This is a genomic window from Rhodococcus antarcticus, assembly GCF_026153295.1.
In the GTDB taxonomy this organism is placed as follows: domain Bacteria; phylum Actinomycetota; class Actinomycetes; order Mycobacteriales; family Mycobacteriaceae; genus Rhodococcus_D; species Rhodococcus_D antarcticus.
Genome location: NZ_CP110615.1, coordinates 2,961,401 through 3,192,086 on the forward strand (window position 1 = coordinate 2,961,401; position 230,686 = coordinate 3,192,086).

The following is a 230,686-nucleotide window of genomic DNA, read 5'->3' on the forward strand; positions in this document are numbered from 1 at the left end:
CGAGCATCTGCTGCTCGCCCCCGGACAGCAGCCCGGCCCGCCCCGACCGCCGGTCGGCGAGCACCGGGAACATCTCGAACACCTCGTCCTGCAGGCGCCCCCGGGACGAGCGCGAGGCGTTGCCCACCGATCCTGCGCGCAGGTTCTCCTCGACGGTCATCCGGCCGAAGATGCGGCGGCCCTCGGGGACCTGCACGACACCGGACGTCACGATGGCGGCGGCGTCCCGCTTGAGCAGCGACCCGCCGTCGAGCTCCACGGTGCCGCTCGTCACCGCCCCGCGGTGCATCCGGAGGGTGCCCGAGATGGTCCTCAACAACGTCGACTTCCCCGCGCCGTTGCTGCCGAGCAGAGCGGCCACCTTGCCCTTGGGCAGGCTGAGGGTGACGCCCTGCAGCGCTCGCACCGCACCCCCGTAGGTGACGTGCAGGTCCTTGACCTCGAGCATGGAACTCCCTGGCGTCGCGTCGACAACGTTGTCGTCGCAATTTCTAGTGCATGAGGACGCGTTTGGGTGGTTCTCGTGGTCTTCGAGACCCAACTGTGGCCTAACGACACCGCACAGCGTCACCTGCGCGCAGACACGGCCGACCCTCGCCACTGACCGGCTGCGACGTGTCCTTTCCGGATGTGTCTCGGAGCGCTGTGCTGCGCAGCACCCGAGCGGCTGGTCCTCGCCGCGACCCGGGAGCGGGAGGGTGCGCACCACGAGGACGGCAACCGGTACGCGAGCCTCGCGACCTTCTACGACGAGTACGCGAAGGACCCGTCCGACCGCGCCCTGCCCACCACCGAGGGCCCCACCGAGGACCCGACCGCGCCGTTGCGGGCCTGGAACGGCGACCCACCCCTGCTGAGCGCTCAGCCGAGCTCTCCGCGCAGCAGCGAGAAGAGCACCAGGTCACGCCAGGTGCCGCCGCGCAGCTGGGCCCCGCGCAGCACGCCCTCGCGCCGGAACCCCACCTTCGCCAGGGCGCGCTGCTCGACCGCGTTGTCCACGTCCGTGCTGGCCTCCACGCGGTGCACGTCGGTGGTCGCGAACAGGTGTTCCACGAGCAGCCGCTGCGCCGTGGTGCCTAGACCGCGGCCCCGGTGCTCCTCGAGCAGCGTGATCCCGATGTTCAGGGCCACGCACGGGAACGACGGTCCGTGCGGCACCGGGTGCCAGCTCACCCGGCCGACGAGCACCCCGTCCTCGCGAACCGAGAGCCCCTGAGCACCTGCGGCCCCGGGCAGCGGCCGGGGGTCGGGGTCCACGTCGAACGGGTCCGGGGTGGCGCTGAGCTGGACGTCGTCCCCGGGCTGCGCGAGGCCCAGCACCAGGTGTGCAGGATTCCTCGCCTCCTGGGTCCAGGAATCACGCACAGGGGCCTCGTTCCTCAGAGGCCCAGGGACCGGGCGACGAGCATGAGCTGCACCTCGGTGGTGCCCTCGCCGATCTCCAGGATCTTGGAGTCCCGGTAGTGCCGGGCCACGACGTACTCGTTCATGAACCCGTACCCGCCGTGCACCTGGCAGGCGTCGCGGGCGTTGTCCATGGCCGCCTCACCGGCGACGATCTTGGCGATGGAGGCCTCGGTCTTGAAGGGCAGGCCCGCGATCATCCGCGCCGCGGCGTCGTAGTACGCGGTGCGGGCGGTGTGCGCCCGGGCCTGCATCCGCGCGATGGTGAACGCGATCGACTGGTTGGTCCCGATGGGCCGGCCGAACGCCTCGCGCTCCTTGGCGTACTTGACGCTCTCGTCCACGCAACCCTGGGCCACCCCGGTGCCGACCGCGGCGATGGCGATGCGGCCCTCGTCGAGGATGCGCAGGAACCCGGCGTAGCCGCGGCCGCGCTCGCCGAGCAGGTTCTCCTCCGGAACGCGGACGTCGTCCAGGGTCAGCGGGTGGGTGTCGGAGGCGTTCCAGCCGACCTTGTCGTAGGCCTTCTCCGCGGTGAACCCGGACGTGGGTACCGGCACGAGGAAGCTGCTGATCTCCGGGCGGTCCCCGGCGGTGCGGCCGGTGACGGCGGTGACGGTGACCAGGCGGGTGATGTCGGTACCGGAGTTGGTGATGAACTGCTTGCGCCCGTTGATGACCCACTCACCGCTGTCCAGCACGGCGGTGGTGCGGGTGCCCCCGGCGTCGCTGCCGGCCTGCGGCTCGGTGAGCCCGAACGCGCCGAGGGACTGCCCGGTGACCAGCTGCGGCAGCCACTCGTCCTTCTGCGCCTGGGTGCCGAACCGGTGGACGGGCATCGCGCCGAGGCTGACCCCGGCCTCCAGCGTCATGGCCACGGACTGGTCGACCTTGGCCAGCTCCTCCAGGGCCAGGCACAGCGTGAAGTAGTCGCCCCCCATGCCGCCGACCTCCTCGGGGAACGGCAGCCCGAACAGCCCCATCTCCCCCATCTGCTTCACCACCTCGTAGGGGAACGTGTGGTCGTGGTCGTGCTGGTAGGAGACCGGGGCGACGACCTCCCGGGTGAACTCGCGGACCGTCGCGACGAGCTGGGTCTGCTCGTCGGTGAGCTGGGTGTCGAGCATCAGGACTCCTGCGGGGTGGGGACGGCGGGGGACAGGGCTGGTGGCGCGAGGGCGTTGACGACGCGCGACGGGCTGGGGCGGCCGAGCTGGGTGGCCATCCACGCGCTGGTGGCGACCATGGCGTCGAGGTCGACGCCGGTGGAGATGCCGAGGTGGTGCAGCTGCCACAGCAGGTCCTCGGTGGCGAGGTTGCCGGTGGCCGACTCCGCGTAGGGACAGCCCCCGAGACCGCCGGCGGCGGAGTCGACGCAGCTCACGCCGTGCTGCAGCGCGACGAGGGTGTTGGCCAGGGCCTGCCCGTAGGTGTCGTGGAAGTGCACCGCGACGGCGTCGACCGGGACCACCAGCGCGTCGAGCACGGCGACGACGGAACCCGGGGTGGCCACGCCGATGGTGTCGCCGAGGCTGATCTCGCTCGCCCCCGCGTCGTGCAGGGCGGTGGCGACGCGCGCGACGACGGCCGGGTCGACCGCCCCCTCCCACGGGTCGCCGAAGCACATGGAGACGTAGCCGCGCACGGCCAGGCCCTCCGCGCGGGCGGCGGTGGCGACCTCGGTGAGCGCGGCCAGGCTCTCGTCGAGGCTGCGGTTGAGGTTGCGGCGGGCGAACGTCTCGGTGGCGCTGGCGAACACGGCCACCTCGCGCACCCCGGCGGCCAGGGCCCGGTCGAGCCCGCGCCGGTTGGGCACCAGCACGGGCATCCGCACGCCGTCGGGCGCCGGCCCCAGCGCGTCCAGCAGCTCGGCGGCGTCGGCGAGCTGGGGCACCCACTCCGGGCGCACGAAGCTCGTGGTCTCCACCGCGGTGTGCCCGGCGGCGACGAGGCGCTGCACGAGCTCGACCTTGACCGCGGTGGGCACCAGGGTCTTCTCGTTCTGCAGCCCGTCGCGGGCACCCACCTCGTACACGCGGACGCGGTCGGGCAGCCCGGTCGTCGGGGTGATCCCGTACTCAGGCACTCGGCTCGCCCCCCGTCGCAGCCTCGACGGTCGCGAGCAGCGCGTCGACCTTGACCTGCTGCCCGGCGCGGACGTCCAGGCTGGACACCACCCCGGCGTGCGGGGCCTTGATGCCGTGCTCCATCTTCATGGCCTCGACCACGAGCAGCGGCTGGCCCGCGGCCACGGTGTCGCCCAGGGCCACGTGCACGGCGATCACGGTGCCGGGCATGGGGCTGCGCAGCTCCGCACCGCCGGCGGCCGCGGACCGGGAGCGGTCGGCGGAGAGCTCGGTGACGGCCCACCCCGCCCCGTCGCGGCCGAGCCAGGTGGTGTCACCGTCCACGACGACCAGCCAGCGCTGGGTGCGCCCGTCCAGGGTCAGCAGCAGCTCACCCGGACCGGCCCCGGTGATCGAGCCGGCGCGCCACTCCCTCCCACCGACCCGCACCTGACCGCCACGGATCTCGACGTCCCCGAGGTTGGTCGACCACCGCAGCGGCGCGTGCTCGCCGGCGCGCCACCCGCTCGGCGCGGACCACACGTCGTCCGCGCCACGGTGCACCTGGTGCATCCGTGCGTGCAGGGCGGCGGCGGCGAGCACGTCGTCGGTCGGCTCCGCGGCGGTGAGCGAGGCCAGCTCGCGCTCGATGAGCCCGGTGTCCAGCCGCCCGGCGCGCACGTCGTCGTTGCTGATTAGGCGGCGCAGGAACGCGACGTTGGTGCCCACCCCGAGCACGGCGGTGCCCGCGAGGGCCCGGTCCAGCCGCGCGAGCGCGGTGGCCCGGTCCGGACCGTGGGCGATGACCTTGGCCAGCATGGGGTCGTAGGCGGAGCCGGTGTCCGTGCCCTCGACCAGCCCGGAGTCCACCCGCACGCCCGCACCGGAGGGCTCGCGGACCAGCAGCGCGGTGCCGCCGGTGGGTAGGAAGTCCCGCGCCGGGTCCTCCGCGTACACCCTGGCCTCGACGGCGTGCCCGGTCAGGACCACGTCGGACTGGGTGAACGTGAGCTCGCCGCCCGCGGCCACCCGCACCTGCTCGGCCACCAGGTCCACCCCGGTGACGAGCTCGGTCACCGGGTGCTCCACCTGCAGCCGGGTGTTCATCTCCATGAAGAAGAACTCCTCCGGGGCGGCCGCGGCCACGATGAACTCCACCGTGCCGGCGCCGGAGTACCCGCAGGCCCGGGCGGTCTCGCACGCCGCGGCCCCGATCCGGGCGCGGGTGGCCTCGTCCAGCAGCGGCGACGGCGCCTCCTCGACGACCTTCTGGTGCCGGCGCTGCAGGGAGCACTCGCGCTCCCCGAGGTGCACCACGTGGCCGTGGCCGTCCGCGAGCACCTGGACCTCGATGTGCCGCGGGGTGAGCACGTAGCGCTCGAGGAACAGGGTGTCGTCGCCGAAGCTGGACGCAGCCTCGCGCCGGGCGGAGACCAGGGCCGCGGGCAGCTCGGCCGGGTCGCGCACCAGGTGCATGCCCTTCCCGCCGCCCCCGGCCGAGGGCTTCACCAGCACGGGGTAGCCCACCTCGGCCGCGGCGGCCACGAGGTCGTCGTCGGTCATGTCCGGCACCGACCGCCCGGGCACCACGGGGACCCCGGCCGCGCTGACGGTCGCCTTGGCGCTGATCTTGTCGCCCATGAGCTCGATGGCCGCCGACGACGGTCCGATGAACACCACCCCGGCGTCCTCGCAGGCGCGGGCGAAGGCGGCGTTCTCGGCCAGGAACCCGTACCCCGGGTGCACGGCCTGCGCCCCGGTGGCCGCCACCGCGGCGAGCACGTCGGAGATGCTGAGGTAGCTGCCGATGCGGACGGCGGTGTCGGCCTCGCGGACGTGCCGGGCTCCCGCGTCGGCGTCGGTGAAGATCGCGACGGAGGTGATGCCGAGCTCGCGCAGGGTGCGCTGGACGCGGCAGGCGATCTCGCCGCGGTTGGCCACCAGGACAGTGGTGAACAGGGACATCCCGCTCACATCCGGAAGACGCCGTAGCCCACGGGCTCCAGCGGTGCGTTGGCGGCGGCGCCGAGGGCGAGGCCGAGGACGGTGCGGGTGTCGGCGGGGTCGATGACGCCGTCGTCCCAGATCCGCGCGGTGGAGTAGTAGGGGTTGCCCTGGTCCTCGTACTGCGCCCGGATCGCGTCGGAGTCCACGTCACCCACGCTGCCGAGCACCTGCGCGGCCTGCTCCCCGCCCATCACGGAGATGCGCGCGTTGGGCCACATCCACAGGAAGCGGGGCGAGTAGGCGCGGCCGCACATGGAGTAGTTGCCGGCGCCGAAGCTGCCGCCAATGACCACGGTGAGCTTGGGGACGCGGGCGCAGGCCACGGCGGTGACCATCTTGGCGCCGTGCTTGGCGATGCCGCCGGCCTCGTACTCGCGGCCGACCATGAACCCGGTGATGTTCTGCAGGAACAGCAGCGGGATCTTGCGCTGGTCGCACAGCTCGATGAAGTGCGCACCCTTCATGGCCGACTCGGCGAACAGGACGCCGTTGTTGGCGACGATGCCCACGGGGTGGCCGTGCAGGTGCGCGAACCCGGTGACCAGGGTGGCGCCGTACTCGGCCTTGAACTCGTGGAAGCGGCTGCCGTCCACGAGGCGCCCGATGACCTCGCGCACGTCGTAGGGGGTGCGGACGTCGGCGGGGACCACCGCAGCGAGCTCGGCCGGGTCGTGCAGCGGGGGCTCGACCGCGGCGAGGTCCCAGGGCACGGGGGTGCGCGGGGCGAGCGTGGCCACGATCGACCGGACGATCTGCAGGGCGTGGGTGTCGTCGTCGGCCAGGTGGTCGGTGACCCCGGAGGTCTTGGAGTGCAGCAGCCCGCCCCCCAGGTCCTCGGCTGAGACGACCTCGCCGGTCGCGGCCTTCACCAGCGGCGGACCGCCCAGGAAGATCGTCCCCTGGTCGCGGACGATGACGGCCTCGTCGCTCATCGCCGGCACGTACGCGCCCCCAGCGGTGCAGCTGCCCATCACGCTGGCGACCTGGGGTATGCCGCGGCTGCTCATGGTGGCCTGGTTGAAGAAGATGCGACCGAAGTGCTCGCGGTCGGGGAACACCTCGTCCTGCCGCGGCAGGAACGCGCCACCGGAGTCCACCAGGTACAGGCACGGCAGGTGGTTGTGCAGCGCCACCTCCTGCGCGCGCAGGTGCTTCTTCACCGTCATCGGGTAGTAGGTGCCGCCCTTGACGGTGGCGTCGTTGGCCACGATCACGCACTCGCGCCCCGCGACCCGGCCGACCCCGGTGATGACCCCGGCGCCCGGGGCGTCGTCGCCGTACATGCCGTTCGCGGCCAGCGGGCTGAGCTCCAGGAAGGGGCTGCCGCGGTCGAGCAGGGTGTCCACCCGGTCACGGGGGAGCAGCTTGCCGCGGTCGAGGTGGCGCTGCCGGCTGCGCTCCGGGCCGCCGAGCGCGGCCGCGGCGAGCCGGGCGCGCAGGTCGGCCACGAGCGCGCCCATGGCGGCGGCGTTGGCCTGGCCCTCGGGCGAGGCAGGGTCCACGCGGGTGGGCAGCACCGGCGCGAGCGCGTCCGTCGTCTGGGTCACGACGCTGACGTTAGCAGACGTTAACCTCGCGATGTTAGCGATCGATAACAGCAGCGGGGTCGAGGGTGTCGATGCCCGCCTCGCCCGAGGTCAGCAGCAGGTGCGCGACGGCCGTGTCCCGACCCGTCCACCGGGCAACGACCGACGACCGACGACCGACGACCGACGCCGCGCCGTGCTCGAGGTCGTCGGGGTGCGCAGCCACGCCAGCACGATGGTGATGTCGTCGGACAGCGGGGGCAGCGTGTCGTCCACGGCGACGACGACGCCAGCACCACCCCCGTGGCACCATCGGCCGGTGCTCCTCGTCACCGGCGCCACCGGGTTCGTCGGCGCGGCCGTCGTCGCCCACCTGCACGCGCGCGGCCACCAGGTGCGCGCGCTCGTCCGCGACCCCGCCCGGGCCACCGTCCTGCCCGACGGCGTCGAGGTCGCCGTGGCCGACCTGACCGACGTCGACGCGCTCACCCGCGCGGTGGACGGCTGCGAGGGCGTCTTCCACCTGGCCGCGGCGGTCGGGTTGTCCGGCGCCGCGGTCCGCCAGATCAACGTCGGGGGCACCGCCAGGGTCGTCGACGCCTGCCGTCGCGCCGGGGTCCGGCGGCTCGTCCACACCTCCAGCAGCGCTGCGATCTGCGTGGCCGACCCACACGGTCCGGGTGCGGTGGTCGACGAGGGCGCGGCCGGCGGGACGGCGCTGACCGACGCGTACTCGACGACGAAGGCCGAGGCCGAGGCGGTGGTCCTGGCCGCCGTGCACGACGGGCTCGACGCCGTCGTCGCGACCGTCGTCAGCGTCTACGGCCCCTCCCCGCGCGGCCCGCAGGGTTACAACACGCTCCTCGCGGCGGCGGCGCGGGGGGAGGTGGGCGACATCGTCGACACGAGAGTGGGCTGGGTGCTGGCCGAGGACGTCGCGGCCGGGCAGCTCGACGCCTACGAGCAGGGCGAGGCGGGGCACCGCTACGTGCTGAGCGGGGAGGTCGCGTCCTTCCCCCGGCTGCTGAACACCTACTGCGGGCTGGTGGGCAGTCCGCACCGGGTGCACCCGGTGCCACAGGGCTCCGCGCTGACCGACCCGCCACCGTTCGCCGAGCGCTCGGAGGTCTACGGACACCTCGGCGGCTACCGCGTAGTCGACGACGCCGCGCGCGCCCTGGGCTCCACGCCGCGCGGGCTCGACGAGGGCCTGGAGCTGACCGCCCGCTGGATGCGCACGCCCGGTTGACCGATCGCACCCGACACGGCCGACCGGGGAGGACATCGATTGCGTGCAGTTAGCGACTGCTAACCTGGCGGGTGTGACGACCCCCCGGCGCGAGCAGCTGCTCGGGGTGGCCGCCGGGCTGATGGCCGAGCGCGGCTACCACGGGGTCAGCATCAACGACCTCGGCGCGGCCGCCGGCGTCAGCGGGCCGGCGCTGTACCGGCACTTCGCCAGCAAGCAGGCCGTGCTCGGTGAGATGCTCGTCGGCATCAGCCAGCGGCTGCTCGACGGCGGCCGGGCGCGGCAGGGGGGTGGGATCGACGCGCTGCTCGGCTTCCACGTGGACTTCGCGCTCACCGAGCCCGAGCTCATCCGGGTCCAGGACCGCGACCTCGCCTCGACCACCGCCGAGGACCGCGCGAGGGTCCGCCGGCTGCAGCGCGCCTACATCGAGGTGTGGGTCGTCCACCTCCGGGTGGTGCGGCCGGACCTCGACGAGGTGGTGGCCCGGGCGCGGGTGCAGGCGGTGTTCGGGCTGCTGAACTCCACGACGCACGCCGGGCGCGGGCTCGACCGGGCGCAGATGGGCACGCTCCTGCAGCAGCTCGGCTCGGCCGCCCTGCTCGCGCCCTGACCGTTGCGCCCCGTTCGGCGCACCCGCCCCCCCGCTCGGCCGGAGCGAGGTCGCGCTCTGGTCGTGTTCGGGTGACTGATCTCGACGTGCGTCGTGCTGGTGGAGCTGAACGCTTCCATGGCGCTCGATCGGCCTGTCGGCACGGTTGAGCAGAAACCCCTAGGCGGATCGCCCCGCCGACACCGTCGAACCGGGCATGGACCACGCCGCACTGCACCGCACCCTCGAGCGCCACGCCGGACTCGTCACGCTCGACGAGGCCCGCGCCGCAGGGCTCACCGCCACCATGGTCAGCGACCGCGTGTGGACCCGACGCTGGCGACAGGTGGGCCCGCGGACCTACTTCGTGGCCGGGCACCGCTGGACCGACGAGGCCCGCACCCGCGCGGCCGTGACCGGCACCGCGCTCACCGTGCTGGAGGCGGCCGTCGCGCTCGAGCACGGATCGAGGTTCCTCGACCGGGTGCTGCCGCACGGGGTGCCCGTCGACGCGCTGGGCCAGGCGCACGCGCGGGCGCTGCTGCGGCTGCTCCGGGGCGCCGGCCTCACCGGGCTGCGGCGCGGGTACCAGGTGCTCGGCCACGAGATCGACGCGGCGTTCCCGGCTGCGCGGGTGGCCATCGAGGTCGACGGCGGGGACCGGCACCACGGTGCTGGGCGGTTCGCCGCGGACCGGGTTCGGCAGGACGCCCTGGTCTCGGCGGGGTGGACGGTGCTCCGCGTCACTTGGCACCAGCTGCAGGACGAGCCCGAGCGCGTGCTGACCGAGATCAGCGGCGCGGTGCGTCGGGGGCTCGTGGCACGACCGGTGGTGGCGCGGCCCTGAGCTCGAGCCGGGTCCGGTCGCCACGGATGCGGCGTGCACGCCGAACGGGCCGGCCCACCGCGAGGGTGGACCGGCCCGTCGGGTCGATCAGGTGGAGCTGGTCGAGCAGGGGGCCGGACTCAGAAGTCCATGCCGCCCATGCCGCCCATGTCGCCGCCCCCACCGGCGCTGGCGCCGGCCTTCTCGGGCTTGTCGGCCACGACGGCCTCGGTGGTGAGGAACAGGGCCGCGATGGACGCCGCGTTCTGCAGCGCCGAGCGGGTGACCTTCACCGGGTCGTTGATGCCCGCAGCGAGCATGTCGACGTACTCGCCGGTCGCGGCGTTGAGGCCCTGGCCGGTGGGGAGGTTGCGCACCTTCTCCGCGACCACACCACCCTCGAGGCCCGCGTTGATGGCGATCTGCTTGAGCGGGGCCTCGAGCGCGACGCGCACGATGTTGGCGCCCGTGGCCTCGTCACCCTCGAGGTGCAGGGTCTCGAACACGGAGCTGGCCTGGATGAGCGCCACGCCACCACCGGCGACGATGCCCTCCTCGACGGCCGCCTTCGCGTTGCGCACGGCGTCCTCGATGCGGTGCTTGCGCTCCTTGAGCTCCACCTCGGTGGCCGCCCCGGCCTTGATCACCGCGACACCGCCGGCCAGCTTGGCCAGGCGCTCCTGCAGCTTCTCGCGGTCGTAGTCGGAGTCGCTGTTCTCGATCTCCGCGCGGATCTGGTTGACCCGGCCGGCGATGGCATCGGTGTCGCCGGCGCCCTCGACGATCGTGGTCTCGTCCTTGGTGACGACGACCTTGCGGGCGGAGCCCAGCAGGGAGATGTCGGCGGTCTCGAGCTTGAGGCCGACCTCCTCGCTGATGACCTCGCCACCGGTGAGGATGGCCATGTCGGCCAGCATCGCCTTGCGACGGTCACCGAAGCCCGGGGCCTTGACGGCGACGGACTTGAAGGTGCCGCGGATCTTGTTCACGACCAGGGTCGCGAGAGCCTCGCCCTCGACGTCCTCGGCGATGATCGCCAGGGGCTTGCCGGACTGCATGACCTTCTCCAGCAGCGGCAGCAGGTCCTTGACGGTGGAGATCTTGGAGCTCACGAGCAGGATGTACGGGTCGTCCAGGGACGACTCCATGCGCTCGGTGTCGGTGGCGAAGTAGGGCGAGATGTAGCCCTTGTCGAAGCGCATGCCCTCGGTGAGCTCGAGCTCGAGGCCGAAGGTGTTGCTCTCCTCGACGGTGATGACACCTTCCTTGCCGACCTTGTCCATCGCCTCGGCGATGAGCTCGCCGATGGAGGGGTCGCCGGCCGAGATGCCCGCGGTGGCCGCGATCTGCTCCTTGGTCTCGACCTCCCTGGCGGTCTCCATGAGCTTGGCGGTGACGGCCTCGACGGCCTTCTCGATGCCCTTCTTCAGCGCCATCGGGTTCGCGCCGGCCGCGACGTTGCGCAGCCCCTCGCGCACCAGGGCCTGGGCGAGCACGGTGGCGGTGGTGGTGCCGTCGCCCGCGACGTCGTCGGTCTTCTTGGCGACCTCCTTGACGAGCTCGGCCCCGATCTTCTCCCAGGGGTCCTCGAGCTCGATCTCCTTGGCGATGGAGACACCGTCGTTCGTGATCGTGGGGGCGCCCCACTTCTTCTCCAGGACGACGTTGCGACCCTTGGGTCCCAGCGTCACCTTCACGGCGTCGGCGAGGGTGTTCATGCCCCGCTCGAGGCCACGGCGGGCCTCTTCGTCGAACGCGATCATCTTGGCCATTGCGAAGTGATCCTCCGGATTGGGGGTGACACGTGTGCTGGCCAGGTCCGGTGCCCGCGACGGACGGCCGAGGGGTCACGCACCCCGGCCTCACCGTTCCGACCTGGCACTCACAGGTGGTGAGTGCCAGCTTCATGTCTAGCACTCGCCCCTGTCGAGTGCAACGCGCTCCCCCGTGCGGCGGCAGGGCTCAGAGCAGGAGGAGGAGCAGCGCCACCAGGAGGAGGACGGCCGCTGCGACGACGGCGGGGACCACCCAACGACGACCGGCGACCGGCTCGGCGGTGAACGCCGTGGAGGTGCGCGTGGGCATCGGGTCCCGCAGCCGCATCGACGCGACGTCGGACGGCCCGGCCGGCGGCGGTCCCAGGGGGCGGGGCTGCGGGGGCGCACCCCGGGGGTGCGGACCCGACGACTGCGAGCCCCAGGACGGCTGGCCCGACGGCTGCGGACCCCAGGACGGCTGGCCGGACGCATGGGGGCCCGACGCATGGGGTCCCGGTGGCTGGGGGGCGGGCTGGGGCGCCTGGCGCGCCGGCTCGGGACGCATGAGCTGGACGGGCGGGGCCTGCGGCACCGCTACCGGCCGCGAGGGGCCCGAGGGCTCCGGCGCCACCCACGGCCCGCCCGCCTGCTGGCCCGTCCTCGTCGCGCGGCGCACGGGCGGCTCCTCCGGGCGGGTGGTGCCCGACAGCGCCTGGTGGGCCAGCGTCATGAGCTCCCGGCAGCTGCCCGGGCGCGCGTCGGGCTCGGTGTCCATGCCGCGCCGCACCACGGTGTCGACCCGCGCGGGCAGCACCACCTCGGCGGAGACGGACGGGGCCATGCCCGCGAGGTGACCGTTGATCACCTCGTCCACGGTGCCGGTGAACGGGGCGTGCCCGGTGAGGCAGGCGAAGAGCATGCAGGCCAGGGAGTAGACGTCTGTGCGCGCGTCCACCGAGTCCCCGCGCAGGTGCTCGGGGGCGGCGTAGGTGGGCGAGCCGAGGAAGTCCCCGCCGCGGGTGCGGTGGCCCGCCGTGCCGCGACGGGTCAGGCCGAAGTCCGCGAGGTAGGCGTGCTCCGCGCCGGAGCCCTCCCGGTGGGTGACCAGCACGTTGGCCGGCTTCACGTCGAGGTGCACCAGCTTGCGGCCGTGCAGCACGTCCAGCGCCTCGGCCACCTGGCCCAGCAGCAGCAGCGCACGGCGCGGGGCGAGCGGGCCGTCGGAGAGCAGGCTGGAGAGGTCCGCGCCCTCCACGTAGCGCATGGCCAGGAACAGCATCCCGTCCAGGTCGCCGAAGTCGTAGAGCGGAACGACGTGCGGGTGGTCGATGGCCGAGGTGTTGCGCGCCTCGTCGACGAAGCGCTCGCGGAACTCGGCGTCCCCGGCCAGCGCGTCGGACATGATCTTCAGGGCGACGGAGCGGCCCAGCCGCACGTCGGTGGCGCGGTACATGGTGCTCATCCCGCCGCGGCCGATGACCCCGTCCACGCGGTAGTGGCCGAGGCGTCGCCCGACAAGGTCACCCAACTGCTCCGCCACCCCTGCGACCCTAGCGGCCGGGCGCCGCCGCGGACGCGGTTCGCCGGAGCCGCCCTGGGCAGGGGTGCACCCGGCGGGGCAGGATCGCTGCTCGTGCGCACCGTTGCCGAACACCAGTCCGTCGTCGCCGAGCTCCTCGTCCGCACGGAGGTGGTGGAGCTGGGCCTGGCCGAGGCCGCCGGGCTCGTGCTGGCGCAGGACCTGGTCGCCGCCCGCGCCCTGCCCGCCTTCGACAACTCGGCCATGGACGGGTACGCGGTCCGCGCGGCCGACGTCGCCGGGGCCTCGGTCGAGCACCCCGTGGCGCTGCCCGTGGCGGAGGACGTGCCGGCCGGACGGGTCGACGGCCCCCCGCTCGCACCCGGCACCGCCCACCGCATCATGACCGGCGCCCCGGTGCCCGAGGGCGCGGACGCGGTGGTGCAGGTGGAGGCCACCGACGGGGGCACGGTCACCGTGCTCGTGCACGAGGAGCGGGTGGCCGGCACCCACGTCCGCACCGCGGGGGAGGACGTGGCCGTCGGCGAGACCGTGCTGACCGCGGGCACCGAGCTCGGCGCCGCGCAGCTGGGCCTGGTGGCCGCGCTCGGCGAGCCCACCGTGCGGGTGCACCGGAGGTTGCGGGCCCTGGTGCTCTCCACCGGCAGCGAGCTGGTGGCGGCGGGGCAGCCGCTGGTCCACGGCCAGATCCACGAGTCCAACGGCGTCATGCTCTGCACCGCGCTGCGGGCGGCCGGGGCGGAGGCCGAGCAGCTGCACTTCGTCGCCGACGACGTCGAGGCCTTCCACGCCGCGCTCGCCCCCCGCCTGGAGCACGTGGACCTGGTGCTCACCTCCGGCGGGGTCAGCGCCGGGGCCTACGAGGTGGTGAAGGACGCGCTCACCGGCCAGGGCGTGGAGTTCGCCAAGGTCGCGATGCAGCCGGGCATGCCGCAGGGCGCCGGACGGCTGCGTGGCGTGCCCGTGGTGACCCTGCCGGGCAACCCGGTGAGCTCGCTGGTCAGCTTCGAGGTGTTCCTGCGTCCGGCCGTCCGCGGCGCCATGGGCCACGGGCGGACGCACCGCCGGGTGGTGCGGGCCCGGCTCACCGAGGCGCTGGACTCCCCGCAGGGCCGCCGGCAGTACCGCCGCGGCGTGCTGGACGAGGCCGCAGGCACGGTGCGACCGATCGGTCCGCCCGCCTCGCACTTCCTGCGCTGGCTCGCGGCCTCGGACTGCCTGCTCGACCTCCACGAGGAGACGACGCACCTGGACGCGGGCTCCGAGATCGACGTCTGGGTCCTCGACACCTGAGCCCTGACCTGCGACGACACCTTCGTTCGGTGCTCAGCAGGTCAACTCTCCAAGATCACAACGTGACGTTCGAGGGCACCACGCCCTCATTCCCCCGACCAGGGGGGCACCACGGCGGAAGGAAACACCATGCTCGGACTCGGGATCATCGGTTGGATCATCATCGGCGGGCTCGCCGGCTGGATCGGCAGCAAGATCATGAAGACGGACGCCCAGATGGGCATCATCCTCAACATCGTCGTCGGCATCATCGGCGGCCTGCTGGGCGGCTTCATCCTCAACGCGGTGGGCGTGGACGTGCAGGGTGGCGGGATCATCTTCAGCTTCCTCGTCGCGCTCCTCGGCGCCGTCATCCTGCTGTTCCTGGTCAAGGCCGTCACCGGCCGCAAGGCCTCGCGCTGAGCTCGACCTGAACAGTCTCGACGGGCGGGTCACGTAGGTTGTGACCCGCCCGTCGACCGTCCGACGTGCCCGCCAGCAGAGGAGCCGAGCAGACCGTGGCCCGCCGTCCGAAGCAGCCCGACCCACCCACCGGCGCTGCGCACCTGGTCGGCCTGGTCCGCAGCGTGGTGCCTCCGCTGAACCCCGCGGGCCGCCCCTTCGTGCTGGTGCCGGCCGTCCTCGCCGTGCTGGGACGGCGCTCCCCCGCGCTGCGTCGCACCGCCACCGTGGCGGCCCTCGCCTGCGCCGCCTTCTTCCGCGAGCCCGCCCGGGTCGCCCCGCAGCGCCCCGGCCTGGTGGTCGCCCCCGCCGACGGCGTCGTCGCCCTGCAGGACACGGCTGTGCCGCCCGCCGAGCTGGGCCTCGGCAGCGCACCGGTGCCCCGGGTCAGCGTTTTCCTCTCCGTGCTGGACGTGCACGTGCAGCGCAGCCCCGTCGGCGGCACCGTCTCGCGCGTGGTGCACACGCCAGGGACGTTCCTCAGCGCCGACCTGCCGGCCGCGAGCACCGACAACGAGCGCACCTGCGTGCTGCTGCGCACCGACGACGGCCAGGAGGTCGGCGTCGTCCAGATCGCCGGGCTCATCGCCCGTCGCATCGTCTGCCACCTCGCCGAGGGCGACCGCACCGAGCGCGGAGCCACCTACGGGCTCATCCGCTTCGGCTCGCGGGTGGACACGTACCTGCCGGTGGGCAGCCGGGTGCTGGTGGACGTGGGGCAGCGGATGGTCGGTGCCGAGACCGTCCTGGCCGAGCTGCCGTGAGCGAGACCGGGTCCGAGCGGGGACGGGGGATCAGCCTGCTTCCCAGCGCGGTGACCGTGCTCGCGCTGTGCCTCGGGCTCTCGTCGGTGAAGTTCGCCCTGGACGGCCAGCTCGGCACCAGCTACGCGCTGGTCGCGGCGGCGGCCGTGCTCGACGCGCTGGACGGACGGATCGCCCGGCTGCTCGACGTGTCCAGCCGCATCGGCGCGGAGCTCGACTCCCTCGCCGACGCCATCTCCTTCGGGGTCTCCCCGGCGCTCGTGCTCTACCTGACCGTGCTCGACGGCAGCCGCGCCGGCTGGGTGGTCACCCTGGTGTTCGTGGTGTGCACGGTGCTCCGGCTGGCTCGCTACAACACCCTCATCGAGGACGACTCCAAGCCGCCCTACGCCAGCGAGTTCTTCACCGGCGTCCCGAGCCCGTCGGGTGCGATGCTCGCGCTGGTCCCCATCCCGCTGCAGATGCTGCTGGGCGACGGGTGGTGGAGCTCCGCGCCGGTGGTGGGCATCTGGGTGGTGGCGGTGGCCGCGCTCGTCGTGAGCCGGCTGCCCACCCTGTCGGTGAACAGCATCCGGGTGCCCTCCCGCCTCGCCGCACCGTTCCTGGTGCTGGTCGGAGCCACCATCGCCGGACTCATCGTGTTCCCGGACCTCGTCGTGCTGCTGCTGACCGCCGCGTACCTGGCGCACCTGCCGCTGGCCACCCGACGCTGGCGCTGGCTGGGCGCCCACCCCGAGGTGTGGGACGTCGCACCCGCCCAGCGCAAGGCCGTGCGCCAGCTCTCGCGGCGGCGGCTGGGCCTGCGCCCGCCGCGGGTCCGCCGCCTCGCCGGCCGGCGCCGCCCCTGAGCACGGGCTGCTCGGGCGGACCGCGCTCCCCTCCCCACCCCGATAGATTGGCACCTGCACCGTCGCTCGACGGCTCCCGCGACACCCCGCCGACCACGCCCCCGTGACGGAGTGCCCCTGTGCTGCACGTCCTGCTCGCCCACGCCGTGGCGGCCGTCCTCGCCCCGACGCTGGTGCGCCGGGTCGGTCCGTCGGCCTTCGTGGTGCTCGCCGCCGTACCGGCCGCAGGCCTGGTGTGGACGCTCCTGCACGCCGGCACCGAGCAGCGCGTCGACGTGGCCTGGGTGCCCGGGCTCAGCCTCGACGTCGCCCTGCGCCTGGACCCGCTCGCGGCGATCCTGGCCAGCCTCGTCACCGGGGTGGGTGCGCTGGTGCTGCTGTACTGCGCCCGCTACTTCGACGCCGGCGAGGCGCGGGTGGGCCTGTTCGCGGCGCTGATGGTGGCCTTCGCGGGCGCGATGTTCGGGCTCGTGGTCAGCGACAACGTGCTGCTGCTCTACACCTTCTGGGAGCTGACGACCGTCCTGTCGTTCCTGCTGGTGGGGCACTACGCCGAACGGGCCACCAGCCGTCGCGCGGCCACCCAGGCGCTGCTCGTGACCACCTCCGGCGGCCTCGCCATGCTCGTGGGGCTCATCATCCTGGGCGGGCTCGCGGGCAGCTACCGGCTCTCGACCATCCTCGACCGGGCCCCGGTGCTGCTCGACCGGCACGCCTGGCTCACCGGGGTGGCACTGGTCCTGGTGCTCGTCGGTGCGCTGAGCAAGTCGGCCATCATCCCCCTGCACTTCTGGCTGCCCGGCGCCATGGCCGCCCCCACACCGGTCAGCGCGTACCTGCACGCCGCCGCCATGGTCAAGGCGGGCATCTACCTGGTGGCACGGCTGTCCCCGGCCTTCGCGGACGCGGGAGCCTGGCGGTGGACGGTGGTGCCGCTGGGTCTCACGTCGATGCTCGTCGCCGGCTGGCGCGCCCTGCGCGAGCACGACCTCAAGCTCGTGCTGGCCTTCGGAACCGTGAGCCAGCTCGGCTTCCTCGTGGTGCTGGTGGGGGCGGGCACCCGGGACATGGCCCTGGCCGGGGCGGCGATGGTCCTCGCGCACGCGCTGTTCAAGTCCACCCTGTTCCTCGTGGTGGGGGTGATCGACCACTCGACGGGCACCCGGGACCTGCGCCGGCTCGCCGGCCTCGGCCGCCGCCAGCCCGTCCTGCTCGTGGCCGCCGCGCTGGCCGCGGCGAGCATGGCCGGGCTGCCGCCGCTGGTGGGCTTCGTGGGCAAGGAGGCGGCTCTGGAGTCCCTGCTGCACGGCGGCCTGCCCGACGCGCGGGCCGCGCTGCTGACCCTCGCCGCCGTCGTGCTCGGTTCGGCCTTCACCGCGGCCTACAGCCTCCGGTTCGTGTGGGGAGCCTTCGCGGACAAGGGCCGCCCGCAGGGCAGCCCGGCCGTGCGCGCCATGCACGTCCCGGGTCCGCTGTTCCTCGCCGCCCCCGTGCTGCTGGCCGCGGGCTGCCTCGTGGCCGGGCTGCTGGCCCCGCTGGTGGACCACGCGCTGGCCCCCTATGCCGACACCGTGCGCGCCGCACCCGACGAGCCGGGGTACCACCTGGCGCTCTGGCACGGCCTCAACCCCGCTCTCGGGCTCAGCGTGCTGGCGGTCGTGGCCGGCGTCGCGCTGTTCTGGGCCCGTGAGGGCGTGGAGCACCTGCAGTTCCGCAGCCCCGCCCTGGGCAACGCCGACCGCGCGTACGACGCGTCGCTGCGCTTCGCCGACGTGCTCTCGCTGCGGCTGACCGGGGTGACCCAGCGCGGCTCGCTGCCGCTGAACCTGACGACCATCCTCGTGACCCTCACGGTGGTGCCGACGGTGTTCCTCGTGCTCGGCACCGACACCGGGGTGCGGCTGCGGCTGGCCGACTCCCCGTTGCAGCTGGCGGTCGGGGCCCTCGCCGTCGTCGCCGCGCTGGCCGCCACCAGCACCCGCAACCGCCTCACGGGCGTGCTGCTGGTGGGGCTGACGGGCTACGCCGCGGGCATCGTCTTCGCCATCCACGGGGCGCCGGACCTGGCCCTGACCCAGGTGCTGGTGGAGACGCTGACGCTGGTGATCTTCGTGCTGATGCTGCGCAAGCTGCCGCCCGACATGCAGGACAGCAACTCCGTCGGGCGTCGCGGCCCCCGGGCGGTGCTGGCCGTCGGTGTCGGCACCGCCATCACGGTGGTCGGGGCGTACGCCGTCAACGCCCGCACCACCGTCCCCGTCGCGAAGCTCCTGCCCGACGCCGCCTACACCCGCGGCAACGGCGCCAACGTCGTCAACGTGCTGCTGGTGGACATCCGCGCGTGGGACACCCTGGGTGAGATCTCGGTGCTCCTGGTCGCCGCCACCGGGGTGGCCAGCCTCGTGTTCCGCCACCGCCGCACCGGCACCGCACCCCGGGTGTCCGACGCGGTGCGCCACGCCCGGCCCGACTCCCCCGACGACCCGGCGTCCGACGTCGCCCCGGACGCCGGCACGACCTGGCTCGCGGGCGGGCGGTTCGTCGACGCCAGGCACCGCTCCCTGGTGCTCGAGGTCTCCGCCCGGCTGGTCTTCCCGACGGTCATGGTGCTGTCGATCTACTTCCTGTTCTCCGGCCACAACGCCCCGGGCGGCGGATTCGCCGGCGGACTCGTGGCCGGGCTCGCCCTGGTGGTGCGCTACCTGGCGGGCGGTCGCTACGAGCTGGGCGAGACGCTGCCGGTGGACGCCGGGCTCATCCTCGGTCTCGGGCTGCTGCTCGCCGGGGGCACGGCCGTGGCGTCGCTGTTCCTCGGAGCCCCGGTGCTGTCCTCGGCCGTGCTGGAGGTGACCCTGCCCCTGCTGGGCGACGTCAAGCTGGTGACCGCGCTGTTCTTCGACACCGGGGTGTACCTGGTCGTGGTCGGCCTCGTCCTGGACGTGCTGCGCAGCCTCGGCGCCGGGCTCGACCGCGAGGCCCTCGACGAGGGGGGCGACGACCGGCTCGCCGACTCCTCGCCCGCCGTGCGGGGCGGCGGGGTGTGACCGCGAACCTGGGCCTTCTCGTCGTCATCGGGGTGCTCTACTCCTGCGGGGTGTACCTGCTCCTCGAGCGCAGCGTCACCCGTGTGCTGCTCGGCGTGCTGCTGCTGGGCAACGCCACCAACCTGCTCCTGCTCACCGCGGGCGGGCCGGCCGGTGACCCGGCCCTGGTCGGTCGCTTCGCCGAGGAGGGCATGGCCGACCCCCTGGCCCAGGGGATGGTCCTGACGGCCATCGTCATCACCATGGGCCTGGCTGCGTTCGTCCTGGCCCTGACCTACCGCGCGTTCACCCTCACCCGCGCGGACGCCATCGAGGACGACCCCGAGGACGTGACCGTGGCCCACCGGAGGCGGGCCGACGCACCGGACCGCGACCGCTCCGAGAGCGCCCGACGGGGCGGGGACACCGCAGCCGGCGACCGGTTCGGGGCCGCGATCACCAAGGACGTCCTCATCGACACCGAGCTCCCCCCGCTCGAGGGCGACACCGAGCTCGCCCCGCTCGAGGGCGACACCGAGCTCGCCCCGCTCGAGGGCGACACCGAGCTCGCCCCGCTCGAGGGCGACGAGGACGACCCCGGGTCGAGGGGCGGGGCGCACCCGTGACCGCGCTCGACACCGCCACCCTGGCCCCGCTGCCGGTGCTGCTGCCCCTGCTCGGCGCGGCGGCCTGCCTGGTGGTCGGGCGCCGGCCCCAGGTGCAGCGGGCCATCAGCGTCACGGTGCTGACCACCGTGCTGGCCGTCGTGGTGACGCTGCTGCTGCTGGCCGACCGCGACGGCACCACCGCCGTCCAGGTGGGCGGCTGGGTCGCGCCGGTGGGCATCACCCTGGTGGTCGACCGGCTCTCGGCGCTGATGCTCGTGGTGGCGTCCACCGTGCTGCTGGCCGTGCTCGTGTTCGCCATCGGCCAGGGCGTGCGCGACGGCGACGAGCGACAACCCGTCTCGATCTTCCAACCCACCTACCTGGTGCTCGCCGCGGGTGTGGCCAACGCGTTCCTGGCCGGCGACCTGTTCAACCTCTACGTCGGCTTCGAGGTGCTGCTGGCCGCCAGCTACGTGCTGCTCACCGTGGGCGGCGGCGCGGACCGCATCCGGGCCGGGGTGTCCTACGTGGTGGTGAACCTCACGTCGTCGGTGGTGTTCCTCGTGGGCATCGCGCTGGTCTACGCCGCCACGGGGACGCTGAACATGGCCCAGCTCTCGGTCCGGCTGGCCGGGGTCCCCGAGGGCACCCGGAACGCGATGTTCTGCGTGCTGCTGGTGGCCTTCGCGCTCAAGGCCGCGGTGTTCCCGCTCTCGGCGTGGCTGCCCGACTCCTACCCCACCGCGCCCGCCCCGGTCACCGCGGTCTTCGCCGGGCTGCTGACCAAGGTCGGCGTCTACGCCATCATCCGCACCCAGACGCTGCTGTTCCCCGGCGGTGCGCTGAACGGGGTCCTCATGGTGGCCGCGCTGCTGACCATGCTGGTGGGGATCCTCGGCGCCATCGCGCAGAACGACGTCAAGCGGCTGCTGTCGTTCACCCTGGTCAGCCACATCGGGTACATGGTCTTCGGCATCGCCCTCGGCACCCGGGCGGGGCTCTCGGGCGCCATCTACTACGTGGCCCACCACATCGTCGTGCAGACGGCCCTGTTCCTCGTGGTCGGCATCATCGAGCGCCAGGGCGGGACGGCCTCGCTGCGACGGCTCGGCGGGCTGGCCGCCACCAGTCCCGTGCTGGGCGGGCTGTACCTGGTGGCCGCACTCAACCTCGGGGGCATCCCGCCGTTCTCCGGGTTCCTCGGCAAGGTGGCACTGCTGCAGGCCGGCGTCGCCGACGGCAGCGTCCTCGCCTGGGCGCTGGTGGTCGGCAGCGTCGTGACGAGCCTGCTCACGCTCTACGTCGTGGCCCGCGTGTGGACCAAGGCGTTCTGGCGCTCCCGGGAGGACGCCCCGGAGGGCCACCTGGCCGACAGCGGCGAGATCGAGCCCGGCGAGGGCAGCAGCGGCGACGTGGCCCTGGCCCAGCGCAGCCGGGTCGGCCGGATCCCGCTGGGCATGCTCGCACCCACCGTGGCCATGATCGGGGTGAGCCTGCTGCTGACGGTCCTGGCCGGACCGATCATCGGCATCACCGACCGTGCGGCCGACGACCTCCGCGACCCGTCGGTGTACGTGCAGACCGTGCTCGGGCCCGACGGCGCCCGGTGACCCGCTCACGGGTGACCGGCCTCGCCGTGGTGGTGTGGCTGACGGCGGTGTGGGTGCTGCTGTGGGGGACCGCGTCCGTCGCCAACGTCCTGGGCGGGGTGGTGGTGGCCGTGCTGATCCGGCTGCTGCTGCCGCTGCCGGTGGTGCCCACCGAGGGACGCATCCGGCCGCTGCCCGTCCTGCGGCTGGCCGTCCGGGTGGCCGTGGACCTCGTGGTGTCCAGCGCCGACGTCGCGTGGCTCTCGGTCCGGCCGGGCGGACCCCCTCGCACCTCGATCACCTCGGTGCAGCTCAGCACCCGCTCCGACCTGGTGCTGAGCCTGGTGGTGAGCCTGCTCAACCTGCAGCCCGGTGCGGTGGTGCTGGAGGTCGACGCGGTGCAGCGCCGGCTCTACGTGCACGTGCTCGCCGTCGAGCACCGCGACGCACGGCCGGGCGACAGCAACCGCCGGCTGCGCCGCTCGGCGCTGCGGCTCGAGGAGCTGCTCGACCGGAGCTTCGCCGCCCCCCGTGACCCCGAGCCCCGTGACCCCGAGCCCCACGACCTGCAGGAGGCACCGTGACCGTGATCTACGGGGTGAGCGGGGTCTGCCTGCTGCTCGCCGCCACCCTCACCATGGTGCGCATGCTGCGTGGGCCGTCCTCGCTGGACCGGGTGGTGGCCGTCGACGTGCTCGTCGCGATCGCCATCGGTGGCATGGTCACCTACTCCGCGGCCACCGGGAGCTCGTCGCTGGTACCGGCGATCGTCGCCCTCACGCTGCTCGCCTTCGTCGGCTCGGTCAGCGTGGCTCGCTTCCGCGTGCGGGACGAGACGTGAGCTCCGCGCTGGACCTGCTCGGCGCCGCGCTGGTGCTGGTCGGGGCGCTGCTGGCGCTGGCGGCGGCGATCGGCGTCCTGCGCTTCCCCGACACGCTGTCGCGGATGCACGCCGCCACCAAGCCGCAGACCCTGGGGATGGTCCTCACGCTGCTGGGCGCGATCCTGGCGCTGCGGGGCGACGTGCACGTCTGGATGCTGCTGCTGGCCATCGTCTTCCAGCTCGTCACCGCCCCGGTGGTGGCCCAGCGGGTGGGGCAGGTGGCCTACCAGGAGGGCTGCCTGCGCGAGGACCTGCTCGACGGTGACGAGCTGGCGGCCGCCGAGCTCTCCGACGACCGCTGACACCGGTCACTCCCGGCGCGGGGACGCAGCAGCGGTCAGCCCACGGTGTAGCGGGCGTCGGCCCCGACGAGGCCTCCGTCGCCACCGGTGACGTAGGGGTCCGTGGACGCGTCGAACGCCGCGTCCCCGACGTCGCGGTGCAGCTGGGCGGTGATCCCCTGCGTGGCCGTGAGCGGCGGGTCCAGCGTCACCACCACGTCCCGGCTCTCCCCCGCCGGCACCGCGGCGCTGCCCACCACCGCACCGGACGGGTCCACCACCGCGATCCAGCCTGCCTCCGCCGCCCCGACCCCGGCGACGGTGACCGTGGTGCCGTCACCGGTCTGGTCGACGAGCTGAACGGCGTCGGCGTCGGTGCCCGACACGGTGGGGCCGCTGGGGCCGATGGAGGCGGCCGAGCCCGCCGGTGCGGTCGACGCCGGCCCGGGGTCGCTGGAGCAGGCCGACGCCAGGAGCACGCACGCGGCCGCAGGGACGAGGACCAGTGCGTGGCGGAGGGTCATCCGCACATCGTCGCGCACCCGGAGGAACGGGATGAACCCGCCTCCCACGTGTCAGGCGGGTCCCACCGGGTGGCCTACTGTCGGGTGACTGCAGTCACAAAGCCCCGGAGGGTGACGATGAGCACGGACGCCAACACCGAGAAGGCCGCCCCGAAGCCTCGGCGGGCGAGCCCGCGGAAGGCCGCGGCCACCACGTCCCGCGCCCGGAAGGGGTCGCCGCGCGCGGTCACCGGGTCCGCCACCCGCTCCACCGCGGCACGCTCCGCCAGCTCCCGTCCCACCCCGGCGGCCCCGCCCGACAGGGCGATGGGGGCCGACAGCGTGGACGTCGCCGCACCGCTGGACTCACTCCTGGTGGACGCGGTCTTCGGGCCGCTGCGGCGGTTCAACCCGGGCATGTCGGGCCTGCGGATGGCCGCGCGCCTGGCCACCCGTCCGCAGAAGCTGGGCCGCCGGGTGGCCGGCACCGCCGGTGAGCTGGCCAAGGTGGCGGTGGGCTTCTCCTCCGTCGAGCCGTCCGCGAAGGACCGCCGCTTCGCCGAGCAGGCCTGGACGGACAACGCGTGGCTTCGCCGGGTGCTGCAGACCTACCTCGTCACCGGTCAGGCCACCAAGGACCTCGTCGGCGACGCCGGGCTTCGCTGGAAGGACCGCGAGCGGATGACCTTCGTCGCGGAGAACCTCGTCGAGGCGCTGAGCCCGAGCAACAACCCGTTCCTCAACCCCGCCGCGCTCAAGGCGGCGCTGGACACCGGCGGCACCAGCTACGCGCGCGGTCTCCGCAACTTCGCCACCGACATGGCCGTGAAGCCCCGCGTGCCGGCCATGGTCGACACCTCGGCGTTCAACGTCGGTCAGGACCTGGCCATCACCCCCGGGGCCGTGGTCCTGCGGACCGAGGTCTTCGAGCTGCTGCAGTACACCCCGACCACGGAGACCGTCCGCACCGCGCCGATGTTGCTGGTGCCGCCGACGATCAACAAGTACTACGTGGCCGACCTGGCCCCGGGCCGCAGCATGGTGGAGCACTTCGTCGCCTCGGGCCAGCAGGTGTTCCTGGTCAGCTGGCGCAACCCCAGCCGCAAGCACGCCGCCTGGGGCCTGGACACCTACGTGCAGGCCGTGCTCGACGCCATGGACGCCGTGGAGCAGATCGCCGAGACCGACCAGCAGGTGCTGTTCTCGCTGTGCGCGGGCGGCATCATCTCCTCGCTGACCCTGGGCCACCTGGTCAACACCGGCCAGGAGGACCGCCTCTCCGGCTTCTCCCTGGGCGTCACGCTGCTGGACCAGTCCCGCGCCGGGCTGATGTCCTCGGTGACCAGCCCGGAGCTGGTGCGCGCCGCGGCCGCCAAGTCCCGCGCCGACGGCTACCTCGACGGACGCAGCCTCGCCGCGGTGTTCGCCTGGCTGCGCCCAGGTGACCTGGTGTGGAACTACTGGGTCAACAACTACCTGCTGGGCAAGCAGCCCCCGGCCTTCGACGTCCTCTACTGGAACGCCGACACCACCCGGATGGCCGCCGAGCTGCACGCCGACTTCCTGCAGCTGGGACTGCACAACTCGCTGGTCACCCCGGGTGCGGTGACCGTGCTGGGCTCGCCCGTGGACCTCTCGAAGGTCACGGTCGACTCCTACGTGGTGGCCGGGATCGCCGACCACATCTGCCCGTGGGCCAGCTGCTACCGCAGCGTGCACCTGCTGGGTGGGAGGAGCCGGTTCGTGCTCTCCACCAGCGGGCACATCGCCGCCCTGGTCAACCCGCCGACCAACAAGAAGGCCAGCTACCGCGTCAGCGACACCACCCCGACCGACCCGCAGCAGTTCCTGGCCGACAACGAGCCCGTCCAGGGCAGCTGGTGGACCGACTACGTGGCCTGGCTCGGTACCCACTCCGGGGGGTCCAAGCCCGCGCCGACGAGCCTGGGCGACGCGGCGCACCCCGTCCTGGCGGCGGCCCCGGGCACCTACGTCTTCGCCACCTGAGCCGGCGCCCAGCATGGCAACGGCCGCCCCCGTACCATCGACCGCCGTGAACACCTTCCCCGACGCCGACGTCCGGCTCGTGCACGTCGACGGCCTGGACATCAAGGTCTCCGTGCGCGGCACCGGTCAGCCGCTGCTGCTCATCATGGGGCTGGGCGGCAACATGGGCATGTGGGAGCCGCTCGAGCGGGAGCTGGTGCCCCGGGGCTTCCAGACCATCACCTTCGACGCCCCGGGCACGGGCGAGTCCACGGGCTGGTTCCTGCCCCGCCGGATGTCCGCGATCGCCCGGGTGGTGGAGCACGTGCTCGGTGCGCTGGCCCTGGGGCAGGTGGACGTGCTCGGGGTGTCCCTGGGTGGCGCCATCGCCCAGCAGCTCACCCGCCAGGCGCCGCAGCTTGTGCGCAAGCTCGTGCTCGCCGCGACCATGCCGGGCGTGGGTGGGGTGCCCGCCTCGCCGTCCGTGCTGCTGCGGATGAGCACCCCGCGCCGGTACCGCGATCCCGAGTACTTCCGGCAGGTGGCGGGCACCCTGTACGGCGGGCGCTCCCGGTCTGCCGAGGGCTCCCCCGTGCACCACACGGCGGCACGCTTCGCGGCGCCCCCGTCCTGGGCCGGCTACGCCCACCAGCTCTACTCCATCCAGGGCTGGTCGAGCCTGCCGTGGCTGCACCGCCTCCGGCAGCGCACCCTGGTCATGAACGGCGACGACGACCCGATCGTGCCGCTGGCCAACGGCCGCATCCTGGCGTGGCGGATCCCGCGGGCGCACCTGCACGTGGTGCACGGTGGCGGACACCTGTTCCTGCTCGAGGAGCCCGAGGCCTCGGCCGCGACCATCGCCCAGTTCCTGCAGGCCTGACGTGGACAGGGTGCGCACGGTCTCGGACGAGGTGCTCGTCGCCGCGACGCCGGAGGCGCTGTACGCCCTCGTGAGCGACCCCAGCCAGATGCGCCGCTGGAGCCCGGAGAACACCGGGGCCTCCACCACCGGCTCGCTGCCGGTCGGCGCGGAGTTCGACGGCACCAACCGGCGCGGCCGCCGACGGTGGGTCACCCGCGCGGTGGTCACCGCCGCCGATCCCGGGTCGCGCTTCGCCTTCCGGGTGCACCGCATCGGGCTGGGACGGCCCCTCGTGCCGGCCCGCAACGCCAGCTGGGAGTACCGCCTCACCCCCGTCGACGGCGGCACCCTGGTCACCGAGACCTGGACCGACGACCGCCCGTGGCCGGACACGCTGGTCCGCGCCTTCGACACGGTGGCCACCGGGACGACGTTCGCGGCGTTCCAGCGCGGCAACATCCGACGCACCCTGGACCGGCTCAAGGCCGACGCCGAGCAGGGCTAGTGCCCGGGTCCGTCGTCGAGCGGCTGCGCGCCGCGGGCTGCGTGTTCGCCGAGGACGAGGCCGAGCTGCTGGTGGGGGCCGGTGGCGACCTGGAGGCGCTGGTGGCCCGGCGGGTGACCGGCGAACCCCTGGAGCAGGTGCTGGGCTGGGCGGAGTTCTGCGGGCTGCGGGTGCCTGTGGAGCCGGGGGTGTTCGTGCCGCGGCGGCGCACCGGGCTCCTGGTCCGCGAGGCGGTGGCGCTGGACCCGCGCGTGGTGCTGGACCTGTGCTGCGGCACGGGCGCGGTGGGGCTGGCGGTGGTGACGGCGCTGGGTGCGTCCATCGAGCTGCACCCGTCCGTCGAGCTGCACCCGTCCGTCGAGCTGCACCCGTCCGTCGAGCTGCACTGTGCCGACGTGGACCCCGCGGCCGTGGCCTGCGCGCGCAGGGCCGTGGCCGGCGTGGGGGGCCGGGTGCACCTGGGCGACCTCGACGAGCCGCTGCCCGCCGACCTCCGCGGCCGGGTGGACGTGCTCGTGGTCAACGCCCCCTACGTGCCGACCGGTGCGGTGGCCCTCATGCCGCCGGAGGCCCGGGTGCACGAGCACCGGGTGGCCCTCGACGGCGGCGTCGACGGGCTCGACCTGCACCGCCGGGTCGCCGCCGTCGCGCCGCGCTGGGTGCGGCCGGGCGGGAGCGTGCTGGTCGAGACGAGCGAGCGGCAGGCTCTGGCGACGGCGGAGCTGCTGCGGCGCAACGGGTTCCGCACCCGCATCGTGCGTGACGACGAGCTCGACGCGACGGTGGCGGTGGGGATCCTGCGGCCACGGGAATGATCCCGCGGCCGGGGTGTTGTAGGACGTGGCTGGTCCGATCCACCCCCGGGCCCCACCTCAGCCGCCACGAGCGGCCTTCCGCCGAGAGGCGGTGACGGACCAGCCCACGAACTGCGGTCGTCCGTCGAGCACCGCCCTGCTCCGGGCGGCCGCACCCCTCTCGTCCCGGTGGGTCCGGATCCGCTGCTGTCCCTGGTGGTGGCCGCCACCCTCACCGTCGACACCGCGCTGAAGCAGGACTCCCGGTCGACGTCGGCCCCGGTGCTCGGCGACGTCCAGGCACGGCCCAGCCCGCTCACAGGCTGCCCACAGCCGCGGTGGCGAGGCTGGGGCCAGGAACCCGCCACGAGGAGGCAGCAGTGGAAAACCGCACCCGAGCACGGCACCGAGCGCGCCGGGCCACCGGCGCGTGAGCACCGCTGCCGCCGAGTGGGACGTCTGGAGCACCCGCGCCCGCCTCGTCGTCACCGACCCCGCCCAGCTCGAGCCCGCCCGGCGCCTGGTCGTCCAGCACCTGGCTGACGTCGACGCCGCGTGCAGCCGTTTCCGGGCCTGCTCCGAGCTGCGCGCCGTCGAGCAGGCGCACGGCCAGCCGGTGGTCGTGACCGCGCTGCTCGCCCGACTGGTGGCCGCCGCGCTGGAGGCCGCCGAGCGCACCGACGGCGACGTGGACCCCACCGTGGGCTCGGCGATGGACGCCCTCGGCTACGACAGGGACATCACCCACGTGGGCACCGACGACCACCCGGTGGCCGTGCTCGTGCACTCCGTCGGCTGGCGGCGCGTCCTCCTCGACGGCAGCGTGCTGACCCTGCCGCGGGGGTCGCACCTCGACCTCGGGGCGACCGCCAAGGCCGTGGCCGCCGACCGGGGCGCCGCGCTCGTGGCGGCCGAGACCGGCTGCGGTGTGCTGCTCAGCCTCGGTGGCGACATCGCCACGGCCGGACCCGCACCCGGGGGCGGCTGGCAGGTGCTGGTGCAGGACATCCCCACCGACCCCGCCTGCCAGGTGGCCGTGGCCGCCGGGGGTGCGGTGGCCACCTCCAGCACCGTGCGCCGCAGCTGGAGCCACGGAAGGCGCACCGTGCACCACATCGTGGATCCGCGGACCGGCCTGCCCGCGCCCACCCGCTGGCGCAGCGTCACCGTCGCCGCCGCCACCTGCCTCGAGGCCAACACCGTCAGCACGGCGTGCGTCGTCCGGGGTGACGCCGCGCTGCGCTGGCTGCGCGAGCTGGGGCTCCCGGCCCGCCTGGTGGACGACCGGCTCCGCGTGCACACCGTCAACGGTTGGCCGGCCGAGACCGGGCTCGCGGCCTGAGGAGCCACCGGCTGCGCCGAACGCTTCCCGGGCCCGGCCCCGGAGGGGCACGATCACCGGGTGGACGAGGCGGCGGGGACGGACGGCGGGGCGGACCGCGCGGTGGGCGACCTCGAGCGGGCGGTGGCCGACGCGGAGCTGCAGGCCGCGGTCGGCCGCGGCGCGCTGAGCCTGCGCGACTACGAGGACCTGGCCAGCTCGGTGTGGGGTGCCCGCACCCGGGGTGAGCTCGCCGCGGTCGTCGCCGATCTCGTGACCAGCCCCGAACCCTCCGTCGTGCCCGCGACGCCCACGACCCGGGAGCCCCTGCGGACGGTGGCCGTGATGTCGGAGTCCCAGTTCTCCGGGGCCGTGCTCCCCGGCCAACCGGTGCAGGCCACCGCGGTGATGGGCACGGTGGTGGTGGACCTGCGCCGCACCGACCTGCCGCACGACGTGCAGGTTCGGGCCGTGACCGTGATGGGCGAGGTCACGGTGCTCGTCCCCCGCGGGGTGCAGGTGCACCTGAGCGGGGCGGCGGTGATGGGCAGCCGCACCACCGACGTCGGGCCGGCCGAGCCCGGCGCCCCGGTGGTGACGGTGCGGGCCTCCGCCCTGATGGGCTCGGTCACGGTCTCGCACGGCTCCGGCGAGCAGGTCGCGGTGCCGGGGGTGGACCTGGAGAAGGGACGCGGCACGGTGGACCGCCGGCGGCCGCACCGCTCCGGCGGGTGGCCGCTCAAGCGGATCGTCACGGTGGTGGCGGTGGCCGCGGCGGCCTACGGGGCCGTGCAGGTGGCCGGGGCCGACCACACCACGGTCTTCGGCAGCGGCACCGTCACGCAGACCGGACCCGGCACCGTCGATGTCGGCGTGCTCTTCGGCAGCGAGGTGGTCGTGGTGCCCGACAACGCGGTGGTGAGCACCGAGGGAGGCATGGTCTTCGGCAGCACCACCTGCGACGCCGCGTGCGTCCCGGGCCGAACCGGTGGTCCGGCGATCACCGTGAAGGGTGCGGGTGCGTTCGGCCGCGTCCAGGTCCGCACGGCCAGCGAGGCCGCGGCCGATCGGAGCCACCGCTGAGCCGGGCTCGCCTAGTGTGTGCCCGAGCCCGCAACGCCGCGTGGCCGACCTCTCGCGCGTCGAAGGAGTCCGCAGGTGACGAACCTCGCCCAGAACCTGACCGCCAGTGCCGAGCGCCAGCCCGACGGGGTGGCCGTGCGACTGGACGACCTGGAGATCACCTACGCCGCGCTGGACGGCTCCACGGCGCACCTGGCCGGGCTGCTGCGCGCCAAGGGGGTCGAGCCGGACGACAAGGTCGCCATCTCGCTGCCCAACGTCCCGCCGTTCGCCGTCTGCTACTACGGCGCGCTGCGGGCCGGGGCCGTCGTCGTCCCGCTGAACCCGCTGCTCAAGGCCCGCGAGGTCGCCTACCACCTGTCCGACTCCGGGGCCAAGGTCCTCATCGCCTGGCACGACTTCGAGGACGCGGCCCGGGCCGGGGCCGAGGAGGCCGGGGCCGAGCTGGTGCTGGTGCGGCCCGAGGACTTCGCCGAGCTGGTGGGGGCGGCCGAGCCGTTCACCGAGGTCGTCGAGCGTGCCGACTCCGACACCGCCGTCATCCTCTACACCTCGGGCACCACCGGGAAGCCCAAGGGCGCCGAGCTCACCCACGCGAACCTGTCCTCCAACGCGCGGGTCGCCGCGGAGTCGCTGCTCGAGCTGGGCCCCGACGACGTCATCCTCGGGTCGCTGCCGCTGTTCCACGCCTTCGGCCAGACGTGCGCGCTGAACACGGCCGTGCTCTGCGGGGCCACCCTCACCCTGATCCCCCGCTTCGACCCGGCCAAGGCCCTCGAGGTGCTGCAGCGCGACGGCGTGACCGTCTTCGCCGGGGTGCCCACCATGTACGCCGCCCTGCTGCACCACCCGGACGGCGAGAGCTTCGACCTCTCCAGCCTGCGCACCTGCATCTCCGGCGGGTCCGCGATGCCCGTCGAGGTCATGCGCGCGTTCGGCGAGAAGTTCGGCGCGACCGTGCTCGAGGGCTACGGCCTGTCGGAGACCTCACCGGTGGCCTCGTTCAACCTGCCGACCATGGAGCGCAAGCCCGGCTCGATCGGCGTGCCCGTCGACGGGGTGGAGATGAAGCTGCTCGACCCGGACGGTGCGGACGCCGCCGAGGGCGAGGACGGCGAGATCGCGATCAAGGGCGAGAACGTGATGAAGGGCTACTGGGGCAAGCCCGAGGCCACCGCGGAGGCCATCGTGGACGGCTGGTTCCGCAGCGGGGACATCGCCCGCAAGGACGACGACGGCTACTACTACATCGTCGACCGCAAGAAGGACCTCATCATCCGCGGCGGGTACAACGTCTACCCCCGCGAGATCGAGGAGGTCATGTACGAGCACCCGGCCGTGGCCGAGGTGGCCGTCATCGGCATCCCGCACGAGAGCCTGGGCGAGGAGATCGGTGCGGCCGTGGCGCTCAAGGAGGGCCACTCGGTGACCGCCGAGGAGCTCATCGCACACGTCAAGCCCCTGGTGGCGGGGTACAAGTACCCGCGGATCGTGTGGTTCGTCGACGCGCTGCCCAAGGGGGCCACGGGCAAGATCCTCAAGCGCGAGATCAGCTCGCCGCAGCAGTAGAGCCCCGTCCGACCGGTGTCCGCGGGTGGGTGTCGCGCCCGCGGGCACCGGTACGGCCTCCGACCGGTTCAGCCCGCGTAGTCCGCGGTGACGACGAGGACGACGCCGGCGGCCGCGCTCGGCAGACCGTCGAACCGGGGCTCGACCCGCGCACCGGTGTCCGCCGCGAGTGCGCGGGCAGCGGCCTCCTCGGCGGTGCCGGGACGGTAGTAGGCGGTGGTGGTGGGGACCAGGCCCGTGTAGTTGCCGACCTCGACCACCGTCCACCCCCGGCCGCGGACGTCCTCCGCCGCGCGGAGGGCCAGACCGCCCACGGTCGAGTTGTTGAGCACCACCACGTCCACGCTCGTGCGCGGGTCCGGTGCGACGGCCGCCGGTGGGACCGTCGTGGGCGCGAGGGTCGTCGGCGCCACGGTGGTCGTCGCCGCCACGGTGGTCGTGGTCGGGGCGTCGGTGGCCGGCGGTGTGGTGGTCCTGCCCGACGGCGCGGTGGTGGTGGTCGCGGTCGTCGGGGAGGGGCTCACCGAGGTGCTCGCGAAGGTGCTCCCGGAGGACGCGGCGGCCGTGGTGTCGTTGCTGGTCCCGGTGAGCACGCCGACGACGGCCAGCACGAGGGCCAGACCGACGAGGGTGACCCCCGCGATCCGCAGCGGCGACCGTCCGGGACCACCGGTCGCCGAGGTGCTCATCAGACGGTGAAGCCCAGCCGCCGGGCCGCGCGCTGCTTCTGCCGGCTGGCGCGGAGCCGGCGGAGGCGCTTGACCAGCATCGGGTCGGCCGCGAGGGCCTCCGGGGTGTCGACCAGCGCGTTGAGCACCTGGTAGTAGCGGGTGGCCGAGAGGTCGAAGAGCTCCTTGACCGCCTCCTCCTTGGCGCCTGCGTACTTCCACCACTGGCGCTCGAAGGCGAGGATCTCGTGCTCGCGGCGGCTGAGGCCGTCCGTGGGGGCCGGGTCGTCGACCCCCGGGCCGTCGACCTCCGGTGCGGGGGTCGCTGCGGCGTCCATCGCGCTCCTCCCCTGGCTCCTCGGAGACGGGCGTCCCCGGTGAATCACACGGCTGTCGTTCGATGGCCATTGAACCACGTCGGAGCGACCTCGCTAGGCTCGCTCCCCGTGTCGATCCTCCCCGTCCGCATCGTCGGTGATCCCGTCCTGCACGCCCCCACCCGGTCCGTGGCGACCCTCGACGACGCGCTGCGCCTGCTGGTCCAGGACTTGTTCGACACCATGGACGCCGCTCACGGGGTGGGACTGGCGGCCAACCAGGTGGGTGTGGACCTGCGGGTGTTCGTCTACGACTGCCCCGACGACGAGGACGACGACGGACGCACCCGGCGCCGGGGCGTGGTGGTGAACCCCGTGCTGGAGACCTCCGAGGTGCCCGAGGGCATGCCCGATGTCGACGAGACCGAGGAGGGCTGCCTCTCGGTGCCGGGAGAGGCCTTCCCCACCGGCCGGGCCGACTGGGCCCGGGTCACCGGCACCGACGTCGACGGTGCCGTCGTGGACGTCGAGGGTCACGGGTTCTTCGCCCGCTGCCTGCAGCACGAGGTCGGCCACCTGGACGGGTTCACCTACCTCGACCGGCTGGTGGGCCGGCACGCCCGGGCCGGCAGGAAGGCCGTCAAGCGCAACGGGTGGGGGGTTCCGGGGCTGAGCTGGCTGCCGGGCGAGGGCCCGGACCCGTTCGGCCACTGAGGTGGTCGACGCCCGCCGTCCGAGCGGCGACCCCGTGGTGCCGCCAGCCCCCGGCGACCGGGTGGTGCTGCGGCACCGCCTGCCCGCCGGGTCCAGCCACCCGATGACCGACGTGCTCGGCCTGCTCGAGTCGGTGGACCCGGTGCGGGTGCGCGCTGCCGACGGGAGGGTGGTGCAGGTGGCCAGCGACGACGTCGTGGCGCTCAAGACCGTGCCCCCGCGGCCGGTGAGCACTCGGGCCGTCCGCGCCCTGGAGCACGCCGCCGCACTGGCCTGGCCCGGCAGCGAGCACGCGTGGCTGGAGAGCTGGCTGGTGCGCGCGGGGGGTGGCTTCACCGCCCGGGCCAACTCCTGTGCCCCCCTGGGGCCGGTGCCCGAGGACGGGGTGCAGCGGGTCCGCGCCTGGTACGCCGAGCGCGGGCTGCCCGCCCGGTTCACCCAGCCCGACCGCCTCGCCGTGGACCTGCCGGGCTGGCCGGTCATCGACCGCTCCCGGGTGCTGACGGCCCCGGTCGCCGACGTCGCCGGAGCCGAGGTGGACGTGCGGGACGAGCCCGACGACGAGTGGCTCGGCGCCTGCCGCCACCGCGGGAGGACGCTGCCGCCAGGGGCGGCGGGGGTGCTGCGGGCGGTGGTGGACGGGGAGCTGGGTTTTGCGCGCGTCACCCGTGGGTCCGAGGTGGTGGCCGTGGCCCGGGGCGCGGTGACCGCCGCGCCGGACGGCACCCCGTGGCTGGGGCTGACCGTCGTGGAGGTGGCGCCCCGCGCCCGCCGCCAGGGCCTCGGCGGGCGGATCTGCGCAGGTCTGGTCGCGTGGGGGGCCGAGCGGGGCGCGCAGGGTGCCTACCTGCAGGTGGCGGAGCCGAACACCCCGGCCCGCGCCCTCTGCGCAGCGGCGGGCTTCACCGACCACCACGGGTACGGCTACGCCCTGGAGCCCTGAGGCCGCCCGGTGCCGTCGCGCGTCCTCGGGGACCCGGGTGCCGTCCGGTCAGCAGGCTCTGAGATCGGGGCGCGGAACGCGGGTACGACGTGCGGTTGGCGCCCCGATCGCCTCCTCGCCCGGCGGACGCCGACGCGGATCCGCCGATCAGGAGACGGGATCGGGGTGTGGTGCGCACGCACGACGTGCGGACCGCGCCCGGATCTCCGAGCGTCACGAACGGTCGTCCCCGCCGAGTCGACAGTCGGGCCCCCGAAACCTGCCGGGAGCCCGAGCCCGCGTCGCGGCCCGCCCACCTCGCGTCGGCCGGGGTCGGATCAGGGCTGGCCGAACGCCCCGTTCCCCGTCGCGTACCGGGGAGCGAGCACCGGTGCCGTCACCGCCCCGAGTCCGCCCACCACCGGGGACACCGCGTCGAACCAGCTGCGGGCCGGCTCGGCCCCGCCGGTCAGGTCGGCGGTGGCGGAGGGGCAGTGCCGCAGGGGGGAGGTGCACATGCTCCGCGGGCTGCCGGAGTCGTCGAAGATGATGTCGGCCCCGGCCACGGTGTTGGTGAACCCGAGGAACGCGTCGGACTTCTCGGCGTTGGTGGTACCCGTCTTGGACGACAGGGGCAGCGTCCAGCCGACGGTCTTCGCCGCACCGGCCGCGGTGCCGCTGACCGGGTCGTGGCTCAGGCCGTTGGCGAGGCTGCTCGCCAGGTCCGGGTCCACCACCCGCTCGCAGGCCTGCTGGTTCACCGTGACGGCGGCACCGGTGGAGTCGGTGACCCCGTCGACGGGGGTGGGCGGGCACCACGTGCCCCCGGAGGCGAGCGTCGCCCCCACGTTGGACAGCTCCACCGGGTTCACCGGGGTGACGCCGAGGGTGAAGGACGCCTGGTTGCCGTTCTTGAAGGTGTCGGCGATGGACGTGGTCCGGCCCGGCTGGACGACCCCGTAGGACCGCATGCCGAGCTTGACGGCCATGTCGACCGTCGGCGCCACGCCGACCTCGCTGATGAGCTTGACGAACGCGGTGTTGGGCGACTGCGCCAGCGCGTCCCACACCGGGTACGACGTCTTGTAGTGCGAGCTGTAGTTCTGGACGCAGTAGGTCTTGGCCGGGCACCCGGGGCTGCCCGCGCTGTCCCCGAAGCCCTTCAGCTGGAGCTGGGCCGGGGTGTCGAGCACGTCGTTGATGCCGAGCCCCTTCTCCATCGCCGCGGCCGTGGTGAAGATCTTGAACACCGACCCCGCGCCATCACCCTCCAGTGAGTACGGCTGGCCGAGCACGGTCTCGTGCCGGGCGGCGTCGAGGCCGTAGGTGCGGCTGCTCGCCATGGCCAGCACCTTGTGCGCCGTGGTGCCGGGCTGCACCACGTCCAGGACGTTCGCGATGCCGTCGAGATCGGCCGGGGCCTGCCTGACCAGCCCGGCCTTCGTCGAGGCCTGCACCGTCGGGTCGAGGGTGGTGTGGATGGTGAGCCCGCCGGTGTCCACCTGCTGCTGGCTGATCCCGGCCGTGGCCAGGTACTGCAGGGCGTAGTCGCAGAAGAACCCGTTGTCCCCGGCACCGATGCAGCCGTTGGACGGCGAGGCGGCCTCGGCCAGCACCCCGAGCGGGGTCGCCTTGGCGGCATCGGCGTCGGACGGGGGAATCACTCCGTTGGCGGCCATGGTGTCCAGCACGGTGTTGCGGCGCTCGGTGACGCCCTGCACGTTGGTGTAGGGGTTCAGCGCGGAGCTGGACTGCACCATCCCGGCGAGCATGGCCGACTGGGGGACGGTGAGGTCGACGGCGTTGATGCCGAAGTACGTCTGCGCCGCGGCCTGGATGCCGTACGCGCCGTTGCCGAAGGGCACCAGGTTCAGGTACCGCGTCAGGATCTCGTCCTTGCCCAGCTTCTGGTCGAGGGTGAGCGCCACCCGGACGTCCCGGATCTTGCGGGCCGCGGTGTCGGCCGTGGCGGCGCTCTGCTCGGCGCTCGTGGTGGCCAGCACCAGCAGCTCGTAGTTCTTCACGTACTGCTGGGTGATCGTCGAGGCACCCTGCTGCGTGGAGCCGGCCGTCGCGTTCGTCACCGCGGCCCGGAGCGTCCCGCGCCAGTCGACCCCGTCGTTGGAGTAGAAGCGCTTGTCCTCGATGGAGACGACGGCGAGCTTCATGGCCCGCGAGATCTTGTCGCTGGCGACCTCGGTCCGTCGCTGGTCGCCCCAGAAGTAGGCGATGGGCTTGCCGGTGGAGTCGAGCATCGTGCTCGTCTGCGCGACCGTGCCGGTCTGCAGGTCGGTCGAGACGCTGTCCACGCTGGCGCTCACGGTCGTCGTCACCAGCCCCAACCCACCGACGACGGGGAACAGCACCCCCGCGACGAGGGCACCCGCCAGCACGCACGTCCCGCCGAGCCAGGCCAAGGTCCTCAGTCGTCGCACGGGATCCACGGTAGCGGCGAACGGGGGCTTCACACCGACCCTTGGAGGACGAAACGGGCAGCAGCACAAGAGTTTCGGTCATGGACCCCCGGCTTGATCCCCTGCCGGCCTGGTGCTGAGCACGGCCTCCAGGGCTGCCAGGCCGTCCAGCAGGCCCCGGCGCTGCCCGGGGTCGAGCCCGGCGAGCGCGGCGTCGAGCTCGCGCACCCGGGCCGAGGTGACGCCCGTCACGAGCTCGCGTCCCGCCGGGGTCGCCACGAGCAGCGTCGCCCGCCCGTCGCCCGGATCGGCCTCGCGGACCACGTGGCCGCCCAGCTCGAGCGACGCCACGATCCTCGACATGGTCGGTGGGGCCACCTGTTCGCGCGCGGCCAGCTCCCCCTGTCGCAGCCGACCGCCACGCACGAGCGTCGCCAGGGCCGAGGTGGCACCAGGACTGAGCTCGCCGGGGGCGGCGGACCGGCGCAGCAGCCGGCTGAGCCGACCGAGCCGCAGGTTCAGCTCCGCCGCCGCTGTCACCGTCGCCGGCTCGTTCACCGCTCAGCCCTTCGCCGTCGCGCGCGCGGGGGTCGGCGCGGTGCCGGGGTGGACGTAGCGTCCGCCCGCCAGGGCCGAGGCCACCGCACCGACGACCATCATGACCGCGGCCGCGACGAAGACGACGACCAGACCGGAGTGGAACGGACCGGAGATGAGCTGCGGGAAGAAGCTCTGGCCGGTCAGCACGTCGGCGTTCACGCCGGGCTGCTGCAGGGCGCCGGTGGGGCCGAGCAGCTCGCTGATGGGGTTGAAGCCGAGGAAGGCCGAGAACAGCGTGCCCACCGGAGGCTGGGCGGCGACCTGTCCGGCGACGTCGGCGGAGATGCCCTGGGCCTGCAGCCCCGAGCTGAGCGCCCCGGGCAGCGTGGTGGCCAGGCCCGCGACCATCAGGGAGAAGAACACCCCGATGCTCAACGCCGAGCCCGCGTTGAAGAACGTGCCGCGCATCCCCGAGGCCACGCCGCGCTGGTTGGCGGGGACGCTGGACATGATGGCGGCGGCGTTGGGCGAGCTGAACAGGCCCGAGCCCACCCCGTTCAGCGCGATGAGCAGTGCGAACAGCCAGTACGGGAAGTCGACCGGGATGGTCAGCAGCAGCACGAACGTCAGCGCGACGAGCGCGAGCCCGCCGGTGGCGAACGGTCGTGCGCCGTGGCGGTCGGACAGCGCACCCGAGAGCGGGCCGGCGACGAGGAACCCGACGGTCAGCGGCAGCAGGTAGATGCCGGCCCACAGCGGCGTCGTCTCGAAGCTGAATCCGTGCAGCGGCAGCCAGATGCCCTGCAACCAGATGATGAGCATGAACTGCAGCCCACCCCGGCCGACGGAGGCCGTGAAACCGGCCAGGTTGCCGAGGCCGAAGGCCCGGTTGCGGAACAGCGCCAGGTGGAACATCGGGTCGCTCACCCGGGACTCGACGACGCAGAACGCGACCAGCAGCGCGAGCCCGCCGATGATGCCGGTGAGCACCCACGGGTTGGTCCAGCCGGTGGGGTGGCCGCCGTAGGGCTGGATTCCGTACGTGATGCCGGCGAGCAGGGCCGTGAGCCCCACCGCGAAGCTGAGGTTGCCGGGCCAGTCGATCTTTCCCGGGCTCCGCTCACCGAGCTCGTGCAGCGAGCGGTAGGACCACACGGTGCCGAGGATGCCCAGCGGCACGCTGACCCAGAAGATCGCGCGCCAGTCCCACTCGCTGAGCACTCCACCGATGACGAGGCCGAGGAACGACCCGGCGATCGCGGCCACCTGGTTGATGCCCAGCGCCCGACCACGCTGCTCGGCCGGGAAGGCGTCGGTGAGGATCGCCGTCGAGCTGGCGAACAGCATCGCTCCGCCGACGCCCTGCACCACGCGCCACAGGATGATCCAGAGCGCACCCCCACCACCGGCCATCGGGTCGACGCTGAGCGCGACCGACGCGACGGTGAAGACCACGAAGCCGATGTTGTAGATCTTCACCCTGCCGAACATGTCGCCCAGGCGGCCCAGGGTCACCACGAGGACGGCGTTGACCAGCAGGTATCCCATGATCATCCACAGCAGGTAGCTGACGTTCCCCGCCGCCAGGGGGTCGAGGCCGATGCCCCGGAAGATCGCCGGCAGCGAGATGAGCACGATCGAGGAGTTGATGGTGCTCATGAGCACGCCGAGCGTGGTGTTGGTGAGGACGACCCACTTGTAGCGCGGGTGGTCCCGGTCCACGCGCATCCGGCGACCGCGGGTGGTGGTCGCCGCGGGAGCGGGTGCGACGGGGGTTTCGGTGGACACGGGGCCTCCTCGGTGACGTCCGGAGGCTAGTTGTGTGCAGGCAACTAAACAACACGGGGCGAGGTGTGCCCTGCGGCACGGGGCCCGGTCCGGGCAGAGTGGCCGTCCATGAGCGCGCCCCCGCCGTCCCTGCCCCTCCCGCTGCCCGGCGACACCCCGGTCCGGGTGCTCACGGTGGCCGGGTCCGACTCCGGGGGCGGTGCGGGGATGCAGGCCGACCTGCGGACGATCGCGCTGCTCGGGGTGCACGGGTGCGCGGCCGTCACCGCCGTGACCGTGCAGAACACCGTCGGCGTCAGCGGGGTGCACGAGGTGCCTGCGGCCACCGTCGCCGCCCAGGTGCGCGCGGTGGTCACCGACATCGGTGTCGGCGCGGTGAAGACGGGGATGCTGGCCTCGAGCGCGATCATCGAGGCGCTCGAGGAGGTGTTCGGCGAGCTCGGGATCGGGTCGAGGGTGCCGCTGGTGCTCGACCCGGTGGCCGCGTCGGTCGGCGGGGACCCGCTGTTCTCGGGCTCCGCGCAGGACACGTTGCGCGACCGGCTGTTCCCGCTGGCGACGCTGCTCACCCCGAACCTGGACGAGGTGCGGCTGTTCACCGGGATCGACGTGGTCGACGGAGCGTCGCAGCGCGAGGCCGCCCGCGTGCTGCACGGCCTGGGGCCACGCTGGGTGCTGGTGAAGGGCGGGCACCTGCGCAGCTCGCCGGTCAGCACGGACGTGCTCCACGACGGCACCTCGTTCACCGAGCTGACCGCGCCGCGCACCCCCACCACGAACGACCACGGGGCGGGCGACTGCCTGGGCGCGGCGACGGCGTGCGCCCTCGCCCACGGCTGGTCGGTGCCCGAGGCCGTCGCGCTGGGCAAGGAGTGGGCTACGCGGTGCGTGGCGGCGGCCTACCCGCTGGGCGCCGGCCACGGCCCGGTGTCCCCGCTGTGGCGGCTGCTCGGCTGATCGGCCGTGCAGGAATGCTCGCCCCCCGGGTCCAGGAATCACGCACAGGTGCGCAGCACCCGTCGGCTCGTGAACTCCCGGGGCGCACCGGTCAGCGGGTCGGTGAAGGACACCGTGCGGGCGAGCAGCTGCAGCGGGTCGGACCAGTCGTCCACGGCCACCTCGCGCACCACCGGGTAGAGCGGGTCGCCGAGGATCGGGATGCCCAGCGCGGCCAGGTGCACCCGCAGCTGGTGGGTGCGTCCGGTGCGCGGGCCCAGGCGGTAGTGCCCCGGGCGGTCGCCGGCCTCCACGAGGGTCTCGGCGTTCACCTCGCCCGGCACCTCGCGGGCCTGCAGGTGCCCGCGCTCCTTGACGATGCGGCTGCGCACGGTGCACGGCAGCTCCGGCGCGGGACCCTCGACGGCCACCGCCTCGTAGGTCTTGGTGACCGCGCGCGCGTCGAACAGCTGCTGGTAGGCGCCCCGGACGGCCACGCGGGTGGTGAGCACGAGCACCCCGGCGGTGAGCCGGTCGAGACGGTGGGCGGGGCTCAGCTCGGGCAGGTCGAGCTCCACCCTCAGCCGGGTCAGGACCGTCTCGGTCACGTGCACCCCGCGCGGGGTGGTGGCCAGGAAGTGCGGCTTGTCCACCACCACCAGGTTCTCGTCGCGGTGCAGCACGTCCACGGCGAACGGCACCGGCGTCTCGGGCGCGGGGTCGCGGTAGAGGTGCACGAACACCCCGGCCCGGTACGGGGTTGCGGCCGTGACCGCGCTCCCGTCGTCGAGCAGCACCTGCCCGGAGTCGACCTTCTCGCTCAGCCGCACCGCGTCGTCGGGCCAGCGGGCGAGCAGGTGCGCCAGCACGGTCGCCTGCGCGCCGCCCACCGGCAGGCCGGCGTCCTCGGGCAGGCCGGCGTCCTCGGGCAGGCGCAGCCGCGTGGGGTTCAGCCCGTCGCGCACGGGCAGCGGACGCGGCGGCACGTCCTGCACGGTAGCGCCGGGCCCGGCCGCCGCCCGCACGGCAGCGACGGCCGGTACCGGCCCCCCTCGTCGGCTGGGACACTGGGTGCTCGACCGACCCAGCGCTCGATCAGCCGAGCGCTCGACCACCGCGACACCAGGAGAGCACCGTGCAGCAGGGAACCGTCCGCTGGTACGACCTCGAGCGCGGCTTCGGCTTCCTCGCCCCCGACGACGGCAGCCCGGACCTGTTCGTGCACGTCTCGCAGGTCCAGGGCGAGGGCGCGGCCCGGGCGCTGCGCGAGGGCCAGACCGTGGAGTTCACCCCCGGCGACGGCCCTCGGGGACCGCAGGCCCTCACCGTGACCGTCACCGGGGACGTGGCGGACGACGCGGCCCTGGGCGTGCTCGCCACCGTCTCCTGGTACGAGCCGGCCAAGGGCTACGGCTTCGCGGCTCCCGACGGCGGAGGCGCCGAGGTGTTCGTCCACTCCTCCGCGATCGTCACCGGGGGTGTCCTCGCGGCCGGCCAGCGCGTCGCCTTCGTGGTGACCGCCGGGGAGAAGGGGCCGCAGGCCCAGCACCTCGTCCCGCTGCGCCACGACGCCGGGGTCCGCGGAGCGCCGCTGGTCGCGCCCGGAGACGGCGCCGACGGCACCGTGGTGTGGTTCGACGAGGAGAAGTCGTTCGGCTTCGTCGCCGCCGACGACGGGGCGGGCGACGTGTTCCTGCACGTGCGCGCCCTGGACGACCCGCAGTACGTGCCCGCCGAGGGCGACCGGATCACGTTCTCCCCGGTCACCATGGACCAGGGTCGCCAGGCCCGCGAGGTGCGGTTCGTGGCCGCCGGGGACCCGGTCGAGACCGCGGTGGCCCCGAACCCCGCCCGCCCGTCCAGCCGCACCCCCGGCCACACCCCCGCCCGAACGTCCACCACCCGGCCCCCGGCCCGCGGCGGTGACGGCACGGTCGCGCGCTACGACGCCGACCGCGGCTTCGGGTTCATCACCCCGGACGTCGGCGGGCCCGACCTGTTCGTGCACGTCTCGGTGGTCGCCGGCGACCAGCCGCTGGTGGCCGGTGAGCGGGTCCGGTTCCGGATCCGGCAGAGCGACCGGGGGCCGCAGGCCGACGCCGTCGAGCACGTCTGAGCCGCTGCCCGGGGGGGTGGGGATCAGTCCGCGCGCAGGGTCCGGGCCAGGATGCCGAGGGTGGCCCCGAGGGCGGCGACGGGCACCACCGGGAACGCGATCGCCCGACGGTAGCGCTCGAGGACCTGGCTCCAGTCGTAGTAGGACGTGACCAGCGTGCCGGTGCCCGAGGGCTCCAGCCGGTAGCCGTAGCGGTGCTGGATGGGCGGCTGCACGGTGCCGGAGATCGTCCACTCCAGCGCGGCGTCCTGCGCGAACCCCGTGATGACCACGGTGACGTCGTAGGCGCCCATCGGCAGGTCGCCGAGCGACTCCCGGTCCATGTGGACGACGAACGTGTCCCCCACCGCCCGCACCGGGTCACCCTCGGCCGACTGCAGCATCCCCGAGCTGTCGATGGCCACGTGGCCGCCCGGGGTGCACAGCAGCGCGAACACCTCCGCCGGCGTGGCGTCAACCTGCCGGGACACCTCGTACCGCTGGTCGGGCTGCTCGCTCATGCCGAGCACCCTGCCACGAGCACCCACCGCCCCGGTGGTGTTGCATGACGGCGTCGGTGGTCACGGGCTCGAGGCGTGCAGGAGGTTCGACGATGACGTGGTCGGTGTCCGAGGGTCTGTTTCCACTGGGTGACCTCGAGGTGGAGCACGGCGGGACCATCCACGACGCCACGCTCTCGTGGCAGACCCACGGGACGCTGAACGCCGCGCGGGACAACGTGATCGTCTACCCGTGCAGCTACCGCGCCACCCACACCGGGCTGGCCGCGATGATCGGGCCGGACCAGCTGCTCGACCCCGGCCGGTGGTTCATCGTCGTCCCGGACATGTTCTCCAACGGGCTCTCCTCCAGCGCGAGCACCGACGACGACTTCCCCGCGCTGGTCACCCTGCGCGACAACGTGGCCGCCCAGCGCCGACTGCTCACCGAGCACCTCGGGGTGGACCGGGTCGCCGCCGCGTACGGCTTCTCCATGGGCGCGGGCCAGGCCTACCACTGGGCCGCGATGTACCCCGAGGCCGTGGAGCGCGCGATCATCGTCTGCGGCAGCGCCCGCACGGCCGTCCACAACCAGGTGTTCCTGTCCGGACTGCTCCGGGTGCTGGAGGCCGCGCCGGAGCACCTCGGCGGCGGCCGGTTCTCCGCGGAGCCGACCGCGACCCTGCGCGCCTTCGCGCACGTCTACGCGGGCTGGGGCCTGAGCCAGGACTTCTACCGGGAGGACCTGTTCCGCACCGTGCTCGGGGCACCGGACCTGGACGGCTTCCTGCGCACCGACTGGGAGGACAGGTTCGCCACCTCGCGGGCTGCCGACCTCTACGCCCAGGCGCTGACCTGGTACCACGCCGACATCAGCGCCGGCCCCGAGCACGACGGCGACCTCGCAGCGGCCCTGGGCGCGATCCGGGCCCGGGTGCTGCTGCTGCCCGGCGAGACCGACCTGTACTTCCGGGTCGCGGACAGCGCCGCCGAGCTCGCCCACCTGCACGACGCGGAGCTGCGCCCGATCCCCTCGATCTGGGGCCACCGGGCCGGTGCACCGAGCCTCGATTCGAACCACGCCGACCACGCGTTCCTGCGCGAGGCCGTGCGCGACTGGCTCGACCGCTGAGCGACCCCCTCAGCCGGTGTGGACGGCGTCCCAGAAGGCGTGCTCCAGCTCGGCGACCTCCCGGTGGACGACGACCTGCTCGGCCGTGGGGGGCTCCTCGCCCAGCAGGCCCACGAGCGCGTCCACCCAGGCCGCGAACTCCCGCGAGGACCAGTTGTGCACGAACGCGGCGTAGCGGTGACCGGTGGAGCGTTCCCGCACCGCCGTCCACGCGTCGAGGTAGGCGCGCTCCACCCCGTGCAGCACCGCCAGGGCCACGTCCCAGCCCTGCTCCGGGCTCGAGCGCAGCCACCGCAGGTACTCCTGGCAGGCCCCCGACGGCTGGTGCGCGGAGGGGTCCAGCCCACGCGCGGCGAGCTCGTCGGCGAACAGCGCGAGCTCCGGGCCCAGCGCGGCCAGGCCGCCCGCCAGCACCTGCCGCGCGACGGGGTCGGGGGCCATCCCCACCACCTCGGCCAGGGTGTCGCGGAACTGCAGGACGAAGGCGTGGTCGTCGAGCAGCCAGCGGTCGAAGGCGGCCGCGGACAGGGTGCCGTCCGCGGTGGCGAGGACGAACGGGTGCTCGACGAGCGAGCTCCAGCGTGCACCGGCCGCCGCCACCAGGGCGTCCGCGCGGCTCACCGGGCGTCCCAGAACGCGAGCTCGTGGCCCATCCCGGCGAGGAACGCGGCCCGGGCGCGCGCCGGGTCCGGCGCCGCCTCTTCCAGCATCTGCGCGCACCGGACGGCCAGGGCCGCGAACGCCGGGTCGGCGTAGGTGTCCACCCAGCGCCGGTAGCGACCGTCCACACCGGACTCGGCCAGCCGCTGCCCGATCCGGGAGTAGCCCCACGTGCAGGGCAGCAGCGCCGCCAGCCCGGTGCCGTGCTCGGCCGCGGCGTCGAGCAGGAACGCCGTGTAGGCGGCGCACTGCGGGCTGGGGGTGGCGCCGGCGAGGTCGGCGCCGAACGGGGTGGCGAGCTCACGGTGCAGCCCCAGCTCGTCGTGGAAGGTGCTGTTCGCCAGCGCGACCAGCTCGCCGAGGTGCTCGGCGGGGGCCCGCCACGCGAGTCGGCTGAACACCCGCGTGTAACCGAGCAGGAAGAGGTGGTCCTGCTCCAGCCAGGCCCGGAACACCGCCGGGTCGAGGGTGCCGTCGGCGATGCCACGCAGGAACGGGTGGGCGAGCTGCACCTCCAGCAGGGGCTCACCCAGCGCCTGCAGCTCCGTGGAGAGCGTCACCGCCGACGCACCGCCCCGACAGCGAGGGTGAGCACCCCGGAGACGGCGAGCGCGACCAGCGACGCCGACCACCCCGTCGGGATCCCCAGGTCGGACTGCCGGTCCGTCCACCACGTCGTCCAGCCCGCGGCCCACCCGGTCAGCGCCGTGGGGGCGACGAGCTGGTAGGCCACGAACCCGGCGACCCAGGGGACCAGCATCTCCGGGCGGGCCGGTGCCTCGGCGGAGGTGTCCCAGCCTGATCCACCGCCGAGGCGGCCGAGCACGAAGAACGCGACGAGCAGCACCGCGGTCAGCGGCACGAACACCGCCCCCAGCAGGTACAGGAACGGCTCGTAGCTGTAGGCGTCGACGCCCAGCGCCAGCGCGGTCGCGAGCACCCCGACCCCGATGACGAGGTGGCGGCGGTCCCAGCCCGGCCGCAGGTTCTGCGCGCTGACGGCCGTCGAGTACAGGTTGGCGAAGGCCTCGTCGAGCTCGTCCACCACGAGGACGACGACCGCGACCCCGGCCACCGGGAGCACCAGCAGGCTGCCGATGACGTCGAAGCCCGGGGTGACGCCGTAGGCCACCAGGGCGAACACCCCGAGGGCGAAGAACACCACGGTCGCGACGCCGTAGCCCACGCTCGCCCCGACGAACGACGCCGTCGCGGAGCGCGAGTGCCGCGAGTAGTCCGCGGCCAGCGGCACCCAGGAGACGGGCAGGGCGATGACGAGGTCCGTCGCGCTCCAGAAGCCCGCGGAGCCGCCCTCGGTGAGCGGTGGCAGCGGCTGGCGCAGCACCTGGACCAGCAGGTACACCGTCGACGCGATCGCGAGCCACACCGCGTAGCGGGACAGGATCTTCACCACCCCCAGCGGCCGCAGGGCCATGCCGGTGGCCAGCACTCCCGCCACCAGCACGAACACCCAGCGCGGACCGCCGGTGAGCGCGGTGGCGGCCTCGGCGATGACGAAGACCTCGAACGTCGCCCAGCCGACGCACTGCAGCAGGTTGACCACCGTCGGCAGTGCGGAGAGCCGGGTGCCCAGCAGGCCGCGCAGCAGCACCATCGCCGGGGCGCCGGTGCGCGCCCCGACGGCGGCCGACAGCCCCAGCAGGGTGCTGCCGATCACCGCGCCGACGACGACCGCGAGCAGGGTCGAGGCCACGGACGTGCCGGGCAGGACCAGGAAGGTCGCGGCCACCGGCAGCAGCAGCGAGATGCCGAGGTTGCCCCACAGGCCCAGCTGGGCGAACGTGCCGAGCGTGCGGGGTGGATCGGTGTCCAGCGTCCGGCCGGGCTCGGTACGAGTCTGGTCGAGCTGGGCGGGCGTGTCGTGCGTCATCGGGTGCTCCCTCCGCCGGTGTGGGTACCGGCCAGGTTCGAACGGTCGGCGACCCGTGCTGTCGCCCTCTCAGCCCGCGCGGTGCGGACTCCCGTGTGGGGTGGTCGTGCAGAGGTGGCCCGCTACCTGCGGGGGCTGGTGGGGGCGGGGGGCGGCCAGAGCGCGTGGAAGTGGTGCGGCGGGCCGTGGCCGGAGCCCACGTGGAGCTCGTCGGACCGCTCGAGCGCCGTGGTCAGCCAGGCCTTGGCCTCGACCGCGGCACCGATCCAGCCCGACCGCTGCGGCCGCAGCGCCGCGATCGCCGAGCTGAGCGCGCACCCGGTGCCGTGGGTGTTGCGGGTGGGCACCCGGGGTGCGGTGAGCCGGGTGAGCTCGCCGTCCACGAGCAGCAGGTCGACCGACTCCGGGCCCTCCAGGTGACCGCCCTTGAGCAGCACCGACGGCCGCGCCCCGGCGGGCCCCAGCGCGCCCAGGCGGTGCACCTGGTCGGTCATCTCCGCCTCGTCCCGGGCCGGCGGCACCCCGAGCAGGTCCGCGGCCTCGGGCAGGTTCGGGGTGAGCAGGTGCACCAGCGGCAGCAGCTCGTCACGCAGCGCGGCCACCGCGTCGGCCGCCAGCAGCCGGTCCCCCGAGGTCGCGACCATCACCGGGTCCAGGACCACGACGGGCGGAGCCCAGCGGCGCAGCACGTCGGCGACCACCCGGATGGTGGCGGCGTCGCCCAGCATCCCGATCTTCACCGCGTCCACCCGGACGTCGTCGAACACGCTGTCCAGCTGGTCGGTGACGAACGACGGCGGCACCGGGTGCACACCCTGCACCCCGCGGGTGTTCTGCGCGGTCAGGGCGGTCAGCACGCTCATCCCGTAGGCCCCGTGCGCGGAGAACGCCTTGAGGTCGGCCTGCACGCCCGCGCCGCCGCTGGGGTCGCTGCCGGCGATGGTCAGCGCGTGGACGATCACGAGTCCGCCTGTGAAGGATTGCTCGTGTCCTGGGTCCAGAAATCACGCACAGGGGAGCTCGCCTGCGCCCAGAAGCGCTGCGGGATGCGCCCGGCGTGCCGCGCGTCGAACCCGGCCTCCACCGCGGCACGCATGGCTCGGGCCATCCGCTCCGGATCGGTGGCCCGGGTGACGGCGGTGGCGAGCAGCACGGCGTCGCAGCCCAGCTCCATGGCGAGCACGGCGTCGCTGGCGGTGCCGATCCCGGCGTCCAGGATCACCGGCACCCCGGCGGCGGCCACGATCATCTCCAGGTTGTGCGGGTTGCGGATGCCCAGGCCGGTGCCGATCGGCGAGCCCAGCGGCATCACGGCCGCACACCCGGCGTCCTCCAACCGTCGCGCCACCACCGGGTCGTCGCTGGTGTACGGCAGCACGGTGAACCCGTCGTCGACCAGCCGCTCGGCCGCGTCCACCAGCTCGACGACGTCGGGCAGCAGGGTGCGCTCGTCGGCCACCACCTCCAGCTTGATCCAGCTGGTCCCCAGGGCCTCGCGGGCGAGCTGCGCGGTGAGCACGGCCTCGGCCGCCCCCCGGCACCCCGCGGTGTTGGGCAGCACCGCGATGCCCAGGCGCTCCAGCAGGCCCAGCACCCCGGTGCCGCCGCCGGCGTCCACCCGGCGCATCGCCACGGTGGTGAGCTCGGTGCCCGAGGCGACGAGCGCCCGCTCCAGCACGGCCAGGTTCGTCGCCCCGCCGGTCCCCATCACCAGCCGCGAGCCGAAGGTGCGGTCGCCGACCGTCAGCCCCCGGGCCACCGTCTGCTCAGCCACCCTGCACCGCCGTGAGGACCTCCACGGTCGCGCCCTCGACGAGCACCGTCGCCCATCGCGACCTCGGCAGCACCGCCCCGTCCAGCGCCACGGCCACCCCCGTCGGCGGGGCCCCGGCGAGCACCACGAGCTCGGCGGCCGTGGTGCCCGCGTCCACCTCCTGCGGACTCCCGTTCAGCAGCACCCTCACGTGAACCTCCCCGGCCGCGCGCACGCGACGTCGTCCCTCGGTGTCCCGGCCAGCTCGGCGAGCACGGCCTCGGCGGTGAGCGGGGCCAGCAGCAGCCCGTTGCGGCCGTGCCCGGTGGCCAGCACCGTCCGGTCGTCCAGCCGCCCGATCAGCGGCAGGTCGTCCGGGGTGCCCGGCCGCAGCCCAGCGTCGACGCTGACCACCCCGTACTCGGCGACGGCGGGCAGCACCGCCTCGGCGTCGGCGACGAGGTCGCGCACCCCGCCCACGGTCACCTCGCGGTCCACGCCCACCTCACGGGTGGTGGCGCCGACGACCAGCCCGCCCGGCCGCGGCACCAGGTAGACGTGCCGGCCGTGGACCACGCCGCGCACCGTCCGCGCCGGCGGCGGCAGCGCCCCCGGACGGACGCGCAGCCGCAGGATCTCCCCCTTCACCGGCCGCACCGGCAGGTCGGGGACCAGCGCCCCGGACGCCGCGCCCGCGCACACCACGACCTGGTCGGCGGCCAGCGCGCCGAGGTCGTGGACCTGCTCCGCCACCACCGACACGCCCGTCGAGAGCGCGGCCAGCAGGGCCCGGTTGTCCACCGCCCAGTCCCCCGGCACGTCCAGCGCAGCCCGGAAGCCCTGCGCCAGTGACGGTTCCGCCGCCCGCAGCTCGCGACGGGTGAGCCGGGCGACCTCGCGGCCGTGCCCGTCGAGCCACCCGGCCAGCACGTCCAGCTCGGCCGCGTCGGCGGCGTCCACCCCCACCACCACCGTCCCGCGGGTCATCAGCGGGCACCCGAGCCGGGCGGCGAACTCCGGCCACAGCGCCAGCGAGGCCAGCCCCAGCTCGAGCGCGTCGGTCTGGCCGGGCCAGCCCTCGGTCAGCGGGGCGAGCATCCCGCCGGCCACCCACGAGGCGCCCCGCATCGGTTCCGGGTCGTGCACGGTGACCGACCAGCCCGCGCGGGACGCCCGCCACGCGACGGACAGCCCGACGGCACCGGCACCCACCACGGCCAACGACGGCACGACCACCTCCTGCTCCCTGCGCCGGCATGATCCGGATCAGGTTCGACGGTCGGAGCTCGTGTGCTCCCTCTCAGCCCCCGTCAGGGACTCCCGTGCTGAACTCCGATCAACCTATCGCTACCGTCGCGGCCGTGCACAGCAGGGAACGTCTGGCCACCGCCCGCCTCTACCTGTGCACCGATGCACGCAGAGAGCTGGGGGACCTCGCCGCGTTCGTCGACTCGGCGCTCGCCGGCGGGGTGGACGTGGTCCAGCTGCGTGACAAGGGATCGGCCGGGGAGCGGGCGCACGGTCCGCTGGAGGCACGTGGCGAGCTGGCGGCCCTGGCCGTGCTCCGTGCGGCCGCCGACCGGCACGGGGCCCTGCTCGCGGTCAACGACCGGGCCGACCTCGCCCTCGCCGCCGGGGCCGACGTGCTGCACCTGGGCCAGGACGACCTCCCGGTGGCCGACGCCCGGCGGATCCTCGGCCCGGACGTGGTCATCGGCCGCTCCACCCACGACGTCGACCAGGCCCGGGCCGCCGCGCAGGAGCCGGGGGTGGACTACTTCTGCACCGGCCCCTGCTGGCCCACCCCCACCAAGCCCGGCCGCGCCGCCCCCGGGCTGGACCTGGTGCGCGCCACGGCCGCGGACGCGCCGGACCGGCCGTGGTTCGCCATCGGGGGCGTCGACGCCGAGCGGCTGCCCGCGGTGCTGGCCGCCGGGGCCACCCGGGTCGTCGTCGTCCGGGCGATCACCTCCGCGGCCGACCCCGAGGCGGCCGCCCGGGCGCTGCGGACCGCGCTGGGCTGACCCGAGGCCCTCATCTCCCGCGGCCGAGCTCCTGCGGGGTGGCCGGCCGGCGGGATCGGCCCGTGGGCGCGCTCAGGCGGGCTCGTGCTCCCGCTGCCCGGCGGCCAGAGCCGTGCGCCGGCGCTGCGCTCGGAGCACGCCCTTGCGCTCGTCGGCGGAGAGGCCGCCCCAGATGCCGTAGGGCTCGTGCACCTGCAGCGCGTGCTCGCGGCACTGCCCCAGCACGGGGCACCGCTCGCAGATGGCCTTGGCCTGGGACTCCCGGCGCTCGCGGGCCGAACCGCGCTCGTAGTCGGGGTGGAAGAACATCGCGGTCTGCAGGCCGCGGCACGCGCCGAGGGACTGCCACGTCCAGTGGTCCTCGACGGGACCGGGGAGACGGCTGTAGTCAGCCATGAGTGCACCCACCTTCGAAAGCTGTGAACTTCGGAAGGCTGATACCCAGCTGCTGGAGCGTCAGCGCGCACTCGACGCTAGACCTCGCCCGGACGCCGTTCAAGGGTCGCCCACCGCTGGTCCGGCTCCTGCACCCGCGCCGGCTCGTCGAGCCAGGCGCGCACCGCCGACGGCCCGACCACGGCCACCCCCGCCCCCAGACGGGCCCGCAACCCGCGGTCGGCCGTGACCACGACGTGGTCGCCGGTGGCCACCCGCACCAGCTCGTCGTCCCCCGATCCCGGTGCACGGTGCAGGCGCGCGCCCTCGACGTCCACGGCTCTGGCCGCACCCTCGACCACCGCGGTCACCCCCTCCACCCGCACGAAGCTGCCGTCCGGGAGCTCCACCGTGCGGGGCACCGCATCGCGCACCCGGCGCAGCAGCGTCGTCGTCGCCCCGGCCCGGTCCCGCCACCAGCCGTCCGGCCGGGACCCCAGGACGTTGGCCGTGTCGAGCAGCAGCTGCACCGGCCTGGCCCGCAGCTGCGGCCAGGCGAGGGCGAAGGAGGGGTGCAGCGGCACGGCGTCCACGTCGTCCTCGGGCACCCAGCGCAGCTCGTCGCTCTCGTGGTCGGCGGTCAGGGCCAGCGGGGACGCGGCGTCGGCCACGACGGTGGTGTAGCTCCACCCCGGCGCGTGGCCGGCCGTGACCCGTGCGGTGCGCACCGACACGTCACCCGCCCGCAGCCCCGCCTCCTCGGCGGCCTCGCGCAGCGCGCCCTGCACCGGGGTCTCGTCGCTGTCGCGGGCCCCACCCGGGATCCCCCAGGTCCCGCCGTGGTGGCTCCACGCCGCGCGGTGCTGCAGCAGCACGACCGTGCCGTCCGGCCCGGGGGCCCGCAGCAGCAGCCCCGCTGCGCCGTGGTGACCCCAGCGCCGCGACCCGTCGGCCGCGTGCACCCAGCCGTCCCCGTCACCGCGCACGGGGCCATCCTGCCCGGCCGCGCGCCACCCCGCCGGATGCTCAGGCGGCGACGGGCTCCAGCACGAACACCGGGATCTCCCGCTCGGTCCTGCGCTGGTAGTCGGCGTAGTCGGGGAACGCGGCCACGCACCGCTCCCACCACTGCGCCTTCTCCTCGCCGCTGATCTCGCGCGCGGTCATGTCCGCCACCGTGGTGCCGTCGCGCAGCTCCAGCAGCGGGTTGGCCTTGAGGTTGAAGTACCAGACCGGGTGCTTGGGGGCGCCGCCGAGGGAGGCCACCGCGGCGTAGCGGCCGTCGTGCTCCACCCGCATGAGCGGCACCTTGCGGAGTTTGCCGGACTTCGCGCCCCGGGTGGTCAGCAGCACGCAGGGCAACCCGCGGTCGCCGAGGGTGGTGCCCTGCGTGCCGCCCGAGCTCTCGTACAGCTCGACCTGGTCGCGGACCCACTTCTGGGTGCTGGGCTCGTACTCACCGGTGAGGGTCACGAGCCCAGTGAACCGCACCACCCGGTGCGGGACCAGCCCCGCTCGTACCCTGGTCTCGTGACGACCGCGACCACCCCCGGCACCCTCGACGCCGCGCTGGGCGTGCTCGCCGGGCGGACCGTCACCGTGCTCACCGGGGCCGGCATCTCCACCGACTCCGGGATCCCCGACTACCGCGGGCCGTCCTCGCCGCCCCGCACGCCGATGACCTACCAGCAGTTCGTGGGCGACCCCGACTTCCGGCGGCACTACTGGGCCCGCAACCACGTGGGCTGGCGGCACGTGCACCGCCAGTCACCCAACGGCGGGCACCGCGCGCTGGTGGCGCTCGAGGCCGCCGGGGTCGTGCGCGGCGTCATCACCCAGAACGTGGACCGGCTGCACACCCTCGCGGGCAGCCGCACCGTCATCGACCTGCACGGCACCTACGCCCGCGTGCTGTGCCTGGCCTGCGGTCACGCCACCGGCCGGGCCGAGCTCGCGGTGCGGCTGGAGGCGCTCAACCCGGAGTTCGCGGCGGTGCACGCCGTGGGCGACGCCGAGATCGCGCCGGACGCGGACGCGGTGCTCGCCACCACCGAGGGCTTCCGGGTGGCCGGCTGCGAGCGGTGCGGCGGGATGCTGAAGCCGGACATCGTCTACTTCGGCGAGAACGTGCCCAAGCCCCGCGTCGCGCAGGCGTACGCGCTGGTCGACTCCGCGGACGCGCTGCTGGTGGTCGGGTCGTCGTTGACGGTGATGAGCGGGCTGCGCTTCGTCCGGCACTGCGCGAAGAGCGGCACGCCCGTCGTCATCCTGAACCGGGGCTGGACCCGGGGCGACGAGCTGGCCACGGTCAAGCTGGACGCCGGGTGCACCGAGACCCTGGCCCGGTTCGCGGCCGAGCTGGCCCCGCGGGCGGGCTGAGCCGGATGTCGGGATCGAACCGACGACCTTCGCTTTACAAGAGCGGTGCTCTACCGCTGAGCTAATCCGGCGTGGCTGGCGCGGCCGACCGACGGTGATCGTACGGGTGCCGAGGACTCCGCGGTCGACCACTACCGTGGGCCCGGTGAGCGACGCGGAGAAGTACACCACCGAGATCTCCACCGTCCTGGCCTGGCACGACGCCCTGAACTCGGGTGACGTCGAGAGCCTGCTGGAGGTCTCCAGCGACGACGTGGAGCTCTCCGGTCCGGAGGGCTCCAGCCAGGGCACGGCCGCGCTGCGCGAGTGGGCGGCCGACGCCGACGTCCGCCTCGAGCCGGGCCGCACCTTCGTCCACCACGGGGTCGTGGTCGTCGAGGAGGACGCCAGCTGGTCGGGCGGCGGGAGCTCGACGGTGGCCTCCGCCTTCCGGGTGGTGGGCCACGTGGTGGTGTCGGTGTTCCGGCACGCGGACCTGGCCGAGGCGCTGGCCGCCACCGGGTTGGGCGACGAGGACGAGATCACCGACAGCTGAGCACGATCGAGGAGGAGGGACCGCCGTGAGCTGGGTCCGCAGGCGGACGGGTGCGGCGCACCTGCCCCAGCACCGGGGGCACGGCCACCCCGGGGTGCTCGGCAACAGCTGGCCCGAGGTCGGCGAGCCCACCCCGGACGGCGGGATCGCCGCACCCGTGGCCTACCACCGCGACCCCGGTCCGGAGCTGGCCGACGACGCGAGCGTCACCGAGGTGCTGGACCTGGCCCTGCGCATCGGCGAGGTGCTGCTCTCCAGCGGCACCGCCGCCATGGACACCACCGGGTACGTGCTGGCGGTGACCGGTGCCTACGGCCTGCCGCGGTGCGAGGTGGACATCACCTTCACCTCCATCACCATCAGCGCGCACCGCGGGCTGAGCCGGCCTCCGGTGAACACCCTGCGGGTCGTGAACTACCGCTCGCTGGACTACACCCGGCTCGCCGAGGTCGACCGGCTCGTCGTCGCCGCCCAGCGCGGCGAGCTGACCGCCACGACGGCGCACACCGAGCTCGACCGCATCACCACCGCCGCACACCCCTACCCACGCTGGGTGGCCACGGCGGCCTGGGCCGGCATGGCCGCGTCGGTGGCCCTGCTGCTCGGTGGTGGCCCGCTGGTCATCGCGGTCGCGTTCGTCGCCACCGTGACCATCGACCGCACCAACCGGCTGCTCAACCGGATCGGTCTGCCGTTCTTCTTCCAGCAGGTGGTCGGCGGCTTCATCGCGACCATGCCCGCCGTGGCGCTGTACGCCGCGCAGGGCGGGCTGGGCATCAGCGTGCGGCCGTCCCAGGTGGTCGCGGCGGGGATCGTCGTGCTGCTCTCGGGGCTGTCGCTGGTGGGCAGCGTGCAGGACGCGATCACCGGCGCACTGGTCACCGGCACCGCCCGCTTCGCGGAGGTGATGGTCCTGACCGCGGGGATCATCGTGGGCCTGGGGCTCGCGCTGAAGCTGTCCACCGGCGTCGGGGTGGCGCTGCCCCCGCTCGCGGAGACCAGCACCGGGTTCACCGACCTCCCGGTCCAGGTGATCGGGGCGGCCGGAACCTCGGCCTTCTTCGCGCTGGCCTCCTACGCCGAGCGGCGCGCGCTGCTGGCCGCCGCCGCAGCCGGGGCTGTGGGCTGGCTGGTGTACGGCCTGCTGACCCAGGCCGGCTCGGGACCCGTGCTCGCCTCGGCGGCGGCCGCGACCCTGGTCGGACTGGCCGGCGGGGTCATCTCACGACGCACCCGCATCCCGCCGATGGTGGTCACCGTCAGCGGGATCGCGCCGCTGCTGCCGGCCCTGGCGGTCTACCGCGGGCTGTACGGGCTCACCGACGACTCCGTCGTGCAGGGGTTCAGCGAGCTCGGCGGTGCGCTGGCCGTCGCCGGTGCGCTCGCGGCGGGGGTGGTGCTCGGCGAGTGGGTGTCGCTGCCCGTCCGGACCGGGCTCTCCCGGCTCGAGCACCGCCTGGACGGTGGGCGGGACGGGTCTTGAACGCCGCCCGCCCCCGCCCCTAGGCTCGACCCACGCACACGGAGGGGGTCCCATGACGAGCTCGGTGCACAGCGTGGCGGTGGACGAGCGGCAGTGGCAGCAGCACGGGGCGTGCGGCGGCCTCGAGGACGCCCGCTTCTTCCACCCCGACAACGAGCGCGGCCCCGACCGGCTCGCCCGCGAGGAGGGCGCCAAGCGGGTCTGCGACGCGTGCCCGGTGCTCGACCGGTGCCGTGAGCACGCCCTCTCCGTCGGCGAGCCCTACGGGGTGTGGGGTGGGCTGGGCGAGGGCGAGAGACGCGCCATCCTCGGGCTCCGCCGCAGGTCAGGGACGCCGCGGCAGGCGCCGTCCTGATCCGGTGCGACACTGGGGGTCGAGCTCTCCCGCACACCCGACTCCCGGAGGTGGCCCCCGTGGCCGACGCCAAGCCCGCCAAGCCCTCGACCGCCGACCTCGACGAGGAGGAGGTCGAGGTCCCCAGCGAAACCGCCCTCGCCGCGCAGAAGGTCGTTGCCGCCTACGCCGAGGATGCCGACGAGTGCGTCGTCCTGCTCGACATGCTCGGCATCGGTCGTCCGCTCAAGGTCTAGCCACCCCCGCTCGTCCGGCTGCCGCCCCACCGCCCGCACTAGGGTCGGTGGGGCGTTGTCGATCACGCGCAGCGCGACCGAGGAGAGGGGGCGCCGACGTGGCGGCCAGCAGCACCACCAGCGGCGCGGACTTCGTCGTCGTCGCCAACCGTCTGCCCGTGGACCTGGACACCCAGCCGGACGGCGAGCGGCGCTGGAAGCGCAGCCCCGGCGGCCTGGTCACCGCGCTGGAGCCGGTGCTGCGCAGCAACGACGGCGCCTGGGTCGGCTGGACCGGCGTCGCGGACGTCGACGTGGACACGTTCGTCGAGGACGGGCTGACGCTGCACCCGGTCCGGCTGTCCGCGGCCGAGGTCACCGAATACTACGAGGGCTTCTCCAACGGCACCCTCTGGCCGCTCTACCACGACGTGGTGGCCACCCCGGAGTACCACCGGCACTGGTGGAACTCCTACGTGCAGGTCAACCAGCGCTTCGCCGAGGCCACCGCCGCGATCGCGGCGCAGGGTGCGACGGTGTGGGTGCAGGACTACCAGCTGCAGCTCGTGCCGAAGATGCTGCGCGAGCTCCGACCGGACCTCACCATCGGCTTCTTCCTGCACATCCCCTTCCCACCCGTGGAGCTGTTCATGCAGCTGCCGTGGCGCACGGAGATCGTGCAGGGCCTGCTGGGCGCCGACCTCATCGGCTTCCACCTGCCGGGCGGCGCGCAGAACTTCCTGTACCTCTCCCGCCGTCTCGCCGGGCAGCCCGCCTCCCGCGCCTCGGTGGGCGTGCGCTCCCGACCCGGCACCGTCGAGGTGGGCGACCGCACCGTCCGGGTGGGCGCGTTCCCCATCTCGATCGACTCCGGGCAGCTCGACGAGCTCTCCCGACGGCCCGAGGTGCAGGCCCGGGCCGCCGAGATCCGCGCCGAGCTCGGCAACCCGTCGAGGATCATCCTGGGCGTGGACCGCCTGGACTACACCAAGGGCATCGACAACCGGCTGCACGCGCTGCACGAGCTGCTCGCCGAGGGGCGCATCGACGCCGACGAGACCGTGATGGTGCAGCTGGCCACGCCGAGCCGCGAGAACGTCGGGCTCTACATCAAGATGCGCGAGGGCATCGAGCAGCAGGTGGGCCGGATCAACGGGGACTGGTCCAAGGTCGGCCGGCCGGCGGTGCACTACCTGCACCAGCCCGTGCCGCGCGAGGAGCTCGTGGCGCTGTTCGTCGCGGCCGACGTGATGCTGGTGACGCCGGTGCGCGACGGGATGAACCTGGTGGCGAAGGAGTACCCGGCCTGTCGCGGGGACCTCGGCGGCGCCCTGGTGCTCAGCGAGTTCGCCGGAGCCGCCGCCGAGCTCAAGGACGCGTACATGGTGAACCCGCACGACCTGGACGGGGTCAAGGACGCGCTGGTCGCCGCGCTCACCCAGGACCCGACCGAGGGTCGCAGGCGGATGCGCGGGCTGCGCAGGCAGGTGCTCACCCACGACGTGGACCGCTGGGCCCGCTCCTTCCTCGACTCGCTGGGCGGTGTCGAGCAGTAGCGCCCCCCGCCGCAGCAGGCCTCAGAGGCCGGAGAACCACTTCGGCTGCTGGGGCGAGCTCGACGTGCGGCCGAGCTCGAGCGTGGTCGGCAGCAGCACGGTGCGTGGCGTGGCGGCCACCCCGGCCTCGCGCGGCTCGAGCAGCAGGCGTCCCGCCGCGCGGCCCTTCTCCTCCACGGGCTGCAGCACCGTGGTCAACCCCTCGGCCAGCGCCTGGGGCACGCCGTCGAACCCGGTGACGGTGAGCTGGCCGGGCACGTCGAGGCCGCGGCGGCGGGCCTCTCGCAGCGCCCCCAGGGCCAGGACGTCCGTGGTGCACACCAGGGCCGTGATCCCGGGATCGGCATCCAGTGCCTCGGCCGCCGCGGACTGTCCCTGCTCGACGAGGTGGTCGAAGCGCTCGACCACCGGCATCTCCGAGAGGTCGAGGCCGGCTGCGGACAGAGCGTCCGAGAGCCCCTCGAGCCGCTCGCGCTGCACGTGGAAGCGCGCACCGCGCCAGCGCTCGGTCGACGCGGGACCGTCGTTGCGGTCGCGGCCCAGCCGCATGCACAGCACACCGAAGTGCCGGTGCCCCAGCGTGATCAGGTGCTCGGCGAGCTCGCGGACGGCGGCCCGGTCGTCGATGCCCACCCGGTCGACCCCGTCGAGGCCGTCCGGCTGGTCGCAGATGACCGTCGGCACGCCCCGGCGGAGCACGGCTGCGAGGTAGGGGTCGTCCTCCGCCACGGAGTAGACGACGAACCCGTCCACCCCGGCGCTGAGCACGGCCTGCGAGGCCTCCGTCCGGTCCCGCCCCGGGTGCGCGGGGACCAGCAGCAGGCCCTGGCCCGCCGCCTCGCACGCCTCGGACAGCCCGGCCAGGAAGCTCACGGCCGCGGGGTCACGGAAGGCGTAGGACAACGCCTCGGTCAGCAGCAGGCCCACGGCACCGGCCTTGCGGGTCCGCAGCGAGCGGGCGACGGGGTCCGGGCCCGGGTAGCCGAGCCGAGCCGCTTCCCGCAGCACCCGCTCGCGCAGGGCCGGGGAGAGCTGGTCGGGCCGGTTGTAGGCGTTGGACACGGTGGTGCGCGACACCTTCAGCGAGGCCGCCAGCGTGGCCAGCGTGGCCTGCCGTCGTGGTCCGCCTGCGCCTGGCATGGTCCCCACGGTAACGGTACAGATGCGCTCACCTGCACCGGACCCGCACCAGCGGGCGCGTTCAGCCCGCGCGAGGTCCCCGTCCCCACCTGTCGACTGCATCGAGCCCGCGCGCGGTGTTCCCCAGCCCCAACCGACACGACGTCCCGCCCGACGCTCACTCCGCCTCGAGCACCACCACCAGGGCCTGGCCGGGCGCGAGCACCGGCAGCGCCAGACCCGCACGGTCCAGCACTGCACCACCGACCAGCACTCCCTCGTCCCGGGCGGGCGCCAGCCACGGAGGCTCGACGTGGTGCAGGGTCGCGGGCGCCGGGATCCCGGCCGGCACGCGCACCCGGTAGGTGCGCGACGGGTCCAGCCCGGGCAGCGGCCGCAGCCCGGGGCGGGTCGAGGCGCTCGTCGTCAGCTGCACGAACGCGAACACCGCCGCGCTCCCGTCGGCCGCGACCACCCCGTGCAGGCGCTCGGAGTCGTCGTCGCAGTCCGCGCGGACCACGTCACCGGAGTGCAGCAGCGGTCGGAGCTGCTTGTGCAGCGCGATCCACCCGTGCAGCACCTCGAGCTCGCCCGGCGTGCACGTGGTGATGTCCCACTCCAGCCCTGCGTGGCCGAACAGCGCCGTGGCGCAGCGCATCCCGAGGTCCACGAACCGGTGGGTGGTGTGTGCGACGGGCGGGCCGACGTGGGATCCCACCAGCTCGGGCGGCAGCAGCAGGCCCGTCCACGTCTCGATGTCGGTGCGCTCCAGGGCGTCGTTGCAGTCCGAGGTCCACACCCGGTGGGTGCGATCGAGGATGCCGAGGTCCACCCGGGCGCCCCCGCTGGAGCAGCTCTCGACCTCCAGGCCGGGGTGGCGGGCGAGCAGCTCGTCGAGCAGCGCGTACACCGCCGCGGTCTGCCGGTGCACGGCGGGCCGCCCCTGGCTCACGGCCTCGTGCAGGTCGCGGTTGTGGTCCCACTTGATGAAGTCGATGCCGTTCTCGGTGACGAGTGCGTCGATCCGGGTGAGCAGGTGCGTCCAGGCCTCGGGGTTGGTCAGGTCGAGGGCGAACTGGTGCCGCGCGGGGATGGCCCCGGCCCGGCCGAGCACCCAGCCGGGGTGGGCGCGCACCACGTCGGAGTCGAGGTTCACCATCTCGGGCTCGAACCACAGGCCCACCTGCATGCCGAGCGCGCGGACCTCGTCGAACAGCGGCGACAGCCCGTCGGGCCACATCTCGTCGCTGACGACCCAGTCACCCAGCCCACGGGTGTCCTCGCGCCGGCTGCCGAACCACCCGTCGTCCAGCACGAAGCGCTCCACGCCGATGGAGGCCGCGGTCTCGGCCAGGGCGCGCAGGCGGGCCAGGTCGTGGTCGAAGTACACGGCCTCCCACGTGTTCAGCACCACCGGCCGCGGCGAGGACGGGTGCTGGGCTCGGGCCCGCAGCCGCCGGTGGACCCGTGCGCTGACGGCGTCGAGACCCGCGTCGGCGTGCACGAACAGCACGTCCGGGGTGGTGTGCTCCTCGCCGGGGGCCAGCCGCACCTCGGCCGGGCCGAGCAGCTCGCCACCGCCCAGCACCGCACCGTGGCGGCCGGCGCCCTCGGGCAGCCTCTCCACCAGGTGCACGTGGTTGCCGCTCCACGCCACGTGGGTGCTCCACACCTGTCCGTGTCGGAACCCGAACCCTTCGGTGCCCGCGCTCATCAGCAGGGTGGCGTCGTGCCCGGTGCGCCCGCGGCGGCTGACCCGCAGGTGGGTGCCGTGCTGCACCCGGAATCGCTGCGGGGAGCGCTCGCGCACCCAGCGGCCGGTGAGGTCGAGCCCCGAGACCGCACGCTCGGGCAGCGGCAGCAGCGCCACCAGCGAGACCACGTCGAGCGGGCCCTCGCCGGTGTTGCGCACCCGCACCCGGTGGGCGAGCACGCCGTGCGGGTCCAGGGCCAGCTCGACGACCACGTGCACCCCGGCGTGCTCGTCGGCCGCGGTGGCGGTGAGCGTGCTGCCCACGACCAGCACGGGCCCGGTGAGCGCCAGGCGCAGCGGGGCGGAGCGGCCGTCCCTGGCCAGCTCCAGGCCCGGCGTGCCCAGCCACCCCTCGTGCTCGGACGGCAGCACCGTGAGCTGCACGGACACGTCGAGGGCGTTGTTGGTGACCACCGGGCTGGTCGCGAGCTCGAGACCCGTCTCGTCACCGAGGTCGGTGCCCCAGTGCAGCACCCGGGGGAGCCGGGGCCCGGAGACGTCCAGGACGAGGGCCACCCCCGCCGCTCGCAGGGTCACGATGACGGGGGCGGGGCTGGTCACGGTCGGGCTCCTCCTCGGGAGACGCGTCGAGCAGGGGTGGGGCTGCGCCGGGGGCGGGTGGGATGCGCGCGCCGTGGGGACGGGGCAGGGACGTGGTGCGCCCCGCCCCCGCGGGCGGTGGCCGACGCGGGGACGGGGCGGATCGTGGGGACGGACTGCGTGCTCAGCCCTTCGTCGTGCCCAGGGTCAGGCCGGAGACGAACTGCTTCTGCAGCGCGAAGAACACGATGAGGGTGGGAAGCGCCACCAGCACCGAGCCGGCCGAGAGCAGGTTGTAGTCGGTGAAGAACTGGCCCCGGAGGTTGTTCAGCGAGCTCGTGATGGGGAACTTGTCGCCGCTCTGCAGCAGCACGGTGGCCCAGAAGAACTCGTTGTAGATCCAGGTCACCAGCAGGGTGGCCAGCGCCGCCAGCGGAGGCCGGCACAGGGGCAGGGTCAGCTGCCACCACTGGCGCAGCACGCTCGCCCCGTCGACGTCGGCCGCCTCGTAGAGCTCCATCGGGATCGTCTTCATGTAGTTGCTGAGCACGAAGGCGCAGAAGCCGGTCTGGAAGGCGGTGTTGATGAGGATCAGGCCCCAGAAGCTGTCCAGCAGGGTGCCCGAGCTGGAGACCCAGAAGGGCACCTGGATCGAGCGGAACAGCCGGTAGATGGGGATGAGCAGGGCCTGTGGCGGCAGCAGGTTGGCCGCGGTGAACATGCCCAGCAGCGCGAGGTTGAACGTGAAGTTGAACCGGGCCACCACGAACGCCACCATCGAGGAGAGCACCAGCGTGGCCACCACGGCCGGGATCGTGACGATGGCCGAGTTGAGGAAGTGCCGGGCGAAGTCGCCCTGGTTCCAGGCGTTGGTGAAGTTCCTCAGGGTGAAGCCGCCGAAGGAGGCGTAGCCGTGCGTCGAGGTGTAGGCGTAGTCGCGGAAGCTGTTGTAGAGCGCCCACAGCACCGGGAACAGCCAGACGAGCGCGACGACGATGAGGAAGACGTGCAGCACCCGTCGTCCCGTGGTCACCTTCTTGCGCCGACCCGCCGGAGCCGAGGTCGGGGCCGGGGCCGCGGCGGTGGGTCGATCGGCGACGGCGGTCATCGCTCGTCCCCCTTCATGACGACACGCAGGTACAGCGCGATGAAGATCGAGCTGATGACGAGCATGAAGGTGGCCAGGGCCGAGCCGAAGCCGATCCGGCTGGCCTCCCCCACCACGTTCTGGGTGACCAGGGTGGAGATCAGCTCGAGGCCGTTGCGGCCCTTGTTGATGATCCAGACCAGGTCGAAGGCACGCAGCGACTCGATGAACGTCACCACCAGCACGATGATGTTGATCGGGCGCAGCACCGGGAGCACGACGCGGAAGAAGGCCTGGCCCTCCGTCGCTCCGTCGATCGCGGCCGCCTCGCGCAACGAGGCGTCCACCGCCTTAAGCCCCGCCAGGTACAGCAGCATGATGTAGCCGACCTGGCGCCAGGTGGTGGCCACCAGGGCTGCCCACAGGTTGTACTTCTGGTCACCGAACCAGTCGATCTGGCTCCCGGTGACCGCGTTGAGCAGGCCCTGGTCGCGGGAGAAGATCAGCTGCCAGATGAAGCCGATCAGGGCCAGCGACAGCACCACCGGCAGGAACAGGGCGGTCTGGTAGATCCGTCCGCCCCGCATCTCCTTGTCCAGCAGGACGGCGAGGAACATCCCGATCGGGGTCGCGACGAAGAACATCACCGCGAGCCAGATCAGGTTGTGCTGGATCGCCGGCCAGAACGGCGGGTAGATGGTGGTGACGTTGACGTAGTTCTCGCCACCGATGAAGTCCGACCCCTGCAGGGTGCCGATGCCGTTCCAACGGGTGAACGAGAGCACCACGGAGGCGATCGCGGGCAGCCAGATCAGCCCGAGCACCACGATGCTCGGCACCACGACCATGAACGCCACGGTGAGCTTGTCCCGCCCGGTGAGGCGCCGCACCTTGCGCTTGCGCTCCGGGCGGTTCGTGCTGCGGGTGCTGTCGGCCGGGGCCGTCAGCGGTACCGCCGTGTCCACCATGGCGCTCTCCTCTCCTCGGTCGCCCCGGTCAGGAGACGAAGATCGTCTTGGCCTGGTTCTGGATGCTGTTGACGAGGCCGTCGACGTCGCTCGGCGTGGTGATGAAGGTCTGCAGCGCCGGGATCATCACCGTGGAGGCGAAGTCCGGACGGGTGTCGCGGTCGAGGAACTGGGAGATGTTCTTGGCGGCCCCGATGAAGTCCACGGCCTTCTTCTGCAGCGCGGTGTAGCCGGAGGTGTCGGCGTTCGTGTTGGTCGCGATCACGGACGGGTCCGCGCTGACGAGCAGCTGCTGGGCGGCGGGGGTGGCGAGGTAGGCGAGGAAGTTCTTGGCGCCGGCCTCGTTCTTGGGCCGCGCCGCCATCATGTTCCCGTCGATGGGCGCCTCGATCGCGTCGGTCCCGATGTTGGAGTCGATCTCCGGGAAGCCGAAGAAGTCCAGGTCCTCCTGGTCGGCGCCCTTCGTGAACTGCTGGGCCATGAACATGCCCTGCACCAGCATGGCGGCGTCGTTCTTCTGCACCGACTGGGCCGACTCCTGCCAGGTGCGCCCCAGGGAGTCCGGCTGGGAGACCTCGAGCAGCTTGCGCCACGCGTCGAAGACCTTCTTGACCTTCTGGTCCGCCCAGTTCTCCTTGCCTGCCATCAGGCTGACGTGGAAGTCGTAGCCGTTGATGCGCAGGTTGAGCTGGTCGAAGGTGCCCATCGCGGGCCAGCCGTCCTTGTCGGCGAACGCGAGCGGGATCAGCTTGTCGGTCTTCATCTGCGCGGTCAGCTTGTAGAAGTCGTCCATGGTCTTCGGCACCTGGTAGCCCTTGGCCTTGAACACGCTGGGGCGGTAGAACACGGCCCACGGGTAGGTCGTCGCGGGTACGAAGTACTGCTTCCCGTCGGTCGAGGTCGAGGCCGTCTTCAGCGCGTCGCCCATCCCCGAGATGCCGTCCCACACGCCGCTGATGTCGCCGGCGAGGCCCTTGTCCGCGAAGAAGCGCATGCGGTACCCGGAGAACCACGTGTACACGTCGTCGGGGTTGCCCTGCAGGTAGTTGTTGATGTTCTCCTGGAAGCTGTTGTGGTCGATGGTGTTGACCGAGACCGTGACCCCGCCGCTCTGCTGCTGGTACGCCGTCACCATGTCCGCGATGGACTTCTTGGGCACCGCGTCGGACTGGTTGGAGCCGTAGGAGACCGCGCCGGTGGCGCCCTGGCCCGTGGCCCCGGCGCCGGAGGACGACGAGCCGGAGCCGCAGGCGGCGAGGAACCCGGGCAGGCCGACGAGCGCGGCCGCGCCGAGGGCGCCCTTGAACAGGGACCGCCGGCTCATCGACGAGGTGGTGAAGGTGCTGGTGAGCGAGGCAGTGGTGAGCGGGGGGGCGATGAGTCCGGGGGTGGACTCAGACTGCGGACGGGACACGACTCCTCCAGGGCGGGTGCGGTGACGTCGACGGTGACGGTCGACCTCGAGCGGGGGTAGAGCTCTTGCGGCCGGCGGTGCACTGTTCGAGTAACCGACACGAACGAACACGATCGACCAGGTTCGCGCTCACTGTCCAGTGAGCACCACCACATGTCAAGACACGGATCGACATCGTCCGCACACGCGCCGTTCACCGCGCCGCACCGCACCGTGTGCCCGGACCGGACCGCCACCTGCGGCAACGCCCGGCGCACGCTGGGTCCACCCCACCGACGTGCTCCTACCTGGTGCGCCGAACGACACGGACCTTGCCCTCTCAGCCCATGTCCGGTCGTGTTGACTTTCCCTGTGGCCCCGGCCACTCTGCACCGCATGCGGAACTGGCCTGCCGATGGCATCGCGCTCGGCGCTGACTACAACCCGGAGCAGTGGCCCGAGGAGGTGTGGGTCGACGACGTCGCCCGCATGCAGGAGGCCGGCGTCACCTTCGCGACGGTCGGCGTCTTCTCCTGGTCGCTGCTGGAGCCCTCCCCCGGGGTGTACACCTTCGACTGGCTCGACCGCGTGCTCGACCTGCTGAACGCCGGCGGGATCGCCGTCGACCTGGCCACCGCCACCGCGTCACCGCCGCCGTGGTTCTCCCACGCGCACCCCGGGACGCTGCCGGTGGACCACTCCGGGCGCACGCTGTGGCCGGGTTCCCGGCAGAGCTGGTGCCCGAGCTCCACGGTGTTCACCGAGGCCGCCACCGGGCTCACCGAGCAGATGGCGCGGCGCTACCACGACCACCCGGCCCTGGCCCTGTGGCACGTGTCCAACGAGTACGCCTGCCACAACGCGCCCTGCTACTGCGACACCTGCGCGGGGGCTTTCCGCACCTGGCTCGACAAGCGCTACGGCGACCTCGACACGCTCAACGCCGCGTGGGGCACCGCCTTCTGGAGCCAGCGCTACACCGACCTCGCGCAGGTCCTGCCGCCGCGGATCTCCACCGCTCACTCCAACCCCACCCAGGAGCTCGACTACCGCCGCTTCACCTCCGACGCGCTGCTCGCCCAGCACCAGGCCGAGCTGTCCGTGCTGCGGGTGCACTCCCCCGGTGTCCCGGTGACCACCAACTTCATGACGCTCGACCACTTCCGCCACCTGGACTACACGGAGTGGACGGGCTCGGTCGACGTGGTGAGCACCGACCACTACGTCTGCGGTGACCTCACCGACCCCGAGGCCGAGCTCTCCTTCGCCGCCGACCTCACCCGCGGCCTCGCCGGCGGTGCGCCCTGGCTGCTGATGGAGCACTCCACCAGCGCGGTCAACTGGCAGCCGGTGAACCGGGCCAAGACGCCGGGCCAGCTCCTGCGCCACAGCCTCACCCACGTGGCGCGCGGGGCGGACACCCTGGGCTTCTTCCAGTGGCGCCAGTCCCGCGCCGGCGCGGAGAAGTTCCACTCCGCGATGCTGCCGCACGCCGGCACGGGCTCGAAGGTGTGGCGCGACGTGGTGGCGCTGGGCCGGGCCGCCGCCGCCCTGGGCGAGGTGCTCGGGTCCCGCGTGGAGGCCGACGTGGCCCTGCTGTGGGACTACCAGTCCGGCTGGGCCCTGAACGCCCCCAGCCACCCCAGCTCGCAGGTCGAGTACGGCGAGGTGGCCCACGACCTGCACGCGGCGCTGCGCCGGGCCGGGGTCACGGTGGACGTGGTGGGGCCCCGCACCGACCTCTCCGGCTACCGCGTGGTGCTCGTGCCCACCCTGTACCTGGCCTCCGACGAGACCCTCGTCGCCGTGGCGGCCGCCGCCCGCGCCGGGGCGCAGGTGCTGCTGACCTACTTCTCCGGCGTGGTCGACGCCCACGACCACCTCCGCGGGGACGGCTGGTCGCCGGAGGTGGCCGCTCTCACCGGCGCCCGCACCGCCGAGCACGCCCCGCTGCCCGCGCAGGCCCGGGTGGCCCTCGACGGGCTGCTGACCGGCTCCGCCACCCGCTGGAGCGAGTGGGTGGACGTCGAGCACGGCACCGAGGTGCTCAGCCGGGCCACCGACGGCGACACCTCCGGCCAGGCGGTGCTCACCCGCCGCCCGGTCGGCTCGGGCGCTGCGTGGTACCTCGCCACCCGACCCGACGCGGCCGGCCTCGACGCGCTGCTGGCCCGGGTCTGCGCCGACGCCGGGGTCTCGCCGGCCGCCGAGGTCGGCCCGGGCGTGGAGGTCGTGCGCCGCCGCTCGGAGCTCGGGTCGTGGCTGTTCGTCATCAACCACGCCGACGTCGCCGCCGAGGTGCCGGCGTCCGGCCACGAGCTGCTGTCCGGCGCCGACGTGGACCACCTGAGCGTCCCGGCCGGCGGCGTCGCCGTGCTCCGGGAGGCCTGAGCACCGTGCTCGCCCGCCAGCGCCAGGAGCGCATCCTCGAGATCATCCGTGCCGACGGTGGCGCCCGCGTCTCCGAGCTGATCGAGCTGCTCGGCGTCTCCGACATGACCGTGCGGCGCGACCTCGAGGTGCTGGCCTCCCGCGGGCTGGTGGCCCGGGTGCACGGCGGGGCGACCGAGGTGGCCCCGCGGAGCACCTACGAGCCGGGGTTCACGGTGAAGTCCGGCCTGCAGAGCGAGGAGAAGCGCGCGATCGCCCGCGCCGCCGCCGCCCTGGTGGAGCCGGGCTCCGCCGTCGCCATCTCCGCCGGCACCACCACGTTCGCGCTGGCCAGGGAGCTGCTCGCGGTGCCCGACCTCACGGTGGTGACCAACTCCGTGCCGGTGGCGCAGCTGTTCCACGAGTCACCCCGCAAGGACGTGACCCTGGTGCTCACCGGCGGGGTGCGGACGCCGTCGGACGCGCTCGTCGGGCCCGTGTCGGTGGCTGCGCTGCGCACCCTGCACACCGACTGGCTGTTCCTCGGCGTCCACGGGCTCGACGCCCAGGCGGGGCTCACCACGCCCAACCTGGCCGAGGCCGACACCGATCGGGCCCTGGTCTCCTGCGCCCGGCGGCTGGTGGTGCTGGCCGACAGCACCAAGTGGAACGTGGTGGGCCTGTCCACCATCGCGGGACTGGACGAGGTGGACGTGCTCGTCACCGACGACGGGCTGGACCAGGCCGCGTGCACCGTCCTGGCCGACGCGGTGGGCCGGCTCGTGGTGACGAGCCCCGACACCGACGAGCACGAGCTCGGGCGGACGCCGGGGGAGCTGTCGTGAGGGAGCAGGGACGATGACCACGACCGACCGTGGCGCACCGACCACCGCGGGCAGCACCGGCGCCGGGGTGACGGTGACCCGCCGTCCGATGGCCGACGGCCGTGAGCTGCTCTACTTCGACGACGGTGGCCACGCGGTGGTCCACGACGGCGTCGACCACCGGGATCTCGGGGCCGCGGCCGAGGCCGGCACCATGCGCCTGGACGTGCTGACCGGGGAGTGGGTGACCATCGCGGCGCACCGGATGACCAGGACCCACCTGCCCTCGCGGGCCGACTGCCCGTTGTGCCCCACCCGGGACGGCGGACACCCCACCGAGGTGCCCGAGGGTGACTACGACGTGGTCGTCTTCGGCAACCGCTTCCCGAGCTTCTCCGGCGACGCCGAGCTCGACCCCGGGGTGCCGGAGCCCCGGGCGGGCCTGCCCGACCGGCCTGCGCTCGGGCGCTGCGAGGTGGTCTGCTTCTCCAGCAACCACTCCGCCTCGGTGTCGGAGCTGACGCGACGGCGGATGCGCACCGTGGTCGCGGCCTGGGCCCAGCGCACCGCCGAGCTCTCGGCCACGCCCGGGGTGGCGCAGGTGTTCTGCTTCGAGAACCGGGGCGAGGAGATCGGCGTGACGCTCGCGCACCCGCACGGGCAGATCTACGCCTACCCCTACGTCACCCCGCGCACCGCGGCCGTGCTGACCCAGGCCCGCGCGCACGCCCGCCGCACGGGGGGCCACCTCCTGCGCGACGTGCTGCACCACGAGCAGCGCGCCGGCACCCGGATGGTGCTGGCCGGCGAGCACTGGAGCGCCTACGTGCCCACGGCCGCCCGCTGGCCGGTGGAGGTGCACCTGGCGCCGCACCGCGACGTACCGGACCTCGCTGCGCTGGACGCACCGGAGCGCGACGAGCTCGCCGACGTGTACCAGGAGCTGCTGCGCCGGGTGGACCGGTTCTTCCCCGGGGTGGACCGGGTGCCCTACATCGCCGCGTGGCACCAGGCGCCCGTCGGTGAGGGCCGTGAGCTGGCCCGGCTGCACCTGCAGGTGTTCTCGGTGCTGCGCGCCCCGGGCAAGCTGAAGTACCTGGCGGGCTCGGAGTCGGGCATGGGGGCCTGGGTGAACGACGCCAGCCCCGAGACCATCGCCGCCCGGCTCCGCGAGGTGGCCTCGTGAGCGGCACGCGGGCGCGCACGAGGCCGGTGTTCCTCGAACCGACGGACCTCGTGCAGCGCACCGCGACCGACGCCGCCCGCGAGTTCGGCCGGACCCCGGACGGGGTGTGGTCGGCTCCGGGACGGGTCAACCTCATCGGCGAGCACACCGACTACAACGCCGGCTTCTGCCTGCCGGTGGCCCTGCCGCACCGCACCTCCGTGGCGGTCGTCCGGCGCTCCGACGACCGGGTGCGCATCACCAGCCGCCAGGCCGACGCCACGTTCACCGGCACCGTGGGGGAGGTGGGCCCGGGGTGGACGGCCTACCCCACGGGGGTGCTGTGGGCGCTGCGCGAGATCGGCCTGGAGGTGGGTGGGGTGGACCTGCACGTCGACTCCGCCGTTCCGGTGGGCGCCGGGCTCTCCTCCTCCGCCGCGCTGACCTGCGCGGTCGCGCTGGCGATCGGCGAGGCGCTGGCCAGCCGCGAGGAGCTGGTGGCCGCCTGCGTGCGTGCGGAGAACGAGGCCGTGGGGGCGCCCACCGGTGGCATGGACCAGGCGGTCGCCCTGCTGGCCCGCGCCGGGACAGCGCTGCTGCTGGACTGCCGGGACAGCTCCACCGAGCACCTGCCGCTGGACCTGCCCGCGGCCGGGCTGGAGCTGCTCGTCATCGACACCCGCGCCAGCCACAGCCTCGTCGACGGCCAGTACGCCCGCCGCCGGGCCGACTGCGAGACCGCCGCCGCCGCGCTGGGCGTGCCCAGCCTGCGCGAGGCCACCGCCGAGCAGGTCGAGGGCCTGCAGGATCCCCGGCTGCGCGCCCGAGCGCGCCACGTCGTCAGCGAGATCGCGCGCGCGGAGGCGTTCGCCGGGCTGCTGCGCCAGGACCGCCTCGACGAGACGGGCGAGCTCCTCGACGCCTCGCACGCCTCGCTGCGGGAGGACTTCGAGGTCTCCTGCGACGAGCTCGACGAGGCCGTCGCGGTGGCCCGGGCCGCGGGCGCGATCGGGGCCCGGATGACCGGGGGCGGCTTCGGTGGCTCGGCCATCGCGCTCGTGCCCGCCGGGACCTCGGGATCGGTGGCCTCCGCGGTCGACCGGGCGTTCGGCGTGCGCGGCTGGCGCGCACCCGGGTTCCTGCTGGCCGTGCCCAGCGCGGCCGGCTCCCGCGTGCTCTGACCGTCGTTCGCGCAGGCTCCACCGACCCAGACAGGAACGCCGCAGTGCCCACCCCCACCCCCACCGCCGAGTGGGACGCCGTCCGCTCGATCGCCCCCTCTGCGGGCTGCACCCCGCCCCGGGCCCGGCTTCGCACCGACGCCCCGTCGCTGGACCTGTCCGGGGACTGGGCCTTCCGGCTCGTCGGCGGGCTCACCGAGATCACCGAGGGCTTCGAGACCACCGGCTACGACGACACCGCCTGGGACCGTCTCACCGTGCCCTCGTGCTGGCAGATGACCGGGCTGCCCGACACCCACCCGTACGGCTGCCCGGCGTACACCAACGTGATCTTCCCGTTCCCGGTTGACCCGCCGCACGTCCCGGCCGACAACCCCACCGGGGAGTACCGCCGCACCGTCGACGTGCCCGCCGGCTGGCTCGGCGCGGGCCGGGTGCTGCTGCGCTTCGAGGGCGTGGACTCCGCGTTCACGTTGTGGTGCAACGGTACCCGGGTCGGCGGGGCGCACGGCTCCCGGCTGGTCCACGAGCTCGACGTCACCGACCTCGTCCGCGCCGGGGAGAACACCGTGGCCGTGCGGGTGCACCAGTGGTCGGCCGCGAGCTACCTCGAGGACCAGGACATGTGGTGGGTCTCGGGCATCTTCCGACCGGTCAACCTGGTGCTGCGCCCCACCGGCGGCCTCGACGACGCGTTCGTGCGCGCCGGCTACGACCACCGCACCGGCACCGGCACCCTGGTGGTCGACACCACCCCGGGCGCACGGCTGACCGTGCCCGAGCTGGGCCTGGTCGACGTGGACCCCGCGGGCCCGCACGCCGTGGCCGTGCAGCCGTGGTCGGCCGAGGTCCCCCGGCTCTACGAGGCCACCCTGCGCACCGACGCCGAGACCGTGACCCTGCGCCTCGGGTTCCGCACCGTGGCCGTGGTCGACGCCCAGCTGCTCGTCAACGGCGCCCCGGTGCTGTTCCGCGGGGTCAACCGGCACGAGTGGCACCCCGAGACCGGCCGCACCCTGGACGAGGCCAGCATCCTCGCCGACGTCCTGCTCATGAAGCGGCACAACGTCAACGCCGTGCGCACCAGCCACTACCCGCCGGACCCGCGCCTGCTGGAGCTCTGCGACACCCACGGGCTGTGGGTGATCGACGAGTGCGACCTGGAGACCCACGGGTTCGAGAAGGTCGGCTGGCACCGCAACCCCAGCGCTGACGCGCAGTGGCGTCCCGCCTACCTCGACCGGGTGCAGCGCACCGTGGAGCGGGACAAGAACCACCCGTCGGTCATCGGCTGGTCGCTGGGCAACGAGAGCGGGGTCGGGGACAACCTCGCCGCCATGGCCGCCTGGACGAAGGACCGCGACCCCAGCCGGTTCGTGCACTACGAGGGCGACTGGGACTCCGCCTACGTCGACGTCTACAGCCGGATGTACGCCGACCACGCCGAGACCGAGCTCATCGGCCTGGGGACCGAGCCGCCGACCACCGACCCCGCCCTCGACGCCCACCGCCGCGGCCTGCCGTTCGTGCAGTGCGAGTACGCGCACGCCATGGGCAACGGCCCCGGCGGCCTCGGCGAGTACCAGGAGCTGTTCGAGGCGCACCCCCGGCTGGCCGGCGGGTTCGTCTGGGAGTGGATCGACCACGCCGTGCCCGTGCGCGCCGCCGACGGCCAGGTGTTCCCCGGCTACGGCGGTGACCTCGGCGAGGTGGTGCACGACGGCAACTTCATCGCCGACGGGCTGGTGTTCCCCGACCGCACCCCGTCCCCCGGGCTGCTGGAGCTGAAGAAGGTGGTGGAGCCCGTCCGGCTCGTCGTCACCGCCACCGGGATCACCGTCGCCAACCGGTACGCCGAGCTGAGCACCGCACACCTCCGCTTTCCCTGGACCTGCGAGGTGGACGGGGTGGAGCGGGCCGCCGGGGAGCTGGACGTGCCACCGGTGGGTGCCTGGTCGGACGGGGCGGTGGCGCTACCGGCCGGGCTGCCCGACGGCGACGGCGAGCGCTGGCTGACCGTGCGCGCCGTGCTCGCGCAGGACACCTCCTGGGCCGACGTCGGGCACGAGATCGGCTGGGGTCAGGGACTTCTCGGCTCGACCACCACCTCCGTGCCGGCTCGCGGTGCCGCCCCGGAGGCCGACGGCGCGGGCTGGAGCCTGGGCCCGGCCCGCTTCGACGCGCGCGGCACCCTGGTCCAGCTGGGCGGGGTCGACGTGGTGGGCCCCCGGCTGGACCTGTGGCGGGCGACGACCGACAACGACGAGCGCGGCCGGTCCGGTCCGCCCGGCCCGCAGTGGCGGGCGCTCGGCCTGGACCGGTTGCAGCACAACGTGCTCGACGTGACCGCGACCGCGGACGCCCTGGTGGTCCGCAGCCACGTGCTGCCCGCCGGCACCGACGTCGGCTACTCCGCCGAGCTCACCTGGCGTGCGGTCGAGGGCGGGGTGGCCCTGGCGCTCGAGGCGCACCCGCTGGGGACGTGGACCACCCCCGTGCCGCGGCTCGGGCTGCGGATGGGGCTTCCCACGAGCTTCGACCGGCTCGACTGGTTCGGGCTCGGCCCGGGCGAGGCCTACAGCGACACCGCCACCGCGCAGCGGATCGGCCGGTTCTCCCTCGGCATCCACGAGCTGCAGACGCCCTACGTCCGGCCGCAGGAGAACGGTGTGCGTCGGCACGTCCGCGCGGCCGAGGTCGGCCGGGCCGACGGCGCGCCGCTGCGGGTCACCGCGACGGGCACGGTGGACGTCACGCTGCGACCGTGGACCACGGAAGCCCTGGACGCCGCCGCGCACCGCACCGACCTGGTGCCGGATCCGCAGTGGCACTGGCTCAACCTCGACGTCGCCCAGCACGGCATCGGCACCGGCGCCTGCGGGCCCGTCGAGCTGCCGCAGCACACGCTGCACGCCGTGGCCGTCCGCCTCGAGCTGGAGCTGCGCCTGTAGCCCCCCGGAGGTCAGGCCTGGCGGCGCCGGCGCGCGATATCGGCGAGCACCACGCCCGCGGCGACGGAGGCGTTGAGGCTCTCCACCGGCCCCGCCATGGGGATGCTCAGGGTGGTGTCGCAGGACTCGCGGACGAGCCGGGACAGGCCCTTGCCCTCCGAGCCCACGACCACCACGACGGGCCCGGTGGCCGCCTCGAAGCCGTCCAGGCTGGTCTCGCCCTCGGCGTCGAGCCCGACCACGGTGATCCCCTTGGACGCCCAGTCCTTGAGCGTGCGGGTGAGGTTCGTGGCGCGGGCGACCGGCAGCCGGGCCGCGGTGCCGGCGCTGGTGCGCCAGGCGACGGCGGTGACCGAGGCGCTGCGGCGCTGCGGGATGACCACGCCGTGCCCACCGAACGCCGCCACCGACCGGATCACGGCCCCGAGGTTGCGCGGGTCGGTCACGTTGTCCATGGCCACCAGCAGCGGCGGGGTGCCGGACCCACCCGCGCGCGCCCGGGAGAGCAGGTCGTCGGGGTGCGCGTACTCGTAGGGCGGCACCTGCAGCGCCACGCCCTGGTGCAGGCCGTTCTTGCTGAGCCGGTCGAGGTCGGTGCGCGGCACCTCGAGGATCGCGATGCCGTGCTCCGAGGCGTACTGGATGCTCTCGGTGAGCCGCTCGTCCGACTCGGTGCCCACAGCGATGTACAGCGCAGTGGCGGGAACACCGGCGCGCAGGCACTCCACCACGGGGTTGCGGCCGAGCACGGTCTCCGGCCCGTCCACCGGCTTCGCGCCCGGGGCCCGGGTACGGCCGCGGCCGGTGGGTCGCCCCTGGGCCTCCGCCTTGGCCGCCGAGCGGATGCGCTTGGCCTTGGGGTGCTTGGTGCGGGCCTCGGCGGGCGGGGTGGCCCCGCGCGGCTCGAGCCCGCGGCGGCGCTGACCTCCCGAGCCGGTGCTGGCGCCCTTCTTGCCGTCACCCTTGCGGACGGCTCCTCGCCTGCTGGAGTTGCCGGCCATCAGTGGTCCTCTTCCTTCGCGTGCACGGTCCAGCGAGGACCGTCGGGGGTGTCGGTGACGTCGATGCCGGCCAGGGCGAGCAGGTCGCGCACGGCGTCGGCGGTGGTCCAGTCCTTGGCGGCCCGGGCGGTGGTGCGCTGGGCGAGCGTGGCGTCCACGAGGACGCCGAGGGCATGCCCACCCCCGGTGGCGGGGGCCACCCAGCGCGGGTCGAGCGGGTCGACGCCGAGCACGTCGAGCATGGCCCGCACGCTCGAGGCAGCCCCCAGCGCGGCGGTGTGGTCGCCCGCCTCGAGCGCGGTGTTGCCCTCCCGGACGCAGCCGTGCACGGCGGCGAGGGCGGCGGGCACCCCGAGGTCGTCGTCCATCGCCGCGGTGAACTCGGCGCGGAGCAGGCCCTTCTCCGGACGGCCGACCCGGTCGGCGACGCGCAGCACGAACGACTCGCAGCGCCGGTAGCCGGCCGCGGCCTCCTGCAGCGCGTCCTCCGAGAACTCGATCGTGGAGCGGTAGTGCGCGGAGCCCAGGTAGTAGCGCAGCTCCTGCGGGCGCACCCGCTCGAGCACGGCGGGCACCGACAGCACGTTGCCCAGGCTCTTGGACATCTTCTCCCCACCCAGGGTCACCCAGCCGTTGTGCAGCCAGGTGCCGGCGAAGGCGTCCCCGGCGGCCCGGCTCTGCGCCAGCTCGTTCTCGTGGTGCGGGAACACCAGGTCGAGCCCGCCGCAGTGGATGTCGAACTCGGTGCCCAGGTACGCCTGCGCCATCGCCGAGCACTCCAGGTGCCAGCCCGGGCGGCCCGCGCCCCACGGCGTGGGCCAGGACGGCTCGCCGGGCTTGGCGGCCTTCCACAGCGTGAAGTCCCGGGGGTCGCGCTTGCCGGTGGCCGCGCTCTCACCCTGGTGCACGTCGTCGACCTTGTGCCCGGAGAGCTCGCCGTAGCTGGGCCAGCTGCGGACGTCGAAGTACACGTCACCGTCCGCGGCGTAGGCGTGCCCGGAGTCCAGCAGGCGTTCCATCAGCGTCACCATCTGCGTGACGTGGCCGGTCGCGCGCGGCTCGGCCGAGGGGGGCAGCACACCGAGCGCGTCGTAGGCGTCGGAGAAGGCGCGCTCGTGCGTCTGGGCCCACTCCCACCAGGGGCGACCCGCCTCGGCGGCCTTGGTGAGGATCTTGTCGTCGATGTCGGTGACGTTGCGGACCAGGAGCACGTCGGCACCGTTCGCGGCGAGCCAGCGGCGCAGGACGTCGAAGGCGACCCCGCTGCGCACGTGGCCGATGTGCGGCACCCCCTGCACGGTGGCGCCGCACAGGTAGATCGACGCCCGTCCGGGGGTCAGTGGCCGGAAGGGCCGCAGGCTCCGGGTCATGGTGTCGTACAGGTGCAGGGCCACGACGGTGAAGTCTACGGGCCGCCGCGTGGACCCCCTCCCACCTGCGGCAGCACCGCGCGGCAACGGCCCCGCGCGACCACCCCGGCGCGACCACGAGGTTCCACGTGGCCGGGAGCGACCGGCCCCGCGCGACCACGAGGTTCCACGTGGCCGGGGGCTGGCGGGGTGCCGCGCCGGGGCGGGCGCGGCTCAGGTCGGGAGCAGCAGCGCCGTGGCCACCGCGGCCAGGCCCTCACCACGGCCGGTGAGGCCGAGCCCGTCGGTGGTGGTGGCCGAGACCGAGACCGGCCCACCCACCGCGGCGCCGAGCACGGCCTGCGCCTCCTCCCGCCGGGGCCCGATCTTCGGTGCGTTGCCGATCACCTGCACCGCCGCGTTGCCCACGGTCCACCCGGCCTCGTCGAGCAGACGTCGCACCTCGGTGAGCAGCTGCACCCCGCTCGCCCCGGACCACCGGGGCCGCCCGGTGCCGAACACTGCGCCCAGGTCCCCCAGCCCGGCCGCCGACAGCAGCGCGTCGCACAGGGCGTGCGCGGCGACGTCACCGTCGGAGTGCCCGGCGCAGCCGTCGGCCCCCTCGAACAGCAGCCCCGCCACCCAGCACGGGCGACCGACCTCCACCGGGTGGACGTCGGTCCCGATCCCCACCCTCACGCCGGTCCCACCCTCACGCCAGTCCCTCCAGCAGCACCGCGGCCAGGGCGAGGTCCGTCGCCGTGGTGATCTTGAAGGCCAGCGGGTGCCCGGGCACGGTGTGCACGGTCGATCCCGCCCGCTCCACGAGCGCGGCGTCGTCGGTGGCCGCCAGCGCGCCGGCGTGGGCCGCGCGGAGCACCTCGACGGTGAACCCCTGCGGGGTCTGCACCGCCCGCAGGCTCGCCCGCTCGGGCGTACCCGTGACCACCCCGGCGGCGTCCACGGCCTTGATCGTGTCGGTGACGGGAAGGGCGGGCACCACCGCGACCGCCCCGGCGCGCAGCGCGGCCACCACGTCTCCGACGAGCGCGGCCGGGGTCAGGGCGCGCGCGGCGTCGTGCACCAGGACGTGCTCGGCCCCCGGTGCCCGGCGGGCCGCCTCGTCCAGCCCGGCCCGCACCGAGTCCGAGCGCTCGAGCCCTCCGGGCACCACGACCACCTCCGGGGGTAGCTCGGCGCGGGCGGTCTCCACCAGCTCGGCAGGCGCCACGACCACCACGAGGTCCACGACCCCCGAGTCGAGCAGGCCGTCCACGCACCGGCGCAGCAGCGTCACCCCGCGCAGCGGCACGAGGGCCTTGGCCGTGTCGGCGCCGAGCCGCAGACCGCGCCCGGCCGCCGGGACGACCGCCACCACGCGGACCCCTCCCACGCCGCTCGCCCCGCCCCGCGGCTGCGGGACGGGGCGGGGCGTGGGGTCGGGACCGACCTCAGGAGGCAGCTGCGAGAACCTGACCGAGGATGGACGAGGCCTTCTCGGCGTCGGTGCCCTCGGCGAGCGCGAGCTCACCCACCAGGATCTGCCGGGCCTTGGCCAACATGCGCTTCTCCCCGGCCGAGAGGCCACGGTCCTGCTCGCGGCGCCAGAGGTCACGGACCACCTCGGCCACCTTGTTCACGTCCCCAGAGGCGAGCTTCTCGAGGTTGGCCTTGTACCGGCGCGACCAGTTCGTGGGCTCCTCGGTGTGCGGCGCGCGGAGCACCTGGAACACCTTGTTCAGGCCCTCCTGGCCGACCACGTCGCGCACACCCACGTACTCGGCGTTCTCGGACGGGACCTTCACCGTCAGGTCACCCTGGGCGACCTTGAGGACGAGGTACTCCTTCTCCTCGCCCTTGACGGTGCGGGTCTCGATGGCCTCGATCAGCGCGGCCCCGTGGTGGGGGTAGACGACCGTTTCTCCGACCTTGAAAATCATGTGTTCGCAGCCCCTTTCGCTGTGCCCATGGTAACACGCCGCGCCCAGGCTCGACGACCGTCGTCGCAGGTCAGAGCACTGCGGGCCGGTGGCGAGCTCTTGACAACCGGCCCCGGACGTGTGTCGGGCACCCGGGCACCGTGCGGTGGCCGCCCAGCCACTACTCTGTGGCACTGCTGCACTCACGCACCCGCCACGGGCGCACGGGCACCGCACCGCAGAGTCTTGGGAGGACGTCGCAGTGAGCATCTCGAGGAGCACCCGCAGGTCCGCGCCCCGCCGCACGTCGCGGGTGCTGCTGGGGGCGGTCGCCGCAGGCGCGGCCGCCGTCCTGCTCACCGCGTGCGGCGCGGGGCAGACCGGCACCATCGGCGGTCAGGTCGCCGCGGTCAACGGGGCGCAGGGCTTGGTGGGGAAGGTCGCCGTGCGCAACGTGACCCTCCAGTACCCGACCGGTGGCCAGGACCACTACTCCGTCGGCGAGGACGCGCCCCTGCTGTTCACCCTCGTCAACAGCGGGATCACCGCCGACGAGCTGGTCTCCATCAGCACCCCGGCCGCCGGCGACGTCAGCCTCTCCGGTGCCACCGCGATCCCGGGCGGCACCACCCTGGTCTCCGCCGCGGTCGAGGCCAGCTCGGGCTCCAGCTCCACGGTGGTCCCGACCAACTCCGGGTCCAGCACCCCCTCCACCTCCGCGGGCAGCCCCAGCGCCACGCGGACCAGCGTCCCCAGCCCCTCCGGCGGTTCGGGCAAGCCCGGCATCACCGTCGGCGTGGTCGCGGCCGAGCTGACGGGCCTCACCCAGGACGTCCGCCCCGGCCTCACCATTCAGGTGACGTTCACCTTCGCCAAGGCCGGGCCGGTCACCCTGCCCGTTCCCGTGGGTGCCCCGGACGGGGCGCGCGAGTAGTCGGCCCGACGTTGTCGGCCCCCTGACCTAGCCTGCGCGGGTGGCCCGACCGAGGACGACCTACCGATGCTCCGCCTGCCAGCACGGCGTGGCCAAGTGGGTGGGCCGCTGCCCCGAGTGCGGCGAGTGGGGCTCGGTCGGCGAGGTGGCTGTGCTCAGCGCCCCGAGGCTCGGTGCCGTGGGCGGCCCGTCGGTCGCCCGTGCCGTCGCGCTGGTCCCCACCACCCCCGCCCTGCCGCTCACCAGGATCGACGCTCAGGGCGCGCAGCAGCGCTCCACCGGTGTGGCCGAGCTGGACCGGGTGCTCGGTGGCGGGATCGTGCCCGGTGCCGTGGTGCTGCTGGCCGGTGAGCCCGGCGTGGGCAAGTCGACGCTGCTGCTCGAGGTGGTGTCGCAGTGGGCCCGGCTGGGTCGTCGCGCGCTCTACGTCACGGGTGAGGAGTCGGCCGGGCAGGTGCGGCTGCGCGCCGAGCGGACCGGCGCGGTGCACGAGCAGGTGTGGCTGGCGGCCGAGACGGACCTCGCCACCGTGCTCGGCCACGTCGAGCAGGTGGAGCCGGACCTGCTGGTGGTCGACTCGGTGCAGACCATGCTCGCCACCGATGTCGACGGGGTGCCGGGCGGGGTGACCCAGGTCCGCGCGGTCACCGCGGCGCTGACCTCGCTGGCCAAGGCCCGCGGGCTCGCGGTGCTGCTGGTGGGGCACGTGACGAAGGACGGTGCCGTCGCCGGGCCACGCTCGCTGGAGCACCTGGTGGACGTGGTGCTGCACTTCGAGGGCGACAAGCACTCCACCCTGCGCATGGTGCGCGGGGTGAAGAACCGCTTCGGCGCGGCCGACGAGGTGGGCTGCTTCGAGCTCCGCGAGGACGGCATCGTGGGGGTGGACGACCCGTCGGGCCTGTTCCTGCACCATCGCGGTGCCCCCGTGCCCGGCACGGCCGTCACCGTCGCGGTGGAGGGCAAGCGGCCGCTGCTCGGCGAGCTCCAGGCCCTCGTCGCCGGCTCCGGCCTCGCCTCCCCCCGGCGTGCGGTGAGCGGGCTCGACGGCGCCCGGGTGTCCATGGTGCTGGCCGTGCTCGAGCGTCGCGGTGGGGTCAAGCTGTCGGACTCGGAGGTCTACACCGCCACCGTGGGGGGCATGCGGCTGACCGAGCCCGCCGCGGACCTCGCCCTCGCACTGGCCGTGGCCTCCGCCGCCCTGGACACCCCGCTGCCCGAGGGCCTGGTGGTGCTGGGCGAGGTGGGCCTGGCCGGCGAGGTGCGGCGGGTCACGGGAGCGGGCCGCCGGGTGGCCGAGGCGGCACGGCTGGGGTTCACCCGTGCCCTCGTCCCCCCCGACTCCGGGACCATGCCGCCCGGCGTCCGCGCCACGGTGGTGCCGGACCTGGGCGCCGCGCTGCGGGTGCTGCGCCGCGGCTGAGCCACCCGCCACGCCCGCCCCGTGCCGCGGCCGCAACCGGGTTCGAGCGGTGCGGTGACTTATGATGCGCCCGTCAAGACGCGGTTCCAGGAAGGGGGCCCTCGTGTCCCCCGTGGCCGACCCCACGTCCTCGGACCTGCTGCGCACCACGCTCGCGCGTCTCGCGCCCGGCACCGGTCTCCGCGAGGGGCTGGAGCGGATCCTGCGCGGACGCACCGGCGCGCTCATCGTGCTCGGCCACGACGACCTGGTCGAGACGCTGTCCGACGGTGGTTTCAGCCTCGACGTGGCCTTCGCCCCCACCCGGCTCCGGGAGCTGTCCAAGATGGACGGCGCCGTGGTCCTGGCCACCGACGCCACCCGCATCCTGCGCGCCAACGTGCAGCTGGTGCCGGACCACGCCATCCCCACCGACGAGTCGGGCACGCGGCACCGCGCCGCGGAGCGCACCGCGATCCAGACGGGCTACCCCGTCGTGTCGGTGAGCCAGTCCATGTCGATCATCAGCGTCTACGTCGACGGCACCCGCCACGTGCTGGCCGACTCCGCCACCATCCTCTCCCGGGCGAACCAGGCGCTGGACACCCTCGAGCGGTACAAGGCCCGCCTCGACGAGGTCGCGCAGCAGCTCTCGGCACTGGAGATCGAGGACTTCGTGACCCTGCGGGACGCGATGACCGTGGTGCAGCGGCTGGAGATGGTGCGGCGGATCTCCGCCGAGATCACCGGCGACGTCGTGGAGCTGGGCACCGACGGCCGGCTGCTCGCCCTGCAGCTCGACGAGCTCGCCGGGGGCACCGACTCCGACCGCGAGCTCCTGGTGCGCGACTACCTGCCCGACGGGGCCGAGCCCGAGCAGGGCCCCACCATCGACGCCGTGCTCGGCGCCCTCGACGCCCTCAGCACCGCCGACCTGCTCGACCTCACCACGGTGTCGACGGCGTTCGGCCACCCGCCCGGACCCGAGGCGCTGGAGCAGCCGATGAGCCCCCGCGGCTACCGGCTGCTCGCCCGGGTGCCGCGACTGCCCGGCACGGTGCTCGAGCGCCTCGTGGACACCTTCGGCACGCTGCAGGCCCTGCTCGCGGCCACGGCGGACGACCTGCAGACCGTGGACGGGGTGGGTGAGACCCGGGCCCGCTTCGTCCGCGAGGGCCTCTCCCGCCTCGCGGAGTCCTCCATCGTCGAGCGGTACGGCTAGACCGTCCGGGTCAGGTGATGGTGAACGGCAGCGGCGGGCTGCTCAGCCCACCCAGGGTCACCACCACGGTGTACGACCCGGCCGGCACCACGGTGCGATCCGCCTGGCAGGTCGGCTCCGACGTGGTGCCCGACCACTTGACGCTGTAGGTCTTGACCTCGCCGGGGTTCAGGACGGGCACGTCCACGGACTTGCCGGGGAAGCAGTCGTTGCTCGACCAGAGCCGCGTCGCGCCGTCGGCGGAGTACACCAGCACCTGCTGCAACCCCGCGTCGAGGTCGCGGGTGCACGCCGCGGCGGAGGTGTTGGTGATGAGGATGCGGAACACCGGCTGCTCGCCGACCGCGTAGGACGGCGCGGCCACCTGAGCGGTGAGCCCCACCGCGGCGTCCGGGCACGCGGCGGGAGTCGCCGGAGCCGGTGCCGGGGCGACGGGCGCGGCGGGGGCAGTGGTCGGCGCGGGGACGGGGGCCTGGGTGGTGGTCGTGGCCGCCGAGGTGGTGGTCGTGGGCGTCGGGGTGGTGGTCGTGGGCGTCGGGGTGGTGGAAGCGGTGGTCGAGGTGTTGGGGTCGGTGGTCGAGGAGCTCAGGGCGCTCTGCTGGGCTGCTGGGCCCGGGCCCGAACCCCCCGTCAACGACACCACCAGCCACACCGCGAGGACCAGGACGAGCACGGTGGCCACGATCGCCGCCGCCCGACGACGCCAGTAGATCGTGGCGGGAAGGGGACCGACGGGCTGCAGCACCATCTGACGGTAGCCGCCGGGCACCAGCACCACGGCTGCCCCGGGCGGCGTGTCGCGGGTCCGCTTGTGCTCGCCCACGCCAGCCTGTTCGATCGGTCTGGGCCCCGTCCGGGGACGAGCCATCAGGAGGAACCGCATGAGCGTGGCCGAGTTCGTCGAGCGCAACAGCAGGCGCGGTGATCACGGGGCCGACCTGTCCGAGCTTCCGGTCGCCCCGTCGATGCGCGCCAGCATCGTCACGTGCATGGACTCCCGGATGGACATGTACGACCTGTTCGGGCTGAAGCCCGGTGAGGCGCACGTGCTCCGCAACGGCGGCGGGATCGTCACCGACGACGTCATCCGCTCGCTGTCGATCAGCCAGTTCCGTCTCGGCACCACGGAGATCCTGCTGGCCCAGCACACCGGCTGCGGGATGTCGACCATGACCGACGATGAGTACAAGAACGACCTGCTGGGCTTCAGCGGGCTGACCCCCACGTGGTCGGTGGAGTCGTTCACCGACGTCGACGAGAGCGTCCGCCAGGGGATGATGCGCATCCGTCGCAGCCCCTTCCTCAAGCACCACCTCGTCCTGCGCGGGTTCGTCGTGGACCTCGCCAACGGCGGCCTGCTGCGCGAGGTGTTCTGAGCCCCGTGGCCGCGAGCCCCCTGGCCGTCGTCCTGCCCGACTGGTTCCGGGCCACCGCGCGCGACCTGCCCTGGCGGCGGGCGGGCACCACGGCGTGGGGGGTGCTGCTGAGCGAGGTCATGCTGCAGCAGACCCCGGTGGCGCGGGTGGCCCCGATCTGGGCCGAGTGGGTGCGGCGCTGGCCGGTTCCGAGCGCCATGGCGGCATCCTCGACCGCCGAGGTGCTGCGGGCCTGGGGCAGCCTGGGCTACCCCCGGCGGGCGCTGCGCCTGCACGCCTGCGCCTCGGTGCTGGCCTCGGTGCACCACGACGAGGTGCCCGACGACGTCGACGTGCTGCTCACCCTGCCCGGGGTGGGCTCCTACACGGCGAGGGCGGTCGCGTGCTTCGCGCACGGGTCACGCGTCCCGGTGGTGGACACCAACGTGCGCCGGGTGGTCGCCAGGGCGGTGCACGGACGGGCCGAGCCGGGCGCGCCGTCGGTCACCCGGGACCTCGCCGACACCGAGGCGCTGCTGCCCGCCGACGTCGGCGAGGCCGTGGTGCTCTCGGCAGCCCTGATGGAGCTGGGCGCAGTGGTGTGCACGGCGCGCAGCCCGCGCTGCGAGCAGTGCCCCGTGGTGTCGGCGTGCGCCTGGGTGCGGGCCGGGCGTCCCGAGCACGTGGGCGCCCGCGCCGCCGTGCAGCGCTTCGCCCGGCACCGACCGGCAGGTGCGCGGACGGCTGATGGCCGTGCTTCGGGGCACGGACGGACCGGTGGAGCGGGAGCGGCTCGACCTGGTGTGGCCCCAGGACCCGGAGCAGCGGGAGCGCGCGCTGGGCTCGCTGGTGGCCGACGGGCTGGTGGAGCCCACGGGCGAGGACCGCTTCGCCCTGGCCGGCGAGGGCTGAGCGTCGACCCTGACGCGGCCGCGTCCCCGCTGACGCACCGCGCGCCCGCAGGTGGTCGCCACCCTGCGGGCCCCGGCGCGGGGACCACCGGGGAAGGCCGTCCACGAACGCCTCCACCGCACCACGGACGAGGTCGGCGGCGTCGGCGTGCACCAGGTGCCCGGCGCCGGCGACCACCAGGTGGGTGCACGGCCCGCCGGCCCGGGCGGCCATGGTGGCGAGCTGGCCGGGCGGCGCCACCGAGTGCTCGGCCTCCAGCAGCAGGCTCGGGCAGCGCACCGCCCGCCACTGGTCCCCGTGGTCGCGGGTGCCCCAGTGCTCGGCGATCGCCGCCCAGTCCGCTGCCCGGCCGTGCAGCCGCCAGCCGTCCGGCCCGGGCACGAACGAGCGCAGGAAGTACGCACCCGCGACCGGCCCGAAGAACGCCCGCACCGCGTCGGCGTCACCGAACGGCACCGGCCACGCCCGCACCCACTCCAGCCAGCCGTCCGCGGTGCGGCCGCGGAAGTCCGGCGCCATGTCCTCCACCACGAGTCCGCGCACCAGCTCGGGGTGCGCCCCGGCCAGGCACCACGCGTGCAGCCCGCCCATCGAGTGCCCCCACACGACCACGGGGCCGGCGTCCAGCCCCAGGACGGCCGCCGCCGCGTCGGCGACGAAGCGCTCGGTGGTCCAGGGACCCGTGTCCGACCCGTCGTCACGGTGCCCGGCCGCGGCGAGCGCCCACACGTGCCCGTGCCGGCCGAGCCACTCCGACACCGGCTCCCACGTGGCGGCCGCACCCATGAGCCCGTGCAGCAGCAGGATCGGCGGGCCGTGGCCACCCAGGTCGTGCAGCACGGGCGCCGACGCTACCCGGGTAGGTTCGCACCCATGGCAGTCGTGAAGATCAACGCGATCGAGGTCCCCGAGGGCGCGGGCGAGCAGATCGAGGCACGCTTCGCCGCGCGCGCGGGCGCCGTCGAGGGCTCCCCCGGGTTCCTCGGCTTCGAGCTCCTCCGCCCCACCGGCAGCGAGCGTCGATACTTCGTCTACACGAAGTGGGAGTCCGAGCAGGCCTACCAGGCGTGGGCGAAGGACATGGCCCCCGCCGCGCACGCCGGACCGGCCGGGCAGAAGCCCGTGGCCACCGGGGCGTCGCTGCTGGAGTTCGAGGTCGTCCTGCACGTCGATCCCGCGTGAGCCCGGGCCCCACCACGCCGGAGGCCCGACCCACCACGCCGGAGGCCCGACCCACCACGCCGGAGGCGATGTTCCGGGTCACCGGCTTCGAGCACGCCGGGCCGGACGCGCGCATCACGATGCGCACCGGGGACTGGCTGCTCGACGACGCGGGCGTGCCCTGCTCCGGCGCTCTCGGGGTGTTCCTCGACGACGCCGTCGGGCACCAGGTGTTCACCACGCGCCCCGACGACGCCCACGCCTCGGTGACCTCCGAGCTCTCCATCGACGTTGCGCTCCCGCCGCCCTGGACCGGTCCCGAGCTCGTCGCGCAGGGCTGGACCACCAGCAGCACCGGCCGGGGCGCCTTCACCCAGTGCCGCGTGACCGACTCCGACGGCGCGATCGTGGCCGTCGTGAGCAACTGGGGCCGCTTCGTCGCCCTGCCGCCCGGTGTGCCCGTGTGGAGCCCGGACCCGAGCACGCCGGAGCCCGACCCGGCGCTCCGGGTGTCGCAGCTGCTCGGCTCCCGGCCCGAGCGCACCGCCGACGGGGCCGTGCTGCGGCTCACCGGCGGCCCGGAGCTCGCGAACCCCATGGGCATCGTCCACGGTGGGATCGTGGCCTGCGCCTCCGAGCGCACCGCCGCCGCGACCCTGGACGACCCGGCGACGTGGTGGGCCGCCTCGATCCGCGTGCACTACCTGCGCCCGACACCGCTGAGCCCGGAGGTCGAGCTCACCGCGTCGGTGGTGCACCGCGGACGCACCGTCACCGTGGTGCGGGTGGTCGGCGGGCCCCTCGGCGGTCGTCCCTGCACGGACGCGACGATCACCTTCCGCACCCGGGACTGACCTCAGTCCAGCACGAGCTCGACGACCACGGCGTGGTGGTCGCTGCCCGCGACGGGAACGACCCGCACCGACCGGGCGCGCACCGCGCCGCGCAGCAGGACGTGGTCGATCGTCAACGGCGGTGCGACGCCCGGCTGCCGCCAGGTGGTGCGCCAGCCGGCACCGACGGTCGCCGCGGCGTCGCAGTGGCCGGCGCGGAGCAGCCGGCGCAGCGGCGGGTGGTCGAGAGTGGCGTTGAAGTCCCCCGCGAGCACCGAGGGCCCGCTCCCGCCGTGGCGCTCGAGCAGGCCCGCCTCGAGCACCCACCGCGCCGTGCGCGCCCGGTCGACCGGCGCCGCGAGGTGCACCGCCGTCACCTCGAGCTCGCGCCCCTCGGGCAGGCGCACACGGGCCCGGGGGACCGCGCACCGGAAGCCCTCCAGCCCGGGCAGCCCGGTGAGCGGCACTCGGCTGCAGATCCCCGACCCGTACCCCTGCGGCCGCGCGTCGAGCACCCGGTGCGGCAGCAGCTCAGCCAGCCCGGCGGCGTCCAGCCGTGCCACCTCCGCCGGGGTCAGCTCCTGCAGGCTCAGCACGTCCACGGCGTGCACGCGCACCAGGTCGACCACGGCGCTCGCGTCCGCCCGGCCGAGGTACAGGTTCACCGTCATGAGCCGCAGCTGCGCGCCGCCCGTGGGCGCCGCCCCTGCGCGGAGGCCACGCCGCGCGAGCACCAGCAGCAGGCCCACGGCGAGCACCGCTCCCACACCCCCGGTCCACCACCGTCCCAGCACCAGCGACACCACGGGCACCAGCAGGACCGGCACCACGAGCCAGGGCAGCACCGCGAGGACCACCACGCCGGGGACCCCGCCCAGCACGCCGGAGAGCCGGTGCACCAGCAGCAGGGCGACCAGCCCGGTGGCCACCACGAGCACCGCCGTCTGCACGCGTCCCCCTCGGCCCGGGTGGTCCCACCCGCCCGGCCGACGCTACCGAGGCCGGCTGAGCAGGGCCTGAGGCGGCGGATCAGGCGGGCGTGCGCCCGAGCAGGGCCACGAGCTGCTGCTGGGGGTCCTCGGAGGCGGTGCTGACCTCGGGCCCGAACGGGGCCCGGCCCACCATCCCGGAGGCACGGGCGTAGCGGAGCACGTGCAGGACCGCCTCGGGCACCACGCCCTCGGTCACGTCGAGGCCCGCGCCCGTCCCGATGTCCCAGGCGTGCACGGTGAGGTCGAGCAGCATCTGCTCGGCGTACTCGCCCGCCGGGGTGTCCCCGAAGGACAGGTGCACCGTGGTGGCGTCCTCGGCGTTCGCCCACGCCTCGCGGGACCCGGTGGCCGCGCTGTCCCACGCCGCCACCGGGTCATCACCGAGCACGTCGCCGTCGTAGTCGTCGCCGACCTGGTCCGTCGTCTCGCCGACCAGCAGTCGTGGCGCCCACAGGTGCTCGGAGGTCATGTGGGCCAGCACGTCGCGGACGCTCCAGCCCTCGCACGGGCTCGCGTCGTCCCACGCCCCGGCGGGCACCCGGTGCACCAGCTCGCTGAACCGGTTGAACGCGCGCTGCAGCTGCTCGCGGGCGGGGGTCTCGGACTCGTCGGTGGGCAGGGTCCCGGTGGTGGCCATGCGTCCATGGCTACCCGTGGAGACGGGAGCCCGCACGACGAACCACGCACGACGGCGCCGCACCCCGGGAAGGAGTGCGGCGCCGTCGTGGTCGGGCGGGGTCAGTCCGAGCTGTCGCCCTCGCCCGCCTTGGAGAGCTCCACCGGAGGCAGGTCGGGGACCACGCTCGGCTTGGTCTCGCCACGGAACGTGAACTTGGCGTCCTCGCCCGCGCTCTCGCCGTCCCAGCCCTCGACGTCCACCAGGACGATCTGGCCGGGCTGCAGCTCGCCGAAGAGGATCTTCTCCGACATCTGGTCCTCGATCTCGCGCTGGATGGTGCGCCGCAGCGGCCGCGCCCCCAGCACCGGGTCGAACCCGCGCTTGGCCAGCAGCTGCTTGGCCGCGTGCGTGACCTCCAGGGCCATGTCCTTGTTCTTCAGCGCACCTTCGACGCGGGTGAGCATGAAGTCCACCATCTTCACGATCTCGTCGGACGTGAGCTGGTGGAACACCACGATGTCGTCGATGCGGTTGAGGAACTCCGGGCGGAAGTGCTTCTTCAGCTCGTCGTTCACCTTCTGCTTCATGCGGTCGTAGTTCGAGTCCGCACCGGAGCCGTTCGAGAAGCCCAGTCCGACGGCCTTGGAGATGTCGGCCGTGCCCAGGTTCGACGTGAAGATGAGCACGGTGTTCTTGAAGTCCACCGTGCGGCCCTGCCCATCGGTGAGCCGACCGTCCTCGAGCACCTGCAGGAGCGTGTTGTAGATCTCCTGGTGCGCCTTCTCGATCTCGTCGAACAGCACCACCGAGAATGGCTTGCGCCGCACCTTCTCGGTGAGCTGGCCCCCCTCCTCGTAGCCGACGTACCCGGGAGGGGCACCGAACAGCCGCGAGGCGGTGAAGCGGTCGTGGAACTCACCCATGTCGATCTGGATGAGCGCGTCGTCGTCGCCGAACAGGAAGTTCGCCAGCGCCTTGGAGAGCTCGGTCTTCCCGACGCCCGAGGGGCCCGCGAAGATGAACGAGCCCGACGGACGCTTGGGGTCCTTGAGCCCCGCACGGGTGCGCCGGATGGCCTTGGCCACCGACGTGACCGCCTCGTGCTGACCGATGATCCGCTTGTGGAGCTCGTCCTCCATGCGGAGCAGACGGGTGGTCTCCTCCTCGGTGAGCTTGAACACGGGGATGCCGGTCCAGTTCCCGAGGACCTCCGCGATCTGCTCGTCGTCCACCTCGGAGACGATGTCCAGGTCGCCCGAGCGCCACTGCTTCTCCCGCTCGGCCTTGCCGGTGAGGAGCTGCTTCTCGGTGTCCCGCAGGCTCGCCGCCTTCTCGAAGTCCTGCGCGTCGATCGCGGACTCCTTCTCCCGGCGGGCCGTCGCGATCTTCTCGTCGAACTCGCGGAGGTCCGGCGGCGCCGTCATCCGACGGATGCGCATCCGTGCGCCCGCCTCGTCGATGAGGTCGATCGCCTTGTCCGGGAGGAACCGGTCCGAGATGTACCGGTCGGCCAGGGTGGCCGCCGCGACCAGGGCACCGTCGGTGATGGAGACCCGGTGGTGCGCCTCGTAGCGGTCGCGCAGACCCTTGAGGATCTCGATGGTGTGCTCGACGCTCGGCTCGCCCACCTGGACGGGCTGGAAGCGCCGCTCGAGGGCCGCGTCCTTCTCGATGTACTTGCGGTACTCGTCGATCGTGGTGGCGCCGATGGTCTGGAGCTCACCACGGGCCAGCATCGGCTTGAGGATGCTGGCGGCGTCGATCGCGCCCTCGGCCGCGCCGGCACCGACCAGGGTGTGGATCTCGTCGATGAACAGGATGATGTCGCCGCGGGTGCGGATCTCCTTGAGCACCTTCTTCAGGCGCTCCTCGAAGTCACCGCGGTAGCGGCTGCCGGCCACCAGGGAGCCCAGGTCCAGCGTGTAGAGCTGCTTGTCCTTGAGCGTCTCCGGCACCTCGTTGTTCACGATGGCCTGGGCGAGGCCCTCGACGACCGCCGTCTTGCCGACACCGGGCTCGCCGATGAGGCAGGGGTTGTTCTTGGTGCGGCGGCTCAGCACCTGCATGACCCGCTCGATCTCCTTCTCGCGCCCGATGACCGGGTCGAGCTTGGACTCGCGCGCGGCCTGCGTCAGGTTGCGGCCGAACTGGTCGAGCACCAGCGACGTGGACGGCGTGCCCTCGCTGCGGGTGCCGCCGGCCTCGGCCGGCTCCTTGCCCTGGTAGCCGCTCAGCAGCTGGATGACCTGCTGGCGGACCCGGTTGAGGTCTGCACCCAGCTTCACCAGCACCTGGGCGGCGACGCCCTCACCCTCGCGGATGAGCCCGAGCAGGATGTGCTCGGTGCCGATGTAGTTGTGGCCGAGCTGCAGGGCCTCCCGCAGGCTCAGCTCGAGGACCTTCTTGGCGCGCGGGGTGAAGGGGATGTGGCCGGACGGAGCCTGCTGGCCCTGGCCGATGATCTCCTCGACCTGGCTGCGGACACCCTCGAGAGAGATCCCCAGGCTCTCCAGGGACTTGGCCGCCACGCCTTCACCCTCGTGGATGAGGCCCAGCAGGATGTGCTCGGTGCCGATGTAGTTGTGGTTGAGCATCCTGGCCTCTTCCTGGGCCAGGACCACCACGCGGCGTGCGCGGTCGGTGAACCTCTCGAACATCGCTCTCCCTCACGCTCCTGGTGCACTGGTCACGGGCGACGGCCCGGACCTGCTGAGACACCGCGCTCCGCGGGTGCCGTCCGGGTGCACTGCCGGACGTGCTGCGGGTCGCGTGTGCCTACTGTAATCGCCCTGCGGTTTCCGAGCCCGGTTCAACCACCACCGGTCCGGACCTCCCGCTGGACTCACCTGTGCAACGCCGCAGCCCCGCCGGTCGTTTCGAGCTGCGTTGCGCTGAGGGTGAACGGGCCGGAAACGCCGTCGGCCCCGCTCCACCCCGGGGGTGGGCGAGGCCGCGGACGACGTCGGGGAGCTCAGGCGTTCTTGTGGAAGGCCTCGACCACCGCGGCCGGGATCCGACCCCGCTCGGAGACCGCGTGGCCGTTGCTGCGGGCCCACTCGCGGATGGCTCCGCTCTGCTCACGATCGGCCGCGGCCCGCCCCTTGGGCGCACCCGTCGCCGCGCGCGTCCCGCGGCGGACCGTGGTCTTGCGGGCGTGGCCGATCCAGGTGGCGACGTCGTCACGGAGCTTCTGGGCGTTCTCGGCGGAGAGGTCGATCTCGTAGCTGGTGCCGTCCAGGGAGAACTGCACGGTGTGCACGGAGCCCTCGTCGAGCGGGTCTCCGGTGAGATCGTCACTGAACACCACGGTCACCTTCTGCTGCCTGGCCATCTCGTACCATTTCCTCTCGATCACGCATCCCCCGAACGGCGTTGATCCTAGCGCACGGGAGCACATTCCCGGGGCGCCCGTCGCGCCATTGCATCAGGACGTGATCGGGCGCACGAGCGGAAACAGGATGGTCTCCCGAATTCCCAGTCCGGTCAGCGCCATCAACAACCGGTCGACGCCCATTCCCGTTCCGGTGGTCGGCGGCATTCCCTGCTCCATCGCCGCCAGGAAGTCCTCGTCCAGCCGCATGGCCTCGTCGTCGCCGGCCGCGGCCAGGCGCGCCTGGTCGACGAAGCGCTCCCGCTGCACCACCGGGTCCACCAGCTCGGAGTACCCGGTGGCCAGCTCGAAGCCGCGGACGTAGAGGTCCCACTTCTCGGTGACGCCGGCGATGGTGCGGTGCTGGCGGGTCAGCGGCGAGGTCTCCACCGGGAAGTCGCGCACGAACGTCGGCGCCCACAGGTCGTTGCCGACGAGGTGCTCCCACAGCTCCTCGACCAGCTTGCCGTGGCCCCAGCCCGGGTCCACCTCCAGGTCCACGCGAGCGGCGTGCGCACGCAGGACGTCGACGGTGTCCTGCGGGGTGACCTCCGTGCCGAGCGCGGCCGAGAGCGTCGGGTACATCTCCAGCGTCGTCCACTCGCCGTCCACGGAGTACGCCGAGCCGTCGGCCAGGGTCAGCTCCCGGGTGCCGAAGGCGGCGTCGGCCACCTCCTGCACGAGCTCGCGGGTCATCCGGGCGGAGTCGTCGTAGGTGCCGTACGCCTCGTAGGTCTCCAGCGTGGCGAACTCCGGGGAGTGCGAGGAGTCCATGCCCTCGTTGCGGAAGCTCCGGTTGACCTCGAAGACCTTCTCCAGCCCGCCCACCACCGCGCGCTTGAGGAACAGCTCGGGCGCGATGCGCAGGTAGAGGTCGAGGTCCATGGCGTTGGACCGGGTGGTGAACGGCCGGGCCGCCGCGCCGCCGTGCAGCGTCTGCAGCATCGGCGTCTCCACCTCGATGAACCCCCGTCGCTCCAGTGCGTGCCGGATCTCCCGGACCACCAGCGAGCGCTGCCGCACGGTGTCACGGGCCTGCTGGCGGACGATGAGGTCCACGTAGCGCAGCCGGACCCTGCTCTCCTCGCTCATCTCCTTGTGCGCCACCGGCAGCGGGCGCAGGCTCTTGGCCGCCATGGCCCACTCGTCGGCCATCACGCTGAGCTCGCCGCTGCGGGAGGTGATGACCTCTCCGTGCACGAAGACGTGGTCGCCGAGGTCGACGTCGGCCTTCCACACGGCCAGGGCCGTCTCGCCCACCCCGGCCAGGCTGACCATCACCTGGAGCTGGGTGCCGTCGCCGGCCTGCAGCGTGGCGAAGCAGAGCTTGCCGCCGGTGCGGGCGAGCATGACCCGGCCCGCGACGCCGACCAGCTCGCCGGTGGCCGTGTCCGGGGCGAGGTCGGGGTGGGCGGCGCGGACCTCGCCCAGGGTGTGGGTGCGCGGCACGCTGACCGGGTAGGGGTCGTGACCGGCGGCGAGCATCCGCTCCCGCTTGTCCCGCCGGACCCGCAGCTGCTCGGGCTGGTCGTCGTCCGGTCGAGGTGCGGGGGTGTCGGTCACGGGTGGTCAGCGTAGTTGGCCGGGGTGCCACGAGATCGCGCCCGCTCGCACGACGACGCGCCCGGGCGGTGCGCCCCGGTGGGTTCGGGGATCAGCGCGGGTCCGGGGCCAGGCCGAGCTCCCGCAGGCCGGACTGCCCGCCCTCGAGATCGGTGGCCCGGTGCAGGCCGAGCTCCTGCAGGGCGGCGGCGGCGAGGGACGAGGTGTACCCCTCCTGGCACACCACCACCCAGGCGACGTCGTGGTCGACCGCCTCGGGCAGGCGGTCGTCGCTGGTGGGGTCGCAACGCCACTCCAGGACGTTGCGCTCCACGACGAGGGCACCCGGGACGGCACCCTCGGCGGCACGCTGGGCGGCCGGTCGGATGTCCACCACCAGAGCCCCGCCGGCCACGGCCGCGGCGAGCTCCTGCGGCTGCAGCCTGGTGAGCCCGGTACGGGCCCGGTGGAGCAGCTGGTCCACGGTCAGCGGGACGGGGTCCGGGGGCGGCGGGGTCACCGTGCCGGAGCCCGGTCGACGTTGCGCTCGTAGACCAGGCGCAGACCCACCAGGGTCAGGAACGGCTCGTGGTGGGCGATGGTCGCCGACTCCGCGACCACGAGCGGCGCCAGGCCACCGGTGGCCAGCACGGCCACGGGCTCGCCCGAGTCGCCCACCAGCTCGTCGAGGATCCGCCGCACGAGCCCGTCGACCTGCCCGGCGAAGCCGTAGACGATGCCCGACTGCAGGCACTCCACGGTGTTCTTGCCGATCACCGAGCGTGGCCGGACCAGCTCGACCTTGCGCAGGGCGGCGGCCCGGGCGGCCAGGGCGTCCACGCTGATCTCGATGCCGGGGGCCAGCGCCCCGCCGAGGAACTCCCCCCGCGCGCTGACCACGTCGATGTTGGTGGACGTGCCGAAGTCCACGACCACGCACGCGGTGCCGTGCAGGTGGTGCGCGGCCAGGGTGTTGATCACCCGGTCCGCGCCGACCTCCTTGGGGTTGTCCACCAGCAGCGGCACCCCGGTGCGCACCCCGGGCTCGACGACGACGTGCGGCACGTCCCCCCAGTAGCGGGTGAGCATGGAGCGCAGCTCGCGCAGCACGGCGGGCACGGTGGACAGGGCCGCGACCCCGGTGACGTCGTGCACGTGGTGGCCGAGCAGCCCCCGCATGATGAGCGCCATCTCGTCGGCGGTCATCCGGGCGTCGGTGCGCATCCGCCAGTCGCGCACCAGGCTCGGGGTCTCGCCCTCGGTGGTGTCGCTGAACAGGCCCAGCACGATGTTCGTGTTGCCGATGTCGATGGTCAGCAGCACGGGATCAGGCCTCCGTCGGCTGCAGCGGCGCCGGGTCCGGGTCCGGGTCCGGGGAGATCAGCGCGTCCAGCCGGGCCGCGTCCGGGGTCTCGGCCGACTCGGTGACCGCACCCGAGCGCAGGCCGGAGCCCGCCGGGGCGTGCGCCGGGTCCGCGCCGAGCTCGACGACGCGGTTGTCGGCGTCGACGAAGACGACGCGGGGCGCGGACGTGCGGGCCTCGGAGGGATCCATCATCCCGTAGCTGATGAGGATGACCAGGTCACCGGGCACGACCAGGTGCGCGGCCGCCCCGTTGATGCCGATCACCCCGCTGCCGCGCTCGCCCGGGATGACGTAGGTCTCCAGGCGAGCCCCGTTGGTGACGTCCACGATGGCCACCTGCTCACCCTCGAGGAGGTCGGCGGCGTCCATCAGGTCGCGGTCCACGGTGACGGAACCGACGTAGTGCAGGTCGGCCTGCGTCACCGTCGCACGGTGGATCTTGGACTTGAGCATGGTGCGGAACACGGTCAGGCCTCCGGGACGGCGGTCGGTGCGGGAACGTTCAGGAAGCCGGTGCCGAGGGCGACGCCGACGTTGTCGATGAGCCGGGTGGGGCCGACGCGGGCCGCGACGAGCAGCCGGGCGTCACCCTGCGCAGGGGCAGGTCCGAGGTGGAGGTCGCGCAGCTCGAGGTAGTCCACGACCACCCCGGGCTCCGCGTCGAGGACGGCGCGGGCGGTCTCCAGCACCACCTCCGCGCCCCCCTGGGCGGCGTGCGCGCCGGCGACGAGCGCCGCGGAGAGCACCACGGCCGCCCGGCGCTGGTCCGCGTCGAGGTAGGCGTTGCGCGAGCTCAGGGCCAGACCGTCGGGCTCGCGCACGGTGGGCACGCCGACCACCCGGACCCCCAGGTCCAGGTCGGCCACCATCTGCCGGACCAGGGTCAGCTGCTGGAAGTCCTTCTCCCCGAAGAACGCCGTGTCCGGCCCGACGACGGCGAACAGCTTGGCGACGACGGTGAGCATCCCCCCGAAGTGTCCCGGTCGCGACGCCCCCTCGAGCTCGGCGCCGAGCGGCCCCGGGTGCACGGTGGTGCGTCGCCCGCGCGGGTACATGCCGTCCGCGGACGGCGCGAGGACCAGGTCCACGCCGGCCTCCCGCAGCAGCTCGGTGTCGCGCTCCAGGGTCCGGGGGTAGGCCTCGAGGTCCTCGCCGGCCCCGAACTGCAGCGGGTTCACGAAGATCGACACCACGACGGTGGAGCCCGGCACCCGCCGCGCGTGCCGCACCAGCTCGAGGTGCCCGGCGTGCAGCGCGCCCATGGTGGGCACGAGCACCACGCGTCGACCGGCGGCCCGCAGGGCACGGCTGGTGCGGGCCAGCTCGGCCGGATCGTGGTGCACCGTGGCTGCACCGGGGGTGAAGCGGCGCAGGGGGGGACGGGGCGGGGCGGTCACGAGAGCTCCTCCAGGACGGCTCGGGCGGCGGCGGCGGTGATGAGGGCGTGCTGCTCGGCGCGCTGCGCCGTCCGGCGGGACAGCGCCCGGTAGGCCTCGGCGAGCTCGGGGTCCACAGCCCGGAGCACGCGCAGGTGGGCGGCCACCGCGGCCGCGTCGCCCCGGGCGACCGGCCCGGTGAGCGCGCGGTCCCCGTGGCGCAGCGCGTTGTCCAGCGCGGCCGAGAGCAGCGGGCTGAGCAGCCGCTCGGCGGGCACCCCGCCCGTGGTGACCGACTCGAGCACCTGCACCGCGTCGCGCACCAGCGTCACCAGGTGGTTCGCACCGTGGGCGAGGGCGGCGTGGTAGGTCTCCCGGTCGGCCTCGGCCACCCGCACCGGCTCGGCCCCGACCTCCAGCACTAGCGCCTCGCCCACCGCCCAGCCCAGCTCGTCGCGCGCGGTCACGCCGAAGCAGCAGCTGGCCAGGCGGGCGGTGTCCTCCGGGTGGCCGGTGAACGTCATCGCCGGGTGCAGCGCGAGCGGGAGGGCCCCGAGCCGGGTGAGCGGCTCCAGCACGCCGACGCCGCGGGCCCCGCAGGTGTGCACCACGATCTGGCCCGGTCGCACGGCACCGGTGGACGCGAGCCCGGCCACGAGCCCGGCCAGCGCGTCGTCGGGCACTGCGAGCAGCAGCAGGTCCACCCGGCCGGCGACCTCGTCGGGCGGCAGGACCACGGCGTCGGGCAACCGGTCGGCGGCACGGCGACGGGAGGCGTCCGAGATCGCCGAGGTGGCCACGACGAGGTGGCCGGCGTGCTCCCACGCCTGCCCGAGCGCGGTGCCCACGCGCCCGGCGGAGACGACCCCCACCGTCAGCCGCGCGGGGGCGCCGGGGCTCTCGTGCGACGTCATCGTCGTCCTTCCTCGTCCTCGTTCCGGTCCCGCAGCAGGGGTACCGGTCGGTTGCGCGCACACGCTACGGCCGTGCGCGCGGTGGGCGAAGCCGACGTGATCCCGGTCATGGGGGCAGAGTCAACGCCCGTGTGGCGGGACTGGGAGCAGGCGTGGGAGCAGGCGCTGTACGGCCCCGGCGGCTTCGTGCGCTCCGGGCAGCCACCCGCCGCCCACTTCCGCACGTCGGTGCACGTGGGCGGGTTGCTCGCCGAGGCCGTGGTGGAGCTGCTCGGTCGGGTCGACACCGCCCTCGGCCACCCCGCGACCGTGGACCTGGTGGACCTGGGCGCCGGGGGCGGGGAGCTGCTCGCCGGGGTCGTGGAGCGGCTGCCGACCGGGCTGCGGAGCCGGGTTCAGCCGCTCGCGGTGGACCTCCGGTCGGCGCCCGACGGGTGGTCGCTGCCCTGGGCGACCGCCATGCCGGACCGGCTGCACGGGCTCGTGGTGGCCCACGAGTGGCTCGACGCGCTGGCCTGCCCCGTGGTGGTGGAGGTCGACGGGGTGCTGCGGCGGGTGCAGGTGGCCACCGGAGGACCGGAGCGGGACGGTTCGGAGCGGGCCGGACCAGCCGCCGACGGGGCCGCGCGGGCGTGGTGGCGGCGGTGGGGCGGTGGGAGCCGCGGCGAGGTCGGTCTCCCGCGGGACACGGCCTGGTCCGCGGTGCTGTCCCACGTCGTGGCGGGGGCGGCGGTCGCCGTCGACTACGGCGTGGTCCGGCCGGCCGACACCCTGGCTGCCTACCGCCACGGCCGGCAGGCGCCTCCGGTGCCGGACGGCTCCTGCGACCTCACGGCGCACGTGCACTGGCCGTCGGTGGCGGCCCGGGGCGGCAGGCTCGTCACCCAGGCCGAGGCCCTGACCCGGCTCGGGGTGTCGGCAGGGGTCCCGGACCCCGACGGCTGGGGGTGGCTGCTGCACGCCGAGCGCTCCGGGCAGCTCGCGGAGCTGAGCGACCCGTCCGGGCTGGGCGGGTTCGGCTGGCTGCTGGCCGAGCGGGGCGGGGCACGGCGGCTGCTCGGCTGACCGTGGGCGGACCCGGCCGCCCGCGGCTGGCACGATCGTCGACGTGGACCGCACCGTGACCGTCGGCATCGGCGCCGCCACCGAGCACCTCGGGGTGGACCACGTCGTCGACCTCGGTCCGCTGCACCCCAGCGCCCACGGCGCCATGCGACTGCGGCTGGGCCTGGCGGGCACGGGTCCGGGTGCCGTCATCACCTCCGCCGTCCCGCTGGTGGGCCACCTGCACCGCGGCGCGGAGAAGCTGTTCGAGGTCCGCGACTACCGGCAGGTGATGGCCCTGGCGAACCGGCACGACTGGTGGGCCGCGGTGGCCAACGAGGTGCTCGTGGCCCACGCCGTCGAGCGGATGACGGGGATCACCGTGCCCGCCCGGGCGGTGCGGCTGAGGGTCTTGCTGTGCGAGCTGGGCCGGGCGATGGCGCACCTCGCGTTCCTGACCCCGCTGACCCGGACCGTCGGGGGCGCCCACACCGAGGCCACCACCGCCGCGGTGTCGGCGCGCGAAGCCGTGCAGCAGGTGCTGGAGGAGGCCTCGGGCGGGCGCATCCACCTCGTCGCCAACCGCATCGGGGGCCTGCGCGAGGACGTCCCGGCGGGCTGGACCGAGAGGGTGGCCGCCGCGCTGGAGGTGGTCACGGCCGCGCTCGTGGCCGTGCGGCAGGCCACGGTCGAGGACGCGGGCTTCGTCGCGCGCCACCGCGGGGTGGGCGTGCTGGCCCACCGGGACGCGGTCGCCCTCGGCGTGACCGGTCCGGCCGGGCGGGCGAGCGGGGTGGACCTCGACCTGCGACGTGACGACCCCGCCGAGGGCTACGCCGAGCTCGGGGTCCGGCCGGTGCTGGGGTCGACCGGGGACGCCCTGGCCCGGGTGCAGGGCCAGGTGGCCGAGGTGGCGCTCGCCGTCGAGCTCGTCGCCCGGTGCCTGCTGGACGTGCCCGACGGTCCGGTCAACGTCCGGCTGCCGGGAACGGTGGCACCGGGCGAGGGCTCCGTGCACGTGTGGGGCGAGGCGCCGCTCGGGGTGGCCGGGGTGCACCTGGTGTCCCGGGGGGAGCGGACGCCGTGGCGGCTGCGGCTGCGGACGGCGTCGTTCAGCAACGTCCAGGCGCTCGCGGTGCTGCTCCCCGGCACGCCGCTCGAGCTCCTGCCCGTGGCACTGGGATCGTTCGCGGTCGTGGTCGGGGACATCGACCGCTGAGCGGGCGGACGTGCCCGGACCCGCTCAGTCCTCCGAGCGACGACGGCGGCGGGGTCCGGTCGACCCCGCACCGTAGGCGGCGAGCAGGTCGGACACGGATCGGCCCGCGCTGTGCGCACCAGCCGCAGCGGGGCCGGTCGCGTCGGCCTCGGGCTCGGGCTCGGCCGGACGGACGGCGGCGAGAACCTCGGTGGGCGCATCCGGGGCGACCGGCTCGGACCGGGGCTCGACGATCTCCAGCTCGGCGCTCTGCGGCTCGCCGGACGCCTCCGGCGGGTCCCCGTGCACGGCGGGTGCGGGGACCGCCGGACGCGGATCGGGCGCGTGCTCCACGGTCTCGGCCTCGAGCGGGTCGGGGCCGTGCGGGGTCCCTCCCAGCTGTGCGGTGGACCCGGCCTCGACACGGGCGGTGTCGGTCAGCGAGCGCAGGCGGGTGGACTCGGCGCGCAGGGCCACCCGCTCCACCAGCAGGTCACCGGACAGCAGCAGCGAGAGGTTCTCCCGCAGCGCCTTGAGCTCCTCGCGCAGCTCGTCGAGCTCGAGGCGACCCTCCTGGCGCACCTCGGCCGACACCTGCGCCCGGACCTCGCGCTCGGTGGCCAGCTCGTGCTCGCGGCGCGCCCGGACCTCCCGCTCCAGCTCGAGCTCGTAGACCGCCCGCTGGTCCGCGGAGCGGGACACGGCGCGCTCGGTGTCCTTCCGGAAGTGGACGACGGCCACCAACGAACCGAAGGCCACCCACAGCAGCGAGACCAGGCCGAGCCGCAGCAGCCTCGCGTCGTCGGTGAAGAACAGCGCGACGCTCCCGAACACCGCCAGAACCGCCAGCACACCACCGATGACCTGCAGCGGACCCCTCCTGCCTCGGCGGCTGTAGGAGCCACGGGCGGGGGAGGTCATGCGGGCAAGGGTACTCGGGCGGCCCGTCCGGACGGCTCACCCACGGGGTTGGCGCGCGGCGCGGGCCGGATCACTCCGGCCGGGGTGGGTCGGGGTCATCAGGGGTGCGGCAGGCGTGCTCGAGCCCCAGCGCAGCCACCACGAGCAGCAGGGCGCACACCAGTCCCACCACCGCACCGGGCACGTCCTGCGCAGCGGCCGCGAGCTGGGCGCGCCGCGGCAGGAGGTACACCAGAGCCCCCGTCCAGACCCCGGCCACCACGGTGCCGGCCACCGAGCTCGCCTTGGCCAGTGCCACCGAGCGCGCCGCCATGATCGGGTCGAGCAGCCGTGCCCCCGGCCGCCGCTCGATGCGTCCCCGCAGGACCACCGCGAGTCCCACCTCGACCACGGCGAGCAGCAGCAGGGACACACCGGCCAGCAGGGGCACCGGGGGGAGCGAGCCGTAGAACCCGCGGGCGAGCAGCCACGTCCCGGCCACGGCCACCACCCACAGCAGCACCAGGTCGCCCGGTCGTGTCGTGCTCACCGGCGCACCAGCACCAGCTCGCTCCGGTGCACGCCCGCCCGCTCGGCGGGGTCGAGACCGGCCAGCAGCTCGGCGACGCTCCCCCGCCCGGGCACCACGGCCGCCGGGTCCACCTCCGCCCACGGCACCAGCACGAAGGCCCGCTCGTGCGCCCGGGGGTGCGGCAGCACGAGCTCGGGGTCGTCGCTGACGGCGCCGTCGCAGTCGAGCACGTCCACGTCGAGCGTCCGCGGACCCCACCGCAGGGGACGTGCGCGCCGGGCGGTCTCCTCCAGCCCCTGGCCCGCGCGCAGCCAGGCCGCCGCGTCCCGCTCGGGGTCCTCGACCACGAGCACGGCGTTGAGGAAGTCCTGCTGCTCCACCCCGCCCCAGGGGGCCGTCGAGTACACCGACGAGCACGCGCGAACGGCTCCGCCCAACCCGTCGACCACGCTCTGCAGGTGCGCGAGCCGGTCCCCGAGGTTCGAGCCGATCGAGAGCACGGCCCGGCTCACGCGCGTGCTCCACGGGTCCGCCGAACGACCACCGCCACGTCGGCGAAGGTCAGGGGGATCGGCGCCGAGGGCTTGTGCAGCGTCACCTCCACCTGGTGGACCCGGGCGTCGGCGGCCAGCACACCCTCGGCGATCTCGGCGGCCACGGTCTCGATGAGGTCGCGCGGCGGGCCGGCGACCACGGCGGCGGCGGCCTCGGCCAGCTCTCCGTAGTGCAGCGTGTCCACCAGGTCGTCCGACGCGGCGGCCGGGGCCAGGTCGATGCTGACGACCAGGTCGACGAGGAAGTCCTGCCCGTCGCGCTTCTCGTGGTCGAAGACCCCGTGGTGCCCGCGCACCCGGAGCCCACGGAGCTCGATCCGGTCGACGGGGACGCTCACCACCGGCCCTCCAGCTCGGCCGGCGAGGTGCCCAGGGTCCACGCGGTGGCCACGGCGACGGCATCCATGGTCGCGGCCACGTCGTGCACCCGGACCCCCCAGGCCCCGTTGACCGCGGCCAGCGCCGAGATCGCCGCCGTCGCGACCTCCCGGCCCTCCGGCGGGCGCGGGGTGCCGTGCGCGTCGGCGAGCAGCGAGCCCAGGAACCGCTTGCGCGACGCCCCGACCAGGACGGGGAAGCCCAGGTCGGTCAGCGCGCGCAGGGTGCGCAGCAGGGCCCAGTTGTGCGCGGCGTTCTTGGCGAAGCCGAGACCGGGGTCCACCACCAGCGCGGCAGGGTCCACCCCGGCCAGCACCGCAGCGTCCAGCTGGGTCACGAGCTCCTGGCGGACCTCGGCCACGACGTCCTCGTACCCGGCCGCGGCGTCCATCACGGCGCTGTGCGCACGCCAGTGCATCAGCACCCACGGCACCCCGGCCGCGGCCACCACCCGGGCCATCCGGGCATCGGCGAGCCCGCCGGAGACGTCGTTGACCACCCGCGCACCGGCGTCCAGGGCCGCCTCGGCCACCCCTGCGCGCATGGTGTCCACGCTGACGGGCACACCGTGGGCCACGAGCTCGGTGATCACCGGCACCACCCGGGCCGCCTCGCTCGCCGCGTCGACCCGCTCCGCACCGGGCCGGGTGGACTCACCGCCGACGTCCACCAGGTCCGCCCCCTGGCGGTGCAGCTCCACCCCGTGGGCCACGGCGGCGTCGCGGTCCAGGAAGCGACCACCGTCGGAGAACGAGTCCGGGGTGACGTTGAGGATCCCCATGACCACGCAGCGTCCGGGGTCGGGCAGCCCGGGGTGCACCCGGCGCGCGGCCGAGCTCACCGGCTGCGGATGAGCTGCAGCGCCTCGGCCCGGCTCGCCGCGCTCGTCTTGAACAACCCGCGCACGGCCGACGTGGTGGTGCTCGAGCCGGGCTTGCGGATTCCCCGCATGGCCATGCACAGGTGCTGGGCCTCCATGACGACGATGACGCCGCGCGGCTCGAGCCGACGGACCAGGGCGTCGGCCACCTGGCCGGTCAGCCGCTCCTGCACCTGCGGGCGCTTGGCGTAGAGGTCGACGACGCGGGCGAGCTTGCTCAGCCCGGTGACCCGGCCGTTCTCGCCGGGGATGTAGCCGACGTGCGCCACGCCGTGGAAGGAGACCAGGTGGTGCTCGCAGGTCGAGTAGGTGGGGATGTCCTTGACCAGCACGAGCTCGTCGTGGCCCTCGTCGAAGGTCGTCGAGAGCACCTCGTCGGGATCGGTGTACAGCCCATCGAACATCTCCCGGTAGGCCCGCGCGACCCTGGCGGGTGTCTCGAGGAGCCCCGCCCGGTCGGGGTCCTCCCCGCAGGCCAGCAGGAGCTCGCGCACGGCGGCCTCGGCGCGGGCCCGGTCGAACACGTCCCTCCCCGGAACCGCCGGACCACGCCGGACCGGGGTGCTGCTGCTCTGCTCAACCTGCTCGACCGCCGTCATCGACGTCCTCCGTGCTCTCTGGTGCGCTGACTCGTGCGGGCAGCGAGCAGGGCACGGTCGCGGGTGCGATCGTGCCCTGCGGACGGGCTGGGCTCAGCGACCGTCGCGGTCGTCGGGGTCGCGTGCATCCCACTGCCGCGTCGGCTCGCCGTCGCGGTGCGCTCCGCCCCCGACCTCGGGTGCCGTGGAAGGGGATCCGCCACCGCGGCCGTCGGGACCGCCCGGGCCGTAGCCCTGGGGCCCGTAGCCGTTGGGGCCGTAACCGGCGGAAGGACCACCGTTGGGGCCGTAACCGGCGGAAGGACCGCCGTTGGGGCCGTAGCCGTTCGGCGGACCGCCGTTGGGACCGTAACCGTTCGGCGGACCACCGTGGGGGCCGTAACCGCCACCCTGGTTGGAGCCGGACCCGTTGGGCTGGCCCTGCGGGGGCGGGAAGCCGCCGCCGCTCGCCGGGCCCTGCGGAGCACCGTTGGGTCCCCGCGGGGGCCAGCCGGGGGCGGACCAGCCGGGAGGCGCTCCGTAGTCCGGGCGCGAAGCGCCGGGGGCCGACGGCGCCTGAGGGCCACCGGACCACGCGCCACCCTGCTGGGGTGCGGGACGAGCACCCGAGCCGACCGCCGGGCCACCCCAGCTGCCTCCCGCGACCGCACCCACGGGCTCGGGCTTGCGCAGGTCGGGCCCGGTCGACGGCGGGGGCCAGGGCTCGCCGCGCTCGATGGCGCGCTCGCCCGGGGTCTGCACCGGCGGCTTGTCCGACGGGGTGCGACCGCCGAAGTCGTTGAACGCCGTGATGCGCGGACGCTTCTGCACGTCGGAGAGCACGCGCTCGAGGTCCTTGCGGTTCAGCGTCTCGGTCTCGAGCAGCTCGGTGGCGAGCCGGTCGAGGGCGTCCCGGTAGGTGTTGAGGATGTCCCACGCCTCGGTGTGCGCGGCCTCGATCAGCTTGCGCACCTCCTCGTCGATCTCGTGGGCCACCTCGAGGGAGTAGTCGGCCTGGCTGCCCATCGACCGACCGAGGAACGGGTCACCCTGCTCATGGCCGTACTTCACCGCACCCAGCGCCGAGCTCATGCCGTACTCGGTCACCATGGCCCGGGCGATCTTGGTCGCCTGCTCGATGTCCGAGGACGCGCCCGTGGTCGGCTCGTGGAAGACGAGCTCCTCGGCGGCGCGCCCCCCCATGGCGAAGACCAGCCGGGCGATCATCTCGGAGCGGGTCATGAGGCCCTTGTCGTCCTCCGGGACGGCCAGGGCGTGCCCGCCGGTCTTGCCACGGGCCAGGATCGTGACCTTGTAGACGGGCTCGATGTCCGGCATGGCCCACGCAGCCAGCGCGTGACCACCCTCGTGGTAGGCCGTGATCTTCTTCTCGTGCTCGCTGATGAGACGGCTCTTGCGGCGCGGACCCCCGACGACGCGGTCGACGGACTCCTCCAGCGCGGCCGCGGTGATGACCGTGCCGTTCTCCCGGGCGGTGAGCAGCGCGGCCTCGTTCAGCACGTTGGCCAGGTCCGCGCCGGACATGCCGACGGTGCGCTTGGCCAGGCCCTCGATGTCGGCGTCCTCGGCGATGGGCTTCCCGCTGGCGTGCACGCGCAGGATCGCCCGACGCCCGGCCAGGTCCGGCGCGCCGACGGGGATCTGCCGGTCGAAGCGGCCCGGGCGCAGCAGAGCCGGGTCGAGGATGTCGGGCCGGTTGGTGGCGGCGATGAGGATCACGCCGGTGCGCGGGCCGAAGCCGTCCATCTCGACCAGCAGCTGGTTCAGGGTCTGCTCGCGCTCGTCGTGCCCGCCGCCCATCCCGGCCCCGCGCTGGCGGCCCACCGCGTCGATCTCGTCGACGAAGATGATGCAGGGCGCGTTCTGCTTGGCCTGCTCGAACAGGTCGCGCACCCGGGAGGCACCGACACCGACGAACATCTCCACGAAGTCCGAGCCGGAGATGGTGAAGAAGGGGACGCCCGCCTCCCCGGCCACGGCCCGGGCCAGCAGCGTCTTGCCGGTTCCGGGGGGGCCGTACAGCAGCACGCCGCGCGGGATCTTCGCACCCAGGGCCTGGTAGCGGGCCGGGTTCTGCAGGAAGTCCTTGATCTCGTAGAGCTCCTCGACGGCCTCGTCCGCACCGGCAACGTCGGCGAACGTCGTCTTGGGCATGTCCTTGCTCAGCTGCTTCGCCTTGGACTTGCCGAAGCCCATGACACCGCCGCGTCCGCCGCCCTGGCTGCGGTTCATGATGAAGAACAGCAGGCCCAGCACGAGCAGCAGCGGCAGCAGGAAGCTCGCGATGCTCGAGAGGAAGCCCGGGTTGTTGACCGTCGTGGTGAACCCGCCGGAGAGCTTCGCGTCCTGCACGTCGGTGAAGATCTTCGCCGTGGCGTCGGCCGGGTACTTGGTGATGAGCAGGGTGGTGCCGTCGGGCACACCCTGGACCCCGGACGTGCCGCTGGCCAGGGTGAGGCGCAGCTGCTGCTCACGGTCGTCGATCTGGGCGTCCTTGGCCTTGCCTCCGGCCAGCTGGGACAGCGCGGTGGACGTGTCGACCGTCGTGTAGCCCCGGGTGTCGCTACCGCTGAAGTAGGTGAAGCCGGCGATGACCAGCAGCACCACCAGGGCGATGCTCAGGTTGCGGGGGAGGTTCTTGCGGTTCATGCACCTGCGGCCGTGACGGCCTCGTCCTTCCGGGAGAGGGCCCGGGTGCCGACGGCGCCACGGAAGGCACGGACGTCGCCCCGGAGGGGAAAGGCTACCCCGGGAGCTCGGAGCCCACAGGGCGCTCGTCCGCTGGCTGCGGACGCGCTACCGGGCCAACGACGGGGGGCACCGCTGCGTTCCCCCGGGGAGCGGGCCCGTGCCCTCAGCTTGTGTAGACCCGGGGCTCCAACGTGCCGATGTAGGGCAGGTCACGGTAGCGCTCGGCGTAGTCGAGGCCGTAGCCCACGACGAACTCGTTGGGGATGTCGAAGCCCACGTGCGCCACCTCGACGTCGACCTTGGTCGCGTCCGGCTTGCGCAGCAGCGCGCAGACCTGCAACGACGCGGGGTTGCGGGTGGAGAGGTTCTTCATCAGCCAGGAGAGGGTCAGACCGGAGTCGATGATGTCCTCGACGATGAGCACCCGGCGCCCGGCGATGTCGCGGTCGAGGTCCTTGAGGATGCGGACCACGCCCGAGGAGCTGGTCGAGCTGCCGTACGAGCTGACCGCCATGAACTCCAGCTGGACCGGGACGGGCAGCGCGCGGGCCAGGTCGGTCATGAACATCACAGCGCCCTTGAGCACCCCCACGAGGATGAGGTCGTCACCGGGGTCGGTCGGCTCGGCGGCGGCGATCCGCGCGGCCAGCTCGACCGTCTTGGCGTGCAGCTCGTCGGCGGTGATCAGCACGGAGGCGATGTCGCCGGAGTAGAGCTCGGTGCGGTCACCGTCGGGCACGTGGGCTCCCTCAGCTGGTCTGTCGGCGTGGCGCGGTGCTCAGCCTGCCACGCGCCCGGGCGACCACCAACCCACCCCCGACGCTCACGCCGCCCTGCCCGCGCCACGCCCCGAGCAGCTCGTCCACCCACCGCAGCTGGTCGTCGGTCAGCGCGCTGGCCCCGTGCGCGAGCAGCCAGGTGCGCAGCACCCGGCGGCGCAGCGCGGAGGGGTGCGGGGCCAGGTGCTCGGCGTCCAGCTCCGCCCCGAGCAGGGCGCCCGACAGCAGCTCGGCGGCCTGGGCGTCGAGCACGTCGCAGTCCTCGCGGAGCTGGGCGGCGGTGCGGGCCAGGGCCGGGGCCACCCCCTCGGCGAGCACGTCCTCCAGCAGCGGCAGCACCTCGTGGCGCAGCCGGACCCGGGTGAACGTCGGGTCGTCGTTGTGCGGGTCGTGGTGCGGGTGCAGACCGAGCGCGGCGCACGCCGCGTGGGTGGCGGCCCGGCGCACCCCCAGCAGCGGCCGGCCCCAGGGTGCGTCCCAGGGGCGCATGCCGGCCAGCGACCGCGGGCCCGAGCCACGGCCGAGCCCCAGCAGCACCGTCTCGGCCTGGTCGTCGAGGGTGTGCCCGAGCAGCACGGGTGCACCCGCAGCGGCCGCCCGGAGCGCGGCGTAGCGGGCCCGGCGTGCAGCCGCCTCGAGCCCCCCGGAGCCGACCACCCGGACGGTGAGCACCCGTGCCTGCGCGCCCGCACCCCGTGCGGCCCGCGCAGCGGCCTCCGCGGTGTCGGCCGAGCCCGGCTGCAGCTGGTGGTCGACGACGAGGGCGAGAACGGGTCCCCCCACCTCGTGCACGGCACCGGCCAGCAGGGCCAGGGAGTCGGCCCCCCCGGAGACCGCGACGGCGAGATCAGCGTCCGGCGCGTGCTCGGCCCGCCAGCGGCGCACCGCCCGCCGCACGTCCGCCACGGCCGGATCGGGCCCCGCGCTCACGGGTGCCCAGCGCCGTTCGGGGTCGTCGGGCTCACCCGAGCACGCGCCGCACCCAGCGGTCGGGCTCGGTGATCTCCGCGTCGGTGGGCAGCGTGTCCGTGCTCGTCCACACCGCGTTGAACCCGTCCATCCCGGCCGTGGCCACCACCCGGTCGACGAAGGCCTTGCCCCGCACGTACTGCGCGATCTTCGCGTCCACCCCGAGCAGGGCCCGCAGGACGCGGTGCACGGGGTTGGTCGGCCGGGTGCGGCGGCGGTCGAAGGCGGTGCGGATGCCCCGGACCGAGGGCACCACGGCGGGTCCCACCGAGTCCATCACGTGGTCTGCGTGCCCCTCGAGCAGGGTGCCCAGCGCCAGCAGCCGGTCCAGCGCCCGGCGCTGCCCGGGGGTCTGCAGGCTGCGCACCAGCCCCACCACCCCGTCCGGCCGCTCCCCGCTGCGCACCACCTCCAGGACGCGGCCCAGCGGGAGGCCGCCCTGCTCGGGCGCCGTGAGGGTGCCCACGGTCTCGGCCATGTACCCGCTCAGCCAGGGCACCGCGGTGAACTGCACCCGGTGGGTCACCTCGTGCAGGCACACCCAGAGGCGGAAGTCGTGCGGGTCCACCCGCAGCGCGCGCTCGACCGCCACGACGTTCGGGGCGACGAGCAGCAGGGTGCCCGTGCTCGTGCCGGGCTGGTGGGTGAAGGGGTCGAACTGCCCCAGGATCGCTCCGGAGAGGTAGCCCAGCAGGGCCCCGGCCTGCAGCGCGGCCGCCCGCCCGGTGATCCCCGGACCCGGCCCGCCGGGCACCCTGGCGGTGCCGGTGAGCGAGCCCGTGGACGCGGCTGCGGCCCGCGCCCAGCGGGCCCGGTCCACCACGAGCGCGGGGGCGACCGGCAGACCGTCCGCCAGGCGGGTGACCTCGCGCACCGGGGCCTCGGCCCGCACGGCGGCGTCCGCCAGCTCGGCCACCACGGCCGCGGCCTCGGCGCGGGTGGTGGTGGGGCCGGGGCGGGCGAGGCGGGCGGCGGTCCGTCCGGCCAGCGGCCAGTCCACCACGGGGAGCTGGGGGTTCACCGGCAGCCGCAGGAGCGCAGGGCGGTGGCGATCGCGTCCAGGGCGGGGCGGGTCACCGCCGGCGAGGCCCCGGTGGACATCAGCGCGAACCCGAGCACCCGCCCGTCGGTGTCGGCGACCGTCCCCGCCAGCGAGCTCACCCCGTCCAGGGTGCCCGTCTTGGCCCGCACGAAGCCCGCCCCCGAGGACGGTGCCGCGTCCCGCGAGCCGCCGTAGCGGTTGGCGAGCGTTCCGGTGGCCCCGGCCACGGGCAACCACGTGAGCAGCGGGCGCAGGGTCGCTGACAGCGGTCCGGAGCCGGCGGCCGCGGCGACGACGTCGGAGAGCAGCCGAGCCGGGATCCGGTCGTCCACCGAGAGCCCGCTGGTGTCGAGGCCCGTCAGGCCGGTGACATCGATGCCGTGCGCCGCGAGGGTCTGGCTGACGGCGGCGGCCGCCCCGGCGAACGTGGGGGCCTGCCCGCGGGCCAGCGCGACCTCGCGGCCGATCGCCTCCGCCTGCAGGTTGTCCGAGCGGACCAGCATCGCCTCCGCCCGGGTGCGCAGCGGGGCCGACCGGACCTCCGCGAGCTGGCGGGCCCCGTCCGGTGCGGGGCCGGCCGTCACCGCGGCCGGGGCCAGCCCGAGCCGTTGCGCGAACGTGCGACCGGCGTCCAGGGCCGGGGTCGCGCTGCGGGGCGGGTCCTCCACCAGGGGCTTGCTGCGCGCGCCGTCGAGCATGAGCGCCTCGACGGGCGCGGTGTAGCCCCCGGCGACGTCGGCCCGGGACCACCCCGGGGCGAGACCGTCGCCGCTCCACCGCCTGGTGTCGACCACCACGGAGGTGACCGACACCCCGCTGGCCCGCACCTGGGCCACCAGGTCGTCCAGCCGCGGGGCGCCCGGGTAGTAGGTGGGACTGCCCGCGGGCTGGGCGGAGAGCGTCACGTCCCCGCCGCCCACGATCGCCACCTGGCCGGGCACGTCGGTCGCCACCACCCTGGTCGGCACCTCGTCGTCCACGCCGAGGGTCAGCAGAGCCGCCGCCGTGGTGAGGATCTTCATGGTCGAGGCGGGCTCCTGCGGGACCTCCGGCCGCGACTCCCACAGCACGGCCCCGGTGGCGGCGTCGGTCACGCGCCCGGTGAACGTGCCCAGGGACGGGTTGGCCGCGAGCGGGTCGAGCACGGCGGCGAGCGCGGCCACGGCGGGCTGCGGCGCGTCCGCCGGCAGCGGGACCACGACGGCCGCGGCGCTCATGGGGACCGGCGGCGCGCTGGTCACGGTGACCGGACCGGTGTGCGTGCCCACGGCGACCGAGACCCCGCCACGTCCCTCGACCACCGCGGCGGCCACGGCGGCCACGAGCAGGAGGACGGCGGTCCCGGCGAGCAGGCGGGTGGCTCGCGTGCGGCCGGGCAGGGCCAGCCGGCGCGACACCCGTCGACCCAGCACGTCCTGATCCCCTCCCAGCCGCCGGCACGACCACCTCGTTGACAGGGTGAGCCCGCTCGTGGGCCAGACTAGCGTCGAGCACCGACAAGCCCGCCGCGCAGCGACGCCACGGGCCCACTCACGGAGGGCAGGAACGCGTGGACTTCGACGTCACGATCGAGATCCCCAAGGGGAGCCGCAACAAGTACGAGGTGGACCACGGGACGGGGCGCATCCGGCTGGACCGGACCCTGTTCACGGCCACCCAGTACCCGGCCGACTACGGGTTCATCGACCACACGCTCGGTGAGGACGAGGATCCGCTGGACGCGCTCGTGCTCATCTCCGAGCCGACCTTCCCCGGCTGCGTCGTCAAGGTCCGCGCGATCGCGATGTTCCGGATGACCGACGAGGCCGGCGGCGACGACAAGGTGCTCTGCGTCCCCGCGGACGACCCGCGCCAGGAGAACCTGCAGGACATCGGCGACGTGTCCGAGTTCCACCTGCTGGAGATCAAGCACTTCTTCGAGGTCTACAAGTCCCTCGAGCCCGGCAAGAGCGTCGAGGGCGCGGAGTGGGTCGGCCGGGCCGAGGCCGAGGCCGAGATCCAGCGCTCCTTCGACCGCGCCAAGGGCACGCCCTTCGAGCACCACCCGGTGCCGGTGCTCGGCCAGCACTAGCGCCACCGACGACGACGGGGCCCGGCCGCAGCTGCGGCCGGGCCCCGTCGTGCTCGGGTGGCAGTCAGTCCCCGCCCACCGGGGAGTGCGCCGGGCGCCCCTCGGGACGGTGCACCTCCTCGAGGAGCTCGACCCTGGCCCCGTCGCTGAGCTCCGCGAACGGTTCCTGACCGGGGGCGGCCTCGTGCTTGCCGGACCCGGCGGGTGCGGTCCCGTGGTCCACGTCGTCCCCGGTGAAGGTGGGCATGGCCGCGTCCGGTACCGGCACCTGCTCCGCGGCGGCCGCGGCGTCACGGTCGGCCTGCGCGGCCTGGATCCCCGACTGGGTGCGCAGCGGCACGTTCTTCAGCATCAGCACCAGCAGGAACCCGATGACCATGACCACGCCCACGATGACGAAGACGTAGTCCATCGCGTTGGAGAACCCGATCCGGAAGGGGTCGCCGAGCACCGAGGACAGCTTGCCGATGAACGAGGTGTCGCTGAGCACCTGTCCGGCCACCGCGGGGTCCCCGCTGGCCAGGCCCCGTCCCAGCGCTGCGACCGTGGGGTCGCTGCTGGCGCCGGCCTGCTGCACGGCCTGCCCGAAGGCCGGGTTCTGCGCGGCCGAGCCGATCGCCCCGCCGATCTTGGTGGGCAGCTCGGTGAACAGCAGCGACAGGAACACCGCGACACCGATCGTGCCCCCGATCTGGCGGAAGAACGTGGCCGAGGAGGTGGAGACCCCCATGTCCTTGGGCGGCATGGCGTTCTGGATCGCCAGCGTGATCGGCTGCATGACGTTGCCCAGCCCGTAGCCGAAGGCCAGCATCAGGGCCATCACGACCACCAGCGAGGTGTCGAACCGGACGAGCGAGAAGCCGAACATGCCGACGGCCATGATCGCCGTGCCGATGACCGGGAAGATCCGGTAGGTCCCGGTGCGGGAGATGATCTGTCCCGAGGAGATGGCGCCGATCATGATGCCGATCACCAGCGGCAGGGTCTGCAGACCGGCGATGGTGGGCGAGGAGCCCTTGACCACCTGCAGGTACTGCGGCAGCAGCGAGATCCCACCGAACATCGCGGCACCGACGACCACGCTGACGACGCTGCCGAGGGCGAAGGTCTGGTTGCGGAACATCCGCAGCGGGATGAGGGCGTCGTCGCCCTTGCGGTGCTCGGCCCAGAGGAAGGCAGCGATGCCGGCAGCACCGATCGCGTAGCAGAGGACCGCCCGCCCGGAGCCCCAGCCCCAGGTCCGACCCTGCTCGGCGATGATGAGCAGCGGGACCAGTCCGACGGCCAGCCAGGCCGCACCCGCCCAGTCCACGGTGGCCTCGCGGCGGTGCACCGGCAGGTTGAGCACCCGGGCCACCACGATCAGCGCGACGATGCCGACGGGGACGTTGACGAAGAAGACCCAGCGCCAGCCGGTGATCCCGAGGATGGACGCCTGGCCGGCGAGCACGCCGCCGATGACCGGGCCGAGCACGCTCGAGGTGCCGAACACGGCGAGGAAGTAGCCCTGGTACTTGGCGCGCTCCCGTGGCGGCACGATGTCACCGGTGATGGTCAGGGCCAGCGAGAACAGGCCACCGGCACCGAGACCCTGGAAGGCCCGGAAGCCGGCCAGCTCGTACATCGAGGTGGCGAAGCCGCAGAGCATCGACCCGACCACGAAGATCGAGATCGCGGCCAGGAAGAAGGGCTTGCGGCCGTAGAGGTCGCTGAGCTTGCCGTACAGCGGTGTGGCCAGCGTGGAGGTGATCAGGTACGCCGTGGTCACCCAGGCCTGCACCGAGTACCCCTGGAGGTCGTCGGCGATGGTCCGGATGGACGTGGAGACGATGGTCTGGTCCAGCGCCGCCAGGAACATGCCCATCATGAGGCCGGCGAGGATGGTGAGGATCTGCTTGTGGCTGAAGGTGCCGTCGGCGTTGGCGCCGCCGTGCCTCACCTTCTCCAGGCTGGGCGGGGTGACGGACCCCGTGGTGTCTGCGGTGGTGCTCATGACTCTCCTTCGGTGCCCAGGACCTGCTCGCGGGCGGCCAGCATCTGGGGGCGGTGGTGCTCGAAGTCGGTGGTGAACCTCGCGAGCAGGGTGGTGAGCGCCGAGCGGTCCTGGGTGGACCAGTCGGCGACGACGGTGGCCATCGCGGCGTTGCGGCGGCGGCGGTGGGTGTGGGCCCACTCGGTTCCGGTGGTGGTCGCGGCGAGCACGGTGGCGCGGCCGTCGTCCGGGTCGGCCTCGCGGTGCACGTAGCCGAGCGCGACGAGCTGAGCGACGTGCCGGCTGATGGTCGACGGGTCCGCGAGCAGGGCCTCGGCCAGGGCGCCGGAGCGCTGCGGTCCGTCGTGCACCAGGCGGTGCAGCACGCTGAAGGCGGCCTTGTCGACGTCGTCGCCGCGCCGGGCCGCGACCTGGGCCGCGGTGCGCTCCATGACCTTGAGCAGCCGGACGAGCTCGTCGCCGAGCTGCTCGGAACCGTCGACGCCGTCGTCGCCGATCCCGGTGGGCTCGGTGACGGTGGGCTCGGTGACGGTGGGCTCGGTGGTGCTCAGGGACACCGGCTCCTCCTCTGCCTCGTCTTGGTGCTTGTGCCACCCAACTAGTTGGTGGCCGCAAGCATGCACTCGACGACGGGCGTCGTCAAACGGGCTCGCGGTGGGACGGGTCACCGGGGCGCGGTGACCTGGTGGTCACCGCGTCCCGCGGGAGCACCCTCGACGGGTCAGCGGCCCCGGAACACGGGTTCGCGGCGCGAGAGCACTGCCGTCACGGCCTCGCCGAGGTCCTCCGAGGCCATGAAGGCCGAGTTCCAGGCGCCGACGTAGCGCAGGCCGCCGGCCACCCGGTCGGCCCGCTCGTCCTCCAGCACGGCCTTGATGCCCTGCACCACCAGCGGCGGGTTGGCGGCGATCTCGGCGGCGCACGCGTGCGCCGCGGCGAGCACGGCCTCCGCGTCGGCGAAGACCTCGTTGACCAGACCGATCCGCTCCGCACGCGCGGCGTCCACGTCCTTGCCGGTCATCGCGAGCTCGCGGAGGTGACCGTCCCCGATGATGGCCGGCAGGCGCTGCAGGCTGCCGAGGTCGGCGACGATGCCGACCTTGACCTCGCGCACCGAGAAGCTGGCGTCGGCGCTGGCGAAACGGATGTCGCACGCGGAGATGAGGTCCACCCCGCCGCCGATGCACCGACCCTGCACGGCCGCCACCACCGGCTTGCGGCAGTCGGCGACCGCGGAGATCGACCGCTGCATCATCTTGAGGTTCTCCAGGAACCCCGTGCGCGGCCCGGCGAGCCCGGCCTCGCCGGAGAACAGCGAGCCCAGCACGCCGCTCATCGCCGCCAGGTCGAGGCCGTAGGAGAAGTTGCGGCCGGAGGCGGCCACCACCACCGCGCGGACCTCCGGGTCCGCGTCCAGCGCGTCGAACACCAGCGGCAGCTCGCGCCAGAAGTCCGGGCCCATGGCGTTGCCCTTGCCGGGGCCGGTGACCGTCACCTGCGCCACCGCGCCGGTCCGGTCGACGGTCATGGAGGCGTGTGTCTCGGTCATCGGGGGCTCCTGGGGCGCGGCGGACGTGAGGAGGCCCACTCAACCAGGGTCGACGTGTGCGCGTGCGCGCAGGACGGGCGTGCAGCCGTGGTGCGGTCGACGAGCCGGGCCACCGCCACCCGCTCAGCCCGCGCCTGCTGGACGGGCGGCCGCCGCGGCCAGCAACCCGGCGAGCACCGCCGACACCGCAGTCGCGATCTCCGCCTCGCCCACCGCCACCGGGTCCGCGGCGTGCTCGACCGTGAGGCCGAGCAGCACCGCGAGCAGCACCTGGGCTGCGGCCGTGCCGTCCAGCCCGACGGCGCCCCACTGGTCGGCACGGTCGCGGACGAGCTCGGCCAGAGCCGCGCGCTGCGCTCGCCGCTGCGCGGTGTATGCCCTGCGCACCACGTCGTCGCGGCCGGCCTGCACCGCGAGCTCCAGCACCAGTAGGTGCCACTGCGGGTCGGCGACGACCCGCGCCCCGAGCGCCAGCCCGATCCGTCGCACGCCCTCGTCCACCCCCACCCCGTCCACCCCGGCGAGCAGGCTCTCCAGCAGGGCGTCGGCGTGGTGGGCGAGCAGGGCCGTGAACAACCCCTGCTTGGAGTCGAAGTTGGAGTACACCGCGCCCTTGGTGAAGCCGGCCGCACGGGCGATGACGTCGAGCCGGGCGCCGGCGTACCCGCGGGCACGGAACTCCTCGGTCGCGGCCCCGAGCAGCCGGGCGCGCACCTGCTCGCGTGACGGTCGTGACACCGGAACCGGTTGACCTGATCCATTCACGATACTTACGGTATTGAATACCGCGGGTTTCCACCAGTCGCCCGCCGAGAGACCTGGAGCCACCGGTGAGCACAGCCGACACCCCGAGCGCCGAGCACGGTCGGCACGAGCGGCCCGAGGACCCTGCCCCGCAGGAGACCACGACCGCGGGGACCACCGCACCCGGGACCACCGCACCGGCCTCCCCGGGCTCGAACCGCCGCACGGCCGTCCTCGTGCTCGGCGTGCTGCTGGTCCAGCTCGGCTTCGTGACCAGCTACGTCGGCGCCTTCCACTCCCCCGTGCCGCGGGACGTGACCGTCGCCGTGGTGGCGCCGGCAGGGGCCCCGGCCGGCGCTGCCGAGCAGGTCGTGGGTCGGCTCGACGGGCTCGACGGTCACCCGCTGGACGCCCGGGTCGTGACGGACGAGGCCGGTGCCCGTGCCCAGATCACCGGTCGCGACATCTACGGCGCGCTCCTGCTGGGCACCGACGGCCAGGACACCCTGCTCGTGGCGGGCGGGGCCGGGGCCTCGGTGGCCGGCGCGCTGCAGGCCGAGCTGACCGCCGTCGACGCCGCCCAGCAGCGCACGCTCGCGGTGCAGGACGTCCTCCCCGTGACCGCGCAGGACAACCGCGGGCTGTCCGGCTTCTACCTCGCCGTGGGATGGGTGGTCGGCGGGTACCTGCTGGCCACCGCGCTCGCGCTGACCGGCGTCCGCCCGGGGCTGCGGGCGATGGGAGAGCGGCTGGGGGTGCTCACCGGCTACGCGGCGGCCTCCGGGCTGGGCGGGGCGCTCGTGGCCGAGCAGGTGCTGGGCGCGCTTCCCGGACCGTTCTGGGCCCTGGCGAGCCTGGGCGCGCTCGTGGTGCTGGCGACGGCGGCGTTCACCACCGCGGCGGAGGCGCTGCTCGGCTTCGTCGGCGTGGGCCTGGTGATCGTCCTGTTCGTGGTGCTCGGCAACCCGAGCGCGGGCGGGGCGTACGGCACCGCGCTGCTGCCCCCGTTCTGGGCGTCCATCGGCCCCTGGCTCACCCCGGGTGCGGCAACCGAGGGCATCCGCAGCCTCGCCTACTTCGACGGCACCGGGGTGGGTGGCCCGCTGGCCGTCCTCGCCGGCTACCTGGCCGTGGGGGTGGCGCTGAGCCTCGGGATCGCGGTGGTCCGCAGCCGCCGGGAGCCACCGGTCACCCCCTGAGACGCCAAGTGCGGGCTTCTGGTCGTCATCCACCCCCGAATGACCGCCACAAGCCCGCACTTGGCGGAAAATAGGGACCTACGCGTCGATGACGACCGCGATGATGACCGGCTCCTTGCGGAAGGCCCGGCGCATCCACTTGCCGACCTCGCGGAGGATGACCTGCTCGAGGGCCTTGCTGCCGGTGATCTTCTGGTCACGGGCGCCCTGGAGCGCGGAGGCGATCATCGGCACCACCGCGTCGTAGGTCTTGGGGTCCGAGACGAACCCGCGGGCGATGAAGTCCGGGGCCTCGGCCAGCTCGCCGGTGTCCGCGTCGACGATGGCGACGACGGTGAGAACGCCCTCCTCGCTCAGGGTCCGGCGCTCGACCAGCGAGGCCTCCTTCACCTCGCCGACGGACTGGCCGTCGACGTAGACGAGCTCGACGGGAACCTTGCCGGTGATCGACGCGCGGCCGTCGACGAGGTCGATGACGTGCCCGTCGGCGGCGATGAGCACCCGGTCGCGCTCGACGCCCGTGGCCACGGCCAGCTCGGCGTTCGCCCGCAGGTGGCGAGCCTCGCCGTGCACGGGCACCACGTTGGACGGCTGGACGATGTTGTAGCAGTACGTCAGCTCGCCGGCCGAGGCGTGCCCGGAGACGTGCACCTTGGCGTTGCCCTTGTGCACGACGTTGGCGCCCATGTCGGTGAGCCCGTTGATGACGCGGTAGATCGCGTTCTCGTTGCCCGGGATCAGGCTCGAGGCCAGCAGCACGGTGTCGCCCTCGCCGACCCGGATCATGTGGTCGCCCGAGGCCATCCGCGACAGTGCGGCCATCGGCTCGCCCTGGGAGCCCGTGCAGATCAGCGTGACCTTGCTGGGGGGCAGCCGGTCGAGGGTCTTCAGGTCGACGATGAGCCCGTCCGGCACCGTGAGGTAGCCCAGGTCCATGGCCAGGCCCATGTTGCGGACCATCGAGCGACCGACGAAGGCGACCTTGCGGCCGGCGGCGTGCGCGGCGTTGATGACCTGCTGGATGCGGTGCACGTGGCTGGCGAAGCTGGAGACGATGACCCGCTTGGGGGCCGTGCGGAACACCGTCTCGATGGCCGGGGTGAGCTCGCGCTCGGAGGTGGTGAAGCCCGGCACGTCGGCGTTGGTGGAGTCGGTGAGGAACAGGTCGACCCCTTCCTCGCCGAGGCGGGCGAACCCGCGCAGGTCGGTGAGGCGGCGGTCCAGGGGGAACTGGTCCATCTTGAAGTCACCGGTGTGCAGCACCAGGCCGGCGCGGGTGCGCACCGCGATGGCGAGGCTGTCCGGGATGGAGTGGTTGACCGCGAGGAACTCGAGGTCGAAGGGGCCGAGCTTGCGGTGCTCGCCCTCCTTGACCTCGACGACCTTGGGCTTGATGCGGTGCTCGACGAGCTTGGCCGTGATGAAGCTCAGCGTCAGCCGGGAGCCGATGACGGGGATGTCGGCCCGCTCCTTGAGCAGGTACGGCACGCCCCCGATGTGGTCCTCGTGCCCGTGGGTCAGCACGATCGCGACCACGTCGTTCAACCGGTTCCGGATGTAGGAGAAGTCCGGGAGGATCACGTCCACGCCGGGCTGGTGCTCCTCGGGGAACAGCACGCCGCAGTCGATGACGAGCAGCTTGCCGTCCTGCTCGTACACGGTCATGTTGCGGCCGATCTCCCCGAGGCCGCCCAGCGCCACGACCCGGAGGGCTCCGTCCGGCAGTGCAGGCGGTCGTCCGAGGTTCTGGCGTGGCGCGGTCATGGGTGTAGACGGTAGTCGGCCCACGGACCGCGTCGCGCCAGAGGTGCAGTCGCGCGCCCGGCACCCGGCGGCGGAGACCCTCAGCCCAGCAGCCGCAGCGACCCCGTCGGGCACGCGGCCACGGCGTCGAGGACCAGGGCGCGGCTGCCCTCGGGCGGCTCGGGCACCAGCAGGGTCAGCTCCCCGTCGTCGGCGATCTCGAACACGTCGGGAGCCACCTCCTCGCACATCCCCAGCGACGCGCAGCGGCGCTCGTCCCACTCGATGCGCATCAGGACCTCGCCTCCGGGGTGAAGCGCACCGGGAGGTGGTTTACCCCGTGGAAGAACGTGCTGGTGGTGCGCGACATCTCACCGCTCACCTCGATGTCGGGCAGCCGGGTCAGCAGCTCGCGCCAGATCGCCTTGATCTGCTGGCGGGCGAGCTGGCCGCCGAGGCAGTGGTGGATGCCGCCGCCGCCGAAGCTGATGTGCGGGTTGGGGTGCCGCGAGAGGTCGAAGCGCTCCGGGTGGTCGAAGACCTCGGTGTCCCAGTTCGCCGAGGCGTAGAACAGCACCACCTTGTCCCCCTTGGTGATGTGCGCGCCGTTCAGCTCGCAGTCCCGCGCCGCGGTGCGCCGGAAGGTCAGGATCGGGGTGGCCCAGCGGACCATCTCCTCGATCGCGCTGCCGATGCGGGCGTCGAAGTCCGCCACCAGCCACGCGCGCTGCTCGGGATTGTCGGTGAGCGCCTGCATGGCGTGGCTGATGCTCTGCCGCGTGGTGTCGTTGCCGGCCACCGAGAGCAGCCCGAAGAAGCTGATGATCTCGTCGTCGGTCAGGTGCTCGCCGTCCACCTCGGCCTGCACCAGGTTGGTCATCAGGTCGTGCTCGGGGTGCTCGCGGCGGGACGCGATGAGCGCCGCGGAGACCGTGCGCAGGTTCATCATCGCTTCGAACAGCCGGGCGAGCGGCTGTTCGCCGTCGAGCAGCTCGGGGTCGTTCCAGCCGCCGGCGAACTGCGCCTCGTGGGCGACGTGGGCGCGCTGGTCCCGGGGGACGCCGATCATGTCGCAGATGTTGTGCATGGGCATGAGCCCGGCGATCTCGGTGACGAAGTCGACCTCGCCCAGCGGTGCGACGGCGTCGACGATCTCGCGCGCGTTGGTGCGGATCTGGTCGTCGATGAGCCGGATCTGCTTGGGCGTGAAGGCCGAGGTGAGCAGTCGGCGGACCTTGGTGTGCCGCGGCGGGTCCATGGCGATGAAGCCCTGACCCGCGTCGAGCAGCTCCGGCGGGATGGAGTCGAAGACGATGCCCTCGCCCGAGAGGAAGTCCTCGTGCCGCTTGGTGACCTCCACGAGGTCCGCGTGCCGGGTCACGGCCCAGAAGCCCTGGTCGTTCGGGTCCTCGAACAGCCGCTCCTCGACGGGGCGGTGCCAGCTCACGGGCCGGTGTGCGCGGAGCTCGGCGAAGGTCTTCTCCCGCTCGACCGCGGGCAGCGCCCAGAAGGCCTTCGACGACAGGTCGGCAGGGTCGTAGGGGCGGGCGGCCCGGACGGCGGCGGCGCCCTCGGCCTCGGTGGTGTCAGCGGTGACGGTCATCAGGTCTCCTTCGCGGCGGTGGTGAGGATCACCTTTACATCTCGACGGATTTTGTCAAGCGCGTTGGTCGGACCACCACGGCTGGGAGGATGACCCGGTGCCCGACGCCCCCGACCGCCCCGTGCTCCTGGCCGTCGACGGCAACTCCCTGCTGCACCGCAGCTACCACGCCTTTCTCGGCTCCGGCACCCGCACGGCCGCCGGGGCCGCGACGTGGGCGATCCGCGGGTTCTTCTCCCAGCTTGGCCTGCTCGTGGACCGGGTCGCCGCCGACGGGCTCGTGGTCGGCTTCGACGACGCGGGCAACAACCGCCGCAAGGTGACCCACCCCGAGTACAAGGCGACCCGGGGCGAGAAGGACCCCGACCTGGTGGCGCAGCTGCGCCTGGCCGTGCGCGTGCTGCGCGACGCCGGGGCGCACGTGGTGGTGCCCGAGGGCCTGGAAGCCGACGACGTGGTGGCCGCCGCCGCCCGGGACGCCGCCGCCGCGGGCTGGGACACCGTCATCGCCACCTCCGACCGGGACGCGTTCGCGCTGGTGGACGGGACCACCCGGCTGCTGCGGCTGATCTCCGGGGGCGTGGACGCCTCCCCCGTGCTCACCCGCGACCGCATGCGGCTGCTCACCGGCGTGTGGCCCGAGCAGTACCGCGAGCTGGCCGCCCTGCGCGGGGACACCTCCGACAACCTCGCCGGGGTGCGCGGCATCGGCCCCAAGACCGGGGCGCGGCTGCTCTCCGAGCTCGGCACGGTGCGGGCGGCGCTCGCCGATCCCGAGCGCACCCGGGTGCTCCTCGGCGCCCGGGTAGCCGAGGTGTTCACCTCCGCGGAGTCCCAGGAGGTGTTCGCCCGCAACGTCGAGCTGATGACGCCGGAGCCCGTGACCACCGGGCTCGACCTCGCCGCGGGGCCCGGACGGCTGCCGCTGGACGAGCACGCCGTGCGGGCCGCGCTGGAGCGCGTGGAGCTGGGCGCGGTGTGCCGGCCGGCCGTGCGCGCGCTGTGCGGGCTGGGGTTCGCCCCGCCCCCGGTGCCGTCGTTCGCGAGTGCACCCGCACCCCGAAGGCCCGTCGTGGTCGCGGCCGCCGCGCCCGCCCGCGAGACGGAGTGGACGTTGTTCTAGCCCGCGAGACCGTCGAACAGGTCGTCCTCCACGACGTCGGCCCGGCGGGTGGCGGCCACCGCAGCGGGGTCGTGCGCCGGATCGGCGGACTCCCCGCTCCGCCGGGGCCTGCCGTCACCGCTCGGCGGCAGCCTCGGTGTCGAACAGGCCCTCCACGGACAGGTACCGCTCACCGGTGTCGTAGCAGTAGGTGAGCACCCGGGTGCCCGGGGCGAGGTCGGGGATCTTCTGCGCGACGGCGGCCAGCGACGCCCCGGATGACGGCCCCACGAAGATGCCCTCCACCCGGGCCACCCGCTGCGCGTAGCCGTAGGAGTCCTCCTCGCTGACGCTGATGGTGCCGTCGAGGGTGTCGCGGTGCAGGTTGGTGGGCACGAACCCCGCGCCGATGCCCTGCAGCTTGTGCGGGGCCGGGTCCCCCCCGCCGATCACCGGGGACTTGGCCGGCTCCACGGCGTAGGTCTTGAGGTCGGGCCACTGCTCCTTGAGCGCCTCGCTGACCCCGGTGAGGTGCCCGCCGGTGCCGACGCCGGTGATGAGCACGTCGAGCCCGTCGGGGAAGTCCGCGAGGATCTCCTGGGCGGAGGTGCGCCGGTGCACGTCGATGTTGGCCGGGTTCTCGAACTGCTGCGGCATCCACGCACCGGGACGCTCGGCCACGAGCTGCTCGGCGCGGGCGATGGCGCCCTTCATGCCCTCGGCGCGCGGGGTGAGCACGAACGTCGCCCCGTAGGCGGCCATGAGCCGTCGGCGCTCGACCGACATCGACTCGGGCATCACCAGCACCAGCTCGTAGCCCTTCACGGCCGCGACCACGGCCAGCCCGATCCCGGTGTTGCCCGAGGTCGGCTCGATGATGACCCCGCCCGGCTGCAGCGTCCCGTCGGCCTCGGCGGCCTCGATCATGGCCAGGCCGATCCGGTCCTTGATGGAGCCGCCCGGGTTCTGCCGCTCGAGCTTCATCCACACCTCGACCGGGCCGTCGAACAGGCGGGAGAGGCGGACGTGGGGGGTGTTGCCGATGACGTCGAGAATGCTGTCGGCCCTCATGGGTGGTCCTCCGGTGCTCGGGAGCGGTGCGGCTGTCAGAGGTAGAACTCCAGGGCGGGGTCGGATGCTTCCCGGCCCCCCTGCGCACCGGGGCTGCGGCGGCGGTCCGTGCCCGCGCTGGTCGAGACGACCGAGCCCGGCGGCACGCTCCGGGTGAGCCACACGTTGCCGCCGATCCGGCTGCCGCGGCCGATCACGGTGTCCCCGCCGAGGATGGTCGCGCCGGAGTAGACGACGACGTCGTCCTGCACGGTCGGGTGGCGCTTTCGCGACCCCAGGTCCTTGCTGACGACCAGCGCACCGAGGGTGACGCCCTGGTACAGCCGCACCCGCTCGCCGATCTCGCAGGTCGCCCCGACGACGACCCCGGTGCCGTGGTCGATGGCGAAGGAACCGCCGATCGTCGCTCCGGGGTGGATGTCGATACCGGTGGCGCGGTGGGCGAGCTCGCCGAGCAGCCGGGGCAGCAGCGCGACCCCGCCGACGTGCAGCTGGTGGGCGATCCGGTGCACCGCGGTGGCGAAGAACCCGGGGTAGGCCAGCACCACCTCGTCCACGCCCGAGGCGGCCGGGTCCCCGTCGGCGGTGGCCGCTGCGTCGAGCAGCAGGGCCGCGCGGATCCCGGGCAGCGCGGCCACGAGCGCCGCAGCCGCGCGGTGGCGGGCGTCGGCCGCGACGCCCGGCAGGTCCATCGCCTGCTCCAGCAGGCGCACGAGCACGGCGGCGTCGGCCTCGACGGCGTCGGCCCGGCAGGTCGAGCCCCGCGTGAAGTGCGGGAACAGCAGCGCGAGGCTCGCGTGGATGAGCCGCTCGGCGGTGTCGGGCAGGTCCGGGGGCAGCCGGTAGGCGGCCCGCTCGCCCGCGAGCAGCGCCGCGAACCCCTCCGGGAGCTCCAGGGTGGGCGACGGGGGGGACGACGTCTCCGGCATGGCGGCGACCCTATGCGCGAGCGGCGGGGCCGGCCGGAGCCGGTCCGGAGCCCTCCCTTTCCTTGACTCGTTCCAGAACAGGGTCCATGCTCGGCGGTGTGCCCACCACGTCGGACCTCGAGCAGTCGCTGCGCGGGGCCGCCCTGCGGGTGACCCGCCCGCGGCTGGCGGTGCTCGCCGCGGTGCACGCGAACCCGCACTCGGACACCGACACGGTCATCCGGGCTGCGCGGGCCGACCTCGGCGAGGTCTCGCACCAGGCCGTGTACGACGTGCTGCGCGTGCTGACCACCTCGGGTCTCGTGCGAAGGATCGAGCCCTCCGGCTCGGTCGCCCGCTACGAGTCGCGGGTCGGCGACAACCACCACCACCTGGTGTGCCGCTCGTGCGGGGTGATCGTCGACGTCGCGTGCGCCGTGGGCACCTCCCCGTGCCTCACCGCGGCCGACGACCACGGCTTCACCATCGACGAGGCCGAGGTCGTCTACTGGGGCCTGTGCCCCTCCTGCTCCTCCACCCGTTCCTGAGCACGTCCACCCCCGGAAAGGTTGTCCCGTGACCGACACCGACCACACGACCGTCGAGAGCAAGATGAACGACGACGCGTCCGGCGGGTGCCCCGTTGGCGCCCAGTTCAAGCACCCCACCGAGGGTGGCGGCAACCAGGACTGGTGGCCGAACCAGCTCAACCTGAAGATCCTGCGCAAGCACCCCGCCGTCGCCAACCCCCTGGGCGCCGACTTCGACTACGCCGCGGCGTTCAACGCCCTCGACCTCGACGCCGTCATCGCCGACATCGACGCCCTGATGACCACCTCGCAGGACTGGTGGCCGGCCGACTCCGGGCACTACGGCGGGTTCTTCGTCCGGATGGCGTGGCACAGCGCGGGCACCTACCGCGTCAGCGACGGCCGCGGGGGCTCGGGCGCGGGCATGCAGCGCTTCGCCCCGCTGAACTCCTGGCCGGACAACGCGAGCCTGGACAAGGCCCGCCGCCTGCTCTGGCCGGTCAAGCAGAAGTACGGGCGCAACCTCTCCTGGGGTGACCTGATCGTGCTCACGGGCAACCGTGCGCTGGAGACCATGGGCTTCACCACCTTCGGCTACGCCGGCGGTCGCGCCGACGTCTGGGAGCCCGACGAGGACGTCTACTGGGGCCCGGAGCAGACCTGGCTGGGCGACGAGCGCTACACCAGCGAGCACACCCTCACCGGGCCGCTCGCCGCTGTTCAGATGGGCCTGATCTACGTCAACCCCGAGGGCCCCAACGGCGTCCCGGACGCACTCGGCTCGGCCCGGGACACCCGCGAGACCTTCGCCCGCATGGCGATGAACGACGAGGAGACCGTCGCCCTCATCGCCGGTGGGCACACCTTCGGAAAGACCCACGGCGCCGCCGATCCCGAGCCGCACGTCGGCCCCGAGCCCGAGGCCGCCCCCCTGGAGCAGCAGGGCCTGGGCTGGCGGAACACCTTCGGCTCCGGCAAGGGTCGCGACACGATCACCAGCGGCCTCGAGGTCACCTGGACCTCGAACCCGTCGCGCTGGGACATGGAGTACCTGGAGAACCTCTACGCCTACGACTGGGAGCTGGAGAAGAGCCCGGCCGGGGCGCACCAGTGGCGCCCGGTGGGCGGCGCGGGCGCGAACACCATCCCCGACCCGGAGACCGGCGAGCTGACCCGCTACCCGACGATGCTGACCTCCGACATCGCGCTGCGCGAGGACCCGGTCTACGAGGAGATCACCCGGCGCTTCCTCGCGAACCCCGACCAGTTCGCCGACGCGTTCGCCCGCGCCTGGTACAAGCTCACCCACCGCGACATGGGCCCCAAGCAGCGCTACCTCGGACCGCTCGTGCCGGCCGAGGAGCTCCTGTGGCAGGATCCGGTGCCCGCCGTGGACCACGAGCTCGTGGACGCGGCGGATGTCGCGGCCCTCAAGGAGCAGGTGCTGGCCTCCGGTCTGACCGTCTCCCAGCTCGTCTCCACCGCGTGGGCCGCGGCTTCCACCTTCCGCGGCAGCGACAAGCGCGGAGGGGCCAACGGCGGCCGCATCCGCCTCGAGCCGCAGCGCAGCTGGGAGATCAACTCCCCCGACGAGCTGGCGACGGTCATCCGCACCCTCGAGGGCGTGCAGGAGTCGTTCAACGCCGCGCAGTCGAGCGGCAAGAAGATCTCGTTCGCGGACCTCGTCGTGCTCGCCGGTGCGGCCGGCGTGGAGAAGGCCGCGAAGGACGGCGGCCACACCGTGACGGTGCCGTTCGCAGCGGGTCGCACCGACGCCACCCAGGAGACGACCGACGTCGAGTCGTTCTCCTGGATGGAGCCCCGCTCGGACGGGTTCCGCAACGTCGCGGACAAGGCCGACCGCCTGCCCGCGGAGTACCAGCTCGTGGACAAGGCGAACCTGCTGACCCTGAGCGCCCCGGAGATGACGGTGCTCGTCGGTGGCCTGCGGGTGCTCGGCGCCAACACGGCAGGCTCCGCCCAGGGCGTGCTCACCACCGCACCCGGGACGCTCACGAACGACTTCTTCGTGAACCTGCTGGACATGGGGACGACGTGGACCCCCGCGGAGGACGGTTCCTACGTCGGCCGCACGCCCGCCGGCGAGGTGACCGGGAGCCGCGTCGACCTGCTCTTCGGCTCCAACTCCGAGCTGCGGGCCGTCGCCGAGGTGTACGCGAGCGCCGACGGGGGCGAGAAGTTCGTCGCCGACTTCGTCACCGCGTGGACCAAGGTGATGGACCTGGACCGCTACGACGTGGTCTGAACCTCCTGACGAACCCGGCGCCCGGGTCGGCCCTCACCGGCCGGCCCGGGCGCCGGCCGTCGGTCCGGTCAGTCGACCGACAGGTCGGCCATGGCCGCGAGCACGGCCCGCACCCGCGGAACCTCGTGGGTCCGGTAGATCCCCGTGCCGCCGAGGGTCGCCAGCACGGCGAAGAAGCCCTCGGCGGTCCGGGTCTCGTCCTCGAAGTAGTCGAGCCCTCCCGGCAGCGAGTGGCAGATGGGCAGGCCCAGGGTGCGGGCGCGGAAGCTGTTCAACAGCACGACGGCCTGGTGGCGCACCCGGTCCAGGCTGCCCCCGCTGGTGAAGCCGAACCCGACGCCCGGGTCGAGGCAGATGCCGGCGGCGACACCGCGTCCGCGGGCGTCGGCGACCCGCTCGGCGAACTGCTCGAGCATGGCGGGGTAGGGGTCACGGGCCACCGCGACGTCGTCGAGCTCGCGAGGGTTGGCCCCGGTGACGTGGCAGAGCACGAGTGCGGCGTCGTGCTCGGCGGCCAGGTCGAACATCGCCGCGTCCTGCGACGGACCGGTGAGGTTGAGCAGCCTCGCCCCTGCCTGCAGGCACGCCCGCACGACCGCCGGCTCGTAGCTCTCCACGGACACCACGACCCCGGCGGCGGCGAGTCCCTCCACCACGGGAACCAGGGCCCGCACCTGGTCCTCGGCGGTGACCCGACGGGTGCCGGCGACCACCGACTCGGCGCCCACGTCGACGAAGTCCGCCCCCTGGGCCGCCAGCACGGTGCCCCGGCGCACGGCCGCCTCGACCGACGGCGCGATGCTCTCGCGGTACCAGGAGTCCTGGGACAGGTTCACCACGCCCATGATCGACGGGCGGAGGTCGGTGTCGAGGACCCGCTCACCCACCCGGAACGGTGCCACGGGGTGGTCGAGGTCCTCGGGGTGCTCGGCGGCGAGGCGGACGAGCTCGCGCAGGCTGATCACGCGGCGGACGGACGGACGTAGCGGGCCATGAGGAAGCTCTCGGCGGTGAGCAGGTGCACCAGGGTGAACCGGGCCACCTGGTCGAGCCCGCCCGTCCGGGGAGTCTTCGCGGTGCCGGCGAACACCGGTGAGACGGTGATGTCGGCCTCGTCGAGCAGGTCGGCGGCGACGACGGCCTCGAGCAGCGAGGGGCCGCCCTCGCAGACGATCCGGCGCAGGCCACGCGCGCCGAGCGCGTCGAGCACGGTGGCCACCTCGAGGTCGGGCAGCGTCAGCACGGTGGCGTGCTCGTGGGCGGTCTCGAGCGCCTCCGGGTCCGGCGACGGGCCGGTGAGCACCAGCGGGGTCAGGGTCGACCCCGCCCACACGGGCAGCGACCACGGCAGGTCGAGCGAGCCGGAGACCACGACCAGCTGGGGTGCAGGGGCCTGCCCTGCCCGCTCGCGGCGGTCGGCATCGGCGTCCGCGGCCCGCATCGGGCCGTACTCCTCGGCGCGCAGCGTCCCGGCACCGACGAGCACCGCGTCGGCCAGGCGCCGCACGCTGTCGAAGACGTCCCCGTCCACCGTCGAGGAGATCGAGCCGCTGAGCCCGTCCGGACCCGCGGCGGCGCCGTCGAGGGTGGTGACCATCATGGCTCGCACCCACCGACCCTCGTCGGGCCACGGGTAGGCCTCGAGGAGCTCGTCCGGATCGAGCGACCGCGGCGGTGCCGGGAAGACCATGTCCACGGACCTGAACCTAACGGGTGCCCGCAGGGCCCGCTCCGCGCCAGTGTCCTTCACCAGGCCTGGGTTCGCCCTGCCGGGTGGTCAGGGACTCGACCACGTCTGCTGGAGGTGTGGTGACAGCACGTCATTTTTTGGTCAGGTCGCGAACGTGAACCACGCCGCCGGGTGGCCGCGTAGGACCTAGCAAGGGCGTGCTGATCTTTCGCGCCCACCCTGGCGTCAACGGCGACGTCGGAGTCGAACGATGCGAGCCGTACCCGGAACCCGGACGGCCGTTCCCGCAGTCTCGATCCGACGAAGAGGGGGGCGCCGTGCGCCCGAGATCCACGTCCGTCCTGTCCGTGCCCGTGCTCCTGGCCGCCATCGGATCGGCGCTGCTGCTGGGCGCCGGTCCGTCCCACGCCGCGCCGGTGCCCGTGTCGGTGACCGCACCGGTCGCGTCGGTGCACATCGGGTCCGCCCCGACCGCGTCAGCGCTGGTCGTGCCTGCGCAGCGTGCTCCCTCCGACGGTGGGCAGCTGCTGCCGCCCGCGGCGCCGCAGCCCGCTCCCGCCTCCCCAGCAGGCACACCGGCGAGCGCGGGAACGGCCAGCGAGGGTGGGGGGACGAGCCTGCTGGGCTGGATCGGTACCGGTGTCCTGGTGCTGCTGGCCCTGCTCATGACCGCAGTGGCGAGCACGACGCTGTGGTGGATGCTGCACGCCTGGAAAACTCCGGAAACGTTGCGCAGCACAAGCTTCCGCCGACGTGACCACGTCCCGAGCCGCTCGTTCTCCCTGCTGGTCCCGGCCCGCCACGAGGAGGCCGTGCTCGGGCAGACCCTCGACTCGCTGGCCGAGATCGACCACCCGGACTTCGAGGTGCTCGCCATCATCGGCCACGACGACCCGGGCACCGAGACGGTGGCGCGGGCCGCCGCAGCGCGGCATCCCGGTGTGGTGCGGGTGGTCATCGACTCCAACGTGCCCAAGAACAAGCCCAAGGCGCTGAACACGGCGCTGCTCGAGTGCCGCGGCGACGTCGTCGGTGTCTTCGACGCCGAGGACGACGTGCACCCCGACCTGCTGCGCCTGGTGGACATGCGTTTCGCCGACACCGGGGCCGACGTCGTCCAGGGCGGGGTCCAGCTGATGAACATCCACTCCAGCTGGTGGTCGATGCGCAACTGCCTCGAGTACTACTTCTGGTTCCGCAGCCGGCTGCACTTCCAGGCCGCGCAGAACTTCATCCCCCTGGGCGGCAACACCGTCTTCATGCGGACCGCCCTGCTGCGGGAGTACGACGGCTGGGACGAGACCTGCCTGGCCGAGGACTGCGAGATCGGCGTTCGGCTCTCGACGGCCGGAGCCAAGGTGGCCGTGGCCTACGACCCGGAGGTGGTCACGCGCGAGGAGACCCCGGACACGATCGCGTCGCTGGTGAAGCAGCGCACGCGGTGGGACCAGGGCTTCCTCCAGGTCCTCGGCAAGGGCGTGTGGAAGCAGATCCCCAGCCGCCGTGCGCGGTGGCTGGCCCGCTACACCCTGGCCATGCCGTTCCTGCAGGCGTTCACCGGCGTGATGATCCCGATCTCGCTGGTCATCATGCTGACGGCCAAGGTGCCCACGGCGATCACCCTGCTGACGTTCCTGCCGGTCGTGCCCACCCTCATCACGGTGGCCGTGGAGATGGCGGGGCTGGACGACTTCGCCCGCAGCTTCGGCCTGAAGGCCCGCGCCCGCGACTACGTCAAGCTCGTGCTGGGTGTCTTCCCCTACCAGGTGCTGCTCGCCTTCGCCGCGCTGCGCTCGGTGTGGCGCCAGCTCCGCGGGGAGAACAGCTGGGAGAAGACCGCGCACTCCAACCTGCACCGCACCGCCGTGGCGGTCAACGACAAGACCCTGGTGGACACCGAGCCGGGCACCGGTGCCCTGCTGCCCGTCGGAGGTGCGCGATGACCGCGCTGCTCGACCGTCCGGCGATGACCCCCGGTGCGACGCCTGCAGGACCCGACGGCGCGCTGCGCCGTCTCGCCGGGTGGGCTCGCCGACACCGGACGTCGCTGCTGGTGCTCACCCCGCTGCTGCTCGTCACCGGTGTGGTGCGATTCGTCGGCATGGTCACCGCCCCGCAGCGGATCGACGACGAGGGCACCTACGTCGCGCAGGCGTACGCCGTGGACAAGCTGGGCTCGCTCGCGCACTACACCTACTGGTACGACCACCCGCCGCTGGGCTGGATCCAGATCGCCGGGTACACCTGGCTCACCGACGCCTTCAACCGCGCACCCAACGCCGTCGCCGCCGGGCGAGAGGCGATGCTCGTCGCTGCCGTCGCGAGCGCGGGTCTGCTGTACGTGCTGGCGCGCCGGCTCGGGGTGTCCCGGTGGGGCTCGGGTGCGGCCGTTCTCATCATGGGGCTGAGCCCGCTCGCCGTGCAGTTCCAGCGCACCGTGTACCTGGACAACGTGGCCACCCCGTGGGCGCTGGCCGCCTTCGTGCTCGCGCTGTCCCCACGCAACCGGCTGGCCGCGACCGCCGGAGCCGGTCTGGCCTTCGCCATCGCGGTGCTGAGCAAGGAGACCTACCTGCTGCTGCTGCCCGCCCTGGTGTACCTGGTTCTGCGGCACAGCGCCGCCAGCACCCGCCGCTACGCCCTGACGGTTGCCGGCACGCTGTTCGTGCTCGCGGGCGCCGGCTACGGGCTGCTCGCACTGGTCAAGGGGGAGCTGCTGCCCGGCCCGAACCGGGTGAGCCTGGTCGGCGGGCTGGAGTTCCAGCTCGGTGGCCGACAGTCCAGCGGCAGCCTGTTCGACCCGTCCTCGCTGTCACGGCGCACCCTGGACACCTGGCTGCAGCTGGACACCGTCCTGCCGGTGGCCAGCGTCCTCGCCGCCGTCACCGGGTTGTTCGTCCGCCGGCTGCGCCCGATCGCCGTGGGCATGGTGTTCCTCCTGCTGATGATGCTGCGCCCCGGCTACCTACCGGTCCCCTACGTCATCGCGCTGCTGCCCTTCGGAGCCCTGCTCGTCGCCGGGGTGGTCGACGCCGCGGTCCGCGCGGCGCTGCGCACCGGCCGCTGGCGCTCACTCGCGGCGGTGACCGCCACGGTGGCGGTCCTGCTCGGCGGCGCCGGGGTCGCCACCGCCGCCCCGGCCTGGACCGGTCAGCTCCGCGGGCTGGCCCTGGCGAACCTCGACGCCCCTGTGGCGCAGGGCGAGGCATGGGCGACAGCGAACATCCCGAAGGGCCAGCGGATGCTGGTCGACGACGCCATGTGGGTGGATCTCGTCCGCTCCGGTCGCGACCGCAACAACATCGTCTGGTTCTACAAGGCCGACACCGACTCCGCCGTCATCGACATGGCGCCCAACGGGTGGCGGGACTACGGCTGGGTCATCACCACGGAGTCGATGCGCCGCTCGGCCGACGGCTCCCCCACCATCGCCCAGGCCATCGCCAACAGCACCCTCGCCGCCAGCTTCGGGCAGGGCAACACCCGGGTGGAGGTGCGCCAGGTCCACCCCGAGGGCATCGACGCGGTGAACGCCACCAACGGTGCGGCCGCCTCGGCCCGCAGCCAGGGCGGCGCACAGCTGGCAGGCAACCCCGCGATCGCGGCCGACACCGCCACCGCCGACCTGCTCACCGGGGGCCGGGTGGACTCCCGCGCCATGGCGGGCCTCGCGGCCCTCGCCGCCCAGCAGCCGGTGACGCTGCTCGGCGCACCCGCGGTGGACGGGGAGGACGCGGCCGGCACACCCCGCCGGCAGCTGCTCCTCAGTGGCGGTGCCCCCGTGCAGCAGTTCTTCGCTACCCAGACGGGCGCTCTCGCACCCACGGAGGTCACCACCTCCGGCGACGACGTGCTGGTGACCTACTCCGCGGTGGCGCCCACGTGAGCCGCTGCGCAGCACTCGACCACCACACCCACGTCCACCACGAACACGTCTACCACGAACACGTCCACCACACCCATGTCCACCACGAACACGTCCCAGGAGGACCCGTGACCCGTGCCCGCACCCTGCTCGTCCCGCTCGTGACCGTGCTGGCCGCACTGCTCGTCGGTCTCCTCGGGGCTGGGACCGCCGCCGCGCAGGCCGCACCCGCGGCGAACCCCAGCGGGTTCGTCCGCCTCGGGCACCTCGCGCCCGACGTGGGACCGGTGGACGTCTACCTCGCACCGTTCGGGGGTGCGCAGCAGTCGGTCATCACCAAGGCGCCCTACGGATCGCTGACGGCCTACCAGACGCTGGCCCCCGGCGACTACACGTTGGCGATGCGACCGGCAGGCACCCCGGCCGGCTCCGCCCCCATGCTCTCCGCCCAGGTCACCGTCGCCGCGGGCTCGGCGTACACCGTGCTGGCCACGGGCCGGATGGGCGCACTGTCCACGTCCGTGATCACCGATGACCTCACCCCACCACCCGCCAACGCCTCCCGGGTGCGACTCATCCAGGGATCCACCAAGGCCCAGGACCTCACCGTCGAGGCCGTCGGCGGGCCCACGCTGGCCCGCGGACTCGCCTACGGCACCGCCACCGGCTACGCGAACGTCCCTCAAGGCCGGTGGACGCTGAAGGTCACCGCCCCCGACGGCAGCTCCGCGATGGCCTCGGCGCCGGTGGTCGACCTCACCGCAGGATCGGTCAACAGCCTTCTCGTCACCGACACCAGCAGCGGTGGCTTCGCCATCACCCCTGTGGTCGACGCCGCCGGCATCAACACCGCCATGGCCCCCGCCGGCGGGGTGGAAACCGGCGCCGGCGGCACCGCCACCACCATCATCGACACCACCTCCAGCTCGACCACCCCCGTCCTCGGGATCGGTCTCCTGCTGGTGGCCGTCGGTGGTGTCCTCGCACGCCGCAGGACGGTGGCAGCACAGCCGTGAGCACCCTGCAACGACTGCTCGCGGGTGCCCTCGCCGTGCTCGTGGTCACCGCGTCCGCCGTCCTGGTCCTGGACCGCGGCCCCACCCCGACAGGTCCTGACCCTGCAGAGGAGGTGGCCGTGGCCTCGGCGCAGCACTTCCTCGCCGACTACACCGACGCCGACGGCCGGGTGGTGCGCCGCGACCAGGGCAGCGACACCGTCAGCGAGGGCCAGGCCTACGGGATGCTGCTCGCCGTCGCCGCGGGTGACCGCGACCGCTTCACCACCATCTGGGGGTGGGCCAAGAACAACCTGCTGCGCCCCGACGGCCTCATGTCCTGGCAGTGGCGCGACGGTGCCGTCGTCGACCCCGCGTCCGCGGCCGACGCCGACCTCGACGCCGCCCGCGCTCTCGTCCTGGCCGGCGACCGTTTCGGGGACACCTCGCTGACGGCGGACGGACGCACCATGGCCGCGGCCGTGCTCGACCACGAAACCGCGCGGACCCCGCTCGGACTCGTGCTCACCGCGGGGACGTGGGCGCGAACGGCACCGTGGGCGGTCAACCCGAGCTACTTCTCCCCCGGAGCCACCCGCGAGCTGGCCACGGCCACCGGCGACCCCCGGTGGGCCGAGCTCCGCGCCGGGGGCACCGCGGTGACGCAGGCGCTGCTGGTGGAGAACCCGCTGCCCCCCGACTGGGCCCAGGTGAGCAGCTCGGGCGAGGTCAGCGCGAGAACCGCCCCCGACGGCGCCGCGCCGCGCTTCTCCTTCGACGCCGCCCGGACGGTGCTCCGAACGGCCGAGTCGTGCAACCCCGCCGACCGCGCCCTGGCCGCCGACACCGCCCGCGTGCTCGACCAGCCCGTCGACCAGGTCCGCGGAATCTACGCACTGGACGGTTCCCCCACCGTCGACTGGCAGCACCCGCTGATGCTCGCCGCCGCGGCCGCCGCCGACAGCGCGGTGGGCGACACCGGCAGGGCGGCGACCGCCCTCGACGCCGCGGCCGCACTGGACGACCACGCACCCAGCTACTACGGCGGGGCGTGGGTCGCCCTGGGCCGGGTGCTGCTGCAGACCAACCTGCTCGGCTCCTGCCCGGCGGTGACCGCGTGATCAGCGCCGCGCGCGCAACGGGGGCCGCGATCCTCACGCTGGGCCTGCTCGCGGGCTGCGCCAGCACCCCCGGCCAGGCCCCCACCGCCGCACCCACCAGCCCGTCGGCCCCGGCGGCGGCACCGCTCGACGGACCGCAGCCCATCCCGGCCGGCGCCACCGTGTCCCCCACGAGGGTGCAGGTGCCTGCGATCGGCGTGGACACCTCGGAGCTGGAGAAGCTCAGCCGCGCTACCGGTGGGGAGCTCAACCCCCCGGTGGACTTCAACCGGGCCGGCTACTACGTGAACGGTCCGGCCCCCGGAGACCCCGGACCCGCCGTCATCGCAGCCCACGTCGACGACACCAGCGGCCCGAAGGTGTTCTACCGGCTCCGCGAGCTCACCACCGGTGACCAGGTACGGGTGACCCGCTCGGACGGGCGGGTCGTCACTTTTCGGGTCGACGCGGTCGAGCAGTACCCCAAGGACCAGTTCCCCACAGCCGCGGTGTATGGCCCGCAGCCCGGGGCGTCGTTACGCCTGATCACCTGCGGTGGCAGCTTCGACGCGGCGGCGCGCTCGTACCGGGACAACATCGTCGTCTACGCCAGCGAGGTCCCCGGGTAGGGCTTCGCTCAGCGCGCGAGGGACATGGCGTAGTCGGTCCACCACTGCCCTGCCGGGGGTCCGCCACCACAGCTGCCATCGGACTCCCCCACCCGCTTCACCCACAGGTTCGCGTCCTGGTGGGATCCGTCGGTGACCATCCCCGGGACGGCCCCGAGCTTGCGGCCCGCCGGGTTGCACCACTGGCTGGTGGCCCCGGCGCCGTTGCGGCTGGTGTCGATGACGTAGCGAGCTCCCCCTGTTCCCGCGGAGACCTGCTCGGCGTACGCCCGCTCGTCGGCGCTGGTCTGGAACGCGCTGACGTTCGTGGCGAACCCCCGCGCCCCGGCAACACCCGCAGCCCGCAGGCGCGAGGCCATCGTCGCTGCATCCACCCACCCGGAGTGCCCGGCATCGAGGTACACCGTGGCGCCCGCCGAGGTCAGGGTGGTCACGGCTGCCCGCAGCAGCCCCGAGCGGTCACCCTGGCCCGAGCACGCACCCAGCTCGGCGAGCGCGTCCGGCTCCAGCACCACGGCGGTGCGGGTGCCACGCAGCCCATCGGCCACCGCCGACACCCATCCCGGGTAGGTGTCGGGGGTCAACCCGCCCGCGGAGTAGCTGCCACAGTCGCGACCAGGGATGGCGTAGACCACCACCACACCGGTCTGCCCCGCACTGTTGGCCCGCCGCGCGTAACCGCCCACAGCAGCCCCGACCTGGTCACGGGAGTACCAGTCGCCCGCCCAGAACGCCGCGGTCTGCGCGGAGATCCGGTCCAGCGCCGCCGCCCCGGACGGGTCACCGGCCCGGCGGGCGGTCGCGGCGGCCACCGACGGGTAGCGGGGATCGACGTACGGCCGGCCCGCAGCGAACGGATTCGTGGTCTTGGCACCCGTCGGTGCAGGAGCGGTAGTGCCCGTCGGTGAGGTGGTGGTGCTGGTGCTCGTTGGTGCAGTGGTGTCGACCCAGCCCACGTGCAGGTTGCGGTCGCACCCCGGACCAACGGCGTCGTTGGGGAAGCCGATCGCGACGGAGTGAGCGCCGGCCGCCAAGACCGGCCCGACCGGGTAGCTCCACCACTCCGACGCGTTGACCACGTCCACCCGACCCAGAACCGCACCGTCGACGCTGATGACGGCCTGCGGCGGACCGTTGCAGAGGTCCGCGCGAGCATGCAGCACGAGCTGACCGCCATCCGGCACCGATGTGCTCGCACTACCGACACTCCACAGCAACGCCTCCGTGCCAGTCGGGGTACCGACCGCCGACTGGACGGCACCCGCCCCAGGCGACACGGTCCAGACGGTGCTCGCCGCGGCAGCGACGGAGCCGCTGAGCAGCACGAGTGGGGTGATGAGCGCCCACAGGATCACGCGACGGGTACGGGGCACCCCCACACCTTCGGCACCAGCGGGGCACCGCCTTAACCCCTGACGCCAGAACACTTCACGACCCCGGCTCGGGACCGGGCGTCGGGGCTGCCACCAGCCATGAGCAGAGGCCGCCGGAGCAGCTCGCCCCGGGTCCACGACGGCGGTTGAGGACGCCAGGACGTGTTCGCAGGGGGCCGTGCCGGCCTCGCGGAGCACCCCGCAGCGCACAAGGGACCGCAGTGGCCCCACGTCTGGCCGCGAAGCGCCTCCGGATTGCTCGACCCGCCGGTCCCGAGGACAACACACGAGACACCCGTTGCGACTCCGTCGAGTCCGGGCCGGAGCGGGTGCTCGCCGGAGCGAGTCCAGCCTGACCTGGCTCAAGCGTGGAGCCGCCTGTCGGAATCGAACCGACGACCTTCTCATTACGAGTGAGATGCTCTACCGACTGAGCTAAGGCGGCGTACCCCTTGGGCTTGCTGAGCATACCGGCCACCACGGGGCGCGCCGACACGGGCCGCGCCTCACGGGGGCCGCACGCAGCGTCGCGCCGGGACCGTCCCATGGACCATCCGGGTGAGGGTCGTCACCGACTCGCCGATCCGTCGTTGAGGGGTCAGAACACCCGTCACACCGACTTCCGGAGGATCCGTGAGCAACCGTCGCCGCGCCGCGCTGGTAGCCCTTCCCGCTGCCGCCCTGCTGCTCGCCGCCACCGCGGCCCCGGCCTCGGCCCAGACCGCCGCGCCCTCGCCGACCCCTGCGGCCGCGGACGCGGGGGCGGCGCTGTTCACCGTCCGCGCACTGCCGGGTGCGAGCCTGCCCGGCGTGACCGGCACCGGCCTGCTCACCGGTGCGATCGCCACCACGGTCGTCACGGCGGACAGCACCAAGCCCGCCGGACAGCAGTCCACCGCCACGGCCGCCCCGTTCGCGCTGACCCTCGCCGGGCAGTCCCCCACGCCGCCCACCACGGCCTCGCAGACGGCGTCCCCGGACCACGCCACCCCCACCACCACCGGGTTCACCATCCCCGCCCAGCTCGCGCCGCTGCTGTCCGGCGGCGTGCTGCAGGGCTCGGCCCAGGCTCGCTACAGCGACACGGTGGGCTTCTGCGTGGACCCCATCAGCACGGCCACCACCTCGCTGGCGAACCTCTCCGCGGTGAACGTGCTCCCCGCCCTCTCGCTGCCGACCACCGGCACGGGCGACCCGACCGCCGCCCTCGGCAGCCTCACCGGCCTGCTCACCGGTGCCCAGAGCGGCTTCGGCGGCCTCGCGGGCCTGCTCACCGGCCAGAGCTCGGGCACCACGTCCGTGGTGAAGGTGCCGGACACGGCCAGCGCGACGTCCACCACGAAGCTGGTCGACGTGGCCGGCCAGGCCGGCAAGGGGATCCAGGCCAGCTCCGGGGTCCAGCTGGGCAACATCCAGCTCCTGCCCGGCACCCCGCTGGGTGTCACGGTGAACGTCATCAAGGCACCGACCCTCACCGCGACCTCGACCGGCGACCCGGCGACCTCGGGCGTCACCTACACGGCCCCCGTCGTGGAGATCACCCAGGCAGATGGAACCGTCATCCAGAAGCTGGCCGCGGTCGACGACCCGTCCACTGCGGCAGACGAGACCCAGTTCTCGATCCCCCTGCAGATCCCGGTGCTCGGCTCCGACGTGGCCGCCCTGCCCACCGCGCTCAGCGGCCTGCTGCAGCCCATCCTCGGCCCCGTGGTCGACCAGGCGACGGGGGCCATCCGGAACCTCGACCTCGGGCTGCTCACCGTCAAGTACGGGCAGTTCACCGAGGCCCCGGCCAACGGCGCCTCGGTGGGCGGGAGCGCCTCGCTCCTCGACGTCGCGGTGCTCCCCACGACCACGCTGACCTCGCTGCTCGGCTCGGCGCTGCCTGCCGGCACCGTCCCCGACTCCCTGCTGCAGCTCGGTGTCGGTGAGCAGACGGCCCGGGCCTCGGTCGGCGCCGGTGGGATCGACTGCTCGACCCCGGCCCCTCCGGCCGCGGTGACGCCCCCGCCCGCGCCGGGCGCACCGCAGGCCTCCGGCCCCCCGCCGCTCGCGTACACCAGCGGCGCCTACTCGGCGATCCCGCTGATGTGGACCGGCAGCGCGCTGCTGATCCTCGGCGCCCTGATCGTGGCCGCCCTGCCGCGGCGACGTCGGGTCACCTCCTCCGCCTGACCCACCTGCCACCACCGAGGGCCCCGAGCACCCGCTCGGGGCCCTCGGTGCGTCGGCAGGCCTGCGGCGTCAGCGCAGGGCAGGACGCTGGGCGGCCCCGAGCAGGGCGACCATGGCGTCGACGGCGATGATCGGCTTCACGTTGAGCGCGAGCGACTCCCGGCAGGCGAGCACGGCCTCCAGGCAGCGCAGCAGCCCCTCGGCCGGCACCCCGTCGGCCACGAGCCGTGCCACCTCCTCGGCGCGGTCCGGGTGGGTGGCCGGGGCTGAGGACCCCGAGGCGCGCAGGACCGCGTCGCGGTAGTACCCGGCGAGGTCGACCAGGGCGCGGTCCAGCGCATCGCGCTGGGTCCGGGTGGCCCGGGACTTCTGCCGTCTCTCCAGGTCCTTCAGCACGCCCGCCGAGCCCCGCAGCGCCCCCACCGCACCCTTGCCGGTGCCGCCTGCGCCCATGGCCGTGCGCAGCTCCTCGGTCTCGCGCTCGTCGCGCCCGACGGAGGCCACCTTGGCCTCGTCCTCGGCCGACTTCACCAGCGCGGACGCCGCGGAGTAGGCGCTGGCGGGGTGACCCGCCGCACGCGGCAGGGCCAGCACGGCCTCCCGGCGAGCCCGCGCGTCGGCGTCGGTGGCGAGGCGACGGGCCCTGCCCACGTGCCCCCCGCTGACCGACGCCGCCCAGCCGGCACGTGCCTCGTCCAGGCCGTCGCGGTCCCGGAGCACCTGCGCCACGGCCGCGGTGGTGGGCGTGCGCAGGGCCACGTGACGGCAGCGCGAGCGCAGCGTGACCGACACGTCCTGCGGATCGGTGGAGGGGGCGCACAGCAGGAACACGGTGCGGGCGGGGGGCTCCTCCACCACCTTGAGCAGAGCGTTCGCCGCGCCCTCGGTCAGGCGGTCGGCGTCCTCCACGAGCACCACCTGCCACCGCCCGGTGCTCGGGCGGCGCGAGGCGACCTGGACGATGGCCCGCATCTCGGCGACACCGATGCTGAGGCCCTCCGGCACCACGCGGCGCACGTCGCCGTGGGTGCCGACGAGCACGGTGCGGCACGCCGCGCACTCCCCGCAGCCCGGCGCAGCCGTGGGGTCTGCCGACGGTGCCGTGCACTCCAGCGCAGCGGCGAGGCAGACCGCAGCCACCGACCGTCCGGAGCCGGGTGGACCCGTGAACAGCCACGCGTGGGTCATGGCCGAGCCCGCCTCCGACGCCGAGGTGGCGTCCAGCGCAGCGGCGGCAGCCGCCCGGAGCAGCTGCTCCACGTCCTCCTGGCCGACCAGCCGATCGAAGACTCCGCTCACACCGACCACCGTAGCCGCGGGGACCGACAACCCGACCCGCCCGCCGCCGCGCCCCTGCCGCGCCCGTGCGCCGCGCTGCTCAGGGCAGCAGCACGAGGCCGACGACCAGGATCAGCAGCAGCACGGCGAGGATGGCGAGCGGCCCCGAGGACGAGCGGAGCGTGGCCGGCGGCTCGGGAGCGGGACGGAGCGCAGGCCGGCGGGGAGCCGGCTGCGCCCGCCGTGCCGGGGGCGCCTGCCAGCCCGGCGTGGCCCCGGGCCAGCCGGCGGGCGGCGACCACGACGGGACGGGCTCCGGGGTGCGCCCCGGAGCCGGGGCCGGTTGCAGCTGACCCCACTGCCCGGCCGGGACGGGAGCGGGCACGCGCACCCCGGGCAGCTCGTCTGCCTCGACCAGGGCGCGAGCGGCCTGCTCGTTCCCGCCGGGGGCCACGGGCAGCCGCGGGAGCGCGAAGCCACCCCACTCCTGCGCCGGGGCCGTGTCCTGGGCGAGCGCGTCGCCGTAGCCCTCCCGCACCGGTGGTTGCCCCGTGCCGTCCGCGCCGAGCAGCGCGTCGTCGAAGTAGCCGCCCGCCCCGCCGTCCGTCCCGCTCATCGTGACCGCCTCAGCTCTCCGGGCTCGTGGCCGCCGGAGCCTTCGTGGCGGCGGTCGCCTTCCTGGCCGGGGCCTTCTTGGCAGCGGTCGTCTTCTTCGCCGGGGCCTTCTTGGCAGCGGTCGTCTTCTTCGCCGGGGCCTTCTTGGCAGCGGTCGTCTTCTTCGCCGGGGCCTTCTTGGCGGCGGTCGCCTTCTTCGCCGGGGCCTTCTTGGCCGTCTTCTTCGGCGCCGGGCCCCGAGCCCGCCGCTCGGCGAGCAGCTCGACGGCCCGCTCGTCGGTCAGGGTCTCCACGACGTCACCCTTGCGCAGGCTCGCGTTGGTCTCGCCGTCGGTGACGTAGGGCCCGAAGCGGCCTTCCTTGACCACCATCGCGGCTCCGCTCACCGGGTCGCTGCCGAGCTCGCGCAGCGGGGGAGCCGCGGCGGCCCGGCCCCGACGCTTCGGCTCGGCGTAGATCTTCAGGGCCTCCTCGACGGAGACCGTGAACAGCTGCTCCTCGTCGGTCAGCGAGCGGGAGTCGGTGCCGCGCTTGAGGTACGGGCCGTAGCGGCCGTTCTGCGCGGTGATCTCCTCACCACTGACCGGATCCACCCCCACCACGCGGGGCAGGGACAGCAGCCGCAGCGCGTCCTCGAGGGTGATGGTGGCCAGGTCCATCGACGCGAACAGCGAGCCCGTGCGCGGCTTGGGGCCGGCGGCCTTGGCCGCCGCCTTCTTCGCGGGCGCCTTCTTCGCCGGCGACCGGGTCTTGGTGGCAACGCCACCTCCGGACCCGGTGGCAACGCCACCCCCGGACCCGGTGGCAACGCCACCCCCGGACCCCGTGGCGACGCCACCGGCCCCCGTCGGCAGGTCCACCGGCGCGGGATCCAGCGGCGTGGGCGGCGCAGCCCCGTCCTCGGGGGGATCGGGCAGCAGCTCGGTGACGTAGGGACCGAAGCGGCCCTCCTTCGCCACGATCTCGTGCCCGCTCAGCGGGTCCACCCCGAGCGTGCGCCCCTCCTGCGGGGTGGAGAACAGCTTCTCGGCGACCTCGAGGGTCAGCTCGTCGGGCGAGAGGTCCTCCGGCAGGTTGGCCTTCTGGCTGACCAGCTCGCCGGCCTCGGCGCCGTCCGCGGAGACCATCCGCTCGAGGTAGGCGCCGTAGCGGCCGACCCGGACGTGGACCGCGCGGCCCTCGCTGTCGTCGAACAGGCGGATCGAGTTGACCGCGCGGGCGTCGATCTCCTCGAGGTTCACCCCCACCAGCTTCTTCAGTCCCCCGGCCCGGGCCACGGAGTCCTCCGGTCCGGTCTCGCCACCGAAGTAGAAGCCCTCCAGCCAGTGGGTGCGCTGCTCGCGACCGGCGGCGATCCCGTCGAGCTCGTCCTCCATGGCGGCGGTGAAGTCGTAGTCGACGAGGCGGCTGAAGTGCGCCTCGAGCAGGCCGACGACGGCGAAGGCGATCCACGCCGGGACCAGTGCACTGCCCCGCTTGTACACGTAGCCGCGGTTCTGGATGGTCTCCATGATCGAGGCGTAGGTCGACGGACGGCCGATGCCGAGCTCCTCGAGGGTGCCGGTGAGGCTGGGCTCGGTGTAGCGGGCCGGCGGGTTGGTCGAGTGCCCGTCCGGGCTGAGGGCGGCGGCGGTGAGGGCCTGGCCCTGCACCAGCTGGGGCAGCCGCGACTCCTTGTCGTCGGCCTCCCCGGCGGCGCCCTCGTCCATCGTCTCGACGTAGGCCTTGAGGAAGCCGGGGAAGGTGATCGTGCGCCCGGAGGAGGCGAACACGCACTCCTCACCGGTGCCGGCGGTGCCGGCGATGCGCAGGCTCAGCGTGGTGCCGCGCGCATCGGCCATCTGCGAGGCCACCGTGCGCTGCCAGATCAGCTCGTAGAGGCGGAACTCGTCGGTGGCCAGCTGGGAGTGCAGCTGGCCGGGGGTGGCGAACGCGTCCCCGGCCGGGCGGATCGCCTCGTGGGCCTCCTGCGCGTTCTTCACCTTCCGGGTGTACTGCCGGGGGGCGTCGGGGACGTAGGCGTCGCCGTAGAGCTCCCGGGCCTGGGCCCTGGCGGCGGTGAGCGCGGTCTGGCTGAGCGTCGTGGAGTCGGTCCGCAGGTAGGTGATGTGCCCGTTCTCGTACAGCCGCTGGGCGATGCGCATGGTCCGCTCGGAGGAGAAGCCGAGCTTGCGACCGGACTCCTGCTGCAGCGTGGAGGTCATGAACGGCGCGTAGGGCTTGCGGGAGTAGGGCTTCTCCTCCACCGAGGTGACGGTCAGCGCGACACCCTCGAGCGCCTCGGCCAGACGGTGGGCGTGGGCGGAGTCCAGCACCGTCACCGTGGACGAGGCCTTGACGACGCCGAGGGAGTCGAAGTCCCGGCCCGAGGCCACCCGGGCGCCGTCCACGGTCTGCAGGCGGCCGCCGAAGGACCGCGGGGTCGCGTCGGCCCCGGCGTCCAGGGTCGCGGAGATGTCCCAGTACCCGGCGGAGCGGAAGGCCATCCGGTCGCGCTCGCGCTGGACGATGAGCCGGGTGGCCACGGACTGCACGCGCCCGGCGGACAGCTTCGGCATCACCTTCTTCCACAGCACGGGGCTGACCTCGTAGCCGTAGAGGCGGTCGAGGATGCGCCGGGTCTCCTGGGCGTCGACGAGGTCGCCGTCGAGCTCGCGGGTGTCGTTGGCCGCGGCCAGGATGGCGCTCTCGGTCACCTCGTGGAACACCATGCGCCGCACGGGAACGGTGGGCTTGAGGGTGTCCAGCAGGTGCCAGGCGATGGCCTCGCCCTCACGGTCGGGGTCGGTGGCGAGGTAGAGCTCGTCCACCGTCTTCAGCAGGGCCTTGAGCTCGCTGACCTTCGTCCTCTTGTCCGGGCTGACGACGTAGAGGGCCTCGAAGCCGTGGTCGACGTTGACGCCGAGCCGCGCCCAGGGCTCACCCTTGTACTTGGCCGGCACGTCGGCGGCACCGCGCGGCAGGTCGCGGATGTGGCCGATGGAGGCCTCCACCACGTAGTCCGGCCCGAGGAAGGCGCCGATCTTCTTGGCCTTCGCCCCCGACTCGACGATGACCAGACGACGGGTGCCGCCGCCGGTCGCCTTGCTGCGTGCTGCCACTGCTGGCCCGTACCTTCCCTGCTGCGCTGGGACCCCTCGGTCGATCCCGGGGTCCTCGGTTCAGCCGCCGTGCTGCCGCGGCCGGTCGAGCACAGGGTGGCACACGACGCGGGGGGGCTGCCGCGAACCTGGGGTCCACGTCACCGGCGACGCACCTCGTCGGGGTCCGGCCAGCCGCCGGCGCCCGCGGCACCCTCGGGGGCGCCACCCACGGTCTCGGCCAGCCGCAGCAGGCGTCGGCGACCGCTCACCCGCAGCCCCGGACCACCGCCACGGGCGCTGAGCAGCGTCGCCGCCAGCCCGGCCCGGGACAGGGCGGCGGCGAGGGGCAGGTGGGTGTCGACGGCGTGCGGGTCGAGCCCCAGGACGAACCCCGCGTCGTCCGTGCGTCCCGCAGCGAGGGTCCACGCCCGCAGCGCCCGCCCCCCGGGCACCCACCCCGGGGGCACCGTCTTCACCGCCCCCTTCGTCCACGACGCGCGCAGCGGACCCAGCGCCGCCGAGGCCGCGCTGCGCACGAGGGGCCGCCCCTCCTCGGACTCCCCCGTCTCGGCCTCGATCCCGCACGCACGGACCAGCTCCGCGAGCTCGGCGGCCCGCCACCGGTCCTCCACGACCACCGACACCCGCGTCGCGCCTGCGGTCGTCACGAGCTGGCCGTGGGCGGCCAGGATCCCCGCCAGGTCCTCCACGGCGGGGTCGACGAGGTCGGCGGAGAAGAAGGACAGCTGGGCCACGGCGTCACCGTAGGTCAGCGGGTGCGCGCAGGGCGGGAGGCGGCCGTCCTCAGCGGGCGAGCGCCGCGCACTCGGGAGCAGCGGTGATCGCGGCGCTGACCTCCGGTGACTGACCCTGGTTGAGGCTGGCGAACGAGGCCTGCAGGGCGGCGATGGCGTCGCTGAAGCCGGACACCAGGCCGCCGATGGCAGCGGCGTCGGACGGGTCCGCGGCCTCGGCCGCCGTGGCGAGACCCTGGAACCGGGTGGCGGAACCGCTGAGGGCGTCGACGGCCCCCTGGGTGAGCTGGCTGTCGCCGCCCACCGGTGGCGGTCCGACCGTGGACAGCGCCGTCGCGGCCTCGGTGAACACGGCGGCGCCCTGGCGGTAGAACGCGGTCAGGGAGGTCTTCGCGGCCGCCGGCGACGAGGTGTCCGGGGTCGGCAGTGATCCGAGGGTCGTCAGCGGGGCGGCCGCCGTGCAGAAGGCCGACGCCCAGGTGGCGAGATCGGCCGGGACGGCGGTCGCGGCGGCACTGCTCGTCCCGCCGGACGACGCGGCGGCCGACGCGCTCGTCGCGGTCGACGACGTGCTCGTGGGTGCTGGGTCGGCGGCGTTGCCGGAGCTGCACCCGGCGAGGAGCAGGGCGAGGGAGACGGTGAGGGCGGCGGTGCGGCGCACGGGAGGACCTTCCTGGAGGAGGAACGACAGAGCCCCCACTACCCGGAGGCAGTGGGGGCTCTGTGCTGAGCGGAGGCTCAGACGGCGCGGACGCCGGTGGCCTGGGGACCCTTGGTGCCCTGGCCGACCTCGAACTCGACGCGCTGGTTCTCCTCGAGGGTGCGGAAGCCGCTGCCCGAGATCTCGGAGTAGTGCACGAAGACGTCAGCCGAACCGTCCTCGGGGGCGATGAAGCCGAACCCCTTCTCCGCGTTGAACCACTTCACAGTGCCCTGGGCCATGCTGGTATCTCCTTGTGCGAAAGCTTGGTGCGGTGAGTCACACGTGCGACCCGCCGGGCCGGTCACGATCGTGGAAGACCGGCGGCTCTGGGAGCTTTCTGGCAGACCACGCCCGCAACGATGATCCTGCGAGCGCGTACACGAACACAGAAGCTGCGACCACGACAAGTGAACCACGTTCGGGCCCAGGTGAACAGCAGGAGAGCCGACGACCGTCGCGGCGGGCGCCCGCGCGGCCGTCGGATCGGTCAGGTCCATCGGGTCGGTCGGGTCCGTCAGATCGGTCGGATCGGTCGGATCGGTCGGTGACCGTGGCTACGGTCGCCCGGTGGTGGTGAGCGGGGTGACGTCCTACGGCAGCGAGCTGCTGGGCCGGCTCCTCGCCGGGGTGCCGCGCGGGGAGCTGCCGCTGACCCACACCCGCGAGCTCCCCGCCCGGCAGGCCCAGGTGGTGGCCTGGCCGGGGTGGGTGGCGCCCTCGGTGCGCGGCGCCCTCGTCGGGCGTGGGGTGGAGCGGCCGTGGAGCCACCAGGTGGCCGCGGCCGAGCACGCGCACGCGGGACGGCACGTCGTGGTCGCCACCGGTACCGCGTCGGGCAAGTCGCTGGCCTACCAGCTGCCCGTGCTCAGCGCGCTCGCCACCGACCCCCGCGCGACGGCGCTGTACCTCTCGCCGACCAAGGCGCTGGGCGCGGACCAGGTGCGCTCGGTGGCCGCGCTCGGCCTGCCCGACGTGCGGGCGTCGGTGCTCGACGGCGACACCCCCCTCGACGAGCGCGACTGGGTGCGGGCGCACTCCCGCTGGGTGTTCACCAACCCGGACATGCTGCACCTGGGGGTGCTCGCGCGGCACGAGCGCTGGGCGGTGTTCCTGCGCCGGCTGCGCTACGTGGTGGTCGACGAGTGCCACTCCTACCGCGGGGTGTTCGGCTCGCACGTGGCGCTGGTGCTCCGCCGGCTGCTGCGGATCTGCGCCCGGTACGGCTCGGCCCCGGTGGTGGTGCTGGCCAGCGCAACGTCCGCGGATCCCGCGCCCGCGGCCGGCCGGCTGATCGGTGCCGACGTGGTGGCGGTCACCGAGGACGGCTCCCCGCACGGGCCGCGCACGGTGGCGCTGTGGGAGCCACCGCTGCTGGAGCACGTCAGCGGGGAGAACGGTGCGCCGGTCCGGCGGTCGGCCGGCACCGAGGCCGCCCGGATCCTGGCCGACCTCGTGGTCGAGGGCGCCCGGACCTTGGCCTTCGTCCGCTCGCGGCGGGGTGCGGAGCTCACCGCCCTGGGGGCGCGACGGCTGCTCGAGGAGGTGGAGCCGGGGCTCGGGCAGCGGGTGGCCGCCTACCGGGCGGGCTACCTGGCCGAGGACCGGCGCTCGCTCGAGGCAGCGCTGGGCGACGGGCGGCTGCTGGGCGTGGCCACGACGAACGCGCTCGAGCTCGGGGTGGACGTCGCGGGGCTCGACGCGGTCGTGGTGGCGGGCTTCCCGGGCACGGTGGCCTCGTTCTGGCAGCAGGCGGGGCGGGCGGGGCGGCGCGGGGAGGGTTCGCTGGTGGTCCTCGTGGCCCGGGACGACCCGATGGACACCTACCTGGTGCACCACCCCTCGGCGCTGCTCGACCGGCCGGTCGAGGCGTCGGTGACCGACCCCGCCAACCCGTACGTGCTGGGCCCGCACCTGGCGTGCACGGCCGCCGAGCAGCCGGTGACGGTGGCGGAGGCCGACGCCCTCGACGCCGTCGAGCTGCTGGACGAGCTGGTCGCTGCGGGAGTGCTCCGGCGGCGCCCGCGCGGGTGGTACCTCGCCGCCGGGCAGCGCCCGCACGCCGACGTCGACCTCCGCGGGACCGGTGGGCTCGCGGTGGCCATCGTGGAGGAGTCGACCGGCCGCGTGCTGGGGACGGTCGAGAACGGCTCGGCGCCGTCCCAGGTGCACCCGGGGGCCGTGCACCTGCACCAGGGCACGTCCTACGTCGTGGACCACCTGGACCTGGACGACGGGCTCGCGCTCGTGCACGCCGAGGACCCCGACTGGTCCACCTCGGCGCGCTCGGTGACCGACATCGGGGTGGTGCGCTGGATCTCCCGCGCCGTGCACGGAGCGGTCGAGGTGGCCCTGGCGGAGGTGGAGGTCAGCGACCAGGTGGTGGGCTACCTGCGCAAGGACCGGACCGGCGCCGTGCTGGAGACCGTCGAGCTGGACATGCCCGTGCAGGTGCTGCGCACCCGGGCCGTGGTCTACGCGCTGGACCCGGAGCTGGTGGCGCGGTGCGGGGTGGGCGAGGCCGAGCTGCCCGGTGCGCTGCACGCCGCCGAGCACGCGGCCATCGGGCTGCTGGGACTGGTGGCCACGTGCGACCGCAGCGACATCGGTGGGGTGTCCACGGCCCTGCACCCGGACACCGGTCGCCCGACGGTGTTCGTGCACGACGGGCACCCGGGCGGGGCCGGCTTCGCCGAGCGCGGGCACGCGGAGATCGTCCGTTGGCTCACGGCCACCCGGGACGCGATCGCCGCGTGCGAGTGCGCCTCGGGATGTCCGTCCTGCGTGCAGAGCCCCAAGTGCGGCAACGGCAACGACCCGCTGCACAAGGCCGGGGCGGTGCTGGTGCTCGACGCGGTGCTCGGCGAGCTCGCGGGCTGAGGACCGCACCCCGCGTGCGTTGTGCGCGCACAACGTCGTTCCGGGGCTGTTCTTGGTGCGTTGTGCGCGCACAACGCACCACGAACGATGTGCGGCTGGGCCGCACCGGTGGGCGCACCGCGGGAGGCGTCCGTACCGTGCTCGGGAGTCCTGAGAGCCGGGGCCCGCGAGGAGGTCACGGTGAAGGTCCTGGTCACAGGTGCGCACGGCAAGGTCGGACGCGCGACGGTCACGGCACTGCAGGAGGCCGGCCACGACGTCACCGCCACCGACGTCGCCCGCCCCGTCTTCGACACCCCCGAGCCCGGCGCCCCGCGCTACCAGCAGGCCGACCTCACCGACGCCGGCCAGGTCTACGGCATCGTCCGTGGCCACGACGTCGTCGTGCACTGCGCCGCCATCCCGGAGCCGACGCAGAACCCGCCCGAGGTCGTGTTCGGCAACAACCTCATGTCCCTGTTCCACGTGATCGAGGCGTCCGTGCGCTTCGGCGTGACGCGCGTGGTCAACCTCTCCAGCGAGACGGTGCCGGGCTTCTTCTTCCCCGAGCGCGACTTCCTGCCGACGTACGTGCCGGTGGACGAGGAGCACCCGATCGCCCCGCAGGACCCGTACGCACTGGCGAAGCACTTCGGCGAGCAGCTGTGCGACGCGGCCGTCCGGCGCAGCGACATGCGGTGCACCTCGATCCGCCCCTCCTGGGTGCAGACCGCCGACAACTACGCACGCAACCTCGGACCGCTGCTGGCCGATCGCTCCCTGCTCAGCGCGAGCCTGTGGGCCTACATCGACGCACTCGACCTGGCCGACGCCCTCGTGCTCGCGGTGGAGTCCGACCTGCCCGGGCACGAGGTGTTCTACATCGCGAGCCCGGACAACGTGGGCGGGCGGGACTTCGCCGCCGCGGTGCACGAGCACTATGGCGACGCGATCGAGCTGCGCGAGGTGGACCGCGTGGACGCCTCGGGGATCACCAGCGCCAAGGCGCAGCGGATGCTCGGCTGGACCCCCACCCGGAGCTGGCGCGACCACCTCACCCCCGAAGGCCGACCTCTGGCCTGAACCCCGGCCCCGGCGCCAAGTGCGGGCTCTTCGTCGTCGGACACCCCCGGATGACCGCCACAAGCCCGCACTTGGCGCGGGAACGAGGTGCGGGCGCTCAGGGGTGGCGGGCGAGGAACCGGGCGGCCGCCGCCACGGGACGGTGCGCGAGCGCGCGGTCCAGCGTCGCGTCGCCCCGCGCCACCCGGCCGAACGCCGTCCACCCGGGACCCGTCCGAGCGATCCCCGCGTGCACCATCCGCGGCCGCCGGGCCAGCGCCGCGTGCAGCAGTGCACCGGCCGCCATCTCCACCCCGAGGGTGCGCTCGACCTCGCCCGGGTAGTCGGCCAGCACGCCGGCGGCCGCGGCCCCGGCCAGCGCGCCGGACCGCAGCGCGAAGGAGATCCCCTCCCGGGTCCACGGCTCCAGCAGCCCGGCGGCGTCCCCGCACACCAGCACCCGGCCGCGCCGCAGCGGTGAGCCGGGCTCGCGGCAGCGGGTGAGGTGCCCGGAGCTGCGCTCCACCTCGGCGCCGTCCAGCCCCATCTCGGTCACGAAGCGGTCGAGGTACGCGCGGGTCTCGACCGGCGAGCCCTTGGCCGCGATCACCCCGACCGTGAGCCGGTCGCCCTTGGGGAACACCCACGCGTAGGAACCGGGCAGCGAGCCCCAGTCCAGGTGCACCCGTCCCGTCCAGCCGACCATCGACACCGGTCGCAGCTCCACCTCGAGCCCGAGGTCGACCTGGGCCAGCCGGACCCCCACGTGCGCGCCGATCCTGCTCGCGCTGCCGTCCGCCCCCACCACGGCGCGGGCGTGCACCGGTCCGGAGCTGGTGGTCAGCACGACGACGTCGTCCACCTCGGCCAGCGCCGTCACCGTGGTCGACTCCCTCAGCTCGGCACCCGCGGCCACCGCGGCCGTGGTCAGCGCCGCGTCGAGCTCCGCGCGGTCGACCATCCGGAACACCGGTGTGCGGGCGCGACGGGTGCGGGGGCGCCGACCGTCGACGGTGAAGCTGACCCGGGTGATGACGTCGCGCTCGGGCAGGTCGAAGCCCGCCGGCAGCGCTGCGAGGGAAGGGCCGATGATCCCGCCACCACACGTCTTGTAGCGGGGGTGGGTGGCTCGGTCGAGCAGCAGCGTGCGCGCCCCCGCCTCGGCGGACACCCGGGCGGCGGACGCCCCGGCCGGTCCCGATCCGACGACCACGACGTCCCACGGCACGTTCACCGGGTGCACGGTAGCGGCGCTACCGTTCGCTGCTGTGCGACGGATGACGGACGCGGCCTTCCGCGACAAGCAGCTCGCCGGGACGACGGAGCCGCACGTGGCGCCGGTCAACGCGCTGGTCGACGCGCTGCGCGACCGCGAGGGTCGCGGCACCGTCCCGCACCTCGCGCCGCTGCACGGTGGCACCGGCTCGCTGCTGCTGGTGCTGCTCCCCGGACCCGGGTCCGCCGACGGCCTGCTGTGCGTGGAGAACGACGACCCGGCCTCGGTCGAGCTGAGCTCGGCGTTCAGCGGCCTCGGCATCCCGCCCAGCACGTACACCCTCTGGAACGCCTACCCGTGGGCCACCGGCGACCGCGTCGACGACGAGCACGTCACGGCCGGGGTGGATCCGCTGCTGCGCGTGGTGGACCTGCTGCCCGAGCTCCAGCTGGTGCTGCTGTGCGGCCGCACCGCGCAGTCGTCGTGGGTGCACGCGCTGAAGCGCCGGCCGTACCTGGAGCGCAGCGTGGCCACCGTGGTGGCGGCCGAGCCCGGGACGGACCCGGCCACCAACCAGGCGGCCTACACCGAGGCGCAGCAGCTGCTCTGGACGCTGTGACACCGCTGGCCCCGCACTAGGGACCCACCGGACCGGCCCGCGCCCGGCCGTGGCCGGAACCCAGCCCGGAGCCCGCGTCCACCTCGACGACGGCGTCCCACCCGTCCAGCTCGCAGCGCACGAGCTCGGCGTCCATCCCGTCGGTGACCACCCGGGCTCGCGTGCAGGCCGCCGCCGGCCCCTCCAGCGCGTGCGCCGCCACGGCCAGCGCCGCGAGGTCGGCCGCGGACTCGGCCCGGTGCCGGGTGCTCACCGCGGACCCGAGCTGGAGCACGAGGACGGCCAGGGCCACCAGCGCGGCCATCGCCCCGACCGCCCAGATGGTCGCCGAGCCGGTCTCGTCCTCGGCGAGCCGGGTCACTGCCCGGGCTCCAGCACCGCGACGGCCGTGCCCCGCAGGTCGAGGCCGGGGAGCAGCCGGCTCGTCGCGCTCACCGCCGCGGTGACGGTGTCACCGGCGGTGGTGACCACGATCGTCGCCCCGTCCGGGGCCACCTGCTGGGCGGCGCTCACGGCCCGGTCGCCCTCCCCGCGGGCCGCCAGCCGGGCCGCCTCCCGCGCCGCGTCGAGGCACTGCACGTGCACCGCCGCGGCCAGCACGGCCCCGATCGCCAGCACCAGCACCGCGGTGAGCGAGGCCAGCGCGATGGCGGCCTCCACCGTGACGTAGCCGCGGTCGGCGGCCAGGCGGGCGCGGACCCGGCCGGCGGCACCCATCAGATGCTCGCGGTGAGCGCGCGCTGCACGAGATCGGTGAGCGCACCGACCACCGAGTCCCCGGTGACCACCGTGTAGAGCACCGCCCCGAAGGCCGCGGCGGCGATGGTGCCGATCGCGTACTCCGCGGTGGACATCCCGTCGTCCTGCCCGGCCAGCTCGACGAGCCCGTTCTCGATCTTCGCCCTGATCCCCATGGTGACTTCCCTCCTGAATCCACTGTGGACGTTCCACGGTGGGAGCTCATCCGACGATGCCGCCCTGCAGCACCGGACCTGCGAGCCCCAGCACCACGGGCACGACACCCAGGCACAGGAAGGCCGGCAGGAAGCACAGGCCCAGCGGGCCGGTCACGAGCACGCCGGCGCGCTCGGCGGCAGCTGCCGCGGCGTCCTCGGCGCTGCCGCGCTGCTCAGCGGCCAGCTCGGCGACACCGGCGGCGAGCGAGGCGCCCGAGCGGGCCGAGCGCCGCGCGAGGCGGGCCAGCGGCTCCGCAGCGGGCTCGGCGGCGGCCGCGGCCCACGCCGCCTCGGGCTCGGCCCCCAGGATCAGCAGGTCGGCGGCCTGGCGCAGCACGGAGCCCAGGGCCGGGGGCGCCGAGGCGGCCACGACCTCGGCCGCCGTCGCCACGGGCAACCCCGAGCGCAGGCAGGCCGCCAGCAGGTCGAAGGTGCCGGCGACGGCGAGCGGGTCGAGCGGCGTGGTCCTGTCCCCGCCGAGGCGCACCAGCACCGTGCGCACCCCGACGGCCAGCACGACGCCGGCCACGGCACCCGCCACCCCGCCCACCCCGAGGGCGACCGCCGCACCCAGCAGCCCGGAGACCACCAGGGGTGCGGCCGCACCGAACCGGTCGGGGCCGACCTCCGCCGTGGGCACCAGCAGCGCCCGGATGCGCGCCTGCACCGCCCGCTCGCCCGGCACGAGCAGCAGCGCGAGGGCCAGCAGGACCAGCGCGGAGCTCACGGCGCACCCACCCGAGCCGTGATCCGGCCGGACCACGCGAGCCCCGCGCAGACGAGCACCGTGCCCACGAGCAGCAGCAGCCCACCACCGGTGCTGCCCAGGAGCAGCTGGACGGGGGCGGCGCCCACGGCCTGGCCGAGGGCGATGCCGAGCAGCGGCAGCCCGGCGAGCACGGTGGCCGTGGCGCGCGCGCCGGCGAGCCCGGCCTCGGTGCGGCGCCGGAAGCGGGTCCGCCCGACCAGGTCCCGGCGCACGGCGTCGAGCAGCTCGGCCAGGGCCACGCCGCGCTCGTCGGCCACCCGCCAGGCCGCGGCCACCCGGTCGAGCTCGGTGTCCAGCCCGGGATCACCCGAGTGCAGGCCGTCGGCCGCGGAACCGCCCAGCCGGGCTCGGGCCGCGGCCTCGGCCAGCACCCGGTGCACGGGCTCGCCCACCTCGGCAGCAGCCACGGCGCAGGCGGTCGCGGGGTGTGCACCCACCCGCAGCTCGGCGACGAGGACCTCCACGGCGGCCGCGAGGTCGGTGGCCGCGCGGGCGTCGCGACGAGCCGTGCGCCGGGCCAGCAGGCGGCGGTGCGCGGTGGTGGCGACGAGGGCGGCGGCCAGTGCGGGCACCGGCCCCACGAGCAGGGCGGTCACGGCCGCGGCGACCAGCGCGGTGCCCAGCGTCGACGTGGTCCGCGGCCGGGTCCTGGGGCGGGCCGCGACCGGGTCCAGCCCGCGCAGCCGCCGTGCTCCCACCGAGCCGGGGGCGACGAGCACGGCCGCCGCCAGCGCGACGAGGACGGCGCTCACACCGTCACCCCGCGCTCGGCCAGCAGCCCGGCCAGCGCCGCCCACGCGGGCCCCCGACCGCCGGCCCGGGTCCACGCCGGTGCCACGGTCACGGTTCCGGCCACCGAGCGCTCCAGCACCCCGACGGCGGCGAGACCCCTGCTGCCGTCGGCGCCGCGGTGCACGTGCAGCACCACCTGGACCGCGGCCGCGAGCTGGCTGTGCAGCGCGGCGGCGTCCATCCCGCCCAGCGCGGCCAGGGCCTCCAGCCGGGCGGGCACCTCGCGGGGGGAGTTGGCGTGCACCGTGCCCGCACCGCCGTCGTGGCCGGTGTTGAGCGCGGTGAGCAGGTCCACCACCTCGGCGCCGCGGACCTCGCCGACGACCACCCGGTCCGGCCGCATCCGCAGCGCCTGGCGCACCAGCTGGCGGACGCTGACCTCTCCGACACCCTCGACGTTGGCCGCCCGCGCCACCAGCCGCACCACGTGCGGGTGCTGCGGCGCGAGCTCGGCCGCGTCCTCCACGCAGACGATGCGCTCGCGGTGCTCGACCCGGGCCAGCAGGGCGGCCAACATCGTCGTCTTCCCCGAGCCGGTGCCACCGACGACGAGGAAGGCCAGCCGGGCCGACACCACCGCCTCGAGCAGCCCGGCCACCTCGGGGGGCACCGACCCCGACGCGACGAGGACGTCCAGGCCCTGGGTGGCCGGTCTCAGCACGCGCAGCGAGATGGTGGTGCCGTCCGCCGCCACGGGTGGGAGCACGGCGTGCAGCCGCACCCCGGCGCCGCCGTAGCCCGCCTCGGGGAGCCGTCCGTCCACCCACGGCTGGGCCTCGTCGAGGCGACGTCCGGCCGAGAGCGCGAGACGCTGGGCCAGCCTCCGCACGGCGGCCTCGTCGGCGAACCGCACGTCGGTGCGCTCGAGGCCGGCGCCGCGGTCGACCCACACCGCGTCGGGCGCGGTGACGAGCACGTCGGCCGTCGCGGGCTCGTGCAGCAGGGCCTCCAGGGGTCCGGCCCCGGAGAGCTCGGTCTGCAGCACGCGCAGCGCGGCGAGCAGGTCCGTGTCGCCCAGCACCCCGCCCGCCTCGGCCCGGATGGCTCCGGCCACGACGGCAGGGCTCAGCCGCCCGGGCACCTCGGCGAGGCGGTGCCGGACCCGTTCCAGCAGGTCCTCGTGCTCGCCGAGGACGAGGGCGCTCACGCGGCGCACCGACCGGCGGGACGGGCGTCGACCAGGGCGTCGAGCACGATCCGCGCCACCGTCGGGAGTGGCCCCCGGCGTGGCAGCCCGCCCCGCTCGAGATGAGCGGCGAGCCCGGGGTGCGGCCGGGTGGTGGCGAGGACCGGGAGGCCGAGGGCACGGGAGACGTCCGCCGCGCCGAGGCCGCCGGGCGCTGGTCCGCGCACCACCACGCGCAGACCGGGCACGCGCTCGCCGAGGGCGGCGACCACCCGTGCGGCTGCGGCACAGGCCCGCACCTCGGCCGGGACGACGAGCACGGTGGCGTCGGCCCGGTCCAGCACGGCGTGCACGGCGGGACCCGGCGTCCGGGGCAGGTCGCAGACCACCAGGTCCCCCGCGCGCCGACCGGCGTCCAGCACCGCCGCCACCGCCGCCGGGCCCGGAGCCACGTCGTCGCGGCCGCAGGAGAGCACCGTGAGGAGGCCGCCCGCCGACGGCAGCGCCTCGTGCAGCGCGCTGGCCGCCACCCGACCCCCCGTCAGCGCGATCCCTGACCAGCGCAGCCCGGCGGTCTCCTCGGCCCCCAGCACCAGGTCGAGCCCACCGCCGAGCGGGTCGAGGTCCACCAGCAGGGACCGGCGCCCGGACTCCGCAGCGGCGGACGCCACGGCGGCGGCCAGCACGGACGCTCCCGCACCACCGCGCCCGCCGAGCACGGCCAGCACCCGTCCACCCTCGTCGCCGCGCTCCACCCGCTCCCCCAGCGCGCCCACCAGGAACGCCTCGCCGTCGGGCAGGTGCACCACGTGCTCGGCGCCGACGGCGACCGCCGCACGCCACAGCTCGTCGCCACCGGGCTCGGTGCTGACCACCAGGACGCCCTCGCGGCGGGGCAGCCCGGCGGCGGCGCACCGCTCGGCGGTACGGGCGTCGAGGATCACCACCGGCGCGCGCACCCAGGGCACCCGGGCGCCGGTGGTGTCGGCGGCCAGCTCCAGCTCGCACCCCGCCGCGGCCGCCAGGCGCAGCAGCTCCTCCTGCAGGACGGGCGAGGACACGAGGGCCAGCGCGCGGTGCGGGCGGGCAGCAGGGGTGGTCAGGGCTGTGGTCACGGCGGACTCCGCGCTCTCCGGTGAGCGGGCGGGTGCCGGCTCGACTGGGAGCAACCCTGCGGGAGCCCCGACGGTCCGGGACCGCCACGGCGGGGGGTTGTGGACAGCTCGGGCGCTGTGGACAACCTCCAGGCCGGTGCCTGGGGCAACCGACCTCGGACGTGGGACGACCCCCGCCAGGGGGGAGGGGCGGGGGTCGTCGGAGCTCAGCCCCGGGGGGTGGGCTGAGCTCGTCCGGAACGAGTCCGAACGGTCCAGACAGTACCCCCGACGGGCGGGAAGTTGTCACCTCAACTGCTTTGCCCGGCGGTCGCGAAGCGAACGTCACACCTATGCTCGCCGGGTGAGCACGCCCGCGGTCGAGGTCCGCCCCCAGGTCGCCGCCTTCTTCGACCTGGACAAGACCATCATCGCCCGGTCCTCGACCATGGCGTTCAGCAAGCCCTTCTTCCACGAGGGGTTGATCAACCGTCGCGCGGTGCTCAAGAGCAGCTACGCGCACTTCCTGTTCCTGCTCGCCGGGGCCGACGCGGACCAGATGGAGCGGATGCGTGCGCACCTCACCGCGCTGTGCACCGGCTGGGAGGTCAAGCAGGTGCGCTCGATCGTCGAGGAGACCCTGCACGACGTCGTCGACCCGCTGGTCTACGCCGAGGCCGCCGCGCTCATCGCCGAGCACACCGCCAAGGGCCACGACGTGGTGGTCGTCTCCGCCTCGGGCGAGGAGATGGTGGCACCCATCGCGGCCATGGTGGGGGCGGACCTCAGCGTGGGTACCCGCATGGTCGAGCACGAGGGGCTCTACACCGGCGAGGTCGAGTTCTACTGCTACGGCGAGGCCAAGGCCGACGCCCTGCGCGGGCTCGCCGAGACCCACGGCTACGACCTGAGCCGGTGCTACGCGTACTCCGACTCGGTGACCGACCTGCCCATGCTCGCCGAGGTCGGTCACCCGACGGCGGTGAACCCCGACCGGGCGCTGCGCAAGGAGGCCCTGGGCCGCGGGTGGCCGGTGCTCACCTTCTCCAACCCGGTGTCCCTGCGGGCCCGGATCCCCACCGCGTCGAGCTCGGCGGTGGCCACCGCGGCCCTCGGGCTGGGTGCGGCTGCAGCCGGTGCGACCTGGTACGGGCTGGCCCGTCGGCGCCGATCCCGGTGACGCCAAAGATCACCCTTGTCGTGACCTGGATCACAGGGTAGAACTGGACCTACGGAACCACGAGAGGCCAAGGCTGGACCGGAAGAGAAGGTCCCTCCTCCCGCCCGCGGTTCCCAGCACGAGCAGCTCGGCACCCACGCCTTGCGCGCCTGGCCAGACTGCCGCCGTGGGCCTGCGCGACGGGGGACACACCCCCGATCGACGCCGAGGCCACCATCACGGCGCCCCCCTGCACGCTTGGTCACCAAGCTGCTCGTGCTCGAGGACCCCGGAGGACACCAGTCCCCCGGGGTCCTCGTGCGTCCGGCCCGGCCGGGGTCAGACCTGGGGGAGCACCGTCGACGCGACGAGCTCGAGCTGGTCGAGGTCGGTGAGGTCCATCAGCTGCAGGTACACCCGGCTCACCCCCACCTCCGCGAAGCGGCCGAGCTTGTCCACCACCTCGGCGGGCGAGCCGGCCAGCGCGTTGGCGCGCAGCTCGTCCAGCTCCCGGCCGAGCACGCCCGCCCGACGGGCGATCGCTGCGTCGTCCGCGCCGACGCACAGCGCCTGCGCTGCGGAGCACACCAGGTCGGTGCGGCCCGCCTCGGCCGCGACGCGCGCCACGTTGGCCACCAGCTCGCCGGTCGACTCGACGGTGCGGAAGGGAGCGTTGAACTCCGCGGCGTACCGCACGGCCAGGGCCGGGGTGCGCTTCGTGCCACCGCCCCCCACGACGATGGGCAGTCGCGCCTGGGTGGGCTTGGGCAGAGCCGGCGAGGCCGTCACCGTGTAGTGGGTACCGCTGTGCGAGAACGATTCTCCCGTGGGCGTCGTCCACATCCCGTCGATGATCGCGAGCTGCTCGGTGAGCCTGTCGAAGCGCTCCCCCAGCTCGGGGAACGGGATGCCGTACGCGGCGTGCTCGGCGGCGAACCACCCGCTGCCCAGGCCCAGCTCGACCCGCCCACCGCTCATCTGGTCCACCTGGGCCACCGCGATGGCCAACGGCCCGGGCAGCCGGAACGTGGCCGAGCTGACCAGGGTGCCGAGCCGGATGCGCGAGGTCTCCCGGGCCAGGCCGGCCAGCGTCACCCAGGCGTCCGTCGGGCCCGGGAGCCCGTCCCCGTCGCCCATGGCGAGGTAGTGGTCGGAGCGGAAGAAGGCGTCGTAGCCGAGGTCCTCGGTGGCCCGCGCCACACGGAGCAGGTCGTCGTAGGTGGCCCCCTGCTGGGGCTCGGTGAAAATGCGCAGGTCCATGCTGGCGAACAGTAGTGACGCGACCCTCCCGTGCTAGGAGGTGAGGTCGTCGCGCAGCACCCGCTTGAGGAGCTTGCCGCTCTGGTTGCGGGGCAGCTCGGCCACCAGGTGCACGCTCTTGGGCAGCTTGAACGACGCCAGCGTGGTGCGGGCGTGCGCGATGAGCTCGGAGGCGTCGGCGTGCGCACCCTCGCGGAGCACGACGACGGCGGTGACGGCCTCGATCCAGCGGTCGTCGGGCAGCGCGATCACGGCCACCTCCGCGACGGCGGGGTGCGTGTAGAGCGCGTCCTCCACCTCGCGGGAGGCCACCAGCACGCCACCGGTGTTGATGACGTCCTTGATCCGGTCCACGACGGTGATGTAGCCCGCCGCGTCGCGGACGACCAGGTCCCCCGAGTGGAACCACCCGTCGCGGAACGCCTCCGCGGTCGCCTCGGGGTTGTCCCAGTACCCGGTGCACAGCTGTGGCGATCGGTAGAGCAGCTCCCCGGACGTCCCGGCCTCCACGTCGAGATCGGTGGCCGGGTCGACCACCCGCGCCTCGACGAAGAGCACCGTCCGCCCACAGCTCTCCGGTCGCTCGGCGTGCTCGGTGGGGCCCAGCACACAGGCCAGCGGACCGATCTCGCTCTGGCCGAAGCAGTTGTAGAACGCGAGCTCCGGCAGAGCCGCCTGCAGCCGGTGCAGCACGGGCACCGGCATGATCGAGGCCCCGTAGAACGCCTTGCGCAGGCTGGAGAGGTCCCGGGTGGCCAGGTCCGGGTGGTTGGCCAGCGGCACCCACACCGTGGGGGCGAGGAACAGCGCCCCGATCGCGTGGGCCTCCACCTGGCGCAGCACCTCGGGCACGTCCGGGCGGGCCATGAGGTGGTTGGTCGCGCCCACGGAGAGGTACGGCAGGAGGAAGACGTGCATGCCGGCCGAGTGGTACAGCGGCATGCAGTGCAGGGGCAGGTCGTCCTCGTGGGCGTCGAGGGCCAGCACGCAGGAGACGTACTCGTGCACCAGCGCGCGGTGGGTCATCATGGCGCCCTTGGGCTTCGAGGTCGTGCCCGAGGTGAACAGCAGCTGGACGAGATCGGTGTCGGACACGGTCACGTCGAGCTCGGGCACCTCCCCCGTGCGCCACCGCTCCAGCACCGCTCCGGGTTCCCCGTGCAGGGCGAGAACCGTCTCGACCACGGTGTCGCCGAGCACCTGCTCCACCCCGGCGCGCAGGGCGGGATCGACCAGGGCGAGCCGCGCGCCCGAGGAGCCCAGCAGGTACGCGAGCTCCTCCCCGGTCAGCGCGTAGTTCACGGGCACGTGCACCAGCCCCGCGCGGGCGCAGCCCAGGTAGGCGAGCAGGTACGCGTCGGAGTTCGCGCCGATCGTGGCCACCCGGTCACCGGCCGCCAGACCGAGCGACAGCAGGTGCCCGGCCGCCCGGGTCACCGCATCGTCGAGCTCGACGTAGGTCCACCTCCGGTCCTCGAAGTGCAGCGCCGTCCGGTCCGGGTGGCGCGCGGCCGAGCGCCGCAGGACGTCGTCGACGGTGCTGGAACGGGGATCAGGGCTCACTCGAGGACCTCCGGTGTGCTGCGCTGCGACCTGGGTCACACCCTAGGGCCGGCCCGGCAGCGCCGGAGGTGGCTCGTCGTGGTCGAGGCGGAGCCGGCCGTCCCCGGTCCCGGCCACGGCGGCCGCCGTCACGGGCACCCCGCCCGGCGCGGTGTCCTCGGTGCGCTGCCGTGGCGGCCGGGCTCAGCCGCGGTGGGTGCGGACCCACTCCGCGATGCCGTCGGCCGTGATGGGCAGCGCGTCGGACAGCACCCGGTTGCCGGTGCCGGTGACGACCAGGTCGTCCTCGATGCGCACGCCGATGCCGCGGAGCTCCTCGGGCACCGTCAGGTCGTTGGGGTGGAAGTACAGGCCCGGCTCGACGGTCAGCGCCATGCCCTCCTCGAGGGTGCCCTCGTGGTAGGCCTCGGCCGAGCTCTGCGCGCAGTCGTGCACGTCCAGGCCCAGGTAGTGCCCCACCCCGCACACGATGTAGCGCCGGTGGTGCTGGCCCTTGGGGTCGAGCGACTCCTCCACCGAGACCGGCAGCAGGCCCCAGTCGTGCAGGCCCTCGGCGAGCACCCGCATGGCCGTCTGCTGGAACGTCCGGTACTCCGCGCCCGGGGCCACCTCGGCCATGGCGGCGACGTGGCTGGCGTGCACCAGGTCGTACACCTGGCGCTGGGCCTCGCTGAACTCCCCGGAGACGGGGTAGGTCCGGGTGACGTCGGCGGTGTAGAACGTGGTGGCCTCCACGCCGGCGTCCATGAGCAGCAGCCCGTCCGGCGGGACCACCCCGTCGTTGCGGACCCAGTGCAGCACGGGTGCGTGCGGGCCGGCCGCGAGGATGGAGGAGTAGCCGACGCCGTTGCCGGACGTGCGCGCGCGGCGGTCGAAGGTGCCCTGCAGCCAGCGCTCACCCCCGGCCCGCTCTGCCTCGGGCAGCGCCGCGGCCACCTCCGTGAACCCCGTGACGGTGGCGTCGACGGCCGCCTGCAGCTGGTCGATCTCCCAGTCGTCCTTGACCCGCCGCAGCTCGGAGAGCACCCGGCGCAGCTCGCCCCCGGAGCCGCTGACCAGCGCGTCGAGCACGGGCTCCACGCCGCGGGTCGCGAGCATCGCGGGGTAGCTGCCGCGCAGGGCGCCGGGCAGCTCCTCGAGCGGGCGGCACGTGATGCCCAGGGCCTCGCTCCACTCGCCGAGCCCGGGCACGGGGCCGATCCACAGCTCGCCGTCCCGGGCGGAGGCGAAGAAGTCCGACTCACCGGGCCCGGCGGGCGCGCGCAGGTGCAGCACCGCGTCGTGCCGGTCGCCGGAGGGGTGCATGACCAGCACCGCCCCCTCGGCCTGGCAGCCCGTGAGCCAGAGGAAGTCGGAGTCGGGCCGGAACTCGTAGTCGGAGTCGTTGGAGCGCACCGGGGCACGCCCCGCGGCCACTGCGATCCGCTGCCCGGGAAAGGCCTGGGAGAGCTTCTGCCGGTGCTCGGCCGCGGCCACCGCCTGACCGTCGACGACGTGGGCGGCCCGGTCGGCCGGCCCCCACCCGTCGCGGACGTTCTCCCGGAAGCCGGGGGCGTCGGTGAGCTTGCTCGGGTCGCGGCGCGCGGGTCGAGTCATGACCTCCAGGCTAGTGCGGGTGGTCCCCGGACCCCAGCCGGCTGGTCAGCTGACGGCGGCGTCCGCGATCGAGCCGGCCTCCTTCGCCCCCGCCTCCAGCGCGGCGCAGCAGGCCACCACCCAGGTGGCGACCCCCTCGGCCGTGCCCGCGGCGAAACCCGCGGCAGCACGCCGGTAGTCGTCCGGGCGGCGCAGCCAGCTGACCTCCGGGACGGTGAGGTTGTGCACGTCGAGCCCGCTGCTGACGGCCACCAGCCGCGAGGCCGCCCGCGCCACCACGCCGTCCGCGCTGCCGAACGGCGCCAGCCCCAGCAGCTCCCCGTGCACCACCGCGGCCAGCACGGCCGCCGGCACCCGGGTCCCCCCGGTGACGAGCTGGCCGAGCCCGTCGAGCCGCTGCGCCGTGCCCAGCCGGGGCCGACCCAGCTGCGCGTCGTCGACGAGGTCCGCCGCGGCCAGCAGGTGCAGGCGCGCGAGCACCTGCAGCGGCGCGCGACGCCAGACGCCGAGCAGGGTCGTCAGGGCGGGTCCGTCCAGCGTCGTGGCCACCCGCAGCGCGCCGGCGGTGACCGGGTCGGCGGCCGTGCCCTCACCGGGCAGCTCCGTGGAGCCACCGTCCAGCGCGGCCGAGCTCCGCGCGGCACGGACCGAGGCCTCGGTGGCCCCGACGGCCCAGCCCTTGCGGTTGGCCGGGTGCCGGTGCACCGCGTCGACGGCGGCACGGGCGGCGTCCGCGGCGGCTGCCACCCCGGGCAGCTCCAGCAGGGGGGCGAGCGGGTCGACGGGCACGGGCAGGGACGGTAGGCCACTCACCGCGCCGGTCCACCCGCTGGGCGAGGGACTGCCCGTTCGGCAGTGGTCCGGCTCACCCTCCCGGCCTAGGTTCGAGCCATGACGACGCCGTCCGAGCCGCTGCAGTCCGAGACCGATCCCGCCGCGCGCGTGTTCCCGCCCAGCCCGGAGTTCACCGCCCAGGCCAACGCCGGGCCCGAGCTGCAGACCGCGGCCGACGCCGACCGCGAGGGCTTCTGGGCCGCCCAGGCGCAGCGCCTGCACTGGCACGAGCCGTGGACCGAGGTGCTGGACTGGTCCGAGGCCCCGGTCGCGAAGTGGTTCGTGGGCGGCAAGCTCAACGTCGCCCACAACTGCGTGGACCGCCACGTCGAGGCCGGCAACGGCGACCGGGTGGCCATCCACTGGGAGGGCGAGCCCGGCGACAGCCGCGCCATCACCTACTCCGACCTGCTCGCCGAGGTCAGCCGCGCCGCCAACACCTTCACCGAGCTCGGCCTCGTCAGCGGCGACCGGGTGGCCGTCTACATGCCGATGGTCCCCGAGGCGATCGTCACCATGCTGGCCTGCGCCCGTCTGGGCCTGACCCACTCCCTGGTCTTCGCCGGCTTCTCCGCGACCGCGCTGCGCTCCCGGGTCGACGACGCGCAGGCCAAGCTCGTCGTCACCACCGACGGCCAGTGGCGCCGCGGCAAGGCCGCCCCCCTCAAGGACACCGTGGACGAGGCCGTCGACGGTGCGGCGTGCGTGGAGCACGTGCTGGTCGTGCGGCGCACCGAGACGGACGTGAGCTGGACCGAGGGGCGCGACCTGTGGTGGCACGAGACGGTGGCCCACGCCTCGCCCGAGCACACCGCGCAGCCCTTCGACGCCGAGCACCCCCTGTTCGTGCTCTACACCTCCGGCACCACCGGCAAGCCCAAGGGGATCATCCACACCTCCGGCGGGTACCTCACCCAGACCAGCTACACCCACCACAACGTCTTCGACCACAAGGAGGGCCGCGACGTCTACTGGTGCACCGCCGACATCGGCTGGGTCACCGGGCACAGCTACATCGTCTACGGCCCGCTGAGCAACGGCGCGACGCAGGTGGTCTACGAGGGCACGCCGAACAGCCCGGACGAGCACCGGCACTGGAACATCATCGAGAAGTACGGGGTGACGATCTACTACACGGCGCCGACGCTGGTGCGGACGTTCATGAAGTGGGGCCGCGAGATCCCCGACGCCCACGACCTGTCCTCGCTGCGCGTGCTGGGCAGCGTCGGCGAGCCCATCAACCCCGAGGCGTGGACGTGGTACCACGAGGTGATCGGCGGTGGGCGCTGTCCCATCGTGGACACGTGGTGGCAGACCGAGACCGGCGCCATCATGATCGCGCCGCTGCCCGGGATCACGGCGTGCAAGCCCGGTTCCGCGATGGCGACGCTCCCGGGGATCTCTGCCGCGATCGTCGACGAGGAGGCCAACGTCCTCGGCGCCTCCTCCGGCGGTTCCGGGGCGGGCGGTGACACCGTCCAGGGCTACCTGGTGCTGGACCAGCCGTGGCCGTCGATGCTCCGCGGCATCTGGGGCGACATGGACCGCTTCCGGGAGACCTACTGGAGCCGCTACGCCGAGCAGGGCTGGTACTTCGCGGGGGACGGCGCCAAGTACGACGAGGACGGCGCGATCTGGCTGCTGGGGCGGGTCGACGACGTGATGAACGTGTCCGGGCACCGCATCTCCACCACGGAGGTCGAGTCCGCGCTGGTCAGCCACCCCTCGGTCGCCGAGGCCGCCGTGGTCGGGGCCTCCGACGCCACCACCGGGCAGGGGATCGTCGCCTTCGTCATCCAGCGGGGCGGCCAGACCCAGAGCGGGGAGGCCTACATCACCGAGCTGCGCGACCACGTGGCCAAGGAGATCGGGCCGATCGCGAAGCCACGGCAGATCCTGGTGGTGCCGGAGCTGCCCAAGACCCGCAGCGGCAAGATCATGCGGCGGCTGCTCCGCGACATCGCCGAGAACCGCGAGGTGGGTGACACCTCGACCCTCGCCGACGCGGCGGTCATGCAGTCCATCAGCAAGGGCCTCTCCGCACCCGCGGCGGACTGAGGGGCCGAGGGCGGGGCCGGGGAGCCCACGAACCGGGCCGGTGACGGCTCGGACGTGGACCTGCGCCCGGGCGTGGCACCATGTCTCCCGACGACCACCGGCGTCCCCTCCCCGGGGACGAGCACCGGCACCTGCACTGGAGGGCCCGAGTTGAGCTCAGGAGACAACACCACCCACGTCGGCGTGCCCACGACGGTGGCGTCCATCCCCCTGACCGACGTCGACGCGCGGGCGCCCGGCACCGGCAGCATCGGCAACCTGGTCAAGGACGCGACCGCCCAGGTGTCCACGCTGGTCCGTGCCGAGGTGGCGCTGGCCAAGGCCGAGGTCACCGGCGAGGTGAAGAAGGCCGTGTTCGGCGGGATCTTCTTCATCGTCGCCGCCGTCATCGGTCTCTACAGCACGTTCTTCCTCTTCTTCGCCCTCGCCGAGCTGCTGGACATCTGGCTGCCGCGCTGGGCGGCGTTCGCGATCATCTTCGCCGCGATGGTGCTGGTCGCCGCGGTAGCGGGGCTGCTCGGGCTGCGCAAGGTGAAGAAGCTTCAGAAGCCCGAGAAGACCATCGACGCGGTGAAGGACAACGCCAAGGTCCTCCCCGGCTCGCACTAGGCCACCGTGGCCGCCCCCGAGCCGTCCAGCGTCCGCGTCGAGGGTCCCTGGACCCACCGGGACGTGCACGCCAACGGCACCCGGTTCCACGTCGCCGAGGTCGACGGCGGCGGGCCGCTGGTGCTGCTGCTGCACGGCTTCCCCGAGTTCTGGTGGAGCTGGCGACACCAGCTGACCTCGCTGGCCGCGGCCGGCGCGCGGGCGGTGGCCGTGGACCTGCGCGGCTACGGGGACTCCGACAAGCCCCCGCGTGGCTACGACGGCTGGACCCTCGCCGGTGACGTCGCCGGCCTGGTCCGCGCCCTGGGGGCCGAGCGCGCCGTCCTCGTCGGGCACGACTGGGGCGGGCTCATCGCCTGGGCCACCGCGGCCCTGCACCCGAGGCTGGTGAGCGGGCTCGGCGTGGTCGCCGCTCCGCACCCGGTGGCGCTGCGCCGCGCCGTGCGCAGCGAGCCGCTGGGCCAGGGCCGCGCCTCGGCCTACGCCACCGCCTACCAGCTGCCCCGGTGGCCGGAGCGGCGGCTGGTGCGCGACGACGCCGCCGAGATCGAGGCCGTGCTCCGGCGCTGGGCGGGCCCCCGCTGGGTGGCCGGCGACGAGTTCGGCGAGGTCGCAGCGCGCAACCGCTCCGCGATGCAGGTCCCCGGGGTGGTGCACTCCGCGATGGAGTACTACCGGTGGGCGCTGCGCAGCCAGGTCCGGGGCGAGGGCCACCGGTTCGCGGCCGACCTGGCGGCGCCCGTGCGGGTGCCCGTCCTGCAGCTGCACGGTGCGCTCGACCCGTGCCTTCTGCCGTCCACCGCCGCCGCGTCGGCGCCGTGGGCGCTGGACCGGGAGCACGAGCTGCTCGACGGCGTGGGCCACTTCCCGCACCAGGAGGTCCCCGAGGTCGTCACCGCCGCCCTGGTGCGGCTGCTCGGACGGGTCTGACGGCCAGTACCCGGCGTTCAGGCTCCGACGTTCAGGCTCCGAAATTCAGGACGTGCAGGCGCCGGTGCCGACCGCCCCGCGTGCGGTGGACGCCGCCGACACCTCGCCCGAGACCTCCTCGGCGGTGAGCACGAAACCCGTCTCGGGGTCGTCGACGGCCGCGCCGAACACCACGCCGAGCACCGCGCCGGAGGTGTTGACGAGCGGGCCGCCGGAGTTGCCGCTGCGCACCGTCCCCCGCACCGTGTAGACGTTCCGGCTCACCGTGCTGGAGTCGTAGATGTCCGGACCGCGCAGGGTGATGTCCTCGCGGACCCGGGCCGCCGAGGCCGTGTAGGCCCCGTCGAGCGGGTAGCCCAGGACGATCGCGGACGTGCCGGTGCTCGCCGCAGCCGGGGCGAAGCCCAGCACCGGCGCCTGCAGGCCCGGGACGTCGAGCACGGCGATGTCGGTCTCCGGGTCGTAGAGCACCACGGTCGCGGTGAGCAGCGCGCCCCCGGACTCCACGCCCACCTGGTCGGTCCCGGCGACCACGTGGGCGTTGGTCATCACCCGTTCCGGCGCGACGACGAACCCCGTGCCCTCCAGCCCGCGCGAGCACGAGGGGGCCACCCCGCGCACCTTGAGCACGCTCTTCCGCAGCGTCTGCACCACCGCGGTGCCCTGGAGCGTCGTGTCCGGGGCATCGACCTGCGTGATGGGGGTGCGCCCGAACGGTCCGAGCACGCTGGGAAGCTGGGAGGTGTTGAGCAGCGCACCGAACTCCGCGGGCAGCTTCTGGGCCTGCACGGGCAGCACGTCGTTGACCCCGGCCAGCACCGCGGAACCGCGCACCGCGCTCGCGAGGCTCGTGCTGGCCGAGGAGGTCAGCGGCACCGCCAGCAGCCACGCAGCCACCAGCACGGCCGTCGCCTGCACCACCGAACCGAGGGCGCTGTCCACGGTGCGGACGGCCTTCTGGGTCAGGCTCGCCCGCACCGCACGCCCCAGCAGCACCCCCGCGGTCTGCCCGACGGCCACCAGGAGCACCACGACGCCGACCCCGAGCGCGGCGCGCGCGGCCGTGCTCTGCACCGACTCGATGAGCACCGGGGCCAGCCGCACCCCCACCACGGCCCCCACGAGGACGCCGGTGAACGCGAGCACGGCCGTCGCGACCCCCTGCCGCCAGCCGGACGCCGCGGCGAGCAGGGCCAGCACCAGCACGAGGGCGTCCACCCAGTTCAGGTTCACGCGCCGGAGCCGCTCATCGGTCCACTGAACCACGGGCCGAAGCCACGGCGGCGTCGAGGTCGCGCACGTCCCGGGTGTCCCACGGCTGGTCCCAGCCGGCCATCCGCAGCAGCGACGCCACCAGACCTCCGGTGAACCCCCACACCAGCAGGCCGTCCACGGAGAACGCGGGGCCGACGAACCCCGAGGAGTGCCGCACGCGGAAGCGGTTGGCGGGGTCGACCAGCTCGCGCAGCCCCACCCGCGCCACCCGGGCGCTCTCGGCCAGGTCCACCGCCTCCACCGGGCTGGGCTCGCGCCAGTGCGCCAGCACCGGCCGCACCCGGAACCCCGAGGGCGGCAGGAAGAGCTCGGGCAGCACCACGAGCGGGTCGACCCCGGCCGGGTCGAGGCCGGTCTCCTCCTGCGCCTCCCGCAGGGCCGCCCCCACGGGGCCGTCGTCGCCCGGGTCCACCGCGCCGCCGGGGAAGGCCACCTGCCCGCTGTGGCTGCGCAGGGTGGCGGCCCGTTCCAGCAGGAGCACGTCGCCGTCGTCGAACCCGGTGCCGGCCAGCAGCATCAGCACGGCGGCGGCGCGGGCGTCCTCCGGCGCCACCGGGGTCCGGGTGAGCTCGGGCACCCCGGCCCGGCCGACCTCCTCGGCCAGGGTCGAGAGCCAGTCCGGGGGTGTGGTCAGGGGGGTGCTCACCCCGTGACCCCGAGGTAGGTCGCCACGTCGGCGGCGATGGCGACCGGGTCGGTGTAGGGCACGGCGAGGATCTTGGCGACACTGCCGTCGGCCCGCAGCAGCACGGTCACCGGCAGCACCTTCGGCGCACCGACCAGCGCGGCGATGCGGGACGTCGCGTCCTGCACGGTGGGCAGGCGCACCCCGTAGCTGGCCAACCTCTCGAGCCCGTAGGGCGACGCCGGGTCGCTGTGCACGGTGAGCACGGTCACCGCGTCGCCCGCGGTGGCGGCGAAGGTCTGCATGGCGGGCAGCTCGGCCGCACACGGCTGGCAGTACCAGGCCCAGAGGTCGAGCACGGCGGGCTTCCCGGCCAGGGCCGTGCCCAGGTCCACGGTGCTGCCGTCGCCCAGGCACTCCAGGCGCAGCCCCGCCAGCGGACCGTTGCCCGCGGTGGCGCCGGCGACCGGCACCGGGCAGGGCAGCAGGTCGGCCGCGGCCCTCGGCGCGACCAGGTCGGCGGCGGGAACGGGCGTGCTGCTGGAGGGCGCCGCAGCCGTTGCCCTGGGACCGGGGGGCACCGGCGCTGCGGCGGGGACCCCGCTGCCCCGCGGCCACAGGGCCACGGCCAGGGCGACGACGACCGCGAGTCCCAGGACGTTCCAGCGCAGGGTGGAGCTGGCGAGCAGGGTCCTCACGGGCGGGCCCGCACGATCGTCACGTCGCCAAGGGTACGGAGCCGCGCCATTGCCGCTGCCGGGCGTTACGGGTCCGAGGCGTCGGCGTGATCTCCCCGAGTCGCGGGCGTGCCATGCTCGGAGCCATGGTCGGCCTGGCGGTGGTGCTGTTCCCCTTCGTCCTGATGGCCTTTGCCCTGTCCATGGAGCGGGTGGAGACACGGGTGCGCCGCACCGGCCTCGGTGAGGACGAGGTGGAGCAGTTCCTCGACCAGGCGAGCGCGTCGGAGGTCCAGACCCTGCTGAGCGACGGGATGCCCCGGGCCCTGGACGTGTTCCAGCTGCGCCGCCACCACCCTCGACGCGCCCCGGCGCGCGAGCGGTCCGAGGCACGCCGCACCGCGCCGTGACGGTCCGAGGGACGCACCGGCGCGATCGAACGTGATGCGCGGCACGGTTTCGCCCTAGACTGCGCAACGATCACGACAGCGGTGGCGCAGCAGGACCGGCGAGGACGTCGGCCGCGCGCTCCGCGAGGAGGAGCAGACGTGGACGAGGTCCTGGCCAGGGCAGGAATCTTCCAGGGCGTCGAGCCCTCGGCGGTGGAGGCGCTGACGCAGCAGCTGCAGCCGGTGGACTTCCCCCGGGGGCACGTGGTCTTCAACGAGGGCGAGCCCGGGGACCGGTTGTACATCATCATCTCGGGCAAGGTGAAGATCGGCCGGAAGAGCGCCGACGGGCGCGAGAACCTGCTGACGATCATGGGTCCGTCGGACATGTTCGGCGAGCTGTCGATCTTCGACCCGGGCCCCCGCACCTCCAGCGCCACCACCGTCACCGAGGTCCGCGCGGTGAGCATGGACCGTGCGGCGCTGCGGGAGTGGATCAACCGGCGCCCCGACATCGCCGAGCAGTTGCTCCGGGTGCTGGCCCGCCGGCTGCGCCGCACGAACAACAACCTGGCCGACCTCATCTTCACCGACGTCCCCGGCCGGGTGGCCAAGGCGCTGCTGCAGCTGGCCCAGCGCTTCGGCAGCCAGGAGAACGGCGCGCTGCGGGTCACCCACGACCTCACGCAGGAGGAGATCGCCCAGCTCGTCGGTGCCTCGCGCGAGACGGTCAACAAGGCGCTGGCCGACTTCGCCCAGCGCGGGTGGCTGCGGCTGGAGGGCAAGAGCGTGCTGATCTCGGACCCCGAGCGGCTGGCCCGCCGAGCGCGGTGAGCGTGTGGACGGCGTGCTGAACCGCGTCGACCGAGCAGTCCCCCGGTGACCAGGGCCGGGGTGTGACCCCCGACGTCACACCCCGGTCCTGTCGTGCGCCTCGGACCCGGGTTCCCCCGAACCAGGGCGAGGCGAGGCCGACCCCCGTCGGACCTCGGGGACAGTGAACGGCATCCCACCCGGTTCCACGAGGGAGGTGGAGGTTCTGTTCACCTCTTCGTGACCACAACGTGACGAAGAGTGCGCCTGGGGGGCCCTCGGACCGTCAAGTGGTACGGAAGTACCGTTTCGTGGCACACTGCTCGCCATGTCCACCCGCACAGGCCTCGCCGACTACCGCAGCGCCCTCACCGCACCCGGTGCGCGCGGTCCGGTGCTGTTCTCGCTGCTCGCCCGGATGCCCATCGCCATGATCGGGCTGGCCATGCTGCTCTACGTCCGCACCACCACCGGCTCCTTCGGCACGGCCGGGCTCGTGTCGGCGGCGGTGCTGCTCGGTGTGGCCTCGGGCTCGGTGGCGCAGGGTCGTGTCATCGACCGTTTCGGACCGACCCGCCCCCTGCTCACGGTGACCGTCGTCTTCGCGGTGTCCGTCGCCGCCGCCGTGGTGGCGGTGCAGCTGGGGGCCGCGACGCCCGTGCTCGTGGTCATCGGTTTCGTGACCGGTCTCAGCGAGCCCGCCGTCGGCGCCGCCTCCCGGTCCACCTGGGGCCGGCTGGTGCCCCCCGGCCCTGTCCGCCAGGCCGCGCTGGCCTACGAGGCCATCAGCATGGAGGTGTTCTTCATCCTCGGACCTGCTCTCGCCGGGGTGCTGCTCTACGCCCCGTGGGCCGGTACCGGCGTGGTCGTGGGGGCTGTGCTCATGGTCATGGGCGGCACCGGGTTCGCCCTCACCGACACCGTGCGCTCGTGGGGTCCTGCTCCGGCGGGCACTGTCCGCTCCCGCGGGCTCGGCGCGCTCGGAACCCCGGGGATGCGCACGCTGGCGGTCGCCGCGCTCGGGTTCGGCGTGGTCATCGGGTTCGTGGAGGTCGGCGTCCCTGCGGTGACGGCGCAAGCCGGCCGTCCTGCGCTCAGCGGGCTCATGCTCAGCCTGTGGTCGATGAGCTCGGTGGCCTTCGGCGTGTTCTACAGCACGCGCCCGTGGCCCCGACCGATGCACCTGCGGCTGCCGTTCCTGCTGGCCGCGTTCGCGCTGCTCGTGCCCCTGCTCGCCGTGCCGTCCAGCCTGTGGGGACTGGCCGTCGCGCTGCTGCTGGTCGGCACCATGATCACTCCCCAGTCCACCGCGCACTCCTCCACGATCGACTCCGCCGCTCCCGCCGGCACGCACACGGAGGCGTTCGGCTGGATCATCACCGCCGTCACCCTCGGGCTGGCGGGCGGGCAGTCCGTCGCGGGACAGCTGGTCGAGCGGGTCGGGACGGACGCGGTGTTCGTCAGCGCAGGCGTGGCGGGTCTGGCCGTGGCCGCCGTGGTGGCCGCCCGACGCGCCACCCTCGTCCAGGCCGAGGCCCCGGCTGCTCCGGCCACGGCCGTGACGGCTCCGGCCGCGGCTCCGGGCGGGGCCCCGCGCTCCCTGGCCCACACGGCCTGAGCCACCCACCCACCGCGTACCGCGGGCGCGATGTCGGCCGGGCCGGGCGGCCGCCGCCTCCCGCGGCCCGCCCACGAGCTGCACACGACCGTGGGCCGCACGCTGGTAGTGCATGACTCAACCACCCGTGCTTGGGTGGGGCCATGCCCGAGAACCCCGTCCAGAACGTCAGCTTCCCCAGCAACGGCAGCACCGCCCACGGCTACCTCGCCGTGCCCGAGAGCGGCAGCGGCCCCGGCGTCATCGTCATCCAGGAGTGGTGGGGCCTGACCACCCACATCGAGGACGTCGCCAACCGACTCGCCGCGGAGGGCTTCGTCGCCCTCGCGCCGGACCTCTACGGCGGCGCCACCACGCACGACTCCGAGGAGGCCGGTGAGCTGATGCAGAAGCTGCCCGTCGAGCAGGCCGCCAAGGACCTGGCCGGCGCCGTCGACTTCCTGCTCGGCCACGAGGCCGTCACCTCGGCGACCGTCGGGGTGGTGGGCTTCTGCATGGGCGGCGGCTTCGTCATCACCATGGCCGCCCAGCTGGGCGACAAGGTGTCCGCGGCCGTGCCCTTCTACGGCATCGTCCAGGGCGAGCCGGACCTCTCCGGGATCACTGCCGTGGTCGAGGGCCACTTCGGCACCGACGACCAGATGATCCCCATGGACGCACTGGCCGCCCTGGAGAAGAAGATCACCGACTCCTCCGGCACCGCGCCCACCTTCCACGTCTACGAGGCGGGCCACGCCTTCTTCAACGACGAGAACCTCATGGGCACCTACGACGCCGACCTCGCGCAGCTAGCCTGGAACCGCACCCTCGCGACCCTGAAGGCGAACGTTCGCTGACGCTCACCCGTGCGTGATTTCTGGACCCAGACGACGAGCTTTCCTGCACAGTCCTGACGCCGCGGCCCGATCACCCCCGTTGGTGGTCGGGCCGCACCCGGAGCACCGGAGGTTGACCGCCATGACCAGACTGCCCGTGCCGCCCTTCACCGCGGAGACCGCCGCGAAGAAGGTGCAGGCCGCCGAGGACGCCTGGAACAGCAGGGATCCCGAGAAGGTCGCGGGGGCCTACACGCCGGACAGCAACTGGCGCAACCGCGACACCTTCCTGCAGGGGCGCGAGGAGATCGTCGCGTTCCTCGGCGCGAAGTGGGTGCGCGAGCAGGACTACGTGCTGCGCAAGAGCCTGTGGGCCTTCACCGACGACCGGATCGCCGTCCGCTTCCAGTACGAGTGGCACGACGGCGACGGCCAGTGGTGGCGCTCGTACGGCAACGAGAACTGGGAGTTCGACGCGGACGGCTACATGACCCGCCGCGAGGCGAGCATCAACGACGTCCCGATCGACGTGGCGGACCGTCGCCTCGGAGTTGCGACGGGCACGGCCGGCGCGACGGGCACGGCCGGCGCAGCGGCGGACGAGCTGCCGCTGCGCTGACTCGCGCGTGAACATCGGGGACAGGTGCCCCGCCGGCGCTCACGAGCTCCGGAGGTGCCTGATCTGCGCCTGCACCGACCACTCGGCGGCGGGCCACAGGGCCGGGTCCACGTCGGCGTAGACGAGCTCGACGACCTGCCGCGCGGTGGCCGCCGTCCCGAGGGTCCCCAGCGCCACCCGCACCTGCTCCAGCCGCTGCTCCCGGTGCACGAGGTACTGCCGCGCCACCACCCCGGCGTCGGGCAGCTCCGGCCCGTGACCGGGCAGGACGGTCGTGCCCGGGGCGAGCTCGGCGAGGCGCTGCAGGGACGCGAGGTAGTCGCCGAGCTCGCCGGTCCGTGGGTCGATCACGGTGGAGCCGCGACCGAGCACGGTGTCCCCGGTGAGCACGCTGCCCGCCTCCCCGTCACCGTCGAGCACCAGGCACACCGAGTCACCGGTGTGCCCGGGGGTGGCGAGCACCCGCAGCTCGACCCCGGCGGCCGCGATGACCGCCCCTTCGGGCAGGCCCTCCGTGCCCAGCCGGAGCCGGGGGTCGACCGCGTGCACCGTCGAGCCGGTGATCTCGGCGAACCGGCGGGCACCCTCGGCGTGGTCGTCGTGGCCGTGGGTGAGCACGGTGGCCACCACGCGCCCGAGCGCCGCCACCCGCTGCAGGTGCGCCTCGTCCCGCGGGCCGGGGTCCACCACCACGCAGTCCTCGTTCCCGGGGGCGCGCAGCACCCACGTGTTGGTGCCCTCCAGGGTCATCACCGAGGGGTTGTCGCACAGCAGCACCGAGGCGCTCGTGGTCACCGCCCGGAGCCGGCCGTGGGCCGGGTGGGTCACGGCAGCTCCAACCGGTCCCCGGGCTGGCCGTCCAGGTGCCCGGCGGCCCCGGGGTAGAGCGGGTCACCGGGCAGCACGACGCGCAGCACGTCGCCGTCCCTGCGCACCCGGGGCACCACGGCGACGATCTCGCGCTCGGCGGCCAGCGCGGAGGTCACGGTGTCGTGCTCGTCGATCTCCATCAGCGTCACCCACGTGGGCGGGAGCAGCCCGCGCAGGCCCGACTGCCAGTCCGCCACGGCCTCGGACGGTGTCTGCCAGCTGACGTCGGACGCCTCGGTGGTCACGCCGTCCGCGATCTGGCCCTCGGGCAGCGCCGCCACGAAGAAGCGGGTGTCGTAGCGGCGGGGCTCCTCGGGCGGGGTGATCCAGTTCGACCACGGACGGACCAGGTCCGCACGCAGGACCAGCTGCTCCCGGGCGAGGAAGTCCGAGAAGCTGAGCTCGCGGGCCACCAGCGCCGCGCGGGCCGGGCCGTACCCGGAGGTGTCGGCGACGACGGTGTCCGCCGTCGGACCGGCCAGCAGCACGCCGCACTCCTCGAAGGTCTCACGCACGGCGGCGCACACCAGCTCCCGCGCCTCGTCCTCGGTGCAGCGAAACCGCTGCGCCCACCAGCTCGGGGGGGGCCCCGCCCAGGCCAGGTCCGCGTCCGCGTCCCGCAGGTCCACCCCGCCACCGGGGAACACGGTCATGCCCCCGGCGAAGGCCATCCCGGCCACCCGGTGCAGCAGGAACACCTCGAGCCCGTGGTCGCCGTCGCGCAGCAGGGCGATCGTGGATGCGTCCCGTGGCTCCACCGGCACCTCGGGTGGGTCACCCGGCATCATGTGCGGCGGCAGGACCATCTCCTCGGGCAGCCTCATCATGATCCGCACCCTACGACCGGGAGGTCCGACCACGTCCACGCCACCCACGTCCACGCCACCCTCGGGGCATGCCCGCGGGAGGCGCAGCGGACGTGGTCCTCAGGCCACCTCGACGACGAGCTCCACCTCGACGGGCGCACCCAGCGGCAGCTCGGCCACGCCCACGGCCGAGCGTGCGTGCACCCCCGCCTCGCCGAACACCTCGCCCAGCAGCTCGGACGCGCCGTTCACCACGCCCGGCTGGCCGGTGAAGCCCTCGGCCGAGGCCACGAAGCCCACGACCTTCACCACGCGCACCACGCTGTCGATCCCCACCAGGGCGTGCACCGCGGCGAGGGCGTTCAGGGCGCACGTGCGGGCCAGCTCCGCGCCCTGCTCGGCCGAGACCTCCGCCCCCAGCTTGCCGGTGGCCGCGAGCGCGCCGTCGACGAAGGGCAGCTGCCCGGAGGTGAGCACCTGCGCACCGGAGCGCACCGCGGGGACGTACGCGGCGACGGGCGCGGCCACCGGCGGCAAGGTGATGCCGAGCTCGGTCAGCCGCTCGCTCCAGGTGGTCATCCCTTGGGGCGCTTGAGGTAGGCGACGTGCTGCTCGCCGGTGGGTCCGGGCAGGACGGCGACGAGCTCCCAGCCGTCGGCACCCCACTGGTCGAGGATCTGCTTGGTCGCGTGCGTCAGCAGCGGCACGGTGGCGTACTCCCAGGTGGTCATGACACACGAGCGTAGTGGCCCCCGCCACCCTGACCGCGGTGTGCCCGGCGCCGGCCCCCCGGCCCGCCTAGGCTCGCCGCGTGCCTGACTCCTCCCCCGCATGGCCGGCCGCGGCGCGCGACGCCCGGCTGCACTGGGTCTCCGGCAAGGGCGGCACCGGCAAGTCGACCGTGGCCGCCGCCCTCGCCCTGGCCCTGGCCCGGGACGGACGAACCGTGCTGCTGGTGGAGGTCGAGGGCCGCCAGGGCATCGCGCAGATGTTCGACCGGCCGCCCCTGCCGCACTCCGAGGAGACGGTCGCCGTCACCGAGGGTGGTGGCGAGGTGCGGGCCCTGGCCATCGACGTGGAGACGGCGCTGCTGGAGTACCTGGACATGTTCTACAACCTCGGCTTCGCGGGACGCGCGATGCGCCGGGTGGGCGCCATCGAGTTCGCCACCACCCTCGCGCCGGGCCTGCGCGACGTCCTGCTCACCGGCAAGGTCAAGGAGTGCGTGGTGCGCACCGAGCGGGACGGCCGCCGCACCTACGACGCGGTGGTCGTCGACGCGCCGCCCACCGGGCGCATCGTCAACTTCCTCGACGTCACCCGGGCCATGGCCGACCTGGCCGGCGGCGGTCCGATCCGCTCCCAGAGCGAGGGCGTCATCAGCCTGCTGCACAGCGAGGACAGCATCGTGCACCTGGTGACCCTGCTGGAGGAGCTGCCCGTGCAGGAGACCCTCGACGCGGTGGACGAGCTCTCCGCGGCGGACCTGCGCACCGGGGCCGTGGTGGTCAACCGGGTCGAGCCGCAGCTGCTGCCGGCCCGCTCGATCGCCCCGGCCGCCCAGGGCAAGGTGGACGTCGCACGGCTGCGGGAGGGCTTCGCCATGGCCGGGCTGGAGCTGGCGGAGGACGAGCTGGCCGGGCTGGTCACCGAGACGGTGCAGCACGCCGCCCGGGTGGGCACGCAGCGCGCCAGCCGGGAGCGGCTGCTGGGTGCCGGGGTGGGCACCGTGGAGCTTCCGCAGCTGCGCGACGGGGTGGACCTCGGTGCGCTCTACGAGCTGGCCGGCGTCCTCGGCGAGCAGGGTGCCCGGTGACCACCCCCCGCCTCGACGTGGCCGCCCTGCTGGCCGACCCCACCACGACCGTGGTGGTCTGCTGCGGTGCGGGCGGGGTCGGCAAGACGACCACCGCGGCGGCCCTGGCCCTGCGCGCTGCCGAGCAGGGACGGCGCACGGTGGTGCTCACGATCGACCCGGCCCGGCGCCTCGCGCAGGCCCTGGGCGTGCAGGACCTCACCAACACCCCGCAGCCGGTGGACCTCGGCAACGGTGCCGACGGGGAGCGCGCGACCGGTGAGCTGCACGCGATGATGCTGGACATGCGTCGGACCTTCGACGACATGGTGCTCGAGCACGCCGACCCCGAGCGGGCGGAGGCGATCTTCGCCAACCCCTTCTACCAGACCATCGCGACGTCCTTCTCGGGCACGCAGGAGTACATGGCCATGGAAAAGCTCGGCCAGCTCGCGGCCTCGGGCGAGTGGGACCTGGTGGTGGTGGACACCCCGCCCAGCCGGAACGCCCTGGACTTCCTCGACGCCCCGCAGCGCCTGGCCAGCTTCCTCGACGGACGGATGATCCGACTGCTGTCGGCGCCGGCCCGTGCCGGCGGGCGGGGGCTGCGCAAGGTGGTCGGCGGCGCGGTGGGCCTGGCCGCGAAGGCCGTCTCCACCATCCTCGGCGGGCAGATGCTGCAGGACGCGTCGGCGTTCGTGCAGGCCTTCGACACCATGTTCGGCAGCTTCCGGGAGCGTTCCCGCACCACGTACGAGCTGCTCCGCCGACCCGGCACCCACTTCGTCGTGGTGTCGGCACCGGAGCCCGACGCGCTGCGCGAGGCCGCCTACTTCGTCGAGCGGCTCTCCACCGAGGGCATGCCGCTGGCCGGGCTGGTGCTCAACCGCACCCACCCACCACTGGCCGAGCTCTCGGCCGCACGCGCGACCGCCGCCGCCGAGCTGCTCGAGGAGGACGGTTCGGCACCCCTGGCCGCAGCCGTGCTGCGCGTGCACGCCGAGCGCGCCGTCACCGCCGAGCGCGAGGTGGCGCTGCTCGCGCACTTCACCGGTCGCCACCCCGGCGTGGCGCTGGTCGGTGTTCCCGCCCTGCCGTTCGAGGTGGCCGACCTCGAGGCGCTGCGGGCGGTGGGCGACCAGCTCACCGGCACGACCTGAGGGCTGCCACGGGGACGCACCGTGACGACGCAGCAGCGCCGGCCGCCTCCCCTCAGCTCGCGCGCGCGTCCCGACCGAGGTCGGCACGCACGGCCTTCAGGTGCTCGCCCCACGAGGTGACGTCGGGCCGGGTGCGCAGCAGCGCGCGGCGCTCCCGCTCGGTGAGCCCGCCCCACACCCCGAAGGCCACGCGGTGGTCCAGCGCGTCCGCGAGGCACTCCATCTGCACCGGGCAGTGCCGGCAGATGACGGTGGCCGCACGCTGCGCGGCCCCCTGGACGAACAGGCGCTCCGGATCGACCCCCCGGCACGCCGCCCGCGCCACCCACGCCTCGCGGGCCACGTCGGCCTCGCTCCTGCACTCCTGCCGTCCGGGCAGCACCCGGACCCCACCGTCGACCACGTCGCTCCCCCTGAGCTCGTCCGAACCTCGGCGGGGTGTGCCACAGCGCGACCCACCCCTCGTCCCACTCGTGGACGTGCCGGCCTCCCGCCGACCCGACCACTGGGACGTCGCCGAACTGTAGGAGGTTCCCCTGGTGTTGCCAACACCTCACGGTCAGTGACGCACGGTCACCACCAGGTCGTGACCTCACCGGAGTGACGGCCTGCTTGCGTACCCTGTGCCCCGTGACTGCTGTGCGAGCTCTTGTGAAGATGCTGGGCGTCTGCGTGCTGGCGGGCGTGCTCGTGGCCGGGGTCCTGTTCCCGGCCGTCGGCGGGCTCGGCCTGCTCTCCAACCAGGCCAGCGCGACGGTCGACAGCGTCTCGTCCGAGATCGGCACGGGCCTGGTCCCGCAGACCACGGTGATGCTGGACAAGAACGGCGGCACCATCGCCACGCTGTGGGGCGACCAGCGGCGCACCGTCGTCACCGGCGACCAGATCTCCACGGCCATGAAGGCGGCCATCGTCTCCATCGAGGACAAGCGGTTCTACGAGCACGCCGGGGTCGACTACCGCGGAACGGCCCGTGCGTTCCTCAGCAACGCGAGCGGGAACGCCACGCAGGGTGCCTCCACCCTCACCCAGCAGTACGTCAAGAACTACCTGCTGCTGGTGCTGGCGACGACCGACGCCGAGCGACGCCAGGCCACCGAGACGACCCCGGCCCGCAAGCTGCGCGAGATCCGCATCGCCCTGGCGGTGGACAAGGAGCTGGGCAAGGACGAGATCCTGACCCGGTACCTGAACCTGGTGCCCTTCGGCAACGGCGCCTACGGCATCCAGGCCGCGGCGCAGACGTACTTCGGCATCAACGCCGTCGACCTCACCGTCCCCCAGTCGGCCATGCTCGCCGGGATGGTGCAGTCCAGCTCCGCGCTGAACCCCTACACCAACGTGCAGGGCGTCACCGACCGCCGCAACACCGTGCTGGACACGATGCGGGACAACGCCATCATCACCGCCTCCGACGCGGACACCTTGAAGGCCACCCCGCTCGGGGTGCTGGCGGACCCCGGCTCGCCCACCAACGGTTGCCTGGGGGCCGGGGACAGCGGCTTCTTCTGCGACTACGCCCTGTCCTACCTCAACGGTCTCAACCTGAAGAAGGCTGACCTCGGCCGGGGCGGGTACGTCATCCGGACGACCCTCGACCCCGTGGTCCAGGCCTCGGTCAAGTCGGCCGTGAACGTCGACGTCCCCGCCGACCGGCCGAACGTGGCCAACGTCATGGACGTGGTGCAGCCGGGCCAGGACAAGCACCGCGTGGTGGCCATGGCGAGCAGCCGCACCTACGGCTTCACCGCGAACACCGCGCAGACCGTGCAGCCCATGACCTACACACCCGTCGGGGACGGCGCGGGGTCGGTGTTCAAGGTGTTCACCACCGCCGCCGCCATGGAGCAGGGCATGGGCACCAACGCGGTGCTGCAGACGCCCAACCGCATCGAGGTCAAGGGCTTCGGCGTCGGCGGCGCGGAAGGGTGCCCGGCCGACTCGTACTGCGTGCAGAACTACAACGGCAACTACAAGCCCTCGTACTCCATCACCGACGCCCTGGCCCAGTCACCGAACACCGGATTCGTGGACCTCATCACCAAGGTCGGCGTCACCCCCACCGTCGACATGGCCGTCAAGCTGGGCATGCGCTCGCTCGCGACGCCGGCCTCCGCCCCCATCGAGGCGAACCCCCAGCGCAGCGTCGCCGACAAGGTGAAGGCGGAGAACTCCGCCTCCTTCACCCTGGGCGTGAACCAGGTCAACATGGTCGAGCTGTCCAACGTGGGCGCCACGCTCGCCTCCAGCGGGATGTGGTGCCCACCGAGCCCGATCGAGTCGGTGACCGAGTCCACCGGCGCCCCGGTGGACATCGGCGAGCAAGCCTGCGCCCAGGTGGTCGCCCCGGGCCTGGCCAACACCCTCACCGTGGCCTTGAGCCAGGACGACGTCAACGGGACATCGGCGAACGCCGCCCGGCAGGTGGGCTGGGGCTACCCGACCAGCGGCAAGACCGGGACGACCAACGGGTACAAGTCGGCGGCGTTCCTGGGCTTCACCAACACCCTGGCCGGCGCGAACATCGTCTTCGACGACTCCCCAGCGCCCAAGGGCATCCGGGTGGCCGGATTCAGCCCCAGCAGCTGCGGCAACCTCGAGTGCGGCAACATCACCGGGGGCACCACACCGGCCCACACCTTCTACACGGCACTCAAGCCGGTGATCGACGCCTACGGACCCGTGGCCCTGCCGCCCACGGACCCGGCCTTCGTGAACGGCTCCAGCACGGGCAACGTGCCGAGCGTGGTGGGCCAGGACGTCACGGAGGCCACCGCCGCCCTGCAGGCGCTGAAGTTCCAGGTCCGCCAGTCCACGGTGACCAGCGGTGCTGCCCGCGGCACGGTCCTCCGGCAGAGCGTCACCGGCGCCAGCGTCCCGGGGGCGACGGTCACCCTGTACGCCAGCTCGGGCCGCTCCCCGGTCGTCCAGAACCCGGCACCCACCGCCGACCCGCCCGTTCAGCCGGCTCCCGTGGACCCGAACGCGCCGCCCGGGCAGGGCGGTGACGCACCACCCGGGCCGGGTGGCGCGGGACCGCCCGGGCAGCAGAACCCGAACGCACCGCCCGCCTGATCCCGCACCGCCGACGGGCCCCGCACCAGCTCGGTGCGGGGCCCGTCTCCGTGCGTGCCTCCTGGTGTGCCGGGCTCAGCCCTGCAGCTGGGCCTTGACCGCCGCCGACACCCGCGAGCCGTCGGCACGTCCCGCGGCGGCCGCGGCGGCCAGCTTCATCACCTGACCCATCTGGCGCATGCCCGGGGTCTGCCCGGTCTCCGCGGTCACCTGCGCGAGCGCCGCGGCAGCGAGCGCGGTCACCTCGTCGTCGCTGAGCTGGGCGGGCAGGTAGGCATCCAGCACCTCACCCTCGGCCCGCTCCTTGGCCGCCAGCTCCTCGCGACCCGCTCCGGCGAACGCCTCGGCCGCCTCCGCGCGCTTCTTGGCCTCCTTGGCCAGCACCTTCAGGACCTCGTCGTCGGACAGCTCCCGGGCCGTGGTGCCCGCGACCTCCTCGGTCTGCACGGCGGAGAGCGCCAGCCGCAGGGTGGAGACGACGAGCACGTCCTTCGCACGCATCGCCGCGGTGAGGTCGGTCTTGATCCGTGCCTTGAGCTCTGCCATGGCTCCAGACGCTACGCGGGGCCCGCAACCAGGTTCGGCTCGTACGCTGGAGGCGTGCCTGCTGCCCCGACACCTGCCCGCCGCCTGCCCGCGCACCCCCTGGCTCGCGCCGCCCTCGCGGTGGCTGCCACCGGGGTGGCCGGCGTGGGCTACGCCGCGGGCATCGAGCGCAACGCGTTCGCCCTGCGCGAGGTCACGCTGGCGGTGCTCGCGCCCGGGTCGTCGTCGATCAAGGTCCTGCACGTCTCCGACCTGCACATGACCCCGGGCCAGCGCCGCAAGCAGCAGTGGGTGCGCGAGCTCGACCGGCTGGACCCGGACCTGGTGGTCAACACCGGGGACAACCTGGCGCACCGGCGGGCGGTGCCGTCCGTGGTGCAGGCGCTGGACCCGCTGCTGGCCCGCCCCGGACTGTTCGTCTTCGGCAGCAACGACTACTTCGCGCCGACGCCCAAGAACCCCGCGCACTACCTCACAGCCAGGCACACGAGGGTGCACGGCGTGCCGCTGCCCTGGGCCGACCTGCGCGCCGCGTTCAGCGAGCGGGGCTGGCTCGACGCCACCCACACCCGGCACCGCCTCGAGGTCGGCGGGGTGCGCATCGCCGTGATCGGCGTGGACGACCCGCACCTGCAGCGCGAGCGGATGGCCACCGTGGCGGGAGCCGCTCCGGAGGACGCCGAGCTGCGCCTCGCGCTCACCCACTCCCCCGAGCCCCGGGTCCTCGACGTGTTCGCCGCCGACGGGTACGACCTGGTGCTCGCCGGGCACACCCACGGCGGCCAGCTCTGCATCCCGCTGCTCGGTGCCGTCGTCACCAACTGTGAGCTCGACCGCAGCCGGGCCAAGGGTCCCTCCCGCTGGGGTGCGCACACCTGGCTGCACGTCTCCGCCGGGCTCGGGACGTCCCCCTACGCGCCGGTGCGGTTCGCCTGTCGACCGGAGGCGAGCCTGCTGACCCTGGTGGCGGCGCCAGCCGGGTCCCGGCCCGCCCCGGTGGTGGTGGGCGAGCGGGGGATCCCGGTCGGCGGCGGGTCCGGCGTCGGGTAGAGTTCGGCTCGCTGCACCGGGGTGTGGCGCAGCTTGGTAGCGCGCTTCGTTCGGGACGAAGAGGCCGTGGGTTCAAATCCCGCCACCCCGACCACCGCCCTCCCGGAGGGCACCGAAGGCCGCAACGGAGCGCCGTTGCGGCCTTCAGCACGAGGAGGCCAGCGTGTCGCAGTCCGCCCTGGTCGTCCGCGACGTCGGGTGGGACCACCCCGACGCCGTGTCGCTGCGGGAGCGGATGGGTGTGGAGATGGCGGCGGTCTACGCCGACCGCGACCTGCCGGCCGGTCCGCTCGGCGTGGACGACGAGACCGTGGTGTGGACGGGTCTGGCCCTGACCGGTGACGGGTCGGCGGCCGGTCACGCCGCCCTGCGCACCCTGGACGCCGCCGTCGAGCTCAAGCGGATGTACGTCGACCCCGCGCACCGGGGGATCGGGGTCGCGCAGGCGCTGCTGGAGGCCGCCCACGCAGCGGCGCGCCGGCTCGGTCACCGCCGGGTGCTGCTGCAGACCGGGGACCGCCAGCCCGGTGCCGTCCGCGTCTACGAGCGCGCCGGGTACCACCGGGTGCCGATCTTCGCGCCGTACGAGCCGATCACGTTCTCCATCTGCATGGAGCTGGTGCTGCCGGCCTGACACCGGACCGGCTGGCAGGATCGTCCCGTGCACCCCGCCGCCGCGACCCCTGCCCACCTCTTCGACGACCCCGCGGCCGAGGCGCGCTGGCGAGCCCGCTTCACCGCCGCCCGGATCTCGCTGCCCGACTGGGCCCTGCACGCCCCGGACCGCTCCGTCTTCGTCTCCAACGCCTCGGGCACCTACGAGGTGTACACGTGGGACCGCTCCACCGACGTCCGCCGCCAGGTCACCGACCGGCCGTCCGGCACGCACGACGTCGCGCTGAGCCCGGACGGCGAGCACGTGTGGTGGTTCGACGACGCCGACGGCGACGAGTTCGGCGTGTGGGTGCGCGAGCCGTTCTCCGGGCGACCCGACGGGTGGGAGCCCGTCTCGGCCGTGCCCGGCGTGCACCCCGGCTACCCCGCCGGCCTGGAGCTGGGCACCCGCGTCACCGTCGTCGGAGCCTCCACCGACGACCGGACGACCATCTGGACGCGCGTCGGCGACGCGGACGCGCTCGAGGTCTACTCGCACTCCGAGCACGCCGGGGTCGGTGCGCTCTCCCGCGACGAGACGCTGCTGGCCATCAGCCACTCCGAGCACGGTGACTCCCGGCACGCCTCGCTGCGGGTGTTCCGACTCGCGGAGGACGGCACCGTGGCCGAGACCGTGGGCGAGCTGCACGACGGGCCGGGCAAGGGCCTCGAGCCGCTGGAGTTCTCCCCCGTCGAGGGTGACGGACGGCTGCTCGTGGTGCACGAGCGGCGCGGGCGCGAGGAGCTGCTGCTCTGGGACGTGAGCTCCGGCGAGCAGACCGAGCTCGTGCTGGACCTCCCCGGCGAGCTCGGCGCCGAGTTCCACACCGACGGCAGGGCCCTGCTGGTCGAGCACACCCACGCCGGGCGCAGCACCCTGCACCACTACGACCTGGCCACGGCCACGCTGACCCCGCTCGACACCCCGGCGGGCACGGTGTCCGGCGCCGGCACCCGCCCGGACGGCACCGTGGAGTACGCGTGGTCGAGCTCGGAGCAGCCCTCCGCCGTGCGTGCCCGGTTCCCCGACGGCACCGACGACGTGCTGCTCACCCCGCCCGGCGCCGAGCCTGCCCCCGCCTCCCAGCCGCTGGCCGACCACTGGGTGGGGGACGTGCACGCGCTGGTCGCCCGGCCGGCGGACGCGCCCGACGGTCCGCTGCCGACGGTGTTCAGCCTGCACGGCGGGCCGCACGCCGCCGACGAGGACCGCTACTCCGCCATGCGGGCCACCTGGCTCGACGCCGGGTTCGCGGTGGTGCACGTGAACTACCGCGGGTCCACCGGCTACGGGAGCGCGTGGCGTGACGCCATCGAGGGCCGCCCGGGGCTCACCGAGCTCGAGGACGTCGCGGCCGTGCACGACTGGGCGGTGACCTCCGGCCTCGCCGACCCGGCACGGTGCGTGGTGGAGGGGTGGAGCTGGGGCGGGTACCTCACGCTGCTGGCCCTGGGCACCCAGCCGCAGCGCTGGGCCGCCGGGGTGGCCGGGGTCCCCGTGGCCGACTACGTCGCCGCGTTCGAGGACGAGATGGAGCCGCTGCGGGCCTACGACCGCGCCCTGTTCGGCGGCTCCCCGGACGACCTGCCGGAGCTGTACCGCGAGTGCTCCCCGCTGACCTACGTGGAGCAGGTGCGCGCGCCGGTGCTGCTGCTGGCCGGGGAGAACGACCCGCGCTGCCCCATCCGCCAGGTGGACAGCTACCTCGATGCGCTCGCCGCCCGGGGCGCGAGCTACGAGGTGGTCCGCTACGACGCCGGGCACGGGTCGCTCGTGGTGTCCCAGATGATCGACCACGTGGCGACCGAGGTCGACTTCGCCCGCCGTGCGCTGCTCCTGGCCGCCCGGGCCTGACCACCCCGTCCCACCCACCACCCACACCGCCAAGTGCGGGCTACGGGCGCTCATTCGCCCACGAATGGCGACCAGTAGCCCGCACTTGGCGGAAGAGGGCGGGTCAGACGGTGGTGGAGAGCGCCACGTCGATGTTGCCGCGGGTGGCGTTGGAGTACGGGCACACCTGGTGGGCCTTGGCCACGAGGTCGTCGGCCTGCTCCTGGGTGAGACCGGGCAGGTGTGCGACCAGCGCGACGGTGAGCCCGTAGCCCCCGGCGCCGTTGGAGCCGATGCCGACGCTGGCGTCGATGGTGGTGTCCTCCCCCAGCGCGACCTTCTCCTTGCCGGCGACGATCTTCAGCGCGCTGTGGAAGCACGCGGCGTACCCGGCGGCGAACAGCTGCTCCGGGTTGGTCGCGCCGCCCGGACCACCCATCTCCTTCGGGATGGCGACGTCGGTGTCGACGAGACCGTCGGAGGAGGCGACATGGCCGTTGCGGCCGTCCCCGGTGGCCACGGCGTGCGCGGTGTAGAGGGTCTCGATGCTCATGGGCTTCTCCTGCGGCTCGACGGTGGGTACGTCCGTCCAACGCACCTGCCCGAGGTCGTGTTCCGCCCCCGCCCGAGCCGTCCTCAGCCGGCGAGACCCGCCAGCGCGTCGGAGATCGACTGCCCGCCGGAGGTGAGGTCGAAGGCGAGCCGCTCGGTGGCGGGCACGGCGAGGCACGCCACGCAGACCGCGGCGACGTCGGCCCGGCTGATCCGCCCGCTGCCCAGCTGCCGTCCCGCCGCGACCTGACCGGTGGCCTGGTCGTCCAGCAGCCCACCAGGCCGCACGATCGTCCACACCAGACCAGAGCCAGCCAGCGCCGCGTCGGAGACGGCCTTCGCGCGCAGCACGTCCCGGAGGAACTCGGGCCCCTCGTCGGGCCGGTCGGCGTACATGGAGCTGACCTGGACCACGCGCGGCACGCCGACGGCGCCAGCGGCCGCCACCAGGGCGAGGGTCGCGACCCGGTCCACGGCGTCGGACGCGCCCGGGCGGGGATCGGAGGCGGCCGCGGTGTGCACGAGCCCGTCGCAGCCGGCCAGCCAGGCGGACGGGTCGTCGGTGGTCAGGTCGCTCAGCACGACCTCCGCACCCCGCGCGCGCAGCGGCGCCCCCTTCTCCTCGGAGCGGACCACCGCCCGCACGGTGTGACCGGCCTGCAGGAGCTCGGTGACGACGTGGTTCCCGGTGCGCCCGGAGGCGCCGGTGACGGCGATCAGCATGGCTCCATCGTGCACCCCGGGGGTGGGCGCGGCCGCTCAGGGCAGCAGGAGCTCCGCGATCTGCACCGTGTTCAGCGCCGCGCCCTTGCGGAGGTTGTCGCTGGAGATGAACAGCGCGAGCCCGCGTCCGTCCGGGACGCCCTCGTCCTGGCGAACGCGCCCGACGAGGGACGGGTCGGCCCCGGCCGCGGCCAGCGGGGTCGGCACGTCCACCAGCTCGACACCCGGCGCGCCGGCCAACAGCTCCTGCGCCCGCGCCACGCTGAGCGGCCGGGCGAACTCGGCGTTCACCGACAGCGAGTGCCCCGTGAACACCGGCACCCGGACGCACGTGCCGGAGACCAGCAGCTCGGGCAGGCCGAGGATCTTGCGGCTCTCGTTGCGGAGCTTGCGTTCCTCGTCGGTCTCGTTCGACCCGTCCTCCAGGACCGACCCGGCCAGCGGCAGCACGTTGAACGCGATGGGCGCCACGTACTTCACCGGCGGGGGGAAGGGAACGCCCGAGCCGTCGTGGGTGAGCTCGCTCGCCCGCTCGACGACGGCCTTCACCTGGCTGTCCAGCTCCTCGACGCCGGCGAGGCCGCTGCCGGAGACCGCCTGGTAGGTCGAGACGACCAGCCGGGTCAGCCCGGCCTCGTCGTGCAGCACCTTCAGCACGGGCATCGCGGCCATGGTCGTGCAGTTCGGGTTGGCGATGATGCCCTTGCGGGCGTCGGCGATGGCCTCGGGGTTGACCTCGCTGACCACCAGCGGCACGTCCGGGTCCATCCGCCAGGCCGACGAGTTGTCGATGACGGTGACGCCCGCGGCCGCGAACCGCGGACCCTGCGCCGTGGACGTGGAGCCGCCCGCGGAGAAGATCGCGATGTCCAGGCCCGCGGGGTCCGCGGTGGACGCGTCCTCGACGGTGATGTCGCGGCCCTGCCAGGTGATGGTGGAGCCGGCCGATCGCGCCGACGCGAACAGCCGCAGGTCGTCCACGGGGAACGCACGCTCGGCGAGCAGCCGCAGCACCACGGCCCCGACCTGCCCGGTGGCACCGACGATGCCGACGTTCACGCCCGTCACCGCCCGGTCCCGCCGTAGACCACGGCCTGGCCCCCGTCGGGGTCCCCGAGGTCGAAGGCGGCGTGCAGCGCGCGCACGGCGTCGTCGAGCTGGGTGTCGCGGCACAGCACCGAGATGCGGATCTCGGAGGTGGAGATGATGTCGATGTTGACCCCCGCGGTGGCCAGCGCCTCGCAGAAGGTGGCCGTGACCCCGGGGTGGCTGCGCATGCCTGCACCGATGAGGGACACCTTGCCCACGTTCTCGTCGTAGAGCACCTGCGTGAAGCCGATGACCGGCTGCAGCTTGGTCAGCTTCTCGACGGCGGCAGGGCCGTCGGTGCGCGGCAGGGTGAAGGTGATGTCGGTCCTGCCGGTCGCTGCGCCCGAGACGTTCTGCAGCACCATGTCGATGTCGATCTCCGCGTCGGCGACGGCCCGGAAGATCTGGGCGGCCTTGCCGGGGTTGTCCGGCACGCCCACCACCGTCACCTTCGCCTCGGAGCGGTCGTGCGCGACACCGGTGATGATCGCCTGTTCCACGGGGATGTCCTCCATCGATCCGGACACGATCGTGCCGGGCTTGGTCGAGTACGAGCTGCGGACGTGCACGGGGACTCCGTAGCGCCGGGCGTACTCCACGCACCGGAGCATGAGGACCTTGGCCCCGCAGGCGGCCATCTCGAGCATCTCCTCGTAGGAGATGGACTCCAGCTGGCGGGCGTCGGCGACGATGCGCGGGTCCGCGGAGAACACGCCGTCGACGTCGGTGTAGATCTCGCAGACGTCGGCGCCCAGCGCGGCAGCCAGCGCCACGGCGGTGGTGTCCGAGCCGCCGCGGCCCAGCGTCGTGACGTCCTTGCTGGTCTGGCTCACCCCCTGGAAGCCGGCGACGAGGACGATGGAGCCCTCGTCGAGCGCGCTGCGCACCCGCCCCGGGGTGACGTCGATGATGCGTGCCCTGCCGTGCGCCCCGTCGGTGATGACGCCGGCCTGCGAGCCGGTGAAGCTGCGGGCCTCGGCGCCGAGGGAGTGGATCGCCATGGCCACCAACGCGTTCGAGATGCGCTCCCCAGCGGTGAGGAGCATGTCCATCTCCCGGGCGGGGGGGACGGGGGCGACCTGGCGGGCGAGGTCGAGCAGCTCGTCGGTGGTGTCGCCCATCGCGGAGACGACGACGACGACGTCGTGTCCCGCCTTCTTGGTGTCGACGATGCGCTCGGCCACCCGACGGATCCGCTCGGCCGACCCGACCGACGAACCTCCGTACTTCTGCACGACGAGGGCCACGCTGTCGTCCTCCTGCTCACCTGCTGGTCTTCCGGCCGCGCACCAGCCTACCGACGGGTCGGTGGCCTCCCCGACGGCGTCGACGACGACCGTCCGTACCGTCGCCCGCATGACCACTCCCGACCCCACCCGGCTCGCCGACACCGCGGTGCCCGTGCACCCCCTCGTCGCCGCGCGGTGGAGCCCCCGAGCGCTCGATCCCACCGCCACCCTCGACGACACCACCCTGACCGCCCTGCTCGAGGCCGCCCGCTGGGCGTCGTCCTGGGGTGGCTCGCAGCCCGCGCGCTTCATCGTCGGTCGGCGGGGGGACGAGACCTTCGACGGACTGGTGTCCACCCTGTCCCGCGGAAACCGCTCCTGGGCACCCCGCGCGTCGGCGCTGGTCCTCGGGGTCACCCGGGTCCGCGACGGGGAGAAGGTGTTGACCCACAGCGCCTTCGACCTCGGCCAGGCAGTAGCCCAGCTCACCCTCCAGGCGGTGTCCGAGGGGCTGGTGACCCACCCGATGGCAGGCTTCGACGCCGAGGCAGCCCGAGCGAGGTTCGGGGTGCCCGAGGACTTCGCCCCCCTGGTGCTGGTCGCAGTGGGGTCGCTCGCCGACCCGTCCACGGTCGAGCCCGAGCTCGCCGCCAAGGAGCAGAAGCCGCGGGCGCGCCGCGCGCTCGCCGAGGTCGCCTTCGCCGGCACGTGGGGCGCGCCCGTGCTCGGGTGAGTCCCGCACCCCCGCTGCTCGTCCCGCGCTCGATGGTTCGGCCCCGCCCACCGCTCGCAGCGCGGCGAGCGCACGTCCTGGGTCAGGATGTGGGGGTGAGCACCCGTGAGCGCGCCGCCGAGCTCGACGCCCAGGATCCGCTGGCGCACCTGCGCGAGCGCCACCACCTGCCCGAGGGCCTCGTGTACCTCGACGGCAACAGCCTCGGCGCGATGCCCCGCACGGCACCGGCGCGGTTGCAGCACACCGTTGCCCACGAGTGGGGCGAGCGGCTCATCCGGTCCTGGAACGAGTCCGGCTGGTACACCGCCCCGGCCCGGGCCGCGGCGGCCCTGGCCCCCCTGCTGGGAGCGGACGCCGACGAGGTGGTGGTGGCCGACTCCACGTCGGTGAACCTGGCCAAGCTGCTGCACACCGCGCTCACGCTGCGGCCCGGGCGGGGCGTGATCGTCATGGAGCGCGGCTCCTTCCCCACCGACCTCTACGTCGCCCGCGGGGTGCTCGCCCTCCGCGGGGGTGGCGAGCTGCGGCTCGTCGACGGCCCGCAGGACCTGCTCGGGGTGCTCGACGACGACGTCGCGCTCGTCTCCGTCACCGAGGTGGACTTCCGCACCGGGTTCCGCTGGGACGTCGGCGCGGTCACCGCGTCCGCGCACGCCGCCGGCGCCCTCGCCCTGGTGGACCTCTGCCACTCCACCGGCGCGCTCGACGTCGACGTGCACGCCTGGGACGTGGACCTCGCCGTCGGCTGCGGGTACAAGTTCCTCCACGGCGGTCCGGGCGCCCCGGCGCACTGCTACGTGGCCCGGCGTCACCACGCGGGCCTGCCGTCGCCCACGCCGGCGTGGTTCGGCCACGCAGAGCCGTTCGCCATGAGCACCGGGTTCACCCCCGCCCCCGGGGTCCAGCGTCTTGCCGGGGGCACTCCGCCGGTGCTCTCGCTGACGGGGCTGCTGTGCGGGCTGGAGTCCCTCGAGGGAGCCACCCCCGCACAGCTGCAGGCCAAGGCGACCGCGCTCACCGGCTTCTTCCTCGAGCTGCTCGACGCGCACTGCCCCGAGCTCGAGATCGCGACGCCGCGGGACCCGGCGCGGCGCGGCGCGCACGTCAGCGTCCGGCACCCGCGGGCCTACGCCCTGGTGCAGGCCCTCATCGCGCGGGACGTGGTCGGCGACTTCCGCGACCCGGACATCGCACGCTTCGGGCTGGCCCCCACCACCACGCGGTTCGTCGACCTCGTCACGGCCGTCGAGCAGGTCCGGGCCGTGCTCGACGGGGGCGAGGACACCCAGGAGCGGTTCGCCGCCCGCACGGCCGTCACGTAGGCGTGCTCGGCCGCCACGGCGGCGGAGGAGCTCCTCGGCCGGCGCTCAGGCGAAGCGGCGGATGACCTTGGCGAGGACCACTCCCACGACGAGCCAGAAGATGGCGGCCAGGCCGTAGTTGATGAGGATCATCTTCTTGACCTCGTCGGGCCCGTAGGTGAACAGGTCCTTGAACCCCAGCGCCAGCGGCCGCGCGAGGTCGGCGACGCGCTTGACGATCCCGTTCTCGGCGTTCGCGCCGCCGAGGGTGAGAACGATCTGAGCCGCCAGGACGACCGCGAACAGGGTGGCGACCCCGCGCACGAGCGTCGCCGCCCCGTTGACGGTCTTGCCGACCGCAGCACGGGCGTTCCTCGTCGAGCGCTCCTCAGCCATGGGCGGCAGTCAAGCACGGTCCACTCCGCACGTCACCACCTGGTTACCGATCAGTAGCCAGCCGGGTGAGGTCACGTGGTTGCCGCCGCCACCTGCACCGGGGCTACAGTCGACCCCGTGCAGCGCGCGCTCCTCCTTCGCCGCCGCGACGAGGCCTGAGTCCAGACCGGCTCCTCGTCGCGGGGCTCCACCGCGTGTCCTCCCCGCAGCGCCGGTCGCACCCCCTTCGTGACGACCCCCCTGGAGCCCTGACATGACCACTCCCGACGCCTTCACCCCCGCCTCGCGCAGCATCCGCACCCCCGCCCGGCCCGCCCCGGCCGACCAGGCGCCCTGGAACCCGCAGCGCGGGTCCTCCATGCCGACCCACCGCTACCTGTCCTACGCCGACGACGTCGCGCCCGTCGTCCTGCCCGACCGCACCTGGCCCGAGGTCGTGCTGGACCGTGCCCCGCTGTGGTGCGCGGTGGACCTGCGCGACGGCAACCAGGCCCTGATCGATCCCATGAGCCCCGCGCGCAAGCGGCGGATGTTCGACCTGCTGGTGCGGATGGGCTACAAGGAGATCGAGGTCGGCTTCCCGGCCGCCAGCCAGACCGACTTCGACTTCGTCCGCGAGATCATCACCGACGGCGCCATCCCCGACGACGTGACCATCCAGGTCCTGACGCAGTGCCGACCCGAGCTGATCGAGCGCACCTTCGCCGCCTGCGAGGGGGCCACCTCGGCCATCGTGCACTTCTACAACTCGACGTCGATCCTGCAGCGCCGGGTGGTCTTCCGCAGCGAGCGCACGGCCATCACGAAGATCGCCACCGACGCCGCGGCCTTCGCCCTGGAGTGTGCGGCGAAGCAGCCCGAGACGCGCTGGCGCTGGGAGTACTCCCCGGAGAGCTACACCGGCACCGAGCTGGAGTACGCCCTCGAGGTCTGCGACGCGGTCACCGCCGTGCTGGCCCCGACCCCGGCGAACCCGGTGATCATCAACCTGCCGGCCACCGTGGAGATGGCCACGCCGAACGTCTACGCGGACTCCATCGAGTGGATGCACCGCCACCTCGCCCGGCGCGACTCGATCCTGCTGAGCCTGCACCCGCACAACGACCGTGGCACCGGGGTGGCCGCGGCCGAGCTCGGCTTCGCCGCCGGGGCCGACCGCATCGAGGGCTGCCTGTTCGGCAACGGGGAGCGCACCGGCAACGTGTGCCTGGTGACCCTGGGCCTGAACCTGTTCAGCCGTGGCGTGGACCCGCAGATCGACTTCTCCGACATCGACGAGATCCGCCGCACCGTCGAGTACTGCAACCAGCTGCCCGTCGGGGAGCGTCACCCCTACGGCGGCGACCTCGTCTACACCGCGTTCTCCGGCAGCCACCAGGACGCGATCAACAAGGGCCTGGACCAGATGAAGATCGATGCCGACACCGCGGACAGCGACGTCGACGACCTCCGGTGGGCCGTGCCGTACCTGCCCATCGACCCCAAGGACGTCGGCCGCACCTACGAGGCCGTGATCCGGGTGAACAGCCAGTCGGGCAAGGGCGGTGTCGCCTACATCATGAAGAGCGACCACCACCTGGCGCTGCCGCGGCGGCTGCAGATCGAGTTCTCCCAGATCGTGCAGAAGGTGACCGACGTCGAGGGGGGCGAGGTCAGCCCCAAGGCCATGTGGGACGTGTTCGCCACCACCTACCTCGACCCGATCACCCCGCTGGAGCGGATACGGCAGAAGGTGACCGCGGCCGAGACCGACGACGGCCTGGACCAGATCGTGGCCGTGGTCAAGGTCGACGGGGTGGAGCGGGAGATCGAGGGCACGGGCAACGGTCCGCTCGCGGCCTTCGTCGACGCGATCGCCGGGGTGGGCTTCGACGTGCGGGTGCTCGACTACTCCGAGCACGCGATGTCCGCCGGTGACGATGCCTCCGCGGCCGCCTACGTCGAGTGCGCCGTGGGCGACAAGGTGGTCTGGGGCGTGGGCCTGGCGACGTCGATCACCACGGCCTCGCTGCGCGCGGTGGTCTCGGCCGTGAACCGCGCCTGAGGCCCGGTCGGGTCCCGGGGGACCCGGGGGCGTTCTGGCGGCCCCCTGACCGGCGTTGTGCGCGCACAACGCTGGTCAGGGGCCGTTCTTGGCGCGTTGTGCGCGCACAACGCCGTTCGGGGGGCAAGTGGGCCGGGGGGCAAGTGGGTCGGGGGGCAAGTGGGCCGGGGGGCAGGGGCCCGGGGCTCAGCGCACGCGGTGATGAACGCAGCGATCCGTGCCCGGATGCGCGCCGCGCGGTCCGCGGGGTCGACGTCCTCCTTGTAGCTGCGCCCGGCCGCGGGGGACCGCTTGCCCCGCACGTAGAGCGAGCACGCGAGGTCCGAGCAGGTGTAGATCCCCGCGGTGTCGCCGCGCCGCCCCGGCGCCCCGGCCCGGGCCGCGGCCATCAGCGCGACCCCGTTCCCGGTGTGGGTGGTCAGGCACAGCGTGCACATCTGCGCCCGGCGCGGGCCCCCCGTGGCGTGGCGCAGGGCGAGCCCGACGTGGTGGTCCTCCTCGGGCGAGGTAGCAGCGCCCGTCGTCACACCACCTCGTTGACCGATCCCGGACCGTCCGGGACCTCGCGCAGCTGCAGCTCCGCCGGGTCGGTGGCCTCCGCGACGACGGCGTGCGGCTGCAGCTCGCCGGAGAGGATGCGCTCGGCGTGGTGGCAGGCGACGGTGTGTCCGGCCGGGACGGGGTGCCCGGAGTCCACCCCGTCGAGCACCCTCAGCTGCGGTCGCTCCGTGTCGCAGCGGGTGGGCTGCTTCCACGGGCACCGGGTGTGGAAGCGGCAGCCGGTGGGCGGGTCGGCCGGGGACGGCAGGTCGCCGGCCAGCAGGATCTGCTGCCGGCTGTCCTCCACCACCGGGTCCGGCACCGGCACGGCCGAGAGCAGCGCGCGGGTGTACGGGTGCAGCGGCTCGCGGTAGAGCTCGCCCGCCGGGGCCTCCTCGACGAGCCCACCCAGGTACATCACGCCGATCCGGTCGGAGATGTGGCGGACCACGGCCAGGTCGTGGGCGATGACGAGGTAGGTCAGCCCGAGCTCGGCCTGCAGGTCCTCCAGCAGGTTCAGCACCTGCGCCTGCACGGAGACGTCGAGCGCGCTCACGGGTTCGTCGGCCACCAGCAGGTCCGGCTCCACCGTGAGCGCGCGGGCGATCCCGATCCGCTGGCGCTGACCGCCGGAGAACTCGTGCGGGTACTTGCTCAGCGCCGTGGTGGGCAGGCCCACCGAGCTCAGCAGCGACCGCAGCCGCGCGTGCCGCTGCCCGGGCCCGGGGTGCAGCCCGTGCGCCTTCATCCCCTCGGTCAGCAGGCTCTCCACCGACTGCCGGGGGTCCAGCGAGCTGAGCGGGTCCTGGAACACCATCTGCATCCGCCGGCGGGCCGTCCGCAGGCCCTCGCCCTTGAGGGTGGACAGGTCGGTGCCGTCGAAGACCACCCGCCCGCCGGTGGGCTCCACCAGCCGCAGGATCCCGCGGCCGAGCGTGGACTTGCCGCAGCCCGACTCCCCCACCAGTCCGTAGGTCTCCCCGCGCCGGACGGCCAGGTCCACCCCGTCCACGGCGTGGACGTGGCCGACGACGCGGTCGAGGAGCACGCCCCGGGTGATCGGGAAGTGCACCTGCAGGCCCTCGACGGAGAGCAGGACGTCCGGCTCCGACGGGGTGGTCGCGGCGGCGGTCACCGGCCCACCCCCGCGAGCTCGGGCACCGGGTTGTGGCAGCGCAGCAGGCGACCGTCCACGACGAGCTCCTCGGGGGTCTCGGTGGTGCAGGCGCCCACGGCGCGGGAGCAGCGCGGAGCGAAGGCGCAGCCGTGCGTCCACGGGATGTTGTCGACGACCGAGCCGGGGATGGGGACCAGCCGTCCCCCGCCGGCACCGGTGTCCAGCCGTGGGATGGAGGCGAGCAGGCCGTGGGTGTACGGGTGCCGCGGGTGGGCGAAGAGCTCGTGGCGTCCCGCCCGCTCGACCACCCTGCCGCCGTAGAGGACGTTCACCTCGTCGCAGAGCCCGGCCACGACGCCGAGGTCGTGGGTGATCATGACCAGTGCGGTGCCGCTGTCCAGCACCAGCTCGCGCAGCAGGGCCAGGATCTGCGCCTGGATGGTGACGTCGAGGGCCGTGGTCGGCTCGTCGGCGATCAGCAGCCGCGGCTTGCAGGCCAGGGCCATGGCGATGAGCGCGCGCTGGCGCATCCCGCCGGAGAGCTGGTGGGGGTACTCCTTGAGCCTGCGGTGCGGGTCGGGGATCCCCACCCGCTCGAGCAGGCCCTCGGCCTCGACCATGGCCGCCTTCCGGGCCGTGCCGCGGTGGCGCTCGATCACCTCGGTGACCTGGATGCCCAGCGGCACCACGGGGTTCAGCGAGCTCAGCGGGTCCTGGAACACCATCGCGACGTCCCGCCCGCGTCGGTCGCGCAGCGCCTTGTCGCCCAGGGTGAGCAGGTCGGTGCCCTCGAAGCGGACCGACCCGCTGACCTGCACCCCCCGGTGCGGCAGCAGCCCCATGATCGCCAGCGAGGTGACGGACTTGCCGCAGCCCGACTCGCCGACGAGACCGACGGTGCTCCCGGCGTCGACGGCGAAGCTCACCCCGTCCACGGCGGTGAACGGGGTCGCCCCCTTGCGGTTGAAGGTGACCGTCAGGTCGTCGACCTCGAGCAGCGACACCGTGCTCACCGCCTGTTCTTGGGGTCGAGGGCCTCGCGCAGCGACTCGCCGACGAGCGTGAAGCCGAGCGCCACGAGCACGATGGCGCCGGCCGGGTAGAAGGCCAGCGACGGGTGGCTGTCGATGAAGCCCTGCGCCTCGCCCAGCATCTGGCCCCACTCCGGCCGGGAGCGGTCGGGGTTGCCGACGCCGAGGAAGCTCAGCGCCGCCGCGTCGATGATCGACGTCGCCAGCACCAGGGTCGACTGGACGATGACCGGTGAGATGGCGTTGGGCAGCATGTGCCGGAACACGATCGGGACCGGCTTGATGCCCAGCGACCGGGCGGCGAGCACGTGGTCGGAGTCCCGCTGGGCGAGCAGCGAGCCCCGCAGCAGGCGGGCGAACACCGGGATCTGCACCACCGCGACGGCCACGATCACCGTGTAGAGCGAACCCTGGCTGAACAGCGCCGTGATCGAGATGGCCAGCAGCAGGCTCGGGATGCTGAGCAGCACGTCGACCACGCGCATGATGACGGTGTCGACCCGGCCGCCGAGCGCGCCGGCCAGGGTGCCGAGCGTGAGCCCGCCGGCCAGCCCGATGAGGGTGGCGAGCACGCCCACCAGCAGCGTCTGCCGGCTGCCGACGATCAGCCGCGAGAGCAGGTCGTAGCCGAACTGGTCGCCGCCGAGGGGGTGCCCGGGCTGGGACGGGGGGATGGCGTTGCGGGCCCGGGAGACCTGGTCGGCCAGCATCGTGACGCTGGCGTCCTGCGGGGCGAGCAGGTCCGCGAAGATCGCGACCAGCACGAACACCGTGATGATGGCGCCGCCCAGCAGGAACACCGGGTTGCGGCGCAGCCGGCGCCAGGCATCGGTGGACAGGCTCACGCCGGAGTCCGCGAGGTCGTCGAGCCGCTTCTTGCGGCCGAGCAGGTCGCGGCGGGGCGGCTCCGGCACCGGCGTGGGGTCCGTCGTGGAGGTGGTGCTCACCGCGTCCTCACCCGCGGGTCGATGAGCGCGTAGGAGAGGTCGACGAGCAGGTTGACCACGACGTAGACGATCGCCGCCGCCAGGATCAGCACCTGCAGCACCGAGTAGTCGCGCTCGCGGAACGCGGTGGCCAGCGCGTCGCCGAGGCCGCGGTAGGCGAAGACGGTCTCGGTGAGCACGGCCCCGGCGAGCAGCGCGCCCACCTGCAGCCCGATGGTGGTGACCACCGGCAGCATCGCGTTGCGCAGCACGTGGCGGCTCCGGATGGTGCGCGCGAGCAGCCCCTTGGCCTCCGCGGTGCGCACGTAGTCCTCGTCCAGCACGTCGAGCACCGCGGCCCGGGTGATCCGGAAGACCACGGCGAACGGGATGGTCGCCAGGGTCACGGCCGGGAGGACCAGGTGCTTCAGCGCGTCCAGGGTGGCGTCGTACTCGCCGGTGAGCAGCCCGTCGAGCGTGGCGAAGCCGGTCACCGTGGTGGAGTTGATGTCCACGGCCTGCCGACCGGCCGAGGGCAGCCACCCGAGCTTGACGGCGAAGACGTACTTCAGCAGGAAGGCCAGGAAGAACACCGGGACAGCCACCCCGATGAGGGAGCCGACCACGCCGACGTTGTCGAGCCAGGTGCCGCGACGCCGGGCCGAGAGGTAGCCCAGCGGGACCCCCAGCACCACCGCGAGCACGATCGCGGCGAGCGCGAGCTCCACGGTGGCCGGGAAGCGGTCGAGGAAGATCTGCGAGGCGCTGACGCCGGGCTGCACGCCGGTGGAGGTCCCGAAGTCACCCCGCACCACGCGCCCGACGAACGACCCGAGCTGGACCGGCAGCGAGCGGTCGAGCCCGAGCGAGGTCTGCAGCTGCGCCCTGGCCGCCTCCGAGCAGCGGTCCCCGCACAGGGCGGAGGCGGGACCACCGGGCAGGCTCCGCAGCCAGGCGAACAGCAGCAGAGCCAGCACGGCGATCACCACCGCCAGCTGCAGGACCCTCCGGACGGTGAACCGGAGCACGGGATCAGCCCTTGGAGACGGAGGCGAACTTCTCGTCCGTCAGGGGGCTGGGCACCAGGCCCGTGATGTTCGAGGCCACGACGATCGCCGGCGGCGAGTGCGAGATCGGGACCGCGGGCAGGTAGTCGGCCATCAGGCTCTTGTTGAGCGCCTCGTAGTCGGCCTTGCGGGTGCTCACGTCCGGCTCGGAGTCGGCGGCCTTCAGGTCGTCGGCCAGCGTCTGGCCCCACGAGGAGACGCCGGTGGTGAACCGGTTCGAGGTGCTGCCGAAGAAGGTGCCGATGAAGTTGTCCGGGGTGTTGTAGTCACCGGTCCACCCGAGCAGGAACAGGTCGGCCTTCTTGGCGTCGACGTCGTCGAGGTAGCCGCCGTTCCAGGGCTCGCTGACCGCGTTGACGGTGATGCCGACGGCCTGCAGGTTGGCCTGCATGTAGTTGAAGATGTCCGACGGCTTGGGCATGTACGGGCGGCTGACCTCGGTGGGCCAGTAGAAGTTCAGGGTGAGGTTGCTGGCGCCGGCCTCGGCGAGCAGGGCCTTGGCCTTGGCCGGGTCGAAGTCGTAGGCCATGACGTCGTTGGAGTAGCCGGCGACCGTGCTCGGGTAGAACTCCTTGGCCACCTCGGCGCCCTGGGGCAGCTGCTGGTCGACGAGGCCCTTGCGGTCGATGGCGTAGGCCAGCGCCTGGCGGACGCGGATGTCGGCCAGCGCCGGGTTGTTGGACTGGGTGATGCCCAGGTAGAGCACGTTGAACGCGGGGCGGACCTGCAGGTCGTAGCCGGCCTGCTTGAGCTGGTCCCAGTCGGCGGGGCTCGGCAGGTCGTAGCCGTCGATCTGACCGGACTGCAGCGCCTGCTTGCGGGCGGACTCGTCGGCGATCACCTGGAACACCAGGGAGTCGAGCTTGGCCTTGTCGCCCCAGTAGCTCTCGTTGCGCTTGAGGGTGATGACGCCGTTGGCCTGGTCGAAGCTGTCGAACGTGAAGGGCCCGGTCCCGGTGGGGTGCTGCAGCGCGTAGGGAGAGTAGGTGAAGCTGTCGCCGTTCGCGGTGACGGTGTTGGCGTCGTACTTCTCCATCGCGGTGGGGCTCTGCATGGAGAACGAGGGCAGGCCAAGGACCGCGGGGAACTTGCTGGTCACCCGGGTGAGCGTGACGACCGCGGTGGAGGCCTTGGTGGCGTCGCACGACTTGTAGAGCGAGGGGGCCGCACCGTCGGCGAAGCCGCCGAAGTTGTCCGCCCAGTACTGCGAGACGGCCTCGGAGGCCGCCGCACCCTTCTGGGAGTACATCCGGGTGAAGTTCTTGCACACGGCGGCCGCGTCGAACGGGGTGCCGTCGGAGAAGGTCACGCCGTCCTGGAGGCCGAAGGTCCAGGTGAGGCCGTCCGGGCTCGAGTCGTAGGTCTTGGCCAGTCCGGGGGCGACGTCGGCGGTGCCGGGGGTGAAGCTGACCAGGCCCTCGAAGATCTGCCGGGAGACGCGGAAGGTCTCGCCGTCGGTGGCGTAGAAGGGGTCGAACAGCTTCGGGGCACCGGCCGCGCCGAAGACCATGGTGCCGCCGGTGGCGCCGGCCGCGGACGAGGAGGTGCCGCCGGAGGCGGACCGGTCCGAGCTGGCGCAGGCCGCGAGGGAGACGGTGGCGAGGGCGGCGAGGCCGGCGGCGGCCAGCCGTCGGGTGGTGGGTCTCGTCATGGGTTGGCTCCGTCATCTCGGGTCGGCGGTGGTACGCCGGAGGCTCGCCGGACGCCGGGTGGGCGCCGCGTGGGGGTGGACATTAGCGGCGCCCCCGGTCCGTTCGGGCGAAATGCAGCGTTACGTTTCGGCTACGACCACGTGGGCGCGGCGTCGGGTCGCGTCGACCGCGAACCACCCCTGCTCGACGCGCTGCCACCGGCGCAGGTGCGCGCGCTCGCGCTCCCCGTCCCGCGCCACGGCCCGCTCGAGCCGGGCGGTCGACGAGGCCAGCTCCACCCAGACGGCCAGCGAGACGACGTGTTCCACCCTGCGGCGCGCGGAGCTGACCCCCTCCAGCACGAGCACGTCGGGCACGGGCACCGGCACCGGGAGCACGGGCCTACCCCAGCTGGTGGGCAGGTACCGCCCGGGGCGTCCGGCCGCGACCGGCTCGAGCACCCCGCGCTCGAGCCGCGGCCACCACCCCACCGGGTCGTCCCAGGTGGCGAAGTGGTCGGTGCGCACGAGGCCGGTGCGGACACCCCGGGGGCCGAGCTCGGCGACCAGCGCGTCGGCGAGGGTGGACTTGCCGGAGCCCGAGGGGCCGTCGAGCACGACGAGGCGGACCGACCCGAGGCGGGCGGGCACGGCCAGGGCGGCGTCGGCGATCGCGGCAGCCGTGCTCACATCGCGCGGCGGCCGGACAGCGCGCGGCCCAGGGTCACCTCGTCGGCGAACTCCAGGTCACCACCCATGGGCAGGCCCGACGCGAGCCGGGTGACCACGAGCCCGGGGAAGTCGCGCATCATCCGCACCAGGTAGGTCGCGGTGGCCTCGCCCTCGGTGTTGGGGTCGGTCGCGATGATCACCTCGGAGACGTCCACCCCGTCGGACTGGTTGCCCAGCCGCGCGAGCAGCTCCCGGATGCGCAGCTGCTCGGGGCCCACGCCCGAGAGCGGGTCCAGCGCCCCGCCGAGCACGTGGTAGCGGCCGTGGAACTCCCGCGTGCGCTCGACGGCCTGCACGTCCTTGGGCTCCTCCACGACGCAGATCACCGCGCGGTCGCGCCGGGAGTCGGCGCAGATGCGGCACAGCTCCTTCTCGCTGACCGTGCCGCAGATGGTGCAGAACTGGACGCCGTCACGGATGCGCTGCAGCGCGGCCTGGAGCCGTCCGATGTCCGCCGGCTCGACGCCCAGCAGGTGGAACGCGATGCGCTGGGCCGACTTTGGCCCCACCCCGGGCAGGCGACCGAGCTCGTCTATGAGGTCCTGGACGGGACCTTCGTACACGGCTCAGGCCCCCCGGGCTCGGGTGCGGATCACAGGCCGGGCAGGCCCAGACCGCCGGCGCCCATGCCCCCGGCCAGGGGGCCCATCTTCTCCGCGGCCAGCGTCTGCGCCGCCCGGTTGGCGTCGGCCACCGCACCGATGACGAGATCGGCCAGGGTGTCGACGTCCTCGGGGTCCACCACCTTGGGGTCGATGGTCAGCCCCACGAGCTCGCCGGCGCCGGTGACCGTCGCGGTGACGAGGCCGCCGCCGGCCTGGCCGCTCACCTGCGCCTGCGCGAGCTCCTCCTGCGCAGCCATGAGCTGGGCCTGCATCTGCTGCGCCTGCTGGAGGATCGCCTGCATGTCGGGGGCGTCGCCAGGGTTCACGGTGGGTCCTCACTGGGGGTTCGAAGCGGCATGGGTCGGAGCCGGGTTCTCCGGCTGTCGCTGCCAGGTTAGTGGTCGTCGCGGCGCTACCGTGTCCCGGTGCAGGCGCAGGGCCCGGTGCGGGCGGGTCCACCGGTCGCGACCGCCCTCGTGCTGACCGTCGCCCTGGCCCTCGCCGGGTGCTCGTCCGGACCACCCGTCGCGCAGGCCCCGGCACCCGACTCCCGCACGACCACCGCACCCCCGCCCACCACGGCCCCCGTCCCGCCGACGACCAGCCTCCTCGCGACGACCACCGTGCCGGCCACCACGACACCGGCCACCCCAGCACCGGCCACACCACCACCACCCACCGCCGCCGCGCCCGGGGCTCGCTCCGCCGCCGGGGCGGTGGTCGTGCTCGACCCGGGCCACAACGGCGCCAACGGGTCCCACCCGGGCCAGGTGAACGCGCCGGTCCCGGACGGGCGCGGGGGTACCAAGGCCTGCAACACCACCGGGACGTCCACCGACGGCGGCTACCCCGAGCACGCCTTCACCTTCGCCGTGGCGACCGAGACGGCGCGGCTGCTGCAGGCCCAGGGGGTCACCGTCCGGCTCACCCGCCCCGACGACTCCGGCGTGGGCCCGTGCGTGGACGAGCGGGCCGCCATCGGCAACCGGGCCGGGGCGGACGTCGTGGTGAGCATCCACGGTGACGGGGCGGCCGCCGCCGGGCACGGGTTCCACGTCGCGTACGCGAGCCCGCCGCTGGACGCCGCCCAGTCCGGACCGTCACCGTCGCTGGCCCGCACCGTCCGCGACACGCTCGTGGCCGACGGGCTCACCCCGTCGACCTACCTCGGCAGGGAAGGTCTCGACCCGCGCGCCGACCTCGCCGGGCTGAACCTGTCCACGCAGCCGACGGTGCTGGTGGAGCTGGTCAACATGCGCAACAGCGGGGACGCCGCGGCCGCGACCAGCACCGCGGGGCGGACCACGTTCGCCCGGGCCCTCGCCGACGCCGTGCTCGCCTGGCTCGCCGCCCGCTGAACCCGGCACGGGGGGTCGGCGCTCGGACGCCGACCGTCGCCGGACGCGCCCGGCGCACCGCGGGAGAACGTCTGGTGACGATCTTCACCGCGCCGCCGCACAGAGGTGCGTCGACGGCTCGCACCGTACTAACGTCAGGTCGTGCAGAACTCATTGCCGCGGGCAACGATCGGGGGCCTTCCGGCGGCCCACCAGGTCGGGGTCGATCGTCTCCTCGCCAGCTACCGCGCCGTTCCCGCCGACGCCACCGTGCGCCTGGCCAAGAAGAGCAGCAACCTGTTCCGGGCCCGCGACGCCGCCACGGCCCCCGGCCTCGACGTCTCCGGGCTGACGGGCGTGCTCGCGGTGGACGTCAGCGGGCGGACCGCCGACGTCGCCGGGATGTGCACCTACGAGGACCTGGTGGCGGCCACCCTGCCCTTCGGCCTGGCGCCGATGGTGGTGCCGCAGCTCAAGACGATCACCCTCGGCGGGGCGGTCACCGGGCTCGGCATCGAGTCCACGAGCTTCCGCAACGGGTTGCCGCACGAGTCGGTGCTGGAGATGGACGTGCTCACCGGTGCGGGCGAGATCGTCACCGCCACCCGCGACAACGAGCACGCCGACCTGTTCAGCGGGTTCGCGAACTCCTACGGCACCCTCGGCTACGCCACCCGGCTGCGCATCGAGCTCGAGCCGGTGAAGCCGTTCGTCGCCCTGCGGCACCTGCGCTTCCACGACCTCGACGAGCTGGCCGACGCCACCGCCCGGATCTCAACCCTCCGCGAGCACGAGGGCGTCGCGGTGGACTACCTCGACGGCGTGGTCTTCACCGCCACCGAGTCCTACCTGACGCTGGGCACCCAGACCGACGAGCCGGGGCCGGTCAGCGACTACACCGGCCAGCAGGTGTTCTACCGGTCGATCCAGGAGCGCCGCACCGACCGGCTGACCATCGGCGACTACCTGTGGCGCTGGGACACCGACTGGTTCTGGTGCTCCCGGGCCTTCGGGGCGCAGAACCCCACCGTCCGGCGCTTCTGGCCCCGCCGCCTGCGCCGCAGCAGCTTCTACTCGAGGCTCATCGGGCTCGACGCCAGGTACCACGTGGCCGACCGGCTCGAGGCACGCAAGGGCCGCCCCGCCCGCGAGCGCGTGGTGCAGGACGTGGAGGTCCCCGTGGAGAACACCGCGGCCTTCCTCCGGTGGTTCCTCGACGAGGTGCCCATCGAGCCGCTGTGGCTGTGCCCGCTGCGGCTGCGCGACACCCCCGAGCACCCCGCGCGGACGTGGGACCTCTACCCCATGGCGACCGACCGCACCTACGTCAACGTCGGCTTCTGGTCCACGGTCCCGGTGACCCCGGGAGTGGATGGGGCCACGAACCGGTTGATCGAGGCGCAGGTGACGCAGTTCGACGGCCACAAGTCGCTGTACTCCGACTCCTACTACTCCGAAGACGAGTTCGCCGCCCTCTACGGCGGCGGGCTCTACGAGTCCCTCAAGCGGCGCTACGACCCCTCCACACGCCTGCTCGACCTCTACGCCAAGGCGGTACGCAGAAGATGACCACGATCAAGACCCCCGGCCGTGCGAGCACCGGCCACCGGATGACCCTGGGCGAGATCGTCGACACCCTCGCCGGTGGCCAGCTCGGGCTCCGGTTCACCGCCTACGACGGCAGCTCCGCCGGGCCGGAGGACGCCCCCATCGGGATGCACCTGGCGTCCCCGCGCGGCGCCACCTACCTGGCCACCGCCCCCAAGGACCCCGACCTGGGCATGGCGCGCGCCTACGTCTCCGGCGACCTCACCGTCTCCGGCGTGCACCCGGGCGATCCCTACGACGCCCTGGTGGCCATGGCCGAGGGGCTCAAGCTGCACCGCCCGCCGGCGTTCACCCTGGCGGCGATCATGCGCTCGCTGGGCTGGGAGACGCTGCGCCCGGTGGCCCCGCCCCCCCAGGAGGCGCTGCCCAAGTGGCGCCGCACCGCCCAGGGCCTGCGGCACTCCAAGATCCGCGACGCCGAGGCCATCCACAGCCACTACGACGTCTCGAACAGGTTCTACGAGCACGTGCTGGGCGACTCCATGACCTACACCTGCGCGTACTACCCCGCCGAGGACGCCACCCTGGGCCAGGCCCAGGAGGACAAGTACCAGCTCGTCTTCGACAAGCTCGGGCTCAAGGCCGGTGACCGGCTGCTCGACGTCGGCTGCGGCTGGGCCGGGATGGTCCGCTTCGCCGCCCGCCGCGGGGTGCACGCCCTGGGCGCGACGCTGAGCAAGGAGCAGGCGGAGTGGGGCCAGGCCGCGATCATCCGCGAGGGGCTGCAGGAGTTCGCCGAGGTCCGCCACAGCGACTACCGCGACGTCAGCGAGACCGGCTTCGACGCCATCAGCTCCATCGGGCTCACCGAACACATCGGCATCGCCCAGTACCCCGCGTACTTCGCGTTCATCGTGGACAGGCTGCTCCCGGGCGGGCGGCTGCTCAACCACTGCATCACCCGCCCCGGCAACGACCGGCGCACCATGACCGGCTCGTTCATCGACCGCTACGTCTTCCCCGACGGCGAGCTCATCGGCTCCGGCACGATCATCAGCGAGATCCAGGACGCCGGGCTCGAGGTGCGCCACGAGGAGAACCTGCGCGAGCACTACGCGCTGACCCTGCGGGACTGGAACCAGAACCTGGTCGACCACTGGGACGAGTGCGTGGCCGAGGTCGGCGAGGGCACGGCGCGGCTGTGGGGGCTGTACATGGCCGGCTCGCGGCTGGGCTTCGAGCGCAACGTGGTCCAGCTCCACCAGGTGCTCGCGGTCAAGCTCGCCCCACAGGGCTCAGCAGGCTTCGCGCTGCGCGGCTTCGCCCGTGCGTGATTTCTGGACCCAGGACGCGAGTTTTCCTTCACACCTGCGGAGCACCATCCTGGAGACATGACACTTCTCGAGCTGCTCCGGGCCCGCACCTGGCGTGCCTTCGACGTGGACGACTCCGGGCGGGTCCTGGCCGGCTGGGACAACTCGGGCTCGGTCCAGCTGGTGGAGATCGCGCCGGACGGCACCCGGACGGTGCTCACGGACCTGCCGGGATCGTGCTCGGGTCGCTACCTGCCGGGTGAGCGGATGGTCGTCGTCCAGCACGACGAGGGGGGCAACGAGCGCGGTCAGCTCTCCGTCCTCGACCCGGAGGTGCCGTTCGCGCTCGCACCCCTGGTGCGCGACCCGGCCTTCATCCACTCCCTGGCGGAGGTGCTGCCCGGGCGGGTGGTCTACCGGACCAACCGCCGCAACGGGATCGACTTCGACGTGGTGGTGCGCAACGTGACCGCCGGGCTGGAGGAGGTCGTCCACGACGGCGGCGGCAACGTGACCGAGGTGAGCCTGAGCCCGGACTCCCGGTACGTGCTGGTCGGCGTCATCGGTGCGCAGCCCATGTCCACCCAGCTGCTGCTGGTGGACAACCTCGCCAGCACCCGGGACGGGGTCGTCCGCGAGCTGACCGGCGCCGACGAGCACGCCCGGTTCGAGAACGTGCACTGGCTGCCGGACTCCTCGGGCCTGGTGCTGACCACCGACCGGACCACCGACCGCACGGTCGTCGCCCGCCTCGACCTGGACTCCGACGAGCTCACCGTCCTGGTCGCCGGCGAGCACGACACCACGGCGTGGCTCTCCCCCGACGGCTCGACCCTGCTCTGCGAAGCCAACGCCGACGGCTGGAGCTCGCTCACGCTCACCGCGGTGGACGGCTCCGGCGTGCGCGAGGTGGTGCTGCCGGTTCCCGGCGTGGTCGGCGGGCGTTTCCCCGCACCGGTGTTCAGCCCGGACTCGGCCACCGTGGCGATCTCGTTCACCGCCCCCGGCGAGCCCGGCTCGGTGCTGCTGCTCGACGTGGCCACTGGTGCGGTGCGCACCGTGGTGGGCGAGCCCGCCGAGGGTGCGGTCTCCCCCTCCAGCCACCTGGTGCCCACGCCGGACGGCGAGCAGGTGCCCTGCCACGTCTACGCCCCGACGCAGCCCACGGCCCTGGCCGGCAGCTCGGTGGTGAACGTGCACGGTGGTCCGGAGGGCCAGAGCCGCCCGGAGTTCTCCCCCGTGGTGCAGGCGCTCGTGGCGGCCGGGCACACGGTGCTGGTGCCCAACGTCCGCGGCTCCGTCGGCTACGGCAAGCGCTGGTACTCCCTGGACGACGTCCGGCTGCGCCTCGACTCGGTGGCCGACCTCGCCGCGCTGCACGAGTGGCTGCCCAGCCAGGGCCTGGACCCCGCGCGTGCTGCGCTGTGGGGCGGGAGCTACGGCGGGTACATGGTGCTGATGGGGTGCGCGTTCCAGCCCGAGCGCTGGGCCGCCGGGGTGGACATCGTGGGGATGTCCTCGCTGGTCACGTTCCTGGAGAACACCTCGCCCTACCGCCGGGCCGCCCGCGAGCGCGAGTACGGCACCCTCGCCCACGACCGCGAGTTCCTCACCGGGGCCTCCGCGCTGAGCCGCATCGACGACCTGCGGGCACCGCTCGTGGTCATCCACGGCGCGAACGATCCGAGGGTGCCGCTCAGCGAGGCGGAGCAGCTGCACGCCGCCCTCAGCGCGCGCGGGGTGGAGTGCGAGCTGCTCATATACCCCGACGAGGGCCACGGGCTCGCGAAGCGGGCGAACCGGGAGGACGCCTACCCGCGTGCGCTGGACTTCCTGGCCCGGCACCTGGCGGGCTGAGCACGGGTGCTCGAGCCGGTCGCACGAGGCGGGTGCACGAGCCGCGTGCCCGGTCCGAGCCCCTGGGGGGTGGGCCCCGCCCTCAGCGGCCCCGCCCTCAGCGGCCGCGCTCGAGCGGACGCGCGCCCAGCTCGGTGGCGAGCAGCTCGAGCGCGACGTCCTCGGGATCGCGGCGCGCGGCGGCGTCCGCGGGCGCACCGCTGGCGGCCTCCGCGAGGAGGGCCTCCTCGTCGTCGACCACCGGTGCGCCCGGAGCACCGGCGCCCGGCTCGGGGTCGTCGGGGTCGGAGGGCTCGTCGGGCGGCGGCACGTCGTCCACGGCGTGGGACGGGGCGGCAGCAGCAGCGCCGCTGCGCTGCGGACGGGTGAAGCGCTGGCCCCCCGACGGCGGAGCCGCGCGCACGGGGACCGGTGGCGGCGCTGGTTCCGACCCACCGGACCCGCTCTCGCACACCACCGTCCAGTCGACCCCGAGGACGTCGCGCAGCGCCTCGCGGACCACGTCGGCGTTGCGCGACTCGGTGAGCCGCTTCGCCAGCGGCCCGGAGTCGTGCCTGAGCACGAGGGTGTCACCGTCGACGCGGCGGACCGTGGCGGCCGAGAGCATGACCTCGGTGGTCCGGCTGCGCTCCCGGACCTTGTTGCGCACCTCCGGCCACACCCTGCGCACCGCGGCGGCGTCGGGCTGCCCGGTGGTGGGGCGGGGGGCGGGCTCAGGAGCATCCGCGGTGTCCGGGGCCTCTCCGGGCTGCGGGGTGGGCCCAGAGCTGCCGACGCGCTCCCCGACCCGGTCACCAGGACGTGACGGTGGGGTGGGGGGTGCCCCGACGACGGCGGCGTCCCCTCGATCGTGGTTCTCGGGGCGGGCTGCAGGAGTCGCCTCCGCGCCAGCCCCCGGCACCGGCTGATCGTCAGCCTCCGGGTGCGCGACCGGCCCGCGGTCGGTCGGCACCGGGGAACCAGCCCGCGCCGGGGCGTCGGGCTGCGCCGGGGCGTCGGGCTGCGCCGCCGCGACGGGCTGCGAAGAGACCGTGGCCGCCGGACGCCCGGTGGTCGGCGCGGGAATGGTCGCCTCGTCCGCCGCCGCGGCCGGGTGCACCGCGCCCACCACAGCGGCCGGGGTCGCCGGGACCTCGCCCTCGGCTGCTGGGGCCGGGGACGCCGCGGCACGCTGGGACGGTCGCTGGAACGCACTCGTCGCCTCGTCGCTGGGCGGGGTGATGGTCATTCGCCGCTCGATGCGCTCGAGGCGCTGCAGCACGGCCGACTCGGCGTCGGACGCAGCCGGCAGCAGCAGCCGGGCGCACACCACCTCGAGCAGCAGCCGGGGGGCGGTGGCACCCCGCATCTCGCCGAGACCCGCGTGCACCACCTCGGCGAAGCGGGCGAGCGTCGCGGGGCCGATGCGCTGGGCCTGCTCGGACATCCGCTCGAGCACGTCGCCCGGGGCGTCGACCAGCCCGCGCTCGCCCGCGTCCGGCACCGCGCGCAGCAGGATGAGGTCGCGGATGCGGTCGAGCAGGTCGGTCGCGAAGCGGCGGGGGTCGTGTCCCGCGTCGACCAGCCGGTCCACCGTGCCGAACAGGCCGGCGCCGTCCTCGGCCGCGAGGGCGTCCACCGCGTCGTCGATGAGCGCGACGTCGGTGACCCCGAGCAGGGACAGCGCACGCGGGTAGGTGACGCCCTCGGACCCCGCACCGGCGAGCAGCTGGTCGAGCACGCTGAGCGAGTCGCGCGGGGAACCCCCGCCCGCGCGGATGACCAACGGGTACACCGCCGACGCGACGGGCACGTCCTCCTGGTCGCAGATCCGCTCGAGCAGGCTGCGCATGGTGGCGGGCGACAGGAGCCGGAACGGGTAGTGGTGGGTGCGGGAGCGGATGGTGGGCAGCACCTTGTCCGGCTCGGTCGTGGCGAAGATGAAGACGACGTGCTCGGGGGGCTCCTCCACGATCTTCAGCAGGGCGTTGAACCCCGCCGTGGTGACCATGTGCGCCTCGTCGATGATGAAGATGCGGTAGCGCGAGGAGGCCGGGGAGAAGCCGGCGTGGTCGCGCAGCTCGCGGGTGTCGTCCACGCCACCGTGGCTGGCGGCGTCGAGCTCGGTGACGTCGAACGTCCCCCCGCCGCCCGGGCCGAGGCCGACGCAGGAGTCGCAGACCCCGCACGGGGTGGACGTGGGACCCTGCACGCAGTTCAGCGAGCGGGCGAGGATGCGCGCCGAGGACGTCTTGCCGCAGCCCCGGGGTCCGCTGAACAGGTACGCGTGGTTGATGCGCCCCGCGTCCAGCGCCGTGCTCAGCGGCTCGGTGACGTGCTCCTGGCCGATCACCTCGGCGAAGGTCGCCGGACGGTACTTCCGGTACAGGGCCACGAGGTCGGAGACTACCGGCGGGGCCTGACACTCCTCGGCCTGCGGGGCGGGCTCGGGCCGCCACGACGCGTCCACCCCACGACGACGTGCCCGTGGTCAGGCCAGGAGGTGCTCCGCCGCGGCCAGCAGCACGCAGGTGCTCAGCCCCTCCATCGCCGCCCGGACGTCGGCCTCCGACGGGAACGTTGGCGCGATGCGGATGTTGCGGTCGTCGGGGTCGTCCCGGTAGGGGAAGGCCGAGCCGGCCGGGGTCATCGCGATCCCTGCCCCCTTCGCCAGCGAGACCACCCGCGCCGCCGTGCCGTCGAGCACGTCCAGGCTGACGAAGTAGCCGCCCGCCGGATCGGTCCAGCTCGCGGCCTTCAGCGGGCCCAGACGAGCCTCGAGCACCTCGGCCACGATCGCGAACTTCGGCGCGATGAGCGCCCGGTGCGCGGCCATCAGCGCACGCACCCCGTCCGCGTCGCGCAGGAACAGCACGTGCCGCAGCTGGTTCACCTTGTCCGGGCCGATGCTCTGGAACGCGAGCTGGCGCAGCCACCAGGCGACGTTCGCCGCCGAGCCCCCGAAGAAGCACACGCCGGCACCGGCAAAGGTGATCTTCGAGGTGGACGCGACGACGAACGCGCGGTCGGCGTTCCCGGCGGCCGCGCACAGCCCCAGGACGTCCGCGGTGGGCGTCTCGACGTCAGTGAGGTGGTGAACGGCGTAGGCGTTGTCCCAGATGATGCGGAAGTCCGGTGCGGCCGTGGGCATCTCGGCCAGCGCGCGGGCCACCTCCTCGGTCACCACCGAGCCCGTCGGGTTGGCGTAGGTGGGCACCAGCCACATGCCCTTGACCGACGGGTCCTCCGCGACCAGCGCCGCGACGGCGGCCGTGTCCGGGCCGTCCTCGCGCATCGGCACGGGAACCATCTCGATGCCGAGCTGCTCGCAGACCGCGAAGTGCCGGTCGTAGCCCGGTGCCGGGCAGAGGAACCGGACGCGCGGCTCCTGCGACCACGGCCGCTCGGAGCCGACCGTGCCGTGCAGCAGGCACTGGACCAGCAGGTCGTGCATCAGGGTCAGCGAGGCGTTGCCGGCCGCCACCAGCTGGTCCACGGGAACCCGGAGCAGCGGGCCGAAGATCTCCCGGAGCTCGCGCAGGCCCTGCAGGCCGCCGTAGTTGCGCACGTCCGGTCCGGCCACGGCGCCCAGTCCGTCCACCCCGGGCAGCGTGAGCAGGGCGTTGGAGAGGTCCAGCTGCTCGGGCGCCGGCTTGCCCCGGGTGAGGTCCAGCGCGAGCCCCGAGGCGACGAGCCCGTCGTAGGCGGTCTGCTGCTCGGAGCGCAGCGCCCCCAGCTCGTCGCGGCTGAGTGTCGACAGCGTCACGTGCGTCTCCCGGTGGCGTGGGCAGAAGGGGACCCCGCGCACCCGCCAGAGCCCGTTGACCCTTGCTGCCTTCCGGCCCTGGGGGAGTTCACAGGATGGACGCCGCGCGGGGTCCGGGGCCAACCCTACCGGCCGGGGCTGGTGCGGGAGCACGCACCGGCCCGGCTACACTCGTCGACGGAGGATTCGCCTAGTGGCCTATGGCGCTCGCCTGGAACGCGGGTTGGGTTAACGCCCTCGGGGGTTCAAATCCCCCATCCTCCGCCACGAGCCCCGGACCGTGCGGTCCGGGGCTCCTGTCGTGCGGTCCGGGGCTCTTGTCGTGCGCGCTCACCGCCCCGTGCGCTGGGTCCGCTCCACCAGCCAGGGCCCGAGCTCGGCGGCCGCGACCGGGCGCTTCCACAGGTACCCCTGGGCGCTGCGCACACCCAGGGCGACCAGCTCGCGGAGCTGCGCGTCGGTCTCCACCCCCTCGGCCACCACCTGCAGGCCCAGCGCCGAGGCGAGGCTCAGCACGGCGACGACGATGGACCGGTCGTGCGGGTCGCTGCCACCGAGGCCGTCGACGAAGGAGCGGTCGACCTTCAGGGTGTCCACCGGCAGCCGCTTGAGGTAGCTCAGCGAGGAGTAGCCGGTACCGAAGTCGTCGACCGAGAGGCCCACACCCAGGGCGCGCAGCTCGGTGAGGACGTCGACGTAGACGGCTCCGTCGTTCATCACCACCGACTCGGTCATCTCCAGGTGCACGGCCGCCGGGTCGATGCCGCTGCTGTCCAGCACCCGCCGGACGAGACCGGTCAGGTCCGGCGCCGCGACCTGGCGGGCCGATAGGTTCACGGCCACCGTGAGCTCCGCACCACCCGGCAGGCTCGTCCGCCAGCGCTGCACCTGGGCCAGGGCCGTCTCGAGCACCCACTCCCCGATGCTCACCACCAGACCGGTCGACTCCGCGAGCTCCATGAAGGCGGACGGCGTCAGCAGTCCCCGCACGGGGTGCTGCCACCGCACGAGGGCCTCCACCCCGGCGACCCGGCCGCTGGGCAGCTCCAGCACCGGCTGGTAGTGGACCACCAGCTCGCCCCGGCCGAGGGCGTGGCGGAGCTGCAGCTCGGTGTCGAGCCGCTCGGTGGCCTGGTGGTGCATCGCGTCGTCGAAGACCACCACGCAGTTCCGGCCGCGCGCCTTCGCCTGGTACATGGCGGCGTCGGCGTTGCGCAGCAGGGACTCGGCGTCGCAACCTGCACCGGACGTGGCGATCCCGCCGCTCACGGTCACCGTCACCTCGCGGCCGTCCAGCGCGAACGGCGCCCGGACCGCCTCGGCCACCCGCACCCCCAGCAGCTCGACGTCGGCCTCGGCCAACCCGTCGCAGACGATGACGAACTCGTCGCCCCCGAAGCGGGCCAGGGTGTCCCCCGGCCGGACCACCGACTGCAGGCGCTGCGCGACCAGGACCAGCAGCTCGTCGCCGGCGGCGTGCCCGATGCTGTCGTTGACCACCTTGAACTGGTCGACGTCGAGGAACAGTGCCGTGACCGCACCGGCGGACCGGCGGGCGAGGGCCTGGACGACACGGTCGGTGAGCAGGGCGCGGTTGGGCAGCGCGGTCAGCGGGTCGTGGAAGGCCTGGTGCGCGAGCTCGGACTCCACCTGCTTCTGGTCGGTGACGTCCTGGACCTGGCCGAGGAAGAACGCCGGCTCGCCGTCGGAGCCCCGGATGAGCGAGACCGTCTTGCGCACCCAGCGCACGGTGCCGTCCGGGCGCACGACGCGGTGCTCGTGGGAGTAGGTGTCGAGCTCCCCCCGGAGCATGGCGGCGCGGGGTCTCGCCGCCGTCTCCGCGTCCTCCGGGTGGACCCAGCTCGAGCTCTGGGCGCCGAGCAGCTCGGCCTCGGTGCGCCCGGCGATCTCGAGGTACGCGGCGTTGACGGTGGTGGTGCGCCCGTGGCGGTCGGACACGAGCATCCCGATGGCGGAGTGCTCGAAGCCCTGGCGCAGGATGCCCTCCGCCGCGGTGCGGCCCTCCACGGCGGCCCGGATGTCGGTGATGTCGAGCTTGGTCCCCAGCACGGTGGCGGCGCGACCGGTCGTGTCGTGGTCGACGGCGAAGACCTCCCGGATCCAGCGGACCTCCCCGTCCGGCCGCACCACGCGGTACTCCTGGGCCTCCGGGGCGTGGCCGGAGCTCATCAGCTCGACCGCTCCCCGCACCTGCGCACGGTCCTCGGGGTGCACCGCGTCGACGAAGCGGTCGAAGCTCGCGCCCGGCTCGGGCGGCACGCCCAGCATCCGCCAGGACTCGTCCGACCAGGCGGTGGCGCCGGTCGCCAGGTCGAGCTCGCAGCTGCCCACGTGCGCCAGCGCCTGGGCGGCCCGCAGCCGGGCCCGCTCCGCCTCGGCCACCCGGCGCAGCTCGGACCGCTCGGAGATGTCCCGGCACAGCCCGGAGTACCCCACCACGTCACCCCCGCGGTCCCGCAACGGCGAGAGCCGGACGTCGACGGCGAAGCTGGAACCGTCCTTGCGCCAGCCGGTGGTCTCCCGGTCGGGGACGACCGCACCCACCACGAGCTCGGCGAACAGCCCGCGGAGCCGCTGGGCCTGGACCGTGGGGAGCAGGGCCAGGATCGACGTGCCGACCACCTCGGCCGCCGTCCACCCGAAGAGGGTCGTCGCGGCGGGGTTCCAGCTGGTGATGACGCCCTCCACGTCGACCCCGACGATCGCGTCCACCGAGGAGTCGACGATGGCGGCGAGCTCGCGCTGCACCCGGTCGAGCGGGGGTTCCTCGACGGCCCGTGTCGAGACGCCCACCAGGGCGAGGACCGCGCCCTGGTCGTCGTGGACCGGGGTGGTGGTGACGGACGCCCGGAAGGAGTGGCCGTCGCGGTGGCGCGCGGTGAACGCCCCCGACCACGACCGGCCGCTCGCCAGGGAGTCGCGGACCGCCGACGGCTCCCACCCGTTCGGCAGCGTGAGCTCGTCGACCCCGCGGCCCACCGCCTCGGCGGCCGTCCACCCGTACAGCCGTTCCGCGCCCCGGTTCCACGAGAGGACGACACCACCGACGTCGGTGCTGACCACGGCCGCGGGGACGCCGTCGAGCACCCGGTCCGGCGACACGCTGACCGTGCTGTCCGCGCCCTGTCCGGCCACGTCGCGCTCCCCTCGTCCCGGCGTGCCCGCCAGCATGACGGTTCCGCGCGCTGCGCGCGCCAGCAACCCGGCACCGGGCGGGCCACCTCCATCCGCACGAAACCCCCGGACGCACACGCGTCGCGGGGGTTCCGGTGAGCAGGAGTGGCGGGCTCCCGACGAAAATACTTTGCCCCAGGTCAGACCCCATGCCACTGACCTGGGGTTTTCCCATTCCCCGTGACTCCAGCCGCCATTCCCCGTGGCTGCGGCGCTCATGCAGGTCACGGAGTCGCGCGGCGGTCAGAGCGGAGCACGTGATGGCGACCGCGCCTCGGGAGGGCTCTCCGCGCGTCAGGGGCACCTGCGCCTCGGGTTCAGGTGGCCAATATTGGGGAGATGTGGAGGCCGAGCCAGCGGAACCGGCCCCGTGGTCCGTCGTCGACCATTGAGTAGTCCTGCCACTGGGTTGAGTAGGTGCCGGTGAGGTCTTGGTCGTACTTCGGTGTGGTACCTGTGCCCCAGACAAGATGGCCACCGAGGGTCCGCCCCTCGTGGAGTCGAAAGTTGGCGTCGCGCGCGCCGGGGCGGCCGGTGTTGTTCCACAGGCTCGGCTCGTTCGTCAGCAGGATGGCGAGTCCGGTGATGCGGGGCTTCGCTGCTGTGAATCTCTCAAGTCGGTGCACGTCGTGGATGTAGTAGCGGCGGGTGAGGTCGTATGCGCCGTGGTGGCGCACGGTGAACGCCTCACCGTGGGAGTCGGTGCCGTCCCACCCCGCTGTGGCGTACTTGAACTCGATGAGGGTGTGCGTGCCGTTGGGCGACCAGCACGCGAGGTCGACGTACTCGGCACGCTCCGCTGACTGCCGGACCTCCAGGCGGACCTCGAGAGTTGGGTCGGCGGCTACGACGGCTTGGGCGAAGGCGAACTGGAAGTCGGCTTCGGAGTGGAACAGCGGCCGCACGCGACCCAGGGTCCGCATGAGTGTTGACGCGTGAAGCGTTCCCGCGATGTCGGGCGCGGTCGGAGGCTCACCGTTCATGTCGTGAGTGTCGCGGTGGGGACGTCGTGGCGTTGCAGTTGCGGAGAACAGCCTGTGCGCTCCTCGATCTGGCGGAGGCCAGGCGGTCCTCGTGCCGACTTGCCTGCCTGTTGTTGGTGGTCAGGCAGACTGCGTCGCGTGACGGGGGCATCGAACGGGCACGGCATGGGCGCGACGTGCTTCATGCCCCCCGACAGCGCGGGCGCAGTGCTCGTCGAAGTACCGGGTGCCAACTTGGACTTCGCGGTGGTGACGCGCTTGAGCATCCACAACCTCGACATTGCGTGGGCTGCGCCCGGGGCGTACCTCCTGCTGGATCCCACCGACAGCGACGGCAGAACCGGCGTGTACGTCGGCAAGGCAACGGGCGGTCTGACCACGCGAGTCCGACAACACATACGTGGCCGCGAGCAGTGGCAGCGTGCGGTGCTCGTTCGGCGGCCCTACCAAGGTTTTAACTCCGCGGAGGCCGGGTGGCTTGAGGGCCGCTTGTACGACGTCCTGCAGGCGGCAGACCTCATCTCACTGGGCAACGGGAACCGGCCCAGCGACGAGACGCTCCCGCAGTGGCACCGCACCCAACTAGAGGCCGTGATCGAGCCGGTCCTGGGCCTGCTCCGGGTGCTGGGGCTCAATCCGGACAGCCGCGCACGGCAAGCCACGCCATCCTCGCCTCTTCATGGACGGCAGCCACCCGTCAGGCCGGACGGAACTTTGGTGGAACTGATCGCGGCAGGGCATCTGCAAGTGGGTGCCCAACTCCACCCCGTCTCCTCTTCTGACGGCCCCCACGCTGAGGTCCGCGCCGATGGTGCTGTGATGATGGACTGTGATGTGTTCGCATCGTTGTCGGCAGCGGCACGGGCTGTCGTCGGGCACAGCGTCAACGGCTGGACGTTCTGGGGCGTGTCTACCGATTCCGGGAGCGTCACTCCGCTGAGTGTCCTGAGGGCACTACTGAGCAACCCGCGCCTCGACGATGCTGGAGCGCCGCGGCCCGACGCGACCCCGACAGCCCTGAGTCCCACAACCTCAGTCACTCCACCTGCACCGCGGCCCGTGACCACGACACCCACGACGGTGTCGGCTCTCCTGGCAACGGGCGCACTGTCGCAAGGGGAGGTTGTCGTCGTGCGGTACAAGTCCACTGAGTACCGCGCCACCATCACTCAGGAGGGCCACCTTCGCCTCAACGGCGTCGATTACCCGACACCGACCGCGGCGGCCGTATCCATCACGAGCAACAACGTGAACGGATGGCGCTTCTGGCGAACCCCTGCCTGTCAGGGTGAGTTGAGGCCAGTGGCTCGGAGCAAGTCCGCTTGGGCAGGGCGAGATTCAGGGTGATGATCATGTCGAGTTCGATGCTGTCTGTCCCTGTCGTTGATGATGGGTTGATGAGTGGTTCCGGGCCGCGGGCTGGTGGCCCATCGCGGCGCCGAACGTTTGCCGCGGCGGAGAAGCTGCAGCACCTGGCGGCCTACGACCAGGCCTGCCAGGCCTCCCAAGGTGGGGCGTATCTGCGCCGGGAAGGGCTGTACTCCTCGCAGGTCACCGAGTGGCGCAAGCTGCGCGACGCCGGGGTGCTGGAGGGCCGCCCCGCCAGCAGCAAGGTCGGCCGGCTGACCGTGGAGCAGCTCGAGATCGCCCGGCTGCGGGCGCAGTTGGGGAAGGCCGAGCGGCGTCTGGCGCGGACGGAGGTGGCCTTGGACATCATGGGAAAAGCACACGCGCTCTTGGAGGAGATCTCCGAGAGCGCGCAGGAGGACCCGCAGCCCAAGCGGCGCTGATGAACGCTTACCGCTCGTTGACCGCTGCCGGTGTCACAACCCGGGCCGCAGCCGGGCTGACCGGGGTGGCGCGGGCCACCGCGGGGCGAGTGGCAGCGTCGTCGCCACGTCGGTTCTCGCGGCCACTGCCAGCGAACCGGCTCACCGACGGTGAGCGTGCGCAGGTGCTGGCCGTGCTCAACAGCTCTGAGTTCGTCGACCGCACCCCGGTACAGGTCTACGCGGCGCTGCTGGAGGCGGGCCGGTACCTGTGTTCGGTGTCGACCATGTACCGGGTGCTGGCTGCGAACGCCCAAGTCACCGACCGACGCAGGTTGGCGCGGCACCCGGCCCGGGTGCGCCCGGAGCTGGTTGCGACCGGCCCGGGCCAGGTGTTCACCTGGGACATCACCAAGCTGCGGGGCCCAGTCAAGGGCGCCTACTTCGACGCCTACGTGATGATCGACATCTACTCCCGCTACATCGTCGGCGCGTGCGTTCACCCAACCGAATCCGCCGTGCTGGCCGAGGAGATGATGCGCCGCACCTTCACCATCCACGGCACCCCACAGGTCGTGCACGCCGACCGGGGGTACCTCGATGACATCGAAGACCGTGACCGCTTTGCTCTCTGATCTCGGCGTGACCCGCTCGCACTCCCGCCCACGGGTATCCAATGACAACCCATTCTCCGAGGCCTGGTTCAAGACCCTCAAATACGCCCCGGTGTTCCCCGACCGGTTCGGGTCGCTGCAGCACGCGCGCACGTTCTTCGACGAGTTCGTGCAGCACTACAACCACGACCACCACCACAGCGGTATTGGTCTGCACACCCCCGCCAACGTGCACTACGGCCTCGCCGCCGACACCGACCAACGCCGACGACGAACCCTCGCTGCCGCCCGCGTTGCCACCCCGAACAGGTTCACCAGCAGCATCAACCCAAGGATCCTCGACCTACCCCAGGCCGCCTGGATCAACCACCCGATCCACCACCCCGAAGATCAACAACAGGAGACCGTCACCGCAGCCGCATAACTCCCACTGGCCTCAACCACCTTGACAACTTCCGAACGACGAACGGTCGCACGCTCGGCGACCTCCGCGACTAGTCGAACGACACCATCTAGCGCATCCGAGGAGTTCGCTTGCTTTGCTGTCGCCGAGTGGTGCACTGAGGCACGATGCGGCCATGAGCGGCAGACGGCCCGGGATGGGAACCGAAACCCAATGGTTCCTGCCCACGAACGCAGGCGTCCCCACCATCATCCAGTTCGGAACAGCACCGCTAGAAATCGCCGTCGCCACCCGCACCAGCCTCCAGAACCTCGGACCGGAGTGGTCGACACAAGGCTGCTATCTGCTGCTCAAGGCCCTGCAGACTGACGACCGGACCGGCATCCGCGTGGGCCGAAGCACCAACCTCCGGGTCACCGTCCGCACGGGCCTGCCCGCGTCGACTACCTGGAAACACTCGGTGGTGGTGCGGCGCACGGCACGAGGTTTCACCGCGGCCCAGACGGAACTGCTCGAACAGCAACTTCGCCAGTGCCTGTCTGCAACACCGTCGGTGATCTTGAGCAGCACCTTCTCGCCACCCTCGCCCGACGCCCCTGTGGACATCCGACTTCGGAGGGACACCGAACACGTCCTCGGTTCTGTGCTGGCGGTGCTCCGCACGTTTGGGGTCGACGTTGAGCACCGGGCAGCAGCACCGTCGACTCCCTTGGAGGTGCGCACCGCTCCTGCCCCTGCCCCTGCCCCTGCCCCTGCCCCTGCCCCGAGCATCCCTCCGAAGATCAGGCCACCATCCCTCAACATCCCCCAGCCCCCTGCGAGTGAGCCTGCACCGCTGCCGCAGCCACGGGTTCGTCGGAACGTCACCCTCAGCCACCTCCTCGCGGCAGGCGAGTTGAAACCAGGCGAGGTGCTGCACCCAACGGCACCGCACCGCGAACAGGTCGGTGCCACCGTCAACGCCGACGGGACTCTCATCGTGCGCACCCGGCGGTATGACGGACCCTCCGCAGCCGCGGGCGCCCTCCTGGACAACGACATTAACGGCTGGACCTGGTGGTGCGTGGTCCACGCGACCGGCCACCGAACGACGTTGGACACCCTGCGCGCACGAATACCCCTCGCCGAGGACGGCGACGCAGCACCGGACGCTGGGCCACGGTCCTATTTCACCGAACGCAAGTCCACGGTCTTCCCGGCCTACACAGGTCCTAGCGCCCCGCCGAACCCCACGGCCGCACGCAAGAACGCATCGCCGCCACACACGACGCCTTCACGTCCCCTGCTGAGCCGACGAGACACCGTCTCCCGCCTCGACCCACCCGACACCCTCGACCCGGAAGTGCTGCTGCTCATGGGAAGCGGCCTGCTGAAGGGCGGGACACCCCTGCACGCGCGGTACAAGGGCAAGCGCTTCCACGCCATGGTGGAACGCGACGGACGACTGACCCGCAACGGTCAGACGTACAAGTCGATGACCGCACTCGCTCTCTCCGTCTCTGACTCCCAGGTGAACGGATGGACCTTCTGGCACCTTCCAAGCGGGAGAGAGATTAAGACTCTCCGCACCGATCGAACCAAGATTAAGCGGGCAAAGAAAATGGGGTAAGAGTACACGCTTGCGATGAGGAGTCAAGGTCGAGAGTCGGCCGCTAGACACTAAGAACGTCACCCAACGGTGATCGAGGTCGGGCTCCATCGTCTTCTGCACAGTAGATGGCCGCACCTTCGAAGGGCCAACGGCTTATGGGTCAGACTTGCGTCAATAACTGGCGAGTTGCCTTACCTGGCCCCGAGCAAGTATCTTGTAAACGTGAGTTGGGACGCTAGTCTGCAATCAGTACTAACTCAATAGGAAACCGGTCCGATTGTGGTATGCCCACATCGGCAAGAGTATGTGTGCCTTGCGCGTCGCTCGATCCAACCGTTACATGTACCGCAGAACACTTTGCTCACGAGATCGCAGACCGCCCACGCGAACCGTTCGACGTCGGACCAGGGCACATTGCCGGCCCACTCGTTGTAGTGTGCTCCTGCCATGTTTCGCAGGTGGATAAACTTATCAATCTCCATGACTGTGCCACCGGCCGACGTCCGCTTTAGTTCCTTTAGGGACCCGGGCCAGAGGTCATACAAGGTGTAGGCGTCCCCTCGCTTCCGCTGAACACTGATCGGGATCGTCCAACTGAGACGGTCGCTTACTTGTTCCAAAACGCGCCCCGCTACCCCGCAGACTGTATGCGGGTCTTCCCCTTCAAGCGCCTTCCACAGTGGTAGTGCAGGATCAGCCGAAATGCTAGTGCTGATGCGGGGCCCCTCGCTGAATTTCCAACCCCGAATCTCTATATCCGCAAGCGGATGCTCGACGCGTTGAAACACGTCGCGTAGTTGATTCCGCCAGAGCCTGTCGTGCACCGTGATGAACAGTTGCCATTCTTTGAACTCTTCAGCGATGAAGTACATTAGAGCGACTCGAATCTCCGCGTCAACGCTTTGAAGAACATCGTCAAGAATCAGGACTCGCGCTTGTCCGCGCTCACCCGCCGCACGCATGACGGCAAGAAAGTAGAGCAGCGCGATGAGATCCTGGTAACCTTCGCTAAAGACTTGTTGAGGCGTACCTCTGGCCCCGGTGTCGAAATATACCCAGATGTCAATGCTGATATCGCTCGACTGGCCAAACGTCGCCTCGATATGCGAGACATGTTCGGCTTGGGTCACGTCATGAAACGCTCGCGTGAGCCAGTCGCTAACGTCGCCAAGAATCTGGTGTGTGGCTCGGACGCGGGTACTCAGCGAGCGGGTCTCGCGCTTATGAGTAGCGTTGACCTGGGCTATCAACGCTGCCACGCGATCTTGCGCACTTCGGATATCGCGTAAGTGCTGCTCATATTCACGCGGAATCCGCACACGATCCCATAGTTCGGCCGGCAAACCCTTGTAAATATGTTCCGCAATAAGCGCTTGAATCTGGTCAAACGATTTCGGCGCGTCCTGACTAAGTTCGGTCGCCAACACCCCAGCAATCCTACGCGTATCCCGCTTCGCATCGAGCACCGCCTCGTGGAGAAAATGTTGCTGATTTGCTACGGCCTGCTCTGACGGATGCGACTCCAGAGTGTGATCCAGAAAGACCTTGCCACGCGAACTTGGAACAGTACTGAGGAACGTTAGAATGTCGGCTCGCTTCAGCGACATCGGTACCCGCCAGAAGCACTCTGGTACAGGGTCGCCTCGTACCCCATCCCCGTCTGTACGTCGTCGTAGGTGAATACCTGAAGTCAGAACCGCCTCAACGGTGGCCCGCCCGAGGGACGAATAAAGGTTCACTGCGTTCGGACTACCCGGGGCGGCGCCCACAGGAGCACGACCGATGCGTGCTTGACAAGCCCATTCGATAGCATCCACGATGCTGGACTTACCCGAGCCATTCTCACCGAAGATCAGTGTGGATGTTGGCCCCCGGGACCCCTCGAAAGAAACCTCAATATTGCCCGGAACACCTCGAAAAGAGGTCAGTTCAACGCAAACGACTCGTACGTCTGACTTTTGACGTATGTCTGTCGGACGCGTGGGAACCTCATCGTCGTCATCATGTACGCCCATGCAGTGCCCGCTCTCATATTTGCGGAGAAGTGACGACCGGTCCCCGGCCGCATAGGTCGCCTGCCTGCACGGTGCTCACTCGACAGCAAGCCCGTCAAGCATGGGTCCTACACTTTCAACGTTACGGGGAATCGGTATATAACGTCACCTTGAGCGACCTGACGCTTGCAAACAATACTCGCACACCGCACTCTGCAACCTGCGCGCGGGTAGCACCCGGGCCAATAACTCGCGCTCTTGTGTCATAATACTTGAATGCCTAGCAATCCAAATCTGCACTTTCGATGGGGTCCGATATGCCCACAGGGACCGCACCTGACCCAAATCGTCGAAGCGACACTTGGCACTCGGCCGGTCGGTCACGTAAGCATCTTGATCGAAAACGATGACGGCCGGTATTCAATCGGCATTAGAATGATTACGGCCGAACCGGACCACAGGCACGGAGCGGTCAGTATTCCACTAATGCGAACACTAACAACCGCCTGGCCAGGTGCCCGTTTCACTGCGGGCCCTTTAAGCGCTGACGAAGACCCAGGGCCCGCTTTCCGCCTGAGATGCCATCATGAACTACACGTACTGATTCACGAACCCTGCTGTGATCTCCGGGCAACCTGCAGTTGTCTCATCCGACTCAAACAGGAAGTCCTTAAACGTGAGGAGGCGAAATACAACAAGTCATCGGAGCACTAGAGTATCCCAGTTCGGAAAACAATCATCGACCATGCCCTACCCCTTCCCCCACCCGTTCCTGGACGGTTGCATGGTAAAGGGCGGCCAGGCTCACGATGACCTTGTCTGCGTTGGGGCTGTCGCTGAAGAAGAAGTCGGTGATCTTCTGCTGTGCGCCGGAGCCGTCGGCGACGGAGGTCAGCAACTCGGGCTTGATGTCGGGGCTCTCCGCAAACTGCGTCGACGTGTTGGCAGCGGCCTGCGTAAATAGGACCTCGTTCTCCAGCATCATGTTGAGGGCCATCTCGACGAACGAGGTCTTCTGCCCCGCGCTGAACTCTTCGTCCCCGAACTGGTCGTTGAGCCGGTCGATGACCTCAGCGAAGGCGACCATGGTCGGCTCGGTTTTCGTTCCCGATCCTGCCGCGGTGAGGCCGGTGAGGCCCTTCTTGTCGCCCAGGCTTAGGTTGTGCTTGCCCGTGTCGACCTGCTTGACGTTGAGCAGCGTGACGTCGCCGAGATCTATGGCGCTGGACCAGTTGGTGTCGCGGATGAGCCGCTCCAATAGTCGGAGAAAAATCGAACGCTTCTCCAGTTCCACGTCCGCGTAGTCGACGATCTGGCTCATGAAGTCGTAGAGCCGCACGAAGGTGGCCACGTCCTTGCGGAACATGTCAAGAACGTCGACCGCCGCCTTGTCACCACTACCGCCGTTGGCCGTGAGGGCCGACATGTACGCCGTCTTGAACCTCTGCTTCGCTGGGGCCATACCGGCGGTGAGTGCGTTGTGCGCGCCCTTGCCGCCCTTCACCCAGATGTCGACAACCGCGTCGACCTCGTCGTCGGTGAAAATCTGCGCTTGGTCCAACTTGGCAGACAGGTCGTGAACCAGGTTCGGGTCGGTGGCCGTCTCCAGGAACGCGTCGGTGTAGTACGGCTCGAAGGCCTTGCGGACCTCCTCGGGATCGTTGACGAAGTCGAGGATGAACGGCTGCGTCTTGTCGACCCCGTTCGGCGTCGTGTACACGCGATTGAGGCGGGACAGCGTCTGCACCGCCGTGACCCCGGAGAGTTGCTTGTCGACGTACATCGCGCACAGCAGCGGCTGGTCGAAGCCCGTCTGGAACTTGTTGGCCACGAGCATGACCTTGTAGTCGTCGCCAGCGAAGGCCGAGCGGAGGTCCTGCCCGCCAAGACCAGGGTTCATGTTCGACTCGGTGAACTTGTCAGGACCGGATCCGATGTCCTCGACCTCGCCTGAGAACGCCACCAGGGTCTTCATGGCGTAGCCGTGGTCCGCGATGTACTTGTCGATTGCAATCTTGTAGCGCACCGCGGCCTTGCGGGAGTCGGTCACGACCATGGCCTTGGCATGGCCTTCCAGCAGGTCTTCCACGTTGGAGCGGAAGTGCTCGACGATGATGCGGACCTTCTGGCTGATATTCGTGGGGTGCAACTTCACCCACTTCATCAGTCCCTTGACCGCTGAGGACTCGTCCACGAGGTCGGTGTCCGGCTGGGGCTCTTGCCCGTTCCCGGCGGCGGTGACCTTGCCGTTGGTGGCGTTCACGGCGATCTGGAACGCGGTCTTGTAGGTCTGGTAGCCGGGCAGCACGTCGAGGATGTACTTCTCCTCGATGGCCTGCTTCATCGTGTAGACGTGGAACGGCGCGGGCAGGGCATCCTCGCCGTGGGTGCCGCCCGGCTTGCGTCCGAACAACTCCAGCGTCTTGGCCTTGGGTGTAGCGGTGAACGCGAAGTAGGAGATGTGTTCGCTGCTGGCGCGCGCGGTGGCCTCAGCGGCGAGGACGGCCTCGGTGTCAATCTCGCCCCCGTCGGCCAGGGAGGCTAGTTCTTCGGCTGAGAGGACTTCCTTCAGTCGGTTCGCCGTGGAGCCGGTCTGGGAGGAGTGCGCCTCGTCGGCGATGACGGCGAACTTCTTGTGGGCAAGGCCCTTGGTCTTGCTAATCGTGTCCATGGCGTAGGGGAACGTCTGGATGGTCACCACGATGATGAGCCGTCCGTCGAGCAGCGACTTGGCGAGCAGTCCGGACTTGGACGTGATGTCGCCCTTGCTCGTCGATGCGGCCTTGCTGACGGCGTCCTCGTCGATCGCGACGACCACGCCTGTACCGCCGTCGATCTGGCGGATGGCATCTTGCAACTGAGCGTCGAGGACGTTGCGGTCGGTGACGACGATGACGGAGTCGAAGACCTTCTTGTTGTTCGCATCGTGTAGCCGGGCGAGCCGGTGGGCGGCCCAGGCGATCGAGTTGGTCTTGCCAGACCCGGCTGAGTGCTGCACGAGGTAACGGTGCCCGGGTCCTTCGATCCGCGCGGCGCTCGCGAGAGAGGTGACCGCGTCCCACTGGTGGTAGCGCGGGAACAACAGCGCCGTACGTGTCGAGGGCTTCCCGGTGATCGGGTCGTAGGAGGTGGTGGTCTCGGTGTGCATGAACTTGCCCAGGATGTCGAGCAGCGAATCGCGGTGCAGTACCCGCCCCCACAGGTAGGCGCTCGACGACTTCCCGTCGGCGGCGGGCGGGTTGCCAGCACCGCCGTCGAAGCCCACGTTGAACGGCAAGAACCGCGTCTTCGGTCCGTCCAACTTGGTCGTCATCCAGACCTCGTCATTGGACACCGCGAAGTGCACCAACGCCCGGCGACCTGACGCGAACAGCGGCTGCTCGCCCCCGCCCGGGTCCCTAGGAAGACGCGTCTTGTACTGCGCGATGGCCTCATTGACCGACTGCGTGAAGTCCGTCTTTAACTCCAGCGTCGCCACTGGCAGCCCGTTCACGAACAGCGCAAGGTCGACCGAGCGCTTGTCAGCGGTCGAGAAGTAGACCTGCCGAACGACGCGCACCCGCATCTTGGCGTAGCGATCCACGTCGGTCGCGTTGAGTGTGGTCTCCGGCTTGAACTGCGCCATTTCGAACTTGGCTGACACCTGCTTGAAGCCGTTGCGCAGCACATTCAGGGTGCCACCCCCATTGGTGACCGGAGTGTCGAGCACCTTGACGAGTCGATCGAGCAGGTACGACCTTTGCTTTGACTCATCCGGCGACCCGGCCTTGACGACCTTCGCCAGTGAGTCCGGCTGGGTGTCGGAAAGCCAACCGAAAACGTCCTCGGGGAAGAGCGCCCGCTCCCTGTCGTAACCCTTGGAGTGAGTCGAATAGAACCACCCATTGGCGGCCAGATGCTCGCATATTTCGGTTTCGAAGGGCTTCTCGTTGTAGTCGGCCATCAGGCGTACTGCGCTTCCCAGTCGGCGGGCGTCTTCGAGGAGGACAGTGCCCCAGCCGAACCCTCGTGCTTCCGTACGTCGATCTGACCGGTCACGGCCGCCGTGATGAGCGCCGACCGGCGTTCCTGGGATACCTCGATGAAGCGTTCCGCCTTGGCGATCAGGGTGTCGATCTTGGCTGTCTGCTCGTCGAGGTGGTCGGCAATTCGACGCTGCTCGGTCAGGGGCGGGAGGGGAATCTTCATAGTGCGGAACTTGCTCCCACTGAAGTTGTCGATAGTTGACCGAGAAGCACCGAGGGCAATCTGATCCTGGTGATGCCTAGATTGTGACCACCAAGCCACGTAGCGCGGCACACACAGATCGGTGCGAGTTCTGAAGCGCACCATGTAGCCCGCGAAAGCCATCACCTCGTCGGACTCATGGAGGTAGTTTGTCCCCAGCGATCCGGACCGCGTGAACAGAATATCGTTACGTCGCACGAGGGAGTCGCCGGCTTGTTCGACAGTGATTCGGCGCAGTGTGTGGATGTGGAGCGAGGCCATTCCGGACACGTCGGTTGTACGGATATAGCGCGGCCAACCGACCTGGCCTTCGTCGGCCGAAAAGTCGACTCCGCTGGCTATTCCGCCGACCGATAGACCACCGAGGCTCCGCAGGCCACCTGTCTCCGGACCAATGGCCCGTCCAACCACCGCCGCGCGCCGCTCCCGCAGCGTCGCGATGAGCCGCCGCTGTTTGCTGATGAGCGCGTCGATCTTAGCGGTCTCGCGGTCGAGGTACTCGGCAATCGCGCTCTGCGCGGGGAGGGGTGGCGCTGGAATCGAGAACGCTCCTACCTTGTCGGCGGTGAAGTGGGGAATGGTCGAAATGAAGCAGGCAACCTCGATCTGCCGCAACGCCAGCGCGGACTGAAGTGCGTAGTTTACAAACCGGCCGTCTGCGCGATTGTGACGAGGGCGCACCCGAATAATAGAGTTCTGGAAACCCCAACCATCGTGGTCGCCCGTGATCACTGCAGATCGCCCATAGCCAGCACCGCCCTCGACGATGACCACGTCGCCATCGCGCAGATCGTGTAGACGCAGTTCCTGGGGGTCAAACCACATCGTCTTGTCATCGACGTCGATGAGCCTTCCAAGCGGCTGAACGTGCGCCGCGCGTAGATAGGGTGCTCGGACGTCGCCGATCGACTTCAACTCGGGCTGGATCATCTTCCCAAGGAAGACGGACCCGAGACGCCTTATCGGCAGTCGCGAGTAGATCACGCCTCCACCTCCTGCAACAGCACCAGGATCTCTTTCACGAGTACGTCTAAATCCGTGTCGATCTCCTCCAGCGGACGGGGCGGAACGTACTTGTAGAAGTGCCTGTGGAAGGGGACCTCGTAGCCGGTCTTGGTCTTGGCGTGGTCGATCCAGGTGTCCGGTACGTGCGGCTTCACCTCGTAGTCGTAGTAGGCCTTGATGACCTCGTCGCGGTGGTCCTCGCCGTGACGCGAGTTCCCCGTCTTCCCCGGCGGGGCCCAGCCGAACGGGATGTTTTCGGTGTCGCGCAACGAGGTATCGGGCTCCGCCTTGCCCTTGGCATCGAGACAGATTTCGGCGGTCTCGTCGCGCTCCGACAAGGCGAGCCAGAGCGCCTTAGAGGCTGGTGCGCCCAAGACCAGTCCGGCGTTCTTCAGGCAAGCCTTCAGGACCCCGAGGAAGACCGCGCGGTCTACGTAGCGCTTGGCGCCGGTCTCGGTTCCGAGGTCCTCCAGCACGCCGCGCAGCCGAGCGGCGTCAGTAGTCGCGAGTGGCCCCTTAGCCTCCTCCGCAAGAGCCACGGCAACTTCAATGCGCTCGGGACTGACTTCGAAGTTGAGCCGCAGCGGGCGTTCCACGGTCACCGTCCAGTAGCCGAAATCGGTGGTGAAGAAGACTCGACTATGTTCCGCTGCCTCTCGCTTCTGATCATCGAAGTCTCTGTAGAACTCCGCGATTCTCTTCCGGTCAGCCTCGGTGACCTCGCGGCTCTTGTCGCCGAGGTTCTTGCGCATCTTGGTGAAGAAGCCGGAGCCGTCGATCAACTGGACCTTGCCGACCCGCGTGGGGCGCTTGGCGTTGTCGAGGATCCAGATGTAAGTCGAGATGCCGGTGTTGTAGAACATGTTCGTCGGCAGGGCCACGATGGCGTCGACGAGGTCGTTCTCGAGCAGGTAGCGACGGATCTCGGACTCGCCGGACTCTGCACCGCCGTTAAATAGTGGAGAGCCGTTGAGCACGATCCCAGCCCGGCCCCCGCCTTCGTGCACGGGGCGCATCTTGTGTGCCAGGTGCGTCAGGAAGAGCATCTGCCCGTCGCCGATCTTCGGCAGCCCGGGGGCGAAGCGGCCGTGGACGCCGGTGGCGGCACGCTCGGCGGTGATAGCCTCGGTCGAGGCTTTCCAGTCCACGCCATAGGGCGGGTTGGACATGCAGTAGTCAAAGGTCTTCCCCGCGAACATGTCATCCGCCAATGTATCGCCGAGGCGAATGTTGGTGGCGTCCTGACCCTTGGCGATCATGTCCGACTTACAGATGGCGTAGGACTGGTCGTTGATCTCTTGGCCGAACATGACCAACCGTGCCTGCGGGTTCATCTCCAGCAAGCGCTCCTCGGCTACCGAGAGCATGCCGCCGGTACCCGCGGTGGGGTCGTAGACGGTGCGCACAATGGCGCCGGTCTCCAGTGCTTTGTCGTCCTCGGCGAAGAGGAGGTCGACGATGAGACGGATAGCGTCTCGCGGCGTGAAGTGTTCGCCTGCCTCCTCGTTGGATGCCTCGGCGAACTTGCGAATGAGTTCTTCGAAGAGGTCGCCCATCTCCGCGTTCGAGACGGTGTCGGGGTGCAGGTCGACCTCGGCGAACTGGCGGACGACCAGCAGGAGACGGCTCTTTTCAGCCAGCGTGGCGATCTCGGCCTCGAACTTGAAGCGCTCGAAGACGTCGATGTTGGGCGAGAACCGGCTGATGTAGTCGACGAGGTTTGAGGCGACGCTGTCGGGGTCGGCGACGATTCGGGCTAGGTCGAACTCGCTCGTGTTGTGGAAACTAAGTCCGCACTCCTTGCGGACCCTGGACGCCAGAAGGTTCGGGTTGTCGTACTTTCCGGCCAGGTCACGCATGGTGTCGCGTGACGGCTCCATCACCGCGTCCAAGCGCCGAAGGATGGTCATCGGCAGGATGATGCTGCCGTACTGGTGCGGCTTGTAGACGCCGCGGAGTTGGTCGGCGATGCCCCACACGAAGTTGCCCAGGCTGCTCATGGTGCACTGTTCCCCTCAGATGATCTGTGTGCGCTGCGGCCGGACCGCGTGGTCCCGCGCCGCGGATGCTGTGCGCCCATCTTGCTTGAGGCGCGGTGTTCGCGGACCGTTCTGGGGTCAGGCGCGCTCCTTGTGCTGGCTACGGGAGTTCGTGGACCCCCTCACCTCGCCCGCAGGCCGCGACCCGGTAACACTGCGCCCATGGTCCTGAACCTCCGGCTTGTCGACGTCCAGTACATCGAACCCGAGACGGATTCTCTTGGCCGCAGTTGGTACGGGTACGACGAGTCCCGCAGCGATGTTGACCTGTGGGCGCAGAACCGCGGCCAGCACAGCCTGGAGGCTGCGAAGGTTGAGGCGGAGCGGTACGCCACCCTCTCCTACCGCGGTCGAGTCGTGGTGGTTGTCGCGCTGACGGGTTGGGAGCCGTCCGCGGATCTGCCGCGGGGCACCGTGAAGAAGGCCCTGATCGGTGACGTCCTCGGGCCAGGGGATAGTGCGTACGACGCGCTGCACGGCGCGGCGGTCCCACGGGACCGTGGGACGAAGTACCTCGTCGACGGCGATTACGGCGTGGACGGGCTCGAAGTCCTGGCGGGCAGGAGTGGTTCCACCGGGTCGTCTCAGGGGTGGCAGTCCGACCCCGTGCGTCGCAAGCAGGTCGAGGATGCGGCGCAGAACCGGCTCATGGCCGAGTACCGCGCCGACGGCTGGACAGTCACCGACACCCGCTACGGGAACCCCTACGACGCGGTGGCGAGGCGGGCGGGGGAGGTGGTCTACCTGGAAGCAAAAGGCACCCAGACTTCCGGGGGCGCTGTGCTGATCTCGGCTGGCGAGGTTGCCCACGCACGTCGATACCCTGGCCAGTGCGTCCTGGGGGTGCTCTCCGACATCGTGTTGAACCGGGACGGCAACGTGGATCCCACCAGCGGAACATTCTCGGTGTTGCCTTTCGCCCCACAAGACGAGGACCTCACGGCGATCGGGTACCGCTGGGACTTGCCGGCCTCGTAGCGGTACCCCGTCCCGCGACGTCACCTGGGTGCGACGAAGCCCCCGTACCTCGGGGGGTTGAGTACGAGGGCTTCCCGAACCACGGTACGGGCAGTCTCGCCAGAAATGATAACGAGGGAGGAACTTGTTTCCTTGATTCCCCTGGTCGTGCACACTGCGGAGGTAGATTTCCAGCACGCCAGGCCGAAGGAGTCGGAACATGTCAGTGCATTGATGGCCGCGGAAGATTGAAAAGCGGCTGGGAGATTTGTTCGCGAGATGTACACGACCGAACAAGAGCCAGATGTTCGACGGTGGCTTCGCGAGACGCTGTTACCACTGATGGATTACCGCCGTCGGGCGCATCTTCATGCCGTCGCCTCCGCTAGGCCGCAACCGCTTGTCCGAGAGCCCTCAGAGAGCGCTGTCTGCAGCACCTGCCGGCAAACATTCCAACGGCCGATGTCCACGCCCCGGCGCACTCGCTGCGATGGGTGCATTCCAGATAGCCAGCAGTCTGTCCACACGGTGTCGGACGGCTTGCCGGGGCAACGCCGCCGCACCTGACCTTCGGGCTCCTCGCGACCAGGCACTCAGTACCACCCGGGTTGCGGGCGCACATCGCGGTCGCGAGGCTGCGGGGTCTGAGGCCGAGGGCTGACAAGCCGCACGAGCAGGACACCGACCCGGACAGGTGAACGGTCCCGACCTGCTCGACCGTGTCCCCCTCGGCGTTCGCTGCTGCGGACTGTGGTTGGAGCAGTCAACCCCGGAACTCCGCCGATCCGACGACGCCCGCCTCGGGTGAGGCTGCTCGCGGACGAGGGTCACGTGGCGTTAAGCACGGTCAGGGGCGCGGGAGTCGGTTCAGGACCTCGACGAACGGCCCGATCTTCTCTGCCAGCCTCGCCACCATGTCAGGCGTCTCGCCACCGACCGCGTAGGCAGCAGTGAGTTTCATCAGGGCTTCGAAGAGCACGGTCTCCAGTTCGTGTAGTTCGCGTAGGTCGGCTGCGTCCACCTGGATCCGGGTGGCACCCACGTAGCGCTGACGTCGTCGCCGGATGTTGTCGAACTGTGCGGCGCACTGGTCGCACAGGGGGGTGTTCCCGTCGACGTTCCGCTGGCAGGTGAGGCACCAGGATGCGAGCGAGTGGGGGTGGCGGCGCGGTTCCCGTTCCCCTGGGTCGAGAGGGACGCGTTCCATCGAGAGCGGACCGATGGGCTCGGGCCAGTACCGCGGGTCAACGGTCCGAAGGTCGTCGTAGCGGCGCCACAAGACGGGTGGACCGGGTTCCCCGCCCAGATCACTCATGATCGTCGGACACATTGTCCGGGGTGTACCAGCGTCCCCATTGGCCCTAGCATATGCCAGTAGTCCACAGTAACTAGCCGCGCGGGAGGTGATGCAAAGGGAAGGTTCGGACAGTCTGTCCGAACGTCTGCAGGTGGGTGCTTGACCCCGCCAATGACGTCCCTCGTGAACACACCGGCCGAACGACTACCGATGACTGCGACCCGCCCGACTTTCCCTGTCGGCAGTACGGCTCGCGGTACTGACACCTGCTCCGCGTCGTGCGGGGCTGAGGCAGACCCGCCCCTGTGGTCGAGCGCTGCCACCACCTCGTCGCCGCGGCGCGCCTCCCTGCCGTCGGGTGTTGTCGGCATGCCTGGGGGCGGGGAGCAGGGGGAGGCCGGGTCGTGGCTGAGTGTCCCCCTGGCGACCCGGCTGTCCTGGAGGAATACCGTATCTGGCCGTCGCAGTGGTGGGCCGAGCACGAGTGCGCGAACCGGCGACGTTGTCCTCATCGGCTCCCCCTTCCTGCGTGGTGGGTTCTGATGGCGAAGAAGGGTGTGCCGTTCGACCCGGACTGCGCCGTCGCGATGCAGAAGGCGCTTGATCGCATACGAACCTACAAGGGCAGCAGCCCTGTTCTCGACCCTCAGTCTGCGTTCGTAGTACAGCAGATTGTCCTCGATGCGTTGGTGTGCGCACCGCAGCCCGTGACCCGCGCCTGGGTGTCGTTCAGCCTCGCGGTGACGGGTCGGCTCGTGGAGTGGGCGCGGACTGTCGGTGAGGACGTCGTGGCGGAGCACCTGCTGTCCGCGCAAACGCGGCGGCGGTTCCTGCACCTGGGGTGCGGCGATTACACCGACGGGACCCGCCGGAACTACAGGTCCCGGATCGACCTGATAGCGAACGCCCAAGCCGGGGTCGTCCCGACGGCGACCGCGATCGGCCTTCGGCAGAACAACCTGCCGGTGGAGCCGATCTCCGACTATGACGTGGCGACGTTGTGGGTGTGGGCTCAGGGTGCCAAGACCAGCATGCAGCGCGAGAAGATGGCCGCTGCTCTCGTTCTGGGGCTGGGGTGCGGGCTGACGTCCGCGGAGATCGCGGGGATCACGGCAGGTGATGTCCTGATCGACGAGCACGGAGCGCATGTCTCCGTCGTCAAGCGGGACCCTCAGAACACGATCACGGGGACACGGGTCGTGACGTGTCGCGCGGTGTGGGAGCCCCGACTCATCGCCCTGGTCAGCGGCTCGTTGTCGCCTGCGCACACCCTGTTCCGCCCCTGCCACACCGTGCCCTTGTCTGCTCGGAACGTGCAGGCCGCCACGGCCGACGTCCAGCACGCCAACCGTCCGCCGGTGTGGTTCTCCCCGCAGACGCTGCGGGTGACGTGGCTCGTCGCGCACCTCACCGCGGGCACGCCCCTGCCGATCCTCATGGCGGCGTACGGGGTGAAGTCGATCGAGGCGATCGAGGCGTACCTCGTGTTCGTCCCAACCCCGGACCCGGCTCAACGCGCCCAAACCCTTCGTGGTGGCGTCGCATGAGCAACAAGCAGGTCCCGCGCCACGCTGTCGCTACTGCCGCGCGGAACGCCGCCCGGAAAGCCGCAACCGCGCCCACGAAGGCGACGGTTCAGGTGCCGTCGGTGGAGCAGACGGTTCAGGTGCCGTCGGTGGAGGAGACCAAAAAGCCGCCCTATTCACTGCCTCGGACGGCCGTGAATTCACGGGATGTGTTCCTCACGGGGACCGTCGACCAGGTCGCGCGCAACCTCCCGGTCGTGCCCCTGTCGACGGACATCGCCCTACCCGAAATCCCGAACGGCACTCCCTCCTACAACGACAAGTGGACGGACTACGCCTACCGGGTAATTGGGCACTCGGCGATCTGCACTCACCTGGACAAGGAGTACGCACGTCTGAAGGACGCGCGCGGGCGCCGGGCGCTCCTCCCCAGCCGGGCGCTGCTGGTGGCGCTCTTCTTGAACGCCCTGAACCAGCGTTCGATGAATATGACCGACGTTCGCGACACCCTGTTCGCCCGAATCACACCGACTGGACGTCGGCTCCTCGACGTGCCCAACCGGGACCAGCCCGCCCGCTTCCAGGACCAACTTGCCTGGGACGAGCGCAACCACGCCCTCGTCCGGCGGGCGTTCCGCCGCATGCTTGAGTGCATCGACCCCGAGACCATCCCACGCAACCGCAATATGGATTGGGCCGAAGCCGAAGCCCTGCGCAAGCCGCTCCCCGCCGAGGAGCAGTACCGGCGCATGTCGTCGCTCACGTGGGTCGTCAACCGGCTGCTGGAGACGGTCAGCGGCCAACTCCCCGACAGTGTCCAGCAGCGTCGCCGCGCCCTGGGTGAGGACTTCGGGATCGACGCCACACCGATGGAACTCTTCGCGCGGGGCCGCGGTGTCCACAACACCGAGACCTCCGCGGACCCGTGCGGCGGCTACTACTCCCGCAAGGCTGATCACCGCGACCCTAACGAGACCAGGGACCGCTTCAAGCGCACCACAGAAAAGTTGATCTACGGCCTCGACGTCCACCTCATGGTCGCCGCCGACTCTTCACACCCCGACCGCTCGTATTACCCGTCCATCCCCTTCCGGATGACGGCTGACCGCCCCGGCGAAAAGCCCGGGGCCGCGGCTCGCAGGATGTTCGCAACCATCGACACCAGCCAGCACAACCTCTGATACCTGGCTGGCGACCGCCTGTACACCAACCTGGTGGCAGAGAACTTTCAGATCCCCGCCCGCGAGATGGGCTTCGGTCTCGTCCTCGCGTACGGAAAGGACCAGAGCGGCGACCAGCACGCGCATGACTCCGGGATGCGCCTCGTCGACGGGGCCTACTACGGGCCCTGCATGCCGGACAGCCTCGACACCCTCACCGAGGACCTCAGGACAAAGAAGATCGACCTGAAGACCTACACCGAAACGATCAAGCGACGCGTCCAGTTCCGAATGCGGCAGAAGCAGAAGGCCACCACCATCACCCAGGAGCGGCTGGGTTGCCCGGCATCGGGGACCAACCCTGTCGCTATCTGCGCGCTCAAGCCGACCTCCCAGGCGCCCCGACCGATAAAGCAGGACGACGGCAGCATCGCCGACACCCGGCCTGTCATCCGCCACCGCAAGGTCCTCACCAACGGTAAGGCGCCCGCCGTGTGCACGAAGGACACCGTCACGGTGACCGCCGCCGACGGGGCAAAGTTCCGGCAGCCCCTGCAGTACGGATCCGTACAGCAAGCACGGGTTTACAACGCGCTCCGACAGGGGCAGGAAGGCGTCCACGGGTCCGTCAAGGACAAGGCCCAGGAGGCTTTCGACGCACCCTCACGGCGACGCGTCCGGGGCCTCGCAGCACAGCAACTCTTCGCCTCCATCCTGCTCGCCGCCGTAGCGACCCGCCGAATCAAGACCTTCCTGGTCAACGCGCGGCGCGACGAAAAGGGCGACCAGTACGTCCCGAAGATCCTCCGGACAGATGACCACGCAACAACGAACATGCCGCCGGGCATCGGTGAAACCGAAGTAGAAATACCTGAACCCGAAAAGTAGCCGTCCAAACCTGCGCCACTCTCTCCCCACACCATTCTCTACCGAGTTGGCCTAGTGATCCCAAAAACGGGACGCTGGGCCATTTCTCGTTCTTCAGCATTCGCACAACCGCGTAAACAAACGTAAACGTCTCGATCGGGCCCTCAACTACGGAAAAAACCGTTGCCCACCCCTCAAAAAAGGGTGGACAACGGTCAAGAAACTTTTTCGTCGGCGTTCCCCGCCTATTTCGTCGGGAGCCCGTGGCGGTAGCGGTGGGATTTGAACCCACGGAGGGTTTTATCCCTCACACGCTTTCGAGGCGTGCTCCTTAGGCCGCTCGGACACGCTACCGCGGAGCAGAGTACCGGACCTCGGGGGCCGACCTCGCCAGGTCAGCGGTGGGTCGAGAAGAACGCCTCGAGCACGGCGGCGCACTCGTCCCGCAGGACGCCCCCGCGCACCTGCGGCCGGTGGGTGAGCCGGCGGTCGCGGACCACGTCCCACAGCGAGCCCACCGCACCGGTCCTCGGCTCCCAGGCCCCGAAGACGATCCGGTCGACGCGGGCGAGCACGGCCGCACCCGCGCACATGGTGCACGGCTCCAGCGTGACGACGAGGGTGCAGCCCGTCAGCCGCCAGCCGTCCCCGTGCGCGCGCGCGGCCGCCCGGAGGGCGAGCACCTCGGCGTGCGCGGTGGGGTCCCCGGTCGCCTCGCGGGCGTTGGTGGCCCGGGCCAGCTCGGTGCCGTCCGGGCCGTAGACCAGCGCCCCGACCGGGACGTCGGCCGGGTTGGTGGTGGCGGCCACCGCCAGCGCGGCGCGCACGAGGACGGTGTCGGCCAGCGCGGCGCGGGGGGTGTCCCCGGAGCGGGGGGCGTCGGCGGTGGGCACCGGCTCAGCCGTGGAAGGCGTCCACCGCGGCGGCGAGCTCGTCGGCGAACCCGCAGCGCTCGGCGATCATGGTCAGCTGCTCGTCGGGGTAGAGGTCGGTCTCGCCGAGGATGATCCCGAGCACCGGCTCGGACAGCCCGAGGTCGTCCAGCAGGGTCAGGTCGCCCTCGGCCCACGGCTCGGTGTCCTCGAGCTCGTCGGGGTCGAGGTCGGGGACCTCCACGTGCAGGGCGTCCAGGGCCTCGGCGGCGATGTCGTAGTCGATCGCCGCCGTGGCGTCGCTCAGCAGCAGGGAGATCCCCCGCGGGCCCGGGCGCAGCAGCAGGAAGAACTCCTCGTCCACGTCGAGCAGGCCGAACGCAGCCCCGGCGCTGCGCAGCTCCTTGAGCTCGGTGACGGCGGCGGCGAGGCTGGTCAGGGCGGCAGGCTTCATCGGCCGGCACGTCCAGCGACCCTCCTCGCGGACGACGGCGACGGCGAACCCGTCGAGGTCGTCGTCGTCCTGCGCGCCGTTGTCCCGAGCGCGTTGCGTGGCCATGGGGGCCACGCTAACCGGGTCGGGTGGTCTGCACGTACCACCCGCTGGGCCCGGGACGGTCGGCGACCGCCACCAACTGGGAGGATCGGGGGCGTGACCCCGCACCCCCTGCTCGCGGCCGCCACCGAGCTCCAGCCGCGCACCGTGGCCCTGCGTCGTGCGCTGCACCGCCACCCCGAGCAGGGCCTGC

General features: G+C 73.0%; 211 protein-coding genes, 5 tRNA genes, 1 other RNA gene, 5 pseudogenes and 1 riboswitch (2 of these 223 cut by a window edge). Of the genes and pseudogenes, 93 read left to right on the top strand and 129 right to left on the bottom strand.

Translation table 11 applies throughout. The annotated features are described in order from the left end of the window. The 7 genes from RHODO2019_RS14445 to RHODO2019_RS14475 all read right to left on the bottom strand — a co-directional run. Positions 1–448, bottom strand: partial view of an ABC transporter ATP-binding protein gene (locus RHODO2019_RS14445; protein ID WP_265382443.1) — the 5' portion only. The gene continues 362 nt to the left of window position 1, outside the view; 448 of the gene's 810 nt are visible here — the first part of the coding sequence; it begins with the start codon at positions 446–448; the stop codon falls past the left edge of the window. A 413-nt stretch (positions 449–861) separates the two neighbouring features. After that, positions 862–1,365, bottom strand: a complete 504-nt coding sequence (locus RHODO2019_RS14450; RefSeq protein WP_265382444.1) for a GNAT family N-acetyltransferase — start codon at positions 1,363–1,365, stop codon at positions 862–864. A 14-nt stretch (positions 1,366–1,379) separates the two neighbouring features. After that, the gene (locus tag RHODO2019_RS14455) at positions 1,380–2,531 is read right to left on the bottom strand and encodes an acyl-CoA dehydrogenase family protein (RefSeq protein WP_265382445.1); all 1,152 of its coding nucleotides are present in this window, start codon (positions 2,529–2,531) and stop codon (positions 1,380–1,382) included. Next, a complete protein-coding gene (locus tag RHODO2019_RS14460; RefSeq protein WP_265382446.1) occupies positions 2,531–3,490 on the bottom strand; it encodes a hydroxymethylglutaryl-CoA lyase in 960 nt (319 codons plus the stop codon). Before RHODO2019_RS14460 ends, RHODO2019_RS14455 begins: the two co-directional genes overlap by 1 nt. Beyond that, complete coding sequence (locus RHODO2019_RS14465) at positions 3,483–5,435, bottom strand: acetyl/propionyl/methylcrotonyl-CoA carboxylase subunit alpha (protein WP_265382447.1); 1,953 nt, start codon at positions 5,433–5,435, stop codon at positions 3,483–3,485. Before RHODO2019_RS14465 ends, RHODO2019_RS14460 begins: the two co-directional genes overlap by 8 nt. Before the next feature lie 5 nt (positions 5,436–5,440). Further along, entirely contained in the window at positions 5,441–6,937 is a 1,497-nt protein-coding gene (locus RHODO2019_RS14470) for a carboxyl transferase domain-containing protein (RefSeq protein ID WP_265384796.1), read from the bottom strand. Between the two features lie 121 nt (positions 6,938–7,058). Beyond that, complete coding sequence (locus RHODO2019_RS14475) at positions 7,059–7,229, bottom strand: hypothetical protein (RefSeq protein WP_265382448.1); 171 nt, start codon at positions 7,227–7,229, stop codon at positions 7,059–7,061. Positions 7,230–7,322: 93 nt separating this feature from the next. Between RHODO2019_RS14475 and RHODO2019_RS14480 the strand changes: the two genes are divergently transcribed. The 3 genes from RHODO2019_RS14480 to RHODO2019_RS14490 all read left to right on the top strand — a co-directional run bounded on the left by RHODO2019_RS14480 (position 7,323) and on the right by RHODO2019_RS14490 (position 9,691). Continuing rightward, complete coding sequence (locus RHODO2019_RS14480; RefSeq protein ID WP_265382449.1) at positions 7,323–8,252, top strand: NAD-dependent epimerase/dehydratase family protein; 930 nt, start codon at positions 7,323–7,325, stop codon at positions 8,250–8,252. Positions 8,253–8,325: 73 nt separating this feature from the next. Beyond that, positions 8,326–8,865: a TetR/AcrR family transcriptional regulator gene (locus RHODO2019_RS14485; RefSeq protein ID WP_265382450.1), complete on the top strand. Its 540-nt coding sequence runs from the start codon at positions 8,326–8,328 to the stop codon at positions 8,863–8,865. A 196-nt stretch (positions 8,866–9,061) separates the two neighbouring features. Further along, positions 9,062–9,691, top strand: coding sequence for an endonuclease domain-containing protein (locus tag RHODO2019_RS14490; protein ID WP_265382451.1), 630 nt, complete (start codon positions 9,062–9,064; stop codon positions 9,689–9,691). 119 nt (positions 9,692–9,810) lie between these two features. Here RHODO2019_RS14490 and groL read toward each other — a convergent pair whose 3' ends face one another. Further along, positions 9,811–11,442, bottom strand: a complete 1,632-nt coding sequence (gene groL, locus RHODO2019_RS14495) for a chaperonin GroEL (RefSeq protein WP_265382452.1) — start codon at positions 11,440–11,442, stop codon at positions 9,811–9,813. A 190-nt stretch (positions 11,443–11,632) separates the two neighbouring features. After that, complete coding sequence (locus RHODO2019_RS14500) at positions 11,633–12,967, bottom strand: serine/threonine-protein kinase (protein ID WP_265382453.1); 1,335 nt, start codon at positions 12,965–12,967, stop codon at positions 11,633–11,635. Between the two features lie 93 nt (positions 12,968–13,060). Here RHODO2019_RS14500 and moeA point away from each other — a divergent pair, with 93 nt between their 5' ends. The 10 genes from moeA to mnhG all read left to right on the top strand — a co-directional run bounded on the left by moeA (position 13,061) and on the right by mnhG (position 22,718). Beyond that, complete coding sequence (gene moeA, locus RHODO2019_RS14505; RefSeq protein ID WP_265382454.1) at positions 13,061–14,260, top strand: molybdopterin molybdotransferase MoeA; 1,200 nt, start codon at positions 13,061–13,063, stop codon at positions 14,258–14,260. A gap of 129 nt (positions 14,261–14,389) precedes the next feature. Further along, positions 14,390–14,662: a GlsB/YeaQ/YmgE family stress response membrane protein gene (locus tag RHODO2019_RS14510; RefSeq protein WP_265382455.1), complete on the top strand. Its 273-nt coding sequence runs from the start codon at positions 14,390–14,392 to the stop codon at positions 14,660–14,662. Between the two features lie 95 nt (positions 14,663–14,757). After that, positions 14,758–15,465, top strand: coding sequence for a phosphatidylserine decarboxylase (locus tag RHODO2019_RS14515; RefSeq protein WP_265382456.1), 708 nt, complete (start codon positions 14,758–14,760; stop codon positions 15,463–15,465). Beyond that, positions 15,462–16,313, top strand: coding sequence for a CDP-diacylglycerol--serine O-phosphatidyltransferase (pssA, locus tag RHODO2019_RS14520; protein ID WP_265382457.1), 852 nt, complete (start codon positions 15,462–15,464; stop codon positions 16,311–16,313). The genes RHODO2019_RS14515 and pssA overlap by 4 nt, the downstream gene beginning before the upstream one ends. A 119-nt stretch (positions 16,314–16,432) precedes the next feature. Continuing rightward, positions 16,433–19,357, top strand: a complete 2,925-nt coding sequence (locus tag RHODO2019_RS14525) for a Na+/H+ antiporter subunit A (RefSeq protein ID WP_265382458.1) — start codon at positions 16,433–16,435, stop codon at positions 19,355–19,357. Next, entirely contained in the window at positions 19,354–19,962 is a 609-nt protein-coding gene (locus RHODO2019_RS14530) for a Na(+)/H(+) antiporter subunit C (protein WP_265382459.1), read from the top strand. Before RHODO2019_RS14525 ends, RHODO2019_RS14530 begins: the two co-directional genes overlap by 4 nt. Further along, a complete protein-coding gene (locus RHODO2019_RS14535; RefSeq protein ID WP_265382460.1) occupies positions 19,959–21,554 on the top strand; it encodes a Na+/H+ antiporter subunit D in 1,596 nt (531 codons plus the stop codon). Before RHODO2019_RS14530 ends, RHODO2019_RS14535 begins: the two co-directional genes overlap by 4 nt. Positions 21,555–21,565: 11 nt before the next feature. Beyond that, the gene (locus RHODO2019_RS14540; RefSeq protein WP_265382461.1) at positions 21,566–22,117 is read left to right on the top strand and encodes a Na+/H+ antiporter subunit E; all 552 of its coding nucleotides are present in this window, start codon (positions 21,566–21,568) and stop codon (positions 22,115–22,117) included. Continuing rightward, positions 22,114–22,374 (top strand): monovalent cation/H+ antiporter complex subunit F, encoded by a 261-nt coding sequence (locus RHODO2019_RS14545; protein ID WP_265382462.1) that lies wholly within the window; start codon positions 22,114–22,116, stop codon positions 22,372–22,374. The genes RHODO2019_RS14540 and RHODO2019_RS14545 overlap by 4 nt, the downstream gene beginning before the upstream one ends. Then, positions 22,371–22,718, top strand: coding sequence for a monovalent cation/H(+) antiporter subunit G (gene mnhG, locus RHODO2019_RS14550; protein WP_265382463.1), 348 nt, complete (start codon positions 22,371–22,373; stop codon positions 22,716–22,718). The genes RHODO2019_RS14545 and mnhG overlap by 4 nt, the downstream gene beginning before the upstream one ends. A 35-nt stretch (positions 22,719–22,753) precedes the next feature. On the opposite strand, the gene RHODO2019_RS14555 is transcribed toward mnhG, so the two are convergent. Further along, positions 22,754–23,221, bottom strand: a complete 468-nt coding sequence (locus tag RHODO2019_RS14555; protein ID WP_265382464.1) for a DUF7282 domain-containing protein — start codon at positions 23,219–23,221, stop codon at positions 22,754–22,756. Between the two features lie 306 nt (positions 23,222–23,527). Here RHODO2019_RS14555 and RHODO2019_RS14560 point away from each other — a divergent pair, with 306 nt between their 5' ends. The 7 genes from RHODO2019_RS14560 (at position 23,528) to RHODO2019_RS14590 (ending at position 31,323) form a co-directional block, all read left to right on the top strand. After that, positions 23,528–25,207 (top strand): PHA/PHB synthase family protein, encoded by a 1,680-nt coding sequence (locus RHODO2019_RS14560; protein ID WP_435532228.1) that lies wholly within the window; start codon positions 23,528–23,530, stop codon positions 25,205–25,207. A 46-nt stretch (positions 25,208–25,253) separates the two neighbouring features. Then, positions 25,254–26,069: an alpha/beta fold hydrolase gene (locus tag RHODO2019_RS14565; RefSeq protein ID WP_265382466.1), complete on the top strand. Its 816-nt coding sequence runs from the start codon at positions 25,254–25,256 to the stop codon at positions 26,067–26,069. Positions 26,070–26,079: 10 nt separating this feature from the next. Continuing rightward, positions 26,080–26,556, top strand: a complete 477-nt coding sequence (locus RHODO2019_RS14570; protein ID WP_354005542.1) for an SRPBCC family protein — start codon at positions 26,080–26,082, stop codon at positions 26,554–26,556. Then, on the top strand, positions 26,556–27,371 hold the full coding sequence (locus tag RHODO2019_RS14575; RefSeq protein WP_265382468.1) for a putative protein N(5)-glutamine methyltransferase: 816 nt from the start codon (positions 26,556–26,558) through the stop codon (positions 27,369–27,371). The genes RHODO2019_RS14570 and RHODO2019_RS14575 overlap by 1 nt, the downstream gene beginning before the upstream one ends. A 409-nt stretch (positions 27,372–27,780) precedes the next feature. Continuing rightward, positions 27,781–28,692, top strand: a complete 912-nt coding sequence (locus tag RHODO2019_RS14580; RefSeq protein ID WP_265382469.1) for an FAD:protein FMN transferase — start codon at positions 27,781–27,783, stop codon at positions 28,690–28,692. A 60-nt stretch (positions 28,693–28,752) separates the two neighbouring features. Next, positions 28,753–29,754, top strand: a complete 1,002-nt coding sequence (locus RHODO2019_RS14585; protein WP_265382470.1) for a DUF1707 SHOCT-like domain-containing protein — start codon at positions 28,753–28,755, stop codon at positions 29,752–29,754. A gap of 75 nt (positions 29,755–29,829) precedes the next feature. Then, positions 29,830–31,323: a long-chain-fatty-acid--CoA ligase gene (locus RHODO2019_RS14590; protein WP_265382471.1), complete on the top strand. Its 1,494-nt coding sequence runs from the start codon at positions 29,830–29,832 to the stop codon at positions 31,321–31,323. Positions 31,324–31,391: 68 nt separating this feature from the next. On the opposite strand, the gene RHODO2019_RS14595 is transcribed toward RHODO2019_RS14590, so the two are convergent. Both RHODO2019_RS14595 and napA read right to left on the bottom strand, forming a co-directional pair. Beyond that, positions 31,392–32,012: a LytR C-terminal domain-containing protein gene (locus RHODO2019_RS14595; protein WP_265382472.1), complete on the bottom strand. Its 621-nt coding sequence runs from the start codon at positions 32,010–32,012 to the stop codon at positions 31,392–31,394. After that, positions 32,012–32,329 carry a nucleoid-associated protein NapA gene (gene napA / locus RHODO2019_RS14600; RefSeq protein ID WP_265382473.1) on the bottom strand — a complete coding sequence of 106 codons (318 nt, stop codon included), beginning with the start codon at positions 32,327–32,329 and terminating at the stop codon, positions 32,012–32,014. Before napA ends, RHODO2019_RS14595 begins: the two co-directional genes overlap by 1 nt. A 108-nt stretch (positions 32,330–32,437) precedes the next feature. On the opposite strand from napA, the gene RHODO2019_RS14605 reads away from it, so the two are divergent. Together RHODO2019_RS14605 and RHODO2019_RS14610 are read left to right on the top strand one after the other, a co-directional pair. Next, positions 32,438–33,022, top strand: a complete 585-nt coding sequence (locus RHODO2019_RS14605; protein ID WP_265382474.1) for a peptide deformylase — start codon at positions 32,438–32,440, stop codon at positions 33,020–33,022. A gap of 37 nt (positions 33,023–33,059) precedes the next feature. Continuing rightward, the gene (locus tag RHODO2019_RS14610) at positions 33,060–33,965 is read left to right on the top strand and encodes an N-acetylglutamate synthase, CG3035 family (RefSeq protein ID WP_435532127.1); all 906 of its coding nucleotides are present in this window, start codon (positions 33,060–33,062) and stop codon (positions 33,963–33,965) included. A 317-nt stretch (positions 33,966–34,282) separates the two neighbouring features. On the opposite strand, the gene RHODO2019_RS14615 is transcribed toward RHODO2019_RS14610, so the two are convergent. From RHODO2019_RS14615 to RHODO2019_RS14625, 3 genes are all read right to left on the bottom strand, one after another. Further along, on the bottom strand, positions 34,283–36,361 hold the full coding sequence (locus RHODO2019_RS14615) for a transglycosylase domain-containing protein (protein WP_435532229.1): 2,079 nt from the start codon (positions 36,359–36,361) through the stop codon (positions 34,283–34,285). Positions 36,362–36,457: 96 nt separating this feature from the next. Beyond that, positions 36,458–36,916: a MarR family winged helix-turn-helix transcriptional regulator gene (locus tag RHODO2019_RS14620; RefSeq protein ID WP_265382476.1), complete on the bottom strand. Its 459-nt coding sequence runs from the start codon at positions 36,914–36,916 to the stop codon at positions 36,458–36,460. A 3-nt stretch (positions 36,917–36,919) separates the two neighbouring features. Beyond that, complete coding sequence (locus RHODO2019_RS14625; protein WP_265384798.1) at positions 36,920–38,626, bottom strand: MFS transporter; 1,707 nt, start codon at positions 38,624–38,626, stop codon at positions 36,920–36,922. Between the two features lie 168 nt (positions 38,627–38,794). Between RHODO2019_RS14625 and thiD (RHODO2019_RS14630) the strand changes: the two genes are divergently transcribed. Continuing rightward, on the top strand, positions 38,795–39,643 hold the full coding sequence (thiD, locus tag RHODO2019_RS14630) for a bifunctional hydroxymethylpyrimidine kinase/phosphomethylpyrimidine kinase (RefSeq protein WP_265382477.1): 849 nt from the start codon (positions 38,795–38,797) through the stop codon (positions 39,641–39,643). 38 nt (positions 39,644–39,681) lie between these two features. Here the strand turns inward: thiD (RHODO2019_RS14630) and RHODO2019_RS14635 are convergent, their stop codons facing one another. Continuing rightward, on the bottom strand, positions 39,682–40,608 hold the full coding sequence (locus tag RHODO2019_RS14635; protein ID WP_265382478.1) for a pseudouridine synthase: 927 nt from the start codon (positions 40,606–40,608) through the stop codon (positions 39,682–39,684). Between the two features lie 149 nt (positions 40,609–40,757). Between RHODO2019_RS14635 and RHODO2019_RS14640 the strand changes: the two are divergent. Together RHODO2019_RS14640 and RHODO2019_RS19430 are read left to right on the top strand one after the other, a co-directional pair. Beyond that, a pseudogene (locus tag RHODO2019_RS14640) lies at positions 40,758–40,961 on the top strand (cold-shock protein); the annotation flags it as partial. Positions 40,962–40,991: 30 nt separating this feature from the next. Then, entirely contained in the window at positions 40,992–41,738 is a 747-nt protein-coding gene (locus RHODO2019_RS19430) for a cold shock domain-containing protein (RefSeq protein WP_435532230.1), read from the top strand. Positions 41,739–41,761: 23 nt separating this feature from the next. Here the strand turns inward: RHODO2019_RS19430 and RHODO2019_RS14655 are convergent, their stop codons facing one another. Beyond that, on the bottom strand, positions 41,762–42,238 hold the full coding sequence (locus RHODO2019_RS14655) for an SRPBCC family protein (protein WP_265382479.1): 477 nt from the start codon (positions 42,236–42,238) through the stop codon (positions 41,762–41,764). A 92-nt stretch (positions 42,239–42,330) separates the two neighbouring features. On the opposite strand from RHODO2019_RS14655, the gene RHODO2019_RS14660 reads away from it, so the two are divergent. After that, positions 42,331–43,350 (top strand): alpha/beta fold hydrolase, encoded by a 1,020-nt coding sequence (locus RHODO2019_RS14660; protein ID WP_265382480.1) that lies wholly within the window; start codon positions 42,331–42,333, stop codon positions 43,348–43,350. Positions 43,351–43,359: 9 nt separating this feature from the next. On the opposite strand, the gene RHODO2019_RS14665 is transcribed toward RHODO2019_RS14660, so the two are convergent. From RHODO2019_RS14665 to thiO, 7 genes are all read right to left on the bottom strand, one after another. Beyond that, positions 43,360–43,971: a TenA family protein gene (locus tag RHODO2019_RS14665; protein WP_265382481.1), complete on the bottom strand. Its 612-nt coding sequence runs from the start codon at positions 43,969–43,971 to the stop codon at positions 43,360–43,362. Next, positions 43,968–44,570, bottom strand: coding sequence for a TenA family protein (locus RHODO2019_RS14670; protein ID WP_265382482.1), 603 nt, complete (start codon positions 44,568–44,570; stop codon positions 43,968–43,970). Before RHODO2019_RS14670 ends, RHODO2019_RS14665 begins: the two co-directional genes overlap by 4 nt. Next, entirely contained in the window at positions 44,567–45,901 is a 1,335-nt protein-coding gene (locus RHODO2019_RS14675; RefSeq protein ID WP_265382483.1) for a purine-cytosine permease family protein, read from the bottom strand. The genes RHODO2019_RS14670 and RHODO2019_RS14675 overlap by 4 nt, the downstream gene beginning before the upstream one ends. Before the next feature lie 122 nt (positions 45,902–46,023). After that, positions 46,024–46,863: a bifunctional hydroxymethylpyrimidine kinase/phosphomethylpyrimidine kinase gene (gene thiD, locus RHODO2019_RS14680; protein WP_265382484.1), complete on the bottom strand. Its 840-nt coding sequence runs from the start codon at positions 46,861–46,863 to the stop codon at positions 46,024–46,026. After that, positions 46,860–47,609, bottom strand: a complete 750-nt coding sequence (locus RHODO2019_RS14685) for a thiazole synthase (protein ID WP_265384800.1) — start codon at positions 47,607–47,609, stop codon at positions 46,860–46,862. The genes thiD (RHODO2019_RS14680) and RHODO2019_RS14685 overlap by 4 nt, the downstream gene beginning before the upstream one ends. 58 nt (positions 47,610–47,667) lie before the next feature. Beyond that, a complete protein-coding gene (gene thiS, locus RHODO2019_RS14690; protein ID WP_265382485.1) occupies positions 47,668–47,865 on the bottom strand; it encodes a sulfur carrier protein ThiS in 198 nt (65 codons plus the stop codon). Further along, positions 47,862–48,884 carry a glycine oxidase ThiO gene (thiO, locus tag RHODO2019_RS14695; protein WP_265382486.1) on the bottom strand — a complete coding sequence of 341 codons (1,023 nt, stop codon included), beginning with the start codon at positions 48,882–48,884 and terminating at the stop codon, positions 47,862–47,864. The genes thiS and thiO overlap by 4 nt, the downstream gene beginning before the upstream one ends. Then, a riboswitch (TPP riboswitch) is annotated at positions 48,881–48,988 on the bottom strand. (Overlaps the previous gene by 4 nt.) 27 nt (positions 48,989–49,015) lie before the next feature. Here thiO and thiE point away from each other — a divergent pair. Further along, positions 49,016–49,678 (top strand): thiamine phosphate synthase, encoded by a 663-nt coding sequence (thiE, locus tag RHODO2019_RS14700; RefSeq protein ID WP_265382487.1) that lies wholly within the window; start codon positions 49,016–49,018, stop codon positions 49,676–49,678. 72 nt (positions 49,679–49,750) lie between these two features. Here thiE and RHODO2019_RS14705 read toward each other — a convergent pair whose 3' ends face one another. The 3 genes from RHODO2019_RS14705 to RHODO2019_RS14715 form a co-directional block, all read right to left on the bottom strand. After that, positions 49,751–50,074: a WhiB family transcriptional regulator gene (locus tag RHODO2019_RS14705; protein ID WP_265382488.1), complete on the bottom strand. Its 324-nt coding sequence runs from the start codon at positions 50,072–50,074 to the stop codon at positions 49,751–49,753. Between the two features lie 77 nt (positions 50,075–50,151). Further along, positions 50,152–51,039, bottom strand: a complete 888-nt coding sequence (locus RHODO2019_RS14710) for an NUDIX hydrolase (RefSeq protein ID WP_265382489.1) — start codon at positions 51,037–51,039, stop codon at positions 50,152–50,154. Positions 51,040–51,079: 40 nt separating this feature from the next. After that, a complete protein-coding gene (locus RHODO2019_RS14715; protein WP_265382490.1) occupies positions 51,080–51,526 on the bottom strand; it encodes a nitroreductase family deazaflavin-dependent oxidoreductase in 447 nt (148 codons plus the stop codon). Positions 51,527–51,583: 57 nt separating this feature from the next. On the opposite strand from RHODO2019_RS14715, the gene RHODO2019_RS14720 reads away from it, so the two are divergent. Next, positions 51,584–52,432, top strand: a complete 849-nt coding sequence (locus RHODO2019_RS14720) for an NAD-dependent protein deacetylase (protein ID WP_265382491.1) — start codon at positions 51,584–51,586, stop codon at positions 52,430–52,432. Here RHODO2019_RS14720 and RHODO2019_RS14725 read toward each other — a convergent pair. Then, positions 52,432–52,503 (bottom strand) — tRNA-Thr (locus RHODO2019_RS14725). The genes RHODO2019_RS14720 and RHODO2019_RS14725 overlap by 1 nt on opposite strands. Positions 52,504–52,577: 74 nt before the next feature. On the opposite strand from RHODO2019_RS14725, the gene RHODO2019_RS14730 reads away from it, so the two are divergent. The 5 genes from RHODO2019_RS14730 to RHODO2019_RS14750 all read left to right on the top strand — a co-directional run bounded on the left by RHODO2019_RS14730 (position 52,578) and on the right by RHODO2019_RS14750 (position 56,576). Beyond that, a complete protein-coding gene (locus tag RHODO2019_RS14730; protein WP_265382492.1) occupies positions 52,578–52,967 on the top strand; it encodes a nuclear transport factor 2 family protein in 390 nt (129 codons plus the stop codon). Positions 52,968–52,992: 25 nt separating this feature from the next. After that, the gene (locus RHODO2019_RS14735) at positions 52,993–54,450 is read left to right on the top strand and encodes a threonine/serine exporter family protein (protein WP_265382493.1); all 1,458 of its coding nucleotides are present in this window, start codon (positions 52,993–52,995) and stop codon (positions 54,448–54,450) included. Positions 54,451–54,502: 52 nt separating this feature from the next. Further along, positions 54,503–54,805, top strand: coding sequence for a WhiB family transcriptional regulator (locus tag RHODO2019_RS14740; RefSeq protein WP_265382494.1), 303 nt, complete (start codon positions 54,503–54,505; stop codon positions 54,803–54,805). Positions 54,806–54,864: 59 nt separating this feature from the next. Continuing rightward, positions 54,865–55,041 (top strand): hypothetical protein, encoded by a 177-nt coding sequence (locus RHODO2019_RS14745; RefSeq protein ID WP_265382495.1) that lies wholly within the window; start codon positions 54,865–54,867, stop codon positions 55,039–55,041. A gap of 98 nt (positions 55,042–55,139) precedes the next feature. Then, a complete protein-coding gene (locus RHODO2019_RS14750) occupies positions 55,140–56,576 on the top strand; it encodes an alpha,alpha-trehalose-phosphate synthase (UDP-forming) (protein WP_265382496.1) in 1,437 nt (478 codons plus the stop codon). Positions 56,577–56,597: 21 nt separating this feature from the next. On the opposite strand, the gene RHODO2019_RS14755 is transcribed toward RHODO2019_RS14750, so the two are convergent. The 5 genes from RHODO2019_RS14755 to RHODO2019_RS14775 form a co-directional block, all read right to left on the bottom strand. Then, positions 56,598–57,716, bottom strand: a complete 1,119-nt coding sequence (locus tag RHODO2019_RS14755; RefSeq protein WP_265382497.1) for a LacI family DNA-binding transcriptional regulator — start codon at positions 57,714–57,716, stop codon at positions 56,598–56,600. A gap of 157 nt (positions 57,717–57,873) precedes the next feature. Further along, positions 57,874–60,009 carry an alpha-galactosidase gene (locus RHODO2019_RS14760; RefSeq protein ID WP_265382498.1) on the bottom strand — a complete coding sequence of 712 codons (2,136 nt, stop codon included), beginning with the start codon at positions 60,007–60,009 and terminating at the stop codon, positions 57,874–57,876. A 163-nt stretch (positions 60,010–60,172) separates the two neighbouring features. After that, positions 60,173–61,096, bottom strand: coding sequence for a carbohydrate ABC transporter permease (locus tag RHODO2019_RS14765; RefSeq protein WP_265382499.1), 924 nt, complete (start codon positions 61,094–61,096; stop codon positions 60,173–60,175). Continuing rightward, on the bottom strand, positions 61,093–62,043 hold the full coding sequence (locus RHODO2019_RS14770; RefSeq protein ID WP_265382500.1) for a carbohydrate ABC transporter permease: 951 nt from the start codon (positions 62,041–62,043) through the stop codon (positions 61,093–61,095). The genes RHODO2019_RS14765 and RHODO2019_RS14770 overlap by 4 nt, the downstream gene beginning before the upstream one ends. A 28-nt stretch (positions 62,044–62,071) precedes the next feature. Next, positions 62,072–63,457, bottom strand: coding sequence for an ABC transporter substrate-binding protein (locus tag RHODO2019_RS14775; protein ID WP_265382501.1), 1,386 nt, complete (start codon positions 63,455–63,457; stop codon positions 62,072–62,074). Between the two features lie 375 nt (positions 63,458–63,832). Between RHODO2019_RS14775 and RHODO2019_RS14780 the strand changes: the two genes are divergently transcribed. Genes RHODO2019_RS14780 through RHODO2019_RS14800 form a run of 5 tightly spaced genes read left to right on the top strand, consistent with a single transcriptional unit; the run spans position 63,833 to position 71,927 of the window. Then, the gene (locus RHODO2019_RS14780; RefSeq protein ID WP_265382502.1) at positions 63,833–65,827 is read left to right on the top strand and encodes a beta-galactosidase; all 1,995 of its coding nucleotides are present in this window, start codon (positions 63,833–63,835) and stop codon (positions 65,825–65,827) included. A gap of 5 nt (positions 65,828–65,832) precedes the next feature. After that, positions 65,833–66,651, top strand: coding sequence for a DeoR/GlpR family DNA-binding transcription regulator (locus RHODO2019_RS14785; RefSeq protein ID WP_265382503.1), 819 nt, complete (start codon positions 65,833–65,835; stop codon positions 66,649–66,651). A gap of 13 nt (positions 66,652–66,664) precedes the next feature. Next, positions 66,665–67,816: a galactose-1-phosphate uridylyltransferase gene (gene galT / locus RHODO2019_RS14790; protein ID WP_435532128.1), complete on the top strand. Its 1,152-nt coding sequence runs from the start codon at positions 66,665–66,667 to the stop codon at positions 67,814–67,816. A gap of 50 nt (positions 67,817–67,866) precedes the next feature. Then, positions 67,867–68,976 (top strand): galactokinase, encoded by a 1,110-nt coding sequence (gene galK / locus RHODO2019_RS14795; protein WP_435532231.1) that lies wholly within the window; start codon positions 67,867–67,869, stop codon positions 68,974–68,976. 44 nt (positions 68,977–69,020) lie between these two features. After that, positions 69,021–71,927: a glycoside hydrolase family 2 TIM barrel-domain containing protein gene (locus tag RHODO2019_RS14800; RefSeq protein ID WP_265382505.1), complete on the top strand. Its 2,907-nt coding sequence runs from the start codon at positions 69,021–69,023 to the stop codon at positions 71,925–71,927. Between the two features lie 11 nt (positions 71,928–71,938). On the opposite strand, the gene rlmB is transcribed toward RHODO2019_RS14800, so the two are convergent. From rlmB to RHODO2019_RS14825, 5 genes are all read right to left on the bottom strand, one after another. Continuing rightward, entirely contained in the window at positions 71,939–72,928 is a 990-nt protein-coding gene (gene rlmB / locus RHODO2019_RS14805; RefSeq protein WP_265382506.1) for a 23S rRNA (guanosine(2251)-2'-O)-methyltransferase RlmB, read from the bottom strand. Then, on the bottom strand, positions 72,928–74,322 hold the full coding sequence (cysS, locus tag RHODO2019_RS14810) for a cysteine--tRNA ligase (RefSeq protein WP_265382507.1): 1,395 nt from the start codon (positions 74,320–74,322) through the stop codon (positions 72,928–72,930). The genes rlmB and cysS overlap by 1 nt, the downstream gene beginning before the upstream one ends. Positions 74,323–74,511: 189 nt before the next feature. Continuing rightward, positions 74,512–74,976: a 2-C-methyl-D-erythritol 2,4-cyclodiphosphate synthase gene (ispF, locus tag RHODO2019_RS14815; protein WP_265382508.1), complete on the bottom strand. Its 465-nt coding sequence runs from the start codon at positions 74,974–74,976 to the stop codon at positions 74,512–74,514. A gap of 13 nt (positions 74,977–74,989) precedes the next feature. Then, positions 74,990–75,655, bottom strand: coding sequence for a 2-C-methyl-D-erythritol 4-phosphate cytidylyltransferase (gene ispD, locus RHODO2019_RS14820; protein WP_265384802.1), 666 nt, complete (start codon positions 75,653–75,655; stop codon positions 74,990–74,992). A gap of 73 nt (positions 75,656–75,728) precedes the next feature. Then, the gene (locus RHODO2019_RS14825; protein WP_265382509.1) at positions 75,729–76,217 is read right to left on the bottom strand and encodes a CarD family transcriptional regulator; all 489 of its coding nucleotides are present in this window, start codon (positions 76,215–76,217) and stop codon (positions 75,729–75,731) included. A 241-nt stretch (positions 76,218–76,458) separates the two neighbouring features. On the opposite strand from RHODO2019_RS14825, the gene RHODO2019_RS14830 reads away from it, so the two are divergent. From RHODO2019_RS14830 to disA, 3 genes are all read left to right on the top strand, one after another. After that, complete coding sequence (locus tag RHODO2019_RS14830) at positions 76,459–77,130, top strand: copper chaperone PCu(A)C domain-containing protein (RefSeq protein ID WP_265382510.1); 672 nt, start codon at positions 76,459–76,461, stop codon at positions 77,128–77,130. 40 nt (positions 77,131–77,170) lie between these two features. Next, positions 77,171–78,553, top strand: coding sequence for a DNA repair protein RadA (gene radA / locus RHODO2019_RS14835; protein ID WP_265382511.1), 1,383 nt, complete (start codon positions 77,171–77,173; stop codon positions 78,551–78,553). A 64-nt stretch (positions 78,554–78,617) separates the two neighbouring features. After that, positions 78,618–79,754, top strand: a complete 1,137-nt coding sequence (disA, locus tag RHODO2019_RS14840) for a DNA integrity scanning diadenylate cyclase DisA (RefSeq protein WP_494338166.1) — start codon at positions 78,618–78,620, stop codon at positions 79,752–79,754. A gap of 10 nt (positions 79,755–79,764) precedes the next feature. Here the strand turns inward: disA and RHODO2019_RS14845 are convergent, their stop codons facing one another. Further along, positions 79,765–80,577: a hypothetical protein gene (locus tag RHODO2019_RS14845; protein ID WP_265382513.1), complete on the bottom strand. Its 813-nt coding sequence runs from the start codon at positions 80,575–80,577 to the stop codon at positions 79,765–79,767. 58 nt (positions 80,578–80,635) lie between these two features. On the opposite strand from RHODO2019_RS14845, the gene RHODO2019_RS14850 reads away from it, so the two are divergent. After that, positions 80,636–81,130, top strand: coding sequence for a beta-class carbonic anhydrase (locus RHODO2019_RS14850; RefSeq protein WP_265382514.1), 495 nt, complete (start codon positions 80,636–80,638; stop codon positions 81,128–81,130). A gap of 20 nt (positions 81,131–81,150) precedes the next feature. Then, a pseudogene (locus RHODO2019_RS14855) lies at positions 81,151–82,021 on the top strand (HhH-GPD family protein). A gap of 96 nt (positions 82,022–82,117) precedes the next feature. On the opposite strand, the pseudogene RHODO2019_RS14860 reads toward RHODO2019_RS14855, so the two are convergent. Beyond that, positions 82,118–82,807, bottom strand: a pseudogene (locus RHODO2019_RS14860) (alpha/beta fold hydrolase); the annotation flags it as partial. Positions 82,808–82,894: 87 nt separating this feature from the next. Between RHODO2019_RS14860 and RHODO2019_RS14865 the strand changes: the two are divergent. Together RHODO2019_RS14865 and RHODO2019_RS14870 are read left to right on the top strand one after the other, a co-directional pair. Next, positions 82,895–83,203, top strand: coding sequence for an antibiotic biosynthesis monooxygenase family protein (locus tag RHODO2019_RS14865; protein WP_265382515.1), 309 nt, complete (start codon positions 82,895–82,897; stop codon positions 83,201–83,203). Next, positions 83,200–84,036: a PaaI family thioesterase gene (locus tag RHODO2019_RS14870; protein WP_265382516.1), complete on the top strand. Its 837-nt coding sequence runs from the start codon at positions 83,200–83,202 to the stop codon at positions 84,034–84,036. Before RHODO2019_RS14865 ends, RHODO2019_RS14870 begins: the two co-directional genes overlap by 4 nt. A gap of 2 nt (positions 84,037–84,038) precedes the next feature. On the opposite strand, the gene RHODO2019_RS14875 is transcribed toward RHODO2019_RS14870, so the two are convergent. The 10 genes from RHODO2019_RS14875 to RHODO2019_RS14920 form a co-directional block, all read right to left on the bottom strand. Further along, on the bottom strand, positions 84,039–84,965 hold the full coding sequence (locus RHODO2019_RS14875) for an endonuclease/exonuclease/phosphatase family protein (RefSeq protein ID WP_265382517.1): 927 nt from the start codon (positions 84,963–84,965) through the stop codon (positions 84,039–84,041). 79 nt (positions 84,966–85,044) lie between these two features. Next, on the bottom strand, positions 85,045–85,644 hold the full coding sequence (locus tag RHODO2019_RS14880; RefSeq protein ID WP_265382518.1) for a TIGR03086 family metal-binding protein: 600 nt from the start codon (positions 85,642–85,644) through the stop codon (positions 85,045–85,047). 101 nt (positions 85,645–85,745) lie between these two features. Beyond that, positions 85,746–88,283 (bottom strand): ATP-dependent Clp protease ATP-binding subunit, encoded by a 2,538-nt coding sequence (locus RHODO2019_RS14885; RefSeq protein ID WP_265382519.1) that lies wholly within the window; start codon positions 88,281–88,283, stop codon positions 85,746–85,748. A gap of 314 nt (positions 88,284–88,597) precedes the next feature. Beyond that, positions 88,598–88,957, bottom strand: a complete 360-nt coding sequence (locus tag RHODO2019_RS14890; protein WP_265382520.1) for a histone-like nucleoid-structuring protein Lsr2 — start codon at positions 88,955–88,957, stop codon at positions 88,598–88,600. Between the two features lie 93 nt (positions 88,958–89,050). Continuing rightward, positions 89,051–90,559, bottom strand: coding sequence for a lysine--tRNA ligase (gene lysS, locus RHODO2019_RS14895; protein WP_265382521.1), 1,509 nt, complete (start codon positions 90,557–90,559; stop codon positions 89,051–89,053). Positions 90,560–90,650: 91 nt separating this feature from the next. Continuing rightward, positions 90,651–91,058, bottom strand: a complete 408-nt coding sequence (locus RHODO2019_RS14900) for a rhodanese-like domain-containing protein (protein ID WP_265382522.1) — start codon at positions 91,056–91,058, stop codon at positions 90,651–90,653. After that, positions 91,055–91,861, bottom strand: coding sequence for a type III pantothenate kinase (locus RHODO2019_RS14905; RefSeq protein WP_265382523.1), 807 nt, complete (start codon positions 91,859–91,861; stop codon positions 91,055–91,057). Before RHODO2019_RS14905 ends, RHODO2019_RS14900 begins: the two co-directional genes overlap by 4 nt. 4 nt (positions 91,862–91,865) lie before the next feature. Further along, positions 91,866–92,369, bottom strand: a complete 504-nt coding sequence (gene panD, locus RHODO2019_RS14910) for an aspartate 1-decarboxylase (protein WP_265382524.1) — start codon at positions 92,367–92,369, stop codon at positions 91,866–91,868. 2 nt (positions 92,370–92,371) lie between these two features. Continuing rightward, positions 92,372–93,301, bottom strand: a complete 930-nt coding sequence (panC, locus tag RHODO2019_RS14915) for a pantoate--beta-alanine ligase (RefSeq protein ID WP_265382525.1) — start codon at positions 93,299–93,301, stop codon at positions 92,372–92,374. Then, positions 93,298–94,194, bottom strand: a complete 897-nt coding sequence (locus tag RHODO2019_RS14920; protein ID WP_265382526.1) for a Rossmann-like and DUF2520 domain-containing protein — start codon at positions 94,192–94,194, stop codon at positions 93,298–93,300. Before RHODO2019_RS14920 ends, panC begins: the two co-directional genes overlap by 4 nt. Positions 94,195–94,266: 72 nt before the next feature. Between RHODO2019_RS14920 and RHODO2019_RS14925 the strand changes: the two genes are divergently transcribed. Next, positions 94,267–95,259, top strand: coding sequence for an SAM-dependent methyltransferase (locus tag RHODO2019_RS14925; RefSeq protein WP_265382527.1), 993 nt, complete (start codon positions 94,267–94,269; stop codon positions 95,257–95,259). A gap of 43 nt (positions 95,260–95,302) precedes the next feature. Further along, positions 95,303–96,457, top strand: a complete 1,155-nt coding sequence (locus RHODO2019_RS14930) for an NADH-quinone oxidoreductase subunit D-related protein (protein WP_265382528.1) — start codon at positions 95,303–95,305, stop codon at positions 96,455–96,457. A 24-nt stretch (positions 96,458–96,481) separates the two neighbouring features. Here RHODO2019_RS14930 and RHODO2019_RS14935 read toward each other — a convergent pair whose 3' ends face one another. The 11 genes from RHODO2019_RS14935 to dacB form a co-directional block, all read right to left on the bottom strand. Next, a complete protein-coding gene (locus RHODO2019_RS14935) occupies positions 96,482–97,357 on the bottom strand; it encodes a DUF6779 domain-containing protein (protein WP_265382529.1) in 876 nt (291 codons plus the stop codon). A 70-nt stretch (positions 97,358–97,427) separates the two neighbouring features. Then, positions 97,428–97,886, bottom strand: a complete 459-nt coding sequence (locus RHODO2019_RS14940) for a DUF3180 domain-containing protein (RefSeq protein WP_265382530.1) — start codon at positions 97,884–97,886, stop codon at positions 97,428–97,430. Continuing rightward, the gene (gene folK / locus RHODO2019_RS14945; RefSeq protein WP_265382531.1) at positions 97,883–98,380 is read right to left on the bottom strand and encodes a 2-amino-4-hydroxy-6-hydroxymethyldihydropteridine diphosphokinase; all 498 of its coding nucleotides are present in this window, start codon (positions 98,378–98,380) and stop codon (positions 97,883–97,885) included. Before folK ends, RHODO2019_RS14940 begins: the two co-directional genes overlap by 4 nt. Then, positions 98,377–98,760: a dihydroneopterin aldolase gene (folB, locus tag RHODO2019_RS14950; protein WP_265382532.1), complete on the bottom strand. Its 384-nt coding sequence runs from the start codon at positions 98,758–98,760 to the stop codon at positions 98,377–98,379. The genes folK and folB overlap by 4 nt, the downstream gene beginning before the upstream one ends. After that, on the bottom strand, positions 98,757–99,581 hold the full coding sequence (folP, locus tag RHODO2019_RS14955; RefSeq protein ID WP_265384803.1) for a dihydropteroate synthase: 825 nt from the start codon (positions 99,579–99,581) through the stop codon (positions 98,757–98,759). The genes folB and folP overlap by 4 nt, the downstream gene beginning before the upstream one ends. Positions 99,582–99,637: 56 nt before the next feature. Then, positions 99,638–100,279 (bottom strand): GTP cyclohydrolase I FolE, encoded by a 642-nt coding sequence (folE, locus tag RHODO2019_RS14960; protein ID WP_265382533.1) that lies wholly within the window; start codon positions 100,277–100,279, stop codon positions 99,638–99,640. Between the two features lie 93 nt (positions 100,280–100,372). Beyond that, complete coding sequence (gene ftsH, locus RHODO2019_RS14965; protein WP_265382534.1) at positions 100,373–102,928, bottom strand: ATP-dependent zinc metalloprotease FtsH; 2,556 nt, start codon at positions 102,926–102,928, stop codon at positions 100,373–100,375. A 205-nt stretch (positions 102,929–103,133) separates the two neighbouring features. Beyond that, positions 103,134–103,709 carry a hypoxanthine phosphoribosyltransferase gene (gene hpt, locus RHODO2019_RS14970; RefSeq protein ID WP_265382535.1) on the bottom strand — a complete coding sequence of 192 codons (576 nt, stop codon included), beginning with the start codon at positions 103,707–103,709 and terminating at the stop codon, positions 103,134–103,136. A gap of 10 nt (positions 103,710–103,719) precedes the next feature. After that, positions 103,720–104,679 (bottom strand): tRNA lysidine(34) synthetase TilS, encoded by a 960-nt coding sequence (gene tilS / locus RHODO2019_RS14975; RefSeq protein ID WP_265382536.1) that lies wholly within the window; start codon positions 104,677–104,679, stop codon positions 103,720–103,722. A 31-nt stretch (positions 104,680–104,710) separates the two neighbouring features. Further along, positions 104,711–105,745 carry a zinc-dependent metalloprotease gene (locus tag RHODO2019_RS14980; RefSeq protein WP_435532232.1) on the bottom strand — a complete coding sequence of 345 codons (1,035 nt, stop codon included), beginning with the start codon at positions 105,743–105,745 and terminating at the stop codon, positions 104,711–104,713. Beyond that, positions 105,736–107,172 carry a D-alanyl-D-alanine carboxypeptidase/D-alanyl-D-alanine endopeptidase gene (dacB, locus tag RHODO2019_RS14985; protein ID WP_265382538.1) on the bottom strand — a complete coding sequence of 479 codons (1,437 nt, stop codon included), beginning with the start codon at positions 107,170–107,172 and terminating at the stop codon, positions 105,736–105,738. The genes RHODO2019_RS14980 and dacB overlap by 10 nt, the downstream gene beginning before the upstream one ends. Positions 107,173–107,309: 137 nt before the next feature. Here dacB and RHODO2019_RS14990 point away from each other — a divergent pair, with 137 nt between their 5' ends. Continuing rightward, positions 107,310–107,831 carry an inorganic diphosphatase gene (locus tag RHODO2019_RS14990; RefSeq protein WP_265382539.1) on the top strand — a complete coding sequence of 174 codons (522 nt, stop codon included), beginning with the start codon at positions 107,310–107,312 and terminating at the stop codon, positions 107,829–107,831. A gap of 64 nt (positions 107,832–107,895) precedes the next feature. On the opposite strand, the gene RHODO2019_RS14995 is transcribed toward RHODO2019_RS14990, so the two are convergent. The 4 genes from RHODO2019_RS14995 to RHODO2019_RS15010 all read right to left on the bottom strand — a co-directional run bounded on the left by RHODO2019_RS14995 (position 107,896) and on the right by RHODO2019_RS15010 (position 112,111). Continuing rightward, on the bottom strand, positions 107,896–109,698 hold the full coding sequence (locus RHODO2019_RS14995; protein WP_265384804.1) for an MDR family MFS transporter: 1,803 nt from the start codon (positions 109,696–109,698) through the stop codon (positions 107,896–107,898). Between the two features lie 122 nt (positions 109,699–109,820). Continuing rightward, positions 109,821–110,381, bottom strand: a complete 561-nt coding sequence (locus tag RHODO2019_RS15000; RefSeq protein WP_265382540.1) for a MarR family winged helix-turn-helix transcriptional regulator — start codon at positions 110,379–110,381, stop codon at positions 109,821–109,823. Positions 110,382–110,545: 164 nt separating this feature from the next. Further along, positions 110,546–111,373: a crotonase/enoyl-CoA hydratase family protein gene (locus RHODO2019_RS15005; protein ID WP_265382541.1), complete on the bottom strand. Its 828-nt coding sequence runs from the start codon at positions 111,371–111,373 to the stop codon at positions 110,546–110,548. Positions 111,374–111,496: 123 nt separating this feature from the next. Then, positions 111,497–112,111, bottom strand: a complete 615-nt coding sequence (locus RHODO2019_RS15010) for a TetR/AcrR family transcriptional regulator (protein ID WP_265382542.1) — start codon at positions 112,109–112,111, stop codon at positions 111,497–111,499. A 92-nt stretch (positions 112,112–112,203) separates the two neighbouring features. Between RHODO2019_RS15010 and RHODO2019_RS15015 the strand changes: the two genes are divergently transcribed. After that, positions 112,204–113,316, top strand: coding sequence for an ABC-2 transporter permease (locus RHODO2019_RS15015; RefSeq protein ID WP_265382543.1), 1,113 nt, complete (start codon positions 112,204–112,206; stop codon positions 113,314–113,316). 78 nt (positions 113,317–113,394) lie between these two features. Here the strand turns inward: RHODO2019_RS15015 and RHODO2019_RS15020 are convergent, their stop codons facing one another. From RHODO2019_RS15020 to RHODO2019_RS15030, 3 genes are all read right to left on the bottom strand, one after another. Then, a complete protein-coding gene (locus RHODO2019_RS15020; protein WP_265382544.1) occupies positions 113,395–115,080 on the bottom strand; it encodes a ribonuclease J in 1,686 nt (561 codons plus the stop codon). A gap of 80 nt (positions 115,081–115,160) precedes the next feature. Next, positions 115,161–115,352 (bottom strand): ferredoxin, encoded by a 192-nt coding sequence (locus RHODO2019_RS15025; protein WP_265382545.1) that lies wholly within the window; start codon positions 115,350–115,352, stop codon positions 115,161–115,163. Next, entirely contained in the window at positions 115,352–116,662 is a 1,311-nt protein-coding gene (locus tag RHODO2019_RS15030; protein WP_265382546.1) for a cytochrome P450, read from the bottom strand. The genes RHODO2019_RS15025 and RHODO2019_RS15030 overlap by 1 nt, the downstream gene beginning before the upstream one ends. 97 nt (positions 116,663–116,759) lie before the next feature. On the opposite strand from RHODO2019_RS15030, the gene RHODO2019_RS15035 reads away from it, so the two are divergent. Further along, positions 116,760–117,785 carry a 5'-3' exonuclease gene (locus RHODO2019_RS15035; RefSeq protein ID WP_265382547.1) on the top strand — a complete coding sequence of 342 codons (1,026 nt, stop codon included), beginning with the start codon at positions 116,760–116,762 and terminating at the stop codon, positions 117,783–117,785. A gap of 114 nt (positions 117,786–117,899) precedes the next feature. On the opposite strand, the gene cysK is transcribed toward RHODO2019_RS15035, so the two are convergent. Both cysK and RHODO2019_RS15045 read right to left on the bottom strand, forming a co-directional pair. Continuing rightward, positions 117,900–118,835: a cysteine synthase A gene (gene cysK / locus RHODO2019_RS15040; RefSeq protein ID WP_265382548.1), complete on the bottom strand. Its 936-nt coding sequence runs from the start codon at positions 118,833–118,835 to the stop codon at positions 117,900–117,902. Between the two features lie 35 nt (positions 118,836–118,870). Continuing rightward, entirely contained in the window at positions 118,871–119,764 is an 894-nt protein-coding gene (locus tag RHODO2019_RS15045; RefSeq protein WP_265382549.1) for a serine O-acetyltransferase, read from the bottom strand. Between the two features lie 98 nt (positions 119,765–119,862). Here RHODO2019_RS15045 and RHODO2019_RS15050 point away from each other — a divergent pair, with 98 nt between their 5' ends. Both RHODO2019_RS15050 and katG read left to right on the top strand, forming a co-directional pair. After that, entirely contained in the window at positions 119,863–120,291 is a 429-nt protein-coding gene (locus RHODO2019_RS15050) for a Fur family transcriptional regulator (RefSeq protein WP_265382550.1), read from the top strand. A gap of 64 nt (positions 120,292–120,355) precedes the next feature. Continuing rightward, complete coding sequence (gene katG, locus RHODO2019_RS15055; RefSeq protein ID WP_265384805.1) at positions 120,356–122,539, top strand: catalase/peroxidase HPI; 2,184 nt, start codon at positions 120,356–120,358, stop codon at positions 122,537–122,539. Positions 122,540–122,607: 68 nt separating this feature from the next. Here katG and RHODO2019_RS15060 read toward each other — a convergent pair whose 3' ends face one another. Continuing rightward, positions 122,608–123,504, bottom strand: coding sequence for a dihydropteroate synthase (locus RHODO2019_RS15060; protein ID WP_265382551.1), 897 nt, complete (start codon positions 123,502–123,504; stop codon positions 122,608–122,610). Then, positions 123,501–124,229 carry a dihydrofolate reductase family protein gene (locus RHODO2019_RS15065; RefSeq protein ID WP_265384806.1) on the bottom strand — a complete coding sequence of 243 codons (729 nt, stop codon included), beginning with the start codon at positions 124,227–124,229 and terminating at the stop codon, positions 123,501–123,503. The genes RHODO2019_RS15060 and RHODO2019_RS15065 overlap by 4 nt, the downstream gene beginning before the upstream one ends. A gap of 347 nt (positions 124,230–124,576) precedes the next feature. On the opposite strand from RHODO2019_RS15065, the gene RHODO2019_RS15070 reads away from it, so the two are divergent. The 5 genes from RHODO2019_RS15070 (at position 124,577) to RHODO2019_RS15090 (ending at position 130,818) form a co-directional block, all read left to right on the top strand. Further along, on the top strand, positions 124,577–126,172 hold the full coding sequence (locus RHODO2019_RS15070) for a glycosyltransferase (RefSeq protein WP_265382552.1): 1,596 nt from the start codon (positions 124,577–124,579) through the stop codon (positions 126,170–126,172). Next, entirely contained in the window at positions 126,169–128,115 is a 1,947-nt protein-coding gene (locus RHODO2019_RS15075) for a glycosyltransferase family 39 protein (RefSeq protein WP_265382553.1), read from the top strand. The genes RHODO2019_RS15070 and RHODO2019_RS15075 overlap by 4 nt, the downstream gene beginning before the upstream one ends. Positions 128,116–128,222: 107 nt before the next feature. Further along, entirely contained in the window at positions 128,223–129,110 is an 888-nt protein-coding gene (locus RHODO2019_RS15080; protein WP_265382554.1) for a DUF4397 domain-containing protein, read from the top strand. Beyond that, complete coding sequence (locus tag RHODO2019_RS15085) at positions 129,107–130,210, top strand: glycosyl hydrolase family 8 (RefSeq protein ID WP_265382555.1); 1,104 nt, start codon at positions 129,107–129,109, stop codon at positions 130,208–130,210. Before RHODO2019_RS15080 ends, RHODO2019_RS15085 begins: the two co-directional genes overlap by 4 nt. Beyond that, the gene (locus tag RHODO2019_RS15090; protein WP_265382556.1) at positions 130,207–130,818 is read left to right on the top strand and encodes a class F sortase; all 612 of its coding nucleotides are present in this window, start codon (positions 130,207–130,209) and stop codon (positions 130,816–130,818) included. The genes RHODO2019_RS15085 and RHODO2019_RS15090 overlap by 4 nt, the downstream gene beginning before the upstream one ends. 8 nt (positions 130,819–130,826) lie before the next feature. Here RHODO2019_RS15090 and RHODO2019_RS15095 read toward each other — a convergent pair whose 3' ends face one another. Beyond that, positions 130,827–131,981: a glycoside hydrolase family 6 protein gene (locus RHODO2019_RS15095; protein ID WP_265382557.1), complete on the bottom strand. Its 1,155-nt coding sequence runs from the start codon at positions 131,979–131,981 to the stop codon at positions 130,827–130,829. Positions 131,982–132,560: 579 nt separating this feature from the next. After that, positions 132,561–132,636, bottom strand: a tRNA-Thr gene (locus tag RHODO2019_RS15100). Between the two features lie 188 nt (positions 132,637–132,824). On the opposite strand from RHODO2019_RS15100, the gene RHODO2019_RS15105 reads away from it, so the two are divergent. Next, a complete protein-coding gene (locus tag RHODO2019_RS15105; RefSeq protein WP_265382558.1) occupies positions 132,825–134,366 on the top strand; it encodes a hypothetical protein in 1,542 nt (513 codons plus the stop codon). Between the two features lie 69 nt (positions 134,367–134,435). Here RHODO2019_RS15105 and RHODO2019_RS15110 read toward each other — a convergent pair whose 3' ends face one another. The 6 genes from RHODO2019_RS15110 to RHODO2019_RS15135 form a co-directional block, all read right to left on the bottom strand. After that, positions 134,436–135,665, bottom strand: a complete 1,230-nt coding sequence (locus tag RHODO2019_RS15110) for a DNA polymerase III subunit delta' (RefSeq protein WP_265382559.1) — start codon at positions 135,663–135,665, stop codon at positions 134,436–134,438. A 79-nt stretch (positions 135,666–135,744) separates the two neighbouring features. After that, on the bottom strand, positions 135,745–136,260 hold the full coding sequence (locus RHODO2019_RS15115; protein WP_265382560.1) for a hypothetical protein: 516 nt from the start codon (positions 136,258–136,260) through the stop codon (positions 135,745–135,747). Positions 136,261–136,270: 10 nt separating this feature from the next. Beyond that, complete coding sequence (topA, locus tag RHODO2019_RS15120; RefSeq protein ID WP_265382561.1) at positions 136,271–139,360, bottom strand: type I DNA topoisomerase; 3,090 nt, start codon at positions 139,358–139,360, stop codon at positions 136,271–136,273. A 140-nt stretch (positions 139,361–139,500) separates the two neighbouring features. Continuing rightward, complete coding sequence (locus RHODO2019_RS15125; protein WP_265382562.1) at positions 139,501–140,097, bottom strand: hypothetical protein; 597 nt, start codon at positions 140,095–140,097, stop codon at positions 139,501–139,503. Between the two features lie 49 nt (positions 140,098–140,146). Then, positions 140,147–140,758 carry a hypothetical protein gene (locus RHODO2019_RS15130; RefSeq protein ID WP_265382563.1) on the bottom strand — a complete coding sequence of 204 codons (612 nt, stop codon included), beginning with the start codon at positions 140,756–140,758 and terminating at the stop codon, positions 140,147–140,149. Between the two features lie 77 nt (positions 140,759–140,835). After that, positions 140,836–141,039, bottom strand: a complete 204-nt coding sequence (locus RHODO2019_RS15135; RefSeq protein ID WP_265382564.1) for a cold-shock protein — start codon at positions 141,037–141,039, stop codon at positions 140,836–140,838. 328 nt (positions 141,040–141,367) lie between these two features. Here RHODO2019_RS15135 and RHODO2019_RS15140 point away from each other — a divergent pair, with 328 nt between their 5' ends. Then, positions 141,368–143,677: a DEAD/DEAH box helicase gene (locus RHODO2019_RS15140; protein WP_265382565.1), complete on the top strand. Its 2,310-nt coding sequence runs from the start codon at positions 141,368–141,370 to the stop codon at positions 143,675–143,677. A gap of 180 nt (positions 143,678–143,857) precedes the next feature. Next, positions 143,858–144,739, top strand: coding sequence for an NAD-dependent epimerase/dehydratase family protein (locus RHODO2019_RS15145; RefSeq protein ID WP_265382566.1), 882 nt, complete (start codon positions 143,858–143,860; stop codon positions 144,737–144,739). Positions 144,740–144,836: 97 nt separating this feature from the next. On the opposite strand, the gene RHODO2019_RS15150 is transcribed toward RHODO2019_RS15145, so the two are convergent. Beyond that, complete coding sequence (locus RHODO2019_RS15150) at positions 144,837–145,952, bottom strand: geranylgeranyl reductase family protein (RefSeq protein ID WP_265382567.1); 1,116 nt, start codon at positions 145,950–145,952, stop codon at positions 144,837–144,839. 34 nt (positions 145,953–145,986) lie between these two features. Here RHODO2019_RS15150 and RHODO2019_RS15155 point away from each other — a divergent pair, with 34 nt between their 5' ends. Further along, entirely contained in the window at positions 145,987–146,553 is a 567-nt protein-coding gene (locus RHODO2019_RS15155; RefSeq protein ID WP_265382568.1) for a uracil-DNA glycosylase family protein, read from the top strand. 16 nt (positions 146,554–146,569) lie between these two features. Here RHODO2019_RS15155 and RHODO2019_RS15160 read toward each other — a convergent pair whose 3' ends face one another. From RHODO2019_RS15160 to ssd, 7 genes are all read right to left on the bottom strand, one after another. Beyond that, positions 146,570–146,914, bottom strand: a complete 345-nt coding sequence (locus RHODO2019_RS15160; RefSeq protein ID WP_265382569.1) for an Rv3654c family TadE-like protein — start codon at positions 146,912–146,914, stop codon at positions 146,570–146,572. After that, positions 146,911–147,270 carry a TadE family type IV pilus minor pilin gene (locus RHODO2019_RS15165; protein WP_265382570.1) on the bottom strand — a complete coding sequence of 120 codons (360 nt, stop codon included), beginning with the start codon at positions 147,268–147,270 and terminating at the stop codon, positions 146,911–146,913. The genes RHODO2019_RS15160 and RHODO2019_RS15165 overlap by 4 nt, the downstream gene beginning before the upstream one ends. Then, a complete protein-coding gene (locus RHODO2019_RS15170) occupies positions 147,270–147,467 on the bottom strand; it encodes a DUF4244 domain-containing protein (protein WP_265382571.1) in 198 nt (65 codons plus the stop codon). The genes RHODO2019_RS15165 and RHODO2019_RS15170 overlap by 1 nt, the downstream gene beginning before the upstream one ends. Positions 147,468–147,513: 46 nt before the next feature. Next, complete coding sequence (locus tag RHODO2019_RS15175; RefSeq protein WP_265384807.1) at positions 147,514–148,023, bottom strand: type II secretion system F family protein; 510 nt, start codon at positions 148,021–148,023, stop codon at positions 147,514–147,516. Positions 148,024–148,232: 209 nt separating this feature from the next. After that, a complete protein-coding gene (locus tag RHODO2019_RS15180; protein WP_265382572.1) occupies positions 148,233–149,030 on the bottom strand; it encodes a type II secretion system F family protein in 798 nt (265 codons plus the stop codon). After that, on the bottom strand, positions 149,027–150,217 hold the full coding sequence (locus RHODO2019_RS15185) for a TadA family conjugal transfer-associated ATPase (protein WP_265382573.1): 1,191 nt from the start codon (positions 150,215–150,217) through the stop codon (positions 149,027–149,029). The genes RHODO2019_RS15180 and RHODO2019_RS15185 overlap by 4 nt, the downstream gene beginning before the upstream one ends. Then, entirely contained in the window at positions 150,214–151,311 is a 1,098-nt protein-coding gene (gene ssd / locus RHODO2019_RS15190) for a septum site-determining protein Ssd (protein WP_265382574.1), read from the bottom strand. The genes RHODO2019_RS15185 and ssd overlap by 4 nt, the downstream gene beginning before the upstream one ends. Positions 151,312–151,654: 343 nt before the next feature. On the opposite strand from ssd, the gene RHODO2019_RS15195 reads away from it, so the two are divergent. Continuing rightward, complete coding sequence (locus tag RHODO2019_RS15195; protein ID WP_265382575.1) at positions 151,655–152,470, top strand: HAD family hydrolase; 816 nt, start codon at positions 151,655–151,657, stop codon at positions 152,468–152,470. A gap of 318 nt (positions 152,471–152,788) precedes the next feature. Here the strand turns inward: RHODO2019_RS15195 and RHODO2019_RS15200 are convergent, their stop codons facing one another. The 4 genes from RHODO2019_RS15200 to RHODO2019_RS15215 all read right to left on the bottom strand — a co-directional run bounded on the left by RHODO2019_RS15200 (position 152,789) and on the right by RHODO2019_RS15215 (position 157,657). Next, a complete protein-coding gene (locus RHODO2019_RS15200) occupies positions 152,789–153,709 on the bottom strand; it encodes an LLM class F420-dependent oxidoreductase (RefSeq protein WP_265382576.1) in 921 nt (306 codons plus the stop codon). Positions 153,710–153,742: 33 nt separating this feature from the next. Then, positions 153,743–155,272, bottom strand: a complete 1,530-nt coding sequence (locus RHODO2019_RS15205; protein ID WP_265382577.1) for a fatty acyl-CoA synthetase — start codon at positions 155,270–155,272, stop codon at positions 153,743–153,745. 183 nt (positions 155,273–155,455) lie between these two features. Beyond that, the gene (locus RHODO2019_RS15210) at positions 155,456–156,868 is read right to left on the bottom strand and encodes an aminopeptidase P family protein (protein WP_265382578.1); all 1,413 of its coding nucleotides are present in this window, start codon (positions 156,866–156,868) and stop codon (positions 155,456–155,458) included. A 45-nt stretch (positions 156,869–156,913) separates the two neighbouring features. Then, on the bottom strand, positions 156,914–157,657 hold the full coding sequence (locus RHODO2019_RS15215) for an oxidoreductase (protein ID WP_265382579.1): 744 nt from the start codon (positions 157,655–157,657) through the stop codon (positions 156,914–156,916). A 102-nt stretch (positions 157,658–157,759) separates the two neighbouring features. Between RHODO2019_RS15215 and acs the strand changes: the two genes are divergently transcribed. The 3 genes from acs (at position 157,760) to RHODO2019_RS15230 (ending at position 161,299) form a co-directional block, all read left to right on the top strand. Further along, a complete protein-coding gene (gene acs / locus RHODO2019_RS15220) occupies positions 157,760–159,760 on the top strand; it encodes an acetate--CoA ligase (protein WP_265382580.1) in 2,001 nt (666 codons plus the stop codon). Between the two features lie 150 nt (positions 159,761–159,910). Continuing rightward, entirely contained in the window at positions 159,911–160,369 is a 459-nt protein-coding gene (locus tag RHODO2019_RS15225; RefSeq protein WP_265382581.1) for a phage holin family protein, read from the top strand. A gap of 6 nt (positions 160,370–160,375) precedes the next feature. Beyond that, positions 160,376–161,299, top strand: a complete 924-nt coding sequence (locus RHODO2019_RS15230) for an alpha/beta fold hydrolase (RefSeq protein ID WP_265382582.1) — start codon at positions 160,376–160,378, stop codon at positions 161,297–161,299. Positions 161,300–161,344: 45 nt separating this feature from the next. Here the strand turns inward: RHODO2019_RS15230 and RHODO2019_RS15235 are convergent, their stop codons facing one another. From RHODO2019_RS15235 to RHODO2019_RS15245, 3 genes are read right to left on the bottom strand one after another with little or no spacing between them, the layout of a single operon-like run. Further along, complete coding sequence (locus RHODO2019_RS15235) at positions 161,345–162,532, bottom strand: MarP family serine protease (protein ID WP_265382583.1); 1,188 nt, start codon at positions 162,530–162,532, stop codon at positions 161,345–161,347. Positions 162,533–162,545: 13 nt separating this feature from the next. Beyond that, complete coding sequence (locus tag RHODO2019_RS15240; protein WP_435532129.1) at positions 162,546–163,220, bottom strand: NUDIX hydrolase; 675 nt, start codon at positions 163,218–163,220, stop codon at positions 162,546–162,548. Beyond that, positions 163,217–163,888, bottom strand: coding sequence for a TlpA disulfide reductase family protein (locus RHODO2019_RS15245; RefSeq protein WP_265384809.1), 672 nt, complete (start codon positions 163,886–163,888; stop codon positions 163,217–163,219). The genes RHODO2019_RS15240 and RHODO2019_RS15245 overlap by 4 nt, the downstream gene beginning before the upstream one ends. Before the next feature lie 95 nt (positions 163,889–163,983). Here RHODO2019_RS15245 and RHODO2019_RS15250 point away from each other — a divergent pair, with 95 nt between their 5' ends. The 5 genes from RHODO2019_RS15250 to RHODO2019_RS15270 all read left to right on the top strand — a co-directional run bounded on the left by RHODO2019_RS15250 (position 163,984) and on the right by RHODO2019_RS15270 (position 168,130). Next, positions 163,984–164,286, top strand: a complete 303-nt coding sequence (locus RHODO2019_RS15250; RefSeq protein ID WP_435532130.1) for a hypothetical protein — start codon at positions 163,984–163,986, stop codon at positions 164,284–164,286. 138 nt (positions 164,287–164,424) lie between these two features. Continuing rightward, positions 164,425–165,099, top strand: coding sequence for a Crp/Fnr family transcriptional regulator (locus RHODO2019_RS15255; protein ID WP_265382584.1), 675 nt, complete (start codon positions 164,425–164,427; stop codon positions 165,097–165,099). Positions 165,100–165,406: 307 nt separating this feature from the next. Next, on the top strand, positions 165,407–166,696 hold the full coding sequence (locus RHODO2019_RS15260; protein WP_265382585.1) for an MFS transporter: 1,290 nt from the start codon (positions 165,407–165,409) through the stop codon (positions 166,694–166,696). A gap of 143 nt (positions 166,697–166,839) precedes the next feature. Beyond that, on the top strand, positions 166,840–167,532 hold the full coding sequence (locus RHODO2019_RS15265; RefSeq protein WP_265382586.1) for a dienelactone hydrolase family protein: 693 nt from the start codon (positions 166,840–166,842) through the stop codon (positions 167,530–167,532). Between the two features lie 121 nt (positions 167,533–167,653). After that, a complete protein-coding gene (locus RHODO2019_RS15270) occupies positions 167,654–168,130 on the top strand; it encodes a nuclear transport factor 2 family protein (RefSeq protein WP_265382587.1) in 477 nt (158 codons plus the stop codon). Positions 168,131–168,169: 39 nt separating this feature from the next. On the opposite strand, the gene RHODO2019_RS15275 is transcribed toward RHODO2019_RS15270, so the two are convergent. From RHODO2019_RS15275 to sp36, 4 genes are all read right to left on the bottom strand, one after another. After that, complete coding sequence (locus RHODO2019_RS15275) at positions 168,170–168,958, bottom strand: MBL fold metallo-hydrolase (protein WP_265382588.1); 789 nt, start codon at positions 168,956–168,958, stop codon at positions 168,170–168,172. Continuing rightward, positions 168,955–169,806, bottom strand: coding sequence for an NUDIX hydrolase (locus RHODO2019_RS15280; RefSeq protein WP_435532233.1), 852 nt, complete (start codon positions 169,804–169,806; stop codon positions 168,955–168,957). Before RHODO2019_RS15280 ends, RHODO2019_RS15275 begins: the two co-directional genes overlap by 4 nt. 120 nt (positions 169,807–169,926) lie before the next feature. Beyond that, the gene (locus RHODO2019_RS15285) at positions 169,927–170,385 is read right to left on the bottom strand and encodes a RidA family protein (RefSeq protein ID WP_265382589.1); all 459 of its coding nucleotides are present in this window, start codon (positions 170,383–170,385) and stop codon (positions 169,927–169,929) included. Further along, entirely contained in the window at positions 170,382–170,537 is a 156-nt protein-coding gene (gene sp36, locus RHODO2019_RS15290) for a Sp36 family protein (protein ID WP_265382590.1), read from the bottom strand. The genes RHODO2019_RS15285 and sp36 overlap by 4 nt, the downstream gene beginning before the upstream one ends. Before the next feature lie 80 nt (positions 170,538–170,617). Between sp36 and bagA the strand changes: the two genes are divergently transcribed. Further along, the gene (gene bagA, locus RHODO2019_RS15295; protein WP_265382591.1) at positions 170,618–171,622 is read left to right on the top strand and encodes an ATPase BagA; all 1,005 of its coding nucleotides are present in this window, start codon (positions 170,618–170,620) and stop codon (positions 171,620–171,622) included. Then, the gene (gene bagB, locus RHODO2019_RS15300; RefSeq protein WP_265382592.1) at positions 171,619–172,761 is read left to right on the top strand and encodes an ATPase BagB; all 1,143 of its coding nucleotides are present in this window, start codon (positions 171,619–171,621) and stop codon (positions 172,759–172,761) included. Before bagA ends, bagB begins: the two co-directional genes overlap by 4 nt. A 52-nt stretch (positions 172,762–172,813) precedes the next feature. Here the strand turns inward: bagB and RHODO2019_RS15305 are convergent, their stop codons facing one another. After that, on the bottom strand, positions 172,814–173,140 hold the full coding sequence (locus RHODO2019_RS15305; protein ID WP_290428904.1) for a WhiB family transcriptional regulator: 327 nt from the start codon (positions 173,138–173,140) through the stop codon (positions 172,814–172,816). A 278-nt stretch (positions 173,141–173,418) separates the two neighbouring features. Here RHODO2019_RS15305 and RHODO2019_RS15310 point away from each other — a divergent pair, with 278 nt between their 5' ends. Next, entirely contained in the window at positions 173,419–175,836 is a 2,418-nt protein-coding gene (locus tag RHODO2019_RS15310; RefSeq protein ID WP_435532234.1) for a transglycosylase domain-containing protein, read from the top strand. A gap of 75 nt (positions 175,837–175,911) precedes the next feature. Here RHODO2019_RS15310 and RHODO2019_RS15315 read toward each other — a convergent pair whose 3' ends face one another. After that, entirely contained in the window at positions 175,912–176,382 is a 471-nt protein-coding gene (locus RHODO2019_RS15315; RefSeq protein ID WP_265382594.1) for a GatB/YqeY domain-containing protein, read from the bottom strand. Between the two features lie 84 nt (positions 176,383–176,466). On the opposite strand from RHODO2019_RS15315, the gene RHODO2019_RS15320 reads away from it, so the two are divergent. The 4 genes from RHODO2019_RS15320 to RHODO2019_RS15335 all read left to right on the top strand — a co-directional run bounded on the left by RHODO2019_RS15320 (position 176,467) and on the right by RHODO2019_RS15335 (position 179,941). Then, positions 176,467–177,432 (top strand): metallophosphoesterase, encoded by a 966-nt coding sequence (locus RHODO2019_RS15320; RefSeq protein WP_265384813.1) that lies wholly within the window; start codon positions 176,467–176,469, stop codon positions 177,430–177,432. A gap of 17 nt (positions 177,433–177,449) precedes the next feature. After that, positions 177,450–177,526 (top strand) — tRNA-Pro (locus RHODO2019_RS15325). Between the two features lie 69 nt (positions 177,527–177,595). After that, positions 177,596–178,066 carry a GNAT family N-acetyltransferase gene (locus RHODO2019_RS15330; RefSeq protein WP_265382595.1) on the top strand — a complete coding sequence of 157 codons (471 nt, stop codon included), beginning with the start codon at positions 177,596–177,598 and terminating at the stop codon, positions 178,064–178,066. A 27-nt stretch (positions 178,067–178,093) separates the two neighbouring features. Next, positions 178,094–179,941, top strand: coding sequence for a S9 family peptidase (locus tag RHODO2019_RS15335; protein ID WP_265382596.1), 1,848 nt, complete (start codon positions 178,094–178,096; stop codon positions 179,939–179,941). Between the two features lie 103 nt (positions 179,942–180,044). Here the strand turns inward: RHODO2019_RS15335 and RHODO2019_RS15340 are convergent, their stop codons facing one another. From RHODO2019_RS15340 to RHODO2019_RS15355, 4 genes are all read right to left on the bottom strand, one after another. After that, positions 180,045–180,467, bottom strand: a complete 423-nt coding sequence (locus RHODO2019_RS15340; protein ID WP_290428905.1) for an organic hydroperoxide resistance protein — start codon at positions 180,465–180,467, stop codon at positions 180,045–180,047. An 89-nt stretch (positions 180,468–180,556) separates the two neighbouring features. Further along, the gene (locus tag RHODO2019_RS15345) at positions 180,557–181,195 is read right to left on the bottom strand and encodes an SDR family oxidoreductase (protein WP_265382598.1); all 639 of its coding nucleotides are present in this window, start codon (positions 181,193–181,195) and stop codon (positions 180,557–180,559) included. Between the two features lie 36 nt (positions 181,196–181,231). Then, on the bottom strand, positions 181,232–182,263 hold the full coding sequence (locus RHODO2019_RS15350) for an aspartate-semialdehyde dehydrogenase (RefSeq protein ID WP_265382599.1): 1,032 nt from the start codon (positions 182,261–182,263) through the stop codon (positions 181,232–181,234). After that, a complete protein-coding gene (locus tag RHODO2019_RS15355) occupies positions 182,260–183,531 on the bottom strand; it encodes an aspartate kinase (protein WP_265384814.1) in 1,272 nt (423 codons plus the stop codon). The genes RHODO2019_RS15350 and RHODO2019_RS15355 overlap by 4 nt, the downstream gene beginning before the upstream one ends. A gap of 109 nt (positions 183,532–183,640) precedes the next feature. On the opposite strand from RHODO2019_RS15355, the gene RHODO2019_RS15360 reads away from it, so the two are divergent. Next, the gene (locus RHODO2019_RS15360) at positions 183,641–184,246 is read left to right on the top strand and encodes a nitroreductase family protein (RefSeq protein ID WP_265382600.1); all 606 of its coding nucleotides are present in this window, start codon (positions 183,641–183,643) and stop codon (positions 184,244–184,246) included. A 95-nt stretch (positions 184,247–184,341) separates the two neighbouring features. Continuing rightward, positions 184,342–185,571, top strand: a complete 1,230-nt coding sequence (gene kynU, locus RHODO2019_RS15365; RefSeq protein WP_265382601.1) for a kynureninase — start codon at positions 184,342–184,344, stop codon at positions 185,569–185,571. A 45-nt stretch (positions 185,572–185,616) separates the two neighbouring features. Here the strand turns inward: kynU and RHODO2019_RS15370 are convergent, their stop codons facing one another. Further along, positions 185,617–185,946, bottom strand: coding sequence for a hypothetical protein (locus RHODO2019_RS15370; RefSeq protein ID WP_265382602.1), 330 nt, complete (start codon positions 185,944–185,946; stop codon positions 185,617–185,619). 253 nt (positions 185,947–186,199) lie between these two features. On the opposite strand from RHODO2019_RS15370, the gene leuA reads away from it, so the two are divergent. Beyond that, complete coding sequence (gene leuA / locus RHODO2019_RS15375) at positions 186,200–187,990, top strand: 2-isopropylmalate synthase (RefSeq protein ID WP_265382603.1); 1,791 nt, start codon at positions 186,200–186,202, stop codon at positions 187,988–187,990. Here the strand turns inward: leuA and RHODO2019_RS15380 are convergent. From RHODO2019_RS15380 to RHODO2019_RS15420, 9 genes are all read right to left on the bottom strand, one after another. Next, a complete protein-coding gene (locus RHODO2019_RS15380; RefSeq protein WP_265382604.1) occupies positions 187,882–188,517 on the bottom strand; it encodes an FBP domain-containing protein in 636 nt (211 codons plus the stop codon). The two genes, leuA and RHODO2019_RS15380, sit on opposite strands and share 109 nt — an antisense overlap. After that, positions 188,514–189,665 carry an ABC transporter ATP-binding protein gene (locus RHODO2019_RS15385; RefSeq protein ID WP_265382605.1) on the bottom strand — a complete coding sequence of 384 codons (1,152 nt, stop codon included), beginning with the start codon at positions 189,663–189,665 and terminating at the stop codon, positions 188,514–188,516. The genes RHODO2019_RS15380 and RHODO2019_RS15385 overlap by 4 nt, the downstream gene beginning before the upstream one ends. Continuing rightward, positions 189,662–190,660 carry an ABC transporter ATP-binding protein gene (locus tag RHODO2019_RS15390; RefSeq protein WP_265382606.1) on the bottom strand — a complete coding sequence of 333 codons (999 nt, stop codon included), beginning with the start codon at positions 190,658–190,660 and terminating at the stop codon, positions 189,662–189,664. The genes RHODO2019_RS15385 and RHODO2019_RS15390 overlap by 4 nt, the downstream gene beginning before the upstream one ends. Further along, on the bottom strand, positions 190,657–191,625 hold the full coding sequence (locus tag RHODO2019_RS15395) for an ABC transporter permease (RefSeq protein ID WP_265382607.1): 969 nt from the start codon (positions 191,623–191,625) through the stop codon (positions 190,657–190,659). Before RHODO2019_RS15395 ends, RHODO2019_RS15390 begins: the two co-directional genes overlap by 4 nt. Then, on the bottom strand, positions 191,622–192,632 hold the full coding sequence (locus tag RHODO2019_RS15400; protein ID WP_265382608.1) for an ABC transporter permease: 1,011 nt from the start codon (positions 192,630–192,632) through the stop codon (positions 191,622–191,624). The genes RHODO2019_RS15395 and RHODO2019_RS15400 overlap by 4 nt, the downstream gene beginning before the upstream one ends. Before the next feature lie 4 nt (positions 192,633–192,636). Then, positions 192,637–194,322, bottom strand: coding sequence for an ABC transporter substrate-binding protein (locus RHODO2019_RS15405; protein ID WP_265382609.1), 1,686 nt, complete (start codon positions 194,320–194,322; stop codon positions 192,637–192,639). A gap of 120 nt (positions 194,323–194,442) precedes the next feature. Continuing rightward, positions 194,443–194,991, bottom strand: a complete 549-nt coding sequence (locus RHODO2019_RS15410; protein ID WP_265382610.1) for a uridine kinase family protein — start codon at positions 194,989–194,991, stop codon at positions 194,443–194,445. Further along, entirely contained in the window at positions 194,988–195,596 is a 609-nt protein-coding gene (gene recR, locus RHODO2019_RS15415; RefSeq protein WP_265382611.1) for a recombination mediator RecR, read from the bottom strand. The genes RHODO2019_RS15410 and recR overlap by 4 nt, the downstream gene beginning before the upstream one ends. A 29-nt stretch (positions 195,597–195,625) precedes the next feature. Then, positions 195,626–195,964, bottom strand: coding sequence for a YbaB/EbfC family nucleoid-associated protein (locus RHODO2019_RS15420; protein ID WP_265382612.1), 339 nt, complete (start codon positions 195,962–195,964; stop codon positions 195,626–195,628). A gap of 297 nt (positions 195,965–196,261) precedes the next feature. Here RHODO2019_RS15420 and RHODO2019_RS15425 point away from each other — a divergent pair, with 297 nt between their 5' ends. The 4 genes from RHODO2019_RS15425 (at position 196,262) to RHODO2019_RS15440 (ending at position 201,693) form a co-directional block, all read left to right on the top strand. Further along, the gene (locus tag RHODO2019_RS15425) at positions 196,262–196,996 is read left to right on the top strand and encodes an N-acetylmuramoyl-L-alanine amidase (protein ID WP_435532235.1); all 735 of its coding nucleotides are present in this window, start codon (positions 196,262–196,264) and stop codon (positions 196,994–196,996) included. Positions 196,997–197,137: 141 nt separating this feature from the next. Next, positions 197,138–198,544, top strand: a complete 1,407-nt coding sequence (locus tag RHODO2019_RS15430) for an FAD-binding oxidoreductase (RefSeq protein WP_265382614.1) — start codon at positions 197,138–197,140, stop codon at positions 198,542–198,544. After that, positions 198,541–199,857: a class I SAM-dependent methyltransferase gene (locus RHODO2019_RS15435; RefSeq protein ID WP_265382615.1), complete on the top strand. Its 1,317-nt coding sequence runs from the start codon at positions 198,541–198,543 to the stop codon at positions 199,855–199,857. The genes RHODO2019_RS15430 and RHODO2019_RS15435 overlap by 4 nt, the downstream gene beginning before the upstream one ends. Positions 199,858–199,914: 57 nt before the next feature. Beyond that, positions 199,915–201,693: a S9 family peptidase gene (locus RHODO2019_RS15440; protein WP_265382616.1), complete on the top strand. Its 1,779-nt coding sequence runs from the start codon at positions 199,915–199,917 to the stop codon at positions 201,691–201,693. A 97-nt stretch (positions 201,694–201,790) separates the two neighbouring features. Here the strand turns inward: RHODO2019_RS15440 and RHODO2019_RS15445 are convergent, their stop codons facing one another. The 3 genes from RHODO2019_RS15445 to ffs all read right to left on the bottom strand — a co-directional run bounded on the left by RHODO2019_RS15445 (position 201,791) and on the right by ffs (position 205,556). Further along, complete coding sequence (locus RHODO2019_RS15445) at positions 201,791–204,067, bottom strand: DNA polymerase III subunit gamma and tau (RefSeq protein WP_265382617.1); 2,277 nt, start codon at positions 204,065–204,067, stop codon at positions 201,791–201,793. 96 nt (positions 204,068–204,163) lie between these two features. Continuing rightward, positions 204,164–205,438: an aspartate aminotransferase type Ic gene (locus tag RHODO2019_RS15450; RefSeq protein ID WP_435532131.1), complete on the bottom strand. Its 1,275-nt coding sequence runs from the start codon at positions 205,436–205,438 to the stop codon at positions 204,164–204,166. Positions 205,439–205,461: 23 nt separating this feature from the next. Next, positions 205,462–205,556: signal recognition particle sRNA small type (gene ffs / locus RHODO2019_RS15455), an RNA gene on the bottom strand. Between the two features lie 61 nt (positions 205,557–205,617). Here ffs and RHODO2019_RS15460 point away from each other — a divergent pair. Continuing rightward, a tRNA-Ser gene (locus RHODO2019_RS15460) sits at positions 205,618–205,705 on the top strand. Positions 205,706–205,768: 63 nt separating this feature from the next. Here the strand turns inward: RHODO2019_RS15460 and RHODO2019_RS15465 are convergent. Then, positions 205,769–208,594, bottom strand: coding sequence for a sensor domain-containing protein (locus RHODO2019_RS15465; protein ID WP_265382618.1), 2,826 nt, complete (start codon positions 208,592–208,594; stop codon positions 205,769–205,771). A 356-nt stretch (positions 208,595–208,950) separates the two neighbouring features. Continuing rightward, the gene (locus RHODO2019_RS15470) at positions 208,951–209,616 is read right to left on the bottom strand and encodes a hypothetical protein (protein ID WP_265382619.1); all 666 of its coding nucleotides are present in this window, start codon (positions 209,614–209,616) and stop codon (positions 208,951–208,953) included. Between the two features lie 138 nt (positions 209,617–209,754). Between RHODO2019_RS15470 and RHODO2019_RS15475 the strand changes: the two genes are divergently transcribed. The 3 genes and pseudogenes from RHODO2019_RS15475 to RHODO2019_RS15485 all read left to right on the top strand — a co-directional run bounded on the left by RHODO2019_RS15475 (position 209,755) and on the right by RHODO2019_RS15485 (position 214,011). Beyond that, complete coding sequence (locus RHODO2019_RS15475) at positions 209,755–210,963, top strand: restriction system modified-DNA reader domain-containing protein (protein ID WP_265382620.1); 1,209 nt, start codon at positions 209,755–209,757, stop codon at positions 210,961–210,963. Positions 210,964–211,013: 50 nt separating this feature from the next. Beyond that, positions 211,014–212,423: pseudogene (locus tag RHODO2019_RS15480) on the top strand (IS3 family transposase). Between the two features lie 154 nt (positions 212,424–212,577). Next, positions 212,578–214,011 (top strand): restriction system modified-DNA reader domain-containing protein, encoded by a 1,434-nt coding sequence (locus RHODO2019_RS15485; protein ID WP_265382621.1) that lies wholly within the window; start codon positions 212,578–212,580, stop codon positions 214,009–214,011. A gap of 239 nt (positions 214,012–214,250) precedes the next feature. On the opposite strand, the gene RHODO2019_RS15490 is transcribed toward RHODO2019_RS15485, so the two are convergent. The 5 genes and pseudogenes from RHODO2019_RS15490 to RHODO2019_RS15505 form a co-directional block, all read right to left on the bottom strand. Next, positions 214,251–215,600, bottom strand: coding sequence for a hypothetical protein (locus tag RHODO2019_RS15490; RefSeq protein WP_265382622.1), 1,350 nt, complete (start codon positions 215,598–215,600; stop codon positions 214,251–214,253). A 219-nt stretch (positions 215,601–215,819) separates the two neighbouring features. Beyond that, a pseudogene (locus tag RHODO2019_RS19380) lies at positions 215,820–216,008 on the bottom strand (hypothetical protein); the annotation flags it as partial. A gap of 715 nt (positions 216,009–216,723) precedes the next feature. After that, positions 216,724–219,930 carry a type I restriction endonuclease subunit R gene (locus RHODO2019_RS15495; protein ID WP_265382623.1) on the bottom strand — a complete coding sequence of 1,069 codons (3,207 nt, stop codon included), beginning with the start codon at positions 219,928–219,930 and terminating at the stop codon, positions 216,724–216,726. Continuing rightward, the gene (locus RHODO2019_RS15500) at positions 219,930–221,198 is read right to left on the bottom strand and encodes a restriction endonuclease subunit S (RefSeq protein ID WP_265382624.1); all 1,269 of its coding nucleotides are present in this window, start codon (positions 221,196–221,198) and stop codon (positions 219,930–219,932) included. Before RHODO2019_RS15500 ends, RHODO2019_RS15495 begins: the two co-directional genes overlap by 1 nt. Further along, entirely contained in the window at positions 221,195–223,219 is a 2,025-nt protein-coding gene (locus RHODO2019_RS15505) for a type I restriction-modification system subunit M (protein WP_265382625.1), read from the bottom strand. Before RHODO2019_RS15505 ends, RHODO2019_RS15500 begins: the two co-directional genes overlap by 4 nt. 201 nt (positions 223,220–223,420) lie before the next feature. On the opposite strand from RHODO2019_RS15505, the gene RHODO2019_RS15510 reads away from it, so the two are divergent. Then, entirely contained in the window at positions 223,421–224,236 is an 816-nt protein-coding gene (locus tag RHODO2019_RS15510) for a protein NO VEIN domain-containing protein (RefSeq protein ID WP_265382626.1), read from the top strand. 826 nt (positions 224,237–225,062) lie between these two features. Here the strand turns inward: RHODO2019_RS15510 and RHODO2019_RS15515 are convergent. After that, positions 225,063–225,530, bottom strand: a complete 468-nt coding sequence (locus RHODO2019_RS15515; protein ID WP_265382627.1) for a hypothetical protein — start codon at positions 225,528–225,530, stop codon at positions 225,063–225,065. A gap of 524 nt (positions 225,531–226,054) precedes the next feature. On the opposite strand from RHODO2019_RS15515, the gene RHODO2019_RS15520 reads away from it, so the two are divergent. From RHODO2019_RS15520 to RHODO2019_RS15530, 3 genes are read left to right on the top strand one after another with little or no spacing between them, the layout of a single operon-like run. Continuing rightward, positions 226,055–227,059, top strand: a complete 1,005-nt coding sequence (locus RHODO2019_RS15520; RefSeq protein WP_265382628.1) for a site-specific integrase — start codon at positions 226,055–226,057, stop codon at positions 227,057–227,059. Continuing rightward, the gene (locus RHODO2019_RS15525; protein ID WP_265382629.1) at positions 227,056–228,219 is read left to right on the top strand and encodes a hypothetical protein; all 1,164 of its coding nucleotides are present in this window, start codon (positions 227,056–227,058) and stop codon (positions 228,217–228,219) included. The genes RHODO2019_RS15520 and RHODO2019_RS15525 overlap by 4 nt, the downstream gene beginning before the upstream one ends. Before the next feature lie 33 nt (positions 228,220–228,252). Beyond that, complete coding sequence (locus RHODO2019_RS15530; protein WP_265382630.1) at positions 228,253–229,086, top strand: hypothetical protein; 834 nt, start codon at positions 228,253–228,255, stop codon at positions 229,084–229,086. Between the two features lie 243 nt (positions 229,087–229,329). Here RHODO2019_RS15530 and RHODO2019_RS15535 read toward each other — a convergent pair. From RHODO2019_RS15535 to RHODO2019_RS15545, 3 genes are all read right to left on the bottom strand, one after another. Continuing rightward, positions 229,330–229,419: transfer RNA gene (locus tag RHODO2019_RS15535), tRNA-Ser, on the bottom strand. Positions 229,420–229,460: 41 nt separating this feature from the next. Then, positions 229,461–229,910: a nucleoside deaminase gene (locus RHODO2019_RS15540; protein WP_265384816.1), complete on the bottom strand. Its 450-nt coding sequence runs from the start codon at positions 229,908–229,910 to the stop codon at positions 229,461–229,463. Between the two features lie 52 nt (positions 229,911–229,962). Next, positions 229,963–230,496, bottom strand: coding sequence for a tRNA adenosine deaminase-associated protein (locus tag RHODO2019_RS15545; protein ID WP_265382631.1), 534 nt, complete (start codon positions 230,494–230,496; stop codon positions 229,963–229,965). Between the two features lie 93 nt (positions 230,497–230,589). Between RHODO2019_RS15545 and RHODO2019_RS15550 the strand changes: the two genes are divergently transcribed. Further along, positions 230,590–230,686, top strand: the 5' portion of a protein-coding gene (locus RHODO2019_RS15550) for a M20 metallopeptidase family protein (protein WP_265382632.1). Its footprint extends 1,103 nt past the window's final position; only the first 97 of its 1,200 coding nucleotides appear in the window; its start codon is at positions 230,590–230,592; the stop codon falls past the right edge of the window.

What these genes read in the sequence shown, in the direction of transcription:
- RHODO2019_RS15170 (WP_265382571.1), bottom strand. Translation starts at nt 147,467, where the DNA reads ATGGGGATCAGGGCGAAGATCGAGAACGGGCTCGTCGAGCTGGCCGGG.
- RHODO2019_RS14685 (WP_265384800.1), bottom strand. Translation starts at nt 47,609, where the DNA reads ATGGGGACCGGCGGGGCGACGAACCTGGCCGTGCTGGAGCGGGCGCTC.
- RHODO2019_RS14920 (WP_265382526.1), bottom strand. Translation starts at nt 94,194, where the DNA reads ATGACGTCGCACGAGAGCCCCGGCGCCCCCGCGCGGCTGACGGTGGGG.
- rlmB (WP_265382506.1), bottom strand. Translation starts at nt 72,928, where the DNA reads ATGGCCGGCAACTCCAGCAGGCGAGGAGCCGTCCGCAAGGGTGACGGC.
- RHODO2019_RS15435 (WP_265382615.1), top strand. Translation starts at nt 198,541, where the DNA reads ATGACCACGATCAAGACCCCCGGCCGTGCGAGCACCGGCCACCGGATG.
- RHODO2019_RS14465 (WP_265382447.1), bottom strand. Translation starts at nt 5,435, where the DNA reads ATGTCCCTGTTCACCACTGTCCTGGTGGCCAACCGCGGCGAGATCGCC.
- RHODO2019_RS14595 (WP_265382472.1), bottom strand. Translation starts at nt 32,012, where the DNA reads ATGAGCACCTCGGCGACCGGTGGTCCCGGACGGTCGCCGCTGCGGATC.
- RHODO2019_RS15280 (WP_435532233.1), bottom strand. Translation starts at nt 169,806, where the DNA reads ATGGTCCTGCCGCCGCACATGATGCCGGGTGACCCACCCGAGGTGCCG.
- RHODO2019_RS14850 (WP_265382514.1), top strand. Translation starts at nt 80,636, where the DNA reads ATGAGCGTGGCCGAGTTCGTCGAGCGCAACAGCAGGCGCGGTGATCAC.
- RHODO2019_RS15005 (WP_265382541.1), bottom strand. Translation starts at nt 111,373, where the DNA reads ATGACCGAGACACACGCCTCCATGACCGTCGACCGGACCGGCGCGGTG.
- RHODO2019_RS15200 (WP_265382576.1), bottom strand. Translation starts at nt 153,709, where the DNA reads ATGGACCTGCGCATTTTCACCGAGCCCCAGCAGGGGGCCACCTACGAC.
- RHODO2019_RS15370 (WP_265382602.1), bottom strand. Translation starts at nt 185,946, where the DNA reads ATGGCTGAGGAGCGCTCGACGAGGAACGCCCGTGCTGCGGTCGGCAAG.
- RHODO2019_RS15515 (WP_265382627.1), bottom strand. Translation starts at nt 225,530, where the DNA reads ATGAGTGATCTGGGCGGGGAACCCGGTCCACCCGTCTTGTGGCGCCGC.
- RHODO2019_RS15405 (WP_265382609.1), bottom strand. Translation starts at nt 194,322, where the DNA reads ATGACGAGACCCACCACCCGACGGCTGGCCGCCGCCGGCCTCGCCGCC.
- RHODO2019_RS15360 (WP_265382600.1), top strand. Translation starts at nt 183,641, where the DNA reads ATGACCACTCCCGACCCCACCCGGCTCGCCGACACCGCGGTGCCCGTG.
- RHODO2019_RS15505 (WP_265382625.1), bottom strand. Translation starts at nt 223,219, where the DNA reads ATGAGCAGCCTGGGCAACTTCGTGTGGGGCATCGCCGACCAACTCCGC.
- RHODO2019_RS15310 (WP_435532234.1), top strand. Translation starts at nt 173,419, where the DNA reads ATGCTGGGCGTCTGCGTGCTGGCGGGCGTGCTCGTGGCCGGGGTCCTG.
- RHODO2019_RS14740 (WP_265382494.1), top strand. Translation starts at nt 54,503, where the DNA reads ATGACGAGCTCGGTGCACAGCGTGGCGGTGGACGAGCGGCAGTGGCAG.
- ftsH (WP_265382534.1), bottom strand. Translation starts at nt 102,928, where the DNA reads ATGAACCGCAAGAACCTCCCCCGCAACCTGAGCATCGCCCTGGTGGTG.
- RHODO2019_RS15210 (WP_265382578.1), bottom strand. Translation starts at nt 156,868, where the DNA reads ATGACTCGACCCGCGCGCCGCGACCCGAGCAAGCTCACCGACGCCCCC.
- RHODO2019_RS14555 (WP_265382464.1), bottom strand. Translation starts at nt 23,221, where the DNA reads ATGACCCTCCGCCACGCACTGGTCCTCGTCCCTGCGGCCGCGTGCGTG.
- RHODO2019_RS14890 (WP_265382520.1), bottom strand. Translation starts at nt 88,957, where the DNA reads ATGGCCAGGCAGCAGAAGGTGACCGTGGTGTTCAGTGACGATCTCACC.
- RHODO2019_RS14660 (WP_265382480.1), top strand. Translation starts at nt 42,331, where the DNA reads ATGACGTGGTCGGTGTCCGAGGGTCTGTTTCCACTGGGTGACCTCGAG.
- RHODO2019_RS15285 (WP_265382589.1), bottom strand. Translation starts at nt 170,385, where the DNA reads ATGACCACCTGGAGCGAGCGGCTGACCGAGCTCGGCATCACCTTGCCG.
- RHODO2019_RS14655 (WP_265382479.1), bottom strand. Translation starts at nt 42,238, where the DNA reads ATGAGCGAGCAGCCCGACCAGCGGTACGAGGTGTCCCGGCAGGTTGAC.
- groL (WP_265382452.1), bottom strand. Translation starts at nt 11,442, where the DNA reads ATGGCCAAGATGATCGCGTTCGACGAAGAGGCCCGCCGTGGCCTCGAG.
- RHODO2019_RS14935 (WP_265382529.1), bottom strand. Translation starts at nt 97,357, where the DNA reads ATGACCTCCCCCGCCCGTGGCTCCTACAGCCGCCGAGGCAGGAGGGGT.
- RHODO2019_RS14880 (WP_265382518.1), bottom strand. Translation starts at nt 85,644, where the DNA reads ATGGCCACCACCGGGACCCTGCCCACCGACGAGTCCGAGACCCCCGCC.
- RHODO2019_RS14825 (WP_265382509.1), bottom strand. Translation starts at nt 76,217, where the DNA reads ATGATTTTCAAGGTCGGAGAAACGGTCGTCTACCCCCACCACGGGGCC.
- napA (WP_265382473.1), bottom strand. Translation starts at nt 32,329, where the DNA reads ATGGACGCCGCAGCGACCCCCGCACCGGAGGTCGACGGCCCGGGGGTC.
- RHODO2019_RS15075 (WP_265382553.1), top strand. Translation starts at nt 126,169, where the DNA reads ATGACCGCGCTGCTCGACCGTCCGGCGATGACCCCCGGTGCGACGCCT.
- RHODO2019_RS15520 (WP_265382628.1), top strand. Translation starts at nt 226,055, where the DNA reads ATGGCGAAGAAGGGTGTGCCGTTCGACCCGGACTGCGCCGTCGCGATG.
- RHODO2019_RS15315 (WP_265382594.1), bottom strand. Translation starts at nt 176,382, where the DNA reads ATGGCAGAGCTCAAGGCACGGATCAAGACCGACCTCACCGCGGCGATG.
- disA (WP_494338166.1), top strand. Translation starts at nt 78,618, where the DNA reads ATGCGCCCGTCAAGACGCGGTTCCAGGAAGGGGGCCCTCGTGTCCCCC.
- RHODO2019_RS15485 (WP_265382621.1), top strand. Translation starts at nt 212,578, where the DNA reads ATGAGCGGCAGACGGCCCGGGATGGGAACCGAAACCCAATGGTTCCTG.
- thiD (WP_265382477.1), top strand. Translation starts at nt 38,795, where the DNA reads ATGAGCGCGCCCCCGCCGTCCCTGCCCCTCCCGCTGCCCGGCGACACC.
- RHODO2019_RS15165 (WP_265382570.1), bottom strand. Translation starts at nt 147,270, where the DNA reads ATGGGTGCCGCCGGCCGGGTCCGCGCCCGCCTGGCCGCCGACCGCGGC.
- RHODO2019_RS15265 (WP_265382586.1), top strand. Translation starts at nt 166,840, where the DNA reads ATGCCCGAGAACCCCGTCCAGAACGTCAGCTTCCCCAGCAACGGCAGC.
- RHODO2019_RS14455 (WP_265382445.1), bottom strand. Translation starts at nt 2,531, where the DNA reads ATGCTCGACACCCAGCTCACCGACGAGCAGACCCAGCTCGTCGCGACG.
- RHODO2019_RS14755 (WP_265382497.1), bottom strand. Translation starts at nt 57,716, where the DNA reads ATGCCAGGCGCAGGCGGACCACGACGGCAGGCCACGCTGGCCACGCTG.
- RHODO2019_RS15490 (WP_265382622.1), bottom strand. Translation starts at nt 215,600, where the DNA reads ATGTCGCTGAAGCGAGCCGACATTCTAACGTTCCTCAGTACTGTTCCA.
- RHODO2019_RS14560 (WP_435532228.1), top strand. Translation starts at nt 23,528, where the DNA reads ATGGGGGCCGACAGCGTGGACGTCGCCGCACCGCTGGACTCACTCCTG.
- RHODO2019_RS14885 (WP_265382519.1), bottom strand. Translation starts at nt 88,283, where the DNA reads ATGTTCGAGAGGTTCACCGACCGCGCACGCCGCGTGGTGGTCCTGGCC.
- RHODO2019_RS15495 (WP_265382623.1), bottom strand. Translation starts at nt 219,930, where the DNA reads ATGGCCGACTACAACGAGAAGCCCTTCGAAACCGAAATATGCGAGCAT.
- RHODO2019_RS14780 (WP_265382502.1), top strand. Translation starts at nt 63,833, where the DNA reads ATGCGGAACTGGCCTGCCGATGGCATCGCGCTCGGCGCTGACTACAAC.
- RHODO2019_RS14705 (WP_265382488.1), bottom strand. Translation starts at nt 50,074, where the DNA reads ATGGCTGACTACAGCCGTCTCCCCGGTCCCGTCGAGGACCACTGGACG.
- RHODO2019_RS15525 (WP_265382629.1), top strand. Translation starts at nt 227,056, where the DNA reads ATGAGCAACAAGCAGGTCCCGCGCCACGCTGTCGCTACTGCCGCGCGG.
- galT (WP_435532128.1), top strand. Translation starts at nt 66,665, where the DNA reads ATGACCACGACCGACCGTGGCGCACCGACCACCGCGGGCAGCACCGGC.
- RHODO2019_RS15470 (WP_265382619.1), bottom strand. Translation starts at nt 209,616, where the DNA reads ATGAACGGTGAGCCTCCGACCGCGCCCGACATCGCGGGAACGCTTCAC.
- folE (WP_265382533.1), bottom strand. Translation starts at nt 100,279, where the DNA reads ATGACGGCGGTCGAGCAGGTTGAGCAGAGCAGCAGCACCCCGGTCCGG.
- leuA (WP_265382603.1), top strand. Translation starts at nt 186,200, where the DNA reads ATGACCACTCCCGACGCCTTCACCCCCGCCTCGCGCAGCATCCGCACC.
- RHODO2019_RS14510 (WP_265382455.1), top strand. Translation starts at nt 14,390, where the DNA reads ATGCTCGGACTCGGGATCATCGGTTGGATCATCATCGGCGGGCTCGCC.
- RHODO2019_RS15135 (WP_265382564.1), bottom strand. Translation starts at nt 141,039, where the DNA reads ATGGCCCAGGGCACTGTGAAGTGGTTCAACGCGGAGAAGGGGTTCGGC.
- RHODO2019_RS14490 (WP_265382451.1), top strand. Translation starts at nt 9,062, where the DNA reads ATGGACCACGCCGCACTGCACCGCACCCTCGAGCGCCACGCCGGACTC.
- RHODO2019_RS14625 (WP_265384798.1), bottom strand. Translation starts at nt 38,626, where the DNA reads ATGCGCGTGGACCGGGACCACCCGCGCTACAAGTGGGTCGTCCTCACC.
- RHODO2019_RS15030 (WP_265382546.1), bottom strand. Translation starts at nt 116,662, where the DNA reads ATGACCGTCACCGCTGACACCACCGAGGCCGAGGGCGCCGCCGCCGTC.
- cysK (WP_265382548.1), bottom strand. Translation starts at nt 118,835, where the DNA reads ATGAGGGCCGACAGCATTCTCGACGTCATCGGCAACACCCCCCACGTC.
- RHODO2019_RS15115 (WP_265382560.1), bottom strand. Translation starts at nt 136,260, where the DNA reads ATGAGCGGGACGGACGGCGGGGCGGGCGGCTACTTCGACGACGCGCTG.
- RHODO2019_RS14470 (WP_265384796.1), bottom strand. Translation starts at nt 6,937, where the DNA reads ATGGGCGCGCTCGTGGCCGACCTGCGCGCCCGGCTCGCCGCGGCCGCG.
- RHODO2019_RS15025 (WP_265382545.1), bottom strand. Translation starts at nt 115,352, where the DNA reads ATGCGCATCGAGTGGGACGAGCGCCGCTGCGCGTCGCTGGGGATGTGC.
- acs (WP_265382580.1), top strand. Translation starts at nt 157,760, where the DNA reads ATGACGACGCCGTCCGAGCCGCTGCAGTCCGAGACCGATCCCGCCGCG.
- RHODO2019_RS15545 (WP_265382631.1), bottom strand. Translation starts at nt 230,496, where the DNA reads ATGGCCACGCAACGCGCTCGGGACAACGGCGCGCAGGACGACGACGAC.
- folP (WP_265384803.1), bottom strand. Translation starts at nt 99,581, where the DNA reads ATGGGGATCCTCAACGTCACCCCGGACTCGTTCTCCGACGGTGGTCGC.
- RHODO2019_RS14770 (WP_265382500.1), bottom strand. Translation starts at nt 62,043, where the DNA reads ATGGTGGACACGGCGGTACCGCTGACGGCCCCGGCCGACAGCACCCGC.
- katG (WP_265384805.1), top strand. Translation starts at nt 120,356, where the DNA reads ATGAACGACGACGCGTCCGGCGGGTGCCCCGTTGGCGCCCAGTTCAAG.
- sp36 (WP_265382590.1), bottom strand. Translation starts at nt 170,537, where the DNA reads ATGACCACCTGGGAGTACGCCACCGTGCCGCTGCTGACGCACGCGACC.
- RHODO2019_RS14675 (WP_265382483.1), bottom strand. Translation starts at nt 45,901, where the DNA reads ATGACGCACGACACGCCCGCCCAGCTCGACCAGACTCGTACCGAGCCC.
- RHODO2019_RS14865 (WP_265382515.1), top strand. Translation starts at nt 82,895, where the DNA reads ATGGCAGTCGTGAAGATCAACGCGATCGAGGTCCCCGAGGGCGCGGGC.
- RHODO2019_RS15020 (WP_265382544.1), bottom strand. Translation starts at nt 115,080, where the DNA reads ATGACCGCGCCACGCCAGAACCTCGGACGACCGCCTGCACTGCCGGAC.
- RHODO2019_RS15345 (WP_265382598.1), bottom strand. Translation starts at nt 181,195, where the DNA reads ATGCTGATCGCCGTCACCGGCGCCTCCGGGCGCACCGGGAACCACGTC.
- RHODO2019_RS14995 (WP_265384804.1), bottom strand. Translation starts at nt 109,698, where the DNA reads ATGATGGGCATGTTCCTGGCGGCGCTGGACCAGACCATCGTCTCCACG.
- RHODO2019_RS15065 (WP_265384806.1), bottom strand. Translation starts at nt 124,229, where the DNA reads ATGGTCTTCCCGGCACCGCCGCGGTCGCTCGATCCGGACGAGCTCCTC.
- RHODO2019_RS14765 (WP_265382499.1), bottom strand. Translation starts at nt 61,096, where the DNA reads ATGACCGCCGTCGCCGATCGACCCACCGCCGCGGCCCCGGCCCCGACC.
- RHODO2019_RS15440 (WP_265382616.1), top strand. Translation starts at nt 199,915, where the DNA reads ATGACACTTCTCGAGCTGCTCCGGGCCCGCACCTGGCGTGCCTTCGAC.
- RHODO2019_RS15270 (WP_265382587.1), top strand. Translation starts at nt 167,654, where the DNA reads ATGACCAGACTGCCCGTGCCGCCCTTCACCGCGGAGACCGCCGCGAAG.
- RHODO2019_RS15260 (WP_265382585.1), top strand. Translation starts at nt 165,407, where the DNA reads ATGTCCACCCGCACAGGCCTCGCCGACTACCGCAGCGCCCTCACCGCA.
- RHODO2019_RS15510 (WP_265382626.1), top strand. Translation starts at nt 223,421, where the DNA reads ATGGTCCTGAACCTCCGGCTTGTCGACGTCCAGTACATCGAACCCGAG.
- RHODO2019_RS15045 (WP_265382549.1), bottom strand. Translation starts at nt 119,764, where the DNA reads ATGCCGGAGACGTCGTCCCCCCCGTCGCCCACCCTGGAGCTCCCGGAG.